Source organism: Streptomyces sp. NPDC030183, assembly GCF_055573455.1.
Genome location: NZ_JBVIBK010000006.1, coordinates 57672 through 288357 on the forward strand (window position 1 = coordinate 57672; position 230686 = coordinate 288357).

The following is a 230686-nucleotide window of genomic DNA, read 5'->3' on the forward strand; positions in this document are numbered from 1 at the left end:
GGCCGCCATCAGCGAGACGGTGATGATGGCCTGGGGCAGGCCCCAGATCAGCTGGGCGTTGGCGTAGGACGCGAAACCCGTTCCCTTGACGTGGGCGTCGATGCCCGCGGAGGTGGCCAGCTGGGTGACGACGAGGGCGCCCGCCTGGTTGGCGAGGACAAAGAGGATCGTCCACTTGGCGAGCATCGCGGCCTTGCCGAGGCCGTGGCCCTTCCAGTCGAAGCGGAGCCGCAGCCGGAACCCGGTCTCCCGCAGGTAGGGAATCATCGCGAGGGCCTGCACGACGAGGCCGAGCAGAATGCCCACACCGAGCAGGCGCACACCCTCCGGCGGGATGTTGTCGACGGTCATCCCGGAGTCGGCCGCGCTGCCGTAGACCCACAGGAACGCGCCGAGGGTGACGATGATGACGATGTTGTTGAGGACCGGCGTCCACATCATGGCGCCGAACCGGCCGCGGGCGTTCAGGATCTGCCCCATCACCACATGGATGCCCATGAAGAAGATGGATGGCAGGAAGTAGCGGGTGAACGTCACGGCGGTCTCGTTGGCCGCGGGATCGTTGGCAACTCCCACGGACAGCGCTCGCACCAGGAGCGGGGCCGCGAACATCGCGAGCGCCGTGAGAAGGCCGAGGACCACCATGACGAGGGTCAGCAGGCGGTTGGCATACGCCTCGCCGCCATCGTCGTCGTCCTTCATCGCACGCACGAGCTGCGGCACGAAGACGGAGTTGAGCCCACCGCCGACGGTCAGGATGTAGATCATCGTGGGCAGCTGATAGGCCACCTGGAAGGCGTCGCCCAGCAGGGCGAGACCCAGCGCCGAGACGATCATCGCCGAGCGGATGAAGCCGGTGAGGCGCGAGACCATGGTGCCCGCCGCCATCACGGCGCTCGACTTCAGCAGACCCGAAGCCCGCCCGCCCTTCTTCGGGGCCGGCGCGGCCGCGGGGGCCTGTGCGGTGGGCTCCTCGTGCTGTGGACGGCCCGGACCGGGGGCCGGAGCGGGGGTCGGGCCGGGCACGGAGGGCTGACCCACCGGGCCGCTGCCGCTCTGCTGCTGGTCCCGGAAGAGGTGGGCGAACGCGTCGGGTTCGTGACGCTCCTCGCCGGCCTGTGTGACCAGGTCGTCCACTCCCACGAACTGGGTCGTACGGGCGTTGTCGCCGTACGGCAGGTGCCGCGACGGGCCGTCCGGCTCGGGCGCGGGGGTCTGGGCCCACACCCGGGGGTCGGGGGCGTACTGCGACGGCGTGGGCTGCCCGTAGAGAGTCTGCTGGGGCTGATGGGTGCCCGGAGGCGGCGGAGGGTGCGCGGCGCGGTCGTAGAGCGCCTCGGCCACCGGGTCCTGGGCGGACAGGTCGCGGGCGCGGTAGGGGTCCTGGTCGTAGGCGTCCTGGAGGTACATGTCCGCGGGGGGCTGCGGCGGCACCTGGGCCGACCCGGGCTGCGAGCCGTCGGGGTAGCCCGAGTCGGCCGCGCCCTGGCCGCGGTCACCGTCGTACGGCGCGTTCATGGTTACCCCACCTCATCGTTTCCGGGCCCACCGGCCACGACAATCGCTCAACGGTCCACTCTCTCACCCGTTCCGGACCGGTCGGTGTTTTCCGGAGCGGTGTCCGTGGCCAGGTCACTCGGGTGCTCCGGCGCGTCTTCCACGGGCTCGGCCGAGGAATCACCTTCGTCAGTGTGTACGACTTCGTCAGTCTGTACGACCGAGGCGGCCCCGGTGTTCGCTTCCTCGCCCGGCGCCGTGTTCTCCGCGGATGTCGCGTCCTGCGCGGCGTCCTCCGCCTCCTGGCGGGCGGCGGCGCGTTTGCGCTGGGTGTACATGCGGAATCCGGCGAGGACGAGGAGGAGGACACCGCCGGCGATGACCAGCATCACCGTGGGGGTGATCTCGGTGACGCTCACCGTGAAGACGACAGGGTTGCCGTACTTCTGGCCGTCCTTCGTGTACAGCTGCGCGACGACGTCGACCTTGCCGTTGGCCTCGGCGTTCGTGGTGAACTTCACGGACTCGCTGTGGCCGCCCGAGATGTCGATGGACTGCTCGTCGTAGTCATCGTCAGCGATCTTCAGACGCTGCGGGAGCTGCGACGTGAGGCGCAGCGTCAGGTCGACGCCCTGCACGAGGTTGTTCTGGACCGTCACCGGGATCGTGGCGCTACGGCCCGAGAGCTTGGTCTCCGACTTCTCGATCAGCCGGACCTGGCTGGTGAGCGTGTCGAGGTAGGACTGCACGCCGTCCCGGTAGGCCCTGGCGTCCGTGGCGTGACCCCGCCAGGACGTGGACATCTCCCGGTCCATGGTCCGGCCGAAGGGAGTGACCACGCGCGACTGGCGGTTGAGGATCACCTTGAAGCGGTCGAGATCGCTCTGGGTGCCGTGGATCTGCTCGAACGCCGACGTGGGCAGGGCCTGCTTGCGCAGTGACTTGGGGTACGCAGCGGCGGACGGGAGCCTGGTGTTGGCGTTCGGGTCGGGCTTCGCCTCGGCGGCCGAGGACAGGTCCTGGGACTGCGACCAGGTACCGCCCTGGAGCGCCGTCAGGGCCTGGGCCATCGTCTGGGCCTGGCTGGCCGTGGGCATGCGCTGCGGGGCGATCACGAGGCTGCGCTGCTTGTCGGTCTGCAGGTTCGTCATCAGGCTCTGCGCGAGGAACCTCTGCACCGCCAGCGTGGAGCTCTCGGCCTTCGTCATGTCGCCCTGGAACGCCGTGGACAGCCGGGCGTCCGCGACGACGGCCGTGGTGCCGCCGCCGATAGGGCGGGCGGCGGTGGGGGTGTAGGACAGCCCGCGGTTCTCCTCCAGGCTGTCGCTACGGGCGATCACCTTGTCGGCGCCCGCCGAGGTGGCCACCTTGATGATGGACGGGTCCACGGCGCCGTTCACGGGCCATGCGAACTCCGTGTTCGCCTCCACGTGGAGGATGTTCTCGACGGTGTCCGCCGCGACGTCCGTGGCGTCCTTGAGGCGGCTCAGGGAGCCCGTGACGGCCTTGCCGTTCTGCGCCAGCGACGCCAGATCGGGATCGGCGAAGGGGAGCGCGACCACTTCCTTGCCCTGCACCGCGGTCTCGAGCTCCGCCAGCCATGCGTTGGCGACCTCCTGGCTCCTGCCCGGGACCGTCGTCGCCCCGCTCCGGACGCTGTAGCTCTCGGTCATCGCCACGACCGACGCCAGCAGGTCGGGGTCGATCACCCAGGTGACGTCGAGATCCTTGCCCAGCGCCAGCATCTGCTCCAGGCGACCGCCCGCGGAGATCTCCTTGGCGAGGTCGTCGTTGAGGAAGGTGGGCGTCTGGCGCTCTCCCGGCCCGGTCTCGGCCGTGAGGTGGCTGCCGGAGATCAGGGGCCAGAGGTACGTGGTCTTCGTCCGCGTGTCCGCCTCGTCGGGGTGCCACGGCAGGAACGTGCGCTGGATGCCCAGGATCTGGTCGTACCGGGCCGCCGATGTCTGCCCCGAGAGGGAGACCCCCAGCTGGTAGACGCCGTCCGCACCGAGGTCCAGCTTCTTGACGGGCACCGAGATGGTGAAGGGCTGGGCCACGCCGGAAGCGAGCTCGGAGAACTTCTCGACGTACTTCCCGCCGACCTCGGTTCCGTCGGCGAACTGGTCGAAGCCGCTGCGCTTGGCTGCGGTGTCGATGGAGGAGCGGGTCGTCAGCGGCGCCGAGCTCACCCGCAGGCCCACATGGGCGTTCGTGATCGTCTGCTTGCCCCTGTTCGTCACCGTGCCGGAGACGGTAACCGTGTCGCCGTCGGTGGGCGCGCTGGGGCTGAGAGAGTCCAAGGAGACATCGACGGTGTTCGTGCCCGTGGCGTCGGCGGGCGCGGCCTTCGGCGCCGCCAGGGCCTCGGGTGCGGAGGAGAGCTGGAGCAGCCCGGCCAGCAGCGGTGCGCCGGCGATCAGGGCCCCTGTGCGCAGCAGCCAGCGGCGGGCAGGTGAGGGACTGGTCCCCTGGAAGTCTGCCGCCTCGGCCACGCGCTCGCCCGTCCCTCGTCGTCGTCAGTGGTCGTCGGAATGTGCGTCCACGCATGGTAACGATGCGCGCAGAGGTGAAGTGCCGCGGTCCGTTCCACAAGATCGGCCGATGAGGGCGGGCTGTCCCCGTATGTACGGGTATCAAAGAGGTGGGGGACGGGGTCCTCTACGCGAAACCGTTGTGCACGTTCAATGGAGGCGACCACCGCCACACGGGCCACGTACCCTTTTCTGTTGTGCCGAACGCCAACGAACAGTCCAGTGCCCTGAGCCAGGTGCAGCGCCGCGCGGTGAGTGAACTGCTGCGCGTCGCCCCTGTCGCCGATGATCTCGCCCGCCGCTTCCAGGAGGCGGGGTTCTCGCTCGCGCTGGTCGGCGGGTCGGTCAGGGACGCGCTGCTCGGCCGGCTCGGCAACGACCTGGACTTCACCACCGACGCCCGTCCCGAGGACGTGCTGAGGATCGTGCGTCCCTGGGCCGACGCCGTCTGGGAGGTCGGGATCGCCTTCGGCACGGTGGGGGCCCAGAAGGACGGCTACCAGATCGAGGTCACGACCTACCGGTCGGAGGCGTACGACCGGACCTCCCGCAAGCCGGAGGTGTCGTACGGCGACTCCATTGAGGAAGACCTCGTACGGCGTGACTTCACCGTCAACGCGATGGCGGTGGAGCTGCCGCAGAAGGAGTTCGTCGACCCGCACGGCGGACTGGAGGACCTCGCGGCACGCGTGCTGCGCACTCCCGGTACGCCGGAGGAGTCCTTCTCCGACGACCCGCTGCGCATGATGCGGGCCGCGCGGTTCGCCGCGCAGCTCGACTTCGAGGTCGCGCCGGAGGTCGTCGCGGCGATGACCGACATGGCCGGCCGGATCGAGATCGTCTCGGCCGAGCGGGTACGGGACGAGCTGAACAAGCTGATCCTCTCCGCTCACCCGCGCAAGGGCCTGACCCTGCTGGTGGACACCGGCCTCGCGCAGAACGTCCTGCCCGAGCTTCCCGCGCTACGGCTTGAGCGTGATGAACACCACCGGCACAAGGACGTCTACGACCACACGCTGATCGTCCTTGAGCAGGCGATCGCGCTCGAGGAGAACGGGCCCGACCTCACGCTCCGCCTCGCCGCGCTGCTGCACGACATCGGCAAGCCCCGCACCCGGCGCTTCGAGAAGGACGGCCGGGTCTCCTTCCACCACCACGAGGTGGTCGGGGCCAAGATGACCAAGAAGCGCATGACGGCCCTCAAGTACTCCAGCGACCTCATCAAGGACGTTTCGCGTCTGGTCGAGCTCCATCTGCGCTTCCACGGGTACGGCACCGGAGAGTGGACGGACTCCGCCGTCCGTCGCTACGTACGCGACGCGGGCCCGCTCCTCGACCAGCTCCACAAGCTGACCCGCTCCGACTGCACGACGCGGAACAAGCGCAAGGCGAGCGCGCTCTCCCGTGCCTACGACGGTCTGGAGGAGCGCATCGCGCAGCTTCAGGAGCAGGAGGAACTGGACTCCATCCGACCGGACCTCGACGGCAACCAGATCATGGAGATCCTGGGCGTCGGTCCGGGCCCCGTTATCGGGCAGGCGTACAAGTTCCTGCTGGAGCTGCGGCTGGAGAACGGGCCGATGGAGCACGACGAGGCGGTGGCGGCTCTCAAGGAGTGGTGGGCTCAGATGCCCTAGGTTCCGCAGGGCCAGTCCATGGTGCGGGGCGATGTTTCACGTGAAACATCGCCCCGCACCTGTTGTGTCAGGGGCGCCCGCTCGGCCCGCCGGGTCGATGTTTCACGTGAAACATCAGGCTCAGATCGACGAGCGCGGATCGGTAGCACGGGGCTGCTTCGCCATTCCGAAGCGCGCCATGCCCACGGCGACGGCTCCATAGATCACCGCGACCGTGACGACCAGGGCGACAGAGCGGCCGTCCGGAGGGAGCATCAGGGCGGCCACGGCCGCGGCGCCGACGAACGCCACATTGAAGAGAACGTCGTAGAGCGAGAAGATCCGGCCGCGATAGCCGTCGTCGACGGCGGACTGCACGATGGTGTCCGTGGCGATCTTCGCTCCCTGAGTGACGAGTCCCAGGACGAATGCGGCGATCAGTATGGGCCCCTCCGTGAAGGGCAGACCGAGAGCCGGTTCCAGCACCGTGGCGGTCGCGGCACAGGTCACGATCCAGAGGGCCGGTCCCAGACGTCCGGCCGCCCATGGCGTCAGCACGGCTGCGGCGAAGAACCCCGCTCCCGAGATCCCCACGGCGAGACCGAGCAGGGCGAGCCCCTCCTCCGAGCCGGGCGCTCCGGTGGCCGAGGAGGACCAGGCGTACCGGCACAGCATCAGCACCATGACCGTGAGGGCGCCGTAGCAGAACCGCATCATCGTCATCGACGCCAATGCCCAAGCCGCCGCCCGCCGCTCCGGCTCGACGACATGCCGTACCCCGGCAAGCAGTCCCCGGGCCGTGCCGGCGATCGCGGCACCCAGCCGCGGCTGCGCCCATGCGAGGTCCGGGCCGAGCATCTCCCTGGCGATGCGCAGGGAGGCGAGGGCCGCGCACAGATAGAGAGCCGAGCCGAGGAGGACCACCACGGCGTCCGAGTCCGAGCCCAGCAGCCGTACGACGAAGGCGAGACCGCCGCCCGCTGTGGCGGCGAGCGTGCCGGCCGTGGGAGAGAGGGAGTTGGCGATCACCAGGCGGTCGGCGTCGACGACTCGGGGCAACGAGGCGGAGAGACCGGCCAGCACGAAGCGATTGACCGCCGTGACACAGAGCGCGGAGACGTAGAAGAGCCAGTCCGGAACGTGGATCAGGATCAGCACGGCTGTCACGGACGCGAGCAGGGCACGCAACAAGTTGCCGTACAGCAGCACCTGACGGCGTCGCCAGCGGTCCAGCAGGACGCCGGCGAAGGGGCCGACGAGGGAGTACGGAAGGAGCAGAACGGCCATGGCCGAGGCGATCGCCGCGGCGGACGTCTGCTTCTCCGGGGAGAAGACGACATAGGTGGCGAGCGCGACCTGGTAGACCCCGTCCGCTCCCTGGGAGAGCAGTCGTACGGCGAGCAGACGCCGGAAGTCCCGGAAACGCAGGAGTACCCGCAGGTCTCGTACGACAGCCATGGGGCCCAGCCTCACATACGGGGAGGGTCCCCGGGCGGACGACCCGGGGACCCTCAACGACCCGAAGGACGAGTGGACTCAGCGCACCGCGCCTCGTCTCGTCAGCGCTCGACCTCGCCCTTGATGAACTTCTCGACGTTCTCCCGCGCCTCGTCGTCGAAGTACTGGACCGGCGGCGACTTCATGAAGTACGAGGACGCCGACAGGATCGGGCCGCCGATGCCGCGGTCCTTGGCGATCTTGGCGGCGCGCAGGGCGTCGATGATGACGCCGGCGGAGTTCGGGGAGTCCCAGACCTCGAGCTTGTACTCCAGGTTCAGCGGAACGTCGCCGAAGGCGCGGCCCTCGAGGCGGACGTAGGCCCACTTGCGGTCGTCGAGCCACGCCACATAGTCGGAGGGGCCGATGTGGACGTTCTTCTCGCCCAGCTCCCGGTCGGGGATCTGGGAGGTGACGGCCTGGGTCTTGGAGATCTTCTTGGACTCCAGGCGGTCCCGCTCGAGCATGTTCTTGAAGTCCATGTTGCCGCCGACGTTCAGCTGCATCGTGCGGTCCAGGACGACGCCCCGGTCCTCGAACAGCTTCGCCATGACACGGTGCGTGATGGTGGCACCGACCTGCGACTTGATGTCGTCACCGACGATCGGGACGCCCGCCTCGGTGAACTTGTCCGCCCACTCCTTGGTGCCGGCGATGAAGACCGGAAGGGCGTTGACGAAGGCGACCTTGGCGTCGATGGCGCACTGGGCGTAGAACTTCGCCGCGTCCTCGGAACCGACGGGCAGATAGCAGACGAGAACGTCGACCTGCTTGTCCTTGAGGACCTGGACGACGTCGACCGGGGCCTCGGCGGACTCCTCGATGGTCTCGCGGTAGTACTTGCCGAGGCCGTCGAGGGTGTGGCCGCGCTGGACGGTCACACCGGTGCTCGGCACGTCGCAGATCTTGATGGTGTTGTTCTCGGAGGCGCCGATGGCGTCCGCGAGGTCGAGGCCGACCTTCTTCGCGTCGACGTCGAAGGCCGCGACGAACTCCACGTCCCGGACGTGGTAGTCACCGAACTGCACGTGCATGAGGCCGGGGACCTTGGACGCCGGGTCGGCGTCCTTGTAGTACTCGACTCCCTGCACCAGCGACGCGGCGCAGTTGCCCACGCCGACGATGGCTACGCGAACCGAACCCATTCCGGTTGCTCCCTGTGTGTACGAGTGAGGTCCTGGCAGGGACCTCACGTGGTGGTGTCGCCGGGCGCATCCGGACCGGGGGTGTCCCCGGGCCGGGGCAGGGCGCCCGGCGCTCCCTCTGTGGTGTCGCGAGTGGGGTCTCCATGGGCGCGACCCTTCAGATCACGGCCCGCCCGCTCGCTCTCGATGAGCTCGTTCAGCCAGCGCACCTCGCGCTCCACGGACTCCATCCCGTGGCGCTGGAGCTCAAGCGTGTAGTCGTCGAGGCGCTCGCGGGTGCGTGCCAAGGAGGCACGCATCTTCTCCAGCCGTTCCTCCAAACGGCTGCGACGGCCCTCCAGGACGCGCATGCGCACATCACGGGAGGTCTGCCCGAAGAACGCGAAGCGAGCGGCGAAGTGCTCGTCCTCGTACGCGTCGGGACCCGTCTGCGAGAGCAATTCCTCGAAGTGCTCCTTGCCTTCCGCCGTCAACCTGTAGACGATCTTGGCGCGGCGGCCCGTGAGGGCGGCGGGAGCGTCGTCCTGGGCGCCCCCTGACTCCTCGATCAACCAGCCGTTCGCGACCAGCGTCTTGAGGCAGGGGTAGAGCGTCCCGTAGCTGAAGGCACGGAACACGCCCAGTGAGGTGTTGAGTCGTTTGCGCAGCTCATAGCCGTGCATCGGGGCTTCGCGCAGCAGGCCGAGTACGGCGAACTCGAGGATCCCGGAGCGCCGGCTCATCGTCGCCTCCCCTCTCCCGCTGGCCTTCCCGACACCCTCTATGCCGAGCTGATGTATCGACTCGATACATCATGACGATAGAACGCCCCTACGTATGCGACAAGTGGGGGCACGGTGAACGGGGTCACATCACTGATTGATACGAAGCAAGTTGCCGGATTTGGGGTGAAGTTCGGTGCTCAGTGGGTTTTGGCGGTGCGTAGTCTGTGCGGCATGCACACCACCGGGAGCCGAGTGACGTCAGAGCACGTCGTGGTCCCGGGTGCGGTACGGATGAGTGCCAACACGACCGCATCCGTACTTCGGGGGGACCGGAAAGCAGCCGCCGTTTCCAGGCGCGCACGGGTGCGCCTGCCCGAGGAGTAGTCGTTCGATGAGCGAGCACCGTCGCAAACCGCCGCAGCCGCAGGGAGGCGGACGTGCCGCGGCCAGACGCGGCCAGTCGGCGTCCTCCGGCCGCCGCGCTGCACCGCGGGGCACCACCGGGTCACTTTCCGAGACCTATGGGGCGGGGGGTGATGACACCCCGTACGAGGGACGTGCAGCTGCCCGCCGAGCGGCGCAGAGAAGTACCGGCACTGGTAGCGGCCGCCGGCGTGTGGCCGAACCCGCGGGACGCGGACCGGGCCGGGGCCGGGGACGGCCCGCTCCCCCCGGCAAGAAGCGCTTCATCGACTATCCGCGCGCCGGCAAGTACGGGGCCATGCGATGGGTGCCGTCCTGGCGCCAGGTGACGGGGCTGTTCATCGGATTCTTCGGCTGCCTCGTGGCGGCCGCCGGTATCGGCTACGCCGTGGTGGCGGTGCCCAACCCGGCCGAGGCCGCAACGGCGCAGAACAACGTCTACTACTGGTCCGACGGCACGCAGATGGTCGCGACAGGTGGTGAGGTCAACCGCCAGATCATCGCCTACGAGAAGATTCCCAAGGCGATGCGCTACGCGGTCATGTCGGCCGAGAACAAGACGTTCGAGACGGACAGCGGCGTCGACCCCATGGGTATCGCGCGCGCGGTCGTCAACATGGCCAAGGGCGGTCAGACGCAGGGTGGATCGACCATCACCCAGCAGTACGTCAAGAACGCCATGCTCGACGACCAGTCGCAGACCCTCTCCCGCAAGGTCAAGGAACTCTTCATCTCGGTGAAGGTGGGCGCCTCCGTCGAGAAGGAAGACATCATGCGGGGCTACCTGAACACGGCCTACTTCGGCCGTGGCGCCTATGGCCTCCAGGCGGCCGCCCGCACGTACTTCGGCGAGGACGCCGAGAAGCTCAACCCGAGTCAGTGTGCCTTCCTCGCCGCCATCCTCAAGGGCGCGACGTACTACGACCCGGCCGGAGCGACGTCGATCGACCCAGCGGCCACGCCCGAGGCGAACACCAAGCGGGCCACGGACCGCTGGCGGTGGATCCTCGACGAGATGGTCAAGGACAAGCGGCTCTCGCCGGGTACGCGGGCCAAGTACGAGGACTTCCCCCAGATCGAGCGGCCCAGGTCCAACGCCCAGCTGGGCGGGCAGATCGGCTACCTCGTCGACACGGCCAAGGGTTACATCCTCAACAACACCGACATCACGCCGAAGCAGCTCGAGCAGGGCGGCTACGAGATCCACACGACCTTCGACAAGGACAAGGTCAAGGAACTCGAGGCGGCCGTGAACAAGGTGCGCAAGGAGAACATCAAGCCAAAGCTGCGCCCGAAGACGGACACGCATGTGCAGTTCGGCGGCGCGTCGGTGAATCCGAAGTCGGGTGCCATCGAGGCGATCTACGGCGGTGAGGACGCCACCAAGCACTTCACCAACAACGCCGACGTGACCGGCGCGCAGGTCGGTTCGACGTTCAAGCCCTTCGTCCTGGCGGCAGCGATGACCTGGGGCAAGCGCAACCCCGAGCTGGACCCCGACCAGGCCCAGGACGAACGCACCATCGTCTCCCCCAAGAGCCTCTACAGCGGCAAGAACAACCTCAAGATCGAGGACTACGACGGCACCGTCTGGACGAACGAAGAAGGCAAGGAGTGGCTCCAGGCCAACGACGGCGACGAGTCGTACGGCAGCCCGCCGAAGTACCAGATCGACCTGCGTGAGGCGATGCGGGTCTCGGCGAACTCCGCCTTCGTCCAGCTGGGCATGGACGTCGGTCTTGACCGGGTGAAGGAAGCGGCCATCGAGGCGGGCCTCAAGAAGGACAGCCTCACGGGCACCAGCTACCCCTCGTTCTCGATCGGCATCTCCGATCCCAGCGCCATCCGCATGGCGGGCTCGTACGCGACCTTCGCCGCCAGTGGCAAGCAGAACGACCCCTTCTCCGTCAGCAAGGTCGAGTACGAGGGCCTGACGAAGTTCGACCACGACGACATCGCCGCCCCCAAGGAAGCATTCACCGCGGACGTCGCCGACAACGTCACCGATGTCCTCAAGACCGTCGTCGACAAGGGAACCGGTACCTCGGCCCAGCTTGCGGGCCGCGAGGTGGCCGGAAAGACCGGTACCACCGACGGCAACAAGTCGGCCTGGTTCGTCGGGTACACCCCGCAGCTGTCCACCGCGATCAGCATGTACCGCATGGACGACGACGAATCCAACAAGAACCGTACGTTCCTGGAGATGTACGGCACGGGTGGCCAGGAGACCATCCATGGTGCGTCGTTCCCGGCCGAGATCTGGCACGACTACATGGAGGACGCGCTCAAGAACGTGCCGCCGAAGGCATTCCCGGAGCCGCAGCCCATCGGTGTGATCGTCAACGACGACCCGGACCCGACGCCGTCTCCCTCGGCGGAAGAGACCCCGGAGGAGGAGCCGGAGCCGTCCCCGTCGCCGTCCGAGAGCGAACCTGCTCTTCCGTCGCCCACGCCCAGTGACAAGCCCTGCAAGAACCCGTTCGACCCGACCTGTCAGGACACCGGCGGTACGGACACAGGGGGCACCGACACCGGTGGCACGGACGGTGGCGTGACAGCGACACCGACCGATCCGGAGGACGATACGAGAGGCAATCAGAACGGGGGAGGCCTCTTCGGAGGACCCACCGGATAGCTCTTCGTCCCGGTAGAGGGTGTTTCACGTGAAACAAGGGCCGCCGCATCGCTGAGATGCGGCGGCCCTTGTCATGTGCGCCGATACGAGGGCAGACGGCCGTCAGGTCGTTTCACGTGAAACACCCCCGTGGCCGACAGCGGGATGCGGCGGTCCTCGGTGTATCCCTGGACACGTACGGCAGGATGTGCGGCATGCCCAGTGCGAAGACGACGCGAATGAGCGTGGACGAGCCGGAGCCGGTGCGGCCGACCAAGGAGGACGAGGTCGCTGCGGCCGGCAGTGAGTTGATCGGCGGCCCCATCGGGCGACGTGCACTGCTCGGGACGTCCTGGTGGACCCCGGTACGGGTCGTCGCCCTCGTCGCGATCGGCATGTTCGCGCTCGGCATGGTGCAGAAGCTGCCCTGCTATGACGGCGCATGGTTCTTCGGGGCCAGTTCCCAGTACACACACGCCTGTTACTCGGACATCCCCCACCTCTACCAGGGGCGCGGTTTCGCCGACGGGCTGGTGCCGTACTTCGACAAGATCCCCGGCGACATGGAGTACCTCGAGTACCCGGTCCTGACCGGTGTGTTCATGGAGGTCGCCGCGTGGCTCACCCCGGGCAGCGGGACCATCCAGGAACAAGAGCAGTGGTACTGGATGGTCAACGCGGGCATGTTGATGGCGTGCGCCGCGGTCATCGCCGTGTGTTCTGCGCGCATCCACCGTCGACGCCCCTGGGACGGCCTTCTGGTGGCCCTGGCGCCGGCCTTCGCCCTGACGGCCACCATCAACTGGGACCTCCTCGCCGTGGCCCTGCTGGCCGCCGCGATGCTGATGTGGTCGCGACAGCGCCCCCTGGCCTTCGGCGTGCTGATCGGACTCGCCACAGCTGCCAAGTTCTACCCGTTCCTACTGCTGGGTCCCCTCTTCGTCCTGTGTTGGCGAGCGGGCAAGTGGCGCGAGTTCGGGACCGCGGCCCTCGGCGCGGTGGGCGCCTGGCTCGCGGTGAACCTCCCCGTGATGCTGCTGGCGCCCGACGGATGGGCGAAGTTCTACCGCTTCAGCCAGGAGCGAGGCGTCGACTTCGGCTCGGCCTTCCTCGTCATCTCGCAGCGGATGGACATCCCGATCACCCCGGAGACGGCGAACGCGTACGCGATGGTCGCCATGCTCGTCATCTGCGGCGGCATCACCGCACTCGCGCTGACCGCCCCCCGTCGACCGCGCTTCGCCCAGCTGGCCTTCCTGATCGTGGCGGCCTTCATCCTGACCAACAAGGTCTACTCGCCGCAGTACGTGCTCTGGCTGGTCCCGCTGGCCGCGCTGGCCCGGCCCCGCTGGCGTGACTTCCTGATCTGGCAGGCGTGCGAGGTCGTGTACTACCTGGGGATCTGGATGTACCTCGCGTACACGACCAGCGGAGACGCCCACAAGGGGCTGCCCCCCGAGGGCTACCACGCGGCGATCATGGCCCACTTGCTGGGAACGCTCTACCTGTGCGTCATCGTCGTACGGGACATCTTCATGCCGGAGCGGGACATGGTGCGCCGCGCCGGCGACGACGACCCGTCCGGCGGTGTGCTGGACGGTGCGGAGGACGTCCACATGTACGGTGCCGCCGCCCGTCCCCCGCGGCACGCATCGCACTTCGACGGTCCGCTCGTGGAGTGGGGCAGCCAGGAGACCACGCACCGTTCGCCCTGAGCGAACAGGGCGTGCCGGGTCACGCGAAAGGCCGTACACGGGCTTGTCCGTGTACGGCCTTTCATGCGGTTTCGGTATCCGGTCACGCCGGGCGGGTCACCGTGTTGCGTCAGGGGACGGCGTGGCTCAGCGGTCGACGATCCGGTCGAACTGCGTGGTGGTGTGCCGCAGATGGGCCACCAGTTCCTCACCGACCTGCGGCTCGGGGGCGTCCGAGGGGACGAAGAGGATCGACACCTGCATGTGCGGCGGCTCCGCGAACCAGCGCTGCTTACCGCCCCAGACGAACGGAGAAAGGTTCCGGTTGACCGTCGCGAGACCGGCCCGGGCGACGCCCTTGGCACGCGGCATGACGCCGTGCATGGCCTTCGGGGCCTCCAGACCCACCCCGTGCGACGTACCGCCCGCCACGACCACCAGGAAGCCGTCGGAAGCCGCCTTCTGCTGCCGGTAACCGAAGCGGTCGCCCTTGGCCACCCGGGTGACGTCGAGGACGGCTCCGCGGTACTCGGTCGCCTCGTGGTCGCCCAACCAGAGCCGTGTGCCGATCCGGGCCCGGAAGCGGGTCTGCGGGAACTGCTGCTGGAGACGGGCGAGTTCCTCGGCCTTGAGATGGCTGACGAACATGGTGTGCAGCGGGAGGCGGGCCGCGCGCAGCCGGTCCATCCAGCCGATGACCTCCTCGACGGCGTCGGAGCCGTCGGTGCGGTCCAGCGGCAGGTGGATGGCGAAGCCCTCCAGGCGCACGTTCTCTATGGCGGCGTGGAGCTGGGGCAGTTCCTGCTCGCTCACCCCGTGCCGCTTCATCGAGGACATGACCTCGATGACCACGCGGGCCCCCACGAGGCCGTACACGCCGTCGACCGACGACACGGAGCGGATCACCCGGTCGGGCAGGGGGACGGGCTCCTCGGCCCGTCGGTACGGCGTCAGCACCAGCAGGTCACCGCTGAACCAGTCCTTGATCCGGGCCGCCTCGTACGTCGTGCCGACGGCGAGGACGTCCGCGCCGAGGCGCGTGGCTTCTTCCGCCAGCTTCTCGTGCCCGAAGCCGTAGCCGTTGCCCTTGCAGACGGGGACGAGTCCCGGGAACTGCTCCTGAACGTGCTTGTGGTGTGCCCGCCAGCGCGCGGTGTCGACGTAGAGCGTGAGCGCCATGGCCGGTCCCGGAACCTTTCTCGTGGCTGCGGTGTATCAGAGGTATGGAAGCAAAAACGGGGGAGTCAGCGGCGCGACATGTAGATGTCGAGAGCCTTGTGGAGCAGCTTGTTGAGCGGGAAGTCCCACTCACCGAGGTATTCGGCGGCCTGGCCGCCCGTGCCCACCTTGAACTGGATCAGACCGAAGAGATGGTCCGTCTCGTCCAGCGAGTCGGAGATGCCGCGCAGGTCGTAGACCGTCGCGCCGAGGGCGTAGGCGTCGCGCAGCATCCGCCACTGCATCGCGTTCGAGGGCCGGACCTCACGGCCGATGTTGTCCGACGCGCCGTACGAGTACCAGACGTGCCCACCGACGACCAGCATCGTCGCGGCGGACAGGTTCACGCCGTTGTGCCGGGCGAAGTAGAGCCGCATGCGGTTGGGGTCCTCGGTGTTGAGGGCTGTCCACATGCGCTGGAAGTACGACAGCGGACGCGGCCGGAAGCGGTCCCGGACGGCTGTGATCTCGTACAGCCGCTGCCACTCCTCCAAGTCCTGGTAGCCGCCCTGCACGACCTCGACGCCGGCCTTCTCGGCCTTCTTGATGTTGCGGCGCCACAGTTGGTTGAAGTTCTTGTGGACCTCTTCGAGAGAGCGGTTCGCCAGCGGCACCTGATAGACGTAACGGGGCTGTACGTCACCGAAGCCGGCCCCGCCGTCCTCGCCCTGCTGCCAGCCCATGCGGCGCAGCTTGTCGGCGACCTCGAAGGCCCGGGGCTCGATGAAGTCGGCCTCGATGTCGCGCAGTCGCTTCACGTCCGGGTCCTGGATGCCCTTCTTGATGGACGTGGCCTCCCAGCGCCGGATGATCACCGGCGGCCCCATCTTCACCGAGAAGGCGCCCTGGTTCTTCAGATGCGCGAGCATCGGCTCCAGCCAGTCGGTGAGGTTCGGCGCGAACCAGTTGATGACCGGGCCCTCGGGCAGATAGGCGAGATAGCGCTTGATCTTGGGAAGCTGGCGGTACAGCACCAGGCCGACACCGACGATCTCACCGGTCTTGTCGTCGAACCACCCGAGGTTCTCGGAGCGCCACTCGGCCTTGACGTCGGCCCAGGCCGGGACCTGCATGTGGCTAGCCGAGGGCAGGCTCTGGATGTACGCCAGATGCTGCTCTCGGCTGATCGTCCTCAGGGTCAGGCTCATTCGGGGCGCTCCTCGGGCTGGTGTGTCCCCATGGGTACAGGGGCTCCGGCTCTCGCGCCGAAGCCTACTGCGCCCTGCGGGCACGCCGAATGGCCGCATGGATCCTGGGCCCCGGCCGATGCGCGGCCGGGGCGTCAGGCGGTGTTATTCGGCCGCTTGGTCCGATGTGGGAAGGCGGACGGCGCGAGGCACAGTCCGCCGATCGCGCGGCCGGAGAGAAGGAGTCAGCCGATGACCCCGCCGAACAGGCCTCCGTGGGCCATGCCGAGGAAGAAGCCGACGGCCGAGGCACCGAGACCCACGATCAGGCCGAAGCGCTCACGAGTCGTTTCCGAGATGAACTGCCCGTACGCGCCGGTCAGGACTCCCACCAGCCCCGTCCAGGAACTGATCAGATGAAGGTGGTGGAACATCGCCGTGATGAAGGAGACCGCGCCGAGGACGAGCGTCACGGCGAGCAGCGTGTCCTGCACGGGGTGGGGCTTGTCGTCGGTCGCGAACAGAGAGCCGGCGATGTTGGGTCGCAATGTCTGTGCCATGGGGCACCTCCTGCGGAAGGCGGCGCATCGTAGCGCCATACACACCCGATGTGTACAGATTGACGGCCACCGCCGCCGAATTTCAACCGGAAGCGGGTGTGCAGGTAGTCTGTACCGTCTGCACCGGTGTCTGCCCAGGCCATGACAGGGATTCCCAGCGGGAAACCCCGATTGTCAGTGGTGGCCGATACCGTTGCGTACGCATCACAACCCTCCTGCCACGGAACGACCGTGGCCGCTGAGTCCAAAGGAGGTGGGTTCCACATGCGTCACTACGAGGTGATGGTCATCCTCGACCCCGATCTCGAGGAGCGTGCTGTCTCCCCGCTGATCGAGAACTTCCTCTCCGTCGTCCGTGAGGGCAACGGAAAGGTCGAGAAGGTCGACACCTGGGGCCGTCGTCGTCTCGCGTACGAGATCAAGAAGAAGCCCGAGGGCATCTACTCGGTCATCGACCTGCAGGCCGAGCCTGCGGTCGTCAAGGAGCTCGACCGCCAGATGAACCTGAACGAGTCGGTCCTCCGGACCAAGGTCCTCCGTCCCGAGACCCACTGAGCCTCCCGCTCAGCTGATCTCGGGTTCCGAGTAGCAGCACAAGCAGCCAGCAGCAAACCCGCCGAGAGGTTCCCCCATGGCAGGCGAGACCGTCATCACGGTCGTCGGCAATCTTGTCGACGACCCCGAGCTGCGCTTCACCCCTTCCGGTGCGGCGGTCGCGAAGTTCCGTGTCGCGTCCACCCCCCGCACCTTCGACCGTCAGACGAACGAGTGGAAGGACGGCGAGAGCCTGTTCCTGACCTGCTCGGTCTGGCGTCAGGCGGCGGAGAACGTCGCCGAGTCGCTCCAGCGAGGCATGCGCGTCATCGTGCAGGGCCGGCTGAAGCAGCGGTCCTACGAGGACCGTGAGGGCGTCAAGCGCACGGTCTACGAACTGGACGTGGAGGAAGTCGGCGCCAGCCTGCGCAATGCCACGGCCAAGGTCACCAAGACCGCCGGCCGAGGTGGCCAGGGTGGTTACGGCGGCGGTGGCGGCCAGGGTGGCGGCAGCTGGGGCGGAGGCCCCGGTGGCGGCCAGCAGGGCGGCGGCGCTCCCGCCGACGACCCCTGGGCGACCAGCGCTCCCGCCGGCGGCCAGCAGGGCGGCGGCGGTGGCGGCTGGGGCGGAAGCTCCGGCGGCGGTGGCGGCTACTCGGACGAGCCCCCCTTCTAGGACCCATCGGACCGGATCACCGGTCCGTCGGTCGAGGGCGGGGGCCGTACCCCACACTTCTTGATCACACAGGAGAAACACCATGGCGAAGCCGCCTGTGCGCAAGCCGAAGAAGAAGGTCTGCGCTTTCTGCAAGGACAAGGTCACGTACGTGGACTACAAGGACACGAACATGCTGCGGAAGTTCATTTCCGACCGCGGCAAGATCCGTGCCCGCCGCGTGACCGGCAACTGCACGCAGCACCAGCGTGACGTCGCCACGGCCGTGAAGAACAGCCGTGAGATGGCGCTGCTGCCCTACACGTCCACCGCGCGCTAAGGAAAGGGTGACAGACTCATGAAGATCATCCTTACCCACGAGGTCTCCGGCCTCGGCGCTGCCGGCGACGTCGTCGACGTCAAGGACGGCTACGCTCGCAACTACCTGATCCCGCGGAAGTTCGCGATCCGCTGGACCAAGGGCGGCGAGAAGGACGTCGAGCAGATCCGTCGTGCTCGCAAGATCCACGAGATCCAGACCATCGAGCAGGCCAACCAGGTCAAGGGTCAGCTCGAGGCCGTCAAGGTCCGTCTGGCTGTCCGCTCCGGCGACGCCGGTCGTCTCTTCGGTTCCGTCACCCCGGCCGACATCGCTTCCGCGATCAAGGCTTCCGGTGGCCCCGAGGTCGACAAGCGCCGCATCGAGCTGGCTGCTCCGATCAAGACGCTGGGCTCTCACGAGACGTCCGTGCGTCTGCACCCCGAGGTTGCCGCCAAGGTCAACATCGAGGTCATCGCGGCCTAAGCGCTGCGTGCGACAGAGCACTGTGGGGCCGCACCCTGTGAGGGGTGCGGCCCCACACGCATGGTGATGTGCTGTCCCCTCCAGGGCTCAGCTCCCGGTGCCGGTGCCTGGAGGCTGTTTCACGTGAAACAGCGTGAACCGGGTGATGTTTCACGTGAAACGAGGTTCGGCTTCCTTCAACGGGTCGCGCCGGTGACGATCCAGCGGCCCGAGCGGGAACGGAGCCATAGGGTCAGCATGCGGGTCGCCATCATCAGCGTCATGGCGCCCCACAAGGCGGTCAGGCCGCCGTCGAGCGTCGGGACGAGCAGAGCGGCAGGCGCGAAGACCGCGAGGGTCACCAGCATGGCCCGGGCCAGATAGGGCCCGTCCCCGGCCCCCATCAGTACGCCGTCGAGCACGAAGACGATCCCGGAGATCGGCTGGGCGAGCGCAACCACGATCAGGGCGGGCACCGCGGCCTCCTGGACCGCCGGATCACCTGTGAAGAGCGGAATGAACAGCGGTCGGGCCGCGATCACGAGGAGTCCGAGGACGGCACCCGTGGCGATCCCCCACTGCACCATGCGGCGGCATGCCTCGCGGGCACCCTGAGCGTCGCCGGAGCCGAGATACCGGCCGATGATGGCTTGGCCGGCGATGGCTATCGCGTCGAGAGCGAAGGCCAGCAGGCTCCAGAGTGACAGGATGATCTGGTGGGCGGCGATGTCCTCGTCTCCGAGTCGCGCCGCGACTGCGGTGGCGATCATCAGGATGGCGCGCAGGGAGAGCGTGCGGACCAGCAGCGGTGCACCTGCTTGAGCCGAGGCCCTTATCCCGGCCGTGTCCGGCCGCAGGGAGGCGCCATGTCTGCGTGCACCACGGACCACGACCCAGAGGTAAGCGGTGGCCATCCCGCACTGTGCGATGACCGTGCCCCAAGCGGAACCGGCTATGCCGAGGCCGGCGCCGTAGACGAGTGCTGCGTTGAGGGCGCCGTTGGCGACGAAGCCGCCGACGGCGACGTACAGAGGGGTCCTGGTGTCCTGCAGACCGCGGAGGACACCGGTCGCTGCGAGCACGATGAGCATGGCCGGAATGCCGAGTGTCGAGATCCGCAGATAGCTCGTGGCGTACGGAGCAGCCGTCTCCGACGAACCGAAGAGAGCCACCAGCGTCGGCGCGGTGGGCACCACGACCGCGACGACGACGGCACCGAGCAGCAGGGCGAGCCAGATGCCGTCCATACCTTGGCGGATGGCTGCTCGAAGATCACCGGCTCCCACTCGTCGGGCGACGGCCGCGGTGGTGGCGTAGGCCAGGAACACGAAGACGCTCACCGCAGTGACGAGGAGGGCCGAGGCGACCCCCAGACCGGCGAGTTGTGCGGTGCCGAGATGGCCGACGATGGCGGTGTCGACCATGAGGAACAACGGCTCGGCGACGAGTGCGCCGAAGGCCGGAACGGCGAGCGCGACGATCTCCCGGTCGTGGCGTCGACGGTTGGCCTTGAGGGTCGCTGGAGCCTGTGTCATGAGCATCAATCTAATCTTCCACAGGTAAGAGATGCAACGCGTCTGTGACTATTACATCTAGCCGGGTTCGGTGTGCTGTCGTGCACTGATCGTGATGATCTTGATCCGGTTGGGGAAGTTTTTCTTCTGCACAGCCGGTGGACGGTAAACGTGCAGCTCAGGGCGGTTTCTGTAGATGGAGCGAGGGCTTGTTCACAGGGCTGTCCACCGAGTCGTGCACAGGTTTCACGGAGTTCTCCACAGCATCCGGGCCGTCGTCCACATGGCCTGTGGATAACCAGATTGGCTGACGGTGCCCGCGGGCCTACGGTGGTCCCGCGCCCACTCCCTCGGCTGACCGCGGAAACCTCGCAAATCCGACGTGCCGTAAACGGAGTTGGGCCTCTCATTTGTCAGTGTCGTGCCGTAGAACTGAGAAGCACGGCGAGGTCCGCTCGGCGGACGGGAGGAGGTCGCTCGGTGAGCATTTCCGAGCCCCTGGACGACCCGTGGGCCGACAGCGGACCCAGTGATCGTCTGCCTGCCTCCCGACGCCGCCCCGACGGCGGCCGGGGACGGGACGATCAGCACGACCGCGGCCGGGACAACGGGGAGTGGGACAGCGGGGGTTCGGCCTTTGAGCGTGTGCCGCCGCAGGACCTCGACGCGGAGCAGTCCGTCCTCGGCGGCATGCTGCTGTCAAAGGACGCCATCGCCGACGTCGTCGAGATCCTCAAGGGTGCCGACTTCTACAAGCCGGCTCACGAAACCATCTACCAGGCGATCCTCGACGTCTACGCCAAGGGCGAGCCCGCCGACCCCATCACCATCGCCGCCGAACTCACCAAGCGTGGCGAGATCACCAAGGTCGGTGGCGCCTCCTATCTGCACACTCTGGTGCAGACGGTGCCGACGGCGGCCAACGCCGAGTACTACGCGGAGATCGTCCACGAGCGTGCCGTCCTGCGCCGTCTGGTCGAGGCGGGCACCCGCATCACGCAGATGGGATACGCGGCCGACGACGACGTGGACGAGATCGTCAACAGGGCCCAGGCGGAGATCTTCGCGGTCACCGAGCAGCGCACCACCGAGGACTATCTGCCGCTCGGCGACATCATGGAGGGGGCGCTCGACGAGATCGAGGCGATCGGTTCGCGGTCGGGGGAGATGACCGGTGTGCCGACCGGCTTCACCGACCTCGATCAGCTCACCAACGGTCTGCACCCCGGTCAGATGATCATCATCGCGGCCCGTCCCGCCATGGGTAAGTCCACGCTGGCGTTGGACTTCGCCCGGGCCGCCTCCATCAAGCACAACCTGCCGAGTGTGATCTTCTCGCTCGAAATGGGCCGCAACGAGATCGCGATGCGTCTGCTCTCCGCGGAAGCTCGGGTGGCCCTGCACCATATGCGTTCCGGCACGATGACCGACGAGGACTGGACCCGGCTGGCCCGCCGGATGCCGGACGTCTCGGCCGCGCCGCTCTACATCGACGACTCCCCGAACCTGTCGATGATGGAGATTCGAGCCAAGTGCCGACGCCTGAAGCAGCGCAACGACCTGAAGCTCGTCATCATCGACTATCTGCAACTGATGCAGTCCGGCAAGCGGTCCGAGAGCCGTCAGCAGGAGGTCTCGGACATGTCGCGAAACCTGAAGCTGCTGGCCAAGGAACTGGAGCTGCCGGTCATCGCACTGTCGCAGCTCAACCGTGGTCCCGAGCAGCGCACGGACAAGAAGCCGATGGTCTCCGACCTGCGTGAGTCGGGTTCCATCGAGCAGGACGCCGACATGGTCATCCTGCTGCACCGCGAGGACGCCTACGAGAAGGAGTCCCCCCGCGCCGGTGAGGCGGACATCATCGTGGGCAAGCACCGTAACGGCCCTACGGCGACGATCACGGTCGCCTTCCAGGGCCACTACTCGCGGTTCGTCGACATGGCGCAGACCTGATCAGGTCGGTCGACCGTCCGCAGGGAAATGTGCTCGACGTGCGTCGCCCGGCCAGGTGGACTGGGCCCATGACAGAACCTCTGGAAGAGCTGCTTCCCGCCACCCGCCGGGCTCTGCTGCACCGTATCGCTGTCGCGCAGAGCGAGGGGCGGGCACCGTCACTGGTGGCCGCCGTGGTGCGGGGCGGCAGGACGGTGTGGGACGGAGCACGGACCTCCGTGGACGGGCACGCGCCGGACGGGAACGTGCAGTACCGGATCGGCTCGATCACCAAGACCTTCACCGCTGTCCTGGTCCTGCGGCTGCGCGACGAGGGACTTCTGGATCTCGGCGATCCGCTGGAGAAGCATCTGCCCGGCACCGGCGCGGGGGAGGCCACCGTCGCCCAACTGCTCGCCCACACGGGCGGGCTGGCGGCCGAGTCGCCCTCCCCCTGGTGGGAGCGGACCCCGGGCTCCCTGCGCCCGGAACTCTCCGATGTGCTCGGCGAGGAGCCGCACCGGCATCCCGTCGGCCGCCGTTTCCACTACTCCAATACTGGTTTCACGCTCCTCGGAGCCCTCGTCGAGCAGGTGAGGGGCGCCTCCTGGGAGGACGTCCTGCGGCGCGAGGTCCTCGAACCGCTGGGCCTCGACCGCACGTCGTGGCACCCCGAGGCGCCGCATGCCGGTGGCTGGGCCGTCCACCCATGGGCCGACGTCATGATGCCGGAGCGGGTCGAGGACCTGGGGAGGATGGGGCCTGCGGGGCAGCTCTGGTCGACAGCAGGGGACCTGGCGCGCTTCGCCGCGTTCTTGGCCAAGGGTGACGAGCGGGTGCTGAGCGCGGAGTCGGTTCAGGAGATGCGGGCGCCGGCCGCGGGGCCGGGTGAGGCCGCGGATGTGTCGGCAGGCTCGGCGTACGGGCTCGGGCTGCAACTCCAGAATCGGGACGGCCGGTTGCTCGTCGGTCACGGAGGATCTGTGCCCGGCTTCCTCGCGCAGCTGACCTTCAGCGTCGAGGACGATGTCGCGGCCGTGGTGTTGGCCAACTGCACTTCCGGGCCGGTGGTGTCGGAGGTGGCCGCCGATCTGGTCCGCATCGTCGCGGAGGCCGAGCCGCGGATCCCGCAGCCGTGGCGCCCGTTGCCCGAGGTCGATCCCTCGGTTCTGGAGCTGGTGGGGCCTTGGTACTGGGGCACGTACAGCTTCGTGCTGCGACTCGCGGCCGACGGAGGTGTGTCGCTGGAGCCGCTCTCGGGCACGGGGCGCGGTGCTCGGTTCCGGCGCGACGACGACGGCAACTGGACCGGTCTCAACGGCTACTTCGCGGGAGAGCGTCTGCAGGCCGTACAAGGGCCCGACAAGCGCGTGAGTCACCTGGACATCGGCTCGTTCGTGTTCACACGTCAGCCGTACGAGGAGGGCGCTCCGGTGCCCGGTGGAGTGGATCCCGAGGGGTGGCGCGGGATCGCGTAGTCGCAGACAGACACAGTGGGGTCCTGTTCTACGTCCTGTTTCACGTGAAACAGGACCCTCTGTACATCCAGGGTGGCTCAGATCGGCAGGCGGATGGTCAGAGCGGAAGCTTGAAGCCCACATGGGTGGCTTCGAAGCCGAGCCGTTCGTAGAAGCGGTGAGCGTCCGTGCGAGTGATGTCCGACGTCAGCTGCACCAACTGGCACGCCTGGCGCCGTGACTCGTCGACGGCCCACTCGATCAGCTGGGTGCCAAGACCGCTGCCGCGTTCATCCGCGTGGACGCGCACCCCCTCGATGATCGACCGGGTGGAGCCGCGCCGGGAGAGGCCGGGGATGATCGTCAGCTGGAGTGTGCCGACGACGCGGCTGTCCCGGACGGCGACCATCACGTGCTGATGGGGGTCGCCGCTCAGCCGCTCCAAGGCCGCGAGGTAAGGCGTCAGATCATCCGGCGACTCACGCTGGGCGCCCAGGGGGTCGTCGGCGAGCATGGCGACTATTTCAGCGATGTCGTCCTTGGTCGCCGAGCGAATCTCAAGATCTTCCATGCTCGCACCCTACGCAGGTGCGTTCAGTGACTCCACGACGCGGACCAACGGCGCGAGTTCGGGGTTCTTCGCCGCTTCGTCCAGCGCCTCCCGCAGGGCGGCGTCGTTGGTGGGGCGTGCCTCCGCCAGGAGTGTGAGGCCTGCCTCGGAGACGTCGGTATAGATGCCCCGGCGATCGGTCGGGCACAGATAGCGCGACAGCAGGCCGCGGTCCTCGAGCCGGGTGACCAGGCGGGTCGTGGCGCTCTGACTGAGGACGACCGCGTCGGCCACCTGCTTCATCTGCAGGTGCCCGCCCTCACCGTCGTGCTGGCGGCTCAGGACGTCCAGCAGGGAGTACTCGCGCACGCTCAGGCCGTGCCCGGACTGCAGGGCGCGCTCGATGTGGGCCTCGATCCTCCCGTGCAACAGGGAGAGGGCGCACCAGCCCTGGGCGAGGGCGGTGAGCGCGGGGTCCGTAACTGTCATCGGTCTCCTCCGTCCCGGAGCGGCTCGCCCCCAGGATAGGCCACCGGTGCAATATGCAGCTCATGCAGATAGACCGCGTCTGCAATTATTGTGTACGCTCAAATACAGCACATGCAATCTTCTGAAAGGTACGTCTTCATGCCTCTCGCGCTGCTGGCCCTCGCGATCGGGGCCTTCGGGATCGGCACGACGGAGTTCGTGATCATGGGGGTCCTACCGGAGGTCGCGGGCGACTTCGGTGTCTCCATCCCGACCGCCGGCTTCCTCGTGACCGGTTACGCGCTCGGCGTGGTCCTCGGAGCCCCGGTCATGACCGCCCTGGGCACCAGGGTGTCCCGCAAGAGGATGCTCATGCTGCTGATGGGCCTCTTCGTCGCGGGGAACCTGCTCTCGGCGCTCGCGCCCAGCTACTCGGTCATGCTCCTCGGCCGGGTCGTCGCCTCGCTCGCCCACGGGGCCTTCTTCGGGATCGGCTCGGTGGTCGCGGCCGATCTGGTCGCCCCGGACCGCAAGGCCGGTGCCATCGCGATGATGTTCAGCGGCCTCACCGTCGCGAACGTGATCGGAGTGCCTCTCGGGACACTGATCGGACAGTCTCTGGGCTGGCGGGTCACCTTCGCCGCAGTGGCGGCGCTGGGCGTCGTCGGACTGCTGGGCATCGCCCGGCTCGTCCCCGACGTGCCCAAGCCGAAGGGCGTGCGCCTGCGCCATGAACTGGCGGCGTTCAAGAACGTCCAGGTTCTGCTCGCGATGGCGATGACCGTGCTCGGCTTCGGCGGTGTCTTCGCGGCCGTCACCTACATCGCGCCGATGATGACGCACACAGCCGGTTTCGCCGACTCCTCCGTCACCTGGCTCCTCGTCCTCTTCGGCCTCGGCATGGTCGCCGGCAACCTCGTGGGCGGCAGGTACGCGGACCGCGCGCTCATGCCCATGCTGTACGTCTCACTGGGCGCCCTGGCCATCGTCCTGGCGCTGTTCACCCTCACCGCCCACGACAAGGTCTCCGCGGCCGTGACCATCACGCTGGTCGGTGCCCTGGGCTTCGCCACCGTGCCCCCGCTGCAGAAGCGCGTCCTCGACCAGGCACAGGGCGCGCCCACCCTGGCCTCGGCCGTGAACATCGGGGCCTTCAACCTCGGCAACGCCCTCGCCGCCTGGCTCGGTGGCCTCGTCATCGACGCGGGCTTCGGTTACACGGCACCCAACTGGGTCGGAGCCGCCCTCGCGGTGAGCGCCCTTGTCCTGGCGTTCCTCTCGGCGGCGCTGGAACGCAAGGAGGGCGGCCTTCTCAGCGCCATCGTGGCGGGAGGTGCCGTGACTGAGCAGCCGACGGCCGCACGCCGCTGACCCTGGCGGACGACCCCGCCGACCATGCTCGGACCGCCAGTCGCCCGCCATCGTCAGCCACGCCCTACAATCGTCCGCCCGGGTCAGCCGACCGCGACTGTCAGCCGGCCGCCACGGTGAGCGGGGCGTAGCGTCGGGACCAGTCGCCCGGCAGCTCGGCGATCCCGTAGGTCATCACCGCGTTGAAGGCGACCGTCTCCAGGCCGCGCTGCTTCACCCATGCCAGTAGTTCCTCGTGGCGCACATCGATGTCCGTGCGCAGAGGAAGAGCGGTGTGGGCGGCCAGTGAGGCGATGAGCGCCTTCGCTGTCGGTGTGTCCCGGGCGATCAGCGGGCCGACGACATGGGTGTCCATGTTGGGCCAGGCTGCTGCGTAGCCGATGATTCTGCCGTTCTCCTCGGCGACGCGGATCTGGTCGGCGAAGGCGGGGAGCCGGGTGAGGAGGTGAGTGCGGTCCGTGCCGAAAACCTCCTCGTCGAGTCGGACGATCGTCGCGAGGTCCTCGGCGGTGGCCGGGCGGGTGGTGGCAGCGGGATCGAGCCCATCGGTGGAGAGATGCCCCCGGACCATCTCGGCCCGGCCCGTCATCTTGAAGCCGAGTTCCTCGTAGAGCGGCTGTCCGTTGGGCGTCGCGTGCAGCGTCAGCGGAGTCGTTCCGGACTCGGCGATGACATGGCGCATCAACCGACGACCGATGCCCTGCCGGGCGTGTCGCTCGGCCACCAGCACCATGCCGATCGCTCCCAGATCCGGGCGGTCAGCGGCTCCATATTCGGTCACCACACAGGCGGTTACGAGGCCACCCTCCGGATCGTCGACGCCGTACCCGGTCCCGGCTGTCAGCAGCAGCCCCCACTTGTGCTCTTCACGGGGCCAGCCCCGGTCTTCGGACAAGTCGGCGCAGGCGGTGAGATCGCGCGGGGTCAGACGACGGATGGGCAGAGCGGCGAGGGAAGGTGTCGGCACGCGGGCCAGGCTGTCCGACCCAGGACCCTGACGTCCACCGGATTGCGGGGACACGTACGCGCTTTTGGCCACCTTGCCCACAACCGCACAGCACGCGGACAGATGTTTCACGTGAAACAGCAGAGCGCAGGCCCACCCGGGCAGGCATGAAGCGTGGGGGTGGCTAGCCTCGGCCGCTATGACGCGACTGCATCTGTTCGATCTGGACGGGACCCTGCTGCACCGTACGGCGGCACCCGTGGAGATCTCGCGACAACTGGGCTTGGACAAGGAGATCGCCGAACTCGAACGGGACTTCGGGACCCGGCGTATCGATTCACGGACATACGCGCGGCGCGTCCATGGGCTGTGGGCCGGACTCACCGAGAGCCATGTGGCCGCTGCCTTCGAGGAAGCGCCCTGGCTCCTGCGCATCCAGGACACCTGGGCCGAGATCCGGGAACGGGGGGAGTACTGCGCCGTCATCTCCCTCTCGCCCTCGTTCTTCGTCGAGCGGCTCACCGCATGGGGTGCGCATGCGGCGTATGGCTCGCTCTTTCCCCGGGTTCCCTTCACCGAGCCGGTGGATCCGTTGGGAATCCTCACGCCGGCGGCCAAGGTCGAGACAGCGGATCGCCTTTGCGCGCGCTTCGGACTCACCCGCGCCGATTGCGTCGCCTACGGGGACTCGCTGTCCGACGCGGAACTTTTCGGCTCGGTGCCCATCTCGGTCGCCGTCAATGCGGATGAGCATCTGACCGCGCTGGCTACGCACTCCTACAGCGGGCGGGATCTGTGGGATGCCTATGAATTGGTGCGCCGCGCCCGGTAATTGAGGAATCGCGGATTCGCCCCTGTTGGATTTGCACGGGGAGAAGGGGGGACTTGTATGTGACGCGCGTGCCGGTAGGGTCGAGTCCGGTTCGTGTCCGAAGCGAGATGTAGTCGTCTCATCCAGCGGGTACGAACACAGTCCAATGCAGCCTAACCGGACAGAGGGATCGAAGACCCGTGTTCACCGCTGTGGAACGGGGGTGTTGGTGTGCTGTGGAACGCTGCCGCTTAATGCTGCGGTCCACGTCACACTCTCGCCTACTTGTCCGTACGGGGTGAGAAGCCCGGTTGAATATGGCCGCATTGGTCGACGGGGAACGTAACGGGAGAAAGCAAGGCTGTCCGCGGGGGAACATGCGACTTCCGGCTGAGGAAGTGCGCAGATCGACCGAAAGATGCTCGAGGCGAGGCACACCATGGACGCTCCGACCACCACCACGTCGGCCGGCAACGGCGCTGCGGGGGACAGTGACGGAGGCAGCTGGTTCACACCGCACGCACAACCGTCCCCCGGCGGAGATCAGGAGATCGAGGGCAACCGTCTCGCCGACGAACGGTCCGTCTTCGAGGCCCGGCGGGTGCCCGGCGCGGGGGCGGACCGCACACCCGAGGCATCCCCCGACGCCCTCCTCATCCGGCGGACCATGGCCGAGATCGAGCCCGTCGCCGACAAGGTCACCTCGTACTTCTACGCGCTCCTCTTCGTCCAGCACCCGGATCTGCGCTCCCTCTTTCCGCCCGCGATGGACGCCCAACGGGACCGGTTGCTCAAGGCACTGCTGACCGCGGCCGAGCACATCGACAACACGCCCGTCCTCGTCGACTACCTCCAGAACCTCGGCCGAGGCCACCGCAAGTACGGCACGCAGCCGGAGCACTACCCGGCGGTCGGGGAGTGCCTGATCGGCGCGCTGAGCCGTTACGCCACCACGACCTGGGGCGACGAGACAGAGGCGGCCTGGGTCCGGACGTACACCACGATCTCCCAGGTGATGATCGACGCGGCCGCCGCGGACGAGCTGCGTTCCCCGCCCTGGTGGCTCGCCGAAGTCGTCTCGCACGAGCTGAGAACCGCCGACATAGCGGTCATCACCGTCCGGCCGAACCAGCCGTATCCGTTCCTCGCCGGGCAGTACACCAGTCTGGAGACTCCCTGGTGGCCGAGGATCTGGCGGCACTACTCCTTTGCGTCGGCGCCCCGCTCGGACGGACTGCTGTCGTTCCATGTGAAGGCGGTCCCGGCCGGCTGGGTCTCCAACGCCCTCGTGCACCGTGCCCGTCCGGGCGACGTCATACGGCTGGGACCGCCGGCCGGTGCGATGACCGTCGACCACAGCACCGACAGCGGACTGCTCTGCCTGGGCGGCGGTACCGGCATCGCCCCCATCAAGGCCATGATCGAGGACATCGCCGAACGAGGGCGGCACCGCCCGGCCGAGGTCTTCTACGGAGCCCGCAGCGACCAGGACCTCTACGACATCGACACCCTCCTGCGACTGCAGCAGAACAATTCCTGGCTGAAGGTCCGCCCGGTCGTCGACCGGCACGGGCTGCTCCAGCTGCCCGACGCCATACGCGAATACGGACCGTGGGCCGAGTACGACGCGTATCTCTCGGGTCCGCCCGGAATGATCCGCAGCGGTGTGGACGCGCTCCGGGGCGTGGGTGTCCCATCGGAACGCATACGGCATGACTCGGTGGAGGAGCTGGTGGCCGCCGGCGACTGAGCCGGAGGCAGGCCGGTGAGCGGCGGACAGCGTCAGCTGTCCGTCAGCCCAGGTCAGGCGCGTGCATCGCCCGGACGCCCTCGATGTTCCCGTCGAGGTAATGCCGCAGCGACAGCGGGACGAGGTGGACGGAGGCGATCCCGACCCGGGTGAAGGGCACCCGCACGATCTCGTACTCGCCCAAGGGCTCGTCCACCTCGGGGCCGTGCCGCTTCGACGTGTCCATGGACTCCAGACGGCAGACGAAGAAATGCTGGACCTTGACCCCCGTAGCGCCTCCGTCCGCACCGATGTGCTCGACGGTGTCCACGAAGCACGGCACGACGTCGGTGATCTTGGCGCCGAGTTCCTCGTGCACCTCGCGATGGAGCGCGTCGACGACGGTCGTGTCCTCCGGCTCGACCCCGCCACCCGGTGTCACCCAGTAGGGATCGACACCCGGCTTGGTTCGCTTGATCAGGATCAGGTCGTCGCCGTCTAGCAGGATGGCGCGGGCGGTGCGTTTGACCACGGGTCGGACGGTCATGGGAGAAATGTGGCCCGTCATGTTCCACGTGAAACATCGCCCGACCACGGAAATGACGTACATGGGCGCTCGACCTCGGCGGCCGGGACACGCACCCCTCGGCTCAGGACCAGCCCACGGCATAGCGCAGCAGCCAGTCGTGGGCCCGGGCGATGTGCGGCAGGGCGAGAGTGCCGGTACGGACCGCCAGGAAGTACGTCCGCAGCGGTGGCACCGCAGGGTCGAGGAGCGCCACCACGTCACCCTGCTCCAGGGCGGCGACGCAGAGATAGCGGGGCAGCGCGGCCAGCCCTCCTCCGGCGATCGCGCAGGTCAGCACCGCCCGCAGGTCAGGAACGACCACGGTGCCGGACACGAGGGGCCGGGAGTCGAAGACCGAGGCCCAGTAGCGGGTGATGAACGGCAGCGACTCATGCACCTCGACGACCGGAAGCCCCTCCAGCAGACGCGCCTCCTTGGGGCGCAGCGGGCCGAGGCGCTCGGCCCAGCGCGGGGCGGCGACCAGCACATGCTCCTCGTCGCAGAGGGGGGTCGCGGTGAGCAGGGCGCCGCGGGGCTGCGCGGTGGTGATGGCCAGGTCGTGGTGGCCGGCGGCGAGGCCCTCCATTGTCTCGTCGGCGTTCCCGAAGGACACCCGCAGCGCGAAACCCCGGCCGTCGTCGTCGATCAGTTCCGTGAGGGCGGGCAGCACGCGCTCGGCGGTGAACTCCGGAGGGCCAGCGAGGTGCAGTGTCCCCAGGGTGGACTCGTCGTCCAGGCCGGTCTCGGCGATCTCCATCAGCGCGTCGAGATGGGGGGCCGCCTTGTGGGCGAGTTCGTCGCCGATGGTCGTCGGTGTCACCCCCCGGGGCTGGCGCAGGAACAGAGGGCGGCCCAGCTGCCGTTCCAGGGTGCGGATCTGCGAGGTGACGGCCGGCTGCGACAGACCGAGAAGGGCGGCGGCACGGGTGAACGACCCGGCCCGGTGCACGGTCACGAACGTACGCAGTAAGGCCAGATCCATGGTCGCCCCTTCGCCGCCCGGAGCGCCCAACTATAAATAAGTCGATAGGTCTCTGTCGCTCCTGTGATTGGACACTGACGCAGAGTCAACTAGCCTTGGTCGCGCGGTTCTTCCCGCGCGGAACCGGGGCGGTCCGAGCCACGAGGGGGGAGGCTCGGACCGTCCGTTGTGCGTAGCGGAGTACTAGCCGGTAGCCACGTCGAGGGCCCGCAGCACATCCGCCACCAAATCCTCGGTGTCCTCGGCGCCGGCCGAGAAGCGGATGAAGCCTTCCGGCACCGCGTCCCCGCCCCATCGCCCGCGCCGCTCGGCGGTGGACCGCACCCCCCCGAAGCTCGTGGCGTCGTCCACGAGACGGAGCGCGTCGAGGAACCGGTCGGCCCGCGCACGCGTGGGCAGGGCGAACGAGACGACGCATCCGTAGCGCCGCATCTGCTGCGAGGCGATCGTGTGGGACGGATCGTCCCGCAACCCCGGATAACGCAGCCCCGTCACCTCGGGACGGCCCTTCAGCGCCTCGGCGACGGCCAGGGCGTTGGTGCTCTGCCGGTCTGCCCGCAACTGGAGCGTGGCGAGTGAACGGTGGGCGAGCCATGCCTCCATCGGGCCGGGGATCGCTCCGACGATCTTGCGCCAGCGCCGCACGGCCGCCATCAGCCCGGCGTCGCGCCCGACGACGTAACCGAGCAGCACATCGCCGTGTCCCGTCAGCTGCTTGGTGCCGCTGGCCACGGCGAAGTCCGCGCCCAGCTCCAGCGGGCGCTGCCCCAGCGGGGTCGCCAGGGTGTTGTCGACGGCGACCAGGCAGCCCCGCGCGTGTGCCGCCTCGCAGAGCCGGCGGATGTCGCACACGTCCAGCCCCGGATTGGAGGGTGTCTCCACCCACAGCAGCTTGGCGCCGTCGAGGGCGTCGAGCTGGGCGTCGCCGCCGGTCGGGGCGCTGCGCACCTCGACGCCGTACGAACGCAGCTGCTCGCCTGCCAGGGGCAGCACGTTGTAGCCGTCGCTCGGCAGGACGAGGACGTCGCCGGAGCGCAGCTGGGAGAAGAGGACCGCGGAGATCGCGGCCATTCCCGAGGCGAAGGCGAGCGTCTCGACCTCCTCCTGGCCGGGCGCCTCCAGTTCGCCGATGGCGCGTTCCAGCAGGGTCCAGGTGGGGTTCTGGTCCCGCCCGTAGGCGTACGGGCCGGTGGGGTCGCCCGGCAGGTGGTAGTGGGCGGCGAAGACCGGACCCGGAAGGGTCGGCTCGTGCTTGACGGGCTCCGGAAGCCCGACGCGGACGGCTCGTGTGCCCTCGCCCAGCTGCGGAACAGCGTTCTCCTCGCTCATGCGGCTTGTCCTTCCACCTGCTCGCGTACGGCGGTCAGAAGGCCCTCGCTCGCGGCCTCCACCAGCTCAAGACACTCCTCGAAGCCGTCCATGCCTCCGTAGTACGGGTCGGGGACGTCGAGCTCGTCCCCCGCGGCGGGATCGTAGGAACACAGAAGACGGACCTTGTCCGCGTCCGCCGGGGTGGGAGCGAGGCGGCGCAGCGCCTTCAGGTGACCGGCGTCCAGGGCGATGACGAGGTCGAGCCGGGAGAACCACGAGGCGCGGAACTGGCGGGCCGTGTGGTCGCTGCCGTAGCCGTTGGCCTCCAGGACGCTCACGGTCCGCAGATCGGCCGGCTCGCCCTCGTGCCAGCCGCCGGTGCCCGCGCTGTCGACCTCGACCAGGCCGTCGAGCCCGGCCTCTTCTATGCGGGCGCGGAAGACGGACTCGGCCATCGGCGAGCGGCAGATGTTGCCGGTGCAGACAAAACAGACGCGGTAGGTCATCTCTGGATTCTCAGTCGGCGTCGGGCAGGACGAGGTGGAGCGCCCAGGAGACGATCGAGATGATCAGGCCGCCCAGGACAGCGGTCCAGAAGCCCTCCACGTGGAAGCTGAGGTCGAGCTTGTCGGCCAGCCACGAGGTGAGCAGCAGCATCAGGGCGTTCACCACCAGCGTGAACAGGCCCAGGGTGACTATGAACAGGGGCAGCGTGAGCAGCTGGACGAGCGGCTTCACCACCGCGTTCACCAGGCCGAAGACGAGCGCCACCAGCAGAAGCGTGCCGACCTTCTTGCCGGTGCTGTCTCCGGTGAGCGTGATCTTGTCGAGCAGCCATACGGCGACTGCCAGCGCGCCCGCATTGGCGATCGTCTTGACTAGGAAATTCATCATGTGTCTGATCGTGGCAGAACGGATCAGTACGAGCACCGGGCAGGGGCGACAAAGTCGATGAAGGCATTCCGGTTGGATGAACTGGAGGCGGAGCGTGCCGCCAATGACGGCGCCTATCTGCAGTTCCTGCGCGAGCGCAACATGTCGGTCGGTCTGTACGCGCTCGACGCGGGAGAACTCGACCCGCAGCGGCCGCACAGCCAGGACGAGGTGTACCTCGTCGTGAGCGGTCGGGCCTCGCTCACGGTCGGCCTGGAGACCACGCAGGTGGCGCGCGGCAGCGTGGTGTACGTGCCCGCTGGGGTCGCCCACAAGTTCCACCACATCACGGAGGACCTGCGGGTCGTGGTGGTGTTCTCTCCGCCGGAGGGCTGAGCTCCGCATCAGGGTTCCCTAGGGGAACGATCAGGGACGGACAAGGGGTGCGAAGCCCCCGAACGACTCCTGCGCGCCCCTAGCATCGATGGCAGGACATCAATGGACCCGGAACAGTGCCCGGACCGAGGGCCACGGGCGGAGACAAGGAGCAGGGCGATGCGGGAGATCTTCGCGGGGATGCCGTGGTGGGTGAAGTGGATCGCGGTGCCGGTCATCGCCCTGGTCGTGTTCGGCGGGCTGATGGTCAGCGTCCTCCAGGTCGTGTTCGGCCTCCTGTTCAAAGTGCTGGTCTTCGTGGCCCTGGTCGGCGGACTCATCTACGTCGTAAGGAAGTTCACGGCGAGTTCGTCGTCGCGCGGGGACTGGTGACGCGTCAGCACGGGGGAACGGCTGAGGCGTGAGTGAGTGAGGGCTGGTCAGGGCCCGGCGGTAACAGGAACGCGAGGTTCCCTCGCCCGAGGGAAGTTTCCCGGCGGGGCGGTCTGCGAGCGGTGACGGGCGGCTAGAGTCCGGGAACTCGTCGCGGGCTCGCCCCCGCGGGCGGCGCATCCCCTCCCGTGTTCCCCGCACGGGCGGCCCCTCCTCGCGCTTCGGGAGTGACCTTTGGCCACGGCTGACACCGCACCCGCAGAACCCCTCTTCCCACCGGCCCGGCCGCGCTCCCTGTCCCCTCCGGGCGCCGTCCCACCCACCCAACCGGGCCCCCGATCGACCCCGCTGGCCGGACCTCCCGCACCTCCCGGACCCTCGCGGACCCGCTCCGCCGACCCGCCCAGCCCGCCGTCGCAGCCGCGCACGGCCCCGTCCCAACCGCGCGCGACCCCGTCGAAGCCCGCCGCGCCCCCGGCGCAGCCGCGCACCTCGCCGGGCGAGGACACCGCCTGCCGCACGCAGCCCCCTCCGGCGTCCCGGCAGGGGCCGTCACCAACACCTTCGTCACCGCCGCACACCTCACAGAAGCCCGCGCCGCCGACGCAGCCGGCACCCGCGGCCGACTCGGAGCCGGCCACCGCATCCGCCCGCCCCGCACCACCGCCTCCGGTGCAGCGGTCCGGGCGAGGAGCACGTCAGTCGGCCCCGCCGGTCCCGATGGTCGGACCCGAGTCACAGTCGGGGACCCTCATCGGCTCCGTACAGCGGGCGATGCGGTTGCTGGAGGCCGTCGCCGAGCGAGAACACGGGGCACCGGCCAAACAACTGGCACGGGACACCGGACTCGCCCTGCCCACGGCCTACCACCTGTTGCGCACCCTGGTGCACGAGGGCTATCTCCGCCGGGAGAAGGGACTGTTCTTCCTCGGTGAGGCCGCGGAACGGCTGAGCAGCAGCGGAGCACAGCAGAAACGTCGCAGCACGGTCGGCGAGGCCCTGGCCCACTGGCGGGACACCATCGGCGCCCCCGTGTACTTCGCGATCTACCGGGACGGCGAGATCGAGATCAAGGGCGTCGCCGACAGTTCGAGCGCCCCGGCGGTCGAGGAGTGGGCCGACTTCCGCGAGACGGGACACGCGCACGCCATCGGGCAGTGCCTGCTGTCCCAACTCGGCGACGAGGCCCGCCGCGACCACCTGGAACGGTACCCCGTACAGTCGATCACGCCGTACACAGTGCGTGACAACGAGACTCTGCTACGGCGCCTGGACCGGATCGGACGGATGGAACCCGTCGTCGAGCGCCAGGAATACGCCTTGGGGACGGTCTGCGCCGCGATTCCGATCACCGCGGGGACGACCGCCGCGACCCTGGCCATCTCGCTTCCCGTGCACCAGGCCGACCGGCTGCTGCCCACGGCGCATCAACTGCAAATCGAGATCGGAAAGCTACTAGGGACACTCGCGATCTCTATCAGCATCTGAAAAATCACTCCTTGTGATCTCCCGTGTACTTTCAGCAAACTTCCAGGAGCGTCAGGCGGATGTTTCCTGGCCAGTCGACCAACATGGCGGGGTAGGCGATGCGCGAGTCGGTACAGGCAGAAGTCATGATGAGCTTCCTCGTCTCGGAGGAGCTCTCCTTCCGCATTCCGGTGGAGCTGCGCTACGAGACGTGTGATCCCTATGCCGTGCGGCTCACCTTCCATCTGCCCGGCGACGCTCCGGTGACCTGGGCCTTCGGCAGGGAGCTGCTCATCGACGGCGTGGGCCGGCCATGCGGGGACGGCGACGTGCACATCGCGCCCGCCGATCCGGAGACCTTCGGCGAGGTGCTGATCCGCCTTCAGGTGGGCAGCGACCAGGCGCTGTTCCGGGTCGGTACGGCGCCGCTGGTGGCCTTCCTGGACCGCACGGACAAGCTCGTGCCGCTCGGGCAGGAGCGTTCCCTCGCCGACTTCGACACCCTGCTCGACGAGGCGCTGGACCGCATCCTGGCGGAGGAGCAGAGCGCGGGCTGAGCCGTACGTCACCCACGTGCCGTAACGCTTCAGCGCTTCCGGCGGCGACCTTTCCCTCCACGTGCCGGGGCGGCCGTGGGAGCCTCGGAGGACGTCGCGGGGGTCCCCGGGCGGTCGGCCGAGACGACCAGGGCGGCCAGTGCCGTGGTCACCGGCACGGAGGCGACCAGACCGATCGACCCGACGAGGGTGCGCACGATCTCCTCGGCGACCAGCTCGCTGTTGGCGACGGTACCGACACTGCTCTGCGCGATCGAGAAGAGCAGCAGCAGCGGCAGGGCCGCACCGGCGTAGGCGAGGACAAGGGTGTTGACCACCGAGGCGATGTGGTCGCGACCGATGCGGATGCCCGCGCGGTACAGGCCGCGCCAGCCCATCGCCGGATTCGCCTCGTGCAGCTCCCAGACCGCCGAGGTCTGCGTGACCGTCACATCGTCGAGGACACCGAGGGAACCGATGATGACGCCCGCGAGCAGCAGGCCGCTCATGTCGATCTCCGGGTACAGACCGTGGATCAGACCGGTGTTGTCATCCGTGTTGCCGGTCAGCGCGGCCCAGTCGATGAACAGCGAGCCCAGCAGGCCGATCAGCAGCAGCGAGATCAGGGTGCCGATCACCGCGACCGAGGTGCGGGCCGAGAGGCCATGGCACATATAGAGCGCGATCAGCATGATGGCGCTCGCCCCGACCACCGCCACCACCAGAGGGTTCGAGCCCTGGAGGATGGCCGGGAGGATGAAGAAGGTCAGCACCAGGAAGCTGATGGCCAGGGCCACCAGTGCCATGACGCCGCGCATCCGGCCCACCACCACGACGGCGAGCGCGAAGATCCCGGCGAGCAGCGCCATGGGGAACTTGCGGTTCACGTCGGTGACCGAGTACTGCAGATCCTTGGGCGCGGCGGGCTCGTACGCGACCACGACTTCCTGGCCCTGCTTCAACTGCCGTGACTGATCGGGCTGGACGATCTCCGTGAACGTACGGCCCTTGTCCTTGCCGGTGTCGACCCGCACCGTCGCCTTCTTGCAGGTGCCCTTCGCCTGCTGCTGGGCGGACGAGCCCTCGGCCGTGGACGTGTCACCGGTGGGCGGGACGCCCGAGGCGTTCACGGAGGCGCAGTCGACCTCCTCGACCTTGGTGACGGTGGCCGACTGGGTCTGCCGGTCGAAGCCCACGCCGGTGCGCTCGTGCGGCGGGGCACCGCCGGGCCACAGGACGACAAGACCCACAAGGACCGCGGTGGCGAAGGGGATCAGCACCGCCGCGATCACCTTGCGCAGGTGCTGCGAGACAGGCGCGGCCGGACCGTGGCTGTGACTGTGGGAGTGGCCGTGGCCGCCCCCGGAGAACGGGCCCTGGCCATGTCCATCACCGGGGCCGTTTCCGCCTCCGGAGCCGTATCCATGACCTCCGCCGGAGCCGTGGCCGTGCCCGTTTCCGGGGCCATGGCCGTGGGGCGGCTCGGAGGGGGGAGGCGGAGGCTGCTGCATCGTGGTCACCGACCGATCATCGCAAGAACGAGCGAGGCCCACTGTTCACCGCGCCACATCTGACGCTAGCGTGGAGACACCTTTGCACACGCGGGAGCTCGGAGCACCGGGCTGAGAGGGCGCTGACCTCCGCAGACGCGATGTTTCACGTGGAACATCGGCGGGCGGAAATCGCTGCGTCGACCGCTGAACCTGTTACCGGGTAATGCCGGCGTAGGGAGTAGGTCTCATGACCATCGAGGACACACGCACGTCTGCCTCCAACCAGACAGACGGGGCAAATGCCTCACACCAGAGCGGAAATCCGCAGGGTGAACAGCCTGGGGAGACCGGCAGGTCCATCGGCTGGCACAAGGGGTACATCGAGGGCTCGCGCCCCGATCTACGGGTGCCGGTCCGTCAGGTGCATCTGACCAGCGGCCAGTCCGTCACCCTGTACGACACCTCCGGCCCGTACACCGATCCGACCGTCGAGACCGATGTCAGGAGGGGGCTGACCCCTCTTCGCGAGAACTGGATCATCGCCCGAGGCGACACCGAGGAGTACACGGGCCGTCCTGTCCGCCCCGAGGACGACGGGATCAAGCACACGTCACCGCGCGGTGGGCTGCGCAACCTGGACGCGGTGTTCCCGGGGCGGCCACGTCAGCCGCGCCGCAGCCGTGACGGCCGGGCCGTGACACAGCTCGCGTATGCGCGGCGCGGGGAGATCACCCCCGAGATGGAGTTCGTGGCGGTACGCGAAAACGTTTCGCCCGAGGTCGTCCGCGAGGAGATCGCGGCGGGCCGGGCGGTGCTGCCGGCGAATGTGAACCACCCGGAGATCGAGCCGATGATCATCGGCAAGCGGTTCCTGGTGAAGGTCAACGCCAACATCGGCAACTCGGCGGTCACGTCCTCCATCGAGGAGGAGGTGGAGAAGATGACCTGGGCGACCCGTTGGGGCGCCGACACGGTCATGGACCTGTCGACCGGACGGAACATCCACACCACCCGCGAGTGGGTGCTGCGCAACTCCCCCGTTCCCATCGGCACGGTGCCGTTGTACCAGGCCCTGGAGAAGGTCGACGGCAAGGCCGAGGAGCTGACCTGGGAGATCTACAAGGACACGGTCATCGAGCAGGCCGAGCAGGGCGTGGACTACATGACCGTCCACGCGGGTGTGCGCCTGGCGTACGTACCGCTGACCGCCAACCGCAAGACCGGCATCGTCTCGCGCGGCGGCTCGATCATGGCCGCCTGGTGTCTGGCACACCACAAGGAGTCGTTCCTGTACGAGAACTTCGAGGAGCTGTGCGAGATCCTCGCCGCATACGACGTCACATACTCGCTCGGCGACGGTCTGCGGCCCGGCTCGATCGCGGACGCCAACGACGAGGCGCAGTTCGCGGAGTTGCGCACGCTCGGGGAACTCAACCGGATCGCGAAGCGTTTCCACGTACAGACGATGATCGAGGGCCCGGGCCATGTCCCGATGCACAAGATCAAGGAGAACATCGACCTTCAGCAGGAGATCTGCGATGAAGCTCCGTTCTATACGCTTGGCCCGCTGACCACGGACGTCGCTCCGGCGTACGACCACATCACCTCGGGCATAGGCGCCGCGATGATCGCGTGGTGGGGCACCGCGATGCTCTGCTACGTCACGCCCAAGGAGCACTTGGGTCTGCCCAACCGTGACGACGTCAAGACCGGCGTCATCACCTACAAGATCGCGGCCCATGCGGCAGACCTCGCCAAGGGGCACCCGGGCGCACAGGAGTGGGACGACGCGTTGTCGGACGCCCGCTTCGAATTCCGCTGGGAGGACCAGTTCAATCTGGCCCTCGACCCCGACACCGCCCGTGAGTTCCACGACGAGACGCTCCCCGCGGAGCCGGCCAAGACGGCCCACTTCTGCTCCATGTGCGGCCCGAAGTTCTGCTCGATGAAGATCTCCCAGGACATCCGCCGCGAACACGGCACGTCTCGGGTTGAGATCGAGGAGGGCATGGCGCAGAAGTCCAAGGAGTTCGCGCAGGCGGGCAACCGGGTCTATCTGCCGCTCGCGGACTGAGGACCCGCAGGGGACCGGCGGTGCGTGGGCGTCGGCCGGTCCGTGCGCCCGGGTCCGCCGTGATCGCCGGCTGCACGCGCGCCGCCGGGTGCCGGGCCGGGGCGCCAGCCGCTGCTCGGCGGTACGCGAGCCGACAGGCCGCCTGTGAGCCGCTGTTTCTGGCCTGCCGGCGGTACTCAGGGCGGGTGGCCCGGACGGACGTCGGGCGGCCGCCGGTCCCGGTGGGGGCCGGGCGGCGGCTCGGTCCCGGCGGGTCACTCCGGCTGGTGCTCCGGGCCGCCGAAGTCCGGGCTGCTGAAGTCCGGGCTGGAGAAGCTGGGGCGGGAACCGGACGAGCCGCTGCCGGGGCTGGTGAAGTCGGGGCGGTTGTAGCCGAGGTGGGGCATGCGGCTGGGCGGGGCCGGCCGGTCCGGTTCGCTCAGCACCGCGGGGTCCGGGTTGGCGAGGGCGTCCCGGAGGAACGGCAGGATGCCGCGCTCCAGGAGGGCGTCACGCCATGCCTCCTTGGCGCGGGTCACCTCCTCGTTCAGCTCGTCCCGCGCCCCGCGGTCCTCCAGGGCGGTGGAGCCGTTGCGTAGCGCGGTGAGCAGGAGGCCGACCGCGGCCACCAGAATCGCCGCCGCCGTGACCGCGCCGAAGACCCATCCGGTGGTCAGCAGGGTCTCGGCGATCGCCCGCTCGGGGTCGAGCGCCTTCATGATGTAGCCGACGAGCAGGAAGATCACCGCGGCGGTTCCGGCCAGGACGGGGGCGAGCACGGCGGCCACGGCGCCCGCACCGGCTCCGGCGGCCTCGCCCACCTCGCCCATGGCGGTCACGAGCCCCACTGCCGTCCCGTCGGGCTCCGCGGAGCCGGATGCCGTGCTTCCGGTAGCGGTTCGGTCCGGTGAAGGGTTGCGCAGTTCGTCGCGGACCTTGACGTAGTACTCGTACTCGGTCGCCGCGGCCGCCGTGATGATCGCCGTGGCGTTGAGGGCCATGGTGCGCAGTTGTTCGGGGTTGAGCCGCTGCAGGCCGGCGGCGAATTCCGGGCGGTACGGTGCGGAGCGCAGCGCCTCGCCGAGGATCCGCTCGTACTCCTGGCGGTCCTCACTGAGCAGGTGCTGCGGAACGCTGTTCATGTGCATCCCCCGATGCTCCGTAGGGCTTGTGGCTCGGCATGCTGACGAGCCGTCGGGCAGAAACGGAGGGGAGCCTGCTACGGATAAGCCGATGGTAGAGCGGTGACGGCGGGCGGTGACAGGGGGTTTGAAGAAATTGGACCCTGGCCGGCGAACTCTTTCGACGGGGGACGCCGGCCCGTCCGGGGATCAGCTCTGCAGCGGGAGCTGCTGGACCAGGAGCTTTCCGGCCATCGTCACACCGCCGTCCATGGCGACGGCGAGACCGTCCGCATAGATGTACGGTCCCTCGACCGAGGGGCCCGCTCCGTCCTCGCCGTCCTCCGAGCCGACCTCGCCCAGGAGGTACGGGATGGGGCTGTGGCCGTGGACGATGCGTGTGCCGCCGTAGAGGTCGAGCAGGGAGCGCACGGCGTCGGCGCCGCCCTCGTCGCGGAACGAGAAACGCCGGGTGAACTTGCGGAAGAGGTCCCAGACCTCGTCCGGGTCGTTGCGGGTGATCGTCTCGCGGATGGTGTCGTTGACCGCCTCGATGGAGTCGCCGTAGTCGCGGTAGGCGGTGGTGTCGGAGTGCACCAGGAGGTGGCCGTCGACCTCCTCCATGGCGTCGAGGCGGGCCATCCACTGCAGGTGGTGGTCCTGGAGACGGTCCATGTCGGTCTTCTGGCCGCCGTTGAGGAGCCAGGCGGCCTGGAAGGTGGCGGTGCCCGCGCCCGAGTTGACGGGGGTGTCGCCGAAGCGCTTGGCCCCGAGCAGCAGCAGCTCGTGGTTGCCCATGAGGGCCTTGCAGTAGCCGCCGGCCGCCGCGGCCTCGGCGGACAGGCGCATCACCAGATCGATGACGCCGATGCCGTCCGGGCCGCGGTCGGTGAAGTCGCCGAGGAACCAGAGCCGGGCGGTGCCCGCCGACCAGCTGCCCGAGGCGTCCACGAGGCCCTTCTCCTGCAGGGCGGCGATCAGCTCGTCGAGGTAGCCGTGCACGTCGCCGACGACGAACAGCGGGCCGGGACTGGCGGCGGGCTGCTCACCGGCCACGGCCTCCGGGTCGATCGTCACCTGGAGCGTGTCGCCCCGGTTGATCACCGGGAGGTCCCGCTGGGTGGGGGTGTAGCCCTCGGGATACTCCGACGTGTCGCCGGTGTCGCCTGTCTGGCCGGGCTGTGTGGTGTGTCCGTACGGACCGGCCTCGTGGACGTACGCGGGCACGCGGAAATCGCGCACCGTCGGCGTCCGCACCTCGGGTCCCTGACCGGCCCCCTGAGTCATCGACCCCTCCACCACCATCGCGCCGCATCTGCACCGCATCGGACTGCCTGGTCGCAGCGGCCCGCGGTGTCGTCCGCCCATCATAGGAATGCGGATCGCGCCATGTGATGACCCAGGGGTGGTGAAATGGCGCAGGGCCCCAGTTCACCGCTGTTTTCTCCCGAATTGGGCGGGGCTCTCCCCGCCCGATTCGCGTTCGGGTCCTCAGCTCGGGCGTCAACCCTCTTCAGGTGATCGTGGCGGACTGACCGTCGTGCGCGGCGAACGCCGCTCGGACGAGGTTCGCACGATCAACTCCGTCGGTATCACCTGCTCGACCGGTTGGTCCGATTCGACCCCCTCGATGGCGTCGATGAGGAGCTGGACCACCGCCGTGCCGATGCGGCGCGGCTTCAGCGAGAGCGTGGTGATCGGCGGCTCGGTGGTGGCGTACACGGCGGACTCGCTGCAGCACACGAGGAGCAGGTCGTCCGGGACGCGCAGGCCGTACCGCCGGGCCGCGGCGAGAAGATCGGTGCCGTTCGGGTCGAAGAGGCCGTAGACCGCGTCAGGGCGGTCGGGCCGGGCCAGCAGCCGGTCGGCGGCGACGGCTCCCGCGCACGGATCGTGCGCCGGATACGCCTCGTACACCGGATCCTGGCCCACACGCTCGCACCAGCGCAGATATGCGGTGGTCGACAGATGGGTGTACGTGTCCGTCGTCGTGCCCGTGAGGAGGCCGATCCGGCGGGCGCCGGCGTCGGCGAGATGGTCGAGGATGCCGAGGACCGCGGCCTCGTGGTCGTTGTCGACCCACGCGGTGACCGGCAGTGCTCCGGCCGGGCGGCCGTCCGACACCACCGGTAATCCCTGGCGGACCAGTTCGCTGACCACCGGGTCCTGGTCGGACGGGTCGATGACGACGGTGCCGTCCAGGGCCACGTTGGACCACACGTCGTGCCGCGAGGTCGCGGGGAGGATGACCAGGGCGTAGCCCCGGGCGAGCGCGGCCGAGGTGGCCGCTCGCGCCATCTCCGCGAAGTACGCGAACTCGGTGAAGGTGAAAGGTTCATCCCCGTACGTGGTCACGGTCAGGCCGATGAGGCCGGACTTGCCCGTTCTCAGGGTTCGGGCCGCCGCCGAGGGGCGGTAGCCAAGTCGGTCGGCGACCTCGCGTACATGGCGTCGGGTGGCGTCCGGGAGCCGGCCCTTGCCGTTGAGGGCGTCGGAAACGGTCGTGATGGAGACCCCGGCGGCGGCGGCCACGTCTCGGATGCCCGCCCGGCCCGACCGGCTGCCTCGGCGGGGAGTTTCCGCCCGGCTCACCTGGTGCTTCCCTGCTGCTGTCATGGCGAGCCGATAGTAGGGCTCATGCGGTGGGGTAGTGCGGACGCATATGCACCCGTTGACAGGTACGTTTCTGCAAGGTCAATCATAGTCAATTGCCTTGCAATGCAAGGGAGTTGAACGATCCGATATCAGGACGCTACTTGTCGGCGCGCATGAGCCTGCCAAGTAGCTCATGTTTCGAAGAGGTCTCAACTCACCTGCACGGGTGATGCGCGCTACGGCGCGAGCCACCGGCGCGTGCGTTTATGAGGAGCGCGCCCCCCGATACCTCCCCTTCGTGTGGTGATGCCCGTGATGGTGTCGGTACGACAGTGAAGGCAGCTGGTTGCCCACAGCCCATTCGCAGGCGCGCCGAATCCTCATAAGGTGAGAAGCATTACGTCGACGAGGAGGACTGCGGTGAGCGAGACGAGCCCCAAGCTGCGAGCCGAGCTGGAGGGTATCCCCACCTACAAGCCCGGCAAGCCGGCCGCGGCGGGCGGTCCGGTGGCGTACAAGCTGTCCTCCAACGAGAACCCCTATCCGCCGCTGCCGGGCGTGCTGGAGAGCGTGGCCGGGGCGGCCTCGTCGTTCAACCGGTACCCGGACATGGCGTGCACCGGGCTGATGAACGAGTTGTCCGACCGCTTCGGCGTGCCGCTCACGCACCTGGCCACGGGCACCGGCTCGGTCGGTGTCGCCCAGCAGCTGATCCAGGCGACCGCGGGGCCCGGCGACGAGGTGATCTACGCCTGGCGGTCGTTCGAGGCGTACCCGATCATCACGCAGATCAGCGGGGCGACGTCCGTGCAGGTCCCGCTGACGGCGGGCGACGTGCACGATCTGGACGCGATGGCGGAGGCGATCACCGACCGGACCCGGCTGATTTTCGTCTGCAACCCCAACAACCCGACGGGGACGGCCGTCCGCCGGGCCGAGCTGGAGCGCTTCCTCGACCGGGTGCCCAGCGATGTGCTGGTGGTGCTGGATGAGGCGTACCGCGAGTTCGTGCGGGATGTCGAGGTGCCGGACGGCGTCGAGTTCTACCGCGAGCGGTCAAACGTCTGTGTGCTGCGGACCTTCTCCAAGGCGTACGGGCTGGCGGGGCTCCGGGTGGGCTTCGCGATCGCTCACGAGCCGGTGGCGGCCGCTCTGCGCAAGACGGCCGTGCCCTTCGGGGTGAGCCAGCTCGCCCAGGACGCGGCGGTCGCGTCGCTGCGTGCCGAGGACGAGCTTCTCGGACGGGTGGGCACGCTGGTCTGCGAGCGGAACCGGGTCGTGGAGTCGCTGCGTGGCCAGGGCTGGACGGTGCCCGACACCCAGGCGAACTTCGTGTGGCTGCGGCTGGGGGAGCGGACGGTCGACTTCGCCGCCGCATGTGAGCGGGCCGGTGTCGTCGTGCGGCCCTTCCCGGGCGAGGGCGTCCGGGTGACCATCGGCGAGGACGAGGCGAACGACATCTTCCTGAAGGTGACGGAGGAGTTCCGCAAGGAGCTCTAGCCTTCGGCGGCTGTCAAGGGATCAGGGCCCGGGGTTCCGCCTCGGGCCCTTTCGCCTTCTCTCATGGGCCTGACGTGCGGTTTTGCTTCGAGGGACCTTCGGCCCCGGGATTAGGGACCCCCCACCTCTCCAGGCCCGAACGGGTATGCGGCATAATTGCTTGTGAATGTGAACGCTTTCACAAGCGCGTCCCGGTTGCCCCGTGATGTACGGAACAGGCGGGGCAGACTGCCGCAGTGCCACGGCATGTAAGGAGAAGACGTGGACCTCGCTCTGGCGCCGGAGACTCTGGCGCGATGGCAGTTCGGCATCACGACCGTCTACCACTTCCTCTTCGTCCCGCTCACGATCTCGCTCGCCGCCCTCACGGCCGGCCTGCAGACCGCCTGGGTGCGCTCGGGGAAGGAGAAGTACCTCAAGGCCACCAAGTTCTGGGGCAAGCTCTTCCTGATCAATATCGCGATGGGGGTCGTCACCGGCATCGTGCAGGAGTTCCAGTTCGGCATGAACTGGTCCGACTACTCGCGCTTCGTCGGCGATGTCTTCGGTGCCCCCCTCGCCTTCGAGGCGCTGATCGCCTTCTTCTTCGAGTCCACCTTCATCGGGCTGTGGATCTTCGGCTGGGACAAGCTGCCCCAGAAGATCCATCTGGCCTGTATATGGATGGTCTCCATAGGCACGATCCTGTCGGCGTATTTCATCCTCGCGGCCAACTCGTGGATGCAGCACCCCGTCGGCTACCGCATCAACGAGGCCAAGGGCCGGGCCGAGCTGACTGACTTCTGGCTGGTACTGACGCAGAACACCGCGCTCACCCAGGTCTTCCACACCCTCTCGGCGGCCTTCCTCACGGGTGGCGCCTTCATGGTCGGCATCGCCGCCTTCCACCTGGCCCGCAAGAAGCACATCCCCGTGATGAAGACCTCGCTGCGGCTCGGCCTGGTGACCGTGATCGTCGGCGGCATGCTCACCGCGATCAGCGGCGACCTCCTGGGCAAGGTCATGTACGCGCAGCAGCCCATGAAGATGGCCGCGGCCGAGGCCCTCTGGGACGGGGAGGCGCCGGCGCCCTTCTCGGTCTTCGCCGTCGGTGACGTCGACGAGGGCCACAACAAGGTCGCCATCGAGGTCCCGGGCCTGCTCTCCTTCCTGGCCAAGGACGACTTCAGCTCGTACGTCCCCGGCATCAACGACGTCAACAAGGCCGAGCAGGAGAAGTACGGGCCCGGTGACTACCGGCCCAACATCCCCGTCGCCTACTGGGGCTTCCGGTGGATGATCGGCTTCGGGATGGCGTCGTTCGCCCTCGGCGTCGTCGGGCTCTGGCTGACCCGCAAGAAGTTCATGCTGCCGCAGCACCTCAGGGTCGGCGACGACGAGGTACCGCGCCTCTCGCTCCTGCCGGGCAAGGCCCTCGGCCCGACGCTCACCAAGTGGTACTGGCGGATCGCCATTCTCACCCTTGGCTTCCCTCTGATCGCCAACTCCTGGGGCTGGATCTTCACCGAGATGGGCCGCCAGCCGTGGGTCGTCTACGGCGTGCTGCGGACCCGTGACGCGGTCTCCCCCGGTGTCTCGCAGGGCGAGGTCCTCACGTCGATGATCGTCTTCACCACGCTGTACGCGATCCTCGCCGTCGTCGAGGTCAAGCTGCTCGCGAAGTACGTCAAGGCCGGGCCGCCCGAGCTGACGGAGGCCGACCTCAACCCGCCCACGAAGATCGGCGGCGACTCCCGTGACGCCGACAAGCCGATGGCCTTCTCGTACTAGGCCGAGGGAGCTGCACAGTCATGGAACTTCACGACGTCTGGTTCGTCGCCATCGCCGTCCTGTGGATCGGCTACTTCTTCCTGGAGGGCTTCGACTTCGGAGTCGGTGTCCTCACCCGGCTCCTTGCGCGGAACCGGCCGGAGAAGCGGGTCCTCATCAACACCATCGGGCCCGTCTGGGACGGCAACGAGGTGTGGCTGCTCTCAGCGGGCGGCGCGACCTTCGCCGCCTTCCCCGAGTGGTACGCCACCCTCTTCTCCGGGTTCTACCTGCCGCTGCTGCTCATCCTGGTGTGCCTGATCGTCCGCGGTGTCGCCTTCGAGTACCGGGCCAAGCGCCCTGAGGAGACGTGGCAGCGCAACTGGGAGACGGCGATCTTCTGGACCTCGCTGCTCCCCGCCTTCCTGTGGGGTGTGGCCTTCGCCAACATCGTGCGCGGAGTCAAGATCGACCGGGACTTCGAGTACGTGGGCGGTGTCCTCGACCTGCTGAACCCGTACGCCCTGCTGGGTGGTCTGGTCACGCTGACACTGTTCACCTTCCACGGGACGGTGTTCGTCGGGCTCAAGACCGTCGGGGACATCCGGGAGCGGGCCCGGAAGCTGGCGCTGCGCGTCGGTGCCGTGACGGCGGTGCTGGCGCTGCTGTTCCTCCTCTGGACGCAGGCCGAGAAGGGCGATGGAACCTCGCTTGTCGCGGTCGCCGTGGCGGTCGGTGCGCTGGTGGCGGCGCTGGCCGCCGTCCGGGCGGGCCGTGAGGGCTGGGCGTTCGCTCTGTCCGGGCTCACCATCGTGGCGGCCGTCGCCATGCTCTTCCTGACGCTCTTTCCGAACGTCATGCCGTCCTCGCTGAACGAGGACTGGAGCCTGACGGTCACCAACGCCTCGTCGAGCCCGTACACCTTGAAGATCATGACGTGGTGCGCGGTGATCGCCACCCCGATCGTCATGCTCTACCAGGGGTGGACGTACTGGGTGTTCCGCAAGCGGATCGGTACGCAGCACATCGCGGAGCCGGCGCACTGAACCTGGGCCGGGAGGTGGGTTTCGCGATGTTTCACGTGAAACACACCTCCTCCGGTCGAAGGGGCATGTTTCACGTGAAACATGCCCGCTGAGAAGAGGGTGTTTCACGTGAAACCGATCGACCCACGACTGTTGCGGTATGCCCGCGCGACCCGCCTCTTCCTGGCGGCGGTCATCGTCCTGGGCGCCGCCGGGGCCGCGCTCGTCATTGCGCAGGCGATGCTCATCGCCGAAGTGGTCGTCGGTGCCTTCCAGCACGGAATGACCGTCGATGAACTCAGCACTCCCCTGCTGCTGTTGATGGCCGTTGCGGTGGGACGGGCCGTCATCTCATGGCTCACCGAGTTGGCCGCCCACCGCGCGAGTGCGGCCGTGAAGTCCGAGCTCCGAGGCAGGCTTCTGGACCGAGCCGTGGCGCTCGGACCCGGCTGGCTCAGTGGCCAGCGCACGGGCTCACTGGTCGCCCTCGCTACTCGCGGCGTCGATGCGCTCGACGACTACTTCGCGCGCTACCTGCCCCAGTTGGGCCTGGCGGTGGTCGTGCCCGTCGCGGTGCTCGCGCGGATCGTCACCGAGGACTGGGTGTCAGCGGCCATCATCGTCGGCACGCTGCCCCTGATCCCGATCTTCATGGTGCTCATCGGCTGGGCCACGCGGTCCCAGATGGATCGCCAGTGGCGCCTGCTCTCCCGACTCTCGGCGCACTTCCTCGACGTCGTCGCCGGACTGCCGACACTCAAGGTGTTCGGTCGGGCCAAGGCGCAGGCCGAGTCGATCAAAAGGATCACCGGCGAGTACCGGCAGGCGACGATGCGGACCCTGCGGATCGCGTTCCTGTCGTCCTTCGCTCTGGAACTGCTCGCGACGATCTCGGTGGCGTTGGTCGCGGTCACCATCGGTATGCGGCTGGTTCACGGCGAGATGGATCTGTACATCGGCCTCGTCATCCTCATCCTGGCGCCCGAGGCATATCTGCCGCTCCGCCAGGTGGGAGCTCAGTTCCACGCGGCCGCCGAAGGGCTCGCGGCGGCCGAGGAGATCTTCGAGGTCCTGGAGACACCGGTCCCGGACTCCGGCACTGCGGTTCCGCCCTCCGGTGAGATCCGCTTCGACGGGGTGACCGTCCGCTATCCCGGGCGGTCGTACGACGCCGTCTCCGATGTGTCCTTCACGGTCGCGCCCGGCGAGACGGTGGCCCTCGTCGGGCCGAGCGGTGTGGGCAAGTCCACGCTCCTGAACGTCCTGCTGGGATTCACCAGGAGCACGATCGGCACCGTGTCGGTCGGGGGAGCCGATCTCGCCTCGCTCGACCTCAAGCAGTGGCGTTCGCGTGTGGCCTGGGTGCCCCAGCGCCCCCACCTGTACGCCGGTTCGATCGCCGAGAACGTACGTCTGGCCCGCCCGGACGCGGACGACACGGCGGTGCGTCGGGCGCTGTCCGACGCGGGAGCGCTGGAGTTCGTGGACGCGCTGCCCGCCGGGACCGACACCATGCTCGGCGAGGACGGCGCCGGTCTTTCTGCCGGTCAGCGGCAACGGCTGGCGCTCGCCCGTGCCTTCCTCGCCGATCGGCCCGTGCTGCTCCTCGACGAACCCACGGCCTCCCTGGACGGGGAGACCGAGGGCGAGGTCGTGGAAGCGGTGCGGCGACTGGCCGTGGGCCGCACTGTCCTCCTGGTGGTGCACCGACCGGCGCTGCTCCAGGTCGCGGATCGGGTGGTCCGGCTGGCGGAGGCCACGGTGTCCGCCTCGGCACCGGCCGCCGAACACGCGGACGTCACGGTGCCCCGCCGGTCCGACCGGACCGCATCCGTGCCTGCGGGGCCTGAAGTGGCTCCCCAGCTCGAGCGACAGGGCGGCGTGCTGGCCCGTGTCCGCCGTATGGCCGGACCGCGTCGGGGCCGCCTCGCTCTCGCCCTGCTGCTCGGCAGCCTCGCCCTGGGCAGCGCCGTGGGCCTGATGGCGACATCCGGGTGGCTGATCTCGCGGGCCTCGCAGCAGCCTCCGGTGCTGTATCTGATGGTCGCGGTGACGGCCACGCGGGCGTTCGGCATCGGACGGGCCGTGTTCCGGTACGCGGAGCGGCTGGTGTCGCACGACACCGTGCTGCGGATGCTGGCCGACACGAGGGTGGCCGTCTACCGGCGACTGGAGCGGCTCGCGCCCGCCGGGCTGCGCACGACACGACGGGGTGACCTGCTGTCGCGGCTCGTCGCCGATGTGGACGCCTTGCAGGACTACTGGGTGCGCTGGTTGCTGCCGGCCGGGACTGCCGTCGCGGTGTCCGCCGCCTCGGTCGGGTTCACCGCCTGGCTGCTGCCCGAGGCCGGAGCGGCCCTCGCCGTCGGGCTGCTCGCGGCAGGTGCCGGGGTGCCCCTGGTGACCGGAGCAGTGGCCCGGCGGGCCGAGCAGCGGCTGGCGCCCGCTCGTGGCGTGCTGGCCACCCGCGTGGCGGACCTGCTGAGCGGCACCGCCGAACTCGCGGTCGCCGGTGCCCTGCCCGCGCGTACCGCCGAGGCCAGGCGGGCCGACGGCGTGCTCACCCGGATCGCCTCACGCGCCGCCACCGCCACCGCGATCGGGGACGGACTGACGGCGCTCGTCTCGGGGCTCACCGTCACCGCCGCCGCGCTGCTGGGAGCCCAGGCGGTCGTCGACGGACGGCTGAGCGGTGTGGCCATGGCCGTCGTCGTGCTCACCCCGCTCGCCGCGTTCGAGGCGGTGCTCGGGATGCCGTCGGCGGCCCAGTTCCGCCAGCGGGTGCGCAGGAGCGCGGAGCGTGTGTACGAGATCCTGGACGCCCCCGACGCCGTCCGTGAACCGGAGCGGCCCGCGAAGCCGCCGGTGTCGCCGTTCCCGCTGCGACTCGAAGGGCTCGGCGCCCGATACCCGGGGCAGGAGCGGGATGCGCTCGCCGGGCTGGACCTCACCCTCGAACAGGGGCGGAGGGTGGCCGTCGTGGGTGTCTCGGGGGCGGGCAAGACGACGCTCGCTCAGGTGCTGCTGCGGTTCCTCGACGCGTCTGAGGGGACGTACACGCTGGGCGGTGCGGACGCCTACGCGCTCGACGGGGACGACGTACGGCGGCTCGTGGGGCTGTGCGCGCAGGACGCGCACCTCTTCGACAGCTCCGTGCGGGAGAACCTGCTGCTGGCCCGCAAGGACGCGGGTGAGGAGGAGTTGAGGGACGCGCTGGCGCGGGCGCGGTTGCTCGACTGGGTCGACGGGCTGCCCGACGGACTGGACACGTTGATCGGTGAGCACGGGGCGCGGTTGTCCGGTGGCCAGCGTCAGCGGCTCGCCCTGGCCCGTGCGTTGCTGGCCGACTTCCCGGTCCTCGTCCTGGACGAGCCCGCGGAGCACCTCGATCTACCGACGGCCGACGCGCTCACCGCCGATCTGCTGGCCGCGACCGAGGGCCGGACGACCCTGCTGATCACCCACCGGCTGGCCGGGCTGGAGGCCGTGGACGAGGTCGTCGTCCTGGCGGAGGGACGCGTCGTACAGCGCGGGACGTACACCGAACTGGCCACCGTGGAAGGGCCCTTGCGGGCGCTGGTCGAGCGGGAAGCGGCGGGGGAACTGCTGGTCCGGGCCTGAGCCACTGATCGGAGCCTGAACCGCTGGCCAGGGCGCGCGCCCTCCCCGTTCTCCCCCTGGTCGCACGCGGCGTCCGCCTGGTGTCGCGTCAGGTCCCGTCCCGTCATGGGGACTAGGCAAGGATCCTCGCCGAACGGAGCGGTGCCGGGACCCTGTTCGGAGCAGCCGTCTTGGTCCATCCAGGGCAGCGTGTCCCCCGGCCGGACGTCCCGGACATGACCGCGGCCGTCGGCGCGGGCCACGATCGCGGCATGCGTTCACTTCGCCGACATCGGGTGCTCGTCGCCGTGCTGCTGTGCGTCGCCGCGGTTCTCGCGGCTCGGCCGACGGTCGCCGAGAGCGGCAGTCAGGCCGGCGGCCACGGAGGTGGAGTCTTCGCTCCCGGCGACGCCGGGGTCAGTGCGCAAGTGGCGCGGCTGTTCGAGGAGGCGGCCGTGGCGACGCAGCAGTACGAGGCCGGTCGGAGGGCGGCCGAGCGGCAGCAGGCGCGGGCACGGCGGCTGGAGAAGTCCCTCGCACGGGAGCGCCGCCGGCTCGCCGGGCTCAACGCCGACCTCGGCCGGATCGCCCGGGCCCAGTACCGCGAGGGCGGCGGGATGCCCTACACCGCGCAGATGCTCCTCGCGGACAACCCCGACGAACTCGTGCGAGGGCAGCGAGCCGGACGGCAGGCCGATCTGGCGCTCGACAAGGCGGTGACGAGGAGCCGGCGTGCGGAGGCGCGGTACGCGGCGGGGGAGACGAGGGCCGCGACAGCGTGGCAGCGGCTGAAGGAGCGGAACACCGAACTCGGCGAGATCAAGCAGAACATCCAGCGGAAACTGGAACAGGCCCAGTGGACGCTCCAGGGGCAGGCCGACGCCGCCGTCGCGGCCGGCTCCTGCCGGGGCGCCGTCCGCCTGGACCAGCCGAGCCTGGGCCGTACACGGCCGTGGGTCGCGCCCGTGGAGTCGTACGAGCTCTCGGCGGGCTACGGCAGCGGCGGTGAGCACTGGGCCAGCCGGCACACCGGACAGGACTTCGCGGTACCCATCGGCACGCCGGTACGGGCGGTGGGGGCAGGGCGCGTGGTGAAGGTGTCGTGCGGCGGTGCCTTCGGCATCGAGGTCGTGCTCCGGCACGCGAACGGCTACTACACCCAGTACGCGCACCTCGCCGCCGTCACCGTCGACCAGGGCCAGCGGGTGGTGCCCGGTCAGTGGATCGGCCAGTCGGGCACCACCGGGAACTCGACCGGGCCGCATCTGCACTTCGAGGTACGGGTCACACCGGAGCTGGGGTCGGGCGTGGACCCCGTGCCGTGGCTGCTGAAGCACGGGGTGAGGCTGTAGCGGACGGGCGGCCGCGCTGCGGACCCCGGTGGTCGGAACGGGCGCCGCTCGTCCGTGGTTACGGCCGTTCTGCCAGCAGGCGCTCGATGACGACCGCGACGCCGTCCTCGTTGTTGGCGACGGTCTGGCCGGAGGCGGCCGCGACGACGTCGGGGTGCGCGTTGCCCATGGCGTACGACTGCCCGGCCCAGGTGAGCATTTCCACATCGTTCGGCATGTCACCGAAGGCGACGACCTCCTCGTGCGAGATACCGCGCTCGGCGCAGCACAGGGCGAGGGTGCTGGCCTTGGAGACGCCCGGGCCGCTGATCTCCAGCAGGGCGCTGGGGCTGGACCGGGTGATGGTGGCGCGGTCGCCGACCGCGACGCGGGCGGTGGCGAGGAAGTCGTCGGGGTCGAGCGAGGGGTGGTACGCGAGGATCTTCAGCACCGGCTCGTGGTCGGCGACACCGCCCGGGGCCAGCAGCTTCTCGGCCGGCGCGAGGATGTCGGGGATCTCCATGTGGAGCTTCGGGTACTCGGGCTCCTGGTTGAAGCCGTACGTCTGCTCGACGGCGTAGACCGTACCCGGCGCGGCATCCCGCAGCAGGCGTACGGCGTCGAGCGCGTTCTCCCGCGCCAGTTCGCGGACCTTGACGAAGCGGTGGGCGCCGGGGCCGCCGTGCAGGTCGACCACGGCCGCTCCATTGCCGCAGATCGCGAGGCCGTGGCCATGGACGTGCTCACTCACGACGTCCATCCAGCGGGCCGGGCGCCCCGTGACGAAGAAGACCTCGATGCCGGCCTGCTCGGCGGCCGCCAGCGCGGCGACCGTACGGGGGGAGACGGACTTGTCGTCTCGGAGCAGGGTGCCGTCGAGGTCCGTGGCTATCAGCCGCGGCGGGACGGTCGGGGCCGGGGTCTCGGGCTGTCTCGTCGCTGAGGTCACGGACCCCATTGTCGCGCATATGCGCGCACGGCCGTGCGGGCGCCCGCACAGGTGAGTGATGACTGCCCTGTGCACGTGTCTCGACCTGCGCCGATGCGGGGCCGGCCCCGTCGGCTGCTGCCGCGACCTGACCGGCCGCGGCGGCAGACCGGCAGCCTCAGGACAGCTGGGTGAGGGCCTCCATGGCGATGCGCTCGAAAACCTTCTCGTCCGCGGCGAAGTCCGAGTCCGGGATCGGCCAGTGGATCACGATGTCGGTGAAGCCCAGTTCGGCATGGCGGCCGGCGAAGTCCACGAACGCGTCGAGCGACTCCAGCGGACGGCCGCGGTCCGGGGTGAAGCCGGTGAGGAGGATCTTGTCGATCCCGGCCGCGTCGCGCCCGATCTGGGCGGCCGTGTCGGCCAGCTTCTCGATCTGGCCGCGCATGGCCTGCACAGACTGTTCCGGGGTGCCCGTCTCGAACAGCTTGGGGTCGCCGGTGGTCACCCACGCCTGCCCGTGGCGGGCCGCCAGCTTCATGCCGCGCGGGCCGGTGGCGGCCACCGCGAACGGCAGCCTGGGGCGCTGGACGCAGCCGGGGATGTTGCGCGCCTCGTGGGCCGAGTAGTAGTCGCCCTCGTAGGAGACGGAGTCCTCCGTCAGCAGCCGGTCGAGCAGCGGTACGAACTCGGCGAAGCGGTCGGCCCGCTCTCGCGGTGTCCACGGCTCCTGGCCCAGCACGGTGGCGTCGAAGCCGGTGCCGCCCGCACCGACGCCGAGGGTGATCCGGCCGCCGGAGATGTCGTCGAGGGAGATCAGCTCCTTGGCGAGGGTCACCGGGTGGCGGAAGTTCGGCGAGGTCACGAGGGTGCCGAGACGCAGCCGGTCCGTGGCCGCGGCCGCGGCGGTCAGGGTGGGGACGGCGCCGTACCACGGCCCGTCCCGGAAGGTCCGCCACGACAGGTGGTCGTAGGTGTACGCGGTGTGGAACCCGAGCTGCTCGGCCCGCTGCCAGGTGGCACGACCGCCCTCGTGCCAGCGGAGGTAGGGCAGGATCACGGTGCTCAGACGCAGACTCATGCATCGAGCGTAAGCGCAGTGGCGGGGTGGGCCGACCGCAGTGGCGGGATGGTGCGACCAGGCCGGAGGCGGTCGCGTCCGGCCCGGGTGGCTGGGGCCGTCACGTCGGTTTCGCGGGGCCCGTGCCTGTGCGGCGGGGGCGGCCCGCGTCGGGCGTCGAGCCCGGGCCTGCTCAGTGGGCCTCGGGGAACCGCAGGTACTGAGGCGGAACGGCCTCGGTCAGCCACACGCCGTTGGCGCTGACCCGGAACACATGGCCGTCGTGGTGCATCGCTGCGGCGTCGACGGAGAGCACGACCGGGCGGCCCCGTCGGGCGCCGACACGGGTGGCCGTCTCACGGTCGGGCGACAGGTGTACGTCGTGCCGGTTCATGGGCCGCAGGCCCTCCGCGCGGATCGCGGGCAGGTAGGCGGCGACCGTCCCGTGGTAGAGGTACGGCGGCGGGGTGGCCGTAGGCAGATCGAGGTCCACCTCGACGGTGTGGCCCTGGTTGGCGCGGATACGGTCGCCCTCGACGGCGAAGCGCCGCTTGTCGTTGGCCTCGACCACATGGTCGAGTTCCGCCCTGGTGAAGCGGAAGCCGTGGGCGGCGGCCGCCTCGATGAGTGTGTCGATCTCGACCCAGCCGGCCTCGTCCAGGGTGAGTCCGATGCGCTCGGGCTGGTGTCGCAGGTGCTTGGAGAGGTACTTCGACACCTTCACGGTGCGTCTTTCGTCCATCCCGCCAGCGTGCCCCCGAGACACGCGTCACGCACGTGATTTTGATCCGGATGTTTGATCCACAGCCAAGTGGACTTATCCACAGCGGAATTGAAGATTCTGTGGACAACCGCCTTGTCTATTCAGGGCAATTGATCAAGTTCTGTGTCCGTTCTGCCATTTGCCGACAAAGAGTCCAAGGTGCGTGTCTGCACTTCTCGTTCGGTCGCCGCCGTGATGAACGCCTGGACGTGCTCGGGGCCGACGAGCCTCTCCACAGCCTGCATTGTGGAGGCCGGAACCTGTACGGGGAACGACTCGCTCGTCCGCTGGAGGGGCGCGTCCGCACCGAGGTGCTCCCGGAGGTGGCGGGTGGCCAACGAACGCATCGCACGAGCGAGTTCCGCGTCCACCGACTGCTGGGCAAGCGGCCGGAGGCGACGTACGAGAGCCGCCGCTGCGGCCGTTTCCGCCTCGCTCGGCGGCTGGTGGCCCCCGAGGTAGCGAGCGAACACGTGCTCGGTGGTGAAGTCCAGGAAACGGGCGGCGATGTGCTCGATCTGTCCCCTCAACTCCCTCAGATGGCTTGTGATCGCCGACAGCGGTACCCCAGCGGAGTGCAACTCGGCCGCTGCGGCCAGCTCTTGAGGGCTTGGGACGAGAAACAGGTCCTCTTCGCCGGGCACCGGCTCCAGTACGCCCAGCTCGACGGCGTCCGTCACCGCGGCCTCGTCCGGGGTCCCGCCGAACCGCTCCACCAACTCGGACCTGGTGATCCGGACAGCCTTCTCGTCGGTCCACGGTCCGTCCACCTCGGCGACAAGGCCAAGCACCCCTCCGAGGCCGCGGCCGGTGTCCCAGGCTTCGAGGAGTTCCCTGATGGAGGCCAAGGTGTAGCCCCGGTCGAGGAGATCGGCGATCTGGTGCAGCCGGTGGAGATGGGCGTCCGAGTAGACGTTCGCCCGGCCGCGCCGCTCGGGGCGGGGGAGCAGCCCCTTGTCCTGGTAGGCGCGGATCGTACGGACGGTGGTGCCGCTGCGGTGCGCGAGATCCTCGATGCGGTAAGTGGAGGTGGGGGCGGAGTTGCTGGCGGAGGCGGGCACGGATGGGCTGGGATCGCTCCGCGTGGTGGCCCGGCCGGCGGCCGGGGCGGGGGTGTGCGCGCCAGCCCTGGGCGTGACAGCCATAGGCGTGTCGGCCGTGTGCTCGGCATTCGTGGGCGCGCCGGTTGTCTCGGCCGGTTCGTCGTTCATGGTTCTCATGCCTCCTCTGCCTCTCCTCCCTTCTTCTCCTTGCGCCGACGGCCGGGCGTTCAGACCGTCTATGTCCCGGCTCGGATGATCGCGGCCGTGGCTGTGCGTGCCGCCGGCGAGCGCGCCAGGTACTCGGCGGCCCTGCCCAACGAACCCTCCTGCGAGGGGTGGTAGGAACGCCGCAGATAGCGGGGGACGGCAGCGCCGAGCTCCTTCCAGGTGGGCAGCAGCCCCTTGCGCACCGCCCTGTTGTGCGCGGCGAGGGAGTAGCGCAGCCGTCCGGCGAGCTGCGGGTCGTGCCGGATCAGATACGCGGTGCCCCACACCCACATGTAGAGCATCATCGGCGCCGTGACCGCCATGCCGACGACCCGGCGGGCGTAGCGGGAAGGGCCCGGGCCGCCGCAGTGCTGGTACATGTCGAAGGCCACCGCACGGTGTTCGACCTCCTCCGCGCCGTGCCAGCGCAGCAGATCGAGCATGATCTCGTCGGCTCCGGCCCGGTCGAGCCCCTCCGCGGCCAGCACCCAGTCACCCAGCACCGCCGTGAACTGCTCGATCGCCGCTATCAGCGACAACCGGAAGCGCAGCCACTCCCGGGGCGGGATTGGTGCCCCGAGGGGAGGTCGCTCGCCGAGCAGCTTCTCGAAGAGGAAGTCGACGTACTTGGTGAAGTCCGCGGTGTCGAGCCGCTGGGCCGCGAGATGGTTCAGCACATACGCGTGCTGCACGCTGTGCGTGGCTTCCTGACCCATGAATCCCTTGACGTCCTGCAGGAGTTCGCGGTCCGTGATTAGTGGAAGGCCCTCCTTGAAGACCTTCACGAACCACCGCTCCCCCGTCGGCAGCAGCAGATGCAGCACATTGATCACGTGCGTGGCGGTCGGCTCGTCAGGAATCCAGTGCAGCGGGGTGTTCTCCCAGTCGAAGGAGACCTTGCGCGGTGCGATCAGGCACCGCCCGGTCCCGTCCTTCGGGCGCCCCTCGCGCGGGCTCACAGCCGTGGCTCCAGTCGGGCGAGCGCGCGCAGCGCCTTGGGTGCGAAGCGCGACATGAGGCGGCCGCCGCGGGCCTCCGGGGTGACGGGGACGACGGCCTGGTTGCGCACCACCGCCCGCAGGACGGCATCCGCGACCTTCTCCGGGGGGTAGTTCCGCAGACCGTACAGCCGGGCGGCGTTCTGCTGCCGGCGCTTCTCCTCCTCGGCGTCGACACCCGCGAAGCGGGCGGTGGAGGTGATGTTGGTGTTGATGAGGCCGGGGCAGATCGCCGAGACCCCGATTCCCTTTCCGGCCAGCTCCGCGCGGAGGCATTCGCTGAGCATCAGCACGGCCGCCTTGGAGGTGCTGTACGCGGGCAGCGTCCGCGAGGGCAGATACGCCGCGGCCGAAGCGGTGTTGACGATGTGGCCGCCCTGCCCGCGCTCGGCCATCTGCCTGCCGAACAGGCGACAGCCGTGGATCACGCCCCACAGGTTGACGTCGAGAACCTTCCGCCAGTCCTCGGGGGTGGTGTCGAGGAAGGAGCCGGAGAGTCCGATCCCGGCGTTGTTCACGAGCACGTCCACCACCCCGTACTCGGTGGCGACCTTCTCGGAGAGCTTCTCCATGGCCTGCTCGTCCGAGACGTCGACCGTCTCGGCCCATGCCTCGGGGGCGCCGATCAACCGGGAGAGCTCCGCGGTGCGGGCCGCGCCATCCGCGTCGCGGTCGACGGCGATGACGCGCGCACCGGCTTCGGCGAACGCGAAGGCGGTTGCCCGGCCGATCCCACCGGCTGCGCCGGTGACCAGCACCAGCTGCCCGCCGAACCGGTCGGCGTACTTCCCGGTGGCTGTGGGCGCGGGCCGCCCGCTGTCGGTGGCCGTGACGAACTCAGTGATCCAGGAGGCCAGTTGGTCAGGTCGGGTGCGCGGGATCCAGTGCTTGGCGGGGAGGGTGCGGCGGGTCAGCCGCGGAGCCCACTGCTCCAGGTCGTCGTAGAGCCGCTCGGACAGGAAGGCGTCCCCGAGAGGAATGATGAGTTGCACGGGCGCGTGTGCGTACGCGTCGTCCCGGGGCCTGGCCAGACGGGGGCGAACGTTGTCCCGGTACAGCCACACGCCGTGTGCGGCGTCCTCGGGCAGCGACCTGGCCGGGTAACCCCCGCTCGGGGACAGCTTCTCGGCTCGCTGGACCATGCCGGGCCACCGCTTGCCGAGAGGGCCGCGCCAGGCGAACTCGGGGAGCTTGGGTGTGTGCAGCGCGTAGATGTACCAGGACCTAACGCCCTGGTTGAGGAGTTGGCCGAGCCGACGCGGCGTCGGGAGCTTCGCACGCCGCTTGATCCAGTGACCGAGGTGATCGAGCGACGGCCCCGACATCGAGGTGAAGGACGCGATGCGGCCCTCTGTCCGCTCGACCGTCACGAACTCCCAGCCCTGAACCGAGCCCCAGTCGTGTCCCACCAGATGAACGGGCCGGTCGGGGCTGACGGCGTCCGCGACCGCGAGGAAGTCGTCCGTCAGCTTCTCCAGGGTGAAGCCTCCGCGCAACGGCCGTGGCGCCGTCGACCCGCCGTGGCCGCGCACGTCGTACAGCACCACGTGGAAGCGATCGGCGAGGTGAGCGGCCACCTCGGACCAGACCTCCTTGGAGTCGGGATAACCGTGCACGAGCAGCACCGTCGGCTGCTGGGGGTCGCCCAGCTCGGCCACGCACAGCTCGACCCCGTCCGCGCGCACCCGGCGTTCCCGCGCACCCTCCAGCCGCATCGAACCCGTCACCTCTCGCCCCTCGCTCATCGGCACTTCTCCTCCGCCCACCGCCGTACGTGCGGCAGGTCGTCGTCCAGCCAGAACGCGCTCTCCTCGGGATCCCTGGAGTCGGTGACGACAAGGATCTCCTCGAACTTGGCACCCGTGCCGCGGAAGCCGAGGTGCGGTTCGACCGCCCACAGCCCCGGCTGCGGCGGGTGGTCCGAGAACCGGTACGGGGACCACAAGGGCGACCAGCCGTCACGGTGGCCGTGCAACGCGTCCGCCGCCAGTCCCTTCAGCGCCTGGGTGCCGAACCCGAAGACATGGGGTGACCAGCGTCGTTCCCTGACCCGGTCGACCTTGTGGGCGATGACACCGAAGGGATAGGCGCGATGGCGGTTGGCGTACCCCTGGCGGACCATGAGCCGGTCCACGTTCTGGTAGATCTCCCGCAGTGAGCGCCGCTCCCGCACCTCGCGCAGGATCAGCTCCCGATGCGCTTCGAGGTCCGCCATCAGTCGGTCGTGCAGAGGACTGGGGCCGAGGCACCCCGAGTAGCCGATGTCCGCGGTGTAGCCCTTGTAGACGGGGGCCATGTCGAGGATGAACGGCATGCCCGGCTCGAGACGGCGGTCGGTGGGGAAGAACTGCAGCGGTACGCGGAAATTGACGAACGCCGTGCGGTCACCGAACCAGGCGAAGGGGAGATGGAACCAGTCCCGGACCCCGCGCTCCCTCAGCCAGCGGCGCTGCATGCGCGCCGCCTCGCGCTCCGTCACGCCAGGTCGCAGCTGGGCCGCGACCGCTTCCGCGCACGTGTACGCGAGGGTCTGCACCTCGCGGAACCCCCGCAGGTCCGCCGCGCGTTCCTCTGACACCGAGGTCATGTCACCGCCCCACCTGTCTCCGTCGGCTACGGTCCGTGTTCGCAATGTGACATCGACGAATGTGACAGTGATGGGAGGCTGCGTCAATAGGGGTGGAGGCAGGCTGTGGAAAACCGCGGGACCACGGGCACTACATCGTGGCGCCGGTCGTTATCCCGTCGCGGCGACCAGTCCGCCCGGCTCCGGCCTGCCGGTTGTTCGACCTCAGGGTGACCCCTAGGGGGACCGACGGCTGATGCCCCCTACGGGCCCGTACGACTCGAGGGGGACGCCGAGACAGCTCTGCGGGGTGACGACCGCGAAGGCCCCCCGGCCCTAGTGTCTGAATCGTGACTGTGATCGCGACCGAAAGCCTGAGCAAGCGGTTCCCGAGGGTGACCGCTCTTGACCGGCTCTCCGTGGACATCGGACCCGGTGTGACGGGACTCGTCGGTGCCAATGGCGCCGGCAAGTCCACGCTGATCAAGATCCTTCTGGGTCTGTCCCCCGCCACGGAAGGCCGTGCCGAGGTGCTCGGGCTGGACGTCGCCAGCAAGGGCGGCGCCATCCGCGAGCGCGTCGGGTACATGCCGGAACACGACTGCCTGCCGCCCGATGTGTCGGCCACCGAGTTCGTCGTGCACATGGCCCGCATGTCAGGGCTCCCGCCGACCGCCGCACGCGAGCGGACCGCTGACACCCTGCGCCATGTCGGCCTCTACGAGGAGCGGTACCGCCCGATGGGCGGCTACTCCACGGGCATGAAGCAGCGAGTGAAGCTGGCCCAGGCCTTGGTCCACGACCCGCAGCTCGTCTTCCTGGACGAGCCGACGAACGGCCTCGACCCGGTCGGCCGGGACGAGATGCTCGGCCTCATCCGCCGCATCCACACCGACTTCGGGATCTCGGTCCTCGTCACCTCCCACCTGCTGGGCGAACTGGAGCGCACCTGCGACCACGTCGTGGTGATCGACGGCGGAAAGCTCCTGCGGTCCAGCTCCACGCGGGACTTCACCCAGAGCACGGCCACCCTCGCGATCGAGGTCACGGACAGCGACGAGCACCCCGACGGCACCCGCGCGCTGCGCGAGGCGCTCCACGCGCGCGGTGTGACCGTCTCCGACGGCAGCGGCCTCCCCGGCGCCGGGCACATCCTGCTGCTCACCGCGCAGGGCGAGGAGACCTACGACCTGATCCGTGACGTCGTCGCCGATCTGGGCCTCGGCCTGGTCCGCATGGAGCAGCGCAGGCACCACATCGCCGAGGTGTTCCAGGACAGCGACGAGCAGGCGATTTCCCAGCGCACGCAGGATGCGTGGAAGGAGGCGGTCGGCCATGGCGGTTGAGCAGACCCGGGCCGAGGCCCCGGCCCACGCCGGTGCACAGCCCACGCGTACGGGCGAACAGAGCCGAATCCACAACATCGGCTACCGCAGCTACGACGGACCCCGCCTGGGCCGCGCCTACGCCCGCCGCTCGCTGTACTCGCAGTCCCTGCGCGGTGCGTACGGCCTCGGCCGTTCGGCCAAGTCCAAGGTGCTGCCGATGATGCTCTTCGCGGTGATGTGCGTGCCGGCGGCGATCATGGTGGCGGTGGCGGTCGCCACCAAGGCCAACGACCTGCCCATCAAGTACACCGACTACGCGATCATCATGCAGGCCGTGATCGGGCTGTACGTCGCCTCGCAAGCGCCGCAGTCCGTCTCCCTCGATCTGCGCTTCAAGACGGTGCCGTTGTACTTCTCGCGCCCGATCGAGACCGCGGACTACGTGCGTTCCAAGTACGCCGCGCTGACGTCGGCGCTCTTCATCATCACCGCCATTCCCCTCGTCGTGCTCTATGTCGGCGCCCTGTTGGCCAAGCTGGACTTCTGGGACCAGACCAAGGGCTTCGCACAAGGACTGATGTCCGTGGCGCTCCTGTCGCTCCTCTTCGCCGGCATCGGTCTGGTGATCTCCGCGCTCACGCCTCGCCGAGGCTTCGGTATCGCGGCCGTCATCGCGGTCTTCACCATCTCCTACGGGGCCGTGTCCGTCGTCCAGGCCATCGCCGATGTGCAGTCCAGCGGTGGCGCGATCCCGTGGCTCGGCCTCTTCTCGCCGATCACGCTGATAGACGGCGTGCAGACCGCCTTCCTGGGCGCCACGTCCGCCTTCCCCGGTGGGCACGGGCCGTCCGGCGGACAGGGTGTCGTCTACCTCCTCGTCGTCCTCGGTCTCATCGCGGGCTCCTACGGCCTGCTGATGCGCCGCTACCGAAAGGCCGGGCTGTGACCACGCTCAACATCGATCACGTCTCCCGGTGGTTCGGCAATGTGGTGGCGGTCAACGACATCACGATGACCATCGGCCCCGGCGTCACCGGCCTCCTCGGTCCGAACGGCGCCGGGAAGTCCACCCTCATCAACATGATGGGCGGTTTCCTCGCTCCCTCCACCGGCTCGGTGACCCTCGACGGCCGGCCGGTCTGGCGCAACGAGCAGATCTACAAGGACATCGGCATCGTCCCGGAGCGGGAGGCGATGTACGACTTCCTCACGGGGCGCGAGTTCGTCGTCGCCAACGCCGAGTTGCAGGGCCTCGGGGCGAAGGCAGCCCAAAAGGCCCTCGCCACGGTGGAGATGGAGTACGCGCAGGACCGCAAGATCTCGACGTACTCCAAGGGCATGCGGCAGCGCGTGAAGATGGCGTCCGCGCTGGTCCACGATCCGTCCCTGCTTCTGCTGGACGAGCCGTTCAACGGTATGGACCCGCGCCAGCGCATGCAGCTCATGGACCTGCTGCGGCGCATGGGCGACGAGGGCCGGTCGGTGCTGTTCTCCTCGCACATCCTCGAAGAGGTGGAGCAGCTGGCTTCCCACATCGAGGTGATCGTCGCCGGGCGGCACGCGGCGAGCGGCGACTTCCGGCGCATCCGCCGTCTGATGACCGACCGGCCGCACGTCTACCTGGTGCGTTCCAGCGACGACCGGGCACTGGCCGCCGCGCTGATCGCCGACCCGTCGACCGCCGGCATCGAAGTGGACGTGACCGAGGGCGCGCTGCGTATCCAGGCCGTCGACTTCGGACGGTTCACCGCTCTGTTGCCGAGGATCGCCCGGGACCGGGGCATCCGCTTGCTCACGGTCTCGCCGTCGGACGAGTCCCTCGAGTCCGTGTTCTCGTATCTGGTCGCGGCGTAGGAGGCCGAAGATGTACGACCCCACAGTCGCCCGGCTCACCTACCGGGCCCTGCTCGGCCGCCGTCGGGCCCTCATTCTCGGTGCGCTGCCGGTTCTGCTGCTTGTGATCTCCGCGGCGGTGCGGGCCCTGAGCGGCGCCGACGACCAGGTGGCGGCCGACCTGCTCGGCGGGTTCGCGCTCGCCACCATGGTGCCGATCATCGGAGTCATCGCCGGGACGGGCGCCATCGGGCCCGAGATCGATGACGGTTCGGTGGTGTATCTGCTGGCGAAGCCGGTGAAGCGTTCGACGATCATCTTCACGAAGCTGATCGTGGCGATCGCCGTGACCATGGCCTTCTCGGCGATACCGACGTTCATCGCCGGCCTGATCCTGAACGGCAACGGGCAGCAGATCGCGGTCGCCTACACCGTGGCGGCGCTGGTCGCCTCCATCGCGTACGCGGCGATGTTCCTGCTCCTGGGCACGGTGACACGGCACGCGGTGGTGTTCGGGCTCGTCTACGCGCTCGTCTGGGAGGCCCTGTTCGGGTCGCTGGTGCAGGGAGCGCGCACGCTCAGCGTCCAGCAGTGGTCCCTCGCCGTGGCCCACAAGGTCACGAACGGAGACCTCGTGACCTCCGAAGTCGGGCTGCCCACGGCGGTGGTCCTGCTGACGGTCGTCACGGCAGGGGCCACCTGGTACGCGGGGCAGAAGCTGCGGACGCTGAAGCTGGCCGGCGAGGAGTGAGGGAGCCTTCCGGGGAGGCGGCCCGTGAGTTCCCTCCGAGGGGACGTCGCCCCCTCGGAGGACCTCTCGGGGCGCGCACGACCACCGCCCGAGGAGCACCGCCGCGTCGGGACACTGCCCCCGCGTTCGGTCTTGACGGAGGCTTCACGGACGTCCAGGCACACTGAGCGAGGAGTACGTAGCGGTAGGAGAGGGCCAGGAGGGGCGGCCGGGAGGCAGGAGGAACGGGGATGACGGCAGAGGTCACACCCGACGGGGACGAGGGGCGGGACGCGGTGTCCCCAGGCGGCTCCGAAGGTGTCCGGGACGAGGTCGTTCTGGACGAGGACTTCATACGGTCCGCCGAGTCCGCCGAGCCGTCGGCGAGGGCTCGGATGCTCGCGGCGCGCTGGCGGGAGCAGGCCCCCGATCCTCAGCCGTGGCGGTCGGACGAACCGCCTGCCGGGTGGTTCTTCAGCAAGGCGCGTCGCCGCAAGTGGCGTCGTCGCTGACCGTTCTCCAAGGCCGGCCTCGGCGCGCTTGATATTCGGTGGCGGACAACTCGGGCGCCGGGCAGAGTGGTTGGTGTTCAGGCCGCTGGAGAGAGGCGGCACCACGTTCTGGGAGAGGAGCCCGGCGGTGCTGTTCATCAGGCGCAGTACGTCGAGTTCCCGACAGGGCAGTCCGCGGCGGACTCCGGAGTAGTTACCCCTCCGTCGAGTTCGCGTCGCAAGGGAACTGCCCGGGGCGGCCGCTTCGAGCACGCGAATCGCTTCGCGTGGGTCGCCCACCCGGAGGATTGGCCGAGTGGTAAGGCACCGGCTTGCTAAGCCGTGGTCGGGTTTTGCCCGCGCACGTTCGAATCGTGCATCCTCCGCCGGGTCGCTGTCGCTGTGACTTGGCCGAGTGCTGGGGCTGGGGGTGCGAGTGAGAGGCCCTCGGTACTGGTGCTCGGCCGAGGAGCGCTGGGCGCTGGTCACTGTTCGGGACACCCAGGGATGAGCACGCCGGAGGGTGAGCACGTCGGAGGGTGTCCCGCTGAGGGGTGGCCGACGCGGCCGGTCTGGGACGCCTGGCAGTTGGGGTGCCCGGCAACTCGGCGCCTGGTGGTCGGCCTGGGCTGCCGTGGGGTTCGCCCGCGTCCGCAAGGCACAGACCCCGGCCCCAAGGTCCCGAACCGCAAGGCACCGGTCCCGGCCCTGAAGTTCCGATCCGCAAGGCCGAACCCGAACCTCCAGGCCCCGGACGCCCAAGGCCCAGCCATCCCCTCGCTAAGGCCCCGGCCCCGCGCTAAGGCCCCGGCCCCGCGCTAAGGCCCCGGCCCCCGCGCCAAGGCCCCGGCCGCCGCGCCAAGGCCGTACGTCCCGGGCCCGCCCCGTAGGCCACCGCCCCGTAGGCCACCGCCACCCCGACCAGGGCGATCCGAAGGTCGCTGTGGCTGTTCAGCTGTTCAGCAGGCGTTCCAGGACCTCGGCGATGCCGTCGGCGTCGTTGGAGGAGGTCACCTCGTTGGCGATGGTCTTGAGCGTGGGGTGGGCGTTGGCCATGGCGACGCCGTGGGCGGCCCAGGTGAGCAGGGGGATGTCATTGGGCATGTCGCCGAAGGCGATCGTGTCGGCGGCCTTGGCGCCGAGGCGGCGCGCGGCCAGGGAGAGGCCGGTGGCCTTGGTGAGGCCGAGGGGGAGGAGTTCGACGATGCCCTCGCCGGCCATGGCCACCGAGACGAAACCGCCGGCTGCCCGCTGGGCGGCCTCGGTGAGTTCGTCGGTGGTCAGGGTCGGGTGCTGGATGTAGATCTTGTTGAGCGGTGCCGACCAGAGCTCGGACACGTCCGTGAGCGGGGTGGTGGGCAGGACGCCGCGGAAGGAGTACCCGGAGCCGACCAGCAGTTCGCCGTCCAGGCCCGCGCGGCTGGCGGCCAGGTACAGCGGGCCGACCTCCGCCTCGATCTTGGCGACCGCCACCGCGGCGAGCTTCCGGTCCAGGGTCACCGCGGTGAGGAGACGGTGCTCCCCGGCGTCGTACACCTGCGCGCCCTGGGCGCAGACGGCCAGGCCGCGGTAGCCGAGGTCGTCGAGGATGTGGCGGGTCCAGGGGACGGCCCGGCCGGTGACGACGATGTGGGCGGCGCCCGCCGCGGTGGCCGCGGCGAGCGCCACACGGGTGCGCTGCGAGACCGAGTCGTCGGAGCGCAGGAGCGTTCCGTCGAGGTCGGTCGCGATCAGCTTGAACGGGAAGCCCGAGGGCGCGGAGGGGGCCTCTGCGGGCGCTTCCCCAGTGGCGGCTTCGCTCACTTGGTGACCGGCTCCAGGACCTCGCGGCCGCCCAGGTACGGGCGCAGGACCTCGGGGACACGGACGGAGCCGTCGGCCTGCTGGTGGTTCTCCAGGATCGCGACGATCGTGCGCGGGACGGCGCAGAGCGTGCCGTTGAGCGTGGCCAGCGGGCGGACCTGCTTGCCGTCACGGACGCGGATCGACAGCCGTCGGGACTGGAACTCGGTGCAGTCCGAGGTCGAGGTCAGCTCGCGGTACTTGCCCTGGGTCGGGATCCACGCCTCGCAGTCGAACTTGCGCGAGGCCGAGGAACCGAGGTCGGCGGAGGCGACGTCGATGACGCGGAACGGCAGTTCCAGCGACGTCAGCCACTGCTTCTCCCAGTCCAGCAGGCGCTGGTGCTCGGCCTGGGAGTCCTCCGGGGTGACGTAGGAGAACATCTCCACCTTGTCGAACTGGTGGACGCGGAAGATGCCCCGGGTGTCCTTGCCGTGCGAACCGGCCTCGCGGCGGAAGCACGGGGAGAAGCCGGCGTAGCGCAGCGGGAGGCGGTCGGCGTCGATGATCTCGTCCATGTGGTACGCGGCGAGGGCCACCTCGGAGGTGCCGACCAGGTAGAGGTCGTCCTTGTCCAGGTGGTAGACGTCCTGAGCGGCCTGGCCGAGGAAGCCGGTGCCGGCCATCGACTGCGGGCGGACCAGCGCCGGGGTCAGCATCGGGGTGAAGCCGGCCGCGGTGGCCTGGGCCATCGCCGCGTTGACGAGGGCGAGTTCCAGGAGGGCGCCGACGCCCGTCAGGAAGTAGAAGCGCGAGCCCGAGACCTTCGCGCCGCGCTCGGTGTCGATGGCGCCGAGGAGCGTGCCCAGCTCCAGGTGGTCCTTGGGCTCGAAGCCCTCGGCGGTGAAGTCGCGGATCTCGCCGTGCGTCTCCAGCGTGACGAAGTCCTCCTCGCCGCCGACGGGGACGTCGGGGTGGACGAGGTTGCCGAGCTGGAGGAGGAGCTCCTGGGTCTCGGCGTCGGCGGCGTCGCGCTCGGCGTCGGCGGCCTTGACGTCGACCTTGAGCTGTTCCGCGCGCTTCAGCAGCTCGGCCTTCTCGTCGGCGGTGGCCTTGGGGATCAGCTTGCCGAGCGACTTCTGTTCGGCGCGGAGCTCGTCGAAGCGGACGCCGGAGGACCTGCGCCGCTCGTCGGCAGACAGGAGAGCGTCGACGAGCGCGACGTCCTCTCCACGGGCACGCTGGGACGCGCGCACACGGTCGGGGTCCTCACGGAGCAGGCGAAGGTCAATCACCCCTCAAGGCTACCGGGGAGTGCTTCCGCCCCACGACTCGGAATTGCGGTACGTCGCCGCCGCGCCGATTTGAGTGGAATGTCCGCCCCGTTCATGCGGTCGGTGGGCGTCAATGAATCGTGGGCCGACTCCCTGAAAGAAGGCGCGAAGATGGCCTTTGGTTGACTCGACTCCCTTGTGCCGCACGGGATTTGGTGGTGACTCGTCCACAGGGATCCACAGTGTCGAAAAGTTATCCACAGGCTGTGTGAAAGATCTGTGGACTGCCGCAATGATCGTTTTCCGGGCTGAGTGCCGACTCAAGGATTCCCGGCTCAAACTGCCTTCACGCCCACGTTCGAGTGGATTCACATGGAAATGGGCCGCTCTAAAGGGTTGACTCGGGGAAACGCGTGGACGAAGGGTGATCTACGGGGGTGTGGACAGAGCGGGGCTCTGTAAGGGGATTTGTCGACTGAATGGCGCCGCGCTGTCGACTTGTCCCCAGATCGAGAAGCCCACCTGTGGATAACTTCTGTGGACAAAGAAAATAAGCAGGTAGGACCGGCCGTGTGGCCTAGAACCGACCGTCCTGGCAGCGAGCCACCCAGTCCGCGGCGGCGACGAACTCGTCGTCCGAGGTCCCCGGCGGAGTGGGCCGCATCTCCGCCACAGCGGCGTCCGCACGCGGGTACGAACCGAGGAAGCGGACCTGGAGGCAGACCCGCTTGAGACCCATCAGCGCCTCGGCTACCCGGCGGTCGGAGATGTGGCCCTCGGCGTCGATGGCGAAGCAGTAGTTGCCGATGCCCTCACCGGTCGGGCGGGACTGGAGCAGCATGAGGTTGACGCCGCGGACGGCGAACTCGCCGAGCAGATCACGCAGACCACCGGGGTGGTCGTCGCGCTGCCAGATGACGACGGAGGTCTTGTCGGCGCCGGTCGGGGCGGCGGGCCGGGCGGGGCGGCCGACCAGGACGAACCGGGTCTGCGCGTTCTCCGCGTCGTGGATCTCGGTCTCCAGCGCCTCCAGGCCGTAGCGCGAGGCCGCGAACTCTCCGGCGAAGGCGGCGTCGTAACGGCCCTCCTGGACGAGACGGGCGCCGTCGGCGTTGGAGGCGGCGGACTCCCAGACGACGTCGGGGGGCAGGTTGGCCTTCATCCAGTTGCGGACCTGCGGCTGGGCGGCCGGGTGCGCGGTGACGGTCTTGATCTCGGAGAGCTTCGTGCCCGGGCGGACCAGCAGCGCGAAGGTGATCGAGAGGAGCACCTCGCGGTAGATCATCAGCGGGGCGCCGGCGACCAGCTCGTCGAGGGTGGTGGTGATACCGCCCTCGACGGAGTTCTCGATCGGGACGAAGGCGGCCTCGGCCTCACCGGTGCGGACGGCGTCGAGGGCGGCGGGCACGGACACCATCGGGACGAGCTCGCGGGTCGCGGACTCCGGCAGCGTGCGCAGGGCGACCTCGGTGAAGGTGCCCTCGGGGCCGAGGTACACGTAGCTGGCTGGCATGACCTCACCCTAATGGGCCTGCCGCGGCACGGCGCACGAGTACGCTCCACACCACCCCAGCGGGCGACCCAAGGCCCCGAGCGCCCCTCTGGGGGAACACCAGGGGCCTCGGACGCCAGCCTCCGCCGTGCGTCCAGCCTCCGCCGTGCGTCCAGCCTCCGCCGTGCATCTAGCCGCCGCCCCATCCAGCCTCCGCCGTGCCTCCAGCCTTAGCCAGCTCTCCAGCCCTACCCCTCCAGCAGCCGCTGGCCCACGTACTCACCCTTCGCCGCGCCGCCGGGCACCGCGAAGAGGCCGCTGGACTCATGGCGGATGAACGGGGAGAGGGCGTCGCCCCGGTCGAGTTTGCGCTGGACGGTGACGAAGCCGCGGAGCGGGTCCGCCTGCCAGCAGACGAAGAGGAGGCCCGCGTCGGGGACGCCCTTCGCGTCGATACCGTCGTGGAAGGAGAACGGCCGGCGCAGCATGGCCGCGCCACCGTTCTGGTCGGGGCGGCTGATCCGGGCGTGCGCGTTGATCGGGACGAGCAGATCGCCCTGGGAGTTGGTCTTCTCCAGGTCCATCTCGGTCGTCTCCGTCGCCTTCGCGCCCCCGCTCAACGGGGCACCGTCCGACTTCCGCCGCCCGATGACGTTCTCCTGCTCCTTCAGCGACAGCTGCTCCCAGTCGTCGAGGAGCATGCGGATACGGCGTACGACGGCGTACGAACCGTTCGCCATCCACTCCGGGTCACCGGACGCCCCGGAGGCCGGTACGAAGATCCGTTCGTCGAAGTCGGGCTCGACCGGCTTGGGGTTGCGTGTGCCGTCGATCTGACCCATCAGGTTGCGTGCCGTCATGGGATGCGCCGTGGCACCCGGCGAACGGTTGAAGCCGTTCATCTGCCAGCGCACGCGGGCCGCGCCGCCCGCGTCCTTCTGGATCGCGCGCAGGGCGTGGAAGGCGACGAGGGCGTCGTCGGCGCCGATCTGCACCCATAGATCGCCGTTGCTGCGTGCCTTGTCCAGCTGGTCGGAGGAGAAGTCCGGCAACGGGTCCAGCGAGTCGGGGCGCTGCTTCTCCAGCCCCGTCCGGGCGAAGAAGCTGTGCCCGAAGCCGAAGGTGACCGTCAACGACGACGGCCCCGCGTCACGGGCCACCCCCGTGTCGTCCTGGGCCGCGGCCTCGCCCGCCATCAGCCGCCGGGCCGTCTCCGACCAGCGGCGCAGCAGCGCGGCCGCCTCCTTGCGACCCGCCCCGGCGGCCAGGTCGAACGCGACGAGGTGGCCGCGGGCCTGGAGCGGCGTCGTGATTCCCGGCTGATGTTTCCCGTGAAACATCACCTCTCCCGCGCCGAGGGAGGAGAGGGGAGCGCCCTCGCCGGCGGTGGGCGACGAGGAGGACGAGCCGGACGAGGCGGACGAGCCGGATGGGTCGGACGAGAGCGAGGAGCCGGCCGCGTACCCGACGGCTCCTCCCGCCGCGCCGAGGGCGAGCCCGGTGGCACCCGCGGTACCGAGAAGCCGGCGCCGCGAGATCGTTCCCACGGAGGGGGCACCCTCGGTACGGGCACCCGCGGAAGGGGCACCCTCGGCACGAGTCCGGGACGGGGCACCCTCGGAAGGGACAGTGGTGGACTGGTCGGTCATGGTGCGGTTCAGCCGATCTTCGCGTTCTTGCTCACGGTCACCTGGTCGATGTCGGACGTGCGTACGGTGACCTCGATGTTCCAGTCGCCCGCCATGGGGATCTGCACGCCGTCGGCCGTCCAGTGCCCGGTGGCGATGTGGTCGGGCACCACGGGCAGGGGGCCGATGTCCTTGGCCTCCAGGGTGAAGGCGACCTTCACCTCGGGGATGTCGTTGGCCTTGCCGTCGGGGCCCTGGACGTAGACGTGCATCTCGTTGGCGCCCACGCGTGCCGGGTCGATCTCCAGCCGCACGACGCCCTTGCCGTTCTTGCCCCCGGTGTCGAACGACATGTCCAGCGCCAGCGCCCCGGACTGGGTGTCCGGCGCGACGGCCGCGTTGGCCGCCTTGGCCTCTTCCACGGTGCGGCCCGGTTCGGTGGAGGTCAGGGCCGTGGTCACGGCGAGGAGTACGACGGCGACGCCCGCCTCCGCGAGCACCGAACGGCGCAGGCCCCGACGGCCCGGATCGGCGTCCCGCAGCCGCTTCTGGCGCGCGGTGGCCATCGCGACCCGCTGCCGGGCGAGCTGGGCGGCCCGCTCGGGGTCCTCGTGGCCGGCAGAGCCGAAGCCCCCGGCGCCCGCAGCTGTGCTTGTGACCGCGGCCTTCTCACGGTCCGCCGTCGACGACGGTGCCTCCGCCAACTGGGCGGTCCACCGGCGGGAGATCCACGCGATCCCGACCAGCACGGCCACCAGGCCGATCTTCACGAGCAGCAACTGCCCGTACGACGTGCCGGTCAGTGCCGACCAGGTGCCGACCTGCCGCCAGGACTGGTAGATCCCGGTGGCCGTCAGCACCAGCACGCTGCCGAACGCGACCCGTGAGAACCGGCGTACGGCCGCGGTCTCGATCTGTGCGTCGGCGGGTGCCCGGAACAGGGCCACGAGCAGGGTCGCCAGACCGCCGAGCCAGGCGGCGACCGCCAGCAGGTGCAGGATGTCGAGGGGCATCGCGATGCCCGCCTGGATGCCGGTCGAGGCGTGCTCGGCCATCGCCCAGCTCGCGGCGAGCCCGGCGGCGACCACGCCACCTCCGATGGCCAGCCCGAAGGTGAGGTCCCGCTGGTAGGAGTCGTCGTCGGCTTCGGATGGCTCGTCGGCTTCGGAGGACTCGGCGCCGGAAGACTCGGCGCCGGAGGACCCGTCGTCGGAGGACCCGTCGTCGGAAGCCGCGGCGTCGGAGGACCCGTCGTCGGAAGCCGCGGCGTCGGAGGACTTGTCCTCGGAGGGCTCCTCGACGCCGTTCTCGCCATCCTTCTCGACGCCGCCCTCCTCGGTGTCCTCGGTGTCCTCGGTGTCCTCGATGTCCTCGGCGTCCTCGGTGTCCTCCTCGTCTCGCCGGGCGTACGCGCCGAAGAGGACCGCGATGAAGAGGGCCGCCGCGGCGAGCAGCAGCAGACGGGAGATGAGGGCGGCACCCGTCTTCGTCTGGAGGACATCGCTGAGCAGGTCCAGGTCGAAGACGTCGCCCAGCTTGCCGGAGCCGGTGTACGACCCGCGCAGGAGCAGCATCGCGAGGGTGGCCCCGGCGAGCGTGAGCCACCCGGAGACCACGAGCCGCTGCACGGGTCGTACCCCGGCGCCGCGCTGCCAGCAGGCCAGGACGAAGGCGGCGCCGCCGACCAGCAGGATGAAACCGGCGTACGACAGGTAGCGGGCGAAGCCGTAGAGCCCGCCGACCACTCCGCCGCCGGCCTCCTGGCCCGGCACGGGGACCGACGTCTTCGAGGGCGCCCCCACGGAGAACGTGAAGGCGCCGGAGACGGGGTGGCTGTCCGCCGAGACCACCTGGTAGGTGACGGTGAACGTGCCGTCGGGCTGCCCGGGGCGCAGCTTCACCCCGTAACTGTTGCCGCCCAGGTCGACGACGTCACCGGTGTCGACCTGCTTGCCCTTGGGGTCGTAGACGCGCACCGAGCCGTCGGACATCGCGACCTTCTCGGAGAAGGTGAGCGACACCTGGGACGGCGCCTCCTGGACCACCGACCCCTGCTGCGGGTCGCTGCCGGTGAGCGCGGCGTGCGCGGAGGCCGGCACGGCGCCGCCGAGGACCGCCGCCACCGCGACGACCAACAGCAGAAGCCACGCCCTCACCCGGCTTGGCGAAGGCGAGACACCACTCCCCGGCCACCGCACCTCACCCGACGGTCTCGGTCGGCTCGACGGCCGCAACCCGTTCAAGGGCCTCAACGGAGTTCCCTCCCTCAGTGACCGGTGGTCGGCCGGTAGGTCGCCGACTTCACGGGCATCTCGACCGTGATGGCCTTGGACTTGGTGAAGTTCAACCGCAGGGACACCGTCTCGCCTTCCTTCGGCTTGCGCTTCAGGTTCTCGAACATCAGGTGGTTTCCGCCGCTCTGGAGGAGCAGCTCACCACCGGCGGGGACCTTCAGGGCCGAGACCTGCTTCATCGCCTGCCCGGCCGTCTCGTGGACGGTGACCTCCTGGGCGAGGTCGCTGGTCACGGAGGTGAGCTCGTCCGCCGCGCCGCCCTTGTTCTCGATGACGAGGTATCCGGCCGCCATGGAGTCGGTGACCGGCTGCGGCATGTACGCCGCCTTCACGGACAGCTCGGCCGCGGAGGAACCGGAGGAACCGGAGGAGTCCGACGAACCGCAGCCGGTCAGCCCGAGCCCACCGGCCACGAGCCCACCGGCCACGAGCGCGGCGACTCCCGCCGCACGCACCCTCACGGCTTCTCGCCCTTGAGCAGCTTCGGCAGGTCCTTCTCGTAGTCCTGCACGGTGGCGCTCTTGTCGTAGAGCACGTAGCCCCCGTCGGTCTTCGGCGAGAACGCGATGACCTGGGTGCCGTGCTCCGAGACGATCTTGCCGTTCTTGTCCTTGGTCGGCGGGGCGATGGAGATGCCGAGCTTGAGGGCGCCGGCCTGGATCTTGTCGAAGTCGCCCGTCAGGCCGACGATCTCGGGATCGATGCCCTTGAGCCACTTGCCGAGCTCGGCCGGAGTGTCCCGTTCCGGGTCGGTGGTGACGAAGACGATCCGGAGGTCCGCCAGCTCCGACTTCGGCAGCTTCTTCGACACCTCCTTCTTCGCGACCGCGATGTTGTTCATGGTCAGCGGGCACACGTCGGGGCAGTTGGTGTAGCCGAAGTAGATCAGTGTCGGCTTGCCCTTGGTCTCCTTGCGGAGGTCGTACGACTTGCCCTTGGTGTCGGTGAGTACCAGGTCCGGCTTGACGAACGGCTGGTCGAGAACTGTGGACGCCTTGGTCGGGCCGGTGTCGGAGACCTCGGCGACGGACGTCGTGGACGCGTCCTCGCTGCCGCAGGCGGACAGGCCGAGGGCGGCCGCGACGAGCAGCGCACCGACCGCGTACGTCCTCCTCGCGTTCTTTGTGCTCTTCGTGCTGTCCGCGCTCTTCGTGTTCTTGCTGTTCTTCATCAACTTCGTATGCCTGTGCATGTGCGAATGTCCCAGGTGGGAGAGAAGGGAGTCGGGGGACCGGGTGTCAGGCGTCGGCGCGCCGACGGCCGGCGAGGACGCCGTACGCCACGCCCGCGGCACCGACGACGATGCCGACGATGGCGAGGACGCGGGCGGTGGTGTCACTGCTGTCGGCGGGCTCGGCCGCGGTCTCCTTCGAGGCGGCCTCGGCGTCCTTCGCGTCCTCCGACTCGTCCGAGGCGGCGGTCGACGAGCCGTGGTGGTCGTCGGACGCGGCGGACAGCGCGAGCACCGGCGCCGGGTTGTCGGGCTCCTCCTGCCCCTTCTGCGGGACCTCGATCCAGCGGACGACCTCCTTGTTGGAGTACGTCTGCAGCGCCTTGAAGACCAGCTCGTCGGTGTCCTCGGGGAGCTGGCCCAGGGAGAGCGGGAACTTCTGGAAGTAGCCGGGCTCGATGCCCTTGCCGGTGGCCGTCCAGGTGACCTTGGACACCGCCTCGTCGATCTGCTCGCCGTGCAGCTCGATGGGCTTGTCGAGCTTGGCCCGGGTGACCTGGATCTTCCAGCCCGGGACGGCCTCCGGCTGGGCCGAGGCGAGCGGGTGGTCGGCCGGGAAGCTCACCTCGAGCTTGGTGGTCGAGGCGTCGTCGCGCTCGTTCGGGACCTTGAAGTTGACGGTCGCGTACCCGCCCTTGGCCGCGGTGCCCTCCGCCGAGACGCTGACGTGCGCGAACGCGGGACCGGACAGGACGAGGACGGCGGAACCGGCGAGGGCGCCGACGGCGGCGATACGAGAAGGCTTCATGACTGGTGACACTCCACGGTGAGTGAGTAGAGGGAAGAGCGAGAGGGGAACGCGTGCCGTGGTCAGTTGAGGGGAGGCGCGAGGAGCGCGGATCGAGCCACACTCGCAGCCGCAGCCGCAGCCGCAGCCGCAGCCGCACCACCCCCGCACCGCAACCGCACGCACACGCGCGTGCGCCGCACGCCGACGTCCCCGCCCCTCCCTCCCCACCCCCGCGCGATGCGCAGCGAGGCGACGCAAGGCGGTGAGGCCCCGCGCTGCCGAGCCGTGCGCAGGCAGTACGTGGAGTGCGTGTGAGCGTGAGTGCGAGTGGACCGTCGTCGTGTCAGGCGGCGAGGATGAGCGCGGCGGTCGGAGGGCCGCGTCGGATCACCGTGTGCTGGAGCGCGGTCGTACGCGGGCCCGGTGGCGTCGCGTACGCGGGGCGAGGGGCGCGCGATACGGCGTCCGGCGTACCCGGGAGCCCGGATCGCAGGGCCCGCGCCAGCGCGAGCGCCCCCCGCAGTGACCGTACGAGCGGCTCATGGGCCGCCAGCCGGGCGAGGCGCAGCAGCGCGAGGTCGCCGTGGCGGAGCAGCCACCCGGCGGCGACGGCCGCGAGGACGTGGCCGAGCAGCATGGGCAGCGACGGCAGGACGGCCGCCGACGAGTCGGGCGCGGTCGTCATGGCGTCAGCGGGGTGGTGGGCGGCGTACGTACCGCGCAGCCCCGCGTCGAAGAGGATCCGTCGGGCGTCGGCGGGGCTCATGGCCGCCGCGGTGGCCCCGCAGACGAGTCGTGCGGCTCGTTCGACGAGCGCCGCGTCCATGGCGGCGGTGGCCTCAGACGTGGCCTCCGCCCCGTGCTGGCCCAGCCCGAAGAGGGTGTGCAGCACGGTCTGGCCCACGGCGAGCAGGGCCGCGATCCCCAGCAGCGAGCGTTCCCGTCCGGCGAGTGCGGCGGCGACGGCGAAGACGCCGGCGAATCCGACGCCGAGACTCCACAGCGGAACCGCCGCGCACGAGGCGAGCGCGTGGCCCGCGCCGGCCAGCACGACGCAGACCGCGGCGAACACCGCGGCCCTCAGAACCCGGAGATCACCTCCGGTGCGTGTGCGGGCTTTCATGGCGGGGTCATCATCCCATCGGGGCGCGGCTGGGGGAGCGCCGGGTTCCCGCCGTCAGGTACGGGCCGGGATGAGCCGCTGTTCACACGGGGCCGTGACACCCGGGGAGACGGGAGCCCACACCGCTGGGTGGAACGAGGGCCGATGGGCGAGTAATGCACTGTCAGTGTCATTTGCCGCGAATACCGCCTCCCTCATTCCTGTGCCCGGAGGTGTGGAAGTGGTGGGGGATTCGGAAGGGTTTCGTCCGCATACACCGAATGTGACGAGGTCGCATCCGCCGTATGGGCGGCAGGACCGGTTCCGGGCGATTGCGCGCCTGTCCCGGTGGCAATACGTAACGGTATGTCGAGCCGTGGCCGGGAGGCTGGAGCATGAGCATCTGGTGGTCACTCCATTTGCGGCGTGAGGCTGCGAGCGTGCCGCTCGCCCGGCGGCTGCTCCTCGGCACCATGGAGACGGCGGGCGTCGACCCGGACGTCTCCTACGACCTCTCCGTCGCCCTCAGCGAAGCGTGCGCCAACGCCGTCGAGCACGGTGGCGCCGTACCGTCGGGCAGCACGTCCGAGGCGTACCGGGTCACCGCGTACCTCGACGGCGAGAAGTGCCGGATCGAGGTCGCCGACTCGGGCCCCGGCTTCCCGCACCGCCAGCCGCCCCGCCAGGCCCACACCGACGACGAGAACGGCCGCGGTCTCTGCCTGATCCGCGAACTCGCCGACCACGTCCACATCGGCAACAAACCCGGCCGCGGCGGCGCCGTGGTGAGCTTCGACAAGATCCTCAAATGGCGCGAGGGCGCACCGCTCGTGGCGGTGTAGCGCGTCTCAGATCTGATGCGGCTCCAGGTCGCGGCCGACCCGTTGCCAGGAACGGACCGCCGCCGCGACCGGATGGCTGCTCCCCAGCAACTGGGCCAGCCGCGCCGCCGCCTCGCCCTGAAGCCGTACCGCCTCCTCCTGGCGTCCGGTGTCCCGCAGGGTGATCGCGAGGTTGCCGGTACCGACCAGCACATCCGGGTGGTCGGGACCGAAGCGACGGCGCAGGCCGTCCAGGGACCGGCGTTCCCGTTCCTCGGCGCGGTCGTGCAGCCCCATGTCGCCCCAGGCGTTGGCCAGGTTGAGGCCGGCGCAGTGGACCGCCGGGTGCTCGTCCCCGAGTTTCTCCGCGAGGGTGTCGAGGGCACGGCCGCTCAGCTCCGCCGCGGTCTCGGCGTCACCCGCGGCCCGCTGGTAGATGGCGAGGTTGTTGAAGCAGTACATGGTGAAGGGGTGGTCGGGGCCGAAGGATTCCCGGTATCCGTCCAAGACCTCCTCCGTCACCTGTCGGACGGCACGGGCGGCGCCGTCGACGGGATCCGTGGCGAAGTAGTCGGCCGCGAGGTTGAGGCCGCAGGCGAGCACCTCGGGAATGGTGCGGCCGTAGCGGTCGTGGTAGCGGGCGTAGGTCTCCCAGGTCTCCTCGGTGATCCGCAGCGCCTCGGTGGTCCGGCCGGCCTTGCGCAGCGACACCGCGAGGCTCTTGTCGGCCTGGAGGACCTCGGGCACGCCCGGGTTGAGGCCCTGTGCGAACCCCTCGCGGACCTCGCGCAGCAGGGTGGCGGAGGTCCAGTAGTCCCCGAGGTCGCGCAGATCGCGGGCGTGGTGCCCCTTGGTGGCCAGGGTGTAGGGGTGCAGTGGACCCAGCAGTGCGGTGCGCCGGCGGACGGTGTCCTCGTCGAGGCGGCGGGCGGCCTCGCTGTCACCGGCCAGACGGAGGTCGATGGCGAGGTTGTTGGCGGCGGACAGGGTGCGCGGGTGGTCCTCGCCGAAGGTCTCCCAGAAGCCCCGGTGGATCCGCAGGTCCAGTTCGAGGGCCTCCTTGAAGCAGCCGAGTGCCCGGAGGTCCGCGGCGAGACTTCCGGAGGTGATGAGGATCCTGGGGTGGTCGTCACCGAGCAGACGGCGCTGACCGGCCAGCGTCTCCTCGTCCAGGGTGCGCGCGGACTGGTACTCGCCCTGGGAGCGCAGCACGTTGGCCAACTGCCAACGGAGGTTCAGGATGTGCTCGTCGGGATCCGGGAACTCGCGGGTCCAGATCTCGTCGAGCTGCGTGGCCAGGGCCCGGGCGGCCTGCAGTTCTCCGCGCCGCCACAGGTAGCGCAGCCGGTCCGCCATCAGCTGCCGCGGTTCGTCCTCGGTGCATTCCCAGATGTTCGAAGGCGTCAGGTGCGGCCAGATCATCTCCAGGGCCGGCCACTGGGCGGGATCGTCCTCGCCGCCCTCGGGGGGCCGGGCGGCGGCGAGGATGCGGTGCACCTCGTGCGCGGTGTCCTCGTACTTCTGTTCGTCCAGGCTGTCGCGTACCGCCGCCTGCACCAGACGGTGGACCTGGATCGAGTTGTCGGCCGAGTCCACCTTGGCGAGCGCGAACCGGTTCAGGGCCTGGGTGACGCGGCCGAGCATGTAGCGGGCGCGCAGGTCCTTGTCGTACGGCAGCAGCGCCTTGATCATCGCGTCACTGCTGATCAGGTTCATGGAGATGGGCTCGGCCGCGAAGAACGCGCACAGTTCGAGCAGCCGGGCCGCGGCCGGTGACTCCTCCCGCAACCGGGTAATGGAGATGTTCCAGGTGGCGCCGACGGAGGACGGGTACTCGACGGCGTTCACCGCCTCCTGCAGCGACAGCACCCGGGTGGACTGCTCCCGCAACTGCTCGATGTACTCCCGCACCGGTGTGGCCGTCGCCTCCAGCCATGCCGCCGCGACCTCGACCGCCAGCGGCAGGTCGCCCACCGCGTCGGCGACCAGGTCCGCGTCGTGCTCCCGCAGGCCGGGCACCCGGCGGCACAGGTGCTCGACGCTCTCCTCCCGGGTGAAGACCTCCATCTCCAGCGACTGGACCAGGGTCGAGCCGGGCCGGGCACGGGTGGTGACCAGGATGTGGCCGTAGACATGGTCGGGCAGGGCCGCCGTGTGCCCGGGGAACAGGCGCAGGGCGCGGTCCAGGTCCGGCACGTTGTCGAAGATCAGGAGCCAGCGCTCGCACGGATCGCCCTGCCTGAGCGCGGCCATCGCCGCCTCGGCCGCCTCCGCGACGTCGTCGCCCACGGGCAGCTCCAGCTCCTGGGCGAGCGCGGCCACCTTCGGCAGGACCAGGTCCGGCTGTTCGGCGTCGATCCACCACACCAGGTCGTAGTCCGCCTTGAACCGGTGGGCGTACTCCCGGGCCAGCTGGGACTTGCCGACCCCGCCCAGTCCGTGCAGGACCTGGGGCAGTCGCTGACCCGCGCGGCCGGTGACCAGGCGCTCGCGCAACCGGTCGAGGATCGGGGAGCGGCCGGTGAACCACGGGTAGCGCGGCTGGACGTTCGAGATCCGCGTGCCGGTGTTCGGGAACCGCGCACTGGCGTCCGGCGGTACCGGGAGGGCCTCGGGGTGGTCGAGGCCGTTCAGCAGGGTGCGGTACGCGCGCTCCTCGTCCAGCCGGGTCAGGTCGATGGCACCGCGGGTGGCGTGCGGCAGGCTGAGCCGGACGTCGTCGACGCGTACCGCGACGGGCCGGTTTTGGGGCTTCTGCCCACCCGCGCGTACGGCCTCCTCCCAGGCGCCGCGGGCCCGGCGGGAGTTGAGGAACGACGAGGAGAGCACGGCGAGCACCCGTTGCTCGCCGTCGGCGGGGTCCTCGTCGGCGGACTCACCGGGGGGCATGGCACGGACATCCACGGGCAGCAGGTCGAAACCGGCCTCCCGGAGCACGGATTCAAGCCAGTCGACCCACATCCGGTCCTCGGAGACGTAGTACAGCACCAGCCGGGAGACCGGCAGGGGGCGCCGCCGGGTGAAAGCGGCCTTGTAGCGGGCCCGCTTCTCCTCCCCGATCAGCGGCAGACCGGTGACTCTCCCCTCCGTGATCACCGAGGTGATCCGCTCGCAGGCGCTCAGCATGGAGTTGGCCGTCCTCGGCGGGTCGCCGAAGGCCGCCAGGATCTCCTCGTAGGCGTAGTACGGCTGGTAGAGGACCTCCATCGACGACCAGTAGTCGCCCAGTCCTTCGGTGTCCAGGCCCGCCGGAAGTCCGGCGAACCGCTCCCGGGCCAGCGCGCGCCCCGCGTCGAGCTTGTCCTTCTCGCCGAGGTCGATGCGCATGGCGAGCGGCAGGATGCGGATGCCCTTGTGGCCGTACCGCTCCCTGATGTCCTGGGCGACGGCCGCGGCGCCCTCGATGCTCTGGCCGCTGAGGGTGTAGCAGACGACCAGGGTGTTGGGCATCTGCACGGTGCAGATGTTGGCGAGGTCGCTGAGGCCGGTGCGGCTGTCGATCAAGGTGTAGTCGTAGTGGCGTCGCATGTCGGCGCGCATCGCGTCGAAGAACTGGCTGCCGCCGTAGCTCGCGTAGAAGCTCTCCCAGTCGATGGCGGCGACGAGCGGGTAGTCGTCGTGCCGTCGCCCGGCGGACAGGAAGTCCAGGCTGCCCCCCTCGGGGAACGCCCAGTCGAGGGTGAGCGCGTGCGGCCGGACCCGGGCGTGCCGGCGGTGCCAGTCGGGGGCGCGGCCGGGCAGTTCCCGCAGCGCCTCGCGGCGGTAGTCGTCGATGAGATTGCTCAGCCCCGGTGTGGCCCGGAGCGTGGCGGGGTTCAGGAAGGGGTGGAAGAACTTGTGCAGTCCCGGCGCCTCCAGATCCCAGTCCACGGCCAGGACGCGGTGCCCGTTCGCCGCGAGGATCCACGCGACGTTGGCGAGCGTCATGGTCCGCCCGGTGCCGCCCTTGTACGAGTAGAACGTGATGACCGTGCCCTTGCGGTTCTCCGTCATACCCCTGCCGTCCTCCGCCTGTCGGCCGTGTTGTCGCCGTACGCCCGTACGCCCGTACGCCCGTGGGTCGGTACGCCCGTACGCCCGTGGGCCCGGGTCGCCGGGCGCTAAGCCAGGTCCGCCGGGCCTCTCACCCGGGGAGGCGGGGCGTGCGGACCCATCGGCGGATAGGTCCGCGCGTGTGCCTCGTAGGAGGCGACGGCCTGCTTCACCGCTGTCTGCAGTTCGTTGCCGAAGGCGTCGAGGGTGCGGACACCGCCGCTGAGGGTCCGGTGCCCGCTGCCCTCCGTCGTACGGGCGGCCAGGGCCTTCTCTGTGAGTGCCGTCAGCCTCTTGTCCCTCGGGGAGCCGGAGTCGTCCTCGCAGTGCGGGATCATCACGCTGATCCACGGCCGTTGTTCCGCGCACAGCCGTTCCATCAGCTCGCGGCCCTTCGGGGAGCCCAGGGCCCACCGGTCCAGCAGCAGCAGGCCCGGCGCGCGGGGTGGGCCGGGGGCGAGCATGCGGTCGGCGTCCGTGCCGAAGTCCCCGATGTTCACCTTGTAGTCCATGGTCCGCACCAGGTCGGCCGCGTGTTCGCCGAGCGGTCGGGTCGAGGCCGGGTGATAGGGGTTCCAGTCCCGGGGGAGGGCGCCGTAGCAGGCGGGCTCGCGGCCCTGGGGGAGGTCGGCACGCGTACAGGCCAGCACCGTGATGTCGAACTCCGGGGGGTGCCCGGCGGAGCCGAACGCGCTGGGCAGCGACTCGTACTCGGCGTACACCTGGCCCTCGTCCAGCTCCGTCTCCCTGGCCACCTTCACGATCTGCTTGGCCAGCCGGTACAGGGCCCGTTCGTACTCGTCCCGGAGGTAACGGAGCTTGGTGAGCCCGTAGAACCCCTCCTCGGCGTAGTCCTGGCCGAAGGAGACATGGTTGAACTGGAGGTCTCGGGCCGTGTGCGGGAGGTGCGCGGGTTCCACGGGCACCCATAACGCCGGGATGATCGCCTGTTCCCGGGTGGCACCGCCGCGCGCCCGGTGGCTGATCTGCCGCTGGGAGAAGGCCCACCACTCCCGGCCGCACTGCTCGCTGATGAAGTAGCGGGGCGAGTACAGCGGTACGAACACCTTGCAGCGGGCCAGGTTCTCGGAGAGTTCGTCGGTCCACCGGGTGCCGACCGCCATGCCCTGGTCCAGGAAGCCGGCCCGGGCCCCGCGGGGCAGATCCGTCATCTGCATGATGTGCGCGCACAGGCCGTCGTACAGCTTTTTCACCCAGATGTTCGGGTCGGTGTCACCGGCGTCATTGCGCGGGGTGTGCGCATAGCTGAGGAAGAAATACGGGCTACCGCCGCCCCTGGCCGCATCTCCTCGCACCCATGCCCCCCGATGCCCGGTGACTTTCCCAGTGTAGGAAGGGGGCAGGCGCGTATGGAATATGACGAACAGGGTTCCGTGCCCCCGCCGGGGCACACGCGGGGAGGCCCCGCGTTCATCCCCGGCCGAGCGAACTCCGCCGGTGCTCCCGGGCGGCTCGCCGGGCCTGCGACAACGCGGCCGGGCTCACCCGGTCCGCCGCGAGGGCCCTGCCCATCTCCGCCACGAACCGCTCACCCGCGGCCGTCAGCGCCCCGGAGCCCGCCAACGTCTCCAGGGCCTCCCGCGTCTGGTCGCGCCACCGCGAGAAGTGCACCTCCGCCTCGAAACCGCCCCCGGACCGCCGGCGGGCCCGCCAGAAGTCCACGACCGCGAGATGGGCGTAGGTGCCCTGCAGCAGCCCCTCCAAGGGGCGCGGATCGGGACGCCAGGGGGCGTAGAACAGTTTGCCGCACGCCGGGTCGTGGAGGTCGACGAGGTCCATCACCGCGCCCAGTTTGACGTGCTGGAACTCATGCACCAGCAGCAGCGCGAGCGACTCCGGCGTGCTCGGCCGGGCGATGGCGACCGCGCCGAACGCGTCCCGGGCCGCCGAGCTGATGTCGGCGTTCTCGGGCGACGGGCGCAGCGGGGTGATCACACGGAGCCCCGCGGCGACGGCCGGTGCGTACTGCGGGAGTTCGGCGCGGATCCACGCCCAGGCGGCGTCCAGCCGTGCCCGCCACGCCTCGGCCTCGCTCTCGGTGAGCCGGGGGTGCGCCGGATGGCCGTGGCAGTCCCGCCAGGGGTCGGTGTCCTCCAGCGCGACGGACCAGCCGTCCAGTTCGTGGACCCGCAGCCCTCGCCAGGCCGGGTCCTTGTCGCCCTTCCACGCCACCTCGTGGGTCCGGTCGTCCGTGAGGACCGTGAAGCCGTCCGTGTCCGCCCGCACGGCCACCCGTTCGACGGCGGGACCCACGGCCAGGGTGCCCAGCGTCGGCAGCCGCACCAGCCCGTCGTGGACCGGGACGACGACCGTCGTCGCCCGTCCCGCCCGCAGAGCGGCGGCCGCGGCGATCTCCGCCACCCCGCGCATGGCACGGCCGGCGTCCCCCGTCGCGTTCCCCTGGAGGCAGCGCAGGGCCCAGGGCCGCGTGTACGGGTGGGCCAGCACCGTGTCCACCGCCTCCGGCGCCTCCTGGTCCAGGCCGGTCAGTACGTCCCACGCGGCCGCGCCCGCGGCGCTGTGCGGCACCTCGTGCCAGACGAGGCCCAGCAACTCGCGCCCGAGGGCGAGCTGATGGCGGGCCAGCAGGTCCGTGGTGGCCGCGGAAACGGGACCCGCGGCCAGTTCGTCGAGGTGCGCGTCGGCGAGCGCGGGCCGGACCGGTCCGCCGGACCCCTCGTACGGGCCGGACTGCTCGGACTGCTTGACCTGGTCGGACTGCTCGAACTGGTCGGGCATGGGGCGGTCCCGGATGTCGGTGATGAGACGCAGCAGGTCGGAGCAGTACACGGACGGGTTGAGGAAGCCGCCGCCGGTCCGGTACCGGTGGGCGTAGAGCCCGCCGCCGCAGGAGCGCACGACCGGGCAGGCCCGACACTGGTCCGACAGCCCGTCGAGTCCCCGCTGCCGGGCCACGAGGCCGGGGTGCGCGGCCACGTCGTCGAGCGAGTGGGTGAGCACGTGCAGGCCGGTGGCGGGGGCGCCGTCGTAGGCCGTCTTGAGCGAGTCGGCCTGTTCGAAGGAGCCGTCGGTCTCGATCACGGCGAGGTCGGCGGGCGCCAGCCCGAGCGCCTCGGTGAGGCTGCTCTCGCCGCGCAGGGTGCGCAGGACGGAGTCGAAGATCCGTACGTCCATGGGGCGGCCGTCGGCGGTCCAGCGGTCGTACACCGCCAGCAGCCAGCGCGCGTACGCCGTGCCGTCGCTGTCGTCGGCGGGCCGGAGCGGCGGCTCGTCCCAGGTGGCGTGCGGAAGGAGGAAGTCGACGCGGGGCGGCCGGAGTCCGGCGAGCGCGTCGTAGACGGCGACCGGGTCGTTGCGGACGTCGATGGTGCAGAGGATGCCCGCGAAGAGATGGCGGTAGCGGGGCCGGTCGAGCAGGGCGATGCCCCTCAGCACCCGGTCGTGGCTGCTGCGCCCGTCGGGGTAGCGGCGGTGCAGGTCGTTCGCGGCCTTGTCGCCGTCGAGGGAGACGCCGACCTTGATGCCGAACTCGTCGAACAGGTCGAGGAACCGCTCGTCGAGGGTGACGGCGTTGGTGTGGATCCGCAGGTCGAGGGCGCAGACACCGTCGAGGGCGGTGGTCAGCGCCTCGGCGGCCGCCCGCAGCCGGCCGGGGCCGGCGAGGAGGGGCTCGCCGCCGTGCAGCACCACGTGGACGGTGTCCAGAGTGTGGGCCGCCGCATGGTCGGCGATGCGCTCCGCCGTGCGGCGCACTACGTCGGGGGAGATCACCTTGGGCCGGCCGCGCCAGCTCTGGTCCGCGTGTTCGTACACGTAGCAGTGGTCGCAGGCGAGGTCGCAGCGACCGTGCATCTTGAGCACGATCTGGCGCAGGGGGACGAGCGGCCGGCCCGAGGCGGTCATGCGCGTGCTGTCCTTCCGCATCGGACGGATCAGTCGGACGAATAACGGGCAGACGGGAACAGGCCGTTGAGCCAGGTCAGCCCGGTCAGCCGGTCGGACGGGATCGGACGGGGTCAGACGGACGACTGGAAGGCGGCCACGGAAACCCTTGCCGGGCCCTTGCGTTCGACGCTGTTCGACACGATGCGGGTCAGGGCGGGCGATGCGGGGCCGCCCGGCCGCGCGGCCAGCTGCACCAGGGGCACCCGCTGCATGGGGGCCGGGGATGCGTTCATGGAGACCTCATCAATCTGTGCGTGAGAACTGACGGGTTACGAAGTCGTGCGGCTCAATCAACCAGATGCCGACAGGAATCGCTCACTGAGGTACCAGCCACAGAAGAAGTTCGCGGCCGACGAGGCGAGCGGCGCCGAATGTTCGGTCAGCCGCTGATCGCGAGTAGAGAACATAGCCGACGCCGACGGTGCTTACAGGTGGCATCACAAGCCTCGTCCGTACACAGGCCGCCAAACGTGAGAACCGTCTCACTGGTCGTCAACGCACCGCAGGGGCGCGGGGACCGCGCGCACAACCCCCCACGCACCCGCAGCAGGACGACGGCCGGAGAGCCCCAGGGGCTCCCCGACCGTCCCCCGACTTCTCAGTCCCGCGCGCCCTTCAAGGACGCCATCCACAGCTCCACCTCGGCGGAGCTCCTCGGCAGCGCGGCGCTGAGGTTGCGGTTGCCGTTCTCCGTCACCAGGATGTCGTCCTCGATCCGGACGCCGATCCCCCGGTACTCCTCCGGAACGGTCAGGTCGTCCGCCTGGAAGTACAGCCCGGGCTCGACGGTCAGCACCATCCCCGGCTCCAGGGTGCCGTCGACGTACGTCTCCACCCGCGCCGCCGCGCAGTCGTGGACGTCCATGCCGAGCATGTGCCCGGTGCCGTGCAGGGTCCACCGGCGCTGCAGGCCCAGCTCCAGGACGCGCTCGACCGGGCCTTCGACGAGCCCCCACTCCACCAGCCGCTCGGCCAGCACCCGCTGTGCGGCGTCGTGGAAGTCGCGGTACTTGCCGCCCGGCTGCACCGCCGCGATACCGGCCTCCTGCGCGTCGTACACGGCGTCGTAGATCTTCCGCTGGATGTCGCTGAAGCGGCCGTTGATCGGCAGCGTGCGCGTGACGTCGGCGGTGTAGTACGTGTGGGTCTCCACGCCCGCGTCGAGCAGGAGCAGGTCGCCGGAGCGCACGGGGCCGTCGTTGCGGACCCAGTGCAGCGTGGTGGCGTGCGGGCCCGCGGCGCAGATGGAGCCGTAGCCGACGTCGTTGCCCTCGACGCGGGCGCGCAGGAAGAACGTGCCCTCGATGTAGCGCTCGGAGGTGGCCTCCGCCTTGTCGAGCACGCGGACGACGTCCTCGAAGCCGCGCACGGTCGAGTCGACCGCCTTCTGCAGCTCGCCGATCTCGAACTCGTCCTTCACCAGCCGCGCCTCGGAGAGGAAGACCCGCAGCTCCTCGTCGCGCTCGGCGGTGACCTTGTCGGTGAGCGCCGCCTCGACGCCCGCGTCGTGGCCGCGGACGACCCGGACGGGGCCGGTGGCCTCGCGCAGCTTGTCGGCGAGTTCGCGCACGTCGGACACGGGGATGCCGTACAGCTTCTCCGACTCGGTCAGCGAGTGGCGGCGGCCGACCCACAGCTCGCCCTGGCCGGAGAGCCAGAACTCGCCGTTCTCGCGGTCGGACCGCGGCAGGAGGTAGAGCGTCGCCTCGTGGCCCTCGCCCTTCGGCTCCATGACGAGGACGCCGTCCTCGGTCTGGTTGCCGGTGAGGTAGGCGTACTCCACCGAGGCCCGGAAGGGGTACTCGGTGTCGTTCGAGCGGGTCTTCAGGTTGCCCGAGGGGATCACCAGCCGGTCGCCGGGGAAGCGCGCGGAGAGCGCGGCGCGGCGGGCGGCGGTCTCGGCGACCTGGGCGATGGGCCGCAGGTCGTGCAGCTCGGTGTCCGCCCAGCCGGACTTCATGTTCTCGGCCAGCTCGTCCGACACGCCCGGGTACAGGCCGTTCTTGCGCTGCTTGATGGGCTCCTCGGCTTCGGTGGCCTCGTTCTCCGGGGTCGCCGGCTCGAGCTCGTCCGCCACGGTCATCCTCCTAGGTACGGCACTGGACCCCGTCCATCGTACGGTCGCGACGAACGGGGCCCAGGGCCCTTCAGGCCGTCTCACAGCCGGTCACCGAAGGCTCACGGGAAGCAGCAGCAGGGGGCCACGGGAGGGGGTCCTGCCGGGCCTTGCGGAGGCGGTCGTACGGCTCACCGGAGGGGCCGCGCGAGTCTCGCGGCAGGCAGCCGCAGGGGCCCACGGGAAGCAGTCGTACGGGCCTCGCGGCAGGCAGTCGTACGGGTCACGTGAGCCGGTCGTGCGGGCCGCGGGCGGTCGTCCGGGGCTCGCGGCAGGCAGCCGCAGGGCCCCATCGGGAAGCAGTCGTACGGGCTTCGCGGCAGGCAGTCGTACGGGTCACGTGAGCCGGTCGTGCGGGCCGCGGGCGGTCGTCCGGGGCTCGCGGCAGGCAGCCGTGCCCGCTCGCGCGATGCCGTCGCCGGCCCGGTCGGCTACTCGAAGCGCGCCGCCAGCAGGACCACGTCCTCCGCGCCGGCCGTCGCGTCCAGCTCCTCCGGCAGCACGGTCCGCAGGACGTGGTCGGCGAGGGCGCCCGGGTCGGCGCGCAGCGCCCGGGGGACGCCCGCGGCGGCCGCGTGCAGCCGGGCGAAGGCACGGTCGACGGGCTCCCCCGTGCGCTGGAGGAGGCCGTCGGTGTACAGCAGGACGGTTTCTCCTGGCTGGGCGGTGAACTCGACGCTGGGCGCCTCCCAGCAGGCGAGCATGCCGAGCGGCGCCGACAGGGACGTCTCCACGAACTCGGTGCGCCGGTCGCCGATGACCAGCGGCGGGCTGTGCCCGGCCCCCGCCAGCGTCAGCTTGCGCAGCGCGGGTTCGACGTAGGCGAAGAGCGCGGTGGCGGAGCGGGCGGGCTCGGTGAGGCGGAGCAGCAGTTCGAGGTCGGAGAGGACGGCGACGGGGTCCTCGCCCTCCATCACGGCGTACGCGCGCAGCGAGGCCCGCAACCGCCCCATCGCGGCGACCGCGCTGGGCCCCGCCCCCGTCACCGAGCCGACGGCGAGGCCGAGCGCGGCGTCGGGCAGCGGCAGGGCGTCGTACCAGTCACCGCCGCCGCGCGGTCCGGTGCGGTGCCGGGCGGCGAGCTGGACGCCGGCGACACGGGGCAGCCGGGAGGGCAGCAGTTCCTCGGCGATCGTCGCCATGGACACACGGGTGCGCTCGACCTCGACGAGCCGGGCCAGGTGCTCGGCGGCGTACCGCGCGTACAGCCCGACGAGGTGCCGCTGCCGCTCGGCCGGCTCGGCGGGCTCGTCGTACAGCCAGACGACGGCGCCGAGGCGGCCCGCGGACTCGGTGGACAGGGGGAGCGCGTAGCTCGCGGCGTACCCGAGCCGGGCGGCGACCTCGCGGTGGCGGGGGTCGAGCCCGTCTTCGGCGAACAGGTCGGGTTGCGTGATCTCGCCGTCGCCGCCGGGCAGTCCGTCGAGGATGCGGCCGTACGGCAGTGAGCTGCGCGGCACGGTCTCCATGTGGCCGAGGTCGGCGCGGCCCAGACCGAGGCCGATCGTCGTGTCGGGTCCGGCGCCGTCGCGCGGTTCCAGGACGACCAGGCCGCGCCGGGCGCCGACCAGGGCGGCTCCGGCGCGCAGGGCTTCCTGCAGGGCGCTGTCGAGTGCGTCCGTGCGGACCAGGCGTTCGGTGAGTTCGTGCAGGGTCGTCAGGTCGGACACCCAGCCGGCGAGCCGGTCCTGGAGGACGGCTCCGGGGGGAGTGACCGCTCCTGGGGCGGGAGTGGCCGTCGAGGCGCCCGGGGCGGCAGACGCGGGCGCGACAGTGTGTGCGGGGGAGGGAACCGTTGAATCGATTCCGGCCACTTTCGAAGGGTGAGGGGCGTTCATGGTGTCCGGCTTTCCGACCGGTGCGTATTGCTCAAAAGCATCGCAAACCCCCATGTCATTCTGCGCCGCTAGCAGTGTCTCCACATGTACACGCACTCGTAAGGAGATGTCCAGCATTGTCCTGCTGGGATATGTGGTGTCCGCGTGGCCCTGTTGGACGTGTGCTGGGTTACTGTCCAGTCCTTTGAAAAAACCAAAGTTGACTTAAAAGTGTTGTGGTGAACGGTGTATTGAGGTCGACTGGCCTTGTTCAACAGAGCGTCACAGCGGTCGTGATGGGTACGTACTCGGTGAAGGCCAGGGGTGGCGTCAGTCATCCGGAACCTGGCGACGGAACCGGGCGTCCTATCCACCGACGACCGAGCCCCATCCTCCCGTGGCGGAGGCGGCGAGCAAACGCCGGACGGCAAAACGCCAGGCGTCGCCACCCCCACGCCATGCCCATGCTTTGGACAGACGCAAGTCAGCGCAAGCGATGGACGCGGACGTAGCCGAGCCAGGCCCGCAGGGGTTCCCCTTGTCCGCGACAGGGGTGTGATGCGCCAGCAGGTACGCACAGTGAAGTGAACGACACATGTTGTGAGTGACCCACGGTGTTGCCATGCGTGCAACGGAAAGGACGAGCGCTCATGCGCGAGATCCCCGGAAGGCGACGCAGGCTCCTGTCCAAGCGCAACGGCGGGAGGCCCGAGCTGATCGAGCAGGCCCTGACGTTCGCGAGGGAATGGCAGTGGCCCGTGCTCCCGGGCGTGGCGCCGGACCCGCAGGGGCGTGCACGCTGCGCCTGCCCGGACCCGGAGTGCGTGGTACCCGGCGCTCACCCGTTCGATCCCGGACTGCTCGCCGCCACCACCGACGAGCGCATGGTCCGCTGGTGGTGGACCAACCGGCCCACGGCGCCCATCGTCCTGGCCACCGGGGGCAAGGCTCCCTGCGCGGTCAGCCTGCCGGCCCTCGCCGCCTCGCGGGCCCTCGCCGCGCTCGACCGCGGCGGCATGCGCCTCGGCCCCGTGGTCGCGGCCCCGCACCGCTGGGCGATCCTCGTCGCCCCGTACTCGATGGAGCAGCTGGGCGAACTGCTCTACGCCAAGGACTTCGTCCCCGGCTCGCTCCGCTTCCACGGCGAGGGCGGCTACATCACCCTGCCGCCGTCGGAGACGGGCCACGGCCGGATCCGCTGGGAGCGCGCGCCGCTGCCCGGCTCCGCGGCCCCGTGGGTACCCGATGTGGAGGCCGTCGTCGACGCGGTGGTCGACGCCCTCACTCGTACGGGTGTGAGCGCCCCCGAGTTCTGAGCCGGCCCGGCGCGCGCTCGGCCGGGTGCCTCGGGCGGTCGTTATCTTCCGCACATGCAGCGTCTTCCCGGGGGCCTCGGGGCCCCGTCGCCGCGCGGTCGGCACAGTGCGCCCTCACTCCGGACCCACCGGGCGTCCCGAGCGGCGCGCGGTGGTCCGGAGGCGCGCAGGCTCCGGCTCCTCGGGCTGACGGCCGCGGTGGCGTGCAGTCTCGCGCTGCCGCTCGTGGCGTCGGCGGGCCCTCTGGTCGACGCCGGTGACACCGTGGCACGGCGGGCGACCGGACCACTCGACGGCGCGGCGGACCGGCGTTCTGCCGAGACCGCCGAGGACGCCGATGCCGCCGAGACCCCGGTGGACGCCGGACGCGCTTCGGTCGAGCGCTCCGCGGACGGGGGCGCCGGGAGGCCGGCGGCCGGTCCGGGCGATGGACCCGACGACGACAAGGCGGACGGCACCCGTGGGGAAGCGGCGGATGACACCCGCGGCGACGCGGCGGATGACACCCGCACGGAAGGGGCGCGTGGCGCCCGCAGGGATGACGCGAAGTCGTCCCGATCGCACATGCTGCTCGGTCTCGGGCTCGCCACCGCCGCCCGCTGCGGCCCCGAACTCACCTCGCCCGACGGCATCGAGGCACAGACCTGCGTCCTCACCCAGGGTGAGGAAACCTGGGCGCGTACGTACTACCGCAACGCGACCGGACGTGAACTGAGTTCCGTCCTCAGCATGATGGCGCCCGGCGGCCGCAGTGTGCGCATGCACTGCGCCATGGGCGCGGAGGACGAGCCGGGTGTGTGCGAGACACCGAGGGAGCGCACCGCGGGCGAGCCGGCCGAGTACACGGCCGTGGCGGAGTTCGCGGCGCCCGACGGGAGTGGCCCGCTGCTGCTGCGTTCCGGAAGCAACTCGGGCCGCGCGTAAGGGCGTTGACGGTGACGACCGTTCCGCTCGCCGCCGCCGCTCGTGGCTCCGGACATGAAAAGACCCGGTTGCTGGCGACGGGGGATGCACCAGCAACCGGGCTAATGGAACCGTAACAAGAGATCGGCGCTTCGCAAATTCGATCTCGGCTATTCGGACACGAATTTGCCTGTCACGTAGGGGAGTTGTGACAGGAGTCACCACAAACGCAGGGTCGCGGCCGACCGGTCACCGGCCGGTCACCGGCCGGCCGGCGCGCCCCGTGTCAGCTGAGCGTGACCTGCCGGTTGGTGAGCCCGCCGCGGGCCCGACGCTCGTCCGGCGTGAGCGGAGCCTCCTCCGCGAGCGCCGCGGCGAGCCGCTCGGCGAACTCGGCGGCCGGCTTCTCGATGTCGTCCGCACCGACCCCGGTGGGGAGGTCCCACACGGGCACCGTGAGCCCGTGAGCACGGAAGGAGCCCACCAGGCGGGTGCCCTCGCCGAGGCTGGAGACGCCCGCAGCGTGCAACCGCGCCAGAGCGTCCAGAAGACGCTCCTCCGGGTGCGGCATGACCCAGCGCAGATGGTTCTTGTCGGGGGTCTCGCACCAGTAGGCCGCGTCGACGCCCGAGAGCTTCACGGTCGGGATGGCCGCGGAGTTGGCCCGCTCCAGGGAGGCGGTGACCTCCGGGGTGGCGTTCTCCGTGTCGGGGACCCAGAACTCGAAGCCCGTGTGCACAACTGGCTCGAACTCACCTTCGGGGTCGAGCAGGTCCTGCAGCCGCGGCCCGTCGGCCGGGGCGCGCCGGCCCTGGACCGGGGTGCCCGGCTCGGCGACGAGGGCGCGCTGCAGGGTGTCGGCGAGATCGCGGCTGATGTCACCCGACGCCGTGTCGTTCTGCAGGCCGATCAGCACCGAGCCGTCGTCGCGGCGCAGCGCGGGCCACGCCATGGGCAGCACGGTGGCGAGCGTGACCGACGGGACGCCCTCGGGGAGCGCCTCGCGCAGCTTCAGCTCGACGGTGGCGGCGGGCACCAGCTCGCGCAGCGCGACCCAGTCGCACTCGCCGGGCAGGCCCTCGAACGGGCGCTGCACCAGCTCGGTCACCGCCTGGGCGGCGGCCCGGCCGTGACATGCCTTGTACCGGCGGCCGCTGCCGCAGGGGCAGGGCTCGCGCGCACCGACAACCGGGACCTGCCCATCGGCGCCTGCGGCGCCGACTCCGCCGGTGCCCTGCGGGCGCTTGGCCTTCGTGTGGGGTCGCTTCTTGGCCATCGTGGGTGTCTCCCGATCACGGCTCGTCTCGTACTGGCGCGAGCCTAGCCGCTCGTACGGCGGCCGACGGGACCCTGTGGACAACGCACCGAGTCGTCCCGGAACCGGTGATTCAGGCCAGGTTGTTCGGTGGTGGCCGGGTGGCGGGCGGTACCTGAGGGGCGGGCGACCGTTTGGCCGGGCGACCGTTTGGCCGGGTGCCGGGTGCCGGGTGCCGGGTGCCGGGTGCCGGGTGCCGGGTGCCGGTCTCAGTGGCGGAGACGGCGGGGCAGGGAGGAGCGGAGGGTCAGTCCATGTCCTCGAACGCGTCCGCGAAGTCCAGGTCGGGCATGGCGGAGACCGACGGGGCCGCGACGCGCGTGGCGAAGTCGTCCCGGCGGTGGGTGTGGCGGACGTCGTCCTGGACGACGACCCAGACGGTGACCTCGCCCCGGGCGTCGTCCCGTACACCCCAGTCGTCGGCCAGTGCCGTCACGATGTTCAGCCCGCGGCCGCCGTGCGCGGTGACCGAGGGCGTGGACGGAACCGGGCGGGTCGGACCACCGCCGTCCGTGACCTCGAGGGTGAGCCGCCCCGAGGGGTCCATGCGCCAGGCGCAGCGCACGTCGCCGTCGCCGGCCAGCGCGTCGTTGAGGGGCCTGCCGTGTTTGCAGGCGTTGCTGAGTAGTTCGGAAAGGATCAGCAGGGCGTCGTCGATGACCGATTCCGCCACACCACCGTCGCGCAACTGATCACGCAACCGGTGCCTCGCCAGCCCCACGCCCGCAGGGCCATGGGGTACGGCCATGCTCGACGACGTGGGCACCTCCTGTGCCACCACCAACGCCACCCCCGAGACCTCCTTCACCCCACGCCACGGTGTGAATGCCCCATGGGACTGGACTGGAAACCGGCCAACACATGTGCTCTGACGCACTCACACCGATCGAATACGGTCCGAACGCGCCGGTGCACTCCCTGTGAGGGGATGGCTGAATTCCGCCCCCAATGTGCGGACTTGTCCGTGCGTACAGATGCACCGTTCTGGCGGAATTCTTACCTCCGCCGAAACCGCGCGAGGGTCGCGGAGGGGGTGCGGAGAGGGCCAGTGGCATGGCCAAGAGTGAACAGGGGTGTGTTCGAAGTGGGGGGCGGCGACAGTGCGCCCACGGCCAGAGGGGGCGGCGTGAGCGTGGTGAGGGGGCGGCGGCGTGAACGTGGTGAAGGTCAGCGGGTGAGCTGGTCGAGCACCGCGCGGGGGCGGTTGGTGATGATCGCGTCGACGCCGAGGGCGACGCAGAGGTCGACGTCGTCGGGTTCGTTCACCGTCCAGACATGGACCTGGTGGCCCGCCTTCTTCAGGCGCTCGATGTACGCGGGATGGCTGCGCACGATCCGGATGGAGGGGCCCGCGATCCGGACGCCGGCCGGCAGACGGCCGTCCCGCAGCCGGGGCGAGACGAACTGCATCAGGTAGACCGTCGGCAGCGTCGGGGACGCGGCCCGCACCCGGTGCAGTGAACGTGCCGAGAAGCTCATGATCCGTACCGGCGACTTGTCGGCCGACGTCGGGGCGTCCAGGCCGAACCGCTTCAGCAGGACCAGCAGCCGCTCCTCGACCTGCCCCGCCCAGCGCGTGGGGTGCTTGGTCTCGATGGCCAGTTCCACGCGGCGTCCCGCGTCGGCCACGAGCTCGAGCAGCCGTTCAAGGGTGAGGACGGAGGTGTCGGCCCGCTCCTCGGGGGCGATCTCCCAGTCGGGTGCCTCGTCGCCGTTCTTCCACGAGCCGAAGTCCAGGGCGGCGAGATCGGCGAGCTCCAGGGTGGACACCGCGCCGCGCCCGTTCGACGTACGGTTGACGCGTCGGTCGTGGACACAGACGAGATGGCCGTCCGCGGTCAGCCGGACATCGCATTCGAGGGCGTCCGCACCGTCCTCGATCGCCTTCTTGTACGCGGCCAGGGTGTGCTCGGGGGCTTCCTCGGAGGCCCCTCGGTGGGCGACGACCTGGATCGGGAGCTGTCGTACGTGGGTCACCGCGTCATGGTGCCACCGTGAAGGGGGTACGCGTCGGGGCGGTGGCGTCGTACGGCTGCGGCACCGAGGGTGATGCGCCCCTTTAGTCGGATAGATCCTATATAAAGGTTGCTCCCGGACCCACAGACACCGCTTATGGTGCCCTGACGGCTCGTGGGAAAAGCTGACCGCATACAAAACTCGCGCGCAGCCCTCCGCTGTGCGACCAAGACGAGTCGACCGCTGACAGGTGACAGCCGTGGATCGAGGAGAGAAGCTGTGAGCACCGAGAACGAGGGCACCGCGGTACCCCCGGCCCCGTCCGCACCTCCCGTGCCGGTGGATACTCCCGCTGCCTCCGCACCGGCCCCGGCCCCCGAGCCGAGCGCGGCCCCCGCGGGAACCACCTCCGAGTCGGCACCGACCGGAAACCCGGCGCCCCCGGCCCCGGCCGCCGCGACCGCAGCCACCACCGCCGAGAACGCCCCGACGGCCCAGCTGCCCCCGGTCCCGCCGACGGCCCCGGACCAGACGGCGGTTCAGCCGCAGGCCCAGCCGCATGAGCAGCCGGTGGGCCAGCCCCAGCAGCAGCCCCATGCTCAGCAGCAGCCCCATGTCCAGCAGGAGCTGGTGACGGCGGGGGCGGGTGTGCCCGGGCACGCGGCAGCCACGGGCCACGGCCAGGCACCTGGTGCCGGCCACGGCTACGGCCAGGCGCCCGGCGTCGGCGGTGGCTACGGCCAGGCACCCGGCGGGCCCGGCGGTCCTGGTGTTCACGGTGGCTCCTCCGCGCCCGATGCGGCGTGGCCGCCCCCGGCTCCGCCGACCTTCCCCTCGTACGCGGACGGCGGCCACACGTACGCCGACGGCAGCGGTGCGGCGGGGCCCGGCGGCCCCGCTGACCACGGCGGCGCCGGCGGTCACGGAGGCCACGGTGGCCACGGCGGTGGCGCGGGCGGCGGCTGGGGCTCCTCGTGGCAGCAGACGCAGCAGCCGGCCCCCAACCCGGGCGGCAAGAAGCGCGGCGGTCTGCTCGCGGCGGTCCTGGTGGCCGCGCTGGTGGCGGGCGGCGTCGGCGGCGGCATCGGCTACACGCTGGCCGACCGCAGCGACAACTCGACGGGTTCCACGACTGTTTCGGCTTCCCAGAACGGCGGTGACGTCAAGCGTGCGTCCGGTACGGTCGCCGCGGTGGCCGCGGCGGCGCTGCCGAGCACGGTCACGATCGAGGCGTCGAGCAGTGACGGCGAGGGCGGCACGGGCACCGGCTTCGTGTTCGACAAGGAAGGGCACATCGTCACCAACAACCACGTGGTGGCGGAGGCGGTCGACGGCGGCAAGGTGACGGCGACCTTCCCGAACGGCAAGAAGTACAACGCCGAGGTCGTCGGCCACGCGCAGGGCTACGACGTGGCGGTCATCAAGCTGAAGAACGCCCCGTCGGACCTCAACCCGCTGACGCTCGGCGACTCCGACAAGGTGGCGGTGGGCGACTCGACGATCGCGATCGGCGCGCCCTTCGGCCTGTCGAACACGGTCACGACGGGCATCATCAGCGCGAAGAACCGTCCGGTCGCCTCCAGCGACGGCTCCCAGGACAGCAAGGCGTCGTACATGAGCGCCCTGCAGACCGACGCGTCGATCAACCCCGGCAACTCCGGCGGCCCGCTGCTCGACGCCCGGGGCAACGTGATCGGCATCAACTCGGCGATCCAGTCCGCCAGTAACGGCGGCTTCGGCTCGGGCCAGGCGGGTTCGATCGGCCTGGGCTTCGCGATCCCGATCAACCAGGCGAAGAACGTGGCCCAGCAGCTGATCAGGACGGGCAAGCCGGTGTACCCGGTGATCGGCGCCTCGGTCTCCCTCACGGAGGGCACCGGCGGCGCGAAGATCACCGAGTCCGGGGCGAACGGCACGCCGTCGGTCACGCCCAACGGCCCCGCCGACAAGGCCGGTCTGCAGTCCGGTGACGTGATCACCAAGCTCGACGACCACGTCATCGACAGCGGTCCTACCCTGATCGGCGAGATCTGGACCCACCAGCCCGGCGACAAGGTCACCCTCACGTACACCCGCGACGGCAAGACCCGCACCGCCGAGGTAACCCTCGGCGAACGCGAGGGCGACAGCTGACGAAGGCGCCGGCCCCAGGACGCGGGGGCGCCCCATGGCCCCCGCGCACCGCGCGGGGCCGGTACGCTGTACCCGCTCCGCCCCTGGTGGACCGGGGCACGGGTGGGTTGCCCGAGCGGCCTAAGGGAACGGTCTTGAAAACCGTCGTGGCGCGAGTCACCGTGGGTTCAAATCCCACACCCACCGCGTAGGTGAACGGCCCCTGACCAGGTCATCTGGTCAGGGGCCGTTGACGTGTCCGAGGAGACGGGATGGAAGTTTTGGGAGACCTCTTTGTGAGACCGCGAGCCGCTTGGCTCGTCGGTTGTGTGCTGGTTCAGGTCGTCCTGTTGACGTCCTGTAGTTCGGGTGACAAGTCCGCTTCCGAACCCGCTGCCTCACCGACGTCCACCCGTCGCGGCAGCGAGTCGGAGACCGAGAAGAGGCTCACGAACGAGGTTCAGTCGGCCCTCGACTCCGTTACGGACCAGGGTGGTTCGATGGTCGAGTCCGGGGTCGAACGGGTCTCCGAGGGAGTCCATACACAGCCCGACCTGGCCGAAGGCACCACGTACAAGGTGTCCGTGGTGTGTGCCGGGAAGGGGGAAGCGGAGATCGTCTTCACCCCGGCCACCGCGGCTGCGGAGAAGGCGGTGCCCTGCGACGGGGCCTTGGTGTTCCAGCGCTTCGTCGCCGAGGACTCGATCCGTATCGACGTCGAGGGGCAGGCAGGTGCGACAGGCATGGTTGCCTGGCGCATCAACGAGGTCTGAACGGCTGGTCCGGTTCGGCGTAGGGCTCTGCGGTGGTCGTGACGCATGACGCTCGCCGCGAACTCGGTGGTGGACGACCGACGGTGCGGGTGATCATGAACTCATGAGTTCTGCATTACGGCGCTCAGTCGGTCTCGCCGGCGTAGTGTGCGGCATCGCCCTCGCGACCCTGCTGGTCTTCGGCCCTCCCCGTGACTGGGAGGGCGGGATGAGGTTGCTGCGCCACGGCTTGGCACTGGCGTCGCTCGGAGCGATCCACGGCGGCGCCTGGTTGATCTTTTCCGGGGGGCAGGACACCGCGCCCGATGTGGTCAGCGGCTAGGTCCGCGCTCGGACGAGAGCTTCTGGATCACCGGGATCACCAGGATCACCGGCATCACCGGGAGAACGGCCCCTGAGCCGGTCAGGTGGTCAGGGGCCGTGTTCTGCGCGGGCGCGCTACGCAGCCTTGCGGTGCCGAGCACCTGGGCCGGGAGTCGGTTCCTCCGCGTCCTCGGGCCAGTAGGGCTCGTCCTCTCCGAAGTCCGGGGCCCGGAAGGGGTTGGTCGTCGGAGGCGGCGAAACCGCGCTGGAACGGCTGGGCTGCCCTTCCAGAGCGGAGAACAGCGACGTCGGGTCGATGAGAGGTCTGCCTTTCGTTACAGGTCCCTGACGGGACCTGGCGTGCCGTGACCGGGCACAGCGGTGCTACAGCTTGGTCATCTTGGCGTACGGGCTCGAGATCCGCACCTGTTCCGAGCCGAAATCGACGAGCGCCGCGATTCCGTCCTCGATGCCGACCACCCGGCCCAGGCCGTACACGTCGTGCGTGACCTGGTCGCCCAGGGCGAAGTACTTGGGAGCCGGTGTGACCGGGGCCTTGAACGGGCTGGTGGGCAAATGACGCTTGGGTGCCGCGGGCTTTGTCATGGCTCAGTATGCGCCTATACGTCTCCGGCCCGCTGTGGCCGTCGGCACAGATCACTCTGAGAAGCCCGCGGAAGCTCCGTGCGACTCCGTCACTTCGGGGGTCGGGCGACCCCCTCGTACGGCACAAGCCCGTGGGTTCCCGCACAGCCGCGTCGGGCGAGCGTACGGGGGCTTGGGTGCTTGCCGCTGTGCGTCCGCGCGCTCTGCCGGGCGGGACCCGGCGGCTGGAACGATCCCCGTGCCGGTATCGGCGAGGGATCAGTCGAAGGGGGCCTGGCATGGCTGTGGTGTTGTCGATGCACTGGGCGGGGGTCACGCCGGAGCAGTACGACACGGTGCGGGACGCGGTCGGTTGGGAGGACGATCCCGCGGCCGGTGGGCAGGTGCATGTGGCCTGGTTCGACGACCAGGGCTTCCACGTGACCGATGTGTGGGACTCCCAGGAGGCGTTCGAGACGTTCTACGGCGAGCGGCTCGCGCCCGCGATCCAGAAGGCCGGGCTCACGGGGGCGCCCGAGATCGTTTTCAGCCCGCTGCACCGGCGGTTCATCGCGCCCGGCGTCAGCGGTACCGATTGAGTACGTGCGCGTCCCGGTGAATTCGCCGGGTGGAAGGGGTGCCTCGGATCGCGGGGCACCCCTTCCTCGTCTCCGGATGCGGGGTGGGGGACGGGCGCTGATTCTGGAGGTGATGGCGAACTGCGGAAGGAGCCGCCATGTCCGTGATGGACAAGCTCAAGCACATGCTGAAGGGCCACGAGGAGCAGGCCGGCAAGGGTGTCGACCGGGCCGGCGACTTCGTCGACGAGAAGACCCAGGGCAAGCACAGTGGTCACGTCGACGCCGCTCAGGAGCGGCTCAGGCAGCGGCTGGGCACGGATCAGACAGGCCAGATGGACCCGGGCGGCCGAGAAGAGCCGCCTCCCCGGTAACGCGGAGCGATACGGGGCCGATGCGGTGCGATGCCGTGTGATGCGGTCGGCCGGAGGGCCGGTTTCCGCCGAGGTCCAGAGGAGAAGCCCTCCTCACCCCCGCCACCTCGACATCCGTGCCGCCGAAGCCACCGTCGAGCGGGCCTCTCGTTCGGGGAGGCCCGTGTGCATCGCGGCCTCGATGAGGGCGTCGGCCAGGTCTGGGCCCAGCCCGTTCTCGTATGCACGGCAGGCGGCCCAGAAGAGGCGGGTGTTCCGCTGGCCTTCGTGGGCGGTGAGGACGAAGTGGATCAGCCCCTGGCCGTGATCCTGGCCGTGGTTGTAGTCCAGACCGTGGCTGTAGTCCTGACCGTGGCCCTGGCCCTGGCCGTAGCCATGACCTTGGCCGTAGCCATGACCTTGGCCGTGGCCATGACCTTGACCGTGGCCATGACCCTGGCCGTGGCCGTGGGCATGACCTTGCGTCTGAGACCCGTTCTGGTCTCGCCCCCCGCCCGCGTCTCGCCCTCCGCCCGCCGCTCCCCCGGCGGCGCCTCCCCACCGCCGACGGGACCCGGGCGGTGGCAGGAGCAGGCGTAGCAGGGCGGGCGGGCAGGGGGCCGGCGGGAGGTGGGCCGTTCCGGGGGCCGTGCCGTAGACGCCGTGATCCGTGCGGGAGCCGGGGCCGACCAGGTACCCCCCGGCGCCGCGGACGTCGATGCCGGGGGCCAGACGACTCGCCGAGTTCGGCACCACCACGTCGGGCGGGCCGGTGAGCCACAGGTGACGGCCTCCGCTGGGCGTCAGGATCACCACCGTGTCCGGGATCGTGAAGAGGTGGCGGAGGCCCAGTTCACGGAGGGCCGCGGAGGAGTCCGTACCGGATTTCGTGTCGAGGTCGATGCCGATCAGGCGGTGGGGGTCCAGGCCGCACGCGATGCCGTAGCCGGTCGCCCAGGGCGCGGCGGCGAAGAGCGCGCGGATGCGGCGGGGGTCGGTGGACGCGTCGTAGACGCCGTGCCCGAAGCGGCCGCATTCGCCGTGACAGGGGGTGGGGGCCGGGTCGTCCCTGTGCGGTGAGCGCAGGGCCGGGAGTTTCGAGCGGGACAGGGGGATCACCGCCAGTCCGCGTTCGGCGGCGGAGAGCGCGTGTGCCAGGGCCAGGGTGGTGGCCTGCCGGTCCGTGGTGGCCATGTCTCTATGTTCGTACGCGTGTTCGATAAAAGGAAGAGGGTTCGGGTTGGCCTTTCGGTGTTCCGCCGTCTCTTCGGAGGCAGGTCGGCCTCCCCCCGGAACGCCTCGACCCTTGTCCCGCTTGATCTGAGCCCGGTCCGGTGGGTCACGCCCACGCTGAGCTGGGGGTCCCTTGATCCAAAGGGGTTTATCGACAAGTTCTCACGCTTGAGGGGGAATCGCGGCTTCCGGGGTGGTCCGCCAGGGATTCGGTGGGCAACTCTGGTGGCGCGACGTCGATGACCAGCACCGGAGCGGTCGGCCAACCGCACCGGCGTGCCTCGTACTTGGGAACGTCCTGGAGGACCTACATGGCAAGCATCCGTACCGCCCGCGTCCTGGCCGCCGTCGCGGCCCTGCCCCTCGCCGCCGCCCTCTTCGGTGGGGTCGCCGAGGCTGGCGGTGTCGACGTGGACAACGGATCGAACGCGGCCAACGCCGGGATCCTCGGCAGCGGGGTCGGCGGAGACAACAGCGGCAACTCGTCCACCTCGCAGCAGCAGGCCGTCGGCTCCGGTGCCTCGAACCAGAACAACACGGCACAGGTCAACGGCTCCGGCTTCACGGCCATCGACCAGGACAACGCGGTCCTGTCCTTCACCAACATCTGGTGAGCGAAGGGGGGGTGGCGGATCCGGGAGTCAGGTACGGCTCCCGGGGCCCGTCCCTGGGGTGTGGGACATGTTCGTGGGGTGCGGTGCGCCTGTGCGGCGGTGCTTCGGTACCGCCGCACAGGCGTGTGGGCGGTTCCTCTGCCGAACTGACAGTTCCCTGCCGTATTGACAGCTCCCCCGCCCCTCCCTTCAATCTGACGGATAGTCAGAAAACCTCCGGAGGGGGCCGCGGCGTGGTCGTCGAGGATCTGTCCGTACGACGCAAGGACTACGAGGGGCGCCCCGCCGTACGCGGTGGCCTCGGCAAGGACCCCGTCAACTCGCCCATGATCCGGCACTGGTGCGAGGCCATGGGCGACACCAACCCCGCCTACACCGGCCCCGACGCGGTCGCGCCGCCCACCATGCTCCAGGTGTGGACCATGGGCGGGCTGAGCGGACACGAGACGCGCTCGCCGGCGTACGACGAACTCCTCGCCCTCCTCGACGGCGCCGGGTACACCTCCGTCGTCGCCACCGACTGCGAGCAGGAGTATCTGAAGGCGCTGCGCCCCGGGGACGAGATCGGCTTCGACGCGGTCATCGAGTCGGTGTCGGACCGGAAGACCACGAGGCTCGGCACCGGCTACTTCGTCACCACCCGCATGGACGTCCGCGTCGGCGACGAACTCGTCGGTACCCATCGCTTCCGGATCCTCAAGTACGCGCCGAAGGCCGCGGTCCCCGACCCGTCACCACCGAACCCAAGGGTCAACTCAAACCCGGCCTCGACCCCGACCTCGACCCCGAACCCAGCCCCGAACTCGAGCACGACCCCGGACCGGGAGCGGCGGCGTCCCCGCCCCGTCGTCAATCGTGACAACGCCGGCTTCTGGGAGGGCGTCGCGCACCAGCGGCTCCTCATCCAGCGCTGCGCCGGGTGTGCCACGCTCCGTTTCCCCTGGCTGCCGGGGTGCAACGCGTGCGGCTCGCCCGAGTGGGACACCGTCGAGGCGAGCGGTGAGGGCACCGTCCACTCGTACGTCGTCATGCACCACCCGCCCTTCCCGGCCTTCGATCCCCCGTACGCCGTCGGGCTGATCGAGCTCGCGGAGGGCGTGCGGATGGTCAGCAACGTCATCGGGGTGCCGTACGACAAGGTGCGGATCGGTATGCCCGTCCGGCTCGCCTTCGTGCGCTACGACGAGGAGTTGGAGTTGCCCGTGTTCCGCGCGGAGGAGGGGGTGCGCGCATGAGGGCCGGGGACGGACTCCCCCCGTTGCGGATCCCGATCACACGGACCCTCGTGGTCGCCGGGGCCATCGCCTCGCGCGACTACCAGGACGTGCACCACGATCCGGAGCTGGCGCGGCGGCGCGGCTCGCCCGACGTCTTCATGAACATCCTGACGACGAACGGGCTGGTCGGACGGTATGTCACCGACTTCTTCGGCCCGCGTGCCGTGCTCCGCAAGGTCGCGATCCGGCTCGGCGCGCCCAACTACCCCGGCGACACGATGGTGTTGTCCGGGACGGTCGAGGAGATCGACGGGGACACGGCGACCGTGAAGATCGTGGGGGACAACGGCATCGGCCGTCATGTCACGGGGACGGTCACCGTCACCGTCACCGCCCCGGCAGCCGGTGGGGCCGACTCCGCTGCGGCCAGGACCCGCGCGGCCAGGACCGGCGCCGCCGCGACCGGTCCGGTGGAGGGCGTCGTATGAGCGTGCGGACCAGGGACCGGCTCGGCGGGCGGGCCGCCGTCGTCGGGATAGGGGCGACCGACTTCTCCAAGGACTCGGGGCGCAGTGAGCTGCGGCTGGCCGTGGAGGCGGTGCGGGCCGCGCTGGACGACGCGGGGCTCGCGCCGGCGGACGTGGACGGGATGGTGACGTTCACGATGGACACGAGCCCGGAGATCACGGTCGCGCAGGCCGCCGGCATCGGGGAGCTGTCCTTCTTCTCCCGCGTCCACTACGGCGGAGGGGCGGCGTGCGCGACGGTGCAGCAGGCGGCGCTGGCCGTCGCGACGGGCGTGGCCGAGGTCGTGGTCTGCTACCGGGCGTTCAACGAGCGTTCGGGGCGGCGGTTCGGGGCGGGCGTGCGGCACCGGGAGCCGTCGGCGGAGGGGGTGGCGCTCGGCTGGACGCTGCCGTTCGGGCTGCTCACGCCCGCGTCGTGGGTGGCGATGGCGGCGCAGCGGTACCTCCACACGTACGGGCTGACCCCGGAGGCGTTCGGGCACGTCGCGGTGGTCGACCGCAAGTACGCGGCGACGAACCCGGCCGCGTACTTCCACGGGCGCCCCATCACGCTCGCCGAGCACGCGGCCTCGCGCTGGATCGTCGAGCCGCTGCGGCTGCTGGACTGCTGCCAGGAGACGGACGGCGGCCAGGCCCTCGTCGTCACGTCGGTGGAACGGGCGCGCGACCTGCCGAAGCCGCCCGCGGTGATCGTCGCCGCCGCCCAGGGCGCCGGCCGGGCCCAGGAGCAGATGACGAGCTTCTACGGCGCCGATCTGACGGGGCTGCCCGAGATGGGGGTCGTCGCCCGCCAGCTGTGGCGGACCTCCGGGCTCGGGCCGGACGGCATCGACGTCGGCATCCTCTACGACCACTTCACGCCGTTCGTGCTGATGCAGTTGGAGGAGTTCGGGTTCTGCGCGCCAGGGGAGGCGGCCGCTTTCGTCGCGGAGGAACGACTGCCGCTGAACACGCACGGAGGCCAGCTCGGAGAGGCGTATCTGCACGGTATGAACGGCATCGCGGAGGCGGTACGGCAACTGCGCGGCACCGCGGTCAACCAGATCACCGGCACGGAACACGTCCTGGTCACCGCGGGCACCGGCGTACCGACCTCGGGCCTGGTGCTGGGCGCGGACGGGTGAGACCCCGTGCCCCCCGCGCAGGCGGTCCTCAGGGATCCACCCTCAGTGGATGGGGGCTGCTCATCCACCTCCAGTAGGTGAGCTCTGCCCCACTCCTACAACCTGAGGGGGATTCGTCTTCGGGACCTGCGGCCGATCCGCCGGGCCGGGCCCGCTCCTAGCGTGGAGCCATGACCACACTCGTCTGCACCAGCGCTTCGAACGCCGCTGCACCGGCGACGCGGCCCGTGCCGAATCCGCCCCTGGTGACCCTGTCGTACCCGTCGTTCTCGGCGTACGTGAAGGCGCGCCAGCCGCTGCTGCTGCGGACCGCCCGGTCGCTGACGGCGAACCCGAGCGACGCCGAGGACCTGCTGCAGACCGCGCTGGCCAAGACGTACGTCGCCTGGGAGCGGATCGAGGACCACCGGGCGCTCGACGGGTACGTACGGCGGGCGCTGCTGAACACGCGGACGTCCCAGTGGCGCAAGCGCAAGGTGGACGAGTTCGCGTGCGACGAGCTGCCCGAGCCGGACGGCGTCCACACCGTGGATCCGGCCGAACAGCAGGCGCTGCACGACGCGATGTGGCGGGCGATCATGAAGCTGCCGGCACGCCAGCGGGCGATGGTGGTCCTCAGGTATTACGAGGACCTCAGCGAGGTGCAGACGGCCGAGGTCCTCGGAGTCTCGGTCGGCACGGTGAAGTCGGCGGTCTCGCGGGCGCTCGCCAAACTGCGTGAGGACCCGGAACTGAAACCCGTCCGCTGACCCGGTCGTTCGCCTGACATGCGGCTGCGATCGAGCCGCCCCGGATAACACTCTCTGATCGATCATCCCGGCACCTAGTGACATACCGCGCGGTATGTGAGCAGAATCAGCGCAACCGTTACCACCGCGTAGGCAGAGCCGCCCCGGGAGGACGCCGTGCTGAGCACCATGCAGGACGTACCGCTGTTGATCTCCAGGATCCTGGCCCATGGGCAGGTCATCCACGGGACGTCGCAGGTGATCACCTGGACCGGCGAGGGGGAGCCCCACCGCCGCTCCTACGCCGAGATCGGCGCCCGCACCGCGCAGCTGGCTCACGCTCTGCGCGAGGACCTCGGCGTCGAGGGCGACGAGCGCGTCGCGACCCTCATGTGGAACAACGCCGAGCATGTCGAGGCGTACTTCGCGATCCCCTCCATGGGAGCCGTCCTCCACACCCTGAACCTGCGTCTGCCTCCCGAGCAGCTCGCCTGGATCGTCAACCACGCCGCCGACCGGGTGATCATCGCCAACGGCTCGCTGCTCCCCCTCCTCGCGCCGCTCCTCCCGCACCTCAAGCCGGTGGAGCACGTCGTCGTGTCCGGCCCCGGCGACCGGTCGCTGCTCGCCGGAGCGAGCGTCCAGGTGCACGAGTACGAGGACCTGATCGCCGGCAAGCCGACCACGTACGACTGGCCGGAGCTGGACGAGCGCTCCGCCGCCGCCATGTGCTACACCTCGGGCACCACCGGCGACCCCAAGGGTGTCGTCTACTCCCACCGCTCGATCTATCTGCACTCCATGCAGGTCAACATGGCCCAGTCGATGGGCCTGACGGACGCGGACCTCTCGCTCGTCGTCGTCCCGCAGTTCCATGTGAACGCCTGGGGCCTGCCGCACGCGACGTTCATGACCGGTGTCAACATGCTGATGCCGGACCGGTTCCTGCAGCCCGCCCCGCTCGCCGAGATGATCGAGACGCAGAAGCCGACCCACGCCGCCGCCGTCCCCACCATCTGGCAGGGCCTGCTGGCCGAGCTGAACGCCCGCCCGCGGGAGGTCTCCTCCCTCACCCAGGTCACCATCGGCGGCTCCGCCTGCCCGCCCTCCCTGATGGAGGCGTTCGACAAGCTCGGTATGCGTGTCTGCCACGCCTGGGGCATGACGGAGACGTCCCCGCTGGGCACGATCGCCCGGCCGCCGGCCCATGTGGAGGCCGGCTCGGAGGAGGAGTTCGCGTACCGGCTCACCCAGGGCCGCTTCCCCGCCTCCGTCGAGGCCCGCCTCACGGGTCCCGGCGGTGAGCGGCTCCCCTGGGACGGCGAGTCCGCCGGCGAGCTGGAGGTCCGGGGCCCCTGGATCGCGGGCGCGTACTACGGCGGCCAGGACGGCGAGCATCTGCGGCCTGAGGACAAGTTCAGCGAGGACGGCTGGCTGAAGACGGGCGACGTCGGCACGATCAGCCCGGACGGCTTCCTCACCCTCACCGACCGCGCCAAGGACGTCATCAAGTCCGGCGGCGAGTGGATCTCCTCGGTCGAGCTGGAGAACGCCCTCATGGCCCACCCGGACGTCGCCGAGGCCGCCGTCGTCGCCGTGCCGGACGAGAAGTGGGGCGAGCGTCCGCTGGCGACCGTCGTGCTGAAGGAAGGCGCGAGCACGGACTTCGCGGCGCTGCGGTCGTTCCTCGCGGAGGAGGGCCACATCGCCAAGTGGCAGCTGCCGGAGCGCTGGACGATCATCGAGTCCGTGCCGAAGACGAGCGTCGGCAAGTTCGACAAGAAGGTGATCCGCAGGCAGTACGCGGAGGGGCAACTGGACGTGACGCAGATCTGAGGACGTTCAGGCCGTCCGGCCGGCCGGCCTGAACGGCTTGGGGCAGCTTGGAACAAGCCGGAGCAGCCTGGAACCACTTGGGGCACTGTTTCACGTGAAACAGTGCCCCAAGTGGCGTTGCCGACGGCCTCGGTCCACTCAGTTCGTGCCGATGCGGGCCAGGAGGTCCACGATGCGGGTCTGGACGTCGGGGCTCGTCGAGCGTTCGGCGAGGAACAGGACGGTCTCCCCCGAGGCCAGACGCGGGAGTTCGGCCTGGTCGACGGCGGCGGTGTAGACGACGAGCGGGGTGCGGTTCAACTGCCCGTTCGTCCGCAGCCAGTCGATGATCCCGGCCTGGTGGCGGTGGACCTGGAGCAGATCCATCACCACGAGGTTGGGCCGCATCTGCGCGGCGAGGGTGACGGCGTCCGTGTCGGAGGCCGCCCGTGCGACCTGCATGCCACGCCGTTCCAGCGTGGCGGTCAGGGCGAGCGCGATCTCCGCGTGCTCCTCGATCAGCAGGACACGCGGCGGATGCTGCTCGGAGTCACGCGGCGCCAGCGCCTTCAGCAGGACGGCCGGGTCGGCCCCGTACGCCGCGTCACGCGTCGCCTGGCCGAGCCCCGCCGTGACGAGCACGGGCACCTCGGCGGCGACCGCGGCCTGACGCAGCGACTGAAGGGCCGTCCGCGTGATGGGACCGGTGAGCGGGTCGACGAAGAGGGCGGCCGGATAGGCGGCGATCTGCGCGTCGACGTCCTCACGCGAGTTCACGATGACGGGCCGGTAGCCGCGCTCGCTGAGCGCCTGGTGGGTGGGCACGTCCGGAGCGGGCCACACGAGCAGCCGGCGCGGGTTGTCCAGCGGCTCCGGCGGCAACTCGTCGTCCAGCGGCTGCGGCTGGGGCCGGTCGGGGACCTCCACCGCACCGCCGGGACCGTCCAGCGGCTCGGGACCTTCGTCCGCGTTCTCGTCCGGGGCCCCTATGGCGTACGACCGCCCGGCGCCGTCGGTGTTGCCCACCAGCCGGGACTGCCCGGCCAGGGAGGGCTGGGGAGGCAGGGGGACCTGCCCGGCGAGCGAGGGCTGGGGCGGCAGCGGAACCTGTCCCGCGAGTGACGGCTGCTGGCCGGTCTGAGCGGGGAGCGGGATCTGCCCGCTGCCATTGCCGCTGCCGTTGCCCTTGGCTTGACCGGGCTGCGGGTGGGGGCGCGCGGCCGACTCGGCGCGGTCACCGGCGGGCTCGGGCGGCGTACCGAGCTTGCGGCGCCGACCGGAACCGCCGGGCTGGTTCGGGGCCGGGGTGGACCCCGGCTGGGGCTGGCCCTGTGTCGGGGGCTGGCCCTGACGGGCGAAGGGAACGCCCTGGCCCAGCGTCCGCACGCTGATCGCCCGGCCCTGCGTCGAGTTGGGGTCGAGCGACGCGACGGGCCCGGTGACCGGAGCCGCCTCGGCGGGCAGCGGCTGCGCGGCACGCGGCTGCTGCTGCACGGCACGCTCAGGCGGCAGGGGAGTCCCCGACGACGGCGTCGACTGCGCAGGCAGCGGCGCCTGCGCAGCCGTCCCGGGGGCGCCTGCCACGGGGACGCCCGCGGCGGAGGTCTCGTGCCCGGGGTCGGGCCAGGACTGGGGCTGCGGCTGAGCCTGCGGCGTCGTCTGCGGAGCCGCGGCCTGAGCGGGGATGGGCTGACCGCCGCCGGGCACGCCCTGGGCGGGCACCGGCTGGGGGGCGCCCTGAGCACCCGGTGCGGCACCCTGCGCGGGCACGGTCTGACCGGGGGCGGCCGCCACCTGGGCCGGACCCTGCTGCGGGGCACCCTGGGGCGATACGGCGACGGCCTGCTCGGCGCCGCCGGCACCTCCCTGGGCGGGCACGGGGTACGCACCCGCGACAGGAACGGCGACGGGCTGACCGGGGGCCGGGGCCTGGGCCTGGGCCTGGGCTTGGACCTGTGCCTGTGCCTGGGCCGGAACGCCGACCGGCTGACCGGGGGCCGCGGCCTGACCGGGTACCGGCTGGGCGGGACCGGCGACACCCTGGGGCGACTGTACGGTGCCGGGTACCGACTGGGCGGCGACCCCGGGGGGAGCACCCTGGGCGGGCACGGGCTGGGGGGCACCCGGAAGCCCCTGGGCGGGGATGGGCTGACCGGTAGCCGCCTCCTGCGCGGGGGCGGGCGCCATGGGAACACCCTGGGCGGGTACCGGCTGAGCGGCGGGGGCGCCCTGCGCGGGGACGGGTTGCCCGGGGACAACCTGTCCGGGGACGCCCTGTCCGGGGACGGCCTGTGCCGCCGGGTCGCCCTGCGCGGGCACCGGCTGGCCCGGCACCATCTGCGGAGGGATGCCCTGAACGGCCTGACCGGGCGGAACCTGCGCGGGCACCGGCTGGCCGGGGGCGACCTGGACCCCGGCGTCACCCTGCTGTGCGGCGGGGCGGACGGCTCGGCGGCGGCCGGTCGGCGCGGGCAGCGGGTGCGGCTGCGGCGGGGTGTGGTCGTCCGCCGGGTTGCGCAGCGCGGCGTCATGACGCCCGTCGTCCACACCACCGGCGGGAGCGCCCGGCACCTGCCCGGCGGCGACCGCCTGGCCACCCCCGGGCGCCTGCGCGGCATCGCCAACCGGTACGGCGCCCTGCGCGGCGGCGGCGACACCGGGCACTCCGGCGGCCCGCACCTGCACCTGCGGCTGAGCCTGCGTCTGACCTTGGACCTGTGGCTGCGGCTGGGGTTGGGGTTGGAGGTGGGCAGCGTCACCCGGTGCCTGGACCTGACCCTGAGGCTGCGCCTGGGCCACGGGCTGGCCGAGCCCGGCGGCGGGAACCGGGGCCCCGGCGGGCACCATCCCCCCGGTCGGCACGGGCGCGGCACCGGGAATCGGCTGCCCGGCGGCCACGGGCCCCGCACCGGGCACCGGCCCCACACCGGGAGTCGGCTGCCCGGGTGGCACGACCCCACCAGACGGCACGACCCCACCAGGCGGTACGACCCCACCCGGGACTACGACTCCTCCTGCGGGCTGGGCCGCACCGGCGGGCACCATCCCCCCGGCCACAGCGGCCCCCTGGCCCCCCTCACCGTCGTACGCCTCCGTCCCGTGGGCGCCCTGCGAACCCTGCGCGGGCACCGGAGGCATGGCCACGGCCCCGGCGGACGCACCCGGTGCACCCGGCACACCCTGCGCACCCGGCACCCCCTGTGCACCCGAGGTGCCGGGCCCGCCCTGTGCCCCCGGCACAGGTACGGGCACGGGACCGAGTCCGGCGTTCTGGTCGTACTCGGGCCCGCGGTCGGCCTCGGCCGGCGGCAGCGCGAAGACGGCGCGCCCGGAGGGCTCGGCGGCGGCACGCTCCTCCGCCTTGGCCAGGGCACGGCGACGGCGCCCGGTGGGCTGGCCTCCAGCCGTGTCACCGGAGCCGGAGCCGGTACCGGCGCCGCCGGTCACGGCGTCGGGAGAGGGGGTCGTGGCCGGGCCGGCGGGCAGCGCGGGCGGCAACGCGTTCTGAGCGGCGGCGGGCTCGCGGCGCGCCCGTCGTCCGCTGGGCGCGGGGACGCCCTGCGGCGGCACGGTCCCGCCGAGCCCGGTGGCGGTGGCAGCGGTCCCGGCGGCATGCTCGGCCGCCGTGACGACGGCGCCCTCGGCGGCGACGGACTCTCCGGCGCCGTCGGCCGCGGCCGCCCGGCCGCGCCGCCGTCCGGTGCCCTCGGCCTCGTCGGCGCCACCCTGCGCGGGAAGGGGCGCCTCGGCGGCGGTACCGCCCTCGGCGTCCTCGGCCCTGCGCCGGCGCCGCCCGGTGGGAGGCGCGGCGGAAGCGGCCTCCGCCTCGGGGGTCTCGTCGCCCTCCAGGAACGCGTCCACGGACGACCGCCGGGCCCGGCGCCGCCCACCACCGGCTCCACCGGACCCACCGGCGGCCTGCTCGGGCAGCGCCACCTCGGCACCGGCGGCCATGGCACCGGCGTCGGGAGCCGACTCGGGGGGCAAGGCTGAGGACGGCTCCGGCTCGTCGACGGCCACGACCGGGGCCTGGACGGGAACCGTCCCGGCGCCGCCCCCGAGCGGCACCTCCAGTACGTACGCGCTGCCGCTCATCCCGGGCACCTCGTGCGTCTGCAGCACGCCGCCGTGCGCGCGCACGATGCCCTGGACGATCGGCTGGTGCACCGGGTCTCCCCCGGCGTAGGGCCCACGGACCTCGATCCGTACGACCTCGCCGCGCTGCGCCGCCGCGACGACGACGGTGTTGTCCATGTAGCCGCCGGTGGACATGGGCGCGTTGCCGGTCGCGTCGACGCCGGCGACGTCCGCGATGAGGTGCGCGAGGGCGGTCGCGAGCCGGGTCTGGTCGACCTCGGCCTCGATGGGCGGCGCGTGCACGGCGAACTGCACCCGCCCCGGCCCGACCAGTTCCACGGCCCCGTCGACACCGGCGGCCACGACCGCGTCGAGCATGACCGTCGTACGGACGAGGCCGTCCTCACCCGCGTCGATCCGCTGGTACCCGAGGACGTTGTCGATCAGGGTCGTGATCCGCGAGTAGCCGGCGGTGAGATGGTGCAGCACCTGGTTGGCCTCGGGCCACAGCTGCCCGGCGTCGTCGGCGGCGAGGGTGCCCAGTTCGCTGCGGAGCTGGTCGAGCGGGCCGCGCAGGGAGGTGCCCAGCACGGCGAGCAACTGCTCGTGCCGCGCGGCCAGCGCCTCGTAGCGGTCCTTCTCCCGCTCGCCGAGGGCGGCGTACCGCTCGTCACCGGCGGCGATCTCCTCGGCGTGCTTCTCACGCAGCTCGGTGAGTTCGGAGGTGTGCTTCTCCCGCACGCCCTCCAGTTCCTCGGCGTGCTCCTCGGTGAGCTGCCTCAGCTCCTCCGCGTGCCGCTCCGCCTCGGCGTTCTTCTCCTCGGCGAGCTGGTCGTACGGCCGCCGGTCGGTGAACGTCATCACGGCCCCGACGAGCTGGTCCCCGTCCCGCACCGGCGCGGTCGTCAGGTCGACCGACACCTTGTCGCCGCTCTTGGACCACAGCACCTGGCCGCGCACCCGGTGCTTGCGCCCGGACCGCAGGGTGTCGGCGAGCGGCGACTCGCCGTACGGGAAGGGGGAGCCGTCCTCCCGGGAATGCAGGACGAGCGTGTGCAGCTCGCGCCCGCCGAGATCGCTGGCCCGGTAACCCAGTATCTGGGCGGCGGCCGGGTTCACGAGGACGATCCGCCCGTCGGTGTCCGTCCCGACGACGCCCTCGGCCACGGCCCGCAGGATCATCTCGGTCTGCCGTTGCGAACGTGCGAGTTCGGCCTCGGTGTCGACGGTGCCGGAGAGGTCCCGCACGACCAGCATGAGCAGCTCGTCATTGGCGTAGCCGTAACCGTCGTACGCCTGCTGTCCGTTCTCCAGATTCGCGCTTGTGACCTCGACCGGGAACTCGCTGCCGTCGGTCCGGCGGGCGATCATGCGGGTCGGCTTCGTCCGCCCGGTCGGGTCCATGGTGTCGGGCCGGCGCATCGAGCCCGGGATGAGCCGGGAGTCGAACTCGGGCAGGAGGTCCAGCAGCCCGCGCCCCACGAGGGCGGTACCCGGGGTCTCGAAGGTCTCCAGGGCGATGGTGTTCGCGTTGACGACGGTCCCATTGGCGTTGACCAGCACCAACGCGTCGGGCAGCGCGTCCAGTATGGCTGCGAGGCGAGCAGCGCCTCGGGATGGCCTGCTGCTCACGAGACGCTTCCTCCCTGTTACCGCATCTTGCCGACCGCCTGGGCCATCTTGCCAACCGGCCCGCAACGTGTCACGCGAGGGAGTCTACGGGCAGAGGTTGCGCTCGCGACGCCGGATGAGAGGGAGGTCGCACACCGAACATACGGAGAAGCCGTGACCGTGCGTTTTGCCGAACGACCCGCCTCGCGGCACATATGTACGGCACCTACGGCCCCCACTCGGCTTATGGGCATATGCCGTGGGAGTTATCGGGGGAGGGGGTTGGGAGGGGGCGCGCGGAGGCGGGGACGGGGGTGTGCCGTGAACGGGGGGAGGGCGGATGGGGCCGTGATCGCGGAGCGGGCGGGAGGTGCCGTGATCGCGGAGCGAGTGAGCCGGTGACCGGTTGACCGGTTGATCGGTTGACCGGTTGACCGGGTGACCGGGTGACCGGGTGGGCGGCTGAGGCGGGGGCGGGCCGGTGATCGGGTGGAACCGGTGGCGTTACTGACGGAGGTCGGGGAGTACGGGTACGAGCGCGTCCCAGCGGGCGATCTCGCAGCCGTTGCCGCGGTCGAAGCGGGCGTCGACCTGGCGGCCGGCCCAGGTCCCGGTGACATGGGCGGTGGCCGGTCCGCCGTAGAGCATCGTGCACACGGTGCCGGGCTGGACGGGGGCGAAGGGGTCCTTGCCCCAGGTGGTCCGCCGGTCGAGCTGCCCGCAGGCGTCCCGGGCGTGCGGATGACTGCCCCCTTGAGGATGGCAGCGCAGCTCGAACCGTCCGTCGACCCGGCCACCGGCACCCCGGACGGTGACGACCAGCCGGTCCTGCGGCTCGGCGAGGGGGACGGGCAATGACGTCCTGGGGAGCACGTCACCGACACGGGGCAACCCGTCGGCTGCGTACGCGACCGGAGCGGCGGCGGGCGAGAACGCCCCGGCGGCGGCCGCGGCGAGGGAGGCGGCGGCACCGAGCAGGAACCGGCGAGCTGTGCGGCCGGAAGTCGTGTCGCCGGGGACGGCGGTCGAGGGCGTGTGCGGAGGTGTGGGGGGAGGGCTCTGCAACATGACCTGACTAACGCCGGGTGGGTCCCATGGTTGCGGAGGGGGGGCGGTGCGAGGGGAGAGGGAGAGGCGGGCGGAGGGGGTGCTGGGGTGACCGCACCGATCCGGCCCTCCCCGGCGCCCGACTCCCGGCGCTCCCCGGTGCCCGACCCCCGGCGCTTCCGGCGCTTCCGGCGCTCGCGGCGCGAGCGTCCGGCCTGCCCGCTGCAACCGATCTGGTCCATCCGTGGCGGCCGATCCGGGGCGCCCCTGACGAACCGTTCCCGAATGCCCTCCGACCCGCCGCGACGTGGCATACGGCTTTGCCCTGCGGCCTCTCCGCCTAGTACCGTGGGAGGCGATTGGTGACAGCCCACTCGGCTGTGACATCATCTGCACGCACCACTCGCGCTCGCGCGGGCGGTTGTGCTGGAGGCGTCGCCTAGTCCGGTCTATGGCGCCGCACTGCTAATGCGGTTTGGGCCTTAAAGCCCATCGAGGGTTCAAATCCCTCCGCCTCCGCGCTTGATCACCGAAGCCCCGGTCCACGCGACCGGGGCTTCGTCGTTCCCGGGAGCGCCCGCCAGAGCATTTCCGCAGGTCACAAGGGGTGCGGCAAACGGATTTCACATGGCGACGGCAGTCATGTAATGTTCTTCCTGTCGCCGAGAGCGGGCCGAAAGGACCGGGACCGGCGAGAAAACAGAACAAGCACTCGTAGCTTAACGGATAGAGCATCTGACTACGGATCAGAAGGTTGCAGGTTCGAATCCTGCCGAGTGCACACAGGTCAAAGCCCCCTCGGGATCATCCCGGAGGGGGCTTTGTCGTGCCCTGCGGCAGCGAAGTGCAGCAGCTTGGGGATCTTCACCCAGGCCGTGCTCTCCTCCGCAGTCACTACCGCCGTTGCCTTGTTCACCTCTGGTTCCGCGACGCTCCAACGCCCAAGAGGCACTGTTCCCGGTGCAGATGCTCACCGATGACGAGACGCTGAGCCGGGCCGCGGAGGACGTACTCACAGACGTCCGCGCTGTCCAAGGCGGACGGCAGAACGAGACTCGACGACGCCAGGGTGCGGACCCGTGACGACATCAGCCGACTCGTCAGAGCAGCCAAGCAGCACCTGTGAGGTGCTTGCATGTACGCCGGCCGCCTCACGGTCCGGGGATCGGCGTCGTCGTTCTGTCTGAGGTGGGCCAGATGTAAGGGAGGTCGTCCGGGGTGTCGGGGAAGAGGGGGGTGTAGGTGGTGGGGTCCTTGCGTAGGAGGGCTGAGCGGTGGCTGCGGTGGAACGATGCGTCGCCCAGCCAGGGGGGTAGCTCGCCCGCCTTCTCCAGGGGGCGCTGGTGGCGGACCTGGGCCCCGGGGCGGAACGCGAGGAGGTCGGCCACGAGAGTGGCCGCGCAGCTGTCCTGGTGGCCCTGTTCGCGCCACACCGCGCAGACGTCCAGGCCGTAGCGGACGAGCGCTTCCTCGTACCCGGCCCACATCCGTACCGCCGGATGGTGGCGCCAGCCGTAGCCCGGTACGACGAGGCCGCGCAGTACCTGCAACGCCTCGACCCGCTGTTTGCCGAGGCGGCGGCGGTCCAGGGCGAGCGCCGACGCCCGGAAGTCGGGGTAGGGCAGGAACGTCTGCATGGCAGTGGCACGAGTACCGCGTGAGGACCCTGACACACACGATCTCGGCCGAATGCCGACCGGAGAAAACGGGCACTTCGGGAATCATGAATGCTCAGTACGACGGCCCCGACCGTGCTCACCAGCGGCCCCAGGGTCTCAGCGATACGACGGTGGAGGCGCTCGGAGCGCTCTCCAAGGCGCTGGAGATGACCGAGCGGGCCCGCGGCCGCCTCTACGACTTCCACCAGCTGACCGGTGGTGCCGATCTCGAACTCGACCGGGCAGTGCGCCTGCTGCGGGAAGCCGGGCATCCGGAGTGGGCCGAGCGGGTGCGGACGGAGATCCTCGGGCGCAATGTCATCCCCGGGCACTGGACGTTCCAGATCGTCGAGGCCTACAACGACACCTACTACGAGCCGTTCAAGGCGCTGGAGAAGAGTGCCGTGGGTGAGCTGGCCGACGGGCGGGACCATCTCTACGAGGCGGAGATGAAAGAGGCCCGCCGCACGGTCGGCCACCCCGCCCACACCGCCAGGCCGGAGAGCAGCGGTTCGTGACCGGACCTGACAGTGACGGGTTGCGAGTGGCCTGGCCTGGCCTGGCCTGGCCTGGCCTGGCCTCGCCCGGGGTTGCCCTGGGGCCTCGCCGTTTCCGCAGGTCGGTCGCATGGGCGGGCGGATTGTCAGTGGTGCCCCCTACTGTCGTGAGGGATGGCACACGCGTGGAGATGTACCGGGCTGCGGTGGGGCGGCGCCGAGCCCTGTCTGGTGTGGGAAGGCGGGCGGAGGAGTCCCCTGCCTCGGGGGAAGGCGGTGGTTTTCGGGGTCGCGGACGGGGGCGTACGGACATGCGTCGGGGCCCGGGGGCATGCCTGCCCGGTGCGGGCCGGGGTGCCGGGGCGGAGCACCGGGGCGCGGTGCGACGAGTGCGCGCGGCTGGACCGGGCGCACTCCGTGGCGGCCGACGCCATCGCCGATGACCCGCGGCCGTACCACGTGTACCTCGCGTGGTTCGGGCCCGGCCTGGTGAAGGTCGGGATCACTGCCGTCGAGCGGGGGCCGGCGCGGCTGCTGGAGCAGGGGGCGGTGTGCTTCGCGTGGCTCGGGCGGGGGCCGCTGATGGCCGCCCGGCGGACCGAGGAGGTGCTGCGGGCCGCGTTGAAGGTGCCGGACCGGATTCCGTACGCCGAGAAGCGGATGCTGCGAGCCGCTCTACCGGAAAGGGAGGAGCGCGGTGGGGAGTTGGCGGCGGTGCACGGGCGGGCCCTCGCCCTGCCGGGGTGGCCGGAGTCCCTGGAACCGGTGGCGTTCCAGGCGGTCGATCACTTCGAGGTGTTCGGGCTGGGCGGGCTGCCGGCCGCCGACGGGGTGGTGAGCGAGTTGGTCGCCGGTGGGGTCGTCGGGGGTGAGGTGCTCGCCGTCGCCGGGCCCGATCTGCATCTGGCCACCGGGCGGGGTGTCGTCGTCCTGGACACACGGCTCATGACCGGGTGGGAGTTGACCGCTCCTGCCGGCGGGACCGCGCGTGACGCGGTCACCGTGCCGGTCAGGGAGGCGAAGGAGCGAGGGGGAGGGGCAGGGGGAGGAGTGCAGGACGGGTTGTTCTGAGACGGGGAGACTTCTGACGTTCCCTTGGGGAGGCTGCTGACGTTCCCTCGGGCGGGGCATTTGACGTTCCCTTGGGTGAGGCTTCCGCCGCTCCCTTGGGTGACGCTTCCGCGGCTCCCTTGGGTAAAGACTTCGATCCCCTTCGGATCCCGTTCGGAAAGGTGCTGGACGGCGGCCGACGGCCGGCGCGACAGTGGCGACATGAGCGATCAGCGGATAGCACCTGTCCCGGCCTTCGAACCGCCGTACTACGCCGTGGTGTTCACCTCCACGCGGACCGAGGACCAGAGCGGGTACGGGGAGACGGCCGAGCGGATGGAGGAGCTGGTGAAGGAGGTGCCGGGATACCTGGGAATGGACCATGCCCGGACACCCGGCGGACTCGCCATCACCGTGGGGTACTTCCGGGACGCCGACGCCCTGGCGCGGTGGCGCAGCGACGCGGAGCACCGGTCGGCCCAGAAGCGGGGACGCGCCGAGTGGTACGAGAGCTACACCCTGCACGTCGCCAAGGTCGAGCGCAGCCACGGGTTCGTGAAGGAGGCGGCGAGGACGGGTCCCGAGGAGAACGGCTCGGCAGGCGGTTCGGGGAGGGGGAGCGAAGCATGAACGCGCTTGCACAAGGACGGGGCAGGGGTGGGGGCGCGCGTCCCGTTTCCTGTGGGGTGGGAGGCTGTGGGATCGCGGTGAGGCGCGCAGGAGAAAACCCTGCGGTGGGCAGGAAATGCCTGGTCGGAGGAGGTGTGTCCCGGACGGCGGGGATCTTCCTAGGGACTCCCTGAGAGGCGCCTGTGTGTTTCTCAGGAAAATCACAGATTCCAGAAAGGGTGTTCTCAGAGGACCCCGACAAGGTGTCCAGCATGACCACGACCTCGCCCCAGGGGCGCACCGAACTGCTGAGGCCGGACGGGAGCCCCGTCCGAGTGCTTGTGGTGGACGACGAACTGTCGATCACCGAGCTGCTGTCCATGGCCCTGCGCTACGAGGGATGGCAGATCCGGAGTGCGGGGGACGGCACGGGGGCCCTCCAGACCGCGCGAGACTTCCGGCCCGACGCCGTAGTCCTGGACATGATGCTCCCCGACATGGACGGGCTCACCGTTCTCGGGCGGCTGCGGCGTGAGCTGCCGGACGTGCCGGTGCTCTTCCTGACCGCGAAGGACGCGGTCGAGGACCGGATCGCGGGGCTCACCGCCGGCGGCGACGACTACGTGACCAAGCCGTTCAGCCTGGAGGAGGTCGTCGCCCGGCTGCGGGGCCTCATCCGGCGCTCCGGCGCCGCCGACCGGCGCTCCGAGTCGGTGCTCGTCGTCGGTGACCTCCTGCTCGACGAGGACAGCCACGAGGTGTCGCGCGGCGGGGTCGACATCCACCTCACCGCCACCGAGTTCGAGTTGCTGCGGTTCCTGATGCGGAACCCGCGGCGGGTGCTCAGCAAGGCGCAGATCCTCGACCGCGTGTGGTCGTACGACTTCGGCGGCCAGGCGAACGTGGTCGAGCTGTACATCTCGTATCTGCGGCGGAAGATCGACGCCGGGCGCGAGCCGATGATCCACACGCGGCGGGGAGCCGGTTACCTGATCAAGCCCGCCGCGTCATGAGCGGGCGACGACGGACGCGTACACGGTGGTGGTCGCAGCTCGGGCCGGGACGAGGGAAGCGGCGGCCGCGCACACTGCGTACGCGGCTCGTCGTCTCCGCGGTGGCGCTGATCGCGGTGGTGTGCGCGGTGATCGGGACCGTCACCACGATCGCGTTCGGCCGGCACCTGGACGAGCAGCTGAACAGCCAGGTCAAGGAGATCGCCCGGCGTGCCGCCGGGGGCCCCGTGAGGCCGGACGGCGACGCCATGGGCGGCGGGCGCCCGCCGGACGGGCTGTTCGGGTTGGTCACCAACGGCGGCACCGAGGCGAACACCGTCGTCGCACAGGTCAGCAGCACCAGCGGCGAGATCACCCGTGCGGTGGTCGCCAAGGAGAAGAAGTCCGACAGCGAGGTCTTCGAGGGCATGGCGCCCAAGCCCCTCGACGACGCACAGACCGCCGTCCTCGGCAAGGTGCCGAAGACCGGCACCCACGATGTCGACATCCCCGGGCTCGGGGAGTACCGGGTGCAGTACGACGAAGGGGGCCGGGGCAACTTCTACGTCGCCCTGCCGACCGCCGCGGTCACCAGCACCCTCAACACCCTCGTCGTCGTGGAGCTCAGCGTCACCGGCGCCGGGCTCGTCGCCGCCGGGATCGCCGGGTCCGCGCTGGTCGGAGTGGCCCTGCGGCCCCTGCGGAAGGTGGCGGCCACCGCGACCCGCGTCTCCGAACTGCCCCTGCACACCGGCGAGGTCACCCTCAACGAACGCGTGCCCGAGTCCGAGACCGACCCGCACACCGAGGTCGGACAGGTCGGGGCCGCCCTCAACCGGATGCTCGACCACATCCACGGCGCCCTGCACGCGCGGCAGGAGAGCGAGACGCGCGTACGGCAGTTCGTGGCGGACGCCAGTCACGAGCTGCGGACTCCGCTCGCGTCCATCCGGGGCTACGCCGAACTCACCCGCCGGGGCCGGGAGGAGATCGGGCCCGACACCCGGCACGCGCTCGGCCGCATCGAGTCCGAGTCCGGGCGGATGACGCTGCTCGTCGAGGATCTGCTGCTGCTGGCGCGGCTCGACGCCGGGCGGCCGTTGCGGTTCGAGCGGACCGATCTGATCCCCCTCGTCGTCGACACCGTCAGCGACGCGCGGGCGGCCGGGCGGAGTCACAACTGGCGGCTCGATCTGCCCGACGTGCCGGCGCTGGTGTCGGCGGACGCGGCACGGCTCCAACAGGTCCTCGTCAACCTGCTGGCGAACGCCCGTACGCACACACCGCCCGGGACCACGGTCACCGCGCGTGTGCAGCGGCGCGGGCGGTGGATGTGCGTGGACATCGAGGACGACGGGCAGGGCATCCCCGAGGAGTTGCTGCCGCATGTCTTCGAACGGTTCGCGCGCGGGGACTCCTCGCGGTCCAGGGTGTCCGGCTCGACCGGCCTCGGGCTCGCCATCGTGCAGGCCGTGGCCGACGCGCACGGCGGTGCCGTGACCGTCGACAGCGTGCCCGGCAGGACCGTGTTCACCGTGCGCCTGCCCGTCCTCGGCGGCCACCCCGGGCCCCTCCTCGACGCCGCCGCGCACCCGCGGCCCGACTCACAGGCACAGCACAGCGTCACCACACGGGCATAACAGAGCGGGTCGCGAATGTACGGGGCATGCGAACCGACTCTTCTCCCGGCACCCTGCCGGCGCGGGAGCACCTCCCGGCCACAGACGCCGGTACGCCTGTCCTGGACGTAGTGATCCCCGTCCACAACGAGGAGAAGGACCTCCAGCCGTGCGTGCGCGGACTGCACGAGCACCTCGCGCGGACCTTCCCCTACGCGTTCCGCATCACCATCGCGGACAACGCGTCCACGGACTCCACCCCCCTGGTGGCGGCGCGGCTGGAGGCGGAGCTCCCGGAGGTCAGGGCGTTCCGGCTGGAGCAGAAGGGGCGCGGGCTGGCCCTGCGCGCCGTCTGGTCCGCCTCCGACGCCCCGGTCCTCGCCTATATGGACGTGGACCTGTCGACCGACCTGAACGCCCTGCTGCCGCTGGTGGCCCCGCTGATCTCCGGTCACTCGGACCTCGCGATCGGCTCCCGGCTCGCGCGTTCCTCGCGGGTGGTGCGCGGCCCCAAGCGGGAGCTCATCAGCCGCGCGTACAACCTGATCCTGCGCGGCTCGCTCCAGGCCCGCTTCTCGGACGCGCAGTGCGGGTTCAAGGCGATACGGCGGGACGTGGCGCAGGCGCTGCTGCCGCTCGTCGAGGACACCGGGTGGTTCTTCGACACCGAGATGCTGGTGCTCGCCGAGCGGGCCGGGCTCAGGATCCACGAGGTGCCGGTCGACTGGGTCGACGACCCCGACTCGACCGTCCACATCGTGAGGACGGCCACCGACGACCTCAAGGGCGTGTGGCGCGTCGGCAGGGCCCTGGCCACCGGGTCGATCGCCCTCGACCGGCTCGCCCGCCCCTTCGGGGACGACCCCCGCGACCGGGAGATCGAGGACGTACCGCGCGGCCTCGCCCGCCAGCTCCTCGGCTTCTGCGTCGTCGGCGGTCTGTCCACCCTCTTCTACCTGCTGCTCTACAGCGGCTTCCGCACGTTGGCGGGGTCGCAGACCGCCAACGCGCTCGCCCTGCTCGTCTCGGCGATCGCCAACACGGCGGCCAACCGGCGCCTCACGTTCGGCGTCCGGGGGCGGGGCGGGGCCGTCAAGCACCAGGCGCAGGGCCTGGTGGTGTTCGGCGTCGGCCTCGCCCTCACCAGCGGCTCGCTCGCCGCCCTGAACGCGGCGGCCGACGACCCCGCGCACTCCACGGAGCTGGCCGTCCTCATCGCCGCCAACCTCGCGGCCACGGTGCTGCGGTTCCTGCTCTTCCGCGCCTGGGTCTTCCCCGACCGACCGGGGCAGCCCGGCCCCTACGCCCCGCAGGACCGGCCCCAGCCGACGGCCCATCGCCCGACCCCGGCCCACCTCCCGACGACGGCCCATCGCCCGACCCCGGCCCACCTCCCGACGACGGCCCATCGCCCGACCCCGGCCCACACGAGCCCGTTCAGCGTCGTTGACGGCGCGGACCGCGGCCGGGGGGACGCGACCATGCGGATGCGGCCGGTGCGCCCGCACGACCAGGATTCGAGGAACACACGATGACCACGCACTCCGGCACGACGACGCAACAGGGGGACCCCAGCCCCGCCGACCCCGGCTGGGGGCCGCCCACGACGGGAACAGCCGTCCAGGACGCGGCGGTCGCGGACGCGGCCGGCCCGCCCACGGCCCCCGGCGGCGCGGGTGAGCCCCGGCAGCCCCTCGGCCGGCGGATGTGGCGCGGGCGCCCGGAGGACAACCGCTGGGTGCGCCCCGGTTTCCTCCTCGCCCTGCTGCTCGTCGGCGGCCTCTACACCTGGAACCTCACCGCCTCCGGGTACGCCAACTCCTTCTACTCGGCGGCCGTGCAGGCGGGCAGCCAGTCCTGGAAGGCCCTCTTCTTCGGGTCGCTGGACTCGGCCAACGCCATCACCGTCGACAAGCCCCCGGCGTCACTGTGGCCGATGGCCCTGTCGGTACGGCTGCTGGGCCTGAACTCCTTCGCGATCCTGTTCCCGCAGGTCCTGATGGCCATGGCCACCGCCGGAGTGCTGTGGGCGGCCGTACGCCGCCGTTTCGACGCCACGGCCGGCTTCCTCACCATGGCGGTGTTCGCGTTCACGCCCGTCGCCGCGCTGATGTTCCGCTTCAACAACCCGGACGCCGCCCTCGCGTTGCTGATGGCCGCCGCGGTGTACTGCACCCTCCGCGCGATGGAGAAGGCGCAGACGAAGTGGCTGGTCTGGGCGGGTGCCGCGATCGGCCTCGCCTTCCTGGTGAAGACCCTCCAGGCGTTCCTTATCCTGCCGGTGCTCGCACTCGTGTACGTCGTCTTCGCCCCCGGTACCTGGAAGAAGCGCGTCGGCCAGGTGCTGCTCGCCGGGCTCGCGATGGTCGTCTCCGGCGGCTGGTGGGTCGCGATCGTCGAGCTGTGGCCGGCGTCGTCCCGCCCGTACATCGGCGGCTCGCAGAACAACTCCTTCCTGGAGCTGACCTTCGGCTACAACGGCCTCGGCCGCATCAACGGCGAGGAGACCGGCAGCGTCGGCGGCGGGGGCGGCGGCAACGGCGGCGGCAACTGGGGCGAGACCGGCTGGGACCGGATGTTCGGCTCGAACATCGGCGGCCAGATCTCCTGGCTGATCCCCGCCGCGCTGATCCTGCTCGGCGCGGCGATCTGGGCCATGCGGAAGCTGCGGCGCACCGACGGTACCCGCGCCGCGTTCCTCCTCTGGGGCGGCTCGCTGCTGATCACCATGGTGGTGTTCAGCTTCATGCAGGGCATCTTCCACGAGTACTACACCGTGGCCCTCGCCCCCTACGTCGCGCCGCTGACCGGCATGGGCGCGGCCCTGCTCTGGGAGCGGCGCGCCGAGGTGTGGGCGTCGCTCACCCTGGCCGCCACGATGACGGTCACCGCGGTCTGGGGGTACGCCCTCCTCAACCGCTCCTCCGACTACCTCCCCTGGCTGAAGTGGGTCGTGCTGGTCGGCGGTCTGTTCGCCGCGCTCGGCCTGGTCTTCACGGCCAGGCTGGGGCGCCGACTGGCGCTCGCCGTGGTGGGCCTGAGCTTCGTCACCGCGCTCGCCGGCCCGACGGCGTACACCCTCACCACGCTGGGCGAGGGCCACACCGGCTCGATCGTCACGGCCGGCCCGCCCGTCCAGGGCGGCCGGGGCGGCGGTCCCGGAGGCGGTGGCATGGGTGGCGGTCCCGCTGGTGCCGGTGGTCCCGGTGGCGGCGGTATGCCGGGCCAGCAGGGCCAGAACGGCAACGGCCAGATGGGCAACGGTCAGATGGGCAACGGCCAGCACGGCAACGGTCAGATGGGCCAGCCTCCGACCGGCGGCTTCGGCGGCGTCCCGAACGGCCAGCGGGGCCAGCAGGGGCAGGGCAACGGCCACACCGGTAACGGCGGCGGGCGCGTCGGCGGCATGGGCGGCCTGCTCAACGGCGCCAGCGTCAGCGACGAGGTCAAGGAACTGCTGGAGAGGAACGCCGGGGACTACACCTGGGCGGCCGCCGCGATCGGCGCCCAGAACGCGGCGAGCTACCAGCTCTCCACCGGTGAACCCGTCATGGCCATCGGCGGCTTCAACGGCACCGACCCGTCCCCCACCCTCGCGGAGTTCAAGAAGTACGTGGAGGAAGAAAAGATCCACTACTTCATCGCCGGCGGTTCCGGCGGCGGCATGGGCATGGGCGGCCGGGCCAACGGCACCTCCTCGCAGATCAGCTCCTGGGTCCAGGAGAACTTCGAGTCGGTGACGGTCGACGGCACGACGTTCTACGACCTGACGCGGGCGAAGTAGCCACAACATCGACGCACAGCGGGCGGTGCCCCGGGGTGAGGACGAGACCCCGGGGCACCGCCTCGCCTGGTCGTACCGTCCGACGCGGCTGACCGGGGGCGGGGGCCAAGGCCCCGGCGCCCGGCCCTCAGCCCTCCTCGGCCAGCCGTGCCGGGAAGCCGCCCGTGGCCACCGGGCCCCAGCGCTCGGGGGTGATCCGGATGATCGACTTGCCCTGCTTGACCATCGCCTCGCGGTACTCGTCCCAGTCCGGGTGCTCACCGGCGATGTTGCGGAAGTACTCCACCAGCGGCTCCACCGACTCCGGGACGTCGAGGACCTCGGCGGTCCCGTCGATCTGGACCCAGGGGCCGTCCCAGTCGTCGCTGAGGACGACGACGCTCACCCGCTCGTCCCGCTTGGCGTTGCGGGTCTTGGCGCGCTCGGGGTAGGTCGAGATCACGATGCGGCCCGAGTCGTCGACCCCGCAGGTCAGCGGCGACGCCTGGGGGCCGCCGTCGGCGCGCCGGGTCAGCAGGAGCGCCCGGTGCCGGGGGCGTACGAAGTCGAGGAGCTCTTCGAGGGAGACCTTGGTGTTGGTCGCGATGTTCCGTGCCATGCGCACAGCGTAGGGCCGGGTCCCCGGCGTGAGCGGGCCACCCGGCACCCGTCGCCCTCCAGCCGTGAGCGGGCACCCGGCGTCCGTCGCCCCCCTGGCGTGAGTGGGCGATCCGGCGTCCGTCGCCCCCCTGGCGTGAGTGGGCGATCCGGCGTCCGTCGCCCCCCTGGCGTGAGTGGGCGATCCGGCACCCGTCGCCCCCAGCCGTGAACCGTCGCCCGCACCACCCGTCGCGCCCACCCGTCACCCGCCCCCGGGCAGGCTCTCCCCCCGCACGGCCTGGACGTCCAGTTCCACCTTCAGGGTGGTGCCGATGGCCGCGATGCCCGCCTGGAGGACCTGGTTGTAGTTCATCGCGAAGTCCTCGCGGCGCAGTTCCGTCGTCGCCCGGAACGCGGCGCGTGTGCCGCCCCACGGGTCCGGGCCGGTGCCGAGGTACGCGAGGTCGAGGTCGACCGGGCGGACGACGCCGCGCAGGGTCAGCTCGCCGTGGACCGTCCAGCGGTCCGGGGCGACCGGGCTGAGGCCCGTCGACACATAGGTGATCTCCGGGTGGCGTTCCACGTCCAGGAAGTCCGGGGACCGCAAGTGGTCGTCCCGCATGCCGTTGCCCGTGTCGATCGAGGCGGCCCGGATCACCGCCGTCACACGGGACTTGGTGCCCTCGTCCGGGGTGGGGGCGATCTCGATCGCGCCGGAGAAGTCGGTGAACCGGCCCCGGACGCTGGAGATGCCCAGGTGCTGGGCGACCGCCGCGACGGACGAGTGGGCCGGGTCGACGGTCCAGGGGCCGGGCGGCGGGAGTTCCGTGCCGCCGAGGCGGGTGAGGGTGACCGTGCCGACCTCCGCCCTGCCGCTCGCGGTGACGAGGGCGCTCGACGCGACCGGCCCGTACCCGACGGCCGTGACGATCACCGTGTACGCGCCGGGCGGGAGCGCCGTGGGCTCGCGCACCACCCCCTCAGCGTCGGCCTCGGCCCGCAGCACCTGCGTGCCGGCCATGTCGGTCACCGTGACAACCGCGTGCGACACGGCCCAGCCGTCCCTCGTACGGATCCTCGCGGTCAGTCCCATGTGCGCGTCACTCCTCGGATACGACCGGTCGGCGGGACGGAGGTGCCGCCCCGCCGACCGGGGTGAACTACTCGCCGGGGTGGGCGAGTTCGATGTCGTGGCCGTCGACTCCGGGGCCGGAGACCGTGAGGGCCGTGGCCACGGGCGGGTACCCGGTGGCGATGACCGTGTAGTCGCCGCCGTCCAGGTCGGCGAAGGCGTACGCCCCGCCCGGGCCGGTGGTGGCGGTTGCGACGACGTTGCCCGCCGCGTCGAGGAGGGTCACGCGGGCGTCGGCCAGCGGCCCGCCCGGCGCCCGGACGACCCCTTGGAGCCGGGCCCCGGCCTCCAGGTCGATCTCGACGCGGGTGACGCCGGTGCCGCCGACCTCGACGGGCAGGGCGCGCGGGCGGAACCCGGCGGCGTTCACCGCGACGGTGACGGGACCGGGCACCAGCTCCCCGAAGCCGAACTCGCCCTGCTCACCGGTGGCCCCGGTGGCCAGCACGTCGCCGCGCACATCGGTCACCACGACCATCGCGTCCTCGACGGGCAGCGCGGTCCCGGCGGCCCGCACCACACCGTTCAGCCCGCTCGTACCGCTCAGCAGGATGTCGTACGAGACCGGCTCACCGTTCACGACGATCGTGGACGCCTGCGGCTGGAACCCGTCGGCGGCGGCGATCAGCACGTACGACCCGGCGCCGGGCGCGTCCACCGCGTAGACCCCGTCGGCACCCGCGACCGAACGGCCGAGCTGTCGGCCCCCGAGCGAGATCAGCGTGACCGCGGCCCCCGGCACGGGCGCCTCCTCGGCCCCGCGCACCTGCCCCCGTACGGGCACCCCGGCGGCGGCCGACGCCGCACCGGAGCCGGCGGTCACCCCGGCTGCGGCCGCAGCCGCGGAAGCCGGGGCGGAGGACGGCGCAGCCGTGGCCGGGTCAGCGGCCGTAGCCGGAACCGCGGCCGGGGTCGACGCCGCGTTCTCCGTCCCCTTCTCTGCCGCCGCCTGGGCGAGCGCCCCGTGGGTCCGCAGCGGGACCTCCTTGATGAAGACCGAGAAGACGAGCGCGAGGACGGCGAAGGGGGCGGCGTAGAGGAAGACGTCGCCGATGCCGTGGCCGTAGGAGCTCTCGATGACCGTCCGGATCGGCGCGGGCAGCGCGTCGAGGTCGGGGATCTCGCCGTGGCCCATGGAGGAGCCGGACACACCGAGCTTGGCGAGGCCCTCCTCCGCGTAATGGGTGATCCGGTGGCTCAGCACCGCGCCCAGCGCGGAGACGCCGATCGCGCCGCCGAGGGAGCGGAAGAAGGTGACGGCGGAGCTGGCGGCACCCAGGTCACCCGGGGCCACCTGGTTCTGCGTGCACAGCACCAGGTTCTGCATCATCATGCCGACGCCGAGGCCGAGCAGCGCCATGAAGACGGCCACGTGCCAGTACGGGGTGTCGTACCGGAGCGTGCCCAGCAGACCGAGGCCCGCGGTCACCAGCACGCCGCCGGCGAGCAGCCAGGCCTTCCAGCGGCCGGTGCGGGTGATGACCTGACCGGAGACGGTCGACGAGACGAACAGACCGGCGATCATCGGGATGGTCAGGACACCGGACATGGTCGGCGACTTGTCGCGGGCCAGCTGGAAGTACTGGCTGAAGAAGATGGTGCCGGCGAACATCGCGACACCGACGAAGAGCGAGGCCAGCGAGGCCAGGGTGATCGTCCGGTTGCGGAACAGCCGCAGCGGGATGATCGGCTCGCTCGCCTTCGCCTCGACGAGGACGAAGAGCGCGAGCAGGGCGACCGTGCCGCCGACCATCGCGTACGTCTGCCAGGACACCCAGTCGTACTTGTCGCCGGCGAAGGTCACCCAGATCAGCAGCAGGCACACCGCGGCGGTGATCAGGAACGCGCCCGCCCAGTCGACCTTGACCTTGCGCCGGACGACGGGCAGGTGGAGGGTCCGCTGGAGCACGATCAGGGCGATCACCGCGAAGGGCACGCCGACGTAGAAGCACCAGCGCCAGCCGAGCCAGTCGGTGTCGGTGATGACACCGCCGACCAGCGGTCCGCCCACCATGGCGGTCGCGAAGGTGGCGCCGAGGTAGCCGTTGTACCGGCCGCGCTCACGCGGGGAGATCATCGCGGCGAGGATGATCTGCGCCAGCGACGACAGTCCGCCCATGCCGATGCCCTGCACCGCGCGGAACCCGATCAGCATCCCGGCGTTCTGCGAGAGACCGGCGGCGGCCGAGCCGAGCACGAAGACGACGAGCGCCAGCTGGATCAGCAGCTTCTTGGAGAACAGGTCGGCGAGCTTGCCCCACAGCGGGGTGGACGCGGTCATCGCCAGCAGCGACGCGGTCACGACCCAGGTGTACGCGCTCTGGCCGCCGCCCAGGTCCTTGATGATGTCGGGCAGGGCGTTCGAGACGATCGTCGACGACAGGATCGCCACGAACATGCCGAGCAGCAGTCCGGTGAGCGCTTCCATGATCTGCCGGTGCGTCATCGGAGCGCCGTCGCCGCCGTGCGAGGCGCCCTTGGCGGGGCCGTGGCCGTGCTTGGCGTGAGCCCGCACACCGGCTGGTGTGGTCGTTGCCATGGGCTTCCTTTTCTTACGTGGTCTTCGCGGGTGTACGGGTTGGTGGGTGTCTTTCAGGGAGCGGTACGGGAGCCGGCGGCCGCGTCGAAGCTGTGGCGCAGCCGGCCGAGGAGCCGGACCAGCTCGCCGACCTCGTCGTCGGACCAGTCGCTCAGCCGATGGGCCATCACCCGGCTGGTGCGCCGGTGGAGTTCGGCGACCAGGGCCCGGCCCTCGGGGGTCAGGCGCAGGATGCGCGAGCGTCTGTCCGCCGGGTCGGGGAGGCGTTCGATCCAGCCCCGCTCGGCGACGTGCGCGACATGGCGGCTGGTCACCGACATGTCCACCGAGAGCAGCTCGGCGAGCCTGCTCATCCGCATCTCGCCGTACCGGTCGAGCAGCGTGAGGACTCCGGCCGATCCGCCGGGGCAGTCGTACGGCAGCATCCGTGCGATCTCCCGCTTCACGACCCCGATGGCGCTGAGCTGGCGGGCCAGCTCCTCGTACTGCGCTCGCTCGGCCATGGGAGCCCCTCCGGTATTTGTTGCTTAGGGCAACCATAGAACTGGATGGTTGCCGCAGGCAAACGAATCGAAGTGCTGGCCGACCCAAGTCTTGGCAAAGGAGAGCGGTACAGCCGGGGCCGCTCCGCCCCACCCCGGTTGGGTGCCCCCTCGCGGATTCGCTAAGGTCTCGGGCCATGGCTGACAACCAGGGACCCCAGGGCAACTACGACCCCGCGGGGAGCACGCAGATGTTCCGCGCGTTCGTTGACGAGACCCCGCGGGGCGGCCGTGCGGAGGCGGCGTCCTCCGGGCCCCGCGTCGGTCTGATCGTCGGGATCGTCGCGGCGGTGGCGGTGGTCGCGGCGGTGGTGTGGCTGGCGCTGGGCTAACGGTCCGGTGGGGCGGCGGGCGCCTATGCGTCTGCCGGGTGTCTGTGCGTCTGCCGGGCGCCTACGTGACTGCCGGGTGCCGGGCGTCTGTGATCTTGCGGCTGCGGGTCGGTTCGCGGCTGGTCGCGCAGTTCCCCGCGCCCCTTGAGGGCGCCGGGTGCCATCCATGCCGCAAAGGGGCGCGGGGAACCGCGCGAGCAACCACCCGCCACCCGCACGCATCCACCCAGCTACCTCGCCCCGCATAGCCATCCGCGCGCACGACGACCGCCGGGATGTCCTGAACGAACAGACATCCCGGCGGTCGTCGCTGTATGCGTGGTTCACCCCGTACTTGACGGGAACTCAGTCGGAGATGAGGCCCTCGCGCAGCTGGGCCAGGGTGCGGGTGAGGAGGCGGGAGACGTGCATCTGGGAGATGCCGACCTCTTCGCCGATCTGGGACTGGGTCATGTTCGCGAAGAAGCGGAGCATGATGATCCGGCGCTCACGCGGCGGGAGTTTGGCGAGCAGCGGCTTGAGGGACTCGCGGTACTCGACCCCTTCGAGGGCGGTGTCCTCGTAGCCGAGGCGGTCCGCCAGCGAGCCCTCGCCGCCGTCGTCCTCGGGGGCGGGTGAGTCGAGCGACGACGCCGTGTACGCGTTGCCGACGGCGAGGCCGTCGACGACGTCCTCCTCCGACACACCCAGCACGGCGGCGAGTTCGGTGACCGTCGGGGAGCGGTCGAGCTTCTGGGACAGCTCGTCGCTGGCCTTGGTGAGGGCCAGGCGCAGCTCCTGGAGACGGCGCGGGACCCGGACCGACCACGAGGTGTCGCGGAAGAACCGCTTGATCTCGCCCACGACCGTCGGCATCGCGAACGTCGGGAACTCCACGCCCCGTTCGCAGTCGAAGCGGTCGATCGCCTTGATCAGGCCGATGGTGCCGACCTGGACGATGTCCTCCATCGGTTCGTTGCGCGACCGGAAACGGGCGGCGGCGTAACGCACCAGCGGGAGGTTGAGCTCGATGAGGGTGTCCCGGACGTAGGCGCGCTCGGGGCTGTTCTCGTCGAGGGCGGCGAGCCGCAGGAACAGGGAGCGGGACAGGGTGCGGGTGTCGATGTTCGCCGAGGCCGGCAAGGCCGGGAACTCAGGCGCCGGCGGAGCCTCGGTGCCGGGAAGGTCCTCGAGCTCCTGAAGGTCCTGAGGGGCCTGGATAGCGTCGGGCGCGGTCTCGCTCTTGGCGAGCGTGAGCACCTTCGAGCTGCCCTGGTCTGCGGACATGCCACCCCCTTTGGGTCGCGGACGGTCGCGGCGGACGCTCCGTCGTAGGGAACGCAGCCTCCACCTGAATACCGGCGGCGAGGCCACGGCAAACGCGCTGGGGGAAGAATGTCACACGTCGGCAACGCGATGTAGTGACATGTCGACATGCAGAGGGGTAATTGGCCCTGGAAACAGGCAGTCTGACGGGGTTTCGACCCATAACTGACGGAAAGAGCTGCCGTGAGTGATTCGCTCGCGGCGGTGATGTCTCGACAGCGCATTCGGTTGGGCCAGATGGCCTGGGCACGTGTGCTCGTGGCCCATTCTGTGCGCCCCGCCTGCCTTCGTGCGCCCCGCGTGCCCCACGGTCCCTCCGGGGTTGGAACGGGGGCCGGCGGTTACCGACGGTCACAAGGATGCGGCGGACACGACCTAGGACTCGATGCGGTTCGCGGAGCGCAGTCTCGCGAAGCTCCGGGCCAGCAGCCGGGAGACGTGCATCTGGGAGACGCCCAGCTCCGCGCTGATCTGTGACTGCGTCAGGTTGCTGTAGTAGCGGAGCAGCAGGATGCGCTGTTCGCGTTCGGGGAGTTGTACGAGGAGGTGCCGTACGAGATCGCGGTGCTCGACGCCGTCGAGTTCGGGGTCCTCGTAGCCCAGCCGGTCCAGGAGCCCTGGCATCCCGTCGCCCTCCTGGGCGGCCTCCAGCGAGGTCGCGTGGTACGAGCGGCCGGCCTCGATGCAGGACAGGACCTCCTCCTCGGTGATCCGGAGCCGCTCGGCGATCTCGGCGGTGGTGGGGGTGCGGCCGAACGCGGTCGTGAGGTCCTCGGTGGCGCCGTTCACCTGCACCCAGAGCTCGTGCAACCGGCGGGGGACGTGGACCGTGCGGACGTTGTCGCGGAAGTAGCGCTTGATCTCGCCGATGACGGTCGGCATCGCGAACGTCGGGAACTGCACGCCGCGGTCGGGGTCGAAGCGGTCGATGGCGTTGATCAGGCCGATCGTGCCGACCTGGACGACGTCCTCCATGGGCTCGTTGCGGGAGCGGAAACGGGCGGCCGCGTACCGCACGAGCGGGAGGTTCGCCTCGATGAGCGCCCCGCGTACGCGGGTGTGCTCAGGGGTGCCCGGTTCGAGGTGCTTGAGCTGGCCGAAGAGCACCTGGGTGAGGGCGCGGGTGTCGGCGCCGCGACGTTTCTCCTGAACGGGCGCTTGGGTTTCTTCCTGGGGTGGCGCAGTACTGGCCGACACGGTCAACGCCACCTCTTCATCCATCAACTCATCAACTCAACCGTCAAAAGCGGTCATAGCATCACAAGACATGTGCACTGTGATCAAGCACCGCATATCGCCGTGTTGAGGGAGAGTTGAGACCGTGCCGGGCAATCGGGGTAACCGGGAAACGGGGCACGACGAAGCCCCGCACCTTTCGAGTGGTGCGGGGCGGGCCGTACGGGCGTATGAACGGGGGACGGGCCGGGGGCAGGCGGTGTCAGTACTCGTAGTCCGCGATCACCCAGGTGGCGAACTCGCGCCACAGGGCGACACCGGCCTGGTGGTCGGGGTGCTCGACGTACCGGCGCAGGGAGTCCGCGTCGTCGAACGCCGAGTTGATCGCGAAGTCGTAGGCGATGGGCCGGTCGCTGATGTTCCAGCCCAGCTCCCAGTGGCGCAGCTCCGGGATCTTGCCGTCGAGCGCCCGGAAGGCACTCTCGCCCTCGACGACCCGCGGGTCGTCGCGCTCGACGCCCTCGTTGAGCTTGAACAGGACCAGGTGGCGGATCATGGGCGCTCCGGGAAGGTCGTACGACGCGTGGTGCTGCTGGTCACTCGGCCCCGTCGGCGATCCATGTGAAGAAGTCGCCGATGGACTGGGCGGCGGTCGAGACGCCCTCGAACCCTATCTGGACGTAGTCCGCGGCCTTGGCCGGGTCGGTGATGATCACGTACAGCACGAAGACCACGAGCACGTACAGCGCGATCTTCTTCCCCTGCACCGCCACAGCGGCCTCCCCCGCCTCATATGTCCCTGTCCACCGGCGGCGAGTGTAACCCGATCATGCGTTCGCAGGAGGTCCCCGGAACGCACGAAGGACCCCACCTGACGGCGGGGCCCTTCTTCAGCGGTAGCAGAGGTCTGTCGTTGCGATGGCCGTGCGGGCTGCTCGGCTCGTAGCGACGGTGGGGTCAGGAAGGCTTGACCGCCGAGACCGGGGTGACGGTCACCTTGTCGTCGCACTCGGCCCACACCCCTTCGTTCAGGGCGACCTGGTGCTTCCCGGAGCGCGGCAGCCCGATGACCATGGTCGGATACGTCACCGGGTCCTTGCCCGACTTGCAGTAGCCGTCGGCCTCCCCGTGGACCTGGACGAAGGTCAGCTTCACCCACGCCTTGCCGTGCGGCCGGACCTTCACGGTGGTCGCCTTGCCCTTTCGGGTGACCTTGAGCGGGGTGTTGTGGGCGGGGGAGCCGTTGCCGGCGCCCGCGACCGTCGGGTGGCCCTTCAGGACGCACGTCTTGCGGGAGACGTTGGTGAACTTCACGACCGCCGCCCCGGTTCCGGTCCCGACGGGCGGATGAGCGGCCTGCCGGGCGCTGACCTGGAGTGCGGAGGCCCTGCAGGCGGGCGGCGGGGTGGAGGTGGTGGTGCTGGCCGCCATGGCGGTGCCGGGCAGGATGCCGGCCACCGCCGCCGCGACGGCCGTGACCGCCGTCGTCGCCAGAGCCGCCCTGCGAATGCCGTTGCTGTGCCGCATGCTGTCGTCCCCCTGAGTCGTCTCGTCCGCGGATGTCGGTCATCGGTCGTTGCCCCGCGGTACGTGTGGTCGTCGTACGTGATGGCAGATAGGGCGGGAGAGCGGCAGGGTTCGGTGAGACGACGTCTTGTGACGGAACGGTGACGACAGGCGAGCGGCTGGCGGAAACCGAGACGGAAGCTGAGACGGAAGACCACGAAGGGCCCGGTCCAACGGACCGGGCCCTTCGTCTCTCTGCGGTAGCGGAGGGATTTGAACCCTCGGTGACTTGCGCCACACTCGCTTTCGAGGCGAGCTCCTTCGGCCGCTCGGACACGCTACCGAGGGAGACCTTACAGCAAGGTGCGGCGTGCTTTGAAATCGATATGCGGGGCGGCCGGGGGCGCCGGTCCGGGGGCAGGTCAGCGGAGGCGGAAGAAGTCAGTGAGGAGCCGGGCGCAGTCGTCGGCGAGGACGCCCTCGACCACCTCGGGGCGGTGGTTGAGGCGGCGGTCCCGTACGACGTCCCAGAGGGAACCGGCCGCGCCGGCCTTCTCGTCGCGGGCGCCGTAGACGACCCGGTCGACCCGGGACTGCACGATCGCGCCCGCGCACATCGTGCAGGGTTCGAGGGTGACGACCAGGGTGCAGCCGGTCAGCCGCCACTCGCCGAGCGCCGCGGCGGCCCGGCGGACGGCGAGCACCTCGGCGTGGGCCGTCGGATCGCCGGTCGCCTCGCGTTCGTTGTGGCCGGTGGCCAGGACGGTCGTGCCGTCCGGGGACAGGACGACGGCACCGACCGGGACGTCCCCGCCCCCGGCGGCCCGCCCGGCCTCGTCCAGGGCGAGCCGCATCGCGGCCCGCCAGCGGTCGCGTACCGGATCGGGGCCCGGTGCCTCTGCGTCGGTTGCTTCGGTCACCCGGGGAACCTAGCGGATCGGCCGCCCGGGAGCCGCCCGACGGCCGGAACGAACCCCGGGGCCTAGGCCCTGTCGTCACATTCCCACCTACCCCGCGACGCCCTGCACGCACCTGACGTCGCGGGGCCGCCCTTCGGGCGACGGCGGGAGTTTGACGACAGGGCCTAGCGGACCGTCTCCAGGACCTCCGAGGCGCCCAGGGCCTCGGCGATCGAGTTGAGGGCGTCGTCGGCGTCGAGGGCGCGCAGTTCCTTCTCGCTCACACCCAGGTCGTCGAGGATCTCGGTGTCGCCGACGGGGCTGTGCGGCACGGCATCGGCGCCCGTGTCGTCGTCATCGTCGTCGGGCTCACCGTCCTCCGTGCCGTCGAGGTCGAGGGAGTCCAGGTCGGGGCCGTCGTCTCCGGGTTCCTTTCCGAGCAGTTCGTCGGTGAGCAGGATCTCGCCGTAGCTGCTGCGCGCAGCGGCCGCGGCGTCCGAGATGTAGATACGAGGGTCGTCCTCGCCATCGATGCGGACGACGCCGAACCAGGCGTCCTCCTGCTCGATGAGCACCAGCACCGTGTCGTCGTCGGGCGAGGCTTCACGGGCCAGGTCGGCCAGATCCGACAGGGTCTCCACATCGTCGAGCTCTGTGTCGCTCGCTTCCCACCCGTCTTCGGTGCGCGCGAGCAGTGCGGCGAAGTACACCGTGACTCTCCCACTGGTCATAGGCGTGCCGGTTGGGGGTCCCCCCGGCGGAGGTCGGTGGGCGGGGAGGCTGTGCTCCGAGCCCCACCCACTCGGAATCGTGGCAGAAACAGAGCGCCCAGGGGACGTCTTCGGCTCCCTGTGTCCGGCAGTTTTGATCGCCGGCCGGGCAAGGCGTTCACCTGCGCACCTGTTGCCGCCACCTGCGGATCGTACGCGGACTTCCCCGCCGCATATGCACGGCCACCCCGTGAGTGCCCCGCGCATGCCCCGTGAGCACTCCGAGAGGGCGCCAAGAGGGCGGAAGGGGTGTGTCGCACGGGGGTGTTCGGGGGGTGCCCGTGCATGGGCGGCGGCGGGGCTACCAGCGCGGAGCTACCAGCGGAAGGTGCGCATGCGCATCGCGTGCCGCAGCCGGGCCGCCTTGGCCCGGCGCGGCTGCACCCGGTCGCGCAGCTCCCGCGCCTCCGTCAGCTCCCGCAGGAACTGGGCCCGGCGCCGCCTCCGTGCGGCGTCGCCCTGCTCGTCGGGGTCGACGGCGCCCGCGTCGGCGTTCGCCTCCGCCGGTTCCCGCAGGCCCGCGCCCCGCGGCCGCTCCCCGTCCCTCGCGCGCCTCGCCTCCCGGTCCCTCGGGCGCCGCGCCTCCCGGTCTCTTGTAGACCGTGCCTCGCCATCCATCGCGCGCCGCGCCTCCCGGTCCATCGCGCGCCGCGCCTCCCGGTCCATCGCGCGCCGCGCCTCCCCGTCCGTCGTTCGTGGTCCTTCCCGGTTCGTCCCCCGTGACCGGGTCCCGCCCGTCCTCCGGGGACGCAGGGACTCGTCGTCCACTCCCGCCATGGGCTCACCACCGTCCGGCATCGGCTCACCACCCCCGCCATTCCCTCCCACTTTCCCTCCGGCGGCGGGTTTGATGCCATCGGAAGGGTGAACCACGCGGGTCGGAGTTGCTCTGCGACGGGTGAACGGTCCGGCGGCCGGGCACCGGGGAGCCCGGCACTGCCACCCCCGTTACTGTTGTGGTCATGCGTCTCCACGTCGTCGACCACCCCCTGGTCGCCCACAAGCTCACCACCCTGCGCGACCAGCGCACCGACTCCCCGACCTTCCGTCGTCTCGCCGACGAGCTGGTCACCCTGCTCGCCTACGAGGCCACCCGTGACGTGCGCACGGAGCAGGTCGACATCGAGACGCCGGTCGCCCGGACCACGGGCGTCAAGCTCTCGCACCCGCGCCCCCTGGTCGTGCCGATCCTGCGCGCCGGCCTCGGCATGCTCGACGGCATGGTCCGGCTGCTGCCGACCGCCGAGGTGGGCTTCCTGGGCATGATCCGCAACGAGGAGACGCTGGAGGCGTCGACGTACGCCACGCGGATGCCCGAGGACCTCTCGGGGCGTCAGGTCTACGTCCTGGACCCGATGCTCGCGACCGGCGGCACCCTGGTCGCCGCGATCCGTGAGCTGATCGCCCGGGGCGCCGACGACGTGACCGCCGTGGTGCTCCTCGCCGCGCCCGAGGGTGTGGAGGTCATGGAGCGTGAGCTGGCGGGCACCCCGGTGACGGTCGTGACCGCCGCGGTCGACCAGCACCTGAACGAGCACGGGTACATCGTGCCGGGCCTCGGGGACGCGGGGGACCGGCTGTACGGCGCGGCCGAGTAGGAACCGCCCGGGCCCCCGGCGGGGCTCAGCAGGTCTTCGTCGCAGTGGGCGTCGGCTCGGGCCTGGTCAGTTCGGCCAGGGCCGCGTCGGCGTCCTTCTGCTTGCTGAGGGCCTTGAACCCGGTGCCGATGACGAGGTCGACCTCGGTGGCCTTCTCGCGGCCGTCGGTCTTCGTCCGGGCGCCGGTCAGCTGGGTGTTCAGGACGGGCAGTGCCGTGTCCTCGGCCGCCTTCGCGCCGAGCAGCAGGGCGGTGCCCTTGACCTTCTTGTCGTACTCCTCGGTCGCGTTGCCCACGTTCCCGATGCGGAAGCCGCGCTTCTTCAGTTCCTCGGCGGTGTCCTTGGCGAGGCCCGAACGGGGCGTCGCGTTGAGGACGTTGACGGTGATCTTCCCGGGCGCCGGGTACGACTCCGGGGAGCCGGACGGCTTCCGGCCCGCCTTGCCCGCCGTCGGGGAGGGGCTCACGCGGGCCGAGCAGTCGGCCTTGGGGCCGGCCGCGGCGGCCTGGTCGTCGCCGCCGGTGAAGACGTCGATGAGCTGCAGGGTTCCCCAACCGGCCAGGCCCAGCGCGGTCGTGGACGCGACGACCGCGAGCACGAGCCTGCGGCGCCTCTTCGGTCGGCGCAGCCGCGGGTACTTGTCCCCCGTGATCCGGTACTGGCCGCCCATGCCGGGAGGAGTCAGCATGCTCATGGGCGCAGCGTAGTGCCGTTGGGCGGCGATGCCTACTAGATGATCATTGACCGCGCGGCAGTCCAACCCGAAAGGGCCAACCGGCGTCTCGGGGGAGCGGAGCCGTGCGTACGGCGCGCTGGTGGCGCCCAGCGGTGCGGGGGAGGTCGCCCGCACCCGTCCGGGGGCCGTAGGCGGGGACATCCCGCGCCCCTGGAGGCCGACGCCCTGGAGTCCGGAGCCGTCAGCGGTGCCGGGTCAGTCCAGTTCGAGGACGCGGGCGTGCAGGACCTGGCGCTGCTGGAGGGCTGCGCGTACGGCGCGGTGGAGGCCGTCCTCCAGGTACAGGTCGCCCTGCCACTTCACCACGTGCGCGAAGAGGTCGCCGTAGAACGTGGAGTCCTCGGCGAGGAGGGTCTCCAGGTCCAGCTGCCCCTTGGTCGTCACGAGCTGATCGAGGCGGACCGGGCGCGGCGCGACGTCCGCCCACTGCCGGGTGCTTTCCCGGCCGTGGTCGGGGTACGGCCGGCCGTTTCCGATGCGCTTGAAGATCACACGGAAAGCCTACCGGTCAAGACGTTCCGGGCGCAGCCATGGCGACGGAGTGCGACCCGGGAAAAGGTCCCGTGAATCGGTCAAACGACGCATTCCTTGCCGTTCGGCGGCGCGCGCGCCGTGTCTTTTCCGCGGCCCGAGTGCCCCGGAGCCGGTGGTTCCGGGGCACTCGGACGGGTGCCGGTTCAGTCGCGCTCGGGGGCCTTCGGGTGGTGCCGTTCGCCGCCCTGCGGGGCCCGGCCGTGCTCCGGGTGCTGCTGCTCGGGGCGTGCCTTGGGCGTGCTGCGCACGGCCTCCGCGCGGAGGAGGGCGCGCAGGACCGTGTACGGGTCGTTGGGCATGGCTGTGGTCCTTGTCCTGTGCTGGGACGCGTGCCGGCCACCGTGCCGGTCTCGCGGGGAGTGAGCTGCGCGAACGGCTCTCTCAGCAGCGCAGGACCACGGAGCGCAGGACGTGCGGGGTGAACGGGGACCGGGGCGGGGCCGGCCTGAGCGGGGGGCGCTCCGCCGTGGCCGGGCCGGGGGAACAAGCGGCCGGGGCCGCAGGGCGCGCCGCGGTGGCGGGGCGGTGGTGGGGCCGGGACGGCGGCCGGGGGGCGGTCTCCACGAGGTCGTACTCGACGAGCGCCGGCTCGTTCGCCGCGGGCGGCGCGCAGCTCGCGTGAGCGGTGCCGTGCGCGGCCGGGAGGACCAGGGCGAAGGCCAGCACGAGCACACGCAGCCACAGCCGTACGGCTACGGGGGCGTGCGGGGTCGTGCTCACGGTGACTGTCTGCCCGTCGAGCGCCCCCACCGCATCGACCCACCCGAAGAACCGCCCACTCGGCGTACGCGGTGTTCACCGGTCGGCTGTGCTGAAGGGGCGCAGCCCCGTCAGGGGTGCGGGGAACCGCGTGAGCGACCCCGAACGACTCGCACCCGCCGCGCGACCTCCCCACCCTCGCTACGGCGTCGGGGCGGCCCCTACCCCCCGGCGGCCCTACTTCTTCGCCTTGGCCGCCGCCTTCGTCTCCTGCTTGTACGCCCGCACCTTGGCCAGCGACTCGGGCCCCTTGATGTCGGCCACGGAACGGAACGTGTCCGGTTCGCCGTACGCCCCCGCCGCCTCCCGCCACCCCTCGGGCCTGACGCCCAACTGCTTGCCGAGGAGCGCGAGGAAGATCTGTGCCTTCTGGCGGCCGAAGCCGGGCAGCGCCTCCAGCCGGGCCAGGAGCTCCCGGCCCGTCCCCGCGTCCTTCCAGACCCCGCTCGCGTCACCGTCGTAGTGCTCCACGAGGTACTGGCACAGCTGCTGGATCCGCTTGGCCATGGAGCCGGGATAGCGGTGGACCGCCGGTTTGGCGGAGAGGATCCCGGCGAACGCCTCCGGGGACATGGCGGCGATCTCCTGGGCGTCGAGGTCGTCCGCGCCGAGCCGCCCGGCGATGGTGAAGGGCCCCTTGAACGCCCATTCCATCGGCACCTGCTGGTCCAGCAGCATGCCGACCAGCGCGGCGAGCGGACTGCGCCCGAGGAGTTCGTCCGCGTCGGGATCCTGGGCGAGGTGAAGGGTGACGTCCATGCCCCCGATGATGGCGCGGACACCGAGCCACCGCAGCCCGGCACCCCCCGGCCCCTACGGCCGCCAGTACCCCAGCGCCTGGATCCGCTGCTTCGGCAGGCCCAGTTCCTTGCGGAAGTACGCGGTGAGGGAGCGGGTCGTGGCGGTGTCGCAGGCGATCCAGACGTACGGGTCGGGGGCGTCCTCCAGCAGCGCGGGAGCCTGCGACCTCACCTGGGTGACGAGGTGCGCGCCGGCGTCCCGGCGGGGAACCGGGCGGAGGTCGTGGTGGGCGGGGTCGCGGCGCAGCGGGAGGCCGCCCACGCCGTCGGGGCCGGCCTCGGCCGGGGTCTCGAACCAGATCGTCGTCGGGGTCGACGGCAGGGCGCCCAGCAGGGAGTTGATGGCCGGGAGCGAGGCCGGGTCGCCGATGGCGAGGATGTGGGAGGGGGCCGGGTCGGGATCGGTGAAGCCCGTGCCGTGGACGGTCGCCTCGATGGTGTCGCCCGGTTTCGCCGAGCGCGCCCAGTCGCTGGCGCGGCCCTCGTGGAGGGCGAACTCCAGACTGAAGGTCCCGGCGGCCGGGTCGGGGTCGACGAGGGTGTACGCGCGCTGGTGGGGCCGGGCGGCGGGCCCCGTCTCCCCGGTGGGCGCGAACCAGAGCCGTACCCACATCGTGGGGTGGACGCCGGTCACCGCGAGCATGCCGCCGTCGGTGAGGTGGATCCGCCGGTAGTCGTCGGTGACCTGCTCGGCACCGGTGACGGTGAAGACGAAGTCCTTCGCGCGCAGCAGTTTGAGGACCGCGCCCTCCCAGCCGTGACCCTGCCCCATGACGCCTGCACCCTTCACGTACGCTTCCCCCAGATTGATTAGGTGAGGCTAACCTAAACCACAGTCGCACTTCAGGGACAGACATGAGCACCGAGACCTACCGGGACGCCTGGGGCATCCCCCACCTCCGCGCCTCCGACGCCCGTGCGCTCGCCCGCGCGCAGGGCCGGGTCACCGCACACGACCGGGCGTGGCAGCTGGAGGTCGAGCGCCACCGTTCCCAGGGCACCTCGGCGACCTTCCTCGGCGCGGACGCGCTCGGCTGGGACCTGTTCGCGAGGCGGGCCAGGCTCGACGACACCGCGAGACGGTGCTTCGCACGGCTGGAGAGACGGGACCCCGAGACCGCCGACTGGGTCCGCGCGTACGTGGACGGGGTCAACGACGGGCTCGTCGAAGGGGCCCGGCGCGCACCCGAGTTCGAGCGGACCGGGCTCGCCCCCGGGCGCTGGGAGGCATGGCATCCGCTGGGTGTCTGGCTGGCCACGCACATCCTGTTCGCCGGGTTTCCCGCGAAGCTGTGGCGCGAGGAGGTCGTCCGGCACCTGGGCGCCGACGCGGTGGGGCTCTTCGCCACCGACGGGCCCGCCACCGCCGGGAGCAACGGCTGGCTGGTCGACGGGTCCCGTACGGCCACGGGGCGGGCCGTCATCGCCGGTGACCCGCACCGGTTCATCGAGGAACCCGGTGTCTACCAGCAGATCCGGCTGTCCTGCCCCGAGTTCGACGTGGTCGGCCTCGCCGTCCCGGGCATGCCCGGCATCGGCCACTTCGGCCACACCGGGCACGTGGCCTGGGCGATCACCAACGCCATGGCCGACTACCAGGACCTGTACCGGGAACGGCTGCGGCGCACCGGGAAGGGAGGCGTCGAGGCGCTCGACCCGGACGGGCGGTGGCGGCCCGCGCACCGGCACGTCGAGACCGTAGAGGTCGCGGGCGGGGACCCCGTCGACGTGGAGATCGTCGAGACGGTCCGGGGCCCGGTGATCATCGGAGGCTGTGACGACCCCGTCGGCCCTGTCAGCCTCCGCTACCCGCCGCGGGTCACCGAGGACCTCGGGACGGGCGCGCTGCTCCCTCTCCTCCGGGCGCGCGAGGTCGCCGACGTGGACCGGGCGTTCGATCTGTGGGCCGAGCCGGTGAACGTCGTCCAGGCCGCGGACACCAGGGGCGGGGTGCTGCACCGGGTCGCGGGGCGCGTGCCGGTGCGGAGTGCGGACAACCGCCGGCGGATCGTTCCCGGCTGGGAGCCGGGCCATGCCTGGGAGGGCTGGCACGGGACGCCGTACGGCACGTTCGAGGACGGGGTCGCCGTCATGGCGAACCAGCGGGGCCCGGCGACCCCGCTCGGCGTGGAGTTCGCGCCACCGCACCGCGCCGAACGCATCGGGGAGTTGCTGGCCGAGCGGCCGGTCTGGTCGGCGCCGGACATGCCGGCCATCCACATGGACACCCACCTCGCCTCGGCCGCGCCCCTGCTGGACCACCTGGCCGCTCTCCCCGAGGGCCTTCAGGGCCCCGAGGGCCCCGCCGGCTCGGATGGCCCCGAGGGTGCGGACGGCCCCGAGGGTGCGGAGGGCCCCGCCGGCTCGGATGGCCCCGAGGACGCGGACGGTCCCGGCCTCACCCCCGCCGCCGCCGGCCTGCGGGCGCGGCTGCTGGGCTGGGACCGGCGGATGGCGGCCGACAGCGTGGAGGCCGCGGCGTACGCGGCGGTGCGCGGCGCGGTCGTACGACGGCTCGCCGCCCAGCCCGCCTTCGCGGCACTGGCCGTACCGCCGGCGTACCCGGAGCTCTTCCGGCCCTGGCTCTCGCTCACCGTCAGGATCGGCTTCGCGCTCGAACACCTGCTGCGGGCCCAGGACTTCTACGGGATCGACCGCGCGGGGATCGTGCGGGAGGCGCTGGAGGAGGTGGCGGGCGATGCGTTCGGGCCGTGGGCCGACAGCCACCGGCTCGCGCCGTGGCGGGCGCTCGGGGCCGCCGACCCCGCCGATCTCGCCGACCCCCCCGGTGCGCCCGCCGCGTACGTCGAGCCCGGGCTCGCCGGGGACCACGACTGCGTGCTGTGCACCTCCGCCGTACCCGGGATCACGGACCTCAGCGCGCGCGGCCCCGCCGCCCGTTACGTCTGGGACCTGGCCCGTCGTGAGGACAGCCTGTGGGTGGTGCCGTTCGGGGCGTCGGGCGTGCCCGGCACCGCCCACCACCGCGACCAGCTCCCCCTCTGGGTCCGGGGGGACCTCGTACCGGTCGTGACCGACTGGGACCGGCTCACCAAGGAGACCGAGGACACCAACGGCACGCAGGGGACCAAGGACACCCAGGACACCCAGGACACCCAGGACACCCAGGAGAACGACGATGAGCGTTGACGCGTACGGCGGCCGGGTGGCCGTGCACGAGCAGGTGATCGACGGCTTCGGGACCGTCCGCGTCCTGCGGTTGGACCCGAAGGCCGACGCTGCCGTCGTCCATGGCTGGGTGAGCGAACCCCGGGCCGCGTTCTGGGGCATGAACGGGCTCACCGAGGAGCAGGTGCGCGAGATCTACGCCCATCTCGACACCCTCGACACCCACCACGCCTTCCTCGCGCTGCACGACGGTGAGCCCGTCGGACTGCTCCAGACGTACGAGCCGGAGGCCGACCGGGTCGGCGAGTGCTACGAGGTCGAGCCCGGCGACATCGGCGTACACGTGCTGCTGGCGCCCGCCGGGCCGGGCGGGGAGCGGCCCGGCTGGTCGGCCTCGGTGCTGGCGGCCTTCACGGCGTACGTGCTGGTCGGCCTGGACCGGCGGCGGGTGGTCGTCGACCCGGACGTCGGCAACGAGAAGGCGATCACGCGGTTCCTGCGACAGGGGTTCGAGCGCGGTCCGGTGGTCGTGCTGCCCGAGATCGATCTGCCCGACGTGTACCTGCCGGAGAAGCGGGCGCAACTGGCGTTCCTGCGACGGGAATCGGTCTTCGCGCGGCGGTAGGACAGTGCTCGGGCGGCGGTAGGACGTCGGGGAAGGTGGCCGGGGGGCCGGAAGGTCCTGCCGGGGCTGCCGGTTCGGACGTAGCGTGGGCGGGTGACTCCTGAGGATCTGATCGCGCACTACGCGCTGGAGCCCATCCCCCGGGAAGGCGGGCGTTTCCGCCAGACCTGGGCGGGGCCCGAGCGCGGTGACGGGCGGCCGGAGGGGACCGCGATCGTCGCCCTGCTCACCACCGAGCCGGGGGACTACTCGGCGCTGCACCGGCTGCCGACCGACGAGATCTGGCACTTCCACCTGGGCGACCCCCTCCAGATGCTGCTCCTGCGCCCCGACGGCTCCTCGGACGTCGTCGTCCTCGGCCCGAAGGTGCTCGACGGGCAGCACGTGCAGTACGTCGTGCCCGCGGGGACCTGGATGGGGGCGCGGGTGCTGGGCGGCGACGGGGCGTGGACCCTGTTCGGCTGCACGATGGCGCCGGGGTTCACGTACGAGGGCTACGAGCACGGCGATGCCGGGGAGTTGGCGCGGCTGTACCCCCAGCGGGCCGCGCTCATCGCGGAGCTGGGGAGGGAATGAGGGCGGACGCCCGGGATGGTTGGTGAACACACGCTTCCCGGGGCCCGTACCTACTCGGAGGAATCCGAGAGCCGGCGACAGTGGATCCGGAGCGCGACGTGGGCCGACGCAGTGACAGGGACGAGAGTCGACAGGGCGGGACGGGCGGAACCGGCGGAAGGGGCGGGAGTGCCCGGAGGGGTCTTCCGTTCGTGCGGCGCCTGGTGCTGCTCGGCACCGTGCTGGTCCTGTTCCTCCTCGGCGGGGCGGGGACCGCGTCGGCGCACGCCGCGCTGAAGGGCACCGATCCCGCCGACGGCAGCGTCCTCGACTCCGCGCCCAGGGACGTCACCCTGACCTTCACCGAGCCGGTGAGCCTCCTCCAGGACTCCATCCGCGTCATCGACCCGGAGAACCGCGCGGTCGACACGGGCAGGCCGGGGCGGTCCGGCGACCGGTCCGACACGGCCCGTGTCACCCTGCCCGCGGGGCTGGCCGACGGCACGTACACCGTCGCCTGGCGGGTGATCTCCGCCGACAGCCACCCCATCTCCGGCGCCCTGATCTTCTCCGTCGGCGAGCCCTCCGCCACCTCCGCGAACCTCCCCGCCGACCTCGCCGAGGAGCCCCTCACCGCCTCCTTCTACGACATCACCCGCTACTTCGCGTACGGCGCCCTCGCCCTGCTCATCGGCGTCACCGTCTTCGTGGCCGCCGTCCTCGGCCGGGCCGACGACACGCTCCGCAAGCTGCTCCTGGGGGGCTGGCTGGCCCTGGCGCTGGCCTCGGTCGTCCTGTTGCTGCTGCGCGGACCGTACGAACGGGGCAGCGGCGTCGGGGCCGTCCTCGACCCGTCCGTCCTCGGCGACACGCTCACGACCCGGCCGGGTCTCGCGCTGCTGACGAGGCTCGCGCTGCTCGCGGCGGCCCTCGTCCTCCTCGTACGGGTCCGTCGTCAGGAGAGCTGGGGGCGGGGCGCGGCCGGTGCGGGGTCCCTGCTGTCGTTGGGGCTCGCCGGGACCTGGGCCGCCGCCGAGCACGCCTCCGCGGGCATCCAGGTGCCGGTGGCGATGACCTCCTCGGTGCTCCACCTGCTCGCCATGGCCGTGTGGCTGGGCGGCCTGACGGCCCTGCTGACCGTGCTGTACCGGGCCCCGGAGACGCTGTCGGCCGCCGCGGTGACCCGTTTCTCCCGCCTGGCCTTCGCCTCGGTGGTCGTCCTGGTCGTCACCGGCGTCTACCAGTCCTGGCGCGGCCTCGGCTCCTGGTCCGCCTTCACCTCCACGGCGTACGGCCAGGTCCTCCTCGCCAAGCTGGCGGCGATCGCCCTGCTGCTGGCCGCGGCCGCGTTCTCCCGGCGGTGGACGGGGCGGTTGGGGCCGGTGGCGGCCGAGGACGCCGAGCACGCCGAGCACTCCGAGCACGCCGAGCACGCCGAGCACTCCGAGCACGCCGAGGACGACGAGAAGGCCGGGAACGCCGAGGGCGCCGAGAGCGCCGAGGTGGTCGGGAAGGCGTCGGTCGTGGCCGACGCTCGCGTGCCTCAACCGGTGGGGGCGGTGGCCCGCGCGGACGGCGGCGCGGCGGCCGAGACGCCCGGGGTCCCGGCCGGTGACTCCGGTTCAGGTTCCGGCGCCGCGCTCTCCGCGACGTCTGACGACTCGACCCCCGCCGACTCGACCCCCGCCGACTCGACCCCCGCCGGCTCGACCCCCGAGGACCGGCACCGTCTCGCCCTGCGCCGCAGCGTGCTGGCGGAGTTCACCGTGGCGGTGGTGGTGCTGGTGATCACGACCGTGCTGACGGGCACCCTGCCCGGCCGGGCGGCGGCGGAGAGCGCGCAGGGAACCGAGGGCGCGGCCGCGCCGGGGGAGATCACGGCCTCCTCGACCGTCGTACCGTTCGACATGGGCACCCCGAACGGCCACGGCAAGGTCCAGATCGACCTCGGTCCCGGCAAGGTCGGCAAGAACTCCGTCCAGGCCGTGGTGTTCGGCCCCGACGACGGCATCGCGACCGTCCCCGAACTGCGCCTCACCTTCACCCTCAAGGCGCAGAAGGTCGGCCCGATCGACGCCAAGCTGACCAACCGCGGCGGCTACTGGGCCACCGACACCCTCCAGATCCCCCTGCCGGGCACCTGGACGATGAAGCTGACGGTCCGTACGACGGACATCGACCAGGTGACCGTGGAGAAGAACGTCAGGGTCGGCTAGAGCCGGCCCCTCCCTCGTCCGCTCCCCCATCCGTTTCGCCGACATCCGTTTCGCCGACCGGCCGGCGGCCGTCCGTTTCCCCGGCCAGCAGGCGGCGCATCGTCTCCGCCGCACGGACCGCCGCGTCGGCGCAGCAGTTGTTGAAGAGGACGTGGACCTCGTCGACCTGCTCGGCGGCGGCCCGCAACCTCGGCAGCCACTCGGTGAGTTCGGCCTCCGAGTAGTCATGGCGGAAACGGTCCTCCTTGCTGCCGGTGCCCCAGGCGGGGCTCCGGCCGTGGAACCGTACGACGGCAAGTCCGGGCGAGGTGACCGGGGCCAGCGGCGGCAGGGAGGTGCCGAGCCCCTGGGCCATGTCGACGCCGACGGCGACCATGCCGAGCCGGGACAACAGGGCCGTGGTCTCGTCCGCCTGCCCGGGGCGCCACCACGCCGGGTGCCGGAACTCCACGGACACCGGCCAGCCCGCCGTACGTTCCGCGCACTCCGTCAGCGCCTTCTCCGCCCGCGGCCCCGGCGCCAGCCACGGCGGGAACTGGAACAGCACGGCACCCAGCCGGCCGGCCATCCGCAACGGCTCCACGGCGTGCGCGAACCGCTCCCAGATCCGGTCGAGCAGACCGGGCAGATGGGACGTCCGGCCGCGCAGGTCCTCGGGAAGCGCCGTCGGCCGGGTCGGATGGCCGGTGAGGAGCGAGAACGCCTTGACGTCGAACCGGAACCCGGGCGGCGTCCGCTCGGCCCAGAGGACGGCGTTGCGGCGACTGGGCAGCGCGTAGTAGCTGGAGTCGACCTCGACGACCGGGAACTGCTCGGCGTAGTAGCGGAGTCGGGACTCGGCGTCGCGCCGGCCGCGCGGATACCAGCCGCCGGCCAGTAACGCGCGGTCCGTCCAGGAACAGGTACCGACCAGCAGCTCACCCATGGGGTGCCGGTTACCCGCATTCGGCCGGACGACTACTCCTCGCGCGGCTCGTGCAACGGCGCGCCCACGAGCGACTTCGACGGGGTGCCGTCCACCCCGACGGGCGGCTCCCCGGCCACCATCACCCGATGCATGATGCGCGGGAAACCCAGGTGCGCGGTGTCGTTGGGGGCCAGATGGACGGTGGCCCGGTTGTCCCAGAGGGCCACGGCCCCCGGCTCCCAGCGGAAGCGGACGGTGTACTCGGGGCGCGTGATCTGCTCGACGAACATCTCAAGCAGGAGCCGGCTCTCCGCTCTGCTCACGTCGACGATGTTCTCGACGTAGTACGGGTTGACGAAGAGGACGCGTTCGCCGGTCTCGGGGTGCACGCGGACGACCGGGTGCACCGAGGCGACCTGGTGGTCCTGGAGATGCCGCAGATACGGGTCGGGCCCGGAGCGGGCGAGGTACCCGACGCCGAGACGGTGCTCGGCACGCAGCCCGTCGGCGAACCGGCGTACGGGTTCGGAGAGCCCGGCGTAGGCGGTGGCGAGGTTGGCCCAGGTGGTGTCGCCGCCGTACGGGGGCACCTGTTCGGCGCGGAGGAGGGTCAGGGCGGGCGGGTCGACGCGGGCGGTGTGGTCGCCGTGCCAGCCGCGCAGGGTCGAGTGGCGGCGGCGCTCCAGCCACTCGGCCTGGTCCATGCCGTGCTTGCGGCCCAGTTCCTGGCGGTCGGCGGTCGTCTCGATCTCCGGGTGCTCCGCGGGTGACACCGAGCCGCGGGAGCGGAGCCGGATCGGCTCGCCGAAGCGCCGCGCGAACGCGATCTGCCCGGCGTGGTCCAGGCGCTGCCCCCGGAAGAACACGACCTTCCAGCGCAGCAGCGCCGAGCGGATGCCGTCGACCGTGCGGTCGTCCAGGGGTCCGGAGAGGTCCACTCCGTGGATCTCGGCGCCGATGTACCCCGAGGCGGGCCGTACGTCGAGCCCGTCGGCGGCTCCCGTGCTGTCGCTGTTCATCGCTCGCCCTTCACCCTTCACCGCTCGGCAGGAGTGTCGTACACGTCCTACCCGCCGGGAGGGCCCTTTCAGCAGGCCCTCGGTCAGACACACCGCCCACGCTCGGCGCCACGCCGGGAGACGCCGACCGGAGCGGCCGGAGAAGTAATCTCCCGAGGCAGGAAGTTGATGGGAGATCACGTCATGAGCGACAAGCCGACCGTCGGCGTCCTGGGCACCGGCATCATGGGGGCCGCGATGGCCCGCAACCTCGCCCGGGCCGGACACCCCGTACGCGCGTGGAACCGCACCCGGGAGAAGGCCGAGCCGCTGACCGCCGACGGCGTCCATGTCGTCGACACCCCCGCAGAGGCCGTACGGGGCGCCGATGTCGTCCTGACGATGCTGTACGACGCGGCCGCCGTGCTGGATGTGATGCGCGAGGCGGCACCGGCCCTGAGCGCGGGCGCCGCCTGGGTCCAGTCCACCACCGCCGGTCTCGAGGGCGTGGCGGAACTGGCCGCCCTGGCCGCCGAACACGGCCTCGTGTTCTACGACGCCCCGGTCCTCGGCACCCGGCAGCCCGCCGAGGCCGGGCAGCTGACGGTCCTCGCGGCCGGCCCGGAGACGGGCCGGGAGGCGGTGACGCCCGTCTTCGACGCCGTGGGCGCCCGTACGGTGTGGACCGGCGAGGACGGCGCGGCGGGCACGGCCACCCGGCTCAAGCTGGTGGCCAACAGCTGGGTGCTCGCCGCCACCAACGCGGCCGGCGAGACACTCGCCCTGGCCAAGGTGCTCGGCGTCGACCCGCGGTCCTTCTTCGAGATCATCGACGGCGGCCCTCTCGACATGGGCTATCTGCGCGCCAAGTCCGCCCTCATCCTGGACGGCAAGCTCTCACCGGCGTCCTTCGCCGTGGCCACCGCCGCCAAGGACGCCCGCCTGATCGTGGAGGCCGGACAGCGCCACGGGGCCCGCCTCGACGTGGCCGCCGCCGGCGCCGACCGCCTCACCCGAGCCGCGGCCCAGGGCCACGCCGACGAGGACATGGCCGCCGCGTACTTCGCCAGCTTCGCCGAACCGGGGACGGACGAGCCTGGGGAGGAGTGACGCGGGGCCGGGGGAGGAGCACATCCGGGCTCGGTGCCGGCGGGACCGCGCCGGGCATGCGGGCCCGGGGTCGGTGAGCCCGAGGACGGCTGAGCCCGGACCAGCGGGGCGGGGCGGGCATCGGAGCCGGGGGCGGTGAGGACGAGGACGGCTGGGCCCCGGCCTAGTGAGGCCGGGGGCATGGGAGCCCGCGGGCGGTGAGGACGAGGACGCCTGGGCCGCCCGTACCGGCGAGGCCGAGGGCATGGGGGCCCGGGGGCGGTGAGGGCGAGGACGGCTGGGCCGCCCGTACCGGCGAGGCCGGGGGCATGGGAGCCCGCGGGCGGTGAGGGCGAGGACGGCTGGGCCGCCCGTACCGGCGAGGCCGGGGGCATGGGAGCCCGGGGTCGGCGAGGGCGAGGACGGCTGGGCCGCCCGTACCGGCGAGGCCGGGGGCATGGGAGCCCGGGGTCGGCGAGGGCGAAGACGCCTGAGCCCGGCCCGGCGAGGCCGAGGGCATGGGAGCCCGGGCCCGGCGAGGCCGAGGGTATCTGCGCCCTGGGCCGGCGAGGCCGAGGGCCGTCGGCCCGGCCCGGCCCGCCGTGGCCGTCGGCGCCCTCAGGACCGCTCGGCCGTGTCGCGCTCCTCCGCCTCCAGGGCCTCGTGTTCTCCGGCTGCCGCCGGCGCGGAGTCCGGGGGCGGCCCGGCGCTCGCGGCGGTGACGGCCGGCCGTTCCGACGACGGCTTCCGGAGCCGCCCCGTCGCCCACAGGGCGACCGGCTCGGTGAAACGGGCGGTGAGCGGACCCGCGATGACCAGGATGAGGACGTACGCCGTGGCCAGCGGCCCGAGGGAGGGCTCGATGCCGGCGGTGACGGCGAGCCCGGCGATGACGATGGAGAACTCGCCGCGCGCGACCAGCGTGCCCCCCGCCCGCCACCGGCCCTTCGCGGAGATCCCGGCCCGGCGGGCCGCCCAGTACCCGGTGGCGATCTTCGTCAGCGCGGTGACGACGGCCAGTACGAGCGCGGGCAGCAGCACCGGCGGGATGCTCGCCGGATCGGTGTGGAGGCCGAAGAAGACGAAGAACACGGCCGCGAACAGATCCCGCAGGGGCGCCAGCAGACTGTGCGCCCCCTCGGCGACCTCACCGGACAGCGCGATGCCGACGAGGAACGCGCCGACCGCCGCCGACACCTGGAGCTGCTGCGCGAGCCCGGCCACGACGAGCGTCAGCCCCAGCACGACCAGCAGCAGCTTCTCCGGGTCGTCGTTGGAGACGAACCGGGAGATGTGGCGCCCGTACCGCACCGCGATCAGCAGGACGAGACCCGCCGTGCCCAGGGCGATGGCGAGGGTCGCGCTGCCCGCCGCGAGCCCGACCCCGGCGAGCAGGGCGGTGACGATCGGCAGATAGACGGCCATGGAGAGGTCTTCGAGGACCAGGATGCTCAGCACGACCGGTGTCTCGCGGTTGCCGAGCCGGCCCAGGTCGCCGAGAACCTTGGCGATGACACCGGAGGAGGAGATCCAGGTGACACCGGCGAGCACGACGGCGGCGACCGGGCCCCAGCCCAGCAGCAGCGCCATGGCCGCGCCGGGCAGCGCGTTGAGCGCGGCGTCCACGAGACCGGCCGGGTACTGGGTCTTGAGGTTGGAGACGAGATCGCTGGCGGTGTACTCCAGGCCGAGCATGAGCAGCAGCAGGATCACACCGATCTCGGCGCCGATCGCCACGAACTCCTCGCTCGTGCCGAGCGGCAGCAGCCCGCCCTCCCCGAAGGCGAGCCCGGCCAGCAGGTACAGGGGGATCGGCGACAGCCGGAACCGGGCGGCGAACCGCCCGAGCAGCCCGAGTCCGAGGATGATCGCGCCGAACTCGATGAGGAAGACGGCGGAGGAGTGCCCGGAGGACTCGGCGGCGAGTCGCACGGGCGAGGCGAGGTGCGGGGGAGCATGGGCGGCGAGGGGCGCGGAAAGCTGTGCGGCGAGGTGCATGGGCCGCTCACTCCCGGCCGAGTATCGCGGCGGCCGTCTCCACACCCTCGCGGGTGCCGATCACGATGAGGGTGTCCCCGCCGGCCAGCCGGAAGTCCGGCGCCGGTGAGGGAATCGCCTCCGCCCGCCGCAGTACGGCCACGATCGACGCGCCCGTCTCGGTCCGCATCCGGGTGTCACCGAGGACGCGTCCGTTCCAGTGCGACGTCGAGGACAGCTCGATCCGCTCGGCGACCAGGCCCAGTTCGGTGGTGGACAGCAGGTTCGGGCTGTGGTGGTCCGGCATCAGCGCGTCCACGAGGGCGGTCGCCTCGCTCCCCGTCAGCCGTACCGACAACGCGCACGCGTCGGGATCGTCCTCCCGGTACGCGCTGAACGTCCGCGACCCGTCCCGGTGCGCCACGACGGAAAGCCGCCTGTGCTCCCGGGTGTTGAGGTCGTACCGCACACCGATCCCCGGCAACGGCGTACTGCTCAGGCGCGGAGCACCCACGGCTGGCCCCCTGTCTGGTTCGGACATGTCTTCGGAAACCCGTCGGTGCCACCCTAACGAGACCCGACAACGGGCTGGCCGAGGCGGGGTTGAGCCCGTCGGTGGGACAATCCACGTGTGGCCCTCCGGCGTTCACGCCGGTGACCTGCCCAGTCCCCCTGCCGGCGGTCATGCGGACCGGGGCGACCGACATCCGCGGCCGCGCCGCTCGGGCCGCGGCCCCGCCCGGGCAGTGGGGGAGGAGCGAAAGGAAGCGCAGGCATGATCCAGTGGGTGTCCCTGGGCACCGGTTCCCGGCCCGTACCCCAGCCCGCCTCCACACCGCTGGTGTGGGCCACGGCGTTCGCCGGCGCGATGGCGCTGGTGGCCGTCCACAACGCCCTGGTCGGCACGGACCGCCCGGGCCCGGCCCTGGCCGCGCTCTCCCTGCTGGCCGCGCTGCTCGGCCTGCACGCCCGCTTCACCGCCGCTCCCGGCACGGCCGCCCTGTGCTGGCTCTTCCTCAACGGCTTCGCGATACCCCCGGCCGGCGTCCTCACCTGGACCAACCCGCGCGACACGTTCTGGCTGGTCTGCCTCCTCACGGCGGCCCTCACCGGCACGGCCCTGGCCCGCGTCCTCCAGGCCCGAGCCGCCTACCGCCGCCTCACCACCAGCGTCCTGCTCTGGGAACCGCCGGGAGACGAAGAGAACACGGCCTGAAACACGGCCTGAAACACAGCCGCGCTTTCCACATGTTCGCCGGAGGGTCCGGGATTGATCAGCGGGGTCCTGACCTGCGACAGAATGCGGCTGACGGAATGCGGCTGACGGTAGGCGGTGGACGGTAGGCGGTGGACGGTGCTGTACGGCAGTGAAGGCAACCAGAACTGCAACCGGACCTCAGTTCCTGCTCACGCCCCGCGCCAGGCGCTGAGCAGTTCCTCGGGGCCGTACACCGCCTGAAGTCCGGGACATCCGATCCCGCTGCGGGAGACCGCCACGAGTGGCACCGGCTCGTCGGTGATCGCTGCCCGATGCTTCTGCAGCGCGGCCAGGTCGTGGCTGTCGAACGCGGAGTTCTCCAGCCACTTGACCGAGCCGAGAAAGAGCAACTGCTTGGCCACCGGCTGCCGGTCGGCGCCCACCAAGTCGACCTCGATGTCGTTGCTTCGGGTCCAGTACCCGCCGATCGCCGGCGCGGCGGGCAGGAGCCCGTCCGGCAGGAGGCGGGCGAGGGATTCCCGGACCAGGGGCTCGATCGCCCGGCCACGCCAGCTCGTCCACTGCTCCTTGATCCGACTCAGTGTGAGGTCTCCCCGCATCCGTTCGATCTCCGCCATGTGCGGATCCAGAAACGCGAGCCAGAACCGCAGGTAGGGGTCGGCCACTCGGTAGCGACGTTCCTTCGACGGTCGCAGCGAGAGTGGCAGCTCGGCGGCCACGACCCGTTTCCCGGTCAGGACGTCAGTGGCTCGAGTGAGCGTGGTGTGGGCGATGCCGCCGGCCGCGCGCGCGATGTTGGTGAAGGTTCGCTCCCCGGATCCGATGGCACGCAGGACCTCCCTGCTCATCGCCTGTGGGGGGAACTCCGCAGCCAGAGAGCGCTCGGCGGAGACCAGCAGCGCCGAGATCGGGTTGGCCAGCGAGTCGCCGAGGAACTCCCAGACGTCCGCTCCGGCCCGCCACTCGGCGCAGATCAGGGGAAGCCCTCCCGTGATCAGAGCGGCGTCGAACGCGGCTGCCGGTGACAGGCCGAGCATCTCGCCGATGTCAGCGGGGTTCAGCGGTCCCACGATCATTTCCCGGCCCCGCTGGTGGAAGGGACGGTCGTAGCTGTTCAGAGCCTCCATCATCGACAGATCGGATCCGACCAGGAGGAGGAGTACGGGCTTGCGGCTGAGCAGCCGGTCCCATGCCCGCTGAAGCATCCCCTCGAAGGCGTCGATGCGGTCCATGAGATACGGAACCTCGTCGATGACGACGACGCTGGGGGTGTCGTCGGGCAGGACCTCCGCAAGGAGTCTGAATGCCGCGTTCCACTGATCGGGGGTCTCCTCCGCGAACAGTCTCCGCTCCGGCAGAGTGGACCTGGCAACGGTGTCGAGCAGCTCCGACAACTCGTCCTCCGCCGTGCCGCCCGCAGCGGTGAAGAAGAGGTGGGGAGTCTCGGCCCGTCGGAGGAACTCCTCGACGAGGCTGGACTTGCCCACCCGCCGTCTCCCCCGCATGAGGACGCACTGCCCCGGCTGCGCCGACCCGACGGCATTCCGCACCGCCCGCAAAGCGTCGCCGAGCACGCGCAGCTCGCGGTCCCGCCCGATGAAGCGCCGCATCCCAACCTCCCGATGGAGATAGTATCGGCAGAGATAGTATCTCCACCGATACCATCTTCTCTCACTTGGGCATGTAGCTCAGGACGCTGTGGACGCGCGAGAGGGTGAAGACGCGCTCGTCGTTTCGCAGATGGCACCAGGCTTCGAGGTAGGGCGGGGTCGCGTAGCAAGTCGGCGACGCGCTCTAGGAGCTCCCGAAGACGAACTAAGACGGAAACTGAGACGGACAACGTCGAAGGGCCCCACCGCGAACGGTGGGGCCCTTCGACATCGTGCCCGGTGAGGCACTGGCGGAGGATACGAGATTCGAACTCGTGAGGGGTTGCCCCCAACACGCTTTCCAAGCGTGCGCCCTAGGCCTCTAGGCGAATCCTCCGCCGGAAACATTACATGACGGCGGAGGGTGGTTGCGAACTCGTTCGAGGTGAGGGGCGCGAGGGGGATCAAGGGAGACGTCCGAGTGGGGAGGCGGGCGGGTGGGGTCGGGGGATCGGGTAGGCTGGGCGTAGCCCCTCACGCGGCGCTATCTGACTGAACTCCCCCAGGGCCGGAAGGCAGCAAGGGTAGGTCGGCTCTGGCGGGTGCGTGGGGGGTCTTTCGTTGTCCCCCTTCGGCTCCGTTCCGTCGGTACTCAGGTTTGTCCGGTCCCGTACTCGGCTCTGTCCGGACCAGCACTCGGGTCCGTCCGGTCCGGTTCCCGGGTCCGGGTCCGGCCCGTCCGATCCTCTGGTCTTCCCGTCCGGCTTCGGCGGCGTCCGGGTTGTCAGTGGGCGCCTATAACCTCGTATGCGTGTCGTCTCTCGCGCTGTACCGCCGCTATCGCCCGGAGTCGTTCGCCGAGGTCATCGGGCAGGAGCATGTCACCGACCCGCTGCAGCAGGCGCTGCGGAACAACCGGGTCAATCACGCGTACCTGTTCAGCGGGCCGCGCGGCTGCGGCAAGACGACCAGCGCGCGCATCCTCGCGCGGTGTCTGAACTGCGAGAAGGGCCCCACTCCCACCCCGTGCGGCGAGTGCCAGTCCTGCCAGGACCTCGCGCGGAACGGCCCCGGCTCGATCGACGTGATCGAGATCGACGCCGCCTCGCACGGTGGCGTGGACGACGCCCGTGAGCTGCGCGAGAAGGCGTTCTTCGGACCGGCGAGCAGTCGCTACAAGATCTACATCATCGACGAGGCCCACATGGTCACGTCGGCCGGTTTCAACGCGCTGCTGAAGGTCGTCGAGGAGCCGCCGGAGCACCTCAAGTTCATCTTCGCCACGACCGAGCCCGAGAAGGTCATCGGGACGATCCGTTCGCGTACGCACCACTACCCCTTCCGGCTCGTCCCGCCGGGCACGCTCCGCGACTACCTCGCCGAGGTCTGCGGCAGGGAGAACATCGCCATCGAGGAGGGCGTCCTGCCGCTGGTCGTGCGCGCGGGCGCCGGCTCCGTGCGTGACTCGATGTCCGTCATGGACCAGCTGCTGGCCGGCGCGACGGACGAGGGTGTGACATACGCCATGGCCACGTCCCTGCTCGGCTACACGGACGGGTCGCTGCTCGACTCGGTCGTCGAGGCATTCGCCGCGGGCGACGGGGCCGCGGCCTTCGAGGTCGTCGACCGCGTCATCGAGGGCGGCAACGACCCGCGGAGGTTCGTCGCCGACCTGCTGGAGCGCCTGCGTGACCTGGTGATTCTCGCCGCCGTGCCGGACGCCGTCGAGAAGGGGCTCATCGACGCCCCCGCGGATGTCCTGGAGCGGATGCAGGCCCAGGCGGGCGTCTTCGGCGCCGCGGAGCTCAGCCGCGCCGCCGACCTCGTCAACGAGGGCCTCACCGAGATGCGGGGCGCCAATTCCCCCCGCCTCCAGCTCGAACTGATCTGCGCCCGCGTCCTCCTCCCCGCGACCTATGGCGACGAACGCTCCGTCATGGCCCGCCTGGACCGACTGGAGCGGGGCGTGAACTTCTCCGCGTCCGGCCCCGGCCCCGCCATGGGGTACGTCCCCGGGCCCGACGTCCACGGGGGAGCGGCCGCGCCGATGGGCATGGCTCCGCCGGTCGCCCCCGGCCCGCCGGTGCCGCCGGGGGGCGGGCCGGCAGCGGCTCGGGCGGCGGTACGGGGAACGGGGGGCGCGGGGGCGCCCGCAGGCCAGGGGGTGCCGGGAGCGGCCGGAGTGCCCGGGGCTCCGGGGATGCCCGGTGCACAGGGGACGCCTGCGGCTGCCGCCGCCGGCCATGGTGGTTCGTCGGGTTCGTCGGGTGCCTCTGGTGCGCCTGGTTCGCCTGGTTCGCCTGGTTCGGATGCGTACGGTGCGGGTGGTGCCGGGGGCCTCGGGAGCGGCGGTGGCTTCGGAGGGCCGGGGGCGGGTGGCCCGGGTCCCGCCGCGGCCGACCCGCAGGAGGCTTCGCCGGGTACACCGCCTCCCGCGCCCGCCGCTCAGCCGGGGGCGCCCACCGCCCCTGCCGCCCACGCGAACGTGCCCGGCACCGCGGCGCCGGGTGCCTCCGCGCCTGCCGGCGGTCCCGGGTCCTGGCCCACACCGGCCGCCGCGGGCAGCGGGCGGCGCCCCGGCGGCTGGCCGACGGCCGCGCCCGCCGGCGGCGGAGCGGCGCCCGGGGGCCCGTCCGGTCCCGCGCAGGGCCAGGCCGCGGCGTCCGCGGCGCACAGCCGACCGGCCACGCCTCCGGCGGCCCAGTCCGCCCCGGCCGCCGCCGCGTACAACCCCGCCCCCGGCGGGCTCGACCCCCGCATGCTGTGGCCGAACATCCTGGAGGCGGTGAAGAACCGCCGCCGGTTCACCTGGATCCTGCTGAGCCAGAACGCGCACGTCGCCGGCTTCGACGGCACGACGCTCCAGATCGGCTTCGTCAACGCGGGCGCTCGGGACAACTTCGCGAGCAGCGGCAGCGAGGACGTCCTGCGCGCGGCGCTGGCCGAGCAGTTCAACGTCCACTGGAAGATCGAGGCGCTCGTCGACACGTCGGGTGGCGGCTCGGCACCGACGGGCGGTCACGCCCCCCAGGCCCCCGGAGGGTACGGCGGAGGCGGCGGCTACGGCGGAGGCCCGGGCGGCGGCTACGGCGGCTCCCCCGCCCCGGCGTCCCGTCCCGCCCCGCCCCAGTCCCCGCCTTCTTCCGCGCCACACTCGCCCACCCCGGCCCCGCCGCCCCGGCAACCAGGCCCGGCCGCGCCCAGCGCCGCCCCCGCACCGCCGCCCGCCCCTGAGCCCCCGCCGGTCTCCCCTGAGGACGACATCCCCGAGGACGACGACCCCGACCTCGACGAATCCGCCCTCTCCGGCCACGAACTGATCGTCCGTGAACTGGGCGCGACGGTGGTGGAGGAGATCGCTAACGAGTAGGGGCGGCGGCCCGGGTACCGGGTCGGCGTGGGAGAGGCGAACGAGTACGGGCCCCGGGGGTGGGAGAGCGCGAGGGCCGCGAAGGCCCAGTCGCTTGCCCGCCGCGAACCGCGGCTGCCGTGTGGCCGCGTACGAGCGTCAGGCCGAAGCCCTCGCTCGCGCTCACCTCAGCCCCTCATCCCGCACCCTCATCCCACTCCCGCATCCAGGCCCCCGAACGCCCTCGAACGCCCCCGATCACGCCCGAAGGCCTCCGAGCGACTCCGGTCGCCCCGGTCCCTTCAGGTCACCTTCGTCGGTCCCAGTCCGCATGGAACGCCCCTCATCAACCCCTCCCTTCGTCTGATCCCACAAACCCCCGCCGTCCCACTCTTCGGAAGCCCCCACAAACCCACCCCGCTCAGCCGGTTAGGCTGGCCCCGTGAAGGTCCTCGTCATCGGTAGCGGTGCCCGTGAGCACGCGCTGTGCCGTTCTCTGTCCCTCGACTCCGACGTCACCGCGCTGCACTGCGCTCCCGGCAACGCCGGCATCGCGGAGGTCGCCGAGCTGCACGCGGTGGACGCGCTGGACGGCGCCGCCGTGACCGCGCTGGCCACCCGCCTGGAGGCCGACCTGGTGGTCGTGGGCCCGGAGGCCCCCCTGGTCGCCGGTGTCGCCGACGCCGTACGCGAGGCGGGCATCCCGGTGTTCGGCCCCTCCGGGGAGGCCGCGCAGCTGGAGGGCTCCAAGGCATTCGCCAAGGAGGTCATGGCCGGCGCGGCCGTGCCCACGGCCCGGTCGTACGTCTGCACCACCCCCGAGGAGATCGACGAGGCCCTCGACGCCTTCGGCGCCCCGTACGTCGTCAAGGACGACGGACTGGCCGCCGGCAAGGGCGTCGTCGTGACCCCCGACCTCGACAAGGCCCGCGAGCACGCGCTGGCCTGCGGCCGGGTCGTCATCGAGGAGTTCCTCGACGGCCCCGAGGTCTCCCTCTTCGCGATCACCGACGGCACGACCGTCCTCCCGCTCCAGCCCGCCCAGGACTTCAAGCGCGCGCTGGACGGCGACGAGGGCCCCAACACCGGCGGCATGGGCGCGTACTCCCCGCTCCCGTGGGCCGACCCCAAGCTGGTCGACGAGGTCCTTCAGACCGTGCTGCAGCCGACCGTCGACGAGATGCGCCGCCGCGGCACCCCGTTCTCGGGGCTGCTCTACGCGGGCCTGGCGATCACCAGCCGGGGCGTACGGGTCATCGAGTTCAACGCCCGCTTCGGCGACCCGGAGACCCAGGTCGTCCTGGCCCGCCTGAAGACCCCGCTGGCCGGTGTCCTCCTCGCCGCGGCCAACGGCACCCTCGGCGACCTCGAACCCCTCCGCTGGAGCGACGACGCCGCCGTCACGGTGGTCGTGGCCTCGCAGAACTACCCCGGCACCCCGCGCACCGGCGACCCCATCACCGGGCTCGACGAGGTAGCCGCGGTCGACGCCCCGCACGCGTACGTGCTGCACGCCGGCACCAAGCGCGAGGGCGACGCCGTGGTCAGCGCGGGCGGACGCGTCCTGTCCGTCACGGCCACCGGCAAGGACCTCACCCAGGCCCGCGACCGTGCGTACACCGCCGTCGCGCGCATCGGCCTGGACGGCTCCCAGCACCGCTCGGACATCGCGGCGAAGGCGGCAGCCGAGTCCTGACCGAGGGCCCGGGCCCCGCGCGGGCGCCTGACGTGTGACCGACCAGCCCCGCGCGGGCGCCTGGCTTGTGACCGACCAGCCCCGCGCGGGCGCCTGGCTTGTGACCACAAGCCCTGCGCGGGGCGTATGAGCACCACGCGCGCCCAGCGTGGCCCGCGCACCCCACCGGTCGGCCCGCGCGCGCCCCACCCGCGCCCGAGCGCAACCGTGACTTTCCGCGCTTCCCAGCGCCCTTCACCCGCCTTCGGCGTATCCGGTTGCGAACCACCCCCAACGGGTACGACCCCCAAGCCTCTGGACTGCGGGCCCGCTCCCCCTCGCTCCGTTACTCACCTCTCCCCAAAGCCATTCCATCGAGTGAGCGATGGGCCATCCGGCTGACGGGCGCCGAGGCCCCAACTAGGGTGCGGCGCAAGTGTTCCGGCACTTGGCCCACCGGCATTGCGATGTCAGTCGTGGGTGCCACAGTGGGGGAGTGAGCAACGTCAGGGCATTCGGCGACGACGACGCCGACGGAAAGCCGTCGCGGTGCACGCCGCACGGCACATCAGGGGGTGAGGTCGCGTCGTGAGCGGTATGGCGGGTGGTGAGGAGGCGGGTGCGCAGGCCGCGCGCTCGCGGGCCCTCGCCGTGCTGCGCGTCCGCAGCCGCGCGTTGGCCGTGGCGCTGCTGCCGGCCGCCGTCGCGGTCGTCCTGCTGGTCGGCGTCTCCACCGGCCACCTCACCGGGCAGCCCTGGTCCACGGCACGCTGGGTGGTCTCCGGCCTCGCCGCCCTCGTCCTGCTGGCCGCCGCCGGAATCGCGCTCGTGGTGGCCCGCGCCCGGCCTGCCGTGAGCCCCACCGTCTCCATCACCGAGGAAGCCGCGCCCGACCTCTACCGCCTCGTCCGTGACCTCGCGGACCGGCTCGACGTCCCGGCCCCCTCCGCGATAGCCCTCACCCCGGACTGCGACAGCTGGCTGGAGGACCGCACCCACCCGTCCCACACCCAGCCCGACAGCCACTCCTCCCCGCCATCGGCCTCCACGTCATCGGCTGCCTCCTCCTCGGCCTCCGCGTCGTCGTCCGGCGGTACGGGTCCTGGCGGCGGCGACGGAATGGCAGCCGGACGAGGACAGTCGGCCGACGCGCCATCCGGCCACACCAGCCCCTCCGGTCCCTCCGGCCACACCAGCCCCTCCGGTCCCTCCGGCCACACCAGCCCCTCCGGTCCCTCCGGCCACACCGGCCACACCGGCCCCACCGGTCCTTCCGGCCCCTCGTCCGGTCTCCCCTCAGGGCTGTCGTCGCACCGACGGCATCGCGCGCCCACCGCTCCCGTACTGGTCATCGGCTCACCGTTCCTGTGGTGGATGCGGGTGGGCGAGCTGCGGGCGGTGCTGGCGCCGGTGGTCGCGGGGACGGGACCCTCGGCCCACCCGGACATAGCCGCGGCCCGCCGTTTCGTCCGCGGCCTGGACGCAGCCGTGGCCGTCACCTCCGCCCCGACGCATGGCGCGCTCGCCCGCACGGTGCTGGCCGGTGTCGGCTGGGTGACCCGGCTGCTCCTGCGCGGCTGCCGGGGCCACGCGGCGGAGATGGAGCGGGGGGTGGCGGCCGCCGCGGCCGAGCGTGCACAGGCTGTGGACTACGGTCTGCGGATCGTCGCCCAGGAGCAGGTCGGGCTGGCGTACGCCGGCTGGGACAGGCTTCTCACGCGCGTCGCGCTGCCCGCCTGGCGGATGGGCCGCTGGCCGTCCCGTCTCGACGCGGGCGTCGTCGCCGCGCTCACGGAGCTGTCCCGCCGCGACCGCCTCGCCGAGGGCTTCGCCTCCCGGCTCGGCGAGCGCCCGGCGTGCGACCTCCTCGAAGAGCCCGGCACGGTCGACGAGGCCACGTCACTGCTCGCCGCGCGCCTCTTCCACGGGGGCCCCGCCGAGGCGGGCCGCGACTGGGCACCGGTGGACTGGAGCGAGTACCCGGACGAGGTCGTCGACCGCAAATGGCGCACCGAGGCGGCCCGCCTCCACCGGGTGCTCGACGCGCTGGGCGTCCACCGCACCACGGACCGGAACGGCCCGGACCAGACGGGCCCGACCCTGGCCCGGGTCCTGGACCACCTGACCGTGGACCACCTGACCGTGCCGACCGAGGCCCCCACTCCCGAGAGCCGACCGGAGACCCGACCGGACCGACCGGAGACCCGACCGGACCGACCGGAGACCGGGCCGCACCGACCCGAGACCCGACCGGACCGACCGCAGACCGGGCCGGACCGCCCCGAGACCCGCCCCGGCGCGCCATCCGGCCCCTCGACCACCCCCACCGCGCCGCACGACCACGACGCCCCTGCCCCGGCTGCGGGACCATCCCCCGAGCCGCAGCAACCAGCCATATCCTCCACACCCACTCCCGCCGACGAGGACGACGAGCAGGGCCCGGCCACCGCGCAGGCCGCCGCGTTGGCCGCGGGCCTGACCGCCGAGCTGGCGAGGGAGGAGGCGGCAGCGCCCCGCCCCGCGGCACACCAGCCGGGCGGTGCCGAGGCGCAGGGCCCGGAGCGGGCGCTGTGGGAGGACGACCTGTTGCCGCTGTTCCCCATGCAGCCACCCCGCACGGGCCGCGAGCTGCTCGCGGAACACGTCGCCGCGATGGTCTGCTGCGCGGCGATGGACACGGCCGGCGCCACGCCGGGCCTCGACTGGCTGGACGGCCCCTCCCTCCTCGTCAACGGCGAACGGGCCGCCGACCTCGCCCCCCGTGTCCTCACCCTCGTCGAGGAGGGTGACCCGGTCCCCCTGCGCGACTGGCTCCGCCACCTGGGCGTCCGCCCGGAGAAGCCGGTCCGCCTGGTCTGACCCCGTCACCGCCCCCTCCGCAGGAGCACCGGTCTCCGGGTCCCCACGCGGACCCTCATGTTCCACTCTCGTCAATTCGCGACGAACGGTGACGGAGTGCGTGCGTAATGTGATGTGCTGGGACCGTTCGCGTACACAGCACAGGCACAGCACCGACCCACAGCACAGGCACAGCACCGACCTACAGCACAGGCGACACGCAGCACCGACACACCGCACAGGCGACACGCAGCACCGACACACCGCACAGGCGACACGCAGCACCGACACACGGCGGCCGCACACGGCACCGGCTGGTGACGGCTCACGGGGGCGAGGGAGGGGAGAACTGATGGGCACGGAGCACCGCGTCCGCCGATGGGAATCGGGCGCACTCGCGCACGCCGTGAACGACCCCTTCGGCCAGGGCCCCGTCCCCTGGCTACGGGGTCATGTGACGTACTTCGACGACACGGGCCAGGTCGTCCCCTGGTACGTGGACCCAGGGGCGCTGCCGCCGCGCGGCCAGGCCGCCGACCCCCGCATCCCGGCCCCGCGTTCGACCCCGGGCCCCCGCTCCGCCGACGACGTGCGGCGACAGATCAAGGGGTTCACCGCGACCGGCGCCGCCGCCTCCGGCGAGTCCATCGACTTCCACATCACCGTGGACCCGCCCCAGGAATTCACCGTCGACATCTACCGCGTCGGCCATTACGGCGGCGACGGCGCCGCGAAGATCACCACCAGCCCTCGTCTCTCCGGCATCGTCCAGCCCCCGCCGCTGACCGCCGACCGCACGGTCTCCTGCCACCACTGGTGGCTCTCCTGGCGGCTGCAGATCCCGAGCTACTGGAGCATCGGCGCGTATGTGGCGGTCCTGACCACCGCCGACGGCTACCGCTCCCACGTGCCGTTCACGGTCCGCGACGACCAGCCCGCCGACCTGCTGCTCCTGCTGCCCGACATCACCTGGCAGGCGTACAACCTGTATCCGGAGGACGGCCGCACCGGCGCCAGCTTCTACCACGCCTGGGACGAGGACGGCCGGCTGCTCGGCGAGTCCCACGCCGCGACGACCGTCTCCTTCGACCGCCCGTACGCCGGCGCGGGCCTGCCCCTCCATGTGGGCCACGCCTACGACTTCATCCGCTGGGCCGAGCGCTACGGCTACGACATCGCGTACGCCGACGCGCGCGATCTGCACTCCGGGCGCGTGGACCCCACCCGCTACCGGGGGCTGGTCTTCCCGGGCCACGACGAATACTGGTCGCCGCAGATGCGGCGTACCGCCGAGTTCGCCCGGGACAGCGGGATCTCGCTGGTCTTCCTCTCCTCCAACACCATGTACTGGCAGGTGGAGCTGGGCCCGTCCCCGTCCGGTGTCCCCGACCGGCTCCTCACCTGCCGAAAACGCCGGGGCCCCGGAAAACCCGCACTGTGGCGCGAAATCGACCGCCCCGAGCAGCAGTTGATGGGCATCCAGTACGAGGGCCGGGTCCCCGAACCCCACCCCCTGGTCGTGCGCAACGCCGACCACTGGCTCTGGGACGCGACCGGCGCCCACGAGGGCGATGAGCTGCACGGCATGGTCGCCGGCGAGGCCGACCGCTACTTCCCCCGCACCGCGCTCCCCGAGCACCAGGGCCGCATCCTCCTCGCCCACTCCCCGTACCGGGGCCCCGAAGGCATCCTCCGCCACCAGGAGACCTCCCTCTACCGAGCCCCCTCCGGCGCCTGGGTCTTCGCATCCGGAACGTTCGCCTGGTCCCCGGCCCTGGACCGCCCGGGCCACGTCGACACCCGTATCCAACGGGCCACGGCCAATCTCCTGGACCGCATCTGCAAACGGGACTGATCCCGCCGACGACAATGCGCCTGACCCTGCCCACGGCAATGCCCCTGACCCGCGGAAGACAATGCCCCTGACCCCCGGAAGACAATGCCCCTGACCCTCCGAAGACCATGCCCCTGACCCCGCCGAAGACAACGCGCCCGAACGCCCTCACCGGCCCCCTGGCCAAGACCGGTCGCCCCGATACGGGACAATCGAGCCACTTGGACATCACCACGGGGAGGAACCGTGTCCGGATTCGTAGAAAAGCCTGAGCCGATCCAGGTTCCGGGCCTGGTGCACCTGCACACCGGCAAGGTGCGCGAGCTGTACCAGAACGAGGCGGGCGACCTCGTGATGGTCGCCAGCGACCGAACGTCCGCGTTCGACTGGGTGCTGCCGACGGAGATCCCCGACAAGGGACGCGTCCTCACGCAGCTGTCCCTGTGGTGGTTCGACCAGCTCGCCGACCTGGTCCCCAACCACGTCCTGAGCACCGAACTGCCCGAGGGTGCCCCCGCCGACTGGGCCGGCCGCACCCTCGTCTGCAAGTCCCTGCGGATGGTCCCGGTGGAGGCGGTCGCCCGCGGCTACCTCACCGGTTCGGGTCTCGCCGAGTACCGGGAGAGCCGTACGGTCTGCGGCCTCGCCCTCCCCGAGGGCCTGGTCGACGGCTCCGAGCTGCCCGCGCCGATCTTCACCCCGGCCACCAAGGCCGCGGTCGGCGAGCACGACGAGAACGTCAGCTACGAGGAGGTCGCCCGCCAGGTCGGCGCGGAGACCGCCGCCCAGCTGCGGCAGACCACCCTCGCCGTGTACAGCCGCGCCCGCTCCATCGCCCGCGACCGGGGCATCATCCTCGCCGACACCAAGTTCGAGTTCGGCTACGAGGACGACACCCTCGTCCTCGCCGACGAGGTCCTCACCCCCGACTCCTCCCGCTTCTGGCCCGCCGACCAGTGGGAGCCGGGCCGTGCCCAGCCGAGCTTCGACAAGCAGTTCGTCCGCGACTGGCTGACGTCCGCCGAGTCCGGCTGGGACCGGGCGAGCGAGCAGCCCCCGCCGCCGCTCCCGGAGGAGATCGTCGCGGCCACCCGCGCCAAGTACGTGGAGGCGTACGAGCGTCTGACGGGCACGCGCTGGTCGTAACGCGAAAGGCCCCCGGGGAACCGGGGGCCTTTTCTGGAGCGGACGACGAGGCTCGAACTCGCGACCTCAACCTTGGCAAGGTTGCGCTCTACCAACTGAGCTACGTCCGCAGTGCGCCGTGGCGCGAGAGCAACTATACCCAACCTCGCTCCCGTGCGAGCCGTACCGCCGCATGCCGGTTCTCCACCCCGAGCTTGGAGACGGCCGACGACAGATAGTTCCGGACGGTCCCCTGGGACAGCGCGGCCCGCTCGGCGATCTCCACCACGGGCGCCCCGTCGGCGGCCAGCTCCAGCACCTCCGCCTCCCGGGCGGTCAGCGGCGAATCCCCGGAGGAGATCGCGTCGGCGGCCAACTCGGGGTCGACGTAGCGGTTTCCCGCGTGCACGGTACGGATGATCTCCGCGAGCCGCTGGGCGCTGACCGTCTTCGGCACGAACCCGCGCACACCCGCCTCAAGCGCCCTCTTCAGATGCCCGGGCCGGCCGTGGCCGGTGACGATCAGCACCCGGCAGCCGGGCAGCTCCGCCCGCAGGGATGTGGCCACCCTCACACCGTCCGCCCCCGGCATCTGGAGATCGAGCACCGCCACGTCCGGTTCGTGCGCCCGGGCCATCGCCAGCGCCTCCGGTCCGCTCGCCGCCTCGGCGACCACCAGCATGTCGTCCTCCAGGGACAGCAGCGCGGCCAGCGCCCCCCGGATCAGATGCTCGTCGTCGGCGAGCAGCAGCCGCACGGGCCGCCGCCCCGCCTCGGGTACGGCGGTCATGACGCGACCTCGGGGACGACGCCGGCGCCGGTGGAGAGCGGGGTGTTCCGGCCGGCAGCACCGGGCGCCTCCCCCAGTCCCCCGCCGGACGCGCCCACCGGCCCGGATCCCGCACCCGGCCCCGTCCCTGACGCGCCCACCGGCCCGGATCCCGCACCAGACCCCGCCCCTGACGCGCCCACCGGCCCGGGCCCCGACCCCGTCGCCGGACACGAGGCAGCCCCCGGCTCCAGCGGTACCCGGGCCACCACCCGGAACGCCTCCCCGTCCACCGGCCCCGCCTCCAGCGTCCCGTCCACGATCGCGAGCCGCTCCCGCAGTCCGTCGAGGCCGGACCCGGCGCCGACGGAACGCACGGCGTGCTCCACAGCACGCCCACCGTCCCCGTCGGCCCGTATCCCGTCGTTCTCCACGGTCAGCACCACCTGCCCCTCCGTCATCTCCAGCACCACCTTGCACTGACCGGCGTTGCCGTGCCGCAGCACGTTCGTCGTGCTCTCGCGCACCACCCAGGCGAGCGCCGACTGCACCTCGCCGGGCAGCCCGGCGGTGTCCGCCCCGCTGACCGAGCACGCGATGCCGGCCGCCTCCAGGACGCCCTGGGCACCGGCGAGTTCGATGCCCAGGTCGGCCTCGCGATAGCCCCGTACGACGTCCCGGACCTCGCGCTGGGACTCCTGCGCGATCCGCTGGACCTCGACCATCTGGTCGACGGCCTCGGGCCGTTCGCGGCGGGCCAGCTGGACGGCCAGCTCGCTCTTGAGGGCGATGACCGCGAGGTTGCGCCCGATCACGTCGTGCAGATCGCGCCCGAAGCGGAGCCGTTCCTCGGCGACGGCGAGCCGGGCGCGGGTCTCGCGGGCCGCGTCGAGTTCGTAGACGGCCTTGAGGAGCCAGACGGAGAAGACGGAGGTGAAGGCGAAGAACCCCGTGCCGAGCAGGACGGCGATCGCCGCGGCCAGCGCCTCGGACGCACCGACGCCCGCACCCAGGCTCAGGATCGCGGAGCCCGCGGCGCATCCCGCGCTCAGATACAGCGCGCTCCGCCGCCTGCGCACGCCGAGCGTGATCATGCCAATACCGAAGACCATGACACCGGCGAACATCCCGCCCAGCGCGGCGTCCGCCTCGTCGTCGCCCACCCGGCCGACCATCGCGCACACCACGATTCCGATCAACCCGCTGACCACCGCGAAAGCCCACATCAGCCCGAGCGGCTGGTGGTCACGGACGTCCCGCACCCAGTCGAGGGCCCGGGCCCCGGTCAGCGCACCGAACGCTCCGTGCCCGGCGAGCAGCGCGAACAGCCAGCCCGCCTGCGGCATCGGCACCTTCCCCAGCACCGGCACCCCGAACGAGACGATCTCGATCAGCGGGAACGCGTAGAACGACCACCGGGTGTACGTCTCCACCTTCGCCGGTGTGCTCTTCCCCCGCCACCAGGCCCTCGGCCCCCGCATGGCCAACTCCCCTCATCGGCGCGGCTCCCAGCGGAACCACCGCCGTACAGCAAACACCGCCAGCACGGTCCAGGCCAGCGCGGTGGCGACGGCCCCCAGCGCCTCGTACGCGGTGAGGGCACCGGTCCAGCCGCCGCGCACCAGTGTGATCACCGGGGAGAGCGGCAGCAGCTCGCAGACGGACGCCACCCGGTCGGGCAGCACTTCGAGGGGGACGGTGACCCCTGAGCCGAGCAGCGAGACGAACATCACCGGCAGACTGGTCACCTGCGCGCTCTCGGCGGTACGGCTGAAGCTCGCCGTCACCGCGGCCAGCGCCACGCACAGCACGATCCCCGACAGCAGGCCCAGCAGGGCGAGGTGCGGTGCGGGCGGCGCCCCGAGGTCGAGCAGGACCGTGCAGCCGATCGCGAGGAGCACGCACTGCGTGAACCCGATGCCGACGGCCGGCAGGGCGGCGCCGACCAGGATCTCCGGGTCGCGCAGCTCCCCGGTCCGCAGCCGCTTGAGCACCAGTTCCTCGCGGCGGACGACGTAGACGTTGGTGAGGGCGGCGTACACCGCGAACAGCAGGGAGAAGCCCACGGCGGCGGGCAGCATGACCGTGCCGACGCTGAGCCCGGCCTCGTCCAAATCCATCTGGTCGGTCGCCGACCGCACGCTGAGCGGGAGCAGCAGCGGCACGAAGAGCGCGGTGACCAGCGTGGCCCGGCTGCGCCCCAGCAGGGTCAGCTCGGCCCGGGCGAGCGCGGTCATCCGGCCCTTCAGGGTCGTACCGCCGGTGTCGGTCACGGTGCTCATGCGCTCACCCCGTCCTCGCGGGCCTTCGTGCCCGTCAGCGCCTTGTCGTTCGTACCCACCCCGGTTCCGGTCCCCGTACCGGCCGCCGTTCCGGCCCGGGCCGCCGTTTCCCGCGCGATCCGCAGGAACGCCTCCTCCAGTGAGGCCGACCGCACTTCGAGGCGCCGGAGTTCGACCCGCGCCCGCTCCGCCCACATCAGCACCCCCGTGGCGGCCCGCTGGAGTTCGGTCGTGCGCAGCAGCACCGTGCGCCCCTCGACCTCGTGGCCGGTGACGCCCAGCTCGCCGAGGGGCGGGAGGTCGCCGAGGAAGTAGCCGTCGGGCAGTTCGAAGGAGATGCGGGACGGCTGGGAGGCGGTCACCTCGGCGGGGGTGCCCGTCACGGCGACGCTTCCCTCGTGGAGGATGGCGAGCCGGTCGGCGAGCCCTTCCGCCTCCTCCAGGTAGTGCGTGGTGAGGAGCACGGTCGTGCCCTGCGCGCGCAGGTCGCGGACGAGTGCCCAGGTGTCCTGGCGTCCCTCGGCGTCGAGGCCGGTGGTGGGCTCGTCGAGGAAGAGCACCTCGGGGCGTCCGAGGAGCGCGAGGGCGAGGTCCAGGCGCCGCTTCTCGCCACCGGACAGCTGCTTGACCCGTACCCCGGACCGGCGCCCGAGCCCGACGATCTCCAGGGCCTCGCCGACGGGACGCGCACCGCTGGTGCAGCCCGCCCACATCCGGACCGTCTCGGCGACGGTCAGCTCGGAGGGGAAGCCGCCCTCCTGGAGCATCACACCGATCCGGGGCCGTACGACCGCGCGCTCGGTGTACGGGTCGTGGCCGAGCACCCGCACCCGTCCGCCGGACGGCGCGGCGAGTCCTTCCAGTAGTTCGACCGTGGAGGTCTTGCCCGCGCCGTTGGTGCCCAGAAGTGCGAAGAGTTCGCCCCGGCCCACGGAGAACGTGATTCCCCGTACGGCCTCGAAACCGCCCCCGTACACGCGCCGCAGGTCGGTGACCTCGATCACGTCCTCGTGCCCGTTCGTTTCCATGCACCCAGCATCCCGGCGGTGGGGGCCGCGGAGCAGTGCGCGCTGTCACCGGTCGCCATGACAAATGTCAGAGGAAGATCCGGGAACGCAGAAGACCCCGGTCCAGTGAACCGGGGTCTTCATTCAAGAGCGGACGACGAGGCTCGAACTCGCGACCTCAACCTTGGCAAGGTTGCGCTCTACCAACTGAGCTACGTCCGCATTGCCTCCGACCGGCTCCCACCGATCGGCGCGCAGACCACATTACCTGATCCAGAAGGATGCTCGGTAAGTGATCAGAGCGGGTGACAGGAATTGCACACTGCGCCTTCCCCCTGGAAGGGGGATGTTCTGCTACTGAACTACACCCGCGTGACTCCGGTGAGCCGGGCCTTTCGGCCTTGCCCCTCGGCGTGCTCCAGACTCTAGCTGATCGGCGGGGGTGCAACGCAAGTCGGTTGTCGCCGGGGGCCAAGTCGGCCGCCCCCAGGGTCCGCTGACGGACACTGAGGGCGGCTTCACGCAGCTCGCCCCGGGCGGCTCGCGGCTCGTCCCAGAGGCTCGCCCGGCGCCGCTGACCCGACGCGGCTCGCCCCACTCGGCTCACCCCACAGGGTTCACCCGGTGCCGCTCACCGCGACGCGGCTCACTGGGCGTCGGCGAACGCCTCGTACACCTTCTTGGGGATCCGGCCGCGTGCCGGGACCTCCAGCTTGTTGGCCATGGCCCAGGCGCGGACGGCCGCGGGGTCGGGGGCCACCTGGGTCTGCTTGTACGCCTTGCCCGACTTCGACCGCTTGCGGCCGGCCTCGACGTAGGGCGCGAGCGCCTTACGCAGTTTCTCGGCGTTGGCCTCGTTGAGGTCGATCTCGTACGACTTGCCGTCGAGTCCGAAGGCGATCGTCTCCGCCGCTTCCGAGCCGTCGATGTCGTCGGAGAGAGTGACCACGACACGCTGCGCCACGAATATCGGTCCCTTCGTGCGACATCTCTCCGTTGACGTGCCCTTACGTCCCGGTGATGTCGTCTGTCCGGCTGTTATTTGGGCAAAGTATCGGCTATTGCCAATTCATTTGTACAGGGCTCCGCATTGCAATGTGAGGACAGACTTAATCCGCTGGCGTGTCCGTCGCGCAATAGGGTCGGGGGATCTTTCCCGGAAGTTTTCACGAAGAGGATCACCCGATGCCGGATCGTGACGGCCATCACCTGGAATGTCTGTAGATTCCTACGAATCTACTCGCGTAGAAATTTTGTGCGGGTAGTCTGAAGGGACCTGCTCAGCACCACACACCGGGAGTGCCAGTGGCACGCGTCGTAGTCGACGTCATGCTCAAGCCGGAGATCCTCGACCCCCAGGGCCAGGCGGTGCAGCGCGCGCTGCCGCGCCTCGGTTTCGAGGGCGTCTCCGACGTACGTCAGGGAAAGCGATTCGAACTGGAAGTGGACGGACCGGTGGACGACGCCGCGCTCGCCCGCATCCATGAACTGGCGGAATCGTTCCTCGCCAACACCGTGATCGAAGACTTCACCGTGAAGGTGGAGGAAGTCGTGGAGGCAGGAAAGTGACCGCACGTATTGGCGTCGTCACTTTTCCCGGCAGCCTCGACGACCGGGACACCCAGCGCGCGATCCGGCTGGCGGGCGCCGAGCCCGTCGCCCTGTGGCACAAGGACAAGGACCTCCACCAGGTCGACGCCGTGGTGCTGTGCGGCGGTTTCTCCTACGGCGACTACCTGCGGGCCGGTGCCATCGCGCGCTTCTCGCCGGTGATGGAGCCGCTCATCGAGCAGGCGAAGGCCGGACTGCCGGTCCTCGGTATCTGCAACGGCTTCCAGATCCTCACCGAGGCCCACCTCCTGCCGGGCACGATGCTGCGCAACGACCACCTGCACTTCATCTGCCGCGACCAGAAGCTGCGGGTGGAGAACGCCGAGACCGCCTGGACCACCGACTACACGGCCGGCCAGGAGATCCACATCCCGCTGAAGAACAACGACGGGCAGTACGTCGCCGACGACTACACCCTCGACAAGCTGGAGGCCGAGGGCCGGGTCGCGTTCCGCTACCTCGACTTCAACCCCAACGGCTCCCAGCGTGACATCGCCGGCGTCACCAACGAGGCCGGCAACGTCGTGGGCCTGATGCCGCACCCGGAGCACGCCGTGGAGCCGCTCATCGGCACCGGCCGCACCGACGGCCTCCCCTTCTTCACCTCGATCCTCAAGAAGCTGGTCAACGCATGAGCCGGACGCCTCTGGACACGGTCGAGCACGCGGCCGCGACCCCCGACGTCGAGCTGCCCTGGGCCGAACTGGGCCTGAAGAAGGACGAGTACGAGAGGGTCGTCGAGATCCTCGGCCGCCGCCCCACCGGCGCGGAGCTGGCCATGTACTCCGTCATGTGGTCCGAGCACTGCTCGTACAAGTCGTCGAAGGTGCACCTGCGCCAGTTCGGCGAGAAGGCGCCCCAGTCGGACGCCCTGCTCGTCGGCATCGGCGAGAACGCCGGCGTCGTCGACGTCGGCCAGGGCTACGCGGTCACCTTCAAGGTCGAGTCGCACAACCACCCCTCGTACGTCGAGCCCTACCAGGGCGCGGCCACGGGCGTCGGCGGCATCGTGCGCGACATCATCGCGATGGGTGCCCGCCCGGTCGCCGTCGTGGACCCCCTGCGCTTCGGTGCCGCGGACCACCCGGACACCAAGCGCGTCCTGCCGGGCGTCGTCGCCGGCATCGGCGGCTACGGCAACTGCCTGGGCCTGCCCAACATCGGCGGCGAGGTCGTCTTCGACGCCTGCTACCAGGGCAACCCGCTGGTCAACGCCGGCGCCATCGGCGTCATGCGGCACGAGGACATCCACCTCGCCAAGGCGTCCGGCGCCGGCAACAAGGTCATCCTCTACGGGGCCCGCACGGGCGGTGACGGCATCGGCGGCGCCTCCATCCTGGCCTCCGAGACCTTCGACGACGCCAAGCCCTCCAAGCGCCCGGCCGTGCAGGTCGGTGACCCCTTCCAGGAGAAGCTCCTCATCGAGTGCACCCTGGAGGCGTTCAAGGAGAAGCTGGTCGTCGGCATCCAGGACCTCGGCGCGGCGGGCCTGTCCTGCGCGACGAGCGAGCTGGCGTCGAACGGCTCCGGCGGCATGCGCGTCACCCTCGACGACGTCCCCCTGCGCGACTCGACGCTCTCCCCCGAGGAGATCCTGATGAGCGAGTCGCAGGAAAGGATGTGCGCGGTCGTCGAGCCCGACAAGGTCGACCGCTTCCTGGAGATCTGCGACAAGTGGGACGTCATCGCCACCGTCATCGGTGAGGTGACCGACGGCGACCGCCTGGAGATCTTCTGGCACGGCGGCAAGATCGTCGACGTCGACCCGCGCACCGTCGCCCACGACGGCCCGGTCTACGAGCGCCCCTACGCCCGCCCGGACTGGCAGGACGCGCTCCAGGCGGACGACGCGAACAAGCTGCCCCGCCCGGAGACCAGCGAGGAGCTGAAGGACCAGGTCCTGAAGCTGGTCGCCTCCCCGAACCAGGCGTCCAAGTCCTGGATCACCTCCCAGTACGACCACTTCGTGCAGGGCAACACGGTCCTCGCCCAGCCCGAGGACTCCGGGATGATCCGGGTCGACGAGGAGAGCGGCCTCGGCGTCGCCATCGCCACCGACGGCAACGGCCGCTACGCCAAGCTGGACCCGTACCACGGCGCCCAGCTGGCCCTGGCGGAGGCGTACCGCAATGTCGCCACCACCGGCGCCAAGCCGCTCGCCGTCTCCGACTGCCTGAACTTCGGCTCGCCCGAGGACCCGGCGGTCATGTGGCAGTTCGCGGAGGCCGTGCGGGGGCTGGCGGACGCCTGCCAGCAGCTGGGCACCCCGGTGACCGGCGGCAACGTCTCGCTCTACAACCAGACGGGCGAGGTCGCCATCCACCCGACGCCGGTCGTGGCCGTCCTCGGCGTCATCGACGACGTGGCCCGCCGCACGCCGGTCGCCTTCCAGGAGGAGGGGCAGCTGCTCTACCTCCTCGGCGACACCCGGGAGGAGTTCGGCGGCTCGGCCTGGTCCCAGGTCGTCCACGACCACCTCGGCGGTCTGCCCCCGCAGGTCGACCTGGAGCGTGAGCGTCTGCTCGCCGAGATCCTGATCTCCGCCTCCCGCGACGGCATGATCGACTCCGCGCACGACCTGTCCGACGGCGGCCTCATCCAGGCGGTCGTCGAGTCGGCCCTGCTCGGCGGCAAGGGCGCCCGCCTGATCGTCCCCGACGGTCTGGACGCCTTCACCTTCCTGCTCTCGGAGTCGGCCGGCCGCGCCGTCGTGGCCGTCCCCCGCTCGGAGGAGGTCCGCTTCAACGACATGTGCGGCGCCCGGGGCCTCCCGGGCACCCGCATCGGCGTCGTCGACGGCGACACCGTCGACGTCCAGGGCGAGTTCACCCTCACCCTGGAGGAGCTGCGCACCGCGCACGAGGGCACGATCCCGGCACTGCTGGCGTAACCCCGCTGCCGTACGGCACTTCGGCCCCGCCCGGCTGTCCGGGCGGGGCCTTCGTACGGGCGCTGTCAGAGGCCGGTGCTGGGCCCTGTCGTCACATTCCCGCCTACCCCGCGACGCCATGCACGCGCTCTCGACGCACCGGGCCCCGACCCGAGTACGGTCCCGTACACGGGTCAGGGCCCGGCACGCCGAGAGCACGCACCTGACGCCGCGAGGCCGCCCTTCGGGCGACGGCGGGAATTTGACGACAGGGCCTAGCTTCGGGGGACCTGGCATTCACGGGGAACCAGGTGCGAGCAGTCGGTACGGGGGAGCGGTGGAAGCACCTGATGGCGCACGGAAGCGGGTGAGGTTCCCCGCCCGGGGCGGCCGCCCGCGCGACGCCTTCAACCGCTGCGTCGCCCTCACGGCCGCCGCCGGCATCGGCCTGAGCGGCTGGGCGGTGTGGCTGGAGGCCGAGGAGCACCGGGACCGGCAGGCCAGCCGGGCGCGGATCACCGACGCCTGCGCGGGCCTCGCGGACCCCGACCGGGTCCTGGGCCTCCACGGCGGCACGGCCCGCGCCGTGCAGGGCAGCGACGCCACCGAGTGGTTCACGAAGGACACGACGCCGGGCCGCTGTGTGATCTACCGGGTGGGCGAGCCGGGGACGACGTACGGGCACTTCGAGATGGAGGTCTGGACGAACCCGGCCGAGCGGGAGACCAACGTCGTCGGTGCGGCGGTCCACCCGTTCCTGCGGCAGTCCCGCTCCGACCTCACCGCACCCGCCCCCCTCGACGTGACCCGCCGGGCCGACCACTCACCCGGCCACCCCCTGGACAACCCGGGCGAGGACGACGGACGGCTCGGGTACTACGACGACGAGAGCGTCACCTTCAAGGTCACCTGCGAGAAGCCGACGAACGACATCACCTCGGTGAACGTACGCACCCAGGCCGACTACGACGACGTCTCCTTCCAGGACCGCCTGACCCTCATCCGGCTGGCCGCCGACGCCGCGTACAAGGCGGCAGACCACGTCCGCTGCACCCCCGAGCAGCGGCTGCCCGGCACCTTCGCCCGCCTCTGGATCCCGGACCCCGAGCTGAAGGACGCCGCGTTGGCGGAGGGCTCCTGCCGCTGGTACGCCGACTTCCTGCGGGCCCAGGGGGACGACGCCCGCCTCCCGGACCGAGCGCTCGCCTCACCGGCGGGCGAGCACAGCTTCAAGGAGACCTGCCTGCTCGCGGCGAGCCCGGCCCGGGGGAAGCGGGCGTGGCCGACCCTGTCCGGGGAGCGCGTCCCCGACCTCGACGACGTGCTGGACGACTCCCCGTGGCACCTCCAGACCGACTCCTTCTTCGGGGACGAGGCCCGCGAGGTCACCCCGACGTCCTTCGGCGACCGCGGCAGCCGCATAGAACCCGGCACGGCCGGCCAGTTCTCCGGCTCCGTCTGGTGGGCCTCCTCCACCTGCGCCGGCGAGCCCGCCGTCCACACCCTCGGCGTCAGCACCTCGTACGCGGACGTGGCCGGACCCCGCCTCCGCGCCCTCTTCCGGGCCTACGTCGACCGCGTCACCGCCGCCCGGGACTGCGAGGACATCACTTTCCCCGCCCCCTCCGACCTCCCCTCCGCATAGGCTCCCCACCATGCCCCCGGCCAGGAAACGCCCCCGCGCCTACGACCCCGCCAAGACCCGCAAGGCCGTGCTGGCCCAGTTCGCGACCGTGCGAGAAGCGGTGAGCGGCCTCGGGCCTGAGCAGCTCGCGCTGCCCACCCGGCTCGGTCAGTGGACCGTACGGGACCTGGCCGCGCACCTCACCATGGCGGTGGAGAGCGTGAGCCGGGCCCTGGACCGGCCCGAACCGGCGAAGGCTGAGCTAGGGCCACTCGACTACGGCGCGGCCACCGCCCCGTTCGCCGACGCCATCGCCGAGGGCAGCCACGCCCTGGCCGAGGCCCACCAGGACCTCGGCGCCCTCTACACCGAGACGGAGCGCCGGATCACCGAGCGCCTCGCCGCCGCCCCGCAGGACCGGCTCGTCGACACCCGCGCCGGCGCCATGTCGCTCGGCGACTACCTGGTCACCCGCACCGTCGAGCTCGTCGTCCACACCGACGACCTGAACGCCGCCGTCCCCGGCCTCGACCTCCCGTACGACCGCCACGCCCTCGCCACCTGCGTCCGGCTGCTCGCCGACACCCTCGCCGCCCGCGCCCCCGGCGGCGCGACGGAGGTGCGGATCCCGCCGTACGCCGTCGTGCAGTGCGTGGAGGGGCCCAGGCACACCCGTGGCACCCCGCCGAACGTCGTCGAGACCGACCCGCTGACCTGGATCCGCATGGCCACCGGCCGCCTGGACTGGGCCACCGCCCTGGACGAGGCGAAGGTCAGCGCGGGCGGCGAACGGGCAGACCTGAGTGCGCTGCTCCCCCTGCTGAGCTGAACCGCCCGCGAACAACCAGGTGGAACCGCCCACGCACCCCACCCGTCCCACCGGCATGGACAAGCAGCGACTGACCCGCACCGCCCTGCCCCTCGCGGCCCTGACCCTGTTCCCGCTCCTCGCGGCCTGCGGCACCGAGTCCGGTACCGGCGCCGGCAGCGACTCCGTGGGACCGGGCGCCAAGGAGTCGGTCACCGGGGTCCACTGGACGGTCGACAGCCTCACCGTGGACGGGAAGACCACCAAGGCCCCCGACGGTGCCTATCTGAAGATCGACGACAACGGCGAGGTCAACGGCAACTACGGCTGCAACACCTTCGGCTCGACCGCCGACTTCAAGGACGACTCCGTCGACTTCGAGATCGCCCAGTCCACCGAGATGGCCTGCGGCGACGCCCCCACGAAGTTCGAGGAGAGCTTCTCCCGCACCCTCGACAAGGGGACGTTCAAGGCGAAGACCGCCGACGGCGGCCTCACCCTCACCACGGCCGACGGCGACACCGTCAAGCTCAGCGAGGAGAAGCCCGCCGAGCTGTACGGCACCAAGTGGCGCGTCGACTCGCTCATGGACCACGACGTCGCCCAGTCCCTCCCCGAGGAGGCCGACGGCAAGGCCTGGTTCACCCTCGACGAGAAGAAGGGCACGCTCAGCGGCAGCCTCGGCTGCAACGAGGTCTCCGCGGAGGCGACGGTGAGCAAGGGGGAGATCACCCTCGGCCACGCGCGCACCACCCGCAAGATGTGCTCCGACTCACTCATGGCCGCCGAGAGGACCCTCCTCGGCCTTTTCAAGGGCACGGTGGAGTATCGGATCGATCACCGCAGTATCACGCTGACCAGGGAAAACGGCCTGGGTGTCGGTGCGGTCGCCGACAAGTGACATGCGGTGGCGCGCAGTCGGGACCGGTGGTGGGCGAGATCAGCGGATTCGGACCGGTGCGCGATCTCGCCTACACTCGGTGGCGTGCCACGTGGTGACGGACGACTCAACCACGACCTTCTCCCCGGTGAGAAAGGCCCCCAGGACGCGTGTGGCGTCTTCGGTGTCTGGGCCCCGGGTGAAGAGGTCGCCAAGCTCACGTACTTCGGGCTCTACGCCCTCCAGCATCGGGGCCAGGAATCCGCGGGTATCGCGGTCAGCAACGGCTCCCAGATCCTCGTCTTCAAGGACATGGGCCTCGTGTCCCAGGTCTTCGACGAGACCTCGCTCGGTTCCCTCCAGGGTCACATCGCGGTCGGTCACGCCCGCTACTCGACCACCGGCGCCTCCGTCTGGGAGAACGCCCAGCCCACGTTCCGTGCCACGGCGCACGGCTCCATCGCCCTCGGCCACAACGGCAACCTGGTCAACACGGCCCAGCTCGCCGAGATGGTCGCCGACCTGCCCAAGCAGGAGGGCCGTACGCCGCGTGTCGCGGCCACCAACGACACCGACCTGCTCACCGCCCTGCTGGCGGCCCAGGTCGACGACGACGGCAAGCCGCTGACGATCGAGGAGGGGGCCCACAAGGTCCTCCCGCAGGTCCGCGGCGCCTTCTCCCTCGTCTTCATGGACGAGCACACCCTCTACGCGGCACGCGACCCGCAGGGCATCCGCCCGCTTGTCCTCGGCCGGCTGGAGCGCGGCTGGGTCGTCGCCTCCGAGTCCGCCGCCCTCGACATCTGCGGCGCCTCCTACGTCCGTGAGATCGAGCCGGGCGAGTTCATCGCCATCGACGAGAACGGGCTGCGCAGTTCCCGCTTCGCGGAAGCGAAGCCCAAGGGCTGTGTCTTCGAGTATGTGTACCTGGCCCGCCCGGACACCGACATCGCCGGCCGGAACGTGTACCTCTCCCGGGTGGAGATGGGCCGGAAGCTGGCCAAGGAAGCCCCCGTCGACGCCGATCTGGTCATAGCGACCCCGGAGTCCGGCACCCCGGCCGCCATCGGCTACGCGGAGGCGTCGGGCATCCCGTTCGGTGCGGGTCTGGTGAAGAACGCGTACGTCGGACGTACGTTCATCCAGCCCTCCCAGACGATCCGCCAGCTCGGCATCCGGCTGAAGCTGAACCCGCTGAAGGAAGTCATCAAGGGCAAGCGCCTGGTGGTCGTCGACGACTCGATCGTCCGCGGCAACACCCAGCGCGCACTGGTCCGGATGCTCCGCGAGGCCGGGGCGGCCGAGGTCCACATCCGGATCTCGTCCCCGCCCGTGAAGTGGCCCTGCTTCTTCGGCATCGACTTCGCCACCCGCGCCGAGCTCATCGCCAACGGCATGACGATCGACGAGATCGGCACCTCCCTGGGCGCCGACTCCCTGGCGTACATCTCCATCGACGGCATGATCGAGGCGACCACCATCGCCAAGCCGAACCTCTGCCGTGCCTGCTTCGACGGCGAGTACCCGATGGAGCTGCCGGACCCCGAGCTCCTCGGCAAGCAGCTCCTGGAGACCGAGCTGGCCGCCGGGCCCGCCGCCACGGCCGCGACCGACGCGATCCGTCGCCCGTAAGCCCGCAGCCCCCCGCTCACCCGCAGTACGACACGAAGGTTCTCATCAGCCATGTCTGAGACCCCCAACGCCGAGGGCGGCGCCAGCTACGCAGCCGCGGGCGTCGACATCGAGGCGGGCGACCGCGCCGTCGAGCTCATGAAGGAGTGGGTCAAGAAGACGCAGCGCCCCGAGGTCCTCGGTGGCCTCGGCGGCTTCGCCGGCCTCTTCGACGCCTCCGCCCTCAAGCGCTACGAGCGCCCCCTGCTCGCCTCCGCCACGGACGGCGTCGGCACCAAGGTGGACATCGCCCGCCAGCTGGGCGTCTACGACACCATCGGCCACGACCTGGTCGCGATGGTCATGGACGACATCGTGGTCTGCGGCGCCGAACCGCTGTTCATGACCGACTACATCTGCGTCGGCAAGGTCCACCCCGAGCGGGTCGCCGCCATCGTCAAGGGCATCGCCGAGGGCTGTGTCCTGGCCGGCTGCGCCCTGGTCGGCGGCGAGACGGCCGAGCACCCGGGCCTCCTCGGTCCGGACGACTTCGACGTCGCCGGCGCCGGTACGGGCGTGGTCGAGGCGGAGCACCTGCTCGGCCCGGATCGCATCCGTAAGGGTGACGCGGTGATCGCCATGGCGTCCTCCGGCCTTCACTCGAACGGGTACTCGCTCGTCCGGCACGTCCTGCTGAACCAGGCAGGGCTCTCCCTGGACGCCGAGATCGCCGAGTTCGAGCGCACCCTCGGCGAGGAGCTCCTGGAGCCCACCAAGATCTACTCGCTGGACTGCCTGGCCCTGACCCGCACCGCCGAGGTCCACGCCTTCAGCCATGTCACGGGCGGCGGGCTCGCGGCCAACCTGGCCCGCGTCATCCCCGACCACCTGCACGCCACGGTCGACCGCTCCACCTGGACCCCGGCCCCCGTCTTCGACCTCGTCGGCAGGACGGGCCAGGTCGAACGCCTGGAGCTGGAGAAGACCCTGAACATGGGCGTGGGCATGATCGCCATCGTGCCCCAGGAGTCGGCGGACGTGGCCCTGACGACCTTGGCGGACCGAGGCGTGGACGCCTGGCTGGCAGGCGAGATCACCGACCGAGGCACCCACACGACGGGCGCGGAACTGGTGAACGACTACGCCCGAGGCTGATGAGGAAGGCGCCCCCGACGGCGGCTAAGCCGCCTGAAGGGGCGCGGGGAACTGCGCGACCAGCCACAACGAAACCCGCGGGCGCCGACGGACGGTGACCCCCGAGCTACAAGGCGCCCGGCCCCTCAAGCGGAGCGCAACCGCACAAAACCCGGTCCGGCGTTATCCGCTCGGACCGGGTGAAGCGCAGGTGGACGGTCAAGCCCCGCGGCGATGGGACGCAGGACCGGAGTCGTCCTCGTCTTCGTCGTCGTCGGAGTTGTACAACTCCGCGTACCGCGCGTACGGGTCGTCGTCGTCTTCGTCGTCCTCGAACGGTTCGCCGTTCGGAGGCTGGCTCGAAGTCGATGCGCCCAGCTCGCTGGCCAGACGCGACAGGTCAGTCCCACCGCTGTTGTACTTCAGCTGGCGGGCGACCTTCGTCTGCTTGGCCTTGGCCCGGCCGCGCCCCATGGCTCGACCCCCTCGGTGACGGGGCTCGACGGCCCCAGAGTCTTGACACGCGTTCATGATCTAGAACGGGCTCTCCATGGAGAGACCGGTCCGTAGGGCTTCCACGGTACCTGAGCCCGCGCCCATACGGTACGTCGCCCGCAGGACGTGGCCGTGCCCAGAACCTGCGAGGAGCCCCGTCCCCGCTGGTCAACCGCGATTTTAACCGTTTCTTGGCGGACGACCCGCCGACGGAAGTGAGAGTTCTCTCTAAAGCCGTCGGCGGGTACCGGGGCATCCCGTGCGACCCTCGCGTGGGCGTGCCCGCGGAACGTCAGCGTCCGCGCGCGGCGGCCGCCTCCTGCATCCGCTGCTCGGCGATCCGGTCGGCCGCGGCGGCCGGCGGAATACCATCCGTCTTCGCACGTGCGAATATTGCCAACGTGGTGTCGAAGATCTTCGCGGCCTTCGCCTTGCACCGCTCGAAGTCGAACCCGTGGAGTTCGTCGGCAACCTGGATGACGCCGCCGGCGTTCACCACGTAGTCCGGCGCGTAGAGGATCCCGCGGTCCGCGATGTCCTTCTCGACGCCGGGGTGGGCGAGCTGGTTGTTGGCCGCGCCGCACACCACCTTGGCGGTCAGCACGGGCACGGAGTCGTCGTTCAGCGCCCCGCCGAGCGCGCACGGGGCGTAGATGTCGAGCCCCTCCACGCGGATCAGCGCCTCGGTGTCGTCGACGGCGGTGACCCCCTCGGGGTGCCGGTCGAGGATCCGGCGTACGGCGTCCTCGCGCACGTCCGTGACGATCACCTCGGCGCCCTCGGCCCGCAGATGCTCGACGAGGTGGTGGCCGACCTTGCCGACGCCGGCGACGCCGACTCTGCGGTCGCGCAGCGAGGGGTCGCCCCACAGGTGCTGGGCGGAGGCCCGCATGCCCTGGTAGACCCCGAACGCGGTGAGGACGGAGGAGTCCCCGGCGCCGCCGTTCTCGGGGGAGCGGCCCGTGGTCCAGCGGCATTCGCGGGCCACGACGTCCATGTCGGAGACATAGGTGCCGACGTCGCACGCGGTGACGTACCGGCCGCCCAGCGAGGCCACGAACCGCCCGTACGCGAGCAGCAGCTCCTCGCTCTTGATCCGGTCGGGGTCGCCGATGATCACGGCCTTGCCGCCGCCGTGGTCGAGCCCGGCCATGGCGTTCTTGTAGGACATCCCGCGCGCGAGGTTCAGGGCGTCGGCGACGGCCTCGGCCTCGGTGGCGTACGGGTAGAAGCGGGTGCCGCCGAGGGCGGGGCCCAGTGCGGTGGAGTGGAGGGCGATGACGGCCTTGAGGCCGCTGGCCCGGTCCTGGCAGAGCACGACTTGCTCGTGACCGCCCTGGTCCGAGTGGAACAGGGTGTGCAGGACGCCGTCAGATACTTCGGTCACTGTGGTGACTCCTGGGTAAGAAGCGGCGGTTGGTGACAGTTCCGCTGGGTCCCCCCGGGCTTTTGGCTGTGGGGGAGGTGGCGGGGGCTGTGAGCATGAGATTAGAGCCTCATAGCCGCTCTGGAGCGGCGGAGCTTCAGGATCACCCCCTCCTGGAGTACGGCAGTGGTGTGATCCGCACAGTTTTCCGGCCCGCCGATGGGCGGGTTCCGCAGGTTTCCCCGGTGGTCCGCGGGGGAGGGAGCAGGCGTGCCCAAGGTGTCCTCGGTGATCGTCCCGTACGCGTCCTACCTTCGCGTCTACGAGCCGCTGGCCGCCTTCCCGGAGCCCGAGCGCACCCACTGGAGCCGGTACGCCCGGCGCGCCGACCGTCCCTCCTACCAGGACGAGCTGCGCCGGTCGCTGGCCGATCTGTTGCCGACCCCGCCGGTCCCGGTGCCGGTGCACGAGAGCAGCGACGCCTTCGTGCTGGAGGTGGACGGGGTGGTCTGCGTCTGCCCCTGGCGCACCCGGCTGCGCGGCTGGCAGGCGCTGGGTGATCTCGCCGAGGAGCTGCCCGCGCCGCTGCTGGACGCGGTGCTGCCGCCGCTGGTGCGCCGGCAGGCCAGCCAGGACTACGAGCGCTGGATGGCCCGCAATCCGGACGCCCGTCCGTGGATCCGGACCTCGACCTGGCATGTGCCGCTGAACTGGTTCGTCCTCGTGGCGGACGAGGAGCGGACCTTTGAGAAGGGCGAGAAGGGTTCGGCCGAGATCTCACCCGTGCTTCGCTATCGCACGCCCATGGTGCAGGCCCGGCGGCGGGTGGCGCGGGGACTCAGGGCGCTGCGGGAGGCCCTCGACGAGGGGCCGCTGATCGACGGGCTGGTCGACGTGGGCCGCTGGCTGGAGGAGTTCCACCCGCGCTCGCTCGTGGAGCTGGACTACGGCGGCCTCGTGCACGTCCTCCCGGCGGAGGAGCTGGACGGCGACCACTCCGCGGCGGATGTCGCCGAGGGCATCGAGGCCCTGCGCAACGGGGACGGCCTGGGCGCAGGCGAGGCGTACGGGCGGCTGGTCGAGCGGTGGCGGGCGGTACGGGACCGGCGCTCGGCGAACTGAACGGCCGGTCGGCGAGCCGTACCGGGCAGAACCGGTTGAACCAGCTCAACACCCCAGCCGTACATGTGACTTGTGGGGCGGACGGGAAAAGGCTTTCCACAGAGGCCGAAGCATGGTGAACTGTCCACCCTTGGCCCAGGCTTGACGTACCGAAGTTCCGTTCGGGCGGCATCATGGGACGTAGGTCCCCGATCCGGGCTTTTGTATCAAGCAGTCGTCAAGCGTGACGGATTGCACTTACGCGGGCCTTGCCTCTTACGCACCTCCTCATGCCAAAATAGGACAAGGAGTCCGGGGGAGGCTCCCTCTGCCCGCCTTTGGGTGGAATCTCAGCATTGCACGCTATTGGGGGGTCTCGTGACTCCTGCGCGCCACTGTGACTGATCGTCACAGTGGCGTGACTGTCCGCTATGGCATGGTCCATCGGCATCCGTCGCTGATGAACACCTGGGAGGGCAATTCCATCGGTTTGGCCGACGCGGCTGGACAGATGGTGTAGTTGTAGTGCCGAGGACAAGCCGTTCGTCCTATAACCGACTCGACTCGCGTCCGCCATTTCGGGCAACGCGGGTCAAGGTGCAGAATTTAGAGGAAAGAACCGAGAAGGTTCGGTTCTCCCGAGGAGGCCGCTCATGACCGCTCGCACCCCTGATGCCGAGCCGCTGCTGACCCCGGCTGAGGTCGCCACCATGTTCCGCGTCGACCCCAAGACGGTCACGCGGTGGGCGAAGGCCGGCAAGCTCACGTCCATCCGCACGCTCGGCGGACACCGCCGTTACCGCGAGGCTGAGGTCCGCGCACTGCTCGCGGGCATTCCGCAGCAGCGCAGCGAGGCCTGAACCACCGCAGAACAGGGCATTTCGGCTGGTCCCCCAATCGGCCGAGGCGCCTGAAAGCGCAGCTCAACCGCTCACACAGCGCCAAGCGACGCGGGTTCTGCCCCAACAGGTCCCACGCCCGAGCCACACAGAGCTTTTCCAGAGCTTCCAACTGTTCTGGGTTTCGCCAGGCAAGCAACAAGGGTGCGTCGTCAGATCGCGCTGGACTCCGCCGGGTCCAGCGCGATCTTTTTTGTGCGCTCGGACGGACGACCGGGCCCTCGGGTCCGGTCTTTTGCCTGTCCGGCGCGCCGCCGTGTGCGCGGGCCTGGCCGTCTGTGCGCGGGCCTGTCGGACTCTGGGGAGGGCTGTCGGATCTCCTGTGCGGGCCTCCGGAGACTGGTGCAATTGCACATATTAAATTGACCAGTTGTAGGAGACCTGTAAGAACCCACGTTCCGAAAACTTATACAGTGACACCCGTCACGCGCCAGGACGCTTGTTACTCGTGAGTCATGTGCGGTAAAGGGAGCGGGAGTTGGGCCAGACCCGTCGTGCTGCGGAGTGTGTTCCCCGCTCGGCGGGACTCACGCCATCGTTCACGCCTTGGAGGGACTCTCGTCCTCCGTGGGGTCCTCGGCGCGGTCCTCGGCGGCCGTGGGGGCGTCCGTCGTCAGGATGCCCGTCGTGACGCTGTCCGTCGCCAGCCGCAGCAGCCGGTGGCAGATCGGGCAGTGGCGGGTGAAGTGCCGGTAGGAGGAGGCGGCCGACAGATGGGCGCGGAGCAGAGCGCGGGTCTCGTGCCGAGCGGACGCCGCCATACGCCACCTCCGGGGTCGTGGGGCCCTGTTTCCGAGGTACCGATGGAATGTGACTCCGTCAAGCCCCGGCGCGTCCGCTTGGGGCGCGGGGTGCCTGGTGGGGGTGGGGGTGCGGGTCCGTTGGCGGCCGCGGGTCCGGCGTGGCCGTTCGCGCAGTTCCCCGGGCCCTGAAGGCTCGGGCCTAACGAACCCCAGGCCGCCCCTGTTTCGGCGCAGCAAAAAGACCCGCATCCTGAACGGATGCGGGTCTTTTCTGAATTGATGCGGTCCTGACGGGATTTGAACCCGCGGCCTCCACCTTGACAGGGTGGCGAGCACTCCAAACTGCTCCACAGGACCAGGTTTCGCAGTCAGCGTTTGTGCGCTGGCCTGCGAGAAGAGACTGTACAGGAGGGGGGCCCCCGGGTCGAACTCACCCAACGTGCAGTGCTCGTCACAGTATGACGGCTAGGGCGCCACCGCGTCGATCGCTTTCACGATGCGCTTGTCGGAGACGGGATACGCCGTCCCCAGCGCATGCGCGAAGTAGCTGACGCGGAGTTCCTCGATCATCCAGCGGATGTCCAGGACCGAGGACGGCACGGGCCGCCCCTGGGGGAGCTGTTCCAACAGCCAGGCGTACTCGTCCTGCATCTCGTGGACCTTCTCCATGCGGGAGGTGTCCCGCTGGACGCCCGTCGGCATCTGCTGGAGCCGGCGGTCCGCGGCCACCAGATACCGCATCAGATCCGGGAGGCGGCGCAGCCCCGTCTCCGTGACGAACCCCGGCTTCACGAGGGCGTCCAGCTGCCCGCGCACGTCCGCGAGGTTGGGCAGGAGGGCGGGGCTCCTCGTGGCCTTCAGGCGGCGCTCACAGGCCTGCCAGGCGGCGAGGACCTGCTGGACCTGGCCGACCGTGCGGACGGTGGTGTCCACGATCTCCGCGCGGACCTTGTCGAAGAGCTTGCGGTACGACTCCTCGTCCCAGGCCGGCCCGCCGAAGTCGGCGATGAGACGGTCGGCGGCGGCCATCGCGCAGTCGTCGAACAGGGCCTGGATCGAACCGTGCGGGTTCGCCGAGAGGGCCAGCTTCTGCGCGTTGGTCAGCTTTTCGCTCGCGAACTTCGCAGGGTTGACCGGAATGTTTCGCAGGATGAGCCTGCGGGTGCCCTTCCACATTGCTTCCGACTGTTCCGCCTCCGTGTCGAAGAGGCGTACGGAGACGGTGTCGCCGTCGTCGACGAGCGCCGGGTACGCCTTCACGGGCTGGCCTGCGCGGCGGGTCTCGAAGACGCGGGTGAGGGAGCCGATCGTCCAGTCCGTCAGGCCCCTGCGCTCCAGGGACTCTCCGCCCTGGCGTTCCGCGGTCGCCGCGGCGGCCTGAGAGAGCGCCTTGCGGGCCTTCGGCTTCAGCCGGAGCCGCAGGGACTCCAGGTCCTTGTCCTCGGCCAGCTTCCGGCGCCGCTCGTCGACGATACGGAAGGTGATCTTCAGGTGGTCGGGGACGCGGGACCAGTCGAAGTCGTCGGCCGTCACTGGTACGCCCACCATGCGCTTGAGTTCGCGGGCGAGGGTGACGGTCAGCGGCTCCTGGAGGGGCACGGCCTGGTCCAGGAAGCGCTTGGCGTAGTTGGGGGCCGGGACGTAGTTGCGGCGGATGGGCTTGGGCAGGGAGCGGATCAGTTCCGTCACCACGTCCTCGCGCAGGCCCGGGATCTGCCAGTCGAAGCCCTCGTCGGTGACCTGGTTGAGGACCTGGAGGGGGATGTGGACGGTGACGCCGTCCGCGTCCGCGCCCGGCTCGAACTGGTAGGTGACGCGGAACTTGAGCTGTCCCTGGCGCCAGGAGTCCGGGTAGTCCGCCTTGGTGACCGCCTCCGCCGACTCCCGGATGAGCATCTCGCGCTCGAAGTCCAGGAAGTCGGGCTGCTCGTGGCGCTTGTGCTTCCACCAGGAGTCGAAGTGGGCGCCCGACACCACGTGTTCGGGGACCCGCTGGTCGTAGAAGTCGAAGAGGGTGTCGTCGTCGACCACGATGTCCCGGCGCCGGGCCCGGTGCTCAAGCTCCTCGACCTCGCTGAGGAGCTTGCGGTTGTCGGCGAAGAACTTGTGGTGCGTACGCCAGTCGCCCTCGACGAGCGCGTTGCGGATGAAGAGCTCGCGGCTGGCCTCGGGGTCGATGCGGCCGTAGTTCACCTTCCGCTGGGCGACGATCGGTACGCCGTACAGCGTGACCTTCTCGTACGCCATCACGGCGGCCTGGTCCTTCTCCCAGTGCGGCTCGCTGTAGGTGCGCTTCAGGAGGTGTTCGGCGAGCGGCTCGACCCACTCGGGTTCGATCTTCGCGTTGACGCGGGCCCAGAGACGGGAGGTCTCCACCAGCTCGGCGGACATCACGAAGCGCGGGGGCTTCTTGAAGAGGGCCGAGCCGGGGAAGATCGCGAACTTGGCGCCGCGGGCGCCCAGGTACTCGTTCTTCGCGCCGTCCTTGATGTCCTTCATGCCGATGTGGGACAGCAGGCCGGCCAGGAGCGAGATGTGGACCCGCTGTTCGGGGGCGTCCTCCTCGTTGAGGTGGATGCCCATCTGCTTGGCGACGGTGCGGAGCTGGCTGTAGATGTCCTGCCACTCGCGGATGCGCAGGAAGTTGAGGTACTCCTGCTTGCACATCCGGCGGAAGGCCGACGAGCCGCGTTCCTTCTGCTGTTCGCGGACGTAGCGCCAGAGGTTGAGGAAGGCGAGGAAGTCGGAGGACTCGTCCTTGAAGCGGGCGTGCTGCTGGTCGGCCTGGGTCTGCTTGTCGGCGGGGCGTTCGCGCGGGTCCTGGATGGACAGCGCGGCGGCGATGACCATGACCTCGCGGGCGCAGCCGTTCTTGTCGGCCTCGACGACCATCCGGGCCAACCGCGGGTCCACGGGCAGCTGGGAGAGCTTGCGGCCCATCGGGGTCAGCCGTTTGCGGACGTCCTTCTGCGTCGGGTCGAGCGCGCCGAGCTCCTGGAGGAGCTGGACGCCGTCCCGGATGTTGCGGTGGTCCGGCGGGTCGATGAAGGGGAACTTCTCGATGTCGCCGAGGCCGGCCGCGGTCATCTGGAGGATGACGGAGGCGAGGTTCGTCCGCAGGATCTCGGCGTCCGTGAACTCCGGGCGGGCGTTGAAGTCGTCCTCGGTGTACAGGCGGATGCAGATGCCGTCGGACGTACGGCCGCAGCGGCCCTTGCGCTGGTTGGCGCTGGCCTGGGAGATCGGCTCGATCGGCAGCCGCTGCACCTTGGTGCGGTGGCTGTAGCGGCTGATGCGGGCGAAGCCCGGGTCGATGACGTACTTGATGCCGGGGACGGTCAGCGAGGTCTCGGCGACATTGGTGGCCAGAACGATCCTGCGGCCGGTGTGCGGCTGGAAGACGCGGTGCTGCTCGGCGTGCGAGAGGCGCGCGTAGAGGGGGAGCACCTCGGTGAAGCGGTACTGCTTCTTGATCAGCGCGTCCGCCGTGTCGCGGATCTCACGCTCACCGGAGAGGAAGACGAGGATGTCGCCCTTGCCCTCCGCCATCAGTTCCTCGACGGCGTCCGTGATCGCGGTGATCTGGTCGCGGTCGGCGTCCTCGGAGTCCTCTTCGAGGAGCGGGCGGTAGCGCACCTCGACCGGGTACGTACGGCCGCTGACCTCGACGATCGGGGCGTCGCCGAAGTGGCGGGAGAAGCGCTCGGGGTCGATGGTCGCGGAGGTGATGACGACCTTGAGGTCCGGGCGCTTGGGCAGCAGCTGGGCGAGATAGCCCAGCAGGAAGTCGATGTTGAGGGACCGCTCGTGGGCCTCGTCGATGATGATGGTGTCGTAGGCGCGCAGCTCGCGGTCCGTCTGGATCTCGGCGAGCAGGATGCCGTCCGTCATCAGCTTGACGAAGGTCGAGTCCTGGTTGACCTGGTCGGTGAAGCGGACCTTCCAGCCGACGGCCTCCCCCAGCGGGGTGTCCAGCTCCTCCGCGACGCGTTCGGCGACCGTGCGGGCGGCGATCCGGCGGGGCTGGGTGTGCCCGATCATGCCGCGGACGCCACGCCCCAGCTCCATGCAGATCTTCGGGATCTGGGTGGTCTTGCCGGAGCCGGTCTCACCGGCCACGATGACCACCTGGTGGTCGCGGATGGCGGCCGCGATCTCGTCCTTCTTCTGGCTGACGGGCAGCTGTTCGGGGTACGAGACGGCCGGCACGCGGGCCGCGCGCTCGGCCATGCGGGCCTCGCCCTTGGCGACCTCGGCCTCGATCTCGGCGAGGACGGCGGCCTGGGCCTCGGGTTTACGGATCTTGCGCGCGCCTTCGAGCCTGCGCCCGAGCCGGTGCGCGTCGCGCAGGGACAGCTCGGCCAGGCGGGTGGCGAGGGCGCCGAGGGCGGGGGCAGGTGGCGTAGACATACGCCGTCCAGGATCTCACCTCGACGAAACGACGGGCGAACGCTTTTGCGTCCGCGGCCCGCGGCGGGCCCTTCGGCCGCGAGCGGGGGGACCCACTCCGACGGATCGTTGGCGTGCCGGTCGGCGTGAGCGACACGGAAGAGCCCCTCTCCGCTGATACCGGAGAGGGGCTCAGGCCCTGGTCAGGGCGGTTGTGGCTGGGGCCGGGGTCGAACCGGCGACCTTCCGCTTTTCAGGCGGACGCTCGTACCAACTGAGCTACCCAGCCACGGTGTTTCACGTGAAACACCGAGCGGTCCTGACGGGATTTGAACCCGCGGCCTCCACCTTGACAGGGTGGCGAGCACTCCAAACTGCTCCACAGGACCAAGGTTGCGTACGACAGTGTCGCACACGTTCTTGCGTGCCCCCAACGGGATTCGAACCCGTGCTACCGCCTTGAAAGGGCGGCGTCCTAGGCCGCTAGACGATGAGGGCTATCGGCCCGCCGTGGGCGCTTCATCAGCGCGTCGGGGACGTGAGAAGCATATGGGATGGCGGGAGGTATCGCCAAAACGGTTTACGGGCGGCCCGGGGAACGGGTGGCCGTCCCGCCGGGTGACGTGCTCGGCGGCGTGCCTGAGGGGGTGCCGGACGGGTCCTCGGGGGAGGGGCTTCCGGAGGGGGACGGGGACTGGGTCGCGCCCGGCTGGTTCTCCTTCGGCAGATGGCGGCTGACCTCGGCTGTCGTCAGCCCCAGACCCCCGAGTTTGATCTCGTCCCAGGCCTGGAGGCGGTGGGTGTCGCGGTCCAGGTACAGGACCGAGGTCTCGATCGGATCCGGGTAGTCGCCCTCCAGGGCACGCAGCCCGCTGCCGCCCGTCGAGCCCTCGATGCGGAGGCGGGTGCCCTCGTCCAGGATCTCCATCTCCGGGTGGTGCAGGTGCCCGGCGAGCACGAGCGGGACTTCCCCGTCCGTCTCGCGGGCCGCGTCCGGGTTGTGGGCGATCGCGATGTCCACGGGGGTGCCGGCCGCCTTCTGGGCGCGCAGCGCCCGCGCCAGCCGCTGTCCGGCCGCCTCCTCCGAGGGCAGCCCCGCCTTGTCCGTGGAGCGGTCCGGGGTGAACTGCGGGTCGCCGATGCCCGCGAAGCGCAGTCCGCCCACGTTCACCGCCTTCCCCTCGTCGAGGACGTGGGTGTTCTCGACGCCTTCCAGATAGCGCTGGGTCTCCCGGGAGTCGTGGTTGCCGCGCACCCAGACATACGGCGCCCCGAGGTCGGCGATCGGGTCCAGGAAGGCGTTCTCGGCGGCGGTGCCGTGGTCCATGGTGTCGCCCGAGTCGACGATGACGTTGATCTCGTACTGCTCCACCAGGGAGGCGATGATCTTCCAGCTCGCGGGGTTGAGGTGGATGTCGGACACGTGCAGGACGCGGATGGTGGTCGGGTCCGGCTGGTACGTGGGGAGGGTGGACGTGACGTCGTACAGCTTGGTCACGTTCGTCACCAGGCGGGCCAGTTCCTTCTGGTAGACGTCGAACTCCGTGACGATGCTGCGCGCGTTGCCGACCAGGGAGGGCGCGGAGGAGAGCAGCCCCGAGAACTTGGGCTCCAGGACCGAGTTCGGGTTCCAGGTGGCGGCGGCGGTGCCCCCGGAGGCGGCGAGCAGACCGAGGGCCAGGCCGCCGGCGGCGAGGGCGCGGCGGGGGCGGCGGTACACGGCGAGCCCCAGCGCGGTCGCCCCGGTGACGACGGCGACGCTCGACCGCAGGGCCAGGCCCAGCGTGCCGCGCCGCACGTCCGACGCGATCTCGTCCTGGAGGCCCGAGATCCGCTCGGGGTGGTCGACCAGGGCCTGCGCGCGGTCCGGGTCCAGCTGGTCGACGTTGACGTCGAGGCGTACGGGGGCGTGGTGGCTGCTCAGCTCCAGCGCGCCCAGCGGGGAGACGTTGATCTTCGTGCCGCCGGTGAGCGAGGGGCGCAGCGTCATCGTGGTGTTCATCGGCCCGACGGGCGTCCGTACGTTGCCCACGACCAGCAGGCCCAGCCAGGCGCCGACCACGACGACGGTGACCAGGCCGAGCGCGCGGGCCCACGGGCGGGGGCGCCGCGCCGAGTCGACGGCCGGGTGCGGGCCGCGCGAGCGGCTCCGGCGGGCGGCGGCACGGGTGGACCGCGGCAGCGCCCGGCGGAGGCGGCGAAGGGTCGTACGGAAGGTGGTCACGGTGGTGGCTGTTGCGGCGGGGACGCGGACCATTGGGGCCGTATGCCCAGGGAGGTGGGGGGATATGCGGGGGATTGGGGACCGGGCCCCGTTCCGGTGCCGCGCCCCTCGTGGCCGTCGTGTGACCCGTATCTCTCGTACGCGCGGGTCGTGCCCGACAATGGGCCTGTGCTGGAGATGACGCGCGAGGAGTTCGAGGAGCTGGTCGCCGAGGCGTTGGACCGGATCCCGCCGGAGCTGACGCGGCTGATGGACAACGTGGCGGTGTTCGTCGAGGACGAGCCGCCCGCCGACGACCCTGGGCTGCTCGGGCTGTACGAGGGGACCCCGCTCACGGATCGCGGGGAGTGGTACGCGGGGGTGCTGCCGGACCGGATCACGATCTACCGGGGGCCGACGCTACGGATGTGCGAGACGCGGGAGGACGTCGTCGCGGAGACCGAGGTGACCGTGGTGCACGAGATCGCCCACCACTTCGGTATCGACGACGCCCGGCTGCACGCCCTGGGGTACGGCTGAGGTCCGTCGGCAGCGGTGACGCCGGCTGGGTGATCGCTGCCGAGGACGGACGCTGGATGCCGGATGCCGGACGCCGGATGCCCCGGGCTGAGGGATCGACGCCGGGCGCCCCCGTGCCCGCGGGGCGGGCATGATCCGAACCGCGGGTCTCGGGGGCTTCTGGGCGGGGGCCGCGGCGTGGGGTGGCGGTGACGCGGCGGGTGGGCCCCGCGCGTGTCTTCTTGCGGGCGGCGGGAGTTGAGCAGGGGGACTCCTCTTTCCGCCCCCCACGGAGGTGGCCGCCGTGCGCGCCTTGTACGTACCCGTTCGTCTGGCCGCCACGGTCATGGCCGTCGCCGCGGCCGCCGGCTGCATGAGCGTGGGGGACGACGGGCGGAACCCAGGCCCCTCCCCCTCCGCCGGACAGCGGGGCGGTGAGCGGCCGGACGGGGGTGCCGCCGTGACGGGCGGCGGCGGTACGGGGTACCAGGTTGGGCGCGGCAAGCCGCACCCCTCGGGCTCGCCCCACCCTTCCGGGTCCCCTTCGGCCTCCGCGTCGGCGGCGGCGTCCGAGGGTGCCAAGCCGCCCAAGAAGGCGAAGCCGCCGAAGGGCGGGAAGGGCGGGAAGGGCGGGAAGGGCGACGGGGGCGGCGAGCGGCCGCCCGCGCCGGAGCCGACGAAGGGGGAGCCGACGGCCGCGCCCTCCACGGCCGCGCCGGAGCCGCCCGAGCCGTCGAATCCACCGGAGTCACCGGCACCGGAGCCTTCGGCCGAGCCGTCGTCGTCCGCGCACGATCAGGGAGCGCAACTGATGGAGCGCGAGCCGGCACCGGAGGCCGGGGATGCGGCGTGAGCCGGGGGTGCGGGCGCGCGCGGGAGCGGACGGCGGTGGGGTGGGGTGGGGTGCTGTGAGGGGCGCGGCCTGGCGTGCCTTGGTGCGGAGTGGGGGACGTCACCAGTGGCCTGCGCCACGCGACGTCGTTCAGGGGCCCGTTCGGGCCTCTGGCGCCGGGCCCTCGCAGGCTGCCCCGGGGCGGTCGAGGGGCTGCTCCCCGGGCCCTTCGGGGGTGCTGTGGCCCGGTGGACCGTTCCTTGGTCGGCCCCGCGAAGGGTCTGGCTTTCCCAGCTCCGCTCCACTGCTCGCCTTCTGACCTGCGGGTATCGGCTCGGTTTGCCTTTAGGGGTGGAGGGTGCGTATGGTGGTAGATCGTTTGATCCCATTTGCCCGGCGCCAATGCAGAAGCGCGCCGTGTGGCGCGTACTCTCCCTTGCCGTGGCGGACCGCATCGAGGCGGTCGTGTGCGAATCACGGAGTTGACGGGCGCGTGCCGATGAGACTCCGGAAGGTTTCGCATACGCATGTCCATTTCCAGTACTGATCACGTCGTCGTGCCCGAGAACGGCGAGAACGAGGTCGTCGAGGAGACCCCCACGGTCACCTTCGCGGACCTGGGTCTCCCCGAGGGCGTCGTGCGCAAGCTCGCCCAGAACGGCGTGACCACCCCCTTCCCGATCCAGGCCGCGACCATCCCGGACGCCCTGGTCGGCAAGGACATCCTCGGCCGTGGCCGCACCGGCTCCGGCAAGACCCTCTCCTTCGGTCTGCCGACGCTGGCCACGCTGGCCGGCGGGCACACCCAGAAGCACAAGCCGCGCGCCGTCATCCTCACGCCGACCCGTGAGCTGGCCATGCAGGTCGCCGACGCACTCCAGCCCTACGGCGACGTCCTCGGCCTGAAGATGAAGGTCGTCTGCGGCGGTACGTCCATGGGCAACCAGATCTACGCCCTGGAGCGCGGCGTCGACATCCTCGTCGCCACCCCGGGCCGTCTCCGCGACATCATCAACCGCGGCGCCTGCTCCCTGGAGGACGTGCGGATCGCCGTCCTCGACGAGGCCGACCAGATGTCCGACCTGGGCTTCCTGCCCGAGGTCACCGAGCTGCTCGACCAGGTCCCGGCCGGCGGTCAGCGGATGCTCTTCTCCGCGACCATGGAGAACGAGATCAAGACCCTCGTCGACCGGTACCTCACCAACCCGGTCAGTCACGAGGTGGACGCGGCGCAGGGCGCGGTGACGACCATGTCGCACCACATCCTCGTCGTGAAGCCCAAGGACAAGGCGCCGGTCACCGCCGCGATCGCCTCCCGCAAGGGCCGCACGATCATCTTCGTCCGGACCCAGCTGGGCGCCGACCGCGTTGCCGAGCAGCTCCGCGACGCCGGTGTGAAGGCCGACGCGCTGCACGGCGGCATGACGCAGGGCGCGCGGACGCGCACCCTCGCCGACTTCAAGGACGGGTACGTCAACGTCCTCGTGGCCACGGACGTCGCGGCGCGCGGCATCCACGTCGACGGCATCGACCTGGTGCTGAACGTGGACCCGGCGGGCGACCACAAGGACTACCTGCACCGCGCCGGCCGTACGGCGCGCGCCGGGCGCACGGGCACCGTGGTGTCCCTGTCGCTCCCGCACCAGCGGCGGCAGATCTTCCGGCTGATGGAGGACGCGGGCGTCGACGCCTCGCGCCACATCATCCAGGGCGGTGCCGCCTTCGACCCGGAGGTCGCCGAGATCACCGGCGCCCGGTCGATGACCGAGGTCCAGGCCGAGTCCGCCGGCAACGCCGCGCAGCAGGCCGAGCGTGAGGTCGCTCACCTCACCAAGCAGTTGGAGCGGGCCACGCGCCGCGCCGCCGAGCTGCGCGAGGAGGCCGACCGGCTGACCGCGCGCGCCGCGCGGGAGCGGGGCGAGGACCCGAAGGCGGCGATCGCCCAGGCGCGCGCCGAGGAGTCGGGCGAGGGCGCTGCCGCCGTCGTCGAGGCGGCCGCGGCCGTCGTCGACGCCGCGGTGCTGTCCGAGGTGTCCGTGCCGGAGCAGCCGGCCGCCCAGGACGTGGAGCGCGTCGAGCGCGCGGAGAAGGCGGAGAAGTCCGAGCGGTTCGAGCGGACCGACCGGGCCGAGCGCGGTGGGCGGTTCGAGCGTGAGGAGCGGTCCGGGGGCGCGGGTTCGTCGTACGGGCGTTCCTCGTCGTACGAGCGTCGCGACGACCGCGGTGGATTCCGCCGGGACGACCGTGACAACCGGGGCGGGTTCCGCCGTGAGGACCGCCGGGACGACCGTGGTGGGCGTTCCTTCGAGCGCCGGGACGACCGTGGCGGCTTCAACCGCGACAACCGTGACAACCGTGACAACCGGGGTGAGCGTCGGGACGACCGTGGCGGCTTCCGCCGTGACGACCGGCGTGACGACCGTGGTGGGCGTTCCTTCGAGCGCCGGGACGACCGCGGCGGCTTCAACCGCGACAACCGTGACAACCGGGGTGAGCGTCGGGACGACCGTGGCGGTTTCCGTCGCGACGACCGGCGTGACGACCGTGGTGGGCGTTCCTTCGAGCGCCGGGACGACCGCGGCGGCTTCAACCGCGACAACCGGGACCGTGGGTTCGACCGTGGTGGCCGCTCCTTCGACCGCCGGGACGAGCGCGGTGGGCACCGGGGCAGCGACCGCCCGTTCAACCGGGACCGCCAGGGCGACCGCCCGGGCTTCCGCTCCGGCGGCCACGAGCGTCCGTACGGCCGCCGTGACGACCACCGTGGCACCGGCTCCTTCGGCCGCCGCGAGGACAAGCCGCGCTGGAAGCGCAACGGCTGATCCGAGCCGAGCGCCTGGTCTGTGAACGCCGTGGCCCCCACCTTCCGGGTGGGGGCCACGGCGTTTCTCGTGTGTGACGCACTGGCGCGTCTCTCGCGTGACGCATCGGCGCGGCTCACGTCTGGCGCACCGGCGCGGTTCACGTGGGGCGCCCCGGGGCGGCGGCGGTGGCGGTGGGTGCTGGACCGATTTCCAGCCACCTTGTGACGCATGTCACGCCACCGGCAAGGGAATTGCTGGGGGCATGACAGATGACGACATTGCCCGTGGGGCGCCCGGGGCCTCGGCTCCGGACTCGGTGTCGGTCGCGGTGTCGGACGAGGAACGGCTGGCCCAGCTGGGCTACACCCAGGTCCTCGCACGCCGTATGTCCGCGTTCTCGAACTACGCGGTCTCCTTCACGATCATCTCCGTCCTGTCCGGCTGCATGACCCTGTACCTGTTCGGCATGAACACCGGCGGCCCGGCGGTGATCACCTGGGGCTGGGTCGGGGTCGGGCTGATGACGCTGTTCGTCGGCCTCGCGATGGCCGAGATCTGTTCGGCGTACCCGACCTCCGCGGGCCTGTACTTCTGGTCGCACCGGCTGGCGCCGCCCCGGACCGCGGCGGCCTGGGCCTGGTTCACGGGCTGGTTCAACGTGCTCGGCCAGGTCGCCGTGACCGCCGGCATCGACTTCGGCGCGGCGTCGTTCCTGGCCGCGTACCTGAACCTGGAGTTCGGCTTCGAGGTGACCCCCGGCCGCACGATCCTGCTGTTCGCGGCGATCCTGCTGCTGCACGGCCTGCTGAACACCTTCGGCGTCCGTATCGTCGGTCTGCTGAACAGCATCAGCGTGTGGTGGCACGTCCTGGGCGTCGTGGTGATCGTGGGCGCCCTGGCGCTCGTCCCCGACGACCACCGCTCGGCGTCGTTCGTCTTCACGGAGTTCGTCAACAACACGGGCTGGGGCAGCGCGTTCTACGTCGTCCTCCTGGGTCTGCTGATGGCGCAGTACACCTTCACCGGGTACGACGCCTCCGCGCACATGACCGAGGAGACGCACGACGCGTCCACGGCCGGCCCCAAGGGCATCGTCCGCTCCATCTGGACGTCCTGGGTGGCGGGGCTCGTCCTGCTGCTCGGCTTCACCTTCGCGATCCAGTCGTACGACGGTGCGCTGAAGTCGGCGACGGGGGTGCCGCCCGCCCAGATCCTCATGGACGCGCTCGGGGCGACGGCCGGAAAGCTGCTGCTCCTCGTCATCATCGGCGCGCAGCTCTTCTGCGGCATGGCGTCCGTGACGGCCAACAGCCGCATGATCTATGCCTTCTCGCGCGACGGGGCGCTGCCGTTCTCGCACGTCTGGCACACGGTCAGCCCGCGCACCCGGACGCCCGTCGCGGCGGTGTGGCTGGCGGCGGGCGGCGCGCTCGTCCTCGGCCTGCCGTATCTGATCAACGTGACGGCGTACGCGGCCGTCACGTCCATCGCGGTGATCGGCCTCTACATCGCCTACGTCATCCCGACACTGCTGCGGCTCCGGAAGGGCGACGCGTTCGAGCGCGGGCCGTGGCATCTGGGCCGCTGGTCGCGGACGATCGGCGTGATCTCGGTGACCTGGGTCTTCGTCATCACCGTCCTCTTCATGCTCCCCCAGGTCTCTCCCGTCACCTGGGAGACCTTCAACTACGCCCCCGTCGCCGTGCTGGTGGTCCTCGGTTTCGCCGCGATCTGGTGGACGGCCTCGGCCAGGCACTGGTTCCTCAACCCGGAACACGAACGGAACGTGGCGCGGGCGAAGGGGAGGGAGGGGGCACCGGAGCCGGTGGATCCGTAGGGGGCGGGTCCGGAGCCCGGGCGGGGTAGGCGAAGCCCTGGGGGCGGATGGGGGTGAGGCGGGCGGGACGCTGGGTGGGCTAGGCGGGTGTGCGGGGTATGGGGCGCTGCGGTAGGGCGATCAGCCGGCCTCGCGCACCGCCGCGTCGAGGTGGGGGAGGCTCGCGTGAGGCGTGCGGGGTGCCGAGTGGGGGAGCTCGTGAGAGGCGTATGGGGCGTCGCGGGCGGCGACTTCGGGCGTCCGCGCGGAGCCCGCACGCGCCATTCCGCTCCGCTCCCGCCGATCTTCCGCCCGTTCTGTTCTGCGGCGAACCTTTTTGCGGCCCCCCCGACGCGGCCGGGTCACCGATACCCGATCGGAGTCCCGGCCTCGTCCGGCTATGCTCGGGTAGGCAACATCGCCTGGGCCCTTAGCTCAATTGGCAGAGCAGTGGACTTTTAATCCATTGGTTGTGGGTTCGAGTCCCACAGGGCCTACGGTTCGCGGGTGGGGGATATCCCCTCTGACCTGCGGTGCAGCGTCCGAGTCGGCTTCGGTCGGGTCGGGCGCTGTGGCGTTTTCGGGGTTCTGCGTGAGCGATGCGTGAGCGGGTGTTCGAGCAGGGGAGTGAGGCTGACGTCGTGAGTCGGCTGATTGATCGGCCCGTCAGGCAGCAACGTGCCGCTGATCACTCGCAGCCGTCAGGGGAGCCAAGGTCGTAGGGCCTCTCTGCGGCGATGCTTCGTCGGCGCGGGAAGCACGGATCTCCGCGCTCGAACAGTCCTCATTCGCCGCGACGAGTTCGCGGCGGAGCCGGGATGCGGGCCGTCACCGCCTCGAACTGGTGCAGTCGTCGATGCTCACGGCAGTGGCCGCGACGGCTGGCGGTCGGCCCTGGTGTCACAGACGAGGTGGATCTTCGTGGCCAGTGTTACCACGGAGCTGGCCCATCACCTCGCCCGGCCGCGCCTGTGTTCCACCCCGATGCCGTACTTGTGGCCCATGCCGTGGCGGAGTCGGCGCACACAAGCGTCGAGCTCACGGCGCCAACGACGTCGTTTTGCGATCGTCAGGAACCTGCCCGTCCGCCCGTGGTTCAGCTGGCAACGGCCCGATGACCGTTCATGTCTGATCAGTGTCCTCGTGACGATGCACCGGACACGGCACAACGACTAGGCGAGTCTGTGGGCAGGACTTGAGCGCCTGGGGAAGCGGCTTGGTTGAGCAACCGCTTCCCCAGGCCGGATCTGAATCCGGGGTAGGCGCCTATGCCACGATGTTGAGTGCGGAGTACAGGGCGTAGAGCACCGCGGGAAGTGCGCCCACGAGTCCCGTCAGGGCCGCGATCACTACAGGCAGCCGCTTGTTGGACCTCAACGACCTGACGAGGTAACCGACCAATACAAAATAGGCCAGAGTCACTACGACTCCGGCCAAAAGCACAGGTGGACTGATTGATTGCATGACAGCGCTCGTTCTCCCTATGACTTTTGCCCAGTCCGGATCTGCGGCACGCGTCAACAGACAGACCGTCAAGGGCCCTTGGCAGGAGCCCAGTCCACCCGCGGTACGGCGGCATTGGGATGACGGTAGCTCAAAGAGCCTCAGATGAGCCAGAGTTGAGAAAAGGGGCAGACTGAAGCCGTCGGGCGGCCGGGGGCCCGGGATGCCACTCCCGGGGGACCCCGGCTCAGCGCAGCCCCGGACTGGGCAAGTCACAGAGTGCGGTTGGTCGATGCTCGCAGGCGCCAATAAACGATCCATATACGTCTGCTAAACGAGTTGATACGCTGACGGCAGGGGAGGCAGCGATGGACGGCGTACCACGGGTACCGGAGCGGCGTCGCGTCAAGTCGCCGGACGAGCCGGTAGCCAAGTCAGCAGCGTTGCGCTTCAGCGTACTCGGGCCAGTGCGGGCTTGGCGCGGCGATGAGCCGCTGAGCACCGGATCCCCCCAACAGCGTGGTCTGTTGGCCGCTCTACTCCTGCGCGAGGGTCGTACGGCGACTGCAGCCGAACTGATCGGCGCTTTGTGGGGTGAAGAGCCCCCGTCGCAGGCGCTGGCCGCTGTCCGGACGTACGCCTCCCGCCTGCGGAAGGTCCTCGACCCTGGGGTGCTGGTCAGCGAGTCGGGTGGCTACGCGATCCGGGGTCTGCGTGACGGGGCCTTGGACCTGGCGGTGGCGCAGGACTGTGCGACCGAGGCGGAGAAGGCGAAGACGGCTGGTGACCTGAGCCACGCCCGCGACCTGCTCAACCAGGCGCTGGTTCTGTGGGACGGAGAGCCGCTGTCCGGGGTGCCCGGCCCGTTTGCCGAGACATACCGGGTGCGCTTGGAGGAGTGGCGACTCCAACTGCTCGAATCCCGACTGGACATGGAACTGGAGCAGGGCCACTACGCGGAGGCCATTTCTGAACTCACGGCCCTGACGGCTGCACATCCGCTGCGGGAGCGGCTGCGTGAGTTGCTCATGTTGGCGCTGTACCGCAGCGGTCGGCAGGCGGAGGCGCTGGCGGTGTACGCGGACACGCGTCGCCTGCTGGCAGACGAACTCGGCGTCGACCCGCGCTCGAGCCTGCGCGAGCTGCAACAACGCATCCTCCAGGCCGACCCGAGCCTGGCAGAACCGTCCGCCCCGAAGGTAGAACCGGCTGCAGTGCCGGTACGCCCCGCCCAACTCCCTCCCAGTATTCAGGACTTCACCGGCCGTGCCGCGTTTGTGGCTGAGTTGGGGGAGGTGCTGGCCTCGGTAGAGGGCCGAGTGTTGGCGATCTCGGCGTTGGCGGGAATCGGTGGGGTCGGCAAGACGACCCTGGCCGTGCACATCGCCCACCAGACGCGGGGGTCCTTCCCGGACGGGCAGTTGTACGTCGACCTCCAGGGCGCCGGCGCGCGGGCGGTGGAGCCGGAGACAGTGCTCGGGGCGTTCTTGCGGGCCCTGGGGAAAGGCGACTCGGCCATCCCAGACTCCCTTGAGGAACGGACCGCTCTGTACCGCTCGGTCCTGGACGGGCGACGGGTGCTGGTGCTGTTGGACAACGCTCGGGACGCGGCGCAAGTACGTCCCCTACTCCCCGGCACGGAGGGCTGCGCGGTTCTGGTGACTTCGCGGGTGCGGATGGTCGACCTGGCGGGCGCCCATTTGGTGGACCTAGACGTCATGTCGCCGGAGGAGGCGCTGTCCCTGTTTACGAAGATCGTGGGCGAGGAGCGGGTGGCCTCGGAGCGGAAGGCGGCGCTGGACGTGGTGGCGGCGTGCGGCTTCCTGCCGCTGGCGATTCGCATTGCGGCGTCGCGCCTGGCTTCTCGCCGTACATGGACGGTCTCGGTCCTCGCGGCCAAGCTGGCGGACGAACGTCGGCGCCTTGATGAGCTGCAGGCCGGGGACTTGGCGGTCAAGGCGACCTTCGAGCTGGGGTACGGGCAGTTGGAGCCGGCTCAGGCGCGAGCGTTCCGGTTGCTGGGTCTGGCAGACGGGCCGGACATCTCGCTTGCGGCGGCTGCAGCAGTCCTCGACCTACCAGTGGAGGAGGCGGAGGACTTGTTGGAGTCCCTCGTCGACACGTCCTTGCTGGAGTCGGCAGCCCCTGGGCGGTATCGGTACCACGACCTGGTCCGCCTCTACGCACGTTCCTGCGCGGAAAGAGACGAGTGGCCGCCGAGCGAGCGAGACGCGGCGATGTCGCGTCTGCTCGACTTCTACTTGGCCACCGCGGTGGGTGTGTATGCGCTGGAACGGCCTGGCGACCAATTGGTCGACCAGCTGGAGCCGACCGCCGACGGCGGGCTGCGCTTCACCCATCGCGATGCGGCTCTGGACTGGCTGTTCAGCGAAGCAACGCCACTACTGTCGGCGGCCCGTCAGGCTGTCGCATTGGGTGAGTTGCGCAAGGGGGTCGATCTCTTGCTCGCGGTGCGTGACCTCGCCGAGTCCGGCAGTGCCTTCCTGCGCTACGAGTCCGTAGTCATGGTCCTGCTGGACGCTGCTGTGGATCACGGAGACGCGCGGACCGAGGCACGGACACGAGCGATCCTTGCCCAACTACACTCCTTCGTAGGGCGTTTCGGGGAGGCGGAGCTAGAAGCGCACGCGGCGGTACGGCTCGCCGGATCAACCGGTGACTCCTGGACCACCGGTGACGCGCTCAACAGCAGGGGGATCATCGCGCTCTACCAGAACCGGCACAGAGACGGAGAAACATACCTCTCCCAGGCCATTGAACACTTCCGCGCCCTGCGTGACCGCCCCGGAGAAGCCGGCGCCCTCTGCAACCTGTCGCGGATTCACCTTGCCACCGGACGGACGACGAGCGCCGTCGCGCTGGCCCGGCAAGGCATCGACATCTATGACGCCATGGGCAACTCCTTGCGCGGCGCCAACGGCCGTTACGCACTCGGCCTGGCCCTCACTCAGAGCGGAGAGCTGGACTCTGCGGCCGACTGCCTCCACGAGGCCCTGGGGGTGTTCCGCGACAGTCGTCAGCGCCTGTGGGAGGGCATGAGTCTGTTCCGCCTGGCCGAGGTCGACCTTGCCGCGCGGCGCTCGGCGCAGGCCGCGGCCAACGCTGAGATGGCGCTGACCGTGCTGCGAGGCATCGGCGGGGAGTGGCGCCGGGCCAACGTCCTCGTCGTCCTTGGCCGCGCCCTGAGCGGTATCGGTCAGCCTGGTCGCGCGCAGGTCTGCTGGCGTGAAGCCCTTGAGGTCTTCGAGGCATTGGGGGCCTCAGAAACCGAGTCGGTTCGCATGCTGCTCAGCGGGAATGCCCGTCGGACGTTCAGTGCTGCCTGACGATCCCCCGCGGATACGCGTGTGAGGCTTCGCAGCGGCGCGGTGCGAAGCCTCCCGGCCCAAGATCTAGTCCCTCTCGATGACGAACAGCACCGTCAGAATGTGTTCTGCTGTCCCCAGCAGACAACGAGCCATGGACAAGTCGCCCGCCGAAGCGTGCTTGATGGCTTGGGCGCGCGCAGTGGCCTGCGTTTGCAGGGCGATGATGTTGTCCACCAGGGTGCACGTCATCTTCGCTTCGTCCTTGTGCCCACGCATGATGTAGCGGATCCGCACGGCGCGGGTGAGCCGGCCGTTGGACGACCGCCATTCCTTCTCAGGACGCCCCGACGTAGGCAGCCACTTCTCAACCTCGCTGTCCGGGGCAGCCGCACGGATAGCCCTGTCAATGGATTCCACAGCGCACTGGGCGGCCATCTCGGCAGCGGCCGGTGGGGCCTGGCGGACGACATGCCATCCGCCCTCAAGCATCTCCACGACCTTCGTGTCGATGGACGTCAGCGCTCTGCGGAGGTCTTCCAGAACATCGAGACGCCCGGCCTGCTGAGGGGAGAGCAGATCGTCGACGCGGTCGGCGACTTCCACCTCTAGGTCGGCGTCGCCCAGAACGGTCTCAGAGCTGAGCGCGTCTGCTCCCAGCAGCCCGTTTACTCCCAGACCAGTGTGCAGGGAGGAGTCGAGCTCAAAGCGTGTCGGACTATCTCCGAGGCTGCCCACGTAGTCCCGGTACAACGACAGAGGACGGCTGCTGATCTCCGACAGCAGGCCGCGGCCGGAGTCCATCCGAGCCAGCCAGTCCGTCATATACACCTGGCGGTGGACCGTGAGACCGAGGCTCTTGCGGAACTCCTCCGTAGCCCACACCGGGGGCATCGGTACCTTGAAGACGGGGCCCTTGATGATCTCGCCTATGACGCTCTCGATCTGAAGAGACGTCCGCCAAGCAGACAAGGTGCCCGGTCCGACGGCCGACTCGCTGAGCGCGGCCGTCGCCTTCAGGTACTTGAGATGTTCCCTCCCTGCAAACTGGTCCATCGAACGCAGTCCTGCGGCATATCCCGTAAGAGCACTCGGGAACATGCTCTTCTGGACGTTGGCCAGGAGCTTCCTGGTACCCAGCAGGTCTTGGTCCTGCAGCCATTTCGTGGCCTGAAACGCCGGCCCTGTCTGCAGCTGGCGGAAGAGATCGCCGTAGATCCTGCTGGTATCGATGATCTTTGCGACGGCGGCCACTGCCGGGTCAGGACTCGTCGATGCTGGCTCGACTTCGTTGCCGGTGCCGGGTACCTCGTCGTCTTCACCATCGTCTGCGGCGGCATGAACGGCCATCAGAGTCCCCTTCCTGATCACACACTGCGATCTACGGAGGATACGCGCCCTATCCGGATTGTTCAGATCATTACGCTCATCCGGGCAACAGGTGCGTACGGCTTCTGTGTCAGGTGCGCGAGGAGCCAGCCGACGGCACCCTGCGTGCCTCCGCATCCCCAGACCGCAGGGCCCGGTTGTGGGATTCGGACACCGACATCCACCATGCCTACTCGGTGTCGCTTCGAAGGCGGCGTGGGACCAACGCAGCCGCCTTCTCCGCGATTTCACGGTCCAGCTCAGGGAGCAGGCTCGTGTACGTGTCCGAGGTCAGCGTGATGGTGGAGTGCCGCAGCGTCTCCTTCACCGTGTGGATGTCTCCGCCGCCCCCGTGCGTGAGCGTCGCGGTGACGTGGCGTAGGTCCCGCAGGGTGATGGGCGGCAGGTCGGTCGTGGCGAGGATGCGGCGGAAGGTCTCGGAGACCGTGCCGGGATGGAGCCAGGAGCCGTCTTCTTTCGTGAAGACCTTGCCGGTGTCCCGCCAGGCGTCGCCCCACTGTGCGCGCTCCTTCTTTTGGCGGCCTTTGTGGTCGCGCAGTTCGGAGATGGTCGTGCTGTCGAGCGCGATCGTGTTCGCGCTTCCGTCCGTCTTGGGCTCTGACTCGTAGGGGTCCCAGCCGTCCACGACGATCTCCTTGGCGGGCGTGATGAGGCCGGCGTCGAGGTCGATCTCGTGCCAGTCCTGGCCGACCGCCTCGCCGCGACGGAGGCCGCGGGTACCCATGAGGTGGAAGATCGCGTACAGGCGGTCGCCCTCGGCCGCGTCGAGGAAGGCGCCGAACTGCTGCGGGGTCCACACCATCACCGGACCGGGGATCTCGCCCGTCTCGCGCCAGCGCCGGACTCGTTCATCGGTCCAGAGAAGCGGCTTCGGGCGCTTGCCGGACTCCAACTCGACGTGGGACGCCGGGTTGAAGGTGATGAGTTGCTGGGCGATCGCGGAGTTCAGGGCCGCGCGCAGGGTGCGGCGGATCGCCTGACGGGATGCCGGGCCGGTGATCTTCCGGAACGGCTTCATCTCCGCGAGCTTGGCCCGCTCGGCCGCGAGCAGCTTCCGCTCGGCTCCTACGGGGCGGCCGGGCTTACTCGGCTTGCAGCGGGCGATCTGCTCGCGGCGGGCCTCGTTCTCGGCTGCGATGACCTCGTTGTCGTCGGCTATCCCGTCGAACATCTCCACCAGGTGGCCGACGTTGAGGCGGTCAAGGCGTACGTGCCCGATGCGCGGCTTCAAGTGGACGCGGATGTGGGAGGCGTAGCCGTTGAGCGTGGTCTTGCGGCGCTTCTTCGCGGCGAACCACTGGTCCAGCCACTCGCCGACGGTGAGGCTGCCACGGAGGGCCAGGCCCGCCCGTAGACGGCGGCGGGTCTCCTCGATGGCCGGCAGTGGGGCCTTCTCGGCTGCGACCTCCTCCAGCAGGGCGACGAGGCGCTGGAGGCTGTCGGGGTCGTCCTTGTCCGCCAGGGCGAGCAGAGCGCGGACGTGGTCGAGGTCCGACTGGGCGTCCTTCAGGGACTCGTAGCCAGCGCGGCTGAAGGAGCGGCGGGTGCCGTCCTCGCGGGGTGGCAGCTCCTGGCGTATGGAGTGGTAACCGTGCTTCCGGCTTTTGCGCTTCGGGCAGGAGGAGCCGAGTTCCTTGCCGGTCTTCGGGTCGCGGCACGAGCAGCGGCGGTAGGTAGAGCCCTTCAAAGGCGTTCCTCCGGGGTGTCGGTATCGGGTTCGGGCGCGTCGACGTCGCCCAGTGCGGGTGGCAGATCGGGTGGGATGGCCCCCTCCTCGCGGAGATCGCGTCGGAGGTGGCGGAGGCTGTACTTGGCGGAGATGGCCTGATCGGCGTACTTGGCCCGCTGGCGCTCAGCTTCTTCCTGCTGGGCGCGGCTGGTGGCCGTCTTGGCTGCGAACCGTGCCCGTTCTTCCTCTTCTAGCGCGGCGAGGGCAGTGCTCACGAGGCTGGCGTGGGCCTCGAAGTCGGGGACCAGGCCCGCGTCGTAGCCGAACACGTCCTCTTCGCCGGTGAAGCGGCGCAGGGCGTCCCAGGTGGGCACGAGGTGCTGGAACGGAAGCTCCTGGGTCTCCTCGACGTAGCCGACAGGGAAGACCAGGCAGACCGGATACGTCTCCAGCGCGGCGGCCAGGACCATGACGTCCACCAGCGGGAGATTGGCCCGGCGGCCGGACTCCATGTTGGCGATCACGTTGCGCGGGATGGGATGCCCGAGCTGCTCGCACCGGTCCGCCAGTTCCTGCGCGCTCCATCCCATCTCCTTCCTCCTGCGCCGAACTTCGCCGGCCACGTTGGCCTTGACCCGGTCCGCCCACTCCGGGACGTCGTCCTCGTCACTTCCATCATCGAAACCGCGTTGTGTCATGCAGACACATTAACTTCGTCATCCTGGTTTGTAGGCGCCTGGAGACGGATGTGACGACCGCGTTCGCCGAGGGCTGCACGGAAAGGGGCGCACTGCATGCGCGAAGACACGACGGCCGGACGACCGAAGGGCGCGAAGGGGATGAGCCGGGAGGAGCTGCTCGCTCTCCCCGTATCGGTTGACCTGGACACGGGCAATCGGGCTCTGGGGCTCGGGCGTAGCAAGGGGTACGAGCTGGCGAAGCGCGGCCAGTACCCGTGCAAGGTGCTGCGGCTGGGCAACGCCTACCGAGTGGTGACCGCCGATCTGTTGCAGCTGCTGGGTCTGGCGGCGTGAAGGGGCGGGAGCGTAGCAGACAGTTCTGCGCTGAGCTGACACAGAAACGCTGGACTGTGGCGGGGCGTGGACGTACTGTCCGTGTTCCCTCGCGGTGTCCGAACGCCCGCGAGAAGAGGGAGAGCCCCCGGCGGTGCAACGCCGGAGGCCCGATGACTCCCCACCAATCCGATGCGAACCGACCCGGCGGCACGGGCATGCCAGCCCGCCACCGCCAGACGAGGAGCCGCCGAGTGCAACCCGAGAACCCCGAGTCCTATTCCGCCTCCGCCGAGGCGGTCTGGCCCACCACCGCCATCCCCGGCCGACCGGGCGCCCACCTGCGCGCCGCACAGGCTGACGGCGCCGGCCCGGACCTGAGCGATGACGCGCCCGCCCACAGCGCCGATGCGGCGGACGCGACGAGCGGGTTGGAGGCGATACCCGATGCGGAGCCGACGGTCGGCTCGAAGCTGCTGGACGAACTGCGTGAGCAGATAGCCGAGTTCGTGATCCTGCCCTCGCCGCAGGCGCTGGACGCCGTGACGCTGTGGGTGGCGGCGACGCACTTGCAGCCCGCGTGGCAGCACGCGCCGCGTCTGGCGGTGGTGGGGCCGGCGAAGCGGTGTGGCAAGTCGCGGCTGCTGGACGTGCTGACCGAGACGGTCCACGAGCCCATGCTCACCATCAACACCACACCGGCAGCCATCTTCCGCTCGATCACCGAGGAGAATCCGCCCACGCTCCTGGTGGACGAGGCGGACACCATCTTCGGCACCCCGAAGATGGCCGAGAAGAACGAGGAGATGCGTGGCCTGCTCAACGCCGGTCACCAGCGCAACCGCTACGTGACCCGGGTCGTCGGCAACGACCACACCCCGCACCGGTTCGCGACCTTCGCCATGGCGGCCATCGCGGGGATCGGCGATCTGCCCGACACGATCATGGACCGGGCGGTGGTGATCCGGATGCGGCGCCGGGCCGAGGGCGAGAAGGTCAAGCCCTTCCGCTCCCGCCGCGACATCCCGGCCCTGCACGATCTGCGCGACCGCATCGCCGCGTGGGCCAGGCCCCTGCTGGACGAGGCCGCGAACCTGGAGCCGGACATGCCGGTCGAGGACCGCGCCGCAGACACCTGGGAACCGCTGGTCATCGTCGCCGATCTGGCCGGTGGACACTGGCCCCGGCTGGTGCGGGTCGCGTGCGAGCGGATGGTCGCCGCCGAGGCGGCGACCGAGGAGGACCACCCGAGCGGGGCGCGGATCCTCGCCGACATCCGCCGGGTCTTCGTCGCCCAGCGCGAGGTGGACAGCCTGTCCACCGAGGAACTCCTGCACCACCTGTGCCAGGATCCCGAGGCCCCGTGGGGCGAGTGGGGGCGCGGCGGGCTGACCGCCCGTGAGCTGAGCAGGATGCTGCGTGTGTTCGACATCAGGCCCGGCAACGTCCGCATGGCCGACCGGACTCAGCGCAAGGGGTACATGCGCAACAAGTTCCTCGACGCCTGGCGCCGGTACTGCCCCGCAGTCCACCCCGTCGACGCCGACCCAGGCTCCGGCTCCGGCTTCAGCGAGGGCTGAGCCCCGCCCCCTGGTTGCCGTACTTGCCGTCCCTGCCGTGATCTCGCAGGTCAAACGGCATGCGGCCAAGACGGCAGCGGGGGCCAAGACGGCAACGCGATCATGACCGGCGCATTGCCTGCCCAAGACGCGGTCCCGATCCGTCTTGTGCCGTACCCCGCCGTCCTGCCGTATCAGCACAGGTCGCAGCCCTGCCCTCCGGGACGGAAGAGGCAACGCCACCGTCTCGACGCGGGACACGGCCAAAACCCGAAACCAGGTGCCCGTCAGAGCGCACCGACGTCTTGTTCCGAGTCGGAACAAGACGTCGGCAGCGCCCGCCAGGACGGGGAACCTAGGCGCTCGCCGTACCCACTCTGACCTGCGCTTGCAACGGCCAAGACGGCAAAGACGCACCACGCCACTACCCCAGGAGCACCCCGCTTGAGGATCCCGATCATGTCTCGTCGCCCAGACCGCCCGTCCCTGGACGACCAGCCGGCGAAGGCGAAGCTGAGTGCGGAGCAGTATGTGCTCCGCACGGCCGGCATCGTCATCGCGGCCCTGACCGCAGGTGCGTTCTGGCTCTCCTACGCGCACCTGGCCGAGGTCGCCGCCCAGCATGGACTCCGTGACTCGCCGACCCGCCGCTGGGCGTGGCCCGCGACGCTGGACGCGTTCATCGTCGCGGGCGAGCTGCTCATGCTCCGTGCGGGCCTGCGCCGCGTCACTGACAAATGGGCCATCGGTGTCACCGCCATCGGATCGGTCGGCTCCATCGGGCTCAACGTGGCTGGCGTGACCGGCACGCGCGAAGTCGGCAGCGTGCCGTTGCTCGACTACGTGGTGGCCGCGGTTCCCCCGGCCGCCGCGATGGTGGCCTTCGGCGTGCTGATGCGGCAGATCCACGAACTGGTCGCACAGCCTGCTGCCAGTCATCCAGCCCCGGATTCTGTGCAGGTGCCGCAACCAACGGCCACCACATCCGTCCACCCCGCGAAGTCGTCGGCCACCGCAGTCGGCCAGTGGGCCGAGGCTCCGGTTGAGCACATCCGGCCGGACGAACTACTCATCGAGCCCGCCCGGGCCACGGAGCCACCGGCCGCCACATCCGTCCAGTCGCCGGAATCGCCCGCCGACGCTGCAGCGGGCAAGCCGCGCGGTGGCCGTCCGCCCGGCGCCCCGCTTGAGGTACTCGTGGAGATCGGCCGGGCTGCTGCCGCTGAGCAGGGCAAGCTCACCCGCGCCGTCGTCCGAACAGCGGTTGAGGACAAAGGGCTGACGGTCGGCAGCAAGCGGCTGACCGAGGTGATGGACATCCTCCGGGCCGACCTCGAAGCCACAGCCGAGACCGATCGAGCCGACGGCTGACCGCAACCGCTGCCGGGTGACCGGAACCCTTCCGGTCACCCGGCCCGCCCGTCACAGCCCCGCGCAACTCCCGGTCGTCCACACCTGCGGACGAAGCGGCAGCCGTCCGAACCCCCTCTGAATCGTCGCGGTGCCCCGCACACCCTCCCCACCCCTTCTCCGGAGAACCGTCCATGGCGCACGACCCACTCCACCCCGACAACGCCCCCGACGAGCTGCTGCTGGCGAAGTCGCCTACGCTGATGGACCGTTGGCGCCGCGCCTTCGGACGGGCTGCCCCGGGCGGAGCCAGTAGTACCCCGAGTCCGACTCAAGGCCGGACATCGGGGGTCTCCGCCCCGGGGGTGGCGGAGGAGGCCCAGCGCCAGGGGGCGCAGGACCAGGAGGCCGGGGCCGAGGGCGGCTCCGACCCGGATACGCTCCACGCCGTCCAGCGCGAGACCCTGCGCCCCGCCTCCGCCGCCGACACCGCTGAGAGTGTCGGCGGTGAGCCTGCCGTGAAGAGCGTGCAGCCCACCATCCGCCGCTTCACCGGTACCAAACGCGACGAGCGCGTCGGCCCTCTGCGCTTCACCGCCGATCAGCTCGCTCTGCTCCGGGACGCCACGGCCCAGCATGGCTACAAGGGCGAGTCCGGGTTCGCCGCCGACGTCGTCCTCGCCTTCGTCACCGGCCGGTTCACCGCCAACCTGCCGCTGTCCGAGGACCGCCGCCGCACGCACATCTTCCGCGCCCAGGCCCTGCGCCAGCTCAACCGGATCGGCGTGAACGTCAACCAGATCGCCCGCGCCCTCAACAGTGACCGCACGCCACCTGACCTCCGTGAGTGCCTGACCGAACTGCACGACCTGCTGGAGCTGATCGCCGAGGCCCTGCGTCAGCCCGCCGACTCGGAGACGGAGGCAGCCGCGTGATCGCCGCCATCAAACCGGCTGGGTCCAACACCCGCGGCCTGCTCGCCTACCTCTACGGCCCCGGCCGCCACGACGAGCACCTCGACCCGCACATCGTCGCCGGGTTCGCGAGGCTCGGCATGCCCGACCCCGGCCGCGACGAGAACGCCACCCTCACCGCGCTCGCCCGCTACCTCGACGAGCCCGTCCACCTGCGCAACAGCGAGTTCGGCAAGAAGGTCACCGACCATGTCTGGCACTGCCCCGTCCGCGCCGCTCCCGAGGACCGCTACCTCTCCGACGCCGAGTGGGGCGAGATCGCCCAGTGCATCGTTGAAGCGGCAGGTATCGCTCCCGCTGGTGACGACCTGGCATGCCGCTGGATCGCCGTACGCCACGCCGACGACCACATCCACATCCTCGCCACCACCGTCCGCGAAGACGGCCGCCGCCCCAAACTCCACGACAGCGGCATCCGCGTCGGCAACGCCTGCCGCGAGATCGAGAAGGAATACGGGCTCAGGCAGTTGAACAAGGGCGACCGCACCGGCACCCGCCGCCCGACCCAGGCCGAGATGCACAAGGCCGAACGCCTCGGCTGGGAACAGCCCAGCCGCGAGTGGCTCCAGGACCGCATCCGCGCCGCCATCCCGCACGTGACCAACGCCGAGGAATTCATCGCCTACCTGCAAGCCGACGGCATCGAGGTCCAGGCCCGGCGCGGTCCGTCAGGAGACCTCCTCGGCTACGCCGCCGGCCGCCCCGGCGACCTCAACGAGAACCAGGAGCAGATCTTCCACCCCGGAGGCAAGATCGCCCCCGACCTCACTCTGCCCAAAATCAAGGCCCGCCTTGAATCTAGCCAGCCCGAAGAACACCCCACCGCCCGCCGCGACCGCCCCAGCACCCCATGGCAGCAGGCCACCGAGGCTCTCGACGCCCTCCACACCGACCTGGCCGACGACAGCCACGCCCAGGCCCACGTCACCGCCCTCGGTGAACTCCTTGAAGCCACCGCCCAGAAAGCCCCCGACACTCTGTGCGCCGAACTCCAGGCCGCATCCAAGGCGTTCGCCCGAGCTCAGCGTTCCCAGGTACGGGCGGAAGACCGTGCCGCTCACGCGCTGCGTAGCGCGGCCCGCGACATCGCCTACACCGCCACCGGCCCCGACGGCAGCGCACTGGCCGCCTTGGTCGCAGCCCTTCTCTGGGCGACCATCGTCGCCGGGCGCTGGCACGAAGCGAAGAGCCACGCTCACCAGGCCGACGCCGCCCGCCAGGCCGTCCGGCACCTACAGGCAGCCGCAGACCGAGCACTTGCTCCGACGCTCGCCGAACTCACAGCCCGGCCGCCCAGGGATCAAGCCCGCCGTGTTCTCGCCAACGACGTACGAGCAGCCGTCCCCGACCACGCCGAGCGGATCCTCACCGACCCCGCCTGGCCGGCGCTCGCCACCGTCCTCGCTGACGCCGAAGCCCGTGGGCACCAGCCGCACCAACTCCTCAAGGAAGCTGCCGCACGACGCGAGTTGACCACCGCACGACGACCCGCCCGCGTGCTGATCACCCGCATCCAGCACACCGGCCGGAACCCGGCACGCAACCGTCTTGCCGAAGCCGCCCGCCTGCAGTCGACCATGGCAGGCTCGATCCCCACTCAGCAGACCGGAAACAGTCGGCTCCCCTCGGTGGCTCCGCCTACCAATCAGCAGCACCGACAGCGCCGATAGACACCGTCAGAACCGCAGGGGTTGCGTTCCTCCGGGATCGGAGGAACGCACGACGCTTTCCCGGATCACACTGTCGCTGGCGCGCAGAGCCGCCGTCAGTTCTCCTCGCAGCTCGTCCGGGAGGATCCCAGCACCGAGGGCGCAGGCGTGCACCAGCGCGCGACAGTCCTGCACTTGCCGGTCGGTGGCGATCTCGGTGAACAGAGGGTGAGCCAAGTTCTCGCGGGCCGCGTAGCCGTCCTCGGCGTCCGTCGTCCTGCGGTGGAGGTCCTTGACGATGCGGTGCGCGGTGAGCGCCCCGGCGGAGCCGATCGCGTCGAGGATTGTGAGTCCGAGCCGGGTGTCGAAGACGGTCATCCCAGGTTCGGTCTTCCGTCCGAGGTAGGCCGTCACCAGGTCCGCCAGGTGGCCGTCGATCGGCTGCCCGGCGTCGCGGCGGCACAGGACGGTCAGGCATGCCGTGACGGCTTGCTCCCACGGATCGCCGGGCATTGTGTCGGCGAGGAGGACAGTGGCCCACGCGGTGTCACCCGCAACGAGGGCGGCGAGTACGGCGACCTGTCGACCGTCGAGCATCCGCTTTCCGATGCCGTGGTGGGCTTCGATGTGCGCTAGGGCCTCGGCCCATCGCCCCTCGGTGGTGAGGGTGCGCGTGCCGTCTGCGAGGAGGACGCGCCACAGCCACGCGCGAACCTCCTGGCGGTCTTCGTCGGTCGCAGTGAGGTCCGCGGGTACGTTGACGCCCTCGAAGCGGGCGGCCGTGCTCGACTCGACGGCCTTGTACAGGTCGAAGAGTCGCTGACGGCCCTCATCGGCGTGGCCGGCGCGGATCTGGAGGCGGGCCAGGTTGACGACTGGTTCCAGTCCTCGGATCGTGCTCATGCCGGGCAGGGGGCAGGCGTGGAGGTAGGCGGCGGCGTGCTGGTGGCACATCTCGCGGGAGAGGTCGGGGAGGCCGAGGTCGGAGGCGATGAGCGCGGCCTGGTTGTAGACAGCCGATGCAAGCCCCTGGTCGGTCTTGTTCACCGCAGTGTCGGCCAGGTCGACGAGACTGCGCACACGCTCGGGCAGGGGCAGGCAGGCGGGACGGAATCGAGCGACGAGCGGGAAACGCTGGGCTATGGGGCCGTGCGGGTCCATGGATCCCCCGGGTCGAGAGTGACGACTGCTGGGGCGACGGTGCCCGCCAGCCGTGTGCCGACGGGCGCCGTCCGCTACGCATGGGGCGTCATCGCCAGTCGACGACGATGCGGTTCAGCGGGGTGTCGAGGGCGAAGAGACCGGAGCGCTGCTCGATCTCGGGGGTGTCCAGGGGCTGGATCTCGAACGTGGCCTCACGGCCTCGGTACTCCCTGTCCCAGGTACGGATGGTGTCGGCGACCTTCGCGGCCAGCTCGTCGCTGCCGGGGCCGTGGCCGATGACGCCGAACTCCCAGAGCCTGTCGCCCTCCGGGGTCTTCTCCTGCGACACGCGCCGGGCCAGGTAGGTGACGGCGCCCTTGTCGACGGAAGCGGTCGACGAGGGGTAGGGGTCCTCGGTGAGCAGAGTGCCCTTGGCGCTCTTCGGGAACAGCATCCGGATCAGGCCGGAGGGCAGGGTGCAAGTGAGGAACAGTTCCATCCACTCCGGTGACTCCATGGCGCGGACCGTCATGCCGGTCCACTCCTCGGTGCGCGGCTGGTCAAGTACGCCCGCGAGGGCGTCGGCGTCGATGTTGAGCCCGGCAGGGGCCTGGAGTCGTACGGCGCCGTCCGTGCTGAGAAGGATCACTCGGCGGTCGTCGTCAGCGATGCCCCGCCGAAGCGGCATGAAGGTGTTCATCTCGCTGCCGAGCGACACCCACCGGCCGTCGCGCTGCTCGTAGGCGATGGAGCGAGACACGGTGCCCTTGAGGCGCTGGGGGACGAGGAGTCGGCCGCCGGGTGCGAGCTGCTGCAGCCAGGCGTGCGGCACGCCGTGTGCGCCCACAGTGGCGATGATCCGGTCGTAGGGTGCCCCCTCGGCGTAGCCGAGTGCCCCGTCGCGGGTCACGGCCTCGACGTTGGCGATCCCTGAGGCCGCGAGGTGCGCACGGGCGCCTTCCACGAGGTCGTCGTCGACGTCGAGGGTGGTCACGTGTCCGTTCTCGCCGACCAGGTGGGCGAGCAGGCCGGCGTTGTAGCCGGTACCGGCGCCGAGTTCGAGGATGCGCTCGCCGGGTTGGGCATCGAGTTGGTCCAGCATGAGGGCGACGACGCCTGGCTGGGAGGCGCAGGAGATGGACGTGCCGTCGGTGTCGTACTTGATGTGCACGGGTGCGTTGGCGTAGGCGTCTTCGAGCGACGCGTCGGGCACGAACACGTGGCGGGGCACGGTCCGCAACGCGGTCTCGACGGCGGGCGTGCGGGCGTGTCCGTCCGCGCGGAGCTGGTCGACCAGGGCGTTGCGCAGGTGCTCGGCGTCCGCCGTGGGGGTGGTGATCGTGTCGGTGTTCACCGCGCTGACGCTATCGGCGTCGGCCGTTGCCTCGGTGGGCGACTCGGTGTGGTCACTCGTTCCCATGACTACCTCTCGTGCGATGTGGGACAGGGCGCTCTGGTCGTCCCGGAGGAGACCGGCGCGGTTGGCGTGGAAGATCACGTGGTGGGCGATGACGGCGCGCAGGCCGCGGGTGAGGGCGCCCCGGTCTGCGAGGTCGGCGAGCGTGGCTCCGGCCCGTTCGAAGGCGGCCACCCATTCCTCGTGAACGTGGAGTGGGCCACCGGGGAGGCAGAGGCTGTGGGCGTCGGCGGTCATGAGCTTGCGCATGGCCGGAGCCAGTTCGGCGGCTTGTTCGGGTTGTGGTGGAGCGGTGGCCGGTCGAAGGGCCGCAACCTTCGCCCATACGTCGCCCTGTTCGAACCAGTCGAGTCCAGCACCGCGCATCATGACGCTCGCCAGCAGGACGGCGGTCTCCCGGCGTCCCAAGTGCAGCGGGCTCGGCTGGTAGGTGAGCAGATGGCGGGAGTCGCTGTGGAACAGTTCGTGGGCTGCGTCCATGGCCTCGGGCCCGCCGAACGTGTCGGTCTCGGGCTCGTAGACGCCGGGCAGGCACGACACGGCCACGCCGTCGCCGATGAGATTGCTCAGGAGCGACTCGATGGCTGGTGAGGGCTTGTCGGCGAGGTAACGCAGCGGCCAGGGCTGCTTGTTCATAAACCACCAGCCGGTGAGCTGCCCGTCGGCCTCGGCCTCGATCAGGGCGGGGCCGAGGCGTTCGGCGATCGTGCGCCGGGCGCTCTCGCGGTCGACGAAGGTGATCTTGTGCTGCTGCCAGCGGTCGGGAGGCATAGAGGTCCTTCGGTCGGTGGATCAAGCGATGAGGAGGCATGCGTCCCAGGCGGACTGGGGTGGTACGGCGGTGCTGGGCGCGAGGAGGGCCAGGGCTATGCCGGCGGCGCCGTCGAGTAGGCCGGGGCCGCCTTTCTCGTCCTGGATGAGCGCCGTGGCCATGAGTTCGGGGTCGGTGCCCGGTGGGGTGATCTCAGCCAGGAGGGCCGGGATCGCGGCGCGGAGTCTTCCTGCGGTCGAGGGGTGAGCGTCGTCGGCCGTACGCGCGGCAGTGTGGGCGAGGCCGGCGAACCCGTGGCAGAGGCCGTTGTCCGTCGTGGCCTTCAGCTGCTCGGGATCGGTGAGGGCGGCCACGAGCGCGTTCTCCGCGTCGATCTGGCGGCTGGCATCGCCGAGGGCCACCGCGGCAAGTTGCTGGGCGCGGGCGAGGCCGGCGGTGCCGTAGCACCAGGATGGCCGCCGGGGTGCGGACGGGGCGAGACGCCTGCTGCGCAGTCCTCCGCGAGTGACCCAGTACGGCCAGACCGGTCCGCCGCTGGCCTTCTGCTTCCAGCGGTCCAGCCAGGTCAGGATGGTGCGCAGTGCTGCGTGGTGCCCGTCGGTGACGGTGCCGTTCCGAGCGGCGAGGGCCAGGAGCGCGAGGGCGCCGCCAATGCCGTGGGCCATACCGGTGTTGGCGTGGCCGCCGGGGAATCGGTTGTCCGGGTTGCCGGAGGGGCCGGTCCCCGTCCACCAGCCCGGCAGGTTCTCTCCGTGGTGGGTGATCGGTTCGGTGAGGCGCACGCAGTAGTCGAGAACGGCGCGCATCGTGGAGCTGCCGGGGCTTCGGCGCAGCAGGTAGGCGCCGTATCCGGTGAGGCCCCGGATGGCGTCGTACTCGGTGAGCTGTGGCAGGCGTTCGGCGTCGATGCGGCGGTGTGCGGCGTCGAGACGCCGTCCGACGTCGACTGCGATCTGGCCGTCCATCGTGTCGAGGGCGCCTTGGTAGGAGTCGGGCAGGTGGTCGGCGGCGCAGCTCAGGGCGTGGGCGAAGGCGGGTACTCCGTAGAACGGGTGGCTGTCCGGGCCGCTGGTGAGCGGCTGCCGGGTGGCGGCGGTGAGCCAGTCGTGGGCGCGGTGCCAGGGGCCGAGGCCGTTCGCGGCCAGCTCGATGTGCAGGAGCGCGATTCCGGGCGGGCCGTAAGCGAGGTGCTGCCGGTCCGAGGACAGCGTCTTGAAGCCGAGGGGCAAGGTGTCGGGGTCGGCAAGCCGGGCGGCGATGGCGTCGACCAGGCCGAGCGCGGGATGGTCGGTCACGAGGCCCTCGCCTTGGTGCGGGCGGTCCAGGCCAGGGCGGCGGCGCGTGCCAGGTAGAGGCACACCTCTTCCTCCGGGAAGTTCACGGCGACGTGGCGCACGAAGTGGACGTGGAGCAGGGAGGTCAGGACGTCGTTGACGGCGATGCCCTGGGTGTCCGGGCCGGGCAGGTGCGGCCGGTACGCGGCGAGCGCCGCTTCTCGGTCGGCCCATCCGGACACGATGGCGTCTCCGCCCGGGACGCTACGCAGGGCCGACCAGTCGTCGCCCGGGTCGGCAAGCCGTACGGCCTCGGTGAACTGCGGGCGTAGAACGGGCACGGGTGCTGTCGGCGGGACGTGGTTGATCAGCCACTGCATCCCGGCCTCGGTGGTGCCGAGGAAGGCGGACGCGACGGCAACGGTGTGGGCCGCCACCAGCGTGCGCTGGCCCGGACGCTGTGGCTGCGCGAGTTGCGCCAGGACGGCGCGCGAGTCCGCCCGGAACACCTCCTCGGCCGCCTCCCATGCGGTGCCGGAGCCCCAGCGGCCCATCTCCCGGTAGGAGGTGGGATAACGCAGGTCGGCCAGCAGGCCGATGCTGCGTAGCTCGTCGGCCCAAGCGCTCACCGTTCGGGCCATGTCGGCGAAGGCTTCCGGGTTGGGGAGGGCGATGCGTACGCGGAGGTGCTGGTCCGGGTCGCGGAAGCGGATGAACCACCACGGCGGGTTGCCGAGCTGTTCGAGGAGGCCGGGAAAGTGCCGGGAGAGCAAGACGTCTTGGCGGCGGGGGTCGCTGTAGAGGGCGGCCAGAAGAACCGAGGAAGCGGCGGGCGTCTGAATCTGGGCCGCAGACAGGGCGCGGGCCCGGGTGGGGGCTGGCAGTGGCGGCCATGCCGACGGCCTGGTTGCTTTGAGGGGCACCACGACCTCGTGGGCTCGCCCGCCGCACCAGTCGTACGCCTCCGGTTCCGGGGCCTCGACGAGCACGGCCAGGCGCGAATGGTCGAGATGCCGGCGCAGGAGCGCGCGGTGGCCGGCCTCATCGAGGTCGAAGAAGAGGCGCCGGTCGTCCTCAACGAGATGGACGCGGCGAGGCAGCCTCCGCCGGGCACGCCAGTCGGCGAGCGCGGCGTCCCATTCGGTCCGAGGGCGGGTATGGCCGGGTAGCTCGGACGCCTCCAGCCGCCAGCGCGCCGGGGCCAGCACGGTCCGGCCGTACCGCACACGTGGAAGGAACGGCATCGCTGCTGCGGCGCCCCAGTCGAAGACGGTGACCTGCGCACACTGGGCGCGGGACAGTTCGGTGAGGAACCGCACCAGCGGCGGGGTGTGGGTGCGCAGGTTCAACGCGTGCATCCCGACGGCCTCCACGCGGTGGCCCCGCTCGGGGACGGCGAGGTACATGCGGCGGCCGTCGCACCCCACAGCCAAGTCCTCCGGGGTGAGGACGGTGTCCTGCGGAGCGCGGTGCTCCTGAAGGCTGATCACGGTGGGCAGGACCTGTGGGGAGCGGGTGACGTGGGCGCTCTCGGAAAGCAGGGGTGGGAAAGAGAGCTGCGCGGGCACGGTGTTGCCGTCCGCGGCCGGGAGGTCGGCAAGCTCGGCGGCCAGGGCCTCCCGGTCGGCGGGGGCCAGCACGCCGAGGAATCGGCCCGTGGAGACGCCGGCGCCACGGGACACGCTTGCGACTTCCAGCCGGAACCGCCCGCGCTGCAGCTCCTCCAGGCTGGACGCGTGCACGCGCACCCCGATCTCCAGGTGCGGCGGCAGCCGGGGCTCGTCGGGACCCACGTCCAGGGCCTCGATCTGTTCGTCCGTGAGGATCACTTCGTCGCGGCCATCGAGCGCGGCGGTCTGAGCCAGCCGTACGAGGGCGTCATCCCGAACGGAGACGCGGGGCCTGCGTGCGCCGGCCGGAGCGCCTGGGTAGCCGTCGGGATAGCCGGTGCCGCTGTCCGCGACGACCTCCGCGAGCGGCACCATCGTGCCGATGCCGTACCGCTCGTAGAACCGCTGGTGGTACTCGTTCCACGCGGCAGTCCCATACGGGCGGATGCTCAAGCGGGTCAGGATGAGAGCGGCGCGCTCGACCTCTCGGGCGACCGCTTCCGGCAGAACGATCTGCGCGTCCAGACGGAGGTCGAGCGCGACGGGATGGCGACGCAGGCCGGGGACGAGGTCTCGCATCCGCGCCGCGACGCTGTCCCGGCCGCCCTGCGTGGCGCACTCCTCCAGGCCCGCCCGGACCGCATGGAGTTCGCGTACGGTCTCCGCGACCGGGGTGAGGCTTCCGGCGTCGATCGCGTCGAGTTGGCCCACCAGGAACCCGAGGGCATCGGTCTCGGTGCTCGGCGCTTGCAGGCCCGTGATCAGCACCCGCCGCCGGATCAGCTCCGCCAGCAGTTGATGCGCCTTCTCGGGACCGGCCTCGGGGAACTCCGCCTGGAGTTTCTCCCCAAGGGTGCCGAACGGGATCGGCAGTCGGGTCGCGGCAAGGACCGCGCGCACCGGTCCGGTCAGGGCCAGAGACGCCTCGACCGCGCGAGTCCGGTCGTCCTGGGCGTCGGGCTGGAACGGCACGATGAGCCGGTCTCCCCGGTACGTCACGGTGTTGTTGATGACGACGGGCAGCTGTTCGAGCAGGCCCGGACACGACTCCAACCGTGCGACCAGGGCCGCCAGCCACTCCGCCCCCGCGCGACAGACAGCCACGTGCTCCTCGCCCCACTCCGTCCGCGCCTGCGGGCCGAACTCCGCGGTGGCCACGCCAGCGAACAGGCCGAAGGGTGTCGCCCGGTGCTGGGCCCGCAGCAGGTAGCGGGCCACGGACAGCGCCGCGCGCTGCACATCCCGGAGGGCTGGGTGCTCGGCCGTACACAGGGCCCCTACCTGCGTGGCCAGGACCGGGCTGGAGTGCTGAAGTGCCTCGGCGACGTCCTTGTCCGCCCAGACCGCGCGTAGCCACGCCACGCGGGCAGACGAACCAATGGGCGAGCGGTCATCGAGGTCAGGGCATGGAGGAAACGGCAGCGAGGGCCGGGCCACGGCACGCACGAGAGCAGTGGAACCGGTGCGGAACGCTGCGGGCGGAGCAACCACCAAGTACCTCCGTGGTGAGGGGGCGGGCGGCTGGTGCCGCCGCGTGGAGACGCGGCGGCACCAGTCCGGGATGGCTCGGGGCCGGATCAGGCGACGTTGGTGGTGCAGGCGCCGCAGGTGGACCCGCAGTTGTCGTCGGTCAGGTTGACCAGGCCCGCAGGATCGGCGATCTCGACGAGGGAGACGTCCAGGTCGAAGCCGTCCGATGCCCCCGGGATCCGCGGGCGTACTTCGGTGCGGCTGGGAACTACGGTGCTGCGCGTCATGCTTCAACTCCTCGTAATCGATGTGGTGTTACTGGGCTGGGGCGCCCACCAGGTGCCGCCACGGAGCGCTGCCAGACAGGCTGCTCCCCGGACGGCTCCTGGCCGCCCGGCACGAGGGGGCGTGCTCCGCGTAGGAAGTTCTCGCGGGGCGCCTGCCTCACGCCGGGAAGTCGTGTGCCGGAAGTCTGATCAAGCGGATGCCGGTCGCCGCTCCATGAAGTAGGTGAGTGCCTGGGCCTTGAGGCGATCGAGGCAGGGCTCGCACGCGTAGAAGGGCGCGTGCTGCCCGTCCCACTGCACCGGGCCGAGCCAGATCACGAGCACCCCGGTACGCCCGCAGCCGAGCCAGCAATCACCGGTGATCCACGGCCACTCCATGGAAGGACGTCCCCTTTCTCAGCTGGTCGGGATGGCCGATCTGGCGGCCTGGCAGTCGGGAGCGCAGGCCCAGAGCTGGAACGGCAGACCCCGGTGGCGTATCTCGCCCAGCCGTCGACCGCTCGCTCCCAGCGGCCGAGCGCAGAGGGCGCAGTCCATGGCCATCTGCTGGCGCGGCCGGAGTCGAGCGAGATCCGGAAGGGGCGACGGTGCCGTGGCCGAGATACTCACTCGCCGCCCCCGGTACGGAGTTCCGCCCAGACCTCTTTGCCCCAGGGGCGTCTGCCCGAGCCGTGCAGGTCGTAGCCCCAACGGTCGGCAACAGCATCGACGAGGAGCAGCCCACGCCCCGACTCGTCGTCGTCAGCCGCGTGGCTGAGTATGGGCAGACGCGATGGCTCCCGGTCCACGACCCCGACACGCAGCCGTGTCGCGCTCGGCCGCCCAACCGTGAGGCGGATCTCGGGACACGGAGTGTGCCTGGAGGCGTTCGCGATCAGCTCCGTGACGATCAGCGCGGCACGGTCGGCGAAGCCGTCGAGGTGCCATACACCGAGGACGTCTCGGACGAGTTCGCGGCCGAGCGCGGCCGTGGACGGCTCGCACGGGAAGGTCTGGCTGTACGTGGGGTGGCCGACGGAGAGGGCCGCAACTGGTGTTCTCAGACTCGTCATTGGGGTGGAGCCTTCGTGTCGTCTCGGCGCCCGGCCCACCCCCGCGGGGGAACCTCGGAGGCGGGCCGGGCCGTCAACAGCCGCTCGCACGGTGGGGCGCGGCGGGCGACCAGCACCCAGACAACTCCCTTTCCCAGCAGGTTGGTTAGGACGTTCAGGCACTCAGCCGACGGACCTGCCTAGGGCGTTTTGACCTCTCCTTTACCTGGCGGGTGAGGATCGCGCGGACTACCGTGCCCGCATGGACACCACCCGCAACACCGTTCTTGAGGCGTGGATGACCGAACACGGCTACAGCTCCAACATCCTCGCCGAGGCCGTGAACAGCGCCATTGAACGGTTGACCGGGCGCCCTGGAGGACTCGACGGCTCGTCGGTCCGGGCATGGAAAGCGGGCCGGGTCACGTGGCCAAAGTCAGCCGCCCGCAAGGCACTTGAGGACGTCACCGGACTACCCGCCGTCGCTTTAGGGTTCGTGCCACGGGGCCGGCCTTCGTCCACCCCGGCCCCACCGCAGCAGGAGGACCCCGACATGAAGCGCCGTACCCTCGTCGGCAGCATCGCGGCGGCTGCCGCAGCAGCAGCCGCACCCGGCACCGCTTCGCCGCGCCGTATCGGCATGAGCGACGTCAACCGCCTCAACAAGCGCTTCGCCGAGATCATCGCCAGCGACCACCGCCACGGCGGACAACTCGGCATCGAACAGCGGGCCGCCGCCCTCGCCGACGAGGCACTCAACCTCCAGAACGCCGGCAGCGCCACCCAGCGGGTGCGCAGCAACCTCTACGCCTCCGCAGCCGCCTTCCGCTCCTCCGCGATGTGGGCCGCCATCGACGGCCGGCGCTACGACGTAGCCAAGGCGCACATGCGCGAGGCCCAGGCCCTCGCCGAGATGTCCGGCGACCAGGCGATCAAGTTCCGCATCTGGAGTCACGCGGGCACCATGTACCGCCACATGGGTCGACCGGCGGACGCATTCGCCGCCAACGACGTCGCCCGCAACCTGCACCTCACCCGCCGTGACCCTCTGTTCGCCTCCCTCGGCCTGGCCCGCCAGGGCGCCATCCACGGCACGGCCCAGGACCGCACCGGCACGCGCCGGGCCTTCGATCAGGCCCAGGACGCCATGCTGCGCGCCGACCCCGCCGACTACCGGCCCGTGTGGATGCTCGCCTTCTACGACCAGGCCGAACTGGACTCCCTGGCCCTCTCCGCACACTTGGCGCTGGGCGACTACTCGACCGCCGAGTACCACGCCCACCGCTGCCTGTCCGCCCTCCGGCCCCACATGATCCGGTCCCGGGCCATCACCACCACCCGACTCGCCCACGCCCAGCTCGCCCAGGGCGCCCCCGACGCCGCCACGGTCACCGCGATGAAGGTCCCCGCCGAAGCCGCCACCCAGCACGCCCGGGTCACGCGCATGCTGCAGGAGTTCGGGGCCGCACTGCGCGCCACCGCACCGGGCAGCTCCACCGTGCAGACCTGGACCGAGCACACCGCCACCTGGAGGATGGCCGCATGACCACGGCTCCCGCCATCGAACTACGCACCTTCACCACCCTCGACACAGCCCGCGGCGACCTCCTCGACGTGTACGCCGACGTACGCGCCCCACTCCTCCACCTGCCGAACTACGCGGTCACCGCGTTCGGCGAGCGCTTGGACCGGCACGGCACCGAGCCGGGGTTCACGGCCGTCCTCGCGTACGCGGACGGCCACCCAGTCGGCTATGCCTACGGCAACACCATCGAGCACGGCGACCGCTACTGGCAGCGCACCAGCCCGACGCCGGCCGAGAAGTACACCCAGCGCCCGGTCGTGGCCCTGAAGGAGATCGGCGTCCGGCCGACCTGGCGGAAGACCGGCACCGCCCGCCGCATCCACGACGCCCTTCTCAGCACGCGCGACGAGCCGTACGTCACGCTCATGGTCAACCCGGCCGCCGGCGATGGAAAGGTTCACGCGCTCTACAAGTCGTGGGGGTACGAGGACATCGGGCAGAGCCAGCCGTCACCGGCTTCGCCAGTCCTCACGGTGATGATCCGCATCATTCGCTGATCCCGACGTCTCTCCATTCGTTACAGAGCCGATCGCAGTAGATCTTGACCGTCAGTTTGGGATCGCTACTCGCTCCTCGGGTCATGGTCTGCTGATCTGCGGGACAATGAACCAGGTCTGCAAGTAGCGCGCATTGCGTGCCCGATCCGTCCGGAGCGAGTCATTTCTGTTCGCGAATCACGAGCCGGGGATGATTTCCACCTTCTATGGGCAGCCCGGCGTGCATTGCAACTCCTGATGCCCCACACCGACCTGAGGATTCTGCGGTTGGAGGGGCTATCACCAGCTGACGCAGCCGAAGAAGATGATCGCTACTTGGGCTGCGACCTGAGTGAATACTACGGCGGAGACACCTTCGCGACAGCGAATCGTCTGGTTTTGGCTCAGCTGAAATACAGCGTCAAGCACTCAGGTCGAGCCTGGACGGCGGCCAGACTGTGCCAGGCCAAGACCACTGGCGGTGCACCTCCCCTTCGCCGCTTGGCAGACATGTTCAGCGGGCTAGCAGAAGACTGGGATGCGTCGACCGTAGTAAGCAAGGTCAATGTCGCACTGGTGAGTAACCAGCTAGCCGACGCCGACCTCCTCAATGCGCTGAAATCGGCCCAGGCAGCGCTGGCGGACCGACCGCTGGGTGCGCACGCGGGACGCGCCTTTGCTTCACTGGCCAAGCCTCACCAGCAGATCTTGACCAAGTTGCGTTCGGCGTCCGGGCTGAAGAGTGGTCGGTTCACTGATTTTGTTCGGGTATTGGACCTTTCTGGCTGTGGCGCTGAAAGTCGGGCACTGCAGACGCTGACACTCCACCAGGAGGCATCCGCCTTCCTCGTCGGCTCGTCCCGTCCTGGAGTCATCGGGCTGATAGAACTCATGCGCCAGCAGATGCTCCCAGAAACAGCGGGTGACCCTGGGCTGAGTCGCGCTGACATCATCGTCGCTTTGGGTGCAAGCGGGGAACGATCGCTATTTCCCTATCCCACATTTGTGGCGAAGCCTAAGAAGCTTGTACCAACGGCCCAGCCGCAGAGTCTGGCCGCAGCTGTAACGGGTGCACCGGCCGGAAAGCTTCTGGCGCACGGTGGGCCGGGTGTCGGCAAGACAACCGTTCTGACTGCGTTGGAAGCCGAACTGCCGCCAGGATCGATCCTCGTTGCGTACGACTGCTACGGCGACGGCCAGTACCTCAATCCGGCCAACGACCGGCACAGCGAACGGGCCGTTGTCCAGATCGCAAACGACGTCGCGGTTCGAGGCGGCGCTCTGCCCGTTGTGGTGCCGGATGGGCCAGTCGTCCACAGTGAGCTTTGGCGAGGTCTTGAGAGAACGCTCACCGTGGTGGCAGACGCACTGCCAGAGTCCGCCCTCCTCGTTGTCGCAGTCGATGCTGCCGATAACGCCGTTTTCGCGGCGCACCGTAGTGGAGCTGAACCGTTCGTGCGTGGGCTGTGGCACATGCAACTGCCACCTAACGTGCGAGTGCTGATGACTGCACGCAGCGCTCGTCGCTCGGACGTCCTGGCTGGAGCCGAAGAGACAGGTATCACTGAGACAGCACTTGGCGCATTCGATGCCTCGGCCAGCGCGGCGATGTTGCGTTCGATGTATCCGAACGCAACGGAGAACCAATGCGCGGCCTTCCATGCCGCCAGCAACGGAGTGGCGCGCGTCCAGACATACGCACTGGGCGCTGGGGAGCAGCGGTCACAAGGCACGAGCGAAACCCCAGCCATGCTGGATATCGAGGACGTACTCGTACGCGCGGAAGCCGGCCTGGCAGCCATCTTCGACGAGGTCCTAGATAGCGCCTTCTCCACCGTCCATGACCGCGACGTGCGGCAGCAGCACATGGGCGTCCTTGCTGCCATGGCCCGCCCTGCGCGGCCCTCGACACTCGCCCGGGTACTGAAGACCAACGAAGGCCGCGTGCGGCAGCTGTGCGACGACTTGTTTCCGGCGCTGCGAATCTCCGACGGCGCCGTCGGTTTCGCCGACGAGGACTTCGAGAATCATTTGCGTCAAAAGTTGTCAGTGTCCGATGTACGCCAGGCCCACGATCTCTTTGCTGAGGACTTCCTTCACCACCGCCATGTCGACGAGGAAGCAGCACGACTGGTTGGTGAGCATCTTTTTAACTCCGGCCGCCACGAAGAACTGCTCGCCATAGCACTTGATGAAGGCGCGCCAGCGGCGATCACAGACGGCATAGCACGTGCCCAAGCTCAACGGACCCGGCTCACGCTGGCGCTGCGCGCGGTCATGGAGCGCAATGACAACAACGCATCCGAAGATGCGGTCCGACTCCTGCTGGCTGCAGGGGACGCAGCCCGCACCGATTCCAGCCTCGTTGACACGGTCCGTCAGCGGCCGGAACTCGCATTGCTACATGCAGATGCGAGCACAGTCGCCGAGATCTTGTTGCGAGAAGAATCGGGCACTTGGCGAGGCCGCGCTCACTTCCGGGCCGCAGCCATGCTTGCATGGCTGAACGGATGTACGGCAGAGGCGGTCGAGCAACTCGACCTTGCCTACGCGTGGCTGCGGGCCTGGTCGCGGCAGGACGCGGGCTGGGAACTGAGCGCAGAGGACATCGCCTACGGCGTGCATGCAGCATACGTGTTGCGTGGCCTAAATCGCGCCCATCGCCTGGCGGCCGGCTGGAATCCGCCCCAATTCGTTGACAAGGTAACGTGGCACGTGGCCCAACATGCACCTGCGCATGTGCCCGTCAAGCAGGCAATTCGGGACCTGAATCAGGTACGAGCCAGCGCATGGACCCAGGCCCAGTTCGTAGTCGCCTACGCACGGGCTGGGGAAAGTCTGCCCGTCAGGTGGGTACTGCAGGTTGCGACCCGGCTAGACCGGTTGCCTCTGCGCCCGGTGAGCCATCCAGCCGAGTGGGGTATGCCGTTCTGTGAGATCGCGCTGGCGCATGGTGCCGCCAAATCCAAGGTGAGACGTCTACTCCGGCGCTTTGCGCCGCCAGTACCGTCTCACCTCAATAGTTACACCGGCAGCAGCGAGATGCTTAGTCCGTTGAAGGCGGCATGCCTGGAAGCCGCCATCCGCGGTTCCAAAATCACAGCTGAGAAGCTGCTCCCAGACAATTTGCGGCCACCGACCGATAATGACCGCAGTTATGACAAGAATGAGTCCACACGCCGGCTTTTCTTGCAGATTGCTAATGACTTGCTGCCTGTAGTAACTACACAGGCCGAATGTGTGAAAGTTGCCGCCGATCGTAAATCCCGCGCTGACGATGTCGAGCTGGCAACTGCAGAGGTCGTACAGGTCGTGCGTAGTCGGGTGGAGGCCCAGGGATCAGAGCATAGATTCGACCGGCCTGGTAATCGCCAACGCGTCTGGTTCATGGCTGCGGTCGAGGCATTGGTATCAGCTGCACGGGCCATGGCCGCGTTCACCAGCATAGAGGCAAATGCCATGCAGATGCAGATCGAAAATCTGTTGGCAGACGTAGGGAAGAGCATCGGACAGCAGTTGGCCGACGGGTCGGCATACGCGTGGGTGCAAATGAGCCGTATCCTCCTTGAAAATGGGGTCGCCCGAGAAGTTGCTCTTCAGCTACTTCAGCGGGTGGGAGACGTCATGGGTGCAGCGACGGTCCCGGCAACAGAACGGCGGGACGTACTCCTTGACGCAGCGGCGGCAGCGCAACACGCTGACACGGCTCTGGCCGCGGACCTGTTCGCTGCCGCAGTAGACGCCGCCAGCGGCGTGGACGTGGATGTCGCCCTGAGGCTACGGGCTCTGCTCACGATTGCCGACCGGATCCCCGATCGGCCAACAGACCCCACAACAGGCGGAGACCGTGCACACATCGCCCGTCGGCTCGCCCACGCAGTTGAAGACGCCACCCCCTTTGTGCCGGACCCTCGGGAACAAGTGCCATACCGGCTCGCTCTCAGCGTGGCGAGCCGACTCCACGGGCCGTCTGGTCTAGCTCTCGCCTGCCGGTGGGAGGACGACGGACACGTGGGCCTATCTGAAGGCATTGGCACGGTCATTCCTCTCCTCGCCGAGACAGGAACAGTCGGCGGCTTTGAGGCGTTCTGGATGCTGCGGCTGCTCAGTCAGCACTCCGATGTGGTAACCCCTGCGGTCACTGTTCTCAGATGCCTCCTCAACCAGGGACCGGCGGGTCGTAGCCAGGCCGTCACGTGCCTCGGAATGCTTGCCGACTGGGTCGTTCGCGATCTACCGCCTCACCAACAAGGTGACGCTGCCCGTAATCTCAATACTGCCATTCAGGAAATGGGACTGGGCCAGATTCAGGCCGCGCAGCGACTGCAATCCCGTGCACAGGAACTCTCCGCCCTAAGCGCAAATAAGCCAGCCATCCGCTCCTCACGGGACTGGGGAGGATCCGGTGAAGAGCAAGCAGTGGACATTGCTGGCCTAGTCAGTGCAGCGAGTTTCATCCGAGCCGATCAGGATCTCCCCGTACTTGTCGCTCATTATGCCTCTGATGAACGCGTAGTCACCTACCTGACGACTGCGGCTCATCGCGCCGGCCCGTCGGGACGTACTACGGCGCTGGAGGAGCTCCTAAAACTCGCCGATCGTGGGGTGTGGGGCGCCCGCGCACCCCAGGTAGCGCGCGTAGTGAGCGGGCTATGCTACGAATGGCGTGCGAGCGCGAGCGTGCGTGACTGGGCTAGCCAGCACCTGCCGATGTGGGTATCGCGACATCTACTCGACCTATTCACCACCGGACTAGATCGGCATGGCAACTACGGCCTATTGCTAAAATTGCCGAGTAATGATCCCGGATGGTCAAATTGGCTTCTTCCGGCAGCATCTGCTCACCTCGATGAGTTGACTGCCAACCAGCTTTACACTCTGGCAGCATCACTGGCAGAAACACTGCCGGCCACGTCCACACTTTCACAAATCATCGAATGGGCTTTGGACTCTCGTCCGTCTCTACCCAACTCTGCCGATATAACACGGATTCCCGCTGCTTCGGCGATCAGTAATTCCGCAGCTGGCATCAAGGCCGCCCGAGAGACCTTGCCTGAACCACCAGAGGACTCGAGCACACTCTTTGCAGCGGTATTGTGGGCCCTGCTCGGCCATCCCGACCGGCGCGTGCGATGGCGAGCTGCACACACGGCACGAATTATCCTGACTCGAAGCAGCGACGGCAGTTCTGTGGCTGACGCGCTCTGGCGCTGCGTAACGGAATCCTCCACTGGCGGCAGTTTCCGTTCCGCCACGCTTGAATTCTTTCCGCTATCAGCTCAACAGTGGCTGCTCATCGTCTTCGCGCGGGTAGCCAGTGAAGCCCCACTGGTCCTAGTGCCGCTGGCCACTGAACTAGCCGCAATGGCAGTAGACCGAAGTCAGCCCCATGCAGCTATTCGCGAGTTGGCACGCCAAGCGGCGCTCGACGTGGCCGCAGCTCATCCTGAGGCATTGCCTGCGCACGTTGTCAGCGACCTCGCGTTCGCGAATCGGCCTCGATTGTGCAGCACCTCACGCGACGTACGGAACGTTGGATCGCGTTATGGCGACTACGACACGCGCTTCCACTTCGACTCTATGGACGTCGTACCGTACTGGTACTCCCCTCTGGCAGAGGCTTTCGACGGAGTGTTTCTCGCCGACGTCATGCAGAGTGCAGACAAGTGGATCAGCGAGCGGTGGGGCCGGAGCTCCGAGGAAACACGGCAGGACCCCAGGGCGGCCCAACACGAGCGGTCGTGGGCGCTGATCAGTGCTGACCATGGTTCCTTGCCGATTGTGGAAACGCTCCAGAAGTACCTGGAGTACCACGCACTCCACATGGTGGCTGGCGAACTTGTCGACGGGGAAAACCCCGTGCTCAGACACTGGCGTGACGACGACGAGTGGACGGGCTGGCTGACCGGTCATCTTCCCCACTCATCAACCCACTGGCTGGCCGATATCCGCGAACCGGTTCCGGCTCGCTCGCTCACCCTCGGTATGTGGGATCGGCTCCAGCTAGACGACGCCATTACCTCAGTGCAAACGGCGACGTCTCAGGATGCTTCCACGTCTGCTGTTGATCCGGATCCAGCAGTTCGGAGGGGATTCGACGGAGCCGCTGTAGCGCGACAGGCATGCCGCGAACTGGACATGCTCGATGACGATCCCGAAATGATCGTAGTGTCCGCATCCATCACCACCTATTCTGACCGCCATTCGTGTACGGCCTGGTTGACCAGCGCTCTAGTAACCCCAGAAGCCAGTACCGCCCTACTCGCTGCTTTGGCAAGCAGCACACGTCCGCAGGGCCTGCCTGGGGCTGGCGAGGGGCCGCCATGGGGAGACGAAATAGATGACCCCAAGCTGCAATTGCTCGGCTGGATCATTTATCGCGAGTCAGACGACGGCGGCCTAGACCGCGACGACCCGCTGACGGGTGGCATCACTACCGCTCAACGCTCACTTTTCACGGACTTCTTCACTTGGGCTCATCTGTCCGCTAACGTTGCAGGCACTCAATTCATCGACCCGAAAGGCAAGATCGCCGCCCACATGACGTGCTGGGGAGACGAGAACAAACGCGGTCAGCGCAACATATACGACGACTATTCAGGCTCCTACCTCTCGGTACGTCGCGACCTCTTGATGGCATATCTCAAGGAACGCTGCCTCAGCCTCGCCTTGGCAGCAGACGCCCATGTGTATCTCATGAACCGCAGCCAGCAGGAGGCGAAAGATGAACACCGGCGAGCCCGTTACACCGTCCTCCACGAGGACGGACGGCGAGTCAGCGTCGAGGTTGACCAGACCATCTGAGCCGTACCACTCAGGTGACAAGGCTGAGGCAGGAACATCAACCGCATCCGCTGGCCCGCCGGCGACCAACGAAGCCGGAAAAGAGCCTCAGAACGGCATGGACGAAAGACACACCAACAGTGCCGAGGACACTCAGCGCCAGGCAGCAGAGCATCTCCTCGGAGCTGACACATTCGCCTTGGGTCTGCGCATCACAACTGAGCTCGGCGGAAACGACTCCACGCTGCTGTCGAGGTGGATGGCTCTGCGCATTGCGCAACTCATGCGCGATGTGGAGGAAGCCGATGACGCCTCCGTTCGGGAAGAAGCCGCGCGTACCTGCGAAGATCTGGTCCTGCGAGTTTGGGAAGCACGATCGAATTGGCCGCAGGGCTGGCCTCCCGAATCTGCCAGGCAAGTCGTTAGCGGCTTGGAGGAACCAAGCCCATGGCGGAGGGCACGTATGCCGGAGCAGGACGATGACGTCTCGTGGTGGACGGTACTGCCAGCGGCACTCGACTTGTTGTCGGAAGAGCAAGAGCTTTGGCGACTGACGGCCCTCGCTGACGTCGACCCGAGCGACATCCGCGCGTGGCTTGAGCAGCGGGGAGCAACTCTGGGGGAGGAGGAAAGGAAGCAACTTGAGTCCATCGCTGATGCGGCGGAGCATGCGGAGGAACGACTGGACGAGCGACTGACTGACAGGTCGGCGTCCCTACAACTCGCACGAGGACGTCAGCAAAGGGAACAGGGCACAAGCCTGACGGCACCAGAGCGAGCCGAATCAGCACTGCGGCAAATCAGGAAGCTCTCACGAGCGCGGCTGAAGCTCGCAGAACGCGTGGCGGCCCGTGCCAAAACTAGTTCGTAAGTCGGCGCGAGGGCTGCCGCCCACGCATCACGTCCAGCGGCTGTCCTGGCGACGTGTAACGCGTGAGCGATGCGTGAGCGGACGGTGTGGCACAACCCGCCGCGCGGTGGATCAGCACTCACGCCGCACATGCTCTGACCAGGTGGTTCCGGACACCGAACCAGCGTCCAGAACCGCCCAGCAAGCTTTGGCCAGGACTTTTAATCCATTGGTTGTGGGTTCGAGTCCCACAGGGCCTACCACCCGGGGCAGGGTTCCGCACTCTGGCCTGTGACGCAGCGCCTGAGTCGGCTTCGGTCGGCTCGGGCGCTGCTGCGTTTCAACAGCGGCTGGTCCCGCCCAGGTGTGAACATTGCCGGTGACGACATGGCCGGAACTGGTCGCATGCCGTTTCGAAGGCTGTCGTCCGTGCTCACCCGCCGTGCCGCTTGATGGTTTCTTCCGGGCCCGGACCGTCGCGGGGACATCGCATTTCAGTCACTCTTCACCATTTGCGCGGCATATACAGTTCGTCGCCTGGTTGAGGCGACATGTGCCGATGCGTTCCCTGGGGGCCAGGACGCCATGGACGCCGTGAAGGCCGTGGACGCCGTGGAACGGGGAGGGCGCAAAGTGAAGAGGACGCTGCTGACATCGGGGCTCGCCGGGATTCTGGTCGTGGGGGCCGCCGTGCCCACCGCGGCGATCTCGGACTCGGGGTCGACTCCACTGCCCGGCACGGGGGCGCGGGTCGAGGTCAGTGCCTGGCAGTGCAACGCCTACGCGGACAAGTGCTCCTTCCGGACGTCGACCAAGACCATGAAGGGCGGCGTCAAGTACAAGGTCAGCAAGATCAGTAACACGGCGACGGTGAAGGCCAACGGGTGGCAGGCGACCCTCGCGTTGAGCCCTAGCGGCACACAGGTGAGCGAGAGCACCCGGCGGGTCAGCTGGACCAACAAGAACACCTGGATCGCCGATGTGAGCGGCATCGCCGACCCGGGAGGTTCCCTCAACACGAGCATCACCACCTGCTCGGACGGCGGTGCCTTCAAGTCGGGTGTCAAGGCGTTCGCTTCGGCCTGCGCCAACGACTGAGCGGCGAACGAGGTGCTGGAGCGCGTCGTCGGCCGGGGCTTGGCGGGGTGGGCCGTGGTGGTGGAGTCATGAGGGCCGCGCCGGGCGGCAACCCACGGAAGAGCCCCGGGCTGCGCCGTCCGGCCAACCCGGCTCTCGCGGCTGTCGCGCTGTCCGCCGCCGCGGTGGCTGTCGGCGTCTCCCTGTTCGGCGGCGGACCGGTCGAGCGGCCCTCGCGGCCCGGCGCTGATCTGGCCGAGCAACTCGACGCCCTGCGCGGGGCGAACGACCTGGTGCGTGCCACGCGTACCGACGTCGGACGGGACCCCGCTCTGTATCCGACGGCGTACGGACGCCTGGAGGCCGCGCTCGCGGCGGGCCGGCGCGCAGGCGAGACCGTCCCGGAAGTCCGCCCGGCCGCGCTGGCCGAGCTAGCCCGCACCGATGTCCTCGACACCCCAGCCTGGCGCGCTCACTACGTCTGCCTGTCGCTGTCCGCGACGAAGGAGCCGGGCCAGGTGCCCCGGACCGGGCCCGCGGCCCGACAGGCACAGGTCCGCGGTGCCACCGGCACGACAGGTGACCCGGCGGACGTCCTGGAGCGGGCCGGGCTGCGGAAGCCGGCCGTGCGCGAAGCGCTCGGATACCTCCACGCGCCGGACGACGAGGACGACCCCCTCACCTCCGTCGCCACCCGGGCCGCCTTCCTCCGGACGCTGACCTGCCTGGGACGCGACGGCGAGGTGTCCAGAGCCGCTCTCGACCGGTTGGCGGCCGATACCGCTCGCGCCGGTCAGCCCGTACCCGTCCTCTACGCGGTGGAGGCACTGCGGGCGGTCGGCGTGCGGGCTCGTGCCACACGGGCGGTCCGGGGCGCGGACGCACAAATGCGGAAGCCCGGATGCACCGGCCTCGACCCCGTTCAGCGAGCGGCCCTGGTCCTGCTCCGGGACGAGTCGGACCGGCCGGAGCGGGCGGCGTCGCGGCCGACCCGGCGCTCCGCGCCGCCGGACCGGGAGACCCATGACTGTCTGGTGCCGTCCTTGGCGGACTCCGACACGCAGACCCGGTGGCTGGTCCGCCGTGCGCTCATGAGCGGTGGCACTGGTTCCACGCCTCCCCTCCCCTCGCCGGTCGGGGGCATCCGGCCCGACGGTCTCGTCGCCAAGTCACCACTCCAACTGGGCACACTCACCGCCACGTACAACGCCGCACGGGCCCTGACGGCCAGTGCCCGGCAGGATCAGACGCCGGACTGGCTCGTGAGGCGGCTCAAGGCGCTGGGGAGGGACTCCGGCCTCGAAGCGTCCGACCGGATCCTGCTCGCCATGACCTGTCACCGGCTCGCGTTGAGCTGCGGGCCCCAGGCGGCGAAGGGCGCCGAGGAGGCGGCCGAGGCGAGGATGCCGGCGCCTCCGGGTGGGGAGCACCAGCGCCGTTGGTACGGCGTCCTGGCGGCACGCGCCGAGTTCGGGCTGGGTTGCCCGCGGGGGTCCGTCGACCTGCC

General features: G+C 70.4%; 181 protein-coding genes, 14 tRNA genes, 1 other RNA gene and 1 pseudogene (2 of these 197 only partly in view). 93 read left to right on the forward strand and 104 right to left on the reverse strand.

Annotated features, from left to right (window positions below; translation table 11 throughout):
- A protein-coding gene (murJ, locus tag ACZ4Z2_RS08880) for a murein biosynthesis integral membrane protein MurJ (RefSeq protein WP_468073848.1) crosses the window boundary here: on the reverse strand, positions 1–1518 show its 5' portion. It extends 705 nt beyond the left edge of the window; 1518 of the gene's 2223 nt are visible here — the first part of the coding sequence; the start codon lies at positions 1516–1518; its stop codon lies off the left edge, out of view.
- A 47-nt stretch (positions 1519–1565) separates the two neighbouring features.
- Positions 1566–3989: a DUF6049 family protein gene (locus ACZ4Z2_RS08885; RefSeq protein ID WP_468073850.1), complete on the reverse strand. Its 2424-nt coding sequence runs from the start codon at positions 3987–3989 to the stop codon at positions 1566–1568.
- Positions 3990–4225: 236 nt separating this feature from the next.
- Here ACZ4Z2_RS08885 and ACZ4Z2_RS08890 point away from each other — a divergent pair, with 236 nt between their 5' ends.
- Entirely contained in the window at positions 4226–5665 is a 1440-nt protein-coding gene (locus ACZ4Z2_RS08890; RefSeq protein ID WP_468073852.1) for a CCA tRNA nucleotidyltransferase, read from the forward strand.
- Between the two features lie 120 nt (positions 5666–5785).
- On the opposite strand, the gene ACZ4Z2_RS08895 is transcribed toward ACZ4Z2_RS08890, so the two are convergent.
- From ACZ4Z2_RS08895 to ACZ4Z2_RS08905, 3 genes are all read right to left on the reverse strand, one after another.
- Positions 5786–7102, reverse strand: a complete 1317-nt coding sequence (locus ACZ4Z2_RS08895) for an MFS transporter (protein WP_468073854.1) — start codon at positions 7100–7102, stop codon at positions 5786–5788.
- A 101-nt stretch (positions 7103–7203) separates the two neighbouring features.
- Positions 7204–8286: an inositol-3-phosphate synthase gene (locus ACZ4Z2_RS08900; protein WP_468073856.1), complete on the reverse strand. Its 1083-nt coding sequence runs from the start codon at positions 8284–8286 to the stop codon at positions 7204–7206.
- A 44-nt stretch (positions 8287–8330) separates the two neighbouring features.
- Positions 8331–9008, reverse strand: coding sequence for a PadR family transcriptional regulator (locus tag ACZ4Z2_RS08905; RefSeq protein ID WP_468073858.1), 678 nt, complete (start codon positions 9006–9008; stop codon positions 8331–8333).
- Between the two features lie 373 nt (positions 9009–9381).
- On the opposite strand from ACZ4Z2_RS08905, the gene ACZ4Z2_RS08910 reads away from it, so the two are divergent.
- Together ACZ4Z2_RS08910 and ACZ4Z2_RS08915 are read left to right on the forward strand one after the other, a co-directional pair.
- Positions 9382–12048, forward strand: a complete 2667-nt coding sequence (locus ACZ4Z2_RS08910) for a transglycosylase domain-containing protein (RefSeq protein ID WP_468073860.1) — start codon at positions 9382–9384, stop codon at positions 12046–12048.
- 194 nt (positions 12049–12242) lie between these two features.
- The gene (locus ACZ4Z2_RS08915) at positions 12243–13742 is read left to right on the forward strand and encodes a glycosyltransferase family 87 protein (protein WP_468073862.1); all 1500 of its coding nucleotides are present in this window, start codon (positions 12243–12245) and stop codon (positions 13740–13742) included.
- A 126-nt stretch (positions 13743–13868) separates the two neighbouring features.
- Here ACZ4Z2_RS08915 and ACZ4Z2_RS08920 read toward each other — a convergent pair whose 3' ends face one another.
- The 3 genes from ACZ4Z2_RS08920 to ACZ4Z2_RS08930 all read right to left on the reverse strand — a co-directional run bounded on the left by ACZ4Z2_RS08920 (position 13869) and on the right by ACZ4Z2_RS08930 (position 16626).
- Entirely contained in the window at positions 13869–14900 is a 1032-nt protein-coding gene (locus ACZ4Z2_RS08920; protein ID WP_055514516.1) for an alanine racemase, read from the reverse strand.
- Positions 14901–14965: 65 nt separating this feature from the next.
- On the reverse strand, positions 14966–16087 hold the full coding sequence (femX, locus tag ACZ4Z2_RS08925) for a peptidoglycan bridge formation glycyltransferase FemX (RefSeq protein ID WP_468073864.1): 1122 nt from the start codon (positions 16085–16087) through the stop codon (positions 14966–14968).
- Positions 16088–16311: 224 nt separating this feature from the next.
- The gene (locus ACZ4Z2_RS08930; RefSeq protein WP_468073866.1) at positions 16312–16626 is read right to left on the reverse strand and encodes a hypothetical protein; all 315 of its coding nucleotides are present in this window, start codon (positions 16624–16626) and stop codon (positions 16312–16314) included.
- 264 nt (positions 16627–16890) lie between these two features.
- Between ACZ4Z2_RS08930 and rpsF the strand changes: the two genes are divergently transcribed.
- The 4 genes from rpsF (at position 16891) to rplI (ending at position 18620) form a co-directional block, all read left to right on the forward strand.
- On the forward strand, positions 16891–17181 hold the full coding sequence (gene rpsF, locus ACZ4Z2_RS08935) for a 30S ribosomal protein S6 (protein WP_004950685.1): 291 nt from the start codon (positions 16891–16893) through the stop codon (positions 17179–17181).
- 76 nt (positions 17182–17257) lie between these two features.
- Positions 17258–17836 carry a single-stranded DNA-binding protein gene (locus ACZ4Z2_RS08940; protein ID WP_468073868.1) on the forward strand — a complete coding sequence of 193 codons (579 nt, stop codon included), beginning with the start codon at positions 17258–17260 and terminating at the stop codon, positions 17834–17836.
- Between the two features lie 82 nt (positions 17837–17918).
- A complete protein-coding gene (gene rpsR / locus ACZ4Z2_RS08945) occupies positions 17919–18155 on the forward strand; it encodes a 30S ribosomal protein S18 (protein ID WP_003949403.1) in 237 nt (78 codons plus the stop codon).
- Positions 18156–18173: 18 nt separating this feature from the next.
- A complete protein-coding gene (gene rplI, locus ACZ4Z2_RS08950) occupies positions 18174–18620 on the forward strand; it encodes a 50S ribosomal protein L9 (protein WP_055537166.1) in 447 nt (148 codons plus the stop codon).
- A gap of 176 nt (positions 18621–18796) precedes the next feature.
- Here rplI and ACZ4Z2_RS08955 read toward each other — a convergent pair whose 3' ends face one another.
- Positions 18797–20143 carry an MATE family efflux transporter gene (locus tag ACZ4Z2_RS08955; RefSeq protein WP_468073870.1) on the reverse strand — a complete coding sequence of 449 codons (1347 nt, stop codon included), beginning with the start codon at positions 20141–20143 and terminating at the stop codon, positions 18797–18799.
- 450 nt (positions 20144–20593) lie between these two features.
- On the opposite strand from ACZ4Z2_RS08955, the gene dnaB reads away from it, so the two are divergent.
- Positions 20594–22066 (forward strand): replicative DNA helicase, encoded by a 1473-nt coding sequence (gene dnaB, locus ACZ4Z2_RS08960; protein WP_468073872.1) that lies wholly within the window; start codon positions 20594–20596, stop codon positions 22064–22066.
- Positions 22067–22134: 68 nt separating this feature from the next.
- On the forward strand, positions 22135–23523 hold the full coding sequence (locus ACZ4Z2_RS08965) for a serine hydrolase domain-containing protein (RefSeq protein WP_468073874.1): 1389 nt from the start codon (positions 22135–22137) through the stop codon (positions 23521–23523).
- Positions 23524–23620: 97 nt separating this feature from the next.
- Here the strand turns inward: ACZ4Z2_RS08965 and ACZ4Z2_RS08970 are convergent, their stop codons facing one another.
- Positions 23621–24073 carry a GNAT family N-acetyltransferase gene (locus tag ACZ4Z2_RS08970; protein WP_468073876.1) on the reverse strand — a complete coding sequence of 151 codons (453 nt, stop codon included), beginning with the start codon at positions 24071–24073 and terminating at the stop codon, positions 23621–23623.
- 9 nt (positions 24074–24082) lie between these two features.
- Complete coding sequence (locus ACZ4Z2_RS08975; protein ID WP_468073878.1) at positions 24083–24541, reverse strand: MarR family winged helix-turn-helix transcriptional regulator; 459 nt, start codon at positions 24539–24541, stop codon at positions 24083–24085.
- A 138-nt stretch (positions 24542–24679) separates the two neighbouring features.
- On the opposite strand from ACZ4Z2_RS08975, the gene ACZ4Z2_RS08980 reads away from it, so the two are divergent.
- Positions 24680–25891 carry an MFS transporter gene (locus tag ACZ4Z2_RS08980; protein ID WP_468073880.1) on the forward strand — a complete coding sequence of 404 codons (1212 nt, stop codon included), beginning with the start codon at positions 24680–24682 and terminating at the stop codon, positions 25889–25891.
- Positions 25892–25991: 100 nt separating this feature from the next.
- On the opposite strand, the gene ACZ4Z2_RS08985 is transcribed toward ACZ4Z2_RS08980, so the two are convergent.
- Positions 25992–26858 carry a GNAT family N-acetyltransferase gene (locus ACZ4Z2_RS08985; protein ID WP_468073881.1) on the reverse strand — a complete coding sequence of 289 codons (867 nt, stop codon included), beginning with the start codon at positions 26856–26858 and terminating at the stop codon, positions 25992–25994.
- 178 nt (positions 26859–27036) lie between these two features.
- On the opposite strand from ACZ4Z2_RS08985, the gene ACZ4Z2_RS08990 reads away from it, so the two are divergent.
- Both ACZ4Z2_RS08990 and ACZ4Z2_RS08995 read left to right on the forward strand, forming a co-directional pair.
- A complete protein-coding gene (locus ACZ4Z2_RS08990) occupies positions 27037–27669 on the forward strand; it encodes an HAD family hydrolase (RefSeq protein ID WP_468073883.1) in 633 nt (210 codons plus the stop codon).
- A 418-nt stretch (positions 27670–28087) separates the two neighbouring features.
- A complete protein-coding gene (locus tag ACZ4Z2_RS08995; protein WP_468073885.1) occupies positions 28088–29398 on the forward strand; it encodes a globin domain-containing protein in 1311 nt (436 codons plus the stop codon).
- 43 nt (positions 29399–29441) lie between these two features.
- Here the strand turns inward: ACZ4Z2_RS08995 and ACZ4Z2_RS09000 are convergent, their stop codons facing one another.
- From ACZ4Z2_RS09000 to ACZ4Z2_RS09020, 5 genes are all read right to left on the reverse strand, one after another.
- Positions 29442–29924, reverse strand: coding sequence for an NUDIX domain-containing protein (locus ACZ4Z2_RS09000; protein WP_468073887.1), 483 nt, complete (start codon positions 29922–29924; stop codon positions 29442–29444).
- Between the two features lie 103 nt (positions 29925–30027).
- Positions 30028–30927, reverse strand: a complete 900-nt coding sequence (locus ACZ4Z2_RS09005; protein ID WP_468073889.1) for a LysR family transcriptional regulator — start codon at positions 30925–30927, stop codon at positions 30028–30030.
- A 183-nt stretch (positions 30928–31110) separates the two neighbouring features.
- On the reverse strand, positions 31111–32256 hold the full coding sequence (locus ACZ4Z2_RS09010) for a cystathionine gamma-lyase (protein WP_468073891.1): 1146 nt from the start codon (positions 32254–32256) through the stop codon (positions 31111–31113).
- Positions 32253–32744 (reverse strand): low molecular weight protein-tyrosine-phosphatase, encoded by a 492-nt coding sequence (locus ACZ4Z2_RS09015; protein ID WP_468073893.1) that lies wholly within the window; start codon positions 32742–32744, stop codon positions 32253–32255. Before ACZ4Z2_RS09015 ends, ACZ4Z2_RS09010 begins: the two co-directional genes overlap by 4 nt.
- A gap of 10 nt (positions 32745–32754) precedes the next feature.
- Positions 32755–33132, reverse strand: a complete 378-nt coding sequence (locus tag ACZ4Z2_RS09020) for a phage holin family protein (protein WP_468073895.1) — start codon at positions 33130–33132, stop codon at positions 32755–32757.
- Positions 33133–33189: 57 nt separating this feature from the next.
- Here ACZ4Z2_RS09020 and ACZ4Z2_RS09025 point away from each other — a divergent pair, with 57 nt between their 5' ends.
- The 4 genes from ACZ4Z2_RS09025 (at position 33190) to ACZ4Z2_RS09040 (ending at position 35903) form a co-directional block, all read left to right on the forward strand.
- On the forward strand, positions 33190–33507 hold the full coding sequence (locus tag ACZ4Z2_RS09025) for a cupin domain-containing protein (RefSeq protein ID WP_033530837.1): 318 nt from the start codon (positions 33190–33192) through the stop codon (positions 33505–33507).
- 159 nt (positions 33508–33666) lie between these two features.
- Entirely contained in the window at positions 33667–33879 is a 213-nt protein-coding gene (locus tag ACZ4Z2_RS09030; protein WP_468073897.1) for a DUF5326 family protein, read from the forward strand.
- A 720-nt stretch (positions 33880–34599) separates the two neighbouring features.
- On the forward strand, positions 34600–35367 hold the full coding sequence (locus ACZ4Z2_RS09035) for an IclR family transcriptional regulator (protein ID WP_468073899.1): 768 nt from the start codon (positions 34600–34602) through the stop codon (positions 35365–35367).
- Between the two features lie 98 nt (positions 35368–35465).
- Entirely contained in the window at positions 35466–35903 is a 438-nt protein-coding gene (locus ACZ4Z2_RS09040) for an SsgA family sporulation/cell division regulator (protein ID WP_055520475.1), read from the forward strand.
- A gap of 29 nt (positions 35904–35932) precedes the next feature.
- Here the strand turns inward: ACZ4Z2_RS09040 and ACZ4Z2_RS09045 are convergent, their stop codons facing one another.
- A complete protein-coding gene (locus ACZ4Z2_RS09045; RefSeq protein ID WP_468073901.1) occupies positions 35933–37402 on the reverse strand; it encodes a YibE/F family protein in 1470 nt (489 codons plus the stop codon).
- A gap of 220 nt (positions 37403–37622) precedes the next feature.
- Between ACZ4Z2_RS09045 and thiC the strand changes: the two genes are divergently transcribed.
- Positions 37623–39449, forward strand: coding sequence for a phosphomethylpyrimidine synthase ThiC (gene thiC, locus ACZ4Z2_RS09050; RefSeq protein WP_468073903.1), 1827 nt, complete (start codon positions 37623–37625; stop codon positions 39447–39449).
- 254 nt (positions 39450–39703) lie between these two features.
- On the opposite strand, the gene ACZ4Z2_RS09055 is transcribed toward thiC, so the two are convergent.
- From ACZ4Z2_RS09055 to ACZ4Z2_RS09065, 3 genes are all read right to left on the reverse strand, one after another.
- Entirely contained in the window at positions 39704–40576 is an 873-nt protein-coding gene (locus tag ACZ4Z2_RS09055) for a hypothetical protein (protein WP_468073905.1), read from the reverse strand.
- A 183-nt stretch (positions 40577–40759) separates the two neighbouring features.
- Complete coding sequence (locus ACZ4Z2_RS09060; RefSeq protein ID WP_468074182.1) at positions 40760–41851, reverse strand: metallophosphoesterase; 1092 nt, start codon at positions 41849–41851, stop codon at positions 40760–40762.
- A gap of 201 nt (positions 41852–42052) precedes the next feature.
- The gene (locus tag ACZ4Z2_RS09065) at positions 42053–43165 is read right to left on the reverse strand and encodes a LacI family DNA-binding transcriptional regulator (RefSeq protein ID WP_079049873.1); all 1113 of its coding nucleotides are present in this window, start codon (positions 43163–43165) and stop codon (positions 42053–42055) included.
- A 399-nt stretch (positions 43166–43564) separates the two neighbouring features.
- On the opposite strand from ACZ4Z2_RS09065, the gene hisC reads away from it, so the two are divergent.
- The 5 genes from hisC (at position 43565) to ACZ4Z2_RS09090 (ending at position 52370) form a co-directional block, all read left to right on the forward strand.
- The gene (gene hisC / locus ACZ4Z2_RS09070) at positions 43565–44644 is read left to right on the forward strand and encodes a histidinol-phosphate transaminase (RefSeq protein ID WP_468073907.1); all 1080 of its coding nucleotides are present in this window, start codon (positions 43565–43567) and stop codon (positions 44642–44644) included.
- 261 nt (positions 44645–44905) lie between these two features.
- On the forward strand, positions 44906–46414 hold the full coding sequence (locus tag ACZ4Z2_RS09075; RefSeq protein WP_468073908.1) for a cytochrome ubiquinol oxidase subunit I: 1509 nt from the start codon (positions 44906–44908) through the stop codon (positions 46412–46414).
- A 20-nt stretch (positions 46415–46434) separates the two neighbouring features.
- Positions 46435–47439, forward strand: coding sequence for a cytochrome d ubiquinol oxidase subunit II (gene cydB / locus ACZ4Z2_RS09080; RefSeq protein ID WP_468073910.1), 1005 nt, complete (start codon positions 46435–46437; stop codon positions 47437–47439).
- Between the two features lie 108 nt (positions 47440–47547).
- Entirely contained in the window at positions 47548–51039 is a 3492-nt protein-coding gene (gene cydD / locus ACZ4Z2_RS09085; protein WP_468073912.1) for a thiol reductant ABC exporter subunit CydD, read from the forward strand.
- A gap of 251 nt (positions 51040–51290) precedes the next feature.
- A complete protein-coding gene (locus ACZ4Z2_RS09090; protein ID WP_468073914.1) occupies positions 51291–52370 on the forward strand; it encodes a M23 family metallopeptidase in 1080 nt (359 codons plus the stop codon).
- 58 nt (positions 52371–52428) lie between these two features.
- Here ACZ4Z2_RS09090 and ACZ4Z2_RS09095 read toward each other — a convergent pair whose 3' ends face one another.
- The 7 genes from ACZ4Z2_RS09095 to ACZ4Z2_RS09125 all read right to left on the reverse strand — a co-directional run bounded on the left by ACZ4Z2_RS09095 (position 52429) and on the right by ACZ4Z2_RS09125 (position 59935).
- The gene (locus ACZ4Z2_RS09095) at positions 52429–53298 is read right to left on the reverse strand and encodes an HAD family hydrolase (RefSeq protein ID WP_468073916.1); all 870 of its coding nucleotides are present in this window, start codon (positions 53296–53298) and stop codon (positions 52429–52431) included.
- 157 nt (positions 53299–53455) lie between these two features.
- On the reverse strand, positions 53456–54358 hold the full coding sequence (locus ACZ4Z2_RS09100) for an LLM class flavin-dependent oxidoreductase (protein WP_468073918.1): 903 nt from the start codon (positions 54356–54358) through the stop codon (positions 53456–53458).
- Between the two features lie 172 nt (positions 54359–54530).
- On the reverse strand, positions 54531–55079 hold the full coding sequence (locus ACZ4Z2_RS09105) for an RNA 2'-phosphotransferase (RefSeq protein ID WP_468073920.1): 549 nt from the start codon (positions 55077–55079) through the stop codon (positions 54531–54533).
- Positions 55080–55201: 122 nt separating this feature from the next.
- A complete protein-coding gene (locus tag ACZ4Z2_RS09110) occupies positions 55202–56311 on the reverse strand; it encodes a MerR family transcriptional regulator (RefSeq protein WP_468073922.1) in 1110 nt (369 codons plus the stop codon).
- A 68-nt stretch (positions 56312–56379) separates the two neighbouring features.
- Positions 56380–57309, reverse strand: coding sequence for a metal-dependent hydrolase (locus ACZ4Z2_RS09115; protein ID WP_468073924.1), 930 nt, complete (start codon positions 57307–57309; stop codon positions 56380–56382).
- Positions 57306–59093: an SDR family oxidoreductase gene (locus tag ACZ4Z2_RS09120; protein ID WP_468073926.1), complete on the reverse strand. Its 1788-nt coding sequence runs from the start codon at positions 59091–59093 to the stop codon at positions 57306–57308. Before ACZ4Z2_RS09120 ends, ACZ4Z2_RS09115 begins: the two co-directional genes overlap by 4 nt.
- Entirely contained in the window at positions 59090–59935 is an 846-nt protein-coding gene (locus ACZ4Z2_RS09125) for a M24 family metallopeptidase (RefSeq protein WP_468073928.1), read from the reverse strand. Before ACZ4Z2_RS09125 ends, ACZ4Z2_RS09120 begins: the two co-directional genes overlap by 4 nt.
- Before the next feature lie 335 nt (positions 59936–60270).
- On the opposite strand from ACZ4Z2_RS09125, the gene ACZ4Z2_RS09130 reads away from it, so the two are divergent.
- From ACZ4Z2_RS09130 to ACZ4Z2_RS09155, 6 genes are all read left to right on the forward strand, one after another.
- Positions 60271–61260, forward strand: coding sequence for an ABC transporter ATP-binding protein (locus ACZ4Z2_RS09130; RefSeq protein ID WP_468074184.1), 990 nt, complete (start codon positions 60271–60273; stop codon positions 61258–61260).
- Entirely contained in the window at positions 61250–62188 is a 939-nt protein-coding gene (locus tag ACZ4Z2_RS09135) for an ABC transporter permease (protein ID WP_468073930.1), read from the forward strand. Before ACZ4Z2_RS09130 ends, ACZ4Z2_RS09135 begins: the two co-directional genes overlap by 11 nt.
- Positions 62185–63096: an ABC transporter ATP-binding protein gene (locus ACZ4Z2_RS09140; protein ID WP_468073932.1), complete on the forward strand. Its 912-nt coding sequence runs from the start codon at positions 62185–62187 to the stop codon at positions 63094–63096. Before ACZ4Z2_RS09135 ends, ACZ4Z2_RS09140 begins: the two co-directional genes overlap by 4 nt.
- Positions 63097–63106: 10 nt before the next feature.
- Positions 63107–63826, forward strand: a complete 720-nt coding sequence (locus ACZ4Z2_RS09145; RefSeq protein ID WP_468073934.1) for an ABC transporter permease — start codon at positions 63107–63109, stop codon at positions 63824–63826.
- 230 nt (positions 63827–64056) lie between these two features.
- Complete coding sequence (locus ACZ4Z2_RS09150; RefSeq protein ID WP_468073936.1) at positions 64057–64317, forward strand: SGM_3592 family protein; 261 nt, start codon at positions 64057–64059, stop codon at positions 64315–64317.
- Positions 64318–64598: 281 nt separating this feature from the next.
- Positions 64599–64682: transfer RNA gene (locus ACZ4Z2_RS09155), tRNA-Ser, on the forward strand.
- A gap of 565 nt (positions 64683–65247) precedes the next feature.
- On the opposite strand, the gene ACZ4Z2_RS09160 is transcribed toward ACZ4Z2_RS09155, so the two are convergent.
- The 9 genes from ACZ4Z2_RS09160 to ACZ4Z2_RS09200 form a co-directional block, all read right to left on the reverse strand.
- Positions 65248–66099 (reverse strand): HAD family hydrolase, encoded by an 852-nt coding sequence (locus ACZ4Z2_RS09160; RefSeq protein WP_468073938.1) that lies wholly within the window; start codon positions 66097–66099, stop codon positions 65248–65250.
- Positions 66096–67373, reverse strand: a complete 1278-nt coding sequence (gene serS / locus ACZ4Z2_RS09165; protein WP_468073940.1) for a serine--tRNA ligase — start codon at positions 67371–67373, stop codon at positions 66096–66098. The genes ACZ4Z2_RS09160 and serS overlap by 4 nt, the downstream gene beginning before the upstream one ends.
- A 556-nt stretch (positions 67374–67929) precedes the next feature.
- On the reverse strand, positions 67930–68865 hold the full coding sequence (gene pheA / locus ACZ4Z2_RS09170) for a prephenate dehydratase (RefSeq protein ID WP_468073942.1): 936 nt from the start codon (positions 68863–68865) through the stop codon (positions 67930–67932).
- A 227-nt stretch (positions 68866–69092) separates the two neighbouring features.
- Positions 69093–70493, reverse strand: a complete 1401-nt coding sequence (gene efeB / locus ACZ4Z2_RS09175) for an iron uptake transporter deferrochelatase/peroxidase subunit (RefSeq protein WP_468073944.1) — start codon at positions 70491–70493, stop codon at positions 69093–69095.
- Between the two features lie 8 nt (positions 70494–70501).
- The gene (locus tag ACZ4Z2_RS09180) at positions 70502–72628 is read right to left on the reverse strand and encodes a copper resistance CopC/CopD family protein (protein WP_468073946.1); all 2127 of its coding nucleotides are present in this window, start codon (positions 72626–72628) and stop codon (positions 70502–70504) included.
- A 110-nt stretch (positions 72629–72738) separates the two neighbouring features.
- Positions 72739–73221 carry a copper chaperone PCu(A)C gene (locus tag ACZ4Z2_RS09185; protein WP_468073948.1) on the reverse strand — a complete coding sequence of 161 codons (483 nt, stop codon included), beginning with the start codon at positions 73219–73221 and terminating at the stop codon, positions 72739–72741.
- A gap of 2 nt (positions 73222–73223) precedes the next feature.
- Positions 73224–73937, reverse strand: coding sequence for an SCO family protein (locus tag ACZ4Z2_RS09190; RefSeq protein ID WP_468073950.1), 714 nt, complete (start codon positions 73935–73937; stop codon positions 73224–73226).
- A 67-nt stretch (positions 73938–74004) separates the two neighbouring features.
- The gene (locus tag ACZ4Z2_RS09195) at positions 74005–74745 is read right to left on the reverse strand and encodes a YcnI family copper-binding membrane protein (RefSeq protein ID WP_468073952.1); all 741 of its coding nucleotides are present in this window, start codon (positions 74743–74745) and stop codon (positions 74005–74007) included.
- Positions 74746–75070: 325 nt separating this feature from the next.
- A complete protein-coding gene (locus ACZ4Z2_RS09200) occupies positions 75071–75850 on the reverse strand; it encodes a hypothetical protein (RefSeq protein WP_468073953.1) in 780 nt (259 codons plus the stop codon).
- A gap of 374 nt (positions 75851–76224) precedes the next feature.
- Between ACZ4Z2_RS09200 and ACZ4Z2_RS09205 the strand changes: the two genes are divergently transcribed.
- Positions 76225–76671, forward strand: a complete 447-nt coding sequence (locus ACZ4Z2_RS09205; protein WP_468073955.1) for an ATP-binding protein — start codon at positions 76225–76227, stop codon at positions 76669–76671.
- Between the two features lie 6 nt (positions 76672–76677).
- Here the strand turns inward: ACZ4Z2_RS09205 and fxsT are convergent, their stop codons facing one another.
- The 6 genes from fxsT to ACZ4Z2_RS09235 form a co-directional block, all read right to left on the reverse strand.
- The gene (gene fxsT / locus ACZ4Z2_RS09210; RefSeq protein ID WP_468073957.1) at positions 76678–80643 is read right to left on the reverse strand and encodes an FxSxx-COOH system tetratricopeptide repeat protein; all 3966 of its coding nucleotides are present in this window, start codon (positions 80641–80643) and stop codon (positions 76678–76680) included.
- Between the two features lie 107 nt (positions 80644–80750).
- Positions 80751–81998: a TIR-like protein FxsC gene (locus ACZ4Z2_RS09215; protein ID WP_468073958.1), complete on the reverse strand. Its 1248-nt coding sequence runs from the start codon at positions 81996–81998 to the stop codon at positions 80751–80753.
- Positions 81999–82113: 115 nt separating this feature from the next.
- Positions 82114–84567: an FxsB family cyclophane-forming radical SAM/SPASM peptide maturase gene (locus tag ACZ4Z2_RS09220; protein WP_468073960.1), complete on the reverse strand. Its 2454-nt coding sequence runs from the start codon at positions 84565–84567 to the stop codon at positions 82114–82116.
- A 113-nt stretch (positions 84568–84680) separates the two neighbouring features.
- Positions 84681–84842: an FxSxx-COOH cyclophane-containing RiPP peptide gene (gene fxsA / locus ACZ4Z2_RS09225; RefSeq protein WP_468073962.1), complete on the reverse strand. Its 162-nt coding sequence runs from the start codon at positions 84840–84842 to the stop codon at positions 84681–84683.
- A 365-nt stretch (positions 84843–85207) separates the two neighbouring features.
- Positions 85208–86692 (reverse strand): aminopeptidase P family protein, encoded by a 1485-nt coding sequence (locus ACZ4Z2_RS09230; RefSeq protein WP_468073964.1) that lies wholly within the window; start codon positions 86690–86692, stop codon positions 85208–85210.
- A gap of 464 nt (positions 86693–87156) precedes the next feature.
- Positions 87157–88680 (reverse strand): PP2C family protein-serine/threonine phosphatase, encoded by a 1524-nt coding sequence (locus ACZ4Z2_RS09235; RefSeq protein WP_468073965.1) that lies wholly within the window; start codon positions 88678–88680, stop codon positions 87157–87159.
- Positions 88681–89192: 512 nt separating this feature from the next.
- On the opposite strand from ACZ4Z2_RS09235, the gene ACZ4Z2_RS09240 reads away from it, so the two are divergent.
- Both ACZ4Z2_RS09240 and ACZ4Z2_RS09245 read left to right on the forward strand, forming a co-directional pair.
- Positions 89193–89858, forward strand: coding sequence for a bifunctional DNA primase/polymerase (locus ACZ4Z2_RS09240; protein WP_468073967.1), 666 nt, complete (start codon positions 89193–89195; stop codon positions 89856–89858).
- A 54-nt stretch (positions 89859–89912) separates the two neighbouring features.
- Positions 89913–90782: a hypothetical protein gene (locus tag ACZ4Z2_RS09245; protein WP_468073969.1), complete on the forward strand. Its 870-nt coding sequence runs from the start codon at positions 89913–89915 to the stop codon at positions 90780–90782.
- A 265-nt stretch (positions 90783–91047) separates the two neighbouring features.
- Here the strand turns inward: ACZ4Z2_RS09245 and ACZ4Z2_RS09250 are convergent, their stop codons facing one another.
- The 3 genes from ACZ4Z2_RS09250 to ACZ4Z2_RS09260 form a co-directional block, all read right to left on the reverse strand.
- On the reverse strand, positions 91048–92037 hold the full coding sequence (locus ACZ4Z2_RS09250) for a DUF5926 family protein (RefSeq protein WP_468073971.1): 990 nt from the start codon (positions 92035–92037) through the stop codon (positions 91048–91050).
- Between the two features lie 286 nt (positions 92038–92323).
- On the reverse strand, positions 92324–92866 hold the full coding sequence (locus ACZ4Z2_RS09255; RefSeq protein WP_468074186.1) for an ATP-binding protein: 543 nt from the start codon (positions 92864–92866) through the stop codon (positions 92324–92326).
- 377 nt (positions 92867–93243) lie between these two features.
- Positions 93244–94053 (reverse strand): glycerophosphodiester phosphodiesterase, encoded by an 810-nt coding sequence (locus ACZ4Z2_RS09260; protein ID WP_468073973.1) that lies wholly within the window; start codon positions 94051–94053, stop codon positions 93244–93246.
- 258 nt (positions 94054–94311) lie between these two features.
- On the opposite strand from ACZ4Z2_RS09260, the gene ACZ4Z2_RS09265 reads away from it, so the two are divergent.
- The 4 genes from ACZ4Z2_RS09265 to ACZ4Z2_RS09280 all read left to right on the forward strand — a co-directional run bounded on the left by ACZ4Z2_RS09265 (position 94312) and on the right by ACZ4Z2_RS09280 (position 97239).
- A complete protein-coding gene (locus ACZ4Z2_RS09265; protein WP_468073975.1) occupies positions 94312–96165 on the forward strand; it encodes a S1C family serine protease in 1854 nt (617 codons plus the stop codon).
- 101 nt (positions 96166–96266) lie between these two features.
- Positions 96267–96351, forward strand: a tRNA-Ser gene (locus tag ACZ4Z2_RS09270).
- Between the two features lie 293 nt (positions 96352–96644).
- Entirely contained in the window at positions 96645–96917 is a 273-nt protein-coding gene (locus ACZ4Z2_RS09275) for a hypothetical protein (protein ID WP_468073977.1), read from the forward strand.
- Between the two features lie 103 nt (positions 96918–97020).
- Complete coding sequence (locus ACZ4Z2_RS09280) at positions 97021–97239, forward strand: hypothetical protein (RefSeq protein WP_468073978.1); 219 nt, start codon at positions 97021–97023, stop codon at positions 97237–97239.
- Between the two features lie 365 nt (positions 97240–97604).
- On the opposite strand, the gene ACZ4Z2_RS09285 is transcribed toward ACZ4Z2_RS09280, so the two are convergent.
- A complete protein-coding gene (locus tag ACZ4Z2_RS09285) occupies positions 97605–97826 on the reverse strand; it encodes a hypothetical protein (RefSeq protein ID WP_468073980.1) in 222 nt (73 codons plus the stop codon).
- A 278-nt stretch (positions 97827–98104) separates the two neighbouring features.
- Between ACZ4Z2_RS09285 and ACZ4Z2_RS09290 the strand changes: the two genes are divergently transcribed.
- Complete coding sequence (locus ACZ4Z2_RS09290) at positions 98105–98404, forward strand: hypothetical protein (protein WP_468073982.1); 300 nt, start codon at positions 98105–98107, stop codon at positions 98402–98404.
- Positions 98405–98541: 137 nt separating this feature from the next.
- Positions 98542–98757 (forward strand): antitoxin, encoded by a 216-nt coding sequence (locus ACZ4Z2_RS09295; protein ID WP_468073983.1) that lies wholly within the window; start codon positions 98542–98544, stop codon positions 98755–98757.
- A gap of 93 nt (positions 98758–98850) precedes the next feature.
- Here ACZ4Z2_RS09295 and ACZ4Z2_RS09300 read toward each other — a convergent pair whose 3' ends face one another.
- Positions 98851–99930 (reverse strand): bifunctional DNA primase/polymerase, encoded by a 1080-nt coding sequence (locus ACZ4Z2_RS09300; protein ID WP_468073985.1) that lies wholly within the window; start codon positions 99928–99930, stop codon positions 98851–98853.
- A 350-nt stretch (positions 99931–100280) separates the two neighbouring features.
- On the opposite strand from ACZ4Z2_RS09300, the gene ACZ4Z2_RS09305 reads away from it, so the two are divergent.
- The 6 genes from ACZ4Z2_RS09305 (at position 100281) to ACZ4Z2_RS09330 (ending at position 106015) form a co-directional block, all read left to right on the forward strand.
- On the forward strand, positions 100281–100583 hold the full coding sequence (locus ACZ4Z2_RS09305) for a hypothetical protein (RefSeq protein WP_468073987.1): 303 nt from the start codon (positions 100281–100283) through the stop codon (positions 100581–100583).
- A 233-nt stretch (positions 100584–100816) separates the two neighbouring features.
- Complete coding sequence (locus tag ACZ4Z2_RS09310; protein WP_468073988.1) at positions 100817–101818, forward strand: bifunctional MaoC family dehydratase N-terminal/OB-fold nucleic acid binding domain-containing protein; 1002 nt, start codon at positions 100817–100819, stop codon at positions 101816–101818.
- Positions 101815–102288 carry a hotdog family protein gene (locus ACZ4Z2_RS09315; RefSeq protein ID WP_468073990.1) on the forward strand — a complete coding sequence of 158 codons (474 nt, stop codon included), beginning with the start codon at positions 101815–101817 and terminating at the stop codon, positions 102286–102288. The genes ACZ4Z2_RS09310 and ACZ4Z2_RS09315 overlap by 4 nt, the downstream gene beginning before the upstream one ends.
- Positions 102285–103451 (forward strand): lipid-transfer protein, encoded by a 1167-nt coding sequence (locus tag ACZ4Z2_RS09320; RefSeq protein WP_468073992.1) that lies wholly within the window; start codon positions 102285–102287, stop codon positions 103449–103451. Before ACZ4Z2_RS09315 ends, ACZ4Z2_RS09320 begins: the two co-directional genes overlap by 4 nt.
- A 170-nt stretch (positions 103452–103621) precedes the next feature.
- Positions 103622–104200, forward strand: a complete 579-nt coding sequence (locus tag ACZ4Z2_RS09325; RefSeq protein ID WP_468073994.1) for a SigE family RNA polymerase sigma factor — start codon at positions 103622–103624, stop codon at positions 104198–104200.
- 156 nt (positions 104201–104356) lie between these two features.
- Entirely contained in the window at positions 104357–106015 is a 1659-nt protein-coding gene (locus tag ACZ4Z2_RS09330; RefSeq protein WP_468073996.1) for a long-chain fatty acid--CoA ligase, read from the forward strand.
- 138 nt (positions 106016–106153) lie between these two features.
- Here the strand turns inward: ACZ4Z2_RS09330 and ACZ4Z2_RS09335 are convergent, their stop codons facing one another.
- Together ACZ4Z2_RS09335 and ACZ4Z2_RS09340 are read right to left on the reverse strand one after the other, a co-directional pair.
- Positions 106154–111703 (reverse strand): PAS domain-containing protein, encoded by a 5550-nt coding sequence (locus ACZ4Z2_RS09335; protein WP_468073998.1) that lies wholly within the window; start codon positions 111701–111703, stop codon positions 106154–106156.
- Between the two features lie 483 nt (positions 111704–112186).
- Complete coding sequence (locus ACZ4Z2_RS09340) at positions 112187–112750, reverse strand: SSI family serine proteinase inhibitor (protein WP_468074000.1); 564 nt, start codon at positions 112748–112750, stop codon at positions 112187–112189.
- Positions 112751–113157: 407 nt separating this feature from the next.
- On the opposite strand from ACZ4Z2_RS09340, the gene ACZ4Z2_RS09345 reads away from it, so the two are divergent.
- Positions 113158–113248, forward strand: a tRNA-Ser gene (locus ACZ4Z2_RS09345).
- A 189-nt stretch (positions 113249–113437) separates the two neighbouring features.
- Positions 113438–113510 (forward strand) — tRNA-Arg (locus ACZ4Z2_RS09350).
- 370 nt (positions 113511–113880) lie between these two features.
- Here the strand turns inward: ACZ4Z2_RS09350 and ACZ4Z2_RS09355 are convergent.
- Positions 113881–114366, reverse strand: coding sequence for an MSMEG_6728 family protein (locus ACZ4Z2_RS09355; protein WP_468074002.1), 486 nt, complete (start codon positions 114364–114366; stop codon positions 113881–113883).
- 86 nt (positions 114367–114452) lie between these two features.
- Here ACZ4Z2_RS09355 and ACZ4Z2_RS09360 point away from each other — a divergent pair, with 86 nt between their 5' ends.
- The 7 genes from ACZ4Z2_RS09360 to ACZ4Z2_RS09390 all read left to right on the forward strand — a co-directional run bounded on the left by ACZ4Z2_RS09360 (position 114453) and on the right by ACZ4Z2_RS09390 (position 122938).
- Positions 114453–114905, forward strand: a complete 453-nt coding sequence (locus tag ACZ4Z2_RS09360; protein WP_468074003.1) for a hypothetical protein — start codon at positions 114453–114455, stop codon at positions 114903–114905.
- A gap of 153 nt (positions 114906–115058) precedes the next feature.
- Positions 115059–115955: a DUF2797 domain-containing protein gene (locus tag ACZ4Z2_RS09365; RefSeq protein ID WP_468074005.1), complete on the forward strand. Its 897-nt coding sequence runs from the start codon at positions 115059–115061 to the stop codon at positions 115953–115955.
- Between the two features lie 201 nt (positions 115956–116156).
- Complete coding sequence (locus ACZ4Z2_RS09370) at positions 116157–116564, forward strand: antibiotic biosynthesis monooxygenase family protein (RefSeq protein ID WP_468074007.1); 408 nt, start codon at positions 116157–116159, stop codon at positions 116562–116564.
- A gap of 251 nt (positions 116565–116815) precedes the next feature.
- Positions 116816–117556: a response regulator transcription factor gene (locus tag ACZ4Z2_RS09375; RefSeq protein WP_468074009.1), complete on the forward strand. Its 741-nt coding sequence runs from the start codon at positions 116816–116818 to the stop codon at positions 117554–117556.
- Complete coding sequence (locus ACZ4Z2_RS09380) at positions 117553–119175, forward strand: sensor histidine kinase (protein ID WP_468074011.1); 1623 nt, start codon at positions 117553–117555, stop codon at positions 119173–119175. The genes ACZ4Z2_RS09375 and ACZ4Z2_RS09380 overlap by 4 nt, the downstream gene beginning before the upstream one ends.
- A gap of 26 nt (positions 119176–119201) precedes the next feature.
- A complete protein-coding gene (locus ACZ4Z2_RS09385) occupies positions 119202–120689 on the forward strand; it encodes a bifunctional glycosyltransferase family 2/GtrA family protein (RefSeq protein ID WP_468074013.1) in 1488 nt (495 codons plus the stop codon).
- Entirely contained in the window at positions 120686–122938 is a 2253-nt protein-coding gene (locus ACZ4Z2_RS09390; RefSeq protein ID WP_468074015.1) for an ArnT family glycosyltransferase, read from the forward strand. The genes ACZ4Z2_RS09385 and ACZ4Z2_RS09390 overlap by 4 nt, the downstream gene beginning before the upstream one ends.
- A 127-nt stretch (positions 122939–123065) precedes the next feature.
- Here ACZ4Z2_RS09390 and ACZ4Z2_RS09395 read toward each other — a convergent pair whose 3' ends face one another.
- The 4 genes from ACZ4Z2_RS09395 to ACZ4Z2_RS09410 form a co-directional block, all read right to left on the reverse strand.
- Positions 123066–123536, reverse strand: coding sequence for a PPOX class F420-dependent oxidoreductase (locus ACZ4Z2_RS09395; RefSeq protein WP_468074017.1), 471 nt, complete (start codon positions 123534–123536; stop codon positions 123066–123068).
- Between the two features lie 243 nt (positions 123537–123779).
- Complete coding sequence (locus tag ACZ4Z2_RS09400) at positions 123780–124610, reverse strand: YceI family protein (RefSeq protein WP_468074019.1); 831 nt, start codon at positions 124608–124610, stop codon at positions 123780–123782.
- A gap of 67 nt (positions 124611–124677) precedes the next feature.
- Complete coding sequence (locus ACZ4Z2_RS09405; RefSeq protein WP_468074188.1) at positions 124678–127095, reverse strand: MFS transporter; 2418 nt, start codon at positions 127093–127095, stop codon at positions 124678–124680.
- 146 nt (positions 127096–127241) lie between these two features.
- The gene (locus ACZ4Z2_RS09410; RefSeq protein ID WP_468074021.1) at positions 127242–127691 is read right to left on the reverse strand and encodes a MarR family winged helix-turn-helix transcriptional regulator; all 450 of its coding nucleotides are present in this window, start codon (positions 127689–127691) and stop codon (positions 127242–127244) included.
- Between the two features lie 176 nt (positions 127692–127867).
- On the opposite strand from ACZ4Z2_RS09410, the gene ACZ4Z2_RS09415 reads away from it, so the two are divergent.
- Positions 127868–128062 carry a hypothetical protein gene (locus ACZ4Z2_RS09415; protein WP_468074023.1) on the forward strand — a complete coding sequence of 65 codons (195 nt, stop codon included), beginning with the start codon at positions 127868–127870 and terminating at the stop codon, positions 128060–128062.
- A 345-nt stretch (positions 128063–128407) separates the two neighbouring features.
- On the opposite strand, the gene ACZ4Z2_RS09420 is transcribed toward ACZ4Z2_RS09415, so the two are convergent.
- From ACZ4Z2_RS09420 to ACZ4Z2_RS09460, 9 genes are all read right to left on the reverse strand, one after another.
- The gene (locus ACZ4Z2_RS09420) at positions 128408–129328 is read right to left on the reverse strand and encodes an RNA polymerase sigma factor SigF (RefSeq protein WP_055713414.1); all 921 of its coding nucleotides are present in this window, start codon (positions 129326–129328) and stop codon (positions 128408–128410) included.
- Between the two features lie 414 nt (positions 129329–129742).
- The gene (locus ACZ4Z2_RS09425) at positions 129743–130588 is read right to left on the reverse strand and encodes an RNA polymerase sigma factor SigF (RefSeq protein WP_468074025.1); all 846 of its coding nucleotides are present in this window, start codon (positions 130586–130588) and stop codon (positions 129743–129745) included.
- Positions 130589–130805: 217 nt separating this feature from the next.
- Positions 130806–131099, reverse strand: a complete 294-nt coding sequence (locus ACZ4Z2_RS09430) for a Dabb family protein (RefSeq protein WP_468074026.1) — start codon at positions 131097–131099, stop codon at positions 130806–130808.
- A gap of 40 nt (positions 131100–131139) precedes the next feature.
- Entirely contained in the window at positions 131140–131316 is a 177-nt protein-coding gene (locus tag ACZ4Z2_RS09435; RefSeq protein WP_099966503.1) for a hypothetical protein, read from the reverse strand.
- Between the two features lie 184 nt (positions 131317–131500).
- Positions 131501–132070 carry a DUF4232 domain-containing protein gene (locus tag ACZ4Z2_RS09440; protein ID WP_468074028.1) on the reverse strand — a complete coding sequence of 190 codons (570 nt, stop codon included), beginning with the start codon at positions 132068–132070 and terminating at the stop codon, positions 131501–131503.
- Between the two features lie 237 nt (positions 132071–132307).
- Positions 132308–132392, reverse strand: a tRNA-Ser gene (locus tag ACZ4Z2_RS09445).
- 79 nt (positions 132393–132471) lie between these two features.
- Positions 132472–132903, reverse strand: a complete 432-nt coding sequence (gene tadA / locus ACZ4Z2_RS09450) for a tRNA adenosine(34) deaminase TadA (RefSeq protein ID WP_468074190.1) — start codon at positions 132901–132903, stop codon at positions 132472–132474.
- Between the two features lie 230 nt (positions 132904–133133).
- Complete coding sequence (locus ACZ4Z2_RS09455) at positions 133134–133658, reverse strand: tRNA adenosine deaminase-associated protein (RefSeq protein ID WP_468074192.1); 525 nt, start codon at positions 133656–133658, stop codon at positions 133134–133136.
- Positions 133659–134033: 375 nt separating this feature from the next.
- Entirely contained in the window at positions 134034–134234 is a 201-nt protein-coding gene (locus tag ACZ4Z2_RS09460) for a hypothetical protein (protein ID WP_468074194.1), read from the reverse strand.
- Positions 134235–134680: 446 nt separating this feature from the next.
- On the opposite strand from ACZ4Z2_RS09460, the gene upp reads away from it, so the two are divergent.
- Entirely contained in the window at positions 134681–135316 is a 636-nt protein-coding gene (gene upp / locus ACZ4Z2_RS09465; RefSeq protein WP_159769711.1) for a uracil phosphoribosyltransferase, read from the forward strand.
- Positions 135317–135341: 25 nt separating this feature from the next.
- Here upp and ACZ4Z2_RS09470 read toward each other — a convergent pair whose 3' ends face one another.
- From ACZ4Z2_RS09470 to ACZ4Z2_RS09495, 6 genes are all read right to left on the reverse strand, one after another.
- Positions 135342–135986 carry a LytR C-terminal domain-containing protein gene (locus ACZ4Z2_RS09470; protein WP_468074196.1) on the reverse strand — a complete coding sequence of 215 codons (645 nt, stop codon included), beginning with the start codon at positions 135984–135986 and terminating at the stop codon, positions 135342–135344.
- Positions 135987–136247: 261 nt separating this feature from the next.
- On the reverse strand, positions 136248–136544 hold the full coding sequence (locus ACZ4Z2_RS09475) for a type II toxin-antitoxin system VapB family antitoxin (protein WP_003999914.1): 297 nt from the start codon (positions 136542–136544) through the stop codon (positions 136248–136250).
- A 185-nt stretch (positions 136545–136729) separates the two neighbouring features.
- Positions 136730–136885 carry a hypothetical protein gene (locus tag ACZ4Z2_RS09480; protein ID WP_468074030.1) on the reverse strand — a complete coding sequence of 52 codons (156 nt, stop codon included), beginning with the start codon at positions 136883–136885 and terminating at the stop codon, positions 136730–136732.
- Between the two features lie 82 nt (positions 136886–136967).
- Positions 136968–137306 (reverse strand): hypothetical protein, encoded by a 339-nt coding sequence (locus ACZ4Z2_RS09485; RefSeq protein WP_468074032.1) that lies wholly within the window; start codon positions 137304–137306, stop codon positions 136968–136970.
- Positions 137307–137522: 216 nt separating this feature from the next.
- Positions 137523–138104 (reverse strand): HhH-GPD-type base excision DNA repair protein, encoded by a 582-nt coding sequence (locus ACZ4Z2_RS09490; protein WP_468074033.1) that lies wholly within the window; start codon positions 138102–138104, stop codon positions 137523–137525.
- A 54-nt stretch (positions 138105–138158) separates the two neighbouring features.
- Entirely contained in the window at positions 138159–138917 is a 759-nt protein-coding gene (locus tag ACZ4Z2_RS09495; RefSeq protein WP_468074035.1) for a siderophore-interacting protein, read from the reverse strand.
- An 83-nt stretch (positions 138918–139000) separates the two neighbouring features.
- On the opposite strand from ACZ4Z2_RS09495, the gene ACZ4Z2_RS09500 reads away from it, so the two are divergent.
- The 4 genes from ACZ4Z2_RS09500 (at position 139001) to ACZ4Z2_RS09515 (ending at position 144670) form a co-directional block, all read left to right on the forward strand.
- Complete coding sequence (locus ACZ4Z2_RS09500) at positions 139001–141295, forward strand: penicillin acylase family protein (protein ID WP_468074037.1); 2295 nt, start codon at positions 139001–139003, stop codon at positions 141293–141295.
- Positions 141285–141899: a GNAT family N-acetyltransferase gene (locus ACZ4Z2_RS09505; protein WP_468074039.1), complete on the forward strand. Its 615-nt coding sequence runs from the start codon at positions 141285–141287 to the stop codon at positions 141897–141899. Before ACZ4Z2_RS09500 ends, ACZ4Z2_RS09505 begins: the two co-directional genes overlap by 11 nt.
- Before the next feature lie 93 nt (positions 141900–141992).
- Complete coding sequence (locus ACZ4Z2_RS09510; RefSeq protein ID WP_468074040.1) at positions 141993–142475, forward strand: cupin domain-containing protein; 483 nt, start codon at positions 141993–141995, stop codon at positions 142473–142475.
- 203 nt (positions 142476–142678) lie between these two features.
- The gene (locus ACZ4Z2_RS09515) at positions 142679–144670 is read left to right on the forward strand and encodes a copper resistance CopC/CopD family protein (protein ID WP_468074198.1); all 1992 of its coding nucleotides are present in this window, start codon (positions 142679–142681) and stop codon (positions 144668–144670) included.
- Here ACZ4Z2_RS09515 and ACZ4Z2_RS09520 read toward each other — a convergent pair.
- Positions 144657–145595, reverse strand: a complete 939-nt coding sequence (locus tag ACZ4Z2_RS09520; protein ID WP_468074042.1) for a DUF72 domain-containing protein — start codon at positions 145593–145595, stop codon at positions 144657–144659. The genes ACZ4Z2_RS09515 and ACZ4Z2_RS09520 overlap by 14 nt on opposite strands.
- Positions 145596–145627: 32 nt before the next feature.
- The gene (locus ACZ4Z2_RS09525; RefSeq protein ID WP_468074044.1) at positions 145628–146596 is read right to left on the reverse strand and encodes a TauD/TfdA dioxygenase family protein; all 969 of its coding nucleotides are present in this window, start codon (positions 146594–146596) and stop codon (positions 145628–145630) included.
- 183 nt (positions 146597–146779) lie between these two features.
- On the opposite strand from ACZ4Z2_RS09525, the gene ACZ4Z2_RS09530 reads away from it, so the two are divergent.
- Positions 146780–147685, forward strand: coding sequence for an NAD(P)-dependent oxidoreductase (locus tag ACZ4Z2_RS09530; RefSeq protein ID WP_468074046.1), 906 nt, complete (start codon positions 146780–146782; stop codon positions 147683–147685).
- A gap of 597 nt (positions 147686–148282) precedes the next feature.
- On the opposite strand, the gene ACZ4Z2_RS09535 is transcribed toward ACZ4Z2_RS09530, so the two are convergent.
- On the reverse strand, positions 148283–149662 hold the full coding sequence (locus ACZ4Z2_RS09535; protein ID WP_468074048.1) for a cation:proton antiporter: 1380 nt from the start codon (positions 149660–149662) through the stop codon (positions 148283–148285).
- 7 nt (positions 149663–149669) lie between these two features.
- Positions 149670–150155, reverse strand: coding sequence for a cation:proton antiporter regulatory subunit (locus ACZ4Z2_RS09540; RefSeq protein WP_468074050.1), 486 nt, complete (start codon positions 150153–150155; stop codon positions 149670–149672).
- A 261-nt stretch (positions 150156–150416) separates the two neighbouring features.
- On the opposite strand from ACZ4Z2_RS09540, the gene ACZ4Z2_RS09545 reads away from it, so the two are divergent.
- Positions 150417–150857, forward strand: coding sequence for a hypothetical protein (locus ACZ4Z2_RS09545; protein ID WP_468074052.1), 441 nt, complete (start codon positions 150417–150419; stop codon positions 150855–150857).
- A 191-nt stretch (positions 150858–151048) separates the two neighbouring features.
- Here ACZ4Z2_RS09545 and ACZ4Z2_RS09550 read toward each other — a convergent pair whose 3' ends face one another.
- From ACZ4Z2_RS09550 to ACZ4Z2_RS09560, 3 genes and pseudogenes are all read right to left on the reverse strand, one after another.
- Complete coding sequence (locus tag ACZ4Z2_RS09550) at positions 151049–152470, reverse strand: ATP-binding protein (protein WP_468074054.1); 1422 nt, start codon at positions 152468–152470, stop codon at positions 151049–151051.
- Positions 152471–152531: 61 nt separating this feature from the next.
- Positions 152532–152615: pseudogene (locus tag ACZ4Z2_RS09555) on the reverse strand (hypothetical protein); the annotation flags it as partial.
- Between the two features lie 143 nt (positions 152616–152758).
- Positions 152759–152846, reverse strand: a tRNA-Ser gene (locus ACZ4Z2_RS09560).
- Between the two features lie 128 nt (positions 152847–152974).
- On the opposite strand from ACZ4Z2_RS09560, the gene ffs reads away from it, so the two are divergent.
- The 6 genes from ffs to ACZ4Z2_RS09590 all read left to right on the forward strand — a co-directional run bounded on the left by ffs (position 152975) and on the right by ACZ4Z2_RS09590 (position 163291).
- An RNA gene (ffs, locus tag ACZ4Z2_RS09565) (signal recognition particle sRNA small type) lies at positions 152975–153071 on the forward strand.
- 189 nt (positions 153072–153260) lie between these two features.
- Positions 153261–155819, forward strand: a complete 2559-nt coding sequence (locus tag ACZ4Z2_RS09570; protein WP_468074056.1) for a DNA polymerase III subunit gamma and tau — start codon at positions 153261–153263, stop codon at positions 155817–155819.
- 421 nt (positions 155820–156240) lie between these two features.
- Positions 156241–157494, forward strand: a complete 1254-nt coding sequence (gene purD, locus ACZ4Z2_RS09575) for a phosphoribosylamine--glycine ligase (protein ID WP_468074058.1) — start codon at positions 156241–156243, stop codon at positions 157492–157494.
- Positions 157495–158070: 576 nt separating this feature from the next.
- A complete protein-coding gene (locus tag ACZ4Z2_RS09580) occupies positions 158071–160332 on the forward strand; it encodes a hypothetical protein (protein WP_468074199.1) in 2262 nt (753 codons plus the stop codon).
- A 331-nt stretch (positions 160333–160663) separates the two neighbouring features.
- Positions 160664–162166 carry a N,N-dimethylformamidase beta subunit family domain-containing protein gene (locus tag ACZ4Z2_RS09585; protein WP_468074060.1) on the forward strand — a complete coding sequence of 501 codons (1503 nt, stop codon included), beginning with the start codon at positions 160664–160666 and terminating at the stop codon, positions 162164–162166.
- A gap of 225 nt (positions 162167–162391) precedes the next feature.
- Positions 162392–163291 (forward strand): phosphoribosylaminoimidazolesuccinocarboxamide synthase, encoded by a 900-nt coding sequence (locus tag ACZ4Z2_RS09590; protein WP_468074062.1) that lies wholly within the window; start codon positions 162392–162394, stop codon positions 163289–163291.
- A 34-nt stretch (positions 163292–163325) separates the two neighbouring features.
- On the opposite strand, the gene ACZ4Z2_RS09595 is transcribed toward ACZ4Z2_RS09590, so the two are convergent.
- The 8 genes from ACZ4Z2_RS09595 to ACZ4Z2_RS09630 all read right to left on the reverse strand — a co-directional run bounded on the left by ACZ4Z2_RS09595 (position 163326) and on the right by ACZ4Z2_RS09630 (position 168292).
- Positions 163326–163401: transfer RNA gene (locus ACZ4Z2_RS09595), tRNA-Gly, on the reverse strand.
- Between the two features lie 23 nt (positions 163402–163424).
- Positions 163425–164060: a response regulator gene (locus tag ACZ4Z2_RS09600; RefSeq protein WP_468074064.1), complete on the reverse strand. Its 636-nt coding sequence runs from the start codon at positions 164058–164060 to the stop codon at positions 163425–163427.
- The gene (locus ACZ4Z2_RS09605) at positions 164057–165520 is read right to left on the reverse strand and encodes a sensor histidine kinase (RefSeq protein WP_468074066.1); all 1464 of its coding nucleotides are present in this window, start codon (positions 165518–165520) and stop codon (positions 164057–164059) included. Before ACZ4Z2_RS09605 ends, ACZ4Z2_RS09600 begins: the two co-directional genes overlap by 4 nt.
- 12 nt (positions 165521–165532) lie before the next feature.
- A complete protein-coding gene (locus ACZ4Z2_RS09610; RefSeq protein WP_468074068.1) occupies positions 165533–166321 on the reverse strand; it encodes an ABC transporter permease in 789 nt (262 codons plus the stop codon).
- Entirely contained in the window at positions 166318–167349 is a 1032-nt protein-coding gene (locus tag ACZ4Z2_RS09615; protein WP_468074070.1) for an ABC transporter ATP-binding protein, read from the reverse strand. Before ACZ4Z2_RS09615 ends, ACZ4Z2_RS09610 begins: the two co-directional genes overlap by 4 nt.
- 128 nt (positions 167350–167477) lie before the next feature.
- Positions 167478–167550 (reverse strand) — tRNA-Gly (locus ACZ4Z2_RS09620).
- A 78-nt stretch (positions 167551–167628) separates the two neighbouring features.
- Positions 167629–167700 (reverse strand) — tRNA-Gly (locus tag ACZ4Z2_RS09625).
- Positions 167701–167974: 274 nt separating this feature from the next.
- Positions 167975–168292 carry a histone-like nucleoid-structuring protein Lsr2 gene (locus tag ACZ4Z2_RS09630; RefSeq protein ID WP_468074071.1) on the reverse strand — a complete coding sequence of 106 codons (318 nt, stop codon included), beginning with the start codon at positions 168290–168292 and terminating at the stop codon, positions 167975–167977.
- 341 nt (positions 168293–168633) lie between these two features.
- On the opposite strand from ACZ4Z2_RS09630, the gene purS reads away from it, so the two are divergent.
- From purS to purM, 8 genes are all read left to right on the forward strand, one after another.
- Positions 168634–168897: a phosphoribosylformylglycinamidine synthase subunit PurS gene (purS, locus tag ACZ4Z2_RS09635; RefSeq protein ID WP_055514060.1), complete on the forward strand. Its 264-nt coding sequence runs from the start codon at positions 168634–168636 to the stop codon at positions 168895–168897.
- Positions 168894–169574, forward strand: coding sequence for a phosphoribosylformylglycinamidine synthase subunit PurQ (gene purQ, locus ACZ4Z2_RS09640; protein WP_468074073.1), 681 nt, complete (start codon positions 168894–168896; stop codon positions 169572–169574). The genes purS and purQ overlap by 4 nt, the downstream gene beginning before the upstream one ends.
- Positions 169571–171829 carry a phosphoribosylformylglycinamidine synthase subunit PurL gene (gene purL / locus ACZ4Z2_RS09645; protein ID WP_468074075.1) on the forward strand — a complete coding sequence of 753 codons (2259 nt, stop codon included), beginning with the start codon at positions 169571–169573 and terminating at the stop codon, positions 171827–171829. Before purQ ends, purL begins: the two co-directional genes overlap by 4 nt.
- A gap of 346 nt (positions 171830–172175) precedes the next feature.
- On the forward strand, positions 172176–173453 hold the full coding sequence (locus ACZ4Z2_RS09650; protein ID WP_468074077.1) for a hypothetical protein: 1278 nt from the start codon (positions 172176–172178) through the stop codon (positions 173451–173453).
- 10 nt (positions 173454–173463) lie between these two features.
- Positions 173464–174261 (forward strand): maleylpyruvate isomerase family mycothiol-dependent enzyme, encoded by a 798-nt coding sequence (locus ACZ4Z2_RS09655; protein WP_468074079.1) that lies wholly within the window; start codon positions 173464–173466, stop codon positions 174259–174261.
- Positions 174262–174316: 55 nt separating this feature from the next.
- The gene (locus ACZ4Z2_RS09660; RefSeq protein ID WP_468074081.1) at positions 174317–175141 is read left to right on the forward strand and encodes an META domain-containing protein; all 825 of its coding nucleotides are present in this window, start codon (positions 174317–174319) and stop codon (positions 175139–175141) included.
- Positions 175142–175225: 84 nt separating this feature from the next.
- Entirely contained in the window at positions 175226–176752 is a 1527-nt protein-coding gene (gene purF / locus ACZ4Z2_RS09665; protein WP_468074083.1) for an amidophosphoribosyltransferase, read from the forward strand.
- A gap of 51 nt (positions 176753–176803) precedes the next feature.
- Positions 176804–177886, forward strand: coding sequence for a phosphoribosylformylglycinamidine cyclo-ligase (gene purM / locus ACZ4Z2_RS09670; RefSeq protein ID WP_468074084.1), 1083 nt, complete (start codon positions 176804–176806; stop codon positions 177884–177886).
- A 198-nt stretch (positions 177887–178084) separates the two neighbouring features.
- Here the strand turns inward: purM and ACZ4Z2_RS09675 are convergent, their stop codons facing one another.
- Together ACZ4Z2_RS09675 and ACZ4Z2_RS09680 are read right to left on the reverse strand one after the other, a co-directional pair.
- A complete protein-coding gene (locus tag ACZ4Z2_RS09675) occupies positions 178085–178339 on the reverse strand; it encodes a DUF3073 domain-containing protein (RefSeq protein WP_390953169.1) in 255 nt (84 codons plus the stop codon).
- Positions 178340–178652: 313 nt separating this feature from the next.
- A complete protein-coding gene (locus ACZ4Z2_RS09680) occupies positions 178653–179747 on the reverse strand; it encodes a Leu/Phe/Val dehydrogenase (RefSeq protein ID WP_468074086.1) in 1095 nt (364 codons plus the stop codon).
- Positions 179748–179996: 249 nt separating this feature from the next.
- On the opposite strand from ACZ4Z2_RS09680, the gene ACZ4Z2_RS09685 reads away from it, so the two are divergent.
- Positions 179997–180848 carry a DUF8083 family protein gene (locus ACZ4Z2_RS09685; protein ID WP_468074088.1) on the forward strand — a complete coding sequence of 284 codons (852 nt, stop codon included), beginning with the start codon at positions 179997–179999 and terminating at the stop codon, positions 180846–180848.
- A gap of 632 nt (positions 180849–181480) precedes the next feature.
- Positions 181481–181687 (forward strand): developmental transcriptional regulator BldC, encoded by a 207-nt coding sequence (bldC, locus tag ACZ4Z2_RS09690; RefSeq protein WP_003949541.1) that lies wholly within the window; start codon positions 181481–181483, stop codon positions 181685–181687.
- Between the two features lie 578 nt (positions 181688–182265).
- On the opposite strand, the gene ACZ4Z2_RS09695 is transcribed toward bldC, so the two are convergent.
- The 7 genes from ACZ4Z2_RS09695 to ACZ4Z2_RS09725 all read right to left on the reverse strand — a co-directional run bounded on the left by ACZ4Z2_RS09695 (position 182266) and on the right by ACZ4Z2_RS09725 (position 189115).
- The gene (locus tag ACZ4Z2_RS09695) at positions 182266–182487 is read right to left on the reverse strand and encodes a DUF6274 family protein (protein ID WP_468074090.1); all 222 of its coding nucleotides are present in this window, start codon (positions 182485–182487) and stop codon (positions 182266–182268) included.
- Positions 182488–182751: 264 nt separating this feature from the next.
- Positions 182752–182826, reverse strand: a tRNA-Asp gene (locus tag ACZ4Z2_RS09700).
- A 108-nt stretch (positions 182827–182934) separates the two neighbouring features.
- Positions 182935–186879 (reverse strand): ATP-dependent RNA helicase HrpA, encoded by a 3945-nt coding sequence (gene hrpA / locus ACZ4Z2_RS09705; protein ID WP_468074092.1) that lies wholly within the window; start codon positions 186877–186879, stop codon positions 182935–182937.
- Between the two features lie 194 nt (positions 186880–187073).
- Positions 187074–187147: transfer RNA gene (locus tag ACZ4Z2_RS09710), tRNA-Phe, on the reverse strand.
- A 25-nt stretch (positions 187148–187172) separates the two neighbouring features.
- Positions 187173–187247: transfer RNA gene (locus ACZ4Z2_RS09715), tRNA-Asp, on the reverse strand.
- 36 nt (positions 187248–187283) lie between these two features.
- Positions 187284–187356, reverse strand: a tRNA-Glu gene (locus ACZ4Z2_RS09720).
- A gap of 82 nt (positions 187357–187438) precedes the next feature.
- A complete protein-coding gene (locus ACZ4Z2_RS09725; RefSeq protein ID WP_468074094.1) occupies positions 187439–189115 on the reverse strand; it encodes a metallophosphoesterase family protein in 1677 nt (558 codons plus the stop codon).
- A 135-nt stretch (positions 189116–189250) separates the two neighbouring features.
- Between ACZ4Z2_RS09725 and ACZ4Z2_RS09730 the strand changes: the two genes are divergently transcribed.
- The 6 genes from ACZ4Z2_RS09730 to afsR all read left to right on the forward strand — a co-directional run bounded on the left by ACZ4Z2_RS09730 (position 189251) and on the right by afsR (position 199822).
- Positions 189251–189601 carry a metallopeptidase family protein gene (locus ACZ4Z2_RS09730; protein ID WP_468074096.1) on the forward strand — a complete coding sequence of 117 codons (351 nt, stop codon included), beginning with the start codon at positions 189251–189253 and terminating at the stop codon, positions 189599–189601.
- Between the two features lie 283 nt (positions 189602–189884).
- Complete coding sequence (locus ACZ4Z2_RS09735) at positions 189885–190433, forward strand: hypothetical protein (protein ID WP_468074098.1); 549 nt, start codon at positions 189885–189887, stop codon at positions 190431–190433.
- 506 nt (positions 190434–190939) lie between these two features.
- The gene (locus ACZ4Z2_RS09740) at positions 190940–193234 is read left to right on the forward strand and encodes a DEAD/DEAH box helicase (protein ID WP_468074100.1); all 2295 of its coding nucleotides are present in this window, start codon (positions 190940–190942) and stop codon (positions 193232–193234) included.
- 244 nt (positions 193235–193478) lie between these two features.
- The gene (locus tag ACZ4Z2_RS09745) at positions 193479–195053 is read left to right on the forward strand and encodes an amino acid permease (RefSeq protein ID WP_468074102.1); all 1575 of its coding nucleotides are present in this window, start codon (positions 193479–193481) and stop codon (positions 195051–195053) included.
- Positions 195054–195456: 403 nt separating this feature from the next.
- Positions 195457–195529: transfer RNA gene (locus ACZ4Z2_RS09750), tRNA-Lys, on the forward strand.
- A 1314-nt stretch (positions 195530–196843) separates the two neighbouring features.
- Positions 196844–199822 (forward strand): SARP-family global regulator AfsR, encoded by a 2979-nt coding sequence (gene afsR, locus ACZ4Z2_RS09755; RefSeq protein WP_468074104.1) that lies wholly within the window; start codon positions 196844–196846, stop codon positions 199820–199822.
- 66 nt (positions 199823–199888) lie between these two features.
- On the opposite strand, the gene ACZ4Z2_RS09760 is transcribed toward afsR, so the two are convergent.
- From ACZ4Z2_RS09760 to ACZ4Z2_RS09770, 3 genes are all read right to left on the reverse strand, one after another.
- Positions 199889–201151 carry a pPIWI-associating nuclease domain-containing protein gene (locus ACZ4Z2_RS09760; protein ID WP_468074106.1) on the reverse strand — a complete coding sequence of 421 codons (1263 nt, stop codon included), beginning with the start codon at positions 201149–201151 and terminating at the stop codon, positions 199889–199891.
- 208 nt (positions 201152–201359) lie between these two features.
- Entirely contained in the window at positions 201360–202877 is a 1518-nt protein-coding gene (locus ACZ4Z2_RS09765) for a site-specific integrase (protein ID WP_468074108.1), read from the reverse strand.
- A complete protein-coding gene (locus tag ACZ4Z2_RS09770) occupies positions 202874–203557 on the reverse strand; it encodes a helix-turn-helix domain-containing protein (RefSeq protein ID WP_274240612.1) in 684 nt (227 codons plus the stop codon). Before ACZ4Z2_RS09770 ends, ACZ4Z2_RS09765 begins: the two co-directional genes overlap by 4 nt.
- Positions 203558–203653: 96 nt before the next feature.
- Here ACZ4Z2_RS09770 and ACZ4Z2_RS09775 point away from each other — a divergent pair, with 96 nt between their 5' ends.
- From ACZ4Z2_RS09775 to ACZ4Z2_RS09795, 5 genes are all read left to right on the forward strand, one after another.
- Positions 203654–203893, forward strand: a complete 240-nt coding sequence (locus tag ACZ4Z2_RS09775) for a hypothetical protein (protein ID WP_115907254.1) — start codon at positions 203654–203656, stop codon at positions 203891–203893.
- Between the two features lie 233 nt (positions 203894–204126).
- On the forward strand, positions 204127–205452 hold the full coding sequence (locus ACZ4Z2_RS09780) for a DUF3631 domain-containing protein (protein ID WP_468074111.1): 1326 nt from the start codon (positions 204127–204129) through the stop codon (positions 205450–205452).
- Between the two features lie 438 nt (positions 205453–205890).
- Positions 205891–206802 carry a DUF2637 domain-containing protein gene (locus ACZ4Z2_RS09785; RefSeq protein WP_468074201.1) on the forward strand — a complete coding sequence of 304 codons (912 nt, stop codon included), beginning with the start codon at positions 205891–205893 and terminating at the stop codon, positions 206800–206802.
- Positions 206803–206975: 173 nt separating this feature from the next.
- The gene (locus ACZ4Z2_RS09790; protein ID WP_468074113.1) at positions 206976–207716 is read left to right on the forward strand and encodes a MobC family plasmid mobilization relaxosome protein; all 741 of its coding nucleotides are present in this window, start codon (positions 206976–206978) and stop codon (positions 207714–207716) included.
- Positions 207713–209425, forward strand: coding sequence for a relaxase/mobilization nuclease domain-containing protein (locus ACZ4Z2_RS09795; RefSeq protein ID WP_468074115.1), 1713 nt, complete (start codon positions 207713–207715; stop codon positions 209423–209425). The genes ACZ4Z2_RS09790 and ACZ4Z2_RS09795 overlap by 4 nt, the downstream gene beginning before the upstream one ends.
- Positions 209426–209431: 6 nt before the next feature.
- Here the strand turns inward: ACZ4Z2_RS09795 and ACZ4Z2_RS09800 are convergent, their stop codons facing one another.
- The 7 genes from ACZ4Z2_RS09800 to ACZ4Z2_RS09830 all read right to left on the reverse strand — a co-directional run bounded on the left by ACZ4Z2_RS09800 (position 209432) and on the right by ACZ4Z2_RS09830 (position 218429).
- Positions 209432–210565, reverse strand: coding sequence for a hypothetical protein (locus ACZ4Z2_RS09800; RefSeq protein ID WP_468074117.1), 1134 nt, complete (start codon positions 210563–210565; stop codon positions 209432–209434).
- 88 nt (positions 210566–210653) lie between these two features.
- Positions 210654–212735: a methyltransferase, FxLD system gene (gene fxlM / locus ACZ4Z2_RS09805; RefSeq protein ID WP_468074119.1), complete on the reverse strand. Its 2082-nt coding sequence runs from the start codon at positions 212733–212735 to the stop codon at positions 210654–210656.
- 21 nt (positions 212736–212756) lie between these two features.
- The gene (locus ACZ4Z2_RS09810; protein WP_468074121.1) at positions 212757–214031 is read right to left on the reverse strand and encodes a lanthionine synthetase C family protein; all 1275 of its coding nucleotides are present in this window, start codon (positions 214029–214031) and stop codon (positions 212757–212759) included.
- On the reverse strand, positions 214028–216982 hold the full coding sequence (locus tag ACZ4Z2_RS09815) for a lantibiotic dehydratase (protein WP_468074123.1): 2955 nt from the start codon (positions 216980–216982) through the stop codon (positions 214028–214030). The genes ACZ4Z2_RS09810 and ACZ4Z2_RS09815 overlap by 4 nt, the downstream gene beginning before the upstream one ends.
- A gap of 215 nt (positions 216983–217197) precedes the next feature.
- Positions 217198–217377 (reverse strand): FxLD family lanthipeptide, encoded by a 180-nt coding sequence (locus ACZ4Z2_RS09820; protein WP_468074125.1) that lies wholly within the window; start codon positions 217375–217377, stop codon positions 217198–217200.
- Between the two features lie 189 nt (positions 217378–217566).
- Positions 217567–217755, reverse strand: coding sequence for a hypothetical protein (locus ACZ4Z2_RS09825; RefSeq protein ID WP_468074127.1), 189 nt, complete (start codon positions 217753–217755; stop codon positions 217567–217569).
- A 227-nt stretch (positions 217756–217982) separates the two neighbouring features.
- Positions 217983–218429 (reverse strand): ATP-binding protein, encoded by a 447-nt coding sequence (locus tag ACZ4Z2_RS09830; protein ID WP_468074129.1) that lies wholly within the window; start codon positions 218427–218429, stop codon positions 217983–217985.
- Positions 218430–218670: 241 nt separating this feature from the next.
- On the opposite strand from ACZ4Z2_RS09830, the gene ACZ4Z2_RS09835 reads away from it, so the two are divergent.
- The 6 genes from ACZ4Z2_RS09835 to ACZ4Z2_RS09860 all read left to right on the forward strand — a co-directional run.
- Complete coding sequence (locus ACZ4Z2_RS09835; RefSeq protein ID WP_468074130.1) at positions 218671–219954, forward strand: XRE family transcriptional regulator; 1284 nt, start codon at positions 218671–218673, stop codon at positions 219952–219954.
- Positions 219951–220490: a GNAT family N-acetyltransferase gene (locus ACZ4Z2_RS09840; protein WP_212673043.1), complete on the forward strand. Its 540-nt coding sequence runs from the start codon at positions 219951–219953 to the stop codon at positions 220488–220490. The genes ACZ4Z2_RS09835 and ACZ4Z2_RS09840 overlap by 4 nt, the downstream gene beginning before the upstream one ends.
- Before the next feature lie 267 nt (positions 220491–220757).
- Entirely contained in the window at positions 220758–227273 is a 6516-nt protein-coding gene (locus tag ACZ4Z2_RS09845) for a hypothetical protein (protein ID WP_468074133.1), read from the forward strand.
- 97 nt (positions 227274–227370) lie between these two features.
- Entirely contained in the window at positions 227371–228123 is a 753-nt protein-coding gene (locus tag ACZ4Z2_RS09850) for a hypothetical protein (RefSeq protein ID WP_468074135.1), read from the forward strand.
- 564 nt (positions 228124–228687) lie between these two features.
- Positions 228688–229200, forward strand: a complete 513-nt coding sequence (locus tag ACZ4Z2_RS09855; protein WP_468074137.1) for a hypothetical protein — start codon at positions 228688–228690, stop codon at positions 229198–229200.
- Between the two features lie 68 nt (positions 229201–229268).
- On the forward strand, positions 229269–230686 hold the 5' portion of the coding sequence (locus tag ACZ4Z2_RS09860; protein ID WP_468074139.1) for a hypothetical protein. The gene runs 466 nt beyond the window's last position; 1418 of the gene's 1884 nt are visible here — the first part of the coding sequence; its start codon is at positions 229269–229271; its stop codon lies off the right edge, out of view.

Bases quoted from the DNA above. Each gene is read 5' to 3' on its own strand.
- ACZ4Z2_RS09100 (WP_468073918.1), bottom strand. From the start codon at position 54,358: ATGAGTCTGCGTCTGAGCACCGTGATCCTGCCCTACCTCCGCTGGCAC.
- upp (WP_159769711.1), top strand. From the start codon at position 134,681: ATGCGTCTCCACGTCGTCGACCACCCCCTGGTCGCCCACAAGCTCACC.
- ACZ4Z2_RS09745 (WP_468074102.1), top strand. From the start codon at position 193,479: ATGACAGATGACGACATTGCCCGTGGGGCGCCCGGGGCCTCGGCTCCG.
- ACZ4Z2_RS09410 (WP_468074021.1), bottom strand. From the start codon at position 127,691: ATGGCCGAGCGAGCGCAGTACGAGGAGCTGGCCCGCCAGCTCAGCGCC.
- fxsT (WP_468073957.1), bottom strand. From the start codon at position 80,643: ATGACGGAGAACCGCAAGGGCACGGTCATCACGTTCTACTCGTACAAG.
- purL (WP_468074075.1), top strand. From the start codon at position 169,571: ATGAGCCGGACGCCTCTGGACACGGTCGAGCACGCGGCCGCGACCCCC.
- ACZ4Z2_RS09775 (WP_115907254.1), top strand. From the start codon at position 203,654: ATGCGCGAAGACACGACGGCCGGACGACCGAAGGGCGCGAAGGGGATG.
- ACZ4Z2_RS09500 (WP_468074037.1), top strand. From the start codon at position 139,001: ATGAGCACCGAGACCTACCGGGACGCCTGGGGCATCCCCCACCTCCGC.
- ACZ4Z2_RS09025 (WP_033530837.1), top strand. From the start codon at position 33,190: ATGAAGGCATTCCGGTTGGATGAACTGGAGGCGGAGCGTGCCGCCAAT.
- ACZ4Z2_RS09830 (WP_468074129.1), bottom strand. From the start codon at position 218,429: ATGACGAGTCTGAGAACACCAGTTGCGGCCCTCTCCGTCGGCCACCCC.
- ACZ4Z2_RS09000 (WP_468073887.1), bottom strand. From the start codon at position 29,924: ATGACCGTCCGACCCGTGGTCAAACGCACCGCCCGCGCCATCCTGCTA.
- ACZ4Z2_RS09440 (WP_468074028.1), bottom strand. From the start codon at position 132,070: ATGCGGCACAGCAACGGCATTCGCAGGGCGGCTCTGGCGACGACGGCG.
- ACZ4Z2_RS09400 (WP_468074019.1), bottom strand. From the start codon at position 124,610: ATGGGACTGACCGCGAGGATCCGTACGAGGGACGGCTGGGCCGTGTCG.
- ACZ4Z2_RS09375 (WP_468074009.1), top strand. From the start codon at position 116,816: ATGACCACGACCTCGCCCCAGGGGCGCACCGAACTGCTGAGGCCGGAC.
- ACZ4Z2_RS09295 (WP_468073983.1), top strand. From the start codon at position 98,542: ATGTCCGTGATGGACAAGCTCAAGCACATGCTGAAGGGCCACGAGGAG.
- ACZ4Z2_RS09850 (WP_468074135.1), top strand. From the start codon at position 227,371: ATGGACGAAAGACACACCAACAGTGCCGAGGACACTCAGCGCCAGGCA.
- ACZ4Z2_RS08940 (WP_468073868.1), top strand. From the start codon at position 17,258: ATGGCAGGCGAGACCGTCATCACGGTCGTCGGCAATCTTGTCGACGAC.
- ACZ4Z2_RS08895 (WP_468073854.1), bottom strand. From the start codon at position 7,102: ATGGCTGTCGTACGAGACCTGCGGGTACTCCTGCGTTTCCGGGACTTC.
- hrpA (WP_468074092.1), bottom strand. From the start codon at position 186,879: ATGTCTACGCCACCTGCCCCCGCCCTCGGCGCCCTCGCCACCCGCCTG.
- thiC (WP_468073903.1), top strand. From the start codon at position 37,623: ATGACCATCGAGGACACACGCACGTCTGCCTCCAACCAGACAGACGGG.
- ACZ4Z2_RS09480 (WP_468074030.1), bottom strand. From the start codon at position 136,885: ATGCCCAACGACCCGTACACGGTCCTGCGCGCCCTCCTCCGCGCGGAG.
- ACZ4Z2_RS09695 (WP_468074090.1), bottom strand. From the start codon at position 182,487: ATGGCGGCGTCCGCTCGGCACGAGACCCGCGCTCTGCTCCGCGCCCAT.
- fxsA (WP_468073962.1), bottom strand. From the start codon at position 84,842: ATGAACGCATCCCCGGCCCCCATGCAGCGGGTGCCCCTGGTGCAGCTG.
- ACZ4Z2_RS09005 (WP_468073889.1), bottom strand. From the start codon at position 30,927: ATGGATCTGGCCTTACTGCGTACGTTCGTGACCGTGCACCGGGCCGGG.
- ACZ4Z2_RS08975 (WP_468073878.1), bottom strand. From the start codon at position 24,541: ATGACAGTTACGGACCCCGCGCTCACCGCCCTCGCCCAGGGCTGGTGC.
- ACZ4Z2_RS08980 (WP_468073880.1), top strand. From the start codon at position 24,680: ATGCCTCTCGCGCTGCTGGCCCTCGCGATCGGGGCCTTCGGGATCGGC.
- ACZ4Z2_RS09245 (WP_468073969.1), top strand. From the start codon at position 89,913: ATGCAGCGTCTTCCCGGGGGCCTCGGGGCCCCGTCGCCGCGCGGTCGG.
- tadA (WP_468074190.1), bottom strand. From the start codon at position 132,903: ATGCGGCTCGCCCTGGACGAGGCCGGGCGGGCCGCCGGGGGCGGGGAC.
- ACZ4Z2_RS09020 (WP_468073895.1), bottom strand. From the start codon at position 33,132: ATGATGAATTTCCTAGTCAAGACGATCGCCAATGCGGGCGCGCTGGCA.
- ACZ4Z2_RS09370 (WP_468074007.1), top strand. From the start codon at position 116,157: ATGAGCGATCAGCGGATAGCACCTGTCCCGGCCTTCGAACCGCCGTAC.
- rplI (WP_055537166.1), top strand. From the start codon at position 18,174: ATGAAGATCATCCTTACCCACGAGGTCTCCGGCCTCGGCGCTGCCGGC.
- ACZ4Z2_RS09305 (WP_468073987.1), top strand. From the start codon at position 100,281: ATGGCAAGCATCCGTACCGCCCGCGTCCTGGCCGCCGTCGCGGCCCTG.
- ACZ4Z2_RS09145 (WP_468073934.1), top strand. From the start codon at position 63,107: ATGTACGACCCCACAGTCGCCCGGCTCACCTACCGGGCCCTGCTCGGC.
- ACZ4Z2_RS09355 (WP_468074002.1), bottom strand. From the start codon at position 114,366: ATGCAGACGTTCCTGCCCTACCCCGACTTCCGGGCGTCGGCGCTCGCC.
- ACZ4Z2_RS09105 (WP_468073920.1), bottom strand. From the start codon at position 55,079: ATGGACGAAAGACGCACCGTGAAGGTGTCGAAGTACCTCTCCAAGCAC.
- ACZ4Z2_RS09855 (WP_468074137.1), top strand. From the start codon at position 228,688: ATGGACGCCGTGAAGGCCGTGGACGCCGTGGAACGGGGAGGGCGCAAA.
- ACZ4Z2_RS09530 (WP_468074046.1), top strand. From the start codon at position 146,780: ATGAGCGACAAGCCGACCGTCGGCGTCCTGGGCACCGGCATCATGGGG.
- cydB (WP_468073910.1), top strand. From the start codon at position 46,435: ATGGAACTTCACGACGTCTGGTTCGTCGCCATCGCCGTCCTGTGGATC.
- ACZ4Z2_RS08995 (WP_468073885.1), top strand. From the start codon at position 28,088: ATGGACGCTCCGACCACCACCACGTCGGCCGGCAACGGCGCTGCGGGG.
- ACZ4Z2_RS09790 (WP_468074113.1), top strand. From the start codon at position 206,976: ATGGCGCACGACCCACTCCACCCCGACAACGCCCCCGACGAGCTGCTG.
- ACZ4Z2_RS09205 (WP_468073955.1), top strand. From the start codon at position 76,225: ATGAGCATCTGGTGGTCACTCCATTTGCGGCGTGAGGCTGCGAGCGTG.
- rpsR (WP_003949403.1), top strand. From the start codon at position 17,919: ATGGCGAAGCCGCCTGTGCGCAAGCCGAAGAAGAAGGTCTGCGCTTTC.
- ACZ4Z2_RS09385 (WP_468074013.1), top strand. From the start codon at position 119,202: ATGCGAACCGACTCTTCTCCCGGCACCCTGCCGGCGCGGGAGCACCTC.
- ACZ4Z2_RS09110 (WP_468073922.1), bottom strand. From the start codon at position 56,311: ATGAACGACGAACCGGCCGAGACAACCGGCGCGCCCACGAATGCCGAG.
- ACZ4Z2_RS08915 (WP_468073862.1), top strand. From the start codon at position 12,243: ATGCCCAGTGCGAAGACGACGCGAATGAGCGTGGACGAGCCGGAGCCG.
- femX (WP_468073864.1), bottom strand. From the start codon at position 16,087: ATGAGCCTGACCCTGAGGACGATCAGCCGAGAGCAGCATCTGGCGTAC.
- ACZ4Z2_RS09065 (WP_079049873.1), bottom strand. From the start codon at position 43,165: ATGACAGCAGCAGGGAAGCACCAGGTGAGCCGGGCGGAAACTCCCCGC.
- fxlM (WP_468074119.1), bottom strand. From the start codon at position 212,735: ATGCCTCCCGACCGCTGGCAGCAGCACAAGATCACCTTCGTCGACCGC.
- ACZ4Z2_RS09545 (WP_468074052.1), top strand. From the start codon at position 150,417: ATGATCCAGTGGGTGTCCCTGGGCACCGGTTCCCGGCCCGTACCCCAG.
- ACZ4Z2_RS09390 (WP_468074015.1), top strand. From the start codon at position 120,686: ATGACCACGCACTCCGGCACGACGACGCAACAGGGGGACCCCAGCCCC.
- ACZ4Z2_RS09535 (WP_468074048.1), bottom strand. From the start codon at position 149,662: ATGCACCTCGCCGCACAGCTTTCCGCGCCCCTCGCCGCCCATGCTCCC.
- ACZ4Z2_RS09550 (WP_468074054.1), bottom strand. From the start codon at position 152,470: ATGCGGCGCTTCATCGGGCGGGACCGCGAGCTGCGCGTGCTCGGCGAC.
- ACZ4Z2_RS09315 (WP_468073990.1), top strand. From the start codon at position 101,815: ATGAGGGCCGGGGACGGACTCCCCCCGTTGCGGATCCCGATCACACGG.
- purM (WP_468074084.1), top strand. From the start codon at position 176,804: ATGTCTGAGACCCCCAACGCCGAGGGCGGCGCCAGCTACGCAGCCGCG.
- ACZ4Z2_RS09655 (WP_468074079.1), top strand. From the start codon at position 173,464: ATGCCCCCGGCCAGGAAACGCCCCCGCGCCTACGACCCCGCCAAGACC.
- ACZ4Z2_RS09230 (WP_468073964.1), bottom strand. From the start codon at position 86,692: ATGACCGTGGCGGACGAGCTCGAGCCGGCGACCCCGGAGAACGAGGCC.
- ACZ4Z2_RS09190 (WP_468073950.1), bottom strand. From the start codon at position 73,937: ATGAAGAACAGCAAGAACACGAAGAGCGCGGACAGCACGAAGAGCACA.
- ACZ4Z2_RS09300 (WP_468073985.1), bottom strand. From the start codon at position 99,930: ATGGCCACCACGGACCGGCAGGCCACCACCCTGGCCCTGGCACACGCG.
- ACZ4Z2_RS09340 (WP_468074000.1), bottom strand. From the start codon at position 112,750: ATGTTGCAGAGCCCTCCCCCCACACCTCCGCACACGCCCTCGACCGCC.
- ACZ4Z2_RS09280 (WP_468073978.1), top strand. From the start codon at position 97,021: ATGAGTTCTGCATTACGGCGCTCAGTCGGTCTCGCCGGCGTAGTGTGC.
- ACZ4Z2_RS09470 (WP_468074196.1), bottom strand. From the start codon at position 135,986: ATGGGCGGCCAGTACCGGATCACGGGGGACAAGTACCCGCGGCTGCGC.
- afsR (WP_468074104.1), top strand. From the start codon at position 196,844: ATGGACGGCGTACCACGGGTACCGGAGCGGCGTCGCGTCAAGTCGCCG.
- ACZ4Z2_RS08905 (WP_468073858.1), bottom strand. From the start codon at position 9,008: ATGAGCCGGCGCTCCGGGATCCTCGAGTTCGCCGTACTCGGCCTGCTG.
- ACZ4Z2_RS09015 (WP_468073893.1), bottom strand. From the start codon at position 32,744: ATGACCTACCGCGTCTGTTTTGTCTGCACCGGCAACATCTGCCGCTCG.
- ACZ4Z2_RS09200 (WP_468073953.1), bottom strand. From the start codon at position 75,850: ATGAAAGCCCGCACACGCACCGGAGGTGATCTCCGGGTTCTGAGGGCC.
- ACZ4Z2_RS09525 (WP_468074044.1), bottom strand. From the start codon at position 146,596: ATGAACAGCGACAGCACGGGAGCCGCCGACGGGCTCGACGTACGGCCC.
- ACZ4Z2_RS09425 (WP_468074025.1), bottom strand. From the start codon at position 130,588: ATGGATGAAGAGGTGGCGTTGACCGTGTCGGCCAGTACTGCGCCACCC.
- ACZ4Z2_RS09285 (WP_468073980.1), bottom strand. From the start codon at position 97,826: ATGACAAAGCCCGCGGCACCCAAGCGTCATTTGCCCACCAGCCCGTTC.
- ACZ4Z2_RS09220 (WP_468073960.1), bottom strand. From the start codon at position 84,567: ATGACCGCCTCGGGCCGGCCGCTCGTCCCCCTGCGCCAGATCGTGCTC.
- ACZ4Z2_RS09380 (WP_468074011.1), top strand. From the start codon at position 117,553: ATGAGCGGGCGACGACGGACGCGTACACGGTGGTGGTCGCAGCTCGGG.
- ACZ4Z2_RS09505 (WP_468074039.1), top strand. From the start codon at position 141,285: ATGAGCGTTGACGCGTACGGCGGCCGGGTGGCCGTGCACGAGCAGGTG.
- ACZ4Z2_RS09125 (WP_468073928.1), bottom strand. From the start codon at position 59,935: ATGACCTCGGTGTCAGAGGAACGCGCGGCGGACCTGCGGGGGTTCCGC.
- ACZ4Z2_RS09360 (WP_468074003.1), top strand. From the start codon at position 114,453: ATGAATGCTCAGTACGACGGCCCCGACCGTGCTCACCAGCGGCCCCAG.
- ACZ4Z2_RS08930 (WP_468073866.1), bottom strand. From the start codon at position 16,626: ATGGCACAGACATTGCGACCCAACATCGCCGGCTCTCTGTTCGCGACC.
- efeB (WP_468073944.1), bottom strand. From the start codon at position 70,493: ATGACCGACCAGTCCACCACTGTCCCTTCCGAGGGTGCCCCGTCCCGG.
- ACZ4Z2_RS09495 (WP_468074035.1), bottom strand. From the start codon at position 138,917: ATGGGGCAGGGTCACGGCTGGGAGGGCGCGGTCCTCAAACTGCTGCGC.
- ACZ4Z2_RS09770 (WP_274240612.1), bottom strand. From the start codon at position 203,557: ATGACACAACGCGGTTTCGATGATGGAAGTGACGAGGACGACGTCCCG.
- ACZ4Z2_RS09320 (WP_468073992.1), top strand. From the start codon at position 102,285: ATGAGCGTGCGGACCAGGGACCGGCTCGGCGGGCGGGCCGCCGTCGTC.
- ACZ4Z2_RS09195 (WP_468073952.1), bottom strand. From the start codon at position 74,745: ATGAAGCCTTCTCGTATCGCCGCCGTCGGCGCCCTCGCCGGTTCCGCC.
- ACZ4Z2_RS09835 (WP_468074130.1), top strand. From the start codon at position 218,671: ATGGACACCACCCGCAACACCGTTCTTGAGGCGTGGATGACCGAACAC.
- ACZ4Z2_RS08990 (WP_468073883.1), top strand. From the start codon at position 27,037: ATGACGCGACTGCATCTGTTCGATCTGGACGGGACCCTGCTGCACCGT.
- ACZ4Z2_RS08900 (WP_468073856.1), bottom strand. From the start codon at position 8,286: ATGGGTTCGGTTCGCGTAGCCATCGTCGGCGTGGGCAACTGCGCCGCG.
- ACZ4Z2_RS09760 (WP_468074106.1), bottom strand. From the start codon at position 201,151: ATGGCCGTTCATGCCGCCGCAGACGATGGTGAAGACGACGAGGTACCC.
- ACZ4Z2_RS09365 (WP_468074005.1), top strand. From the start codon at position 115,059: ATGGCACACGCGTGGAGATGTACCGGGCTGCGGTGGGGCGGCGCCGAG.
- ACZ4Z2_RS09010 (WP_468073891.1), bottom strand. From the start codon at position 32,256: ATGAGCGAGGAGAACGCTGTTCCGCAGCTGGGCGAGGGCACACGAGCC.
- ACZ4Z2_RS09725 (WP_468074094.1), bottom strand. From the start codon at position 189,115: ATGGTCCGCGTCCCCGCCGCAACAGCCACCACCGTGACCACCTTCCGT.
- ACZ4Z2_RS08970 (WP_468073876.1), bottom strand. From the start codon at position 24,073: ATGGAAGATCTTGAGATTCGCTCGGCGACCAAGGACGACATCGCTGAA.
- ACZ4Z2_RS09040 (WP_055520475.1), top strand. From the start codon at position 35,466: ATGCGCGAGTCGGTACAGGCAGAAGTCATGATGAGCTTCCTCGTCTCG.
- ACZ4Z2_RS09235 (WP_468073965.1), bottom strand. From the start codon at position 88,680: ATGCTGGACATCTCCTTACGAGTGCGTGTACATGTGGAGACACTGCTA.
- rpsF (WP_004950685.1), top strand. From the start codon at position 16,891: ATGCGTCACTACGAGGTGATGGTCATCCTCGACCCCGATCTCGAGGAG.
- ACZ4Z2_RS09290 (WP_468073982.1), top strand. From the start codon at position 98,105: ATGGCTGTGGTGTTGTCGATGCACTGGGCGGGGGTCACGCCGGAGCAG.
- ACZ4Z2_RS09395 (WP_468074017.1), bottom strand. From the start codon at position 123,536: ATGGCACGGAACATCGCGACCAACACCAAGGTCTCCCTCGAAGAGCTC.
- ACZ4Z2_RS09420 (WP_055713414.1), bottom strand. From the start codon at position 129,328: ATGTCCGCAGACCAGGGCAGCTCGAAGGTGCTCACGCTCGCCAAGAGC.
- ACZ4Z2_RS08910 (WP_468073860.1), top strand. From the start codon at position 9,382: ATGAGCGAGCACCGTCGCAAACCGCCGCAGCCGCAGGGAGGCGGACGT.
- ACZ4Z2_RS09035 (WP_468073899.1), top strand. From the start codon at position 34,600: ATGGTCGGACCCGAGTCACAGTCGGGGACCCTCATCGGCTCCGTACAG.
- ACZ4Z2_RS09415 (WP_468074023.1), top strand. From the start codon at position 127,868: ATGGCTGACAACCAGGGACCCCAGGGCAACTACGACCCCGCGGGGAGC.
- ACZ4Z2_RS09240 (WP_468073967.1), top strand. From the start codon at position 89,193: ATGCGCGAGATCCCCGGAAGGCGACGCAGGCTCCTGTCCAAGCGCAAC.
- ACZ4Z2_RS08965 (WP_468073874.1), top strand. From the start codon at position 22,135: ATGACAGAACCTCTGGAAGAGCTGCTTCCCGCCACCCGCCGGGCTCTG.
- ACZ4Z2_RS09600 (WP_468074064.1), bottom strand. From the start codon at position 164,060: ATGACCGCCGTACCCGAGGCGGGGCGGCGGCCCGTGCGGCTGCTGCTC.
- ACZ4Z2_RS09605 (WP_468074066.1), bottom strand. From the start codon at position 165,520: ATGCGGGGGCCGAGGGCCTGGTGGCGGGGGAAGAGCACACCGGCGAAG.
- ACZ4Z2_RS08920 (WP_055514516.1), bottom strand. From the start codon at position 14,900: ATGGCGCTCACGCTCTACGTCGACACCGCGCGCTGGCGGGCACACCAC.
- ACZ4Z2_RS09325 (WP_468073994.1), top strand. From the start codon at position 103,622: ATGACCACACTCGTCTGCACCAGCGCTTCGAACGCCGCTGCACCGGCG.
- ACZ4Z2_RS09740 (WP_468074100.1), top strand. From the start codon at position 190,940: ATGTCCATTTCCAGTACTGATCACGTCGTCGTGCCCGAGAACGGCGAG.
- ACZ4Z2_RS09675 (WP_390953169.1), bottom strand. From the start codon at position 178,339: ATGGGGCGCGGCCGGGCCAAGGCCAAGCAGACGAAGGTCGCCCGCCAG.
- pheA (WP_468073942.1), bottom strand. From the start codon at position 68,865: ATGCCAGCCAGCTACGTGTACCTCGGCCCCGAGGGCACCTTCACCGAG.
- ACZ4Z2_RS09825 (WP_468074127.1), bottom strand. From the start codon at position 217,755: ATGGAGTGGCCGTGGATCACCGGTGATTGCTGGCTCGGCTGCGGGCGT.
- ACZ4Z2_RS09580 (WP_468074199.1), top strand. From the start codon at position 158,071: ATGGCGGGTGGTGAGGAGGCGGGTGCGCAGGCCGCGCGCTCGCGGGCC.
- ACZ4Z2_RS09430 (WP_468074026.1), bottom strand. From the start codon at position 131,099: ATGATCCGCCACCTGGTCCTGTTCAAGCTCAACGAGGGCGTCGAGCGC.
- ACZ4Z2_RS09660 (WP_468074081.1), top strand. From the start codon at position 174,317: ATGGACAAGCAGCGACTGACCCGCACCGCCCTGCCCCTCGCGGCCCTG.
- ACZ4Z2_RS09090 (WP_468073914.1), top strand. From the start codon at position 51,291: ATGCGTTCACTTCGCCGACATCGGGTGCTCGTCGCCGTGCTGCTGTGC.
- ACZ4Z2_RS09610 (WP_468074068.1), bottom strand. From the start codon at position 166,321: ATGAGCACCGTGACCGACACCGGCGGTACGACCCTGAAGGGCCGGATG.
- ACZ4Z2_RS09055 (WP_468073905.1), bottom strand. From the start codon at position 40,576: ATGCACATGAACAGCGTTCCGCAGCACCTGCTCAGTGAGGACCGCCAG.
- ACZ4Z2_RS09840 (WP_212673043.1), top strand. From the start codon at position 219,951: ATGACCACGGCTCCCGCCATCGAACTACGCACCTTCACCACCCTCGAC.
- bldC (WP_003949541.1), top strand. From the start codon at position 181,481: ATGACCGCTCGCACCCCTGATGCCGAGCCGCTGCTGACCCCGGCTGAG.
- ACZ4Z2_RS09120 (WP_468073926.1), bottom strand. From the start codon at position 59,093: ATGAGCGAGGGGCGAGAGGTGACGGGTTCGATGCGGCTGGAGGGTGCG.
- ACZ4Z2_RS09820 (WP_468074125.1), bottom strand. From the start codon at position 217,377: ATGACGCGCAGCACCGTAGTTCCCAGCCGCACCGAAGTACGCCCGCGG.
- ACZ4Z2_RS09520 (WP_468074042.1), bottom strand. From the start codon at position 145,595: ATGGGTGAGCTGCTGGTCGGTACCTGTTCCTGGACGGACCGCGCGTTA.
- ACZ4Z2_RS09250 (WP_468073971.1), bottom strand. From the start codon at position 92,037: ATGGCCAAGAAGCGACCCCACACGAAGGCCAAGCGCCCGCAGGGCACC.
- ACZ4Z2_RS09585 (WP_468074060.1), top strand. From the start codon at position 160,664: ATGGGCACGGAGCACCGCGTCCGCCGATGGGAATCGGGCGCACTCGCG.
- ACZ4Z2_RS09785 (WP_468074201.1), top strand. From the start codon at position 205,891: ATGTCTCGTCGCCCAGACCGCCCGTCCCTGGACGACCAGCCGGCGAAG.
- ACZ4Z2_RS09490 (WP_468074033.1), bottom strand. From the start codon at position 138,104: ATGGACGTCACCCTTCACCTCGCCCAGGATCCCGACGCGGACGAACTC.
- ACZ4Z2_RS09405 (WP_468074188.1), bottom strand. From the start codon at position 127,095: ATGACGCACCGGCAGATCATGGAAGCGCTCACCGGACTGCTGCTCGGC.
- ACZ4Z2_RS09030 (WP_468073897.1), top strand. From the start codon at position 33,667: ATGCGGGAGATCTTCGCGGGGATGCCGTGGTGGGTGAAGTGGATCGCG.
- ACZ4Z2_RS09275 (WP_468073977.1), top strand. From the start codon at position 96,645: ATGGTCGAGTCCGGGGTCGAACGGGTCTCCGAGGGAGTCCATACACAG.
- ACZ4Z2_RS09135 (WP_468073930.1), top strand. From the start codon at position 61,250: ATGGCGGTTGAGCAGACCCGGGCCGAGGCCCCGGCCCACGCCGGTGCA.
- ACZ4Z2_RS09800 (WP_468074117.1), bottom strand. From the start codon at position 210,565: ATGGACCCGCACGGCCCCATAGCCCAGCGTTTCCCGCTCGTCGCTCGA.
- ACZ4Z2_RS09150 (WP_468073936.1), top strand. From the start codon at position 64,057: ATGACGGCAGAGGTCACACCCGACGGGGACGAGGGGCGGGACGCGGTG.
- ACZ4Z2_RS09615 (WP_468074070.1), bottom strand. From the start codon at position 167,349: ATGGAAACGAACGGGCACGAGGACGTGATCGAGGTCACCGACCTGCGG.